The following is a 230,686-nucleotide window of genomic DNA, read 5'->3' as shown; positions in this document are numbered from 1 at the left end:
TTGACGGCCTCCCCGACCTGCATATTCGCTTTGTCATAGTCCACATCCCAAGGGGGAGACATGATCCGATCGTGTGGAAAAAGAACGCCATGCGAAGCGTTTTGCTCATCCAAATACCGAATAACTGTATCTGGCTGCCCCGTAATCATGTACGGCGTACATACGGAGCTTGCCACTTTCGCATCAGTACCATAATGCATGTGAGCGTCGATTACTTTCATCTAGCACCCTCCTCTATGTGATTGGTTTTTAGCGGAATGAACCGCGTGATTAGCGCTATAATTCATCCCCGAAATATTCACGGTAACGGACCCTCATTCTCCCCCAGTCGGGTACATTGCTCTGACAGCCCCAAGCCTCAATGATGAAGCTCGACACCGTTGCTCCGACCTGGGCGGCAATCCGGGGCTTGCAGCCCTTGATCAGCGCCGCGATCGCTCCTCCGGCAAAAGAATCGCCCGCACCTGTCGTGTCTACGACATGTTCTCTCCACACAACTGGCACGATTTCCGTCTTGTCCGCTCTGATCACCTTGCAGCCGCGCATCCCCATCGTCATAAAGATCAGCTCCAGACCGTATTTTTCAAAAAGAGTAAGTTCATTTCCGCCAATTTTGGCGATCAGCCTGCCATATTCGCTTTCGTTGATGAACATGACATCCGTCAGGGAGAGAAAGTCGTCCAGCAAATTCCCGGCGGTCTCGACCATGCCGTTGACATAGGTGCGGGCACCCGCCGCCCGTGCCTCACGCAGCGCGTCCAGCGTATAAGAAGAGAACTTCTCGCTGACTACGACATGCTCCGCCTTCGCAGCCAAGCCGTCCGGAATCCGTTCCTCCTCCTGATGCTCGGCAGCGCCCAGATAAGAGAAGCAGAAGCCTTTGCCCTGATCGTCAAAGTACAAATAGTTGTGTCCGCTGGGCAAGTCCGGCTTAACCGTTAGTCCGCTCAGATCGACACCACCCTGCTCAAGATGAGCCCGATAACCAAAAGTGTCGAAATCATGACCTACGATTGTAGCCAGGGAGGTCGCTGTCCCTAAAGCTGCAGCCACATACGCGAGATTAATGCTGCAATCGCCGAAGTACACCTGGCTAATTCCGCTTCCGCTTGTCTCGATGGTGATCGTCTCACCTTCCTGAGGATAATGGCTCATCTTGAACAGATGATCGAAGGGAGCCCAGCTGCCAACCGACAATAATTGAAATTTCTTCATTTGACCGCCCCCATCGTCAATCCTTTTACAAGGAATCGTTGTGCAAATATTGCGATGATGATGCCCGGTATAGAGGAGATTACCGCCGAGGCTGCCATTTCCCCCCATTTAATCTGGTCGAAGGTCATCGCCTGCAAAATCCCCATCGTGACCGGCATCGTAGCGCCCCCGGACATGACCAGGCCAAATAGCAGGTTGTTCCAACTGAAGACAAAGGAGATAATCATAGCGCTTCCAATTCCGGATTTCACAATCGGCAGCATGATACGGAAGAAGATCACCCAATGATTGGCGCCATCCATGCTAGCGGCCTCCTCCATTTCCTTTGGCACCTCCCGGAAAAAGCCCCGCATGATCCAGATGATAAGCGGCAGCGTTATAAGCTGATGCACGAGAATCATTCCAGGAAACGTATCGTAGAAGCCAATTTTCTTGTAAATCGAGTAAAGGGGTAAAATAACTACAAGCTCCGGCGCGAAGCGATAGCTCATGAAATTTCCAGCGATCCGGTCATTGGCCTTCGAGTTCTCCCGGCCCAGCACGTAGGCCGCCGGCAGGCCAAGCACTAGGCCCAGCGCGACTGCGCTGAACGTTGTAATGCTGGAGTTGATCACGTAGCGAAGAAATTCAGGGATACCCTGCAGATCGCTAAAACTGCCGCCGTTAAACAGGATTTGCTTATAATTGTCAAAGGTCGGAGTAAATAAAAATCTCGGCGGATAGGCTATAATGTCCTTAAAGTTCTTGAGAGACATCGTTAATATCCAGTAGAGCGGGAACAAGATGACGAATAGCAAAGCCAAGTACGCAGCATAACGCAAAGCCGTCTTGAGTAATTTATTGGGGGTATTGTTCACAGCGCGCCTCCTATTCGATTCCGCTCTTATTCCATTCACGCATCAAGAACGTACTGGCGATGTAAGCGAGAATCCAAAGTGTAAATAATATGCTCATGGCTTTGCCTATGCTGGACCAGCGGAATGCCTCTTCATAGGCCATAATATTCAGCGTCCGGCTGGCATTTAGCGGACCGCCGCGGGTCGTGGAATAAATCAATTCAAACGCTTTTAGGGAATCGCAAACACGGAAGAGCAAAACGAGAAGAATGCTGGATTTCAGCCATCGGAGCTTGATGGCGAAGAAAGTACGAATCGGGCTGGCCCCGTCGACCTGGGCCGCTTCGAGAATGTCCTGCGGAAGAGACTGCAGGCCGGACAACAGGATGATTGTTATAAACGGCAGGTATACCCAGGTATCGATCACGACAAGCGAGAACAAGGCGGTGTCCACGCTAGTCAGCCAGGGAAACGGACCTATGCCTAACTTCGACAGCAGGTAATTCAGAACCCCGGAGTTGGGCTGCATCATCGTCTTCCACATCAAGCTTGATACAATCGGCGGGATCAATAGAGGAAACACCAGCACCGAACGCATGAACCCTCTAATTCTAGAGGGGATATCCAACAGCAGAGCAGCTAGTATTGCTAAAGGGAGCTGCATGAGTATCGCCATAATGACGTAGGCGAGCGTGTTGCCAAGGCTCGTTAGGAAAACAGGATCTTTAAAGTTGTTAATATAATTGCTCAGGAAAATAAAATTAAAGTTTCCCGTATAAAGCTTCTTGTCTGTGAGTGAGGTCGCCACGCCAATCAGGAACGGGATCATGATCCCGATAAGCACGAGCACTGCCGGCATCAACATTAATCTTTTGATGAACTTCTCATTGTCCACAAAATGATGCAGCGGATTCGGGGTTTTCACGAGCTGTCATATCCTCCTTTTAGTCGTTTAAGTTCATTTTTGTTCTATATGTTAACTTTTAGATTAACATCATACCGTAACAACCACCCGAAAACAGTATATTTCTCAGCACGAGTTCACATAATGTTCAAATTCCGTCAGAATTTCTGTGTGTTTTTTCGTATTCAACTTTGGAAAGCGTATTCATTTGTATGTTTTGATTATACTTCTATTTCGAATCATGTCAATATGCTTTTTATTATTAGAACATAAAAATAAATAATCGAACATATAGAGGTTGGGGATCACAGTAAAAACTTTGAATTCGTGCATATTACTTGATCTTTTTTCTAACCTTCCCCACAACAAAAAAGGCATCAGGATTTCCTGATGCCTTTTTCAACCAAACATTACCAATCATATAATTACATTTACTATCAATTTCTTACATTGAAGCATTGTTGTGCTGCATTAAATCAATTTGTGCGCATACCACTTCTCTCCCCTGAACCGCCAAGCAAAGACGAATCCGCGAATTCCCCATTCGGCCACCATCGCCACCCATACGCCCATAATGCCGAAACCGAGCGTAATGCCAAGAATATAACCTAGGATGACGCGGAACAGCCACATGGATAGCAGAGACGAGACCGAGGTAAAATTGGAATCTCCTGCAGCACGCAAGGCGGCCGGCAGAACGAAGCTTAGCGACCATAAAAACGGCTGCGCGACAGCGATCAACAGAATCAACCCGAAAATCGTTGGGATGATTTCCGCTGGCGGTGAGAACATCTGCACTATGAGCGGGAATAACGGCAGCAATATGAGCGAAGCTAATACGAACAGCACCGTAGATAATCCCAGGAACGATTTAATGAATTTTCGCGCATCCTCGATATTCCGCTGGCCGATGCATTGGCCGACAACGGTAACGATTGCGATGCTCAGCGCGCTGCCGCCGATTTGAAAGACGAGCGATATCGACCCGCTAATGGCATTTGCCGTCATCGCCAGGGTCCCCAGCTGTACGATAAAAGTCTGCGTCAACAGCTTGCCGCCATTAAAGAACATCTGCTCGGCCGCAAATGGAAGACCGATGAACATGATCTTCTTCTGAATCGAGAAGTCCAGCTTCAGCGTATTTTTCAATTGCACACGCAGGGTCTGATTATATTTTAACAAGTAAACCAACGAACTGATCATGCCCAGAATCCGGGCGAGCAGTAAAGATATAATAAGGCCGATCACGCCTAAATCCAGAATCGTAATCAATAGCACGTTTAAGCAAAGGAAAGTGATATTCATGATCAAAGACAGGCTCAAGCTGGCTTTCGTCTCCGCCACGCCTCTGAGCACGCCGTTAACCGCCTGGAATATCGCGATGAACGGATAGGATATACAGCTGCCGATAAGATACAATCTGGCGTTCTGGAAGACGTCGGCATCCGCCTTGCCAAACAGCAGATTCAGCGTTGGCGTATGAAAGGCAATAATCAGGACACTGAGCAGCACAGAGATGACCGCCACGGCGGACAAGGCCTGCGTAGCCGCTTTGGACACCATTTGCTGGTTCCCGCTGCCTTTATACTGCGCGACGATGACCGTACCTCCAGTGGCTACAGCTACGAACACATTGATCAAGAAGATGTTGAGCGAGTCCACCATACTTACCGCACTGACGGCAGCTACTCCAGACGAGCTGATCATAGCTGTATTCAGCAGGCTCATCAAAACTATAAAGCCCTGATCAACAAAAATAGGAATAATTATCGCGATGATTTGCTTATAATCCATTGATGTTCCGGTAAAAAAACGATTCAACATGGAAACAGCGCCATGTTGTATTCTCGGCCTTATACGATTCACCTGTGTCATCACTTCTTTGGCTGGATTGTGCAGCTTCCTCTATCGAAAATTAGCGCTGCTTCACACTATTATAGCACTCTTCTAGGAGAAGGGATTGAAAGATCATCGGCAGAATAGGAATTTCCAAACGTTTGAAGAGAACACAACACTACAAACAGTGCATTTTACTCTCCGCCTCATCCCACGGCACAGTGTACCCCTGGCCTTTGGCGCAAAATATCGACGAAGAAGTATATTCCGGGTCTGCATCCTTATTGTAGCCGATCTTCGCAATGACCTCCTCCTCATTATGGGATCGGTTATAGCCCGCAAATGCGAGGCTTAGCGTTCCCTTTCCTTGCGTAAAGGAAGCCAGCTCACTGCCGTAATCCATGAAGGTAGCAACCGGTACGGTTCCCGTTAAAATGGCCTTGTCTCCTTCTGTATCGGGCGCATCATAATTGCCGTGTGCCTGCTGGATATCCGAGATAACGCGGCCGAGCTGCTCCAGCTCCACTTTGATTTTGAATTGGTAATACGGCTCCAGCAGCACGTTTCTCGCCTTCTCCAGCCCTTGTCTTAACGCGCGGCAGGTCGCCTCCCTGAAATCGCCGCCGGACGTGTGTTTATTGTGGGCTCTTCCTGTGAGCAATGTTACAATCACATCCGTCAGCGGCGAGCCGGTCAATAAGCCATGATGATCCCGTTCATACAAGTGATGCCGAACGAGGTTCTGGTTGCCGACCGACAAATCATCGGCATGGCAGGCATTCTCGAAGCGGATTCCGCTGTTTCGCTCGCCCGGCTGTATGCGCAGATGAACCTCGGCATAATGCTTTAACGGTTCAAAATGACCATAACCAACTGTCTCCGTCTCGATCGTTTCCTTATACAAAATTTCCGGCTTATCGAAGGAGACGTTGATGTTGAACCGCTCTTTGACCAACTGCTCGAGCACTTCAAGCTGAATTCTTCCCATGACGTGAATATGAATTTCCTGCAGACTCTCCTCCCAAAGCACATTCAAGGAAGGATCCTCCGCATTCAAAATTTTGAAATATTGCAAAACCTCCTTCTTATTCACGGCGGGTTCAAGGATCACCTTCGACTTCAAGGTCGGCACCATGTCGTAGACGGATTTTTCCCGTAAAGTTCCTAAACCGTCACCCACAGCAGCCATAGACAGACCGGTAACAGCAAACAGCTCTCCCGCCTCTACCCGTTCCACCGCATGAAATTCCCGGCCATTGTACACGCGGATCTGGGTTATTTTTTCGCTCACCGGGTTCTCCTCATCCCCATAATTGACAGTCTCCCTGACTTGCAGCGTCCCGCTAAGCGCTTTAATAAACGTAATTCTCGTCCCCTGCTCGTCATGGCGAATCCGGTAAACACGTCCTGCAAATGGCTCTCCGCTGGAATAGTCGGTTACCGTCAGCAGATCCAGCTTCTGCAGGAAGCTCTCAATCCCGGCCCCTTGCAGCGCCGAGCCGCAGGCATAAGGATACACGGCATTATCCCGGATCAGGCGCTGCATCGCGGCAAGCCAAGATTCCTTGTCATAGCCGGCGTCCATATAACGCTCCAGGAGAGCCTCGTCCCGTTCGGCTAGAAACTCCGCCAGTACCTCACTCATTTCGCCGTCCTCCTCCAAGGCTTCCGAAATGTCGCATACGTCCACAGCAAAATTGCTTTGAATATCACGTACTACCCGCTGGACATCCGCTCCTACCCGATCTATTTTATTAATAAAAAAGAAACAAGGTACGCGGTGCTTGCGCAGAAGCTCCCAGACAATCTCCGTCTGCCCTTCGATTCCTTCGACGGCGCTAACAATAATCACCGCATAGTCCATCGCCTGGATCCCCCGCTCCATTTCGGGAGAGAAGTCGGCATGGCCCGGTGTATCGATGAGGAAATAACGGGAGCCCCGGTAACTGAACATCCCTTGGTCCGAAAATACCGTAATTCCCCGCTGCCGCTCGATCTGATGGCTGTCCAAGAAGGCGTCCTGGTGATCGACGCGGCCCCGCTGCTTAATACTTTTTGTATAATATAAAAGCTGCTCCGAGAAAGTCGTTTTCCCGGCGTCGACATGCGCTAATATTCCAACCGTCTTGTTCATTGCTGTTCCTCTCTTCAGGCATTCGATTCACTCTTGTATCTATGACTATGATTATAGCAAACACAGCAGATATGTTGATTTAATTCCACACATTCTATATAAGATGAACTATTGAAATCAATGTGAGGCAAGTATGTAATATGAGTTGTTGTAAACACTAGGCTGTGTCGTACACCAAGCTATGTCGTACACTAAGCTGTGTTGTACACTAATGGAATTCATGCATCTAATTTTCCTCTAAACGAAGGTTTTAGAGGATTAAATGGATTTTATGCAGCTAGAACCAAGGTTCCTGCCCATCAATGGCAACTTCCCTTCTTCTAACGACATGAAATCCATGTATATCTATTTCATCTACCTTACCGCAAAAACTAACTACTATAAACCCATTTATTATCAATTGAATGATTAAATTGATGGGGATAATCACCTCTTAATTGCTTTTCCTTCCTCACATCTTGCCCCGATGACGCGTCCTATGCTATGTTTACTGGAAAAATATTTTCGGGGAGGCAGGCATATGAGCATGAACAAAACGAATCCAATTTTGTTAGATATACCTGATTGTTTCGAAAGTGAGCGATTGTTGATCCGGGCTCCCAAACCAGGAGACGGGGCGGCGTTAAACGAAGCTACTGTGGAGAGCATCGAACAGTTGCGTCCATGGATGCCTTGGGCGCAAGAGGTGCCCAGCCTCGAAGATTCGGAGACCGTCGTCCGGCGCGCCCACCTGAGCTTTATGGAACGATCGGATTTGATGCTGCTTCTAGTTCTCAAAGAAACAGGCCAACTCGTCGGCTGCAGCGGCCTGCACCGGATCAACTGGGAAGCGCGCAAATTCGAGATCGGTTATTGGGTGCGTACTTCTTTCAGCAAGCAAGGCTTCATTACAGAAGCTGCAGATGCCATTACGAATTACGCGATTCAAGAGCTGCAGGCCAACCGCGTTGAGATTCGGTGCGATGCACGCAATACGCAAAGCGCGAATGTGGCAAAGCGTCTGGGCTATACCCTGGAAGGGGTGCTGCGGAACGATGCTTCTGCCACGGATGGCACTTTAAGCAGCACAATGGTCTTCTCCAAAATTCGCGGAGTCGAGTTTTAAGTCTGTCTGGCCTATTCGATAAATGCGGCACGCAAAAGGAGGGGCAAAGCCCCTCCTTTCTCAGCAACGATCATCGTATCGCGAACCATCTCAGATCATTGCAGACCCCATTCGCTAATCTTTGTACGGGTCGAATTCGTCCGCTCCCGCCATGCATACGCCAATCGGCTTAAGCACGTTCAGCACCTCAAGCGTGTCGCTGTGCGCATCCAGAACCTCCTGCAGCTTGCGGTAGACGAATGGACTCTCGTCCGTACCCGCGCCGCGCAGTTCCACCCCGAATTCCCGGACGGCCTCCATCATCTGCTTCGGGGTGATCTGTCCGCCGCTGCGGGTGCGTGTCTTCCAGTTCATTTTGCCCGCCGCTTGAGTCCGGCTCATAATGCGTCCTGCTCCATGTACCGTGCTGTAATAAGCATCCATGTTCTCTTCTGTGTCCTTCCCCCGGACGATGACGGAGATATCGCCCATGCTCCCGCCGATAAAGCCAAGCTGGCCCGGAGCCGACGGCGTTGCCCCCTTGCGGACGACAACGACTTCCTTTCCGTTATGCGTTTCTTTCCAAGCATAGTTATGATGATTATGCACTTCAAAGTCCGCTTCGGCTCCGAGAATGGACAGCACCTCTCGCATCACGTAGTCCCGGCCTGCATATGCATAACGTCCAGCAAGCTTCATCGCCCGGTAGTACATGTCGCCAACCTCGCTGTTTAAATCCAGCAGTAGCGGCGGCTGGTCCATCGATTCGCCCGGCGCCTTGTCCGTAAACCGCCGGCCTGCAGCGAGATTCATAAATCCGCTGGCCGTCTTATGGCCGAAGCCGCGGCTCCCGAAATGGTTTCCAATCCACAACCGTCCCGTTTCCGGCTCTTCGAACAGATCGACATAATGATTGCCGCTGCCTACGGTACCGAGCTGGTTGCGGGCTAACGCTTTTAGCTTGTCATGCTCCTGCTGGCCGAATGCCCGGTATACATCCCAATCCGGATCGTCGAACAATTCGTGATCCACTCTGTCATTGTTGATCCGGCCGACCCCGAACGATATTTTTTTCGCAATTTCATCCATGATCTTCCCTAGTCCTTGCCGGACATCCCGTACGTACAGATTCGTGCGCACTGCCTTATTTCCGCAGCCGATATCGTATCCAACGCCAGAGGGCGAAATTTGTCCGTCATATACGACAACACCGCCAATCGGCTGGCTATAGCCTTTATGATGATCCGCCATCAGCAGGGACTGCACGACATTCCCCGTCTTCGCGCACATTTTGGCTTGAGCTACCGCTCCCTCGTCCGGCTTGCCCCAGACGCGGACGCTATCGATGTTCTGATATGCCATGATGCTCTCTCCTCTATTCCATACTTCCATGATTTCTTCTATTTTACGATCCCTGATTCCAGGCTATCATTCTTCCTGATTGCTTCCTCCTGCTGCCTATTTCCAGGTTTCCTTTAACAATTTCCGGAACAGCTCGTCAAGCTGGGTGTTCTGCCCGTCTGCGGAGGAAGACTTGCCTTTGGCAACTTCCCTGTAATACTGTATCTTCTGATCCAAAAATGCATTGATCGGACCGATTTGCGGCTCATAGTCCATTTCATCGCCAGCTTTTTTTCGAATCAGCAGACTGTCGACGGCCGCCTTCAACTCGCTTCTCGCCGGCAATAGCTCATCCGTAAGCGCCGTGAATTCGATCGGCGGCATCGTACCGTATTTCTCAATCCACTCGCAGGCCAGCACCGGCCGAAGCACATAAAAATACTTCTTGATCTTCACCCGTTCTCCCTGCAAATACTCGCGATAGTTCCCCTCCGCCATATGCAAATAGTGATACATGCAGGCCTTAGGCGAGAAGGTTAGCGCTGAGAGCTCACGGATTTGCTCTGCCGCCGAACCCTCCTCCATATATACAATGGGCGATTGCAGCCATTCCAGCAAGGGCGGATTCGATTTGCGGAACAAGTTCAGAGCTTTTTTCAGATCCCAGCCGTTAATGTCGAGCAGATCGCTGATCGGGCGCTCGATGACATCCCTTTTTTCAAAAATCGATAAATACCAGTCCACCGGTCTGACATATATGAATCTTACATCATAATCGCTGTCCTTTGAAGGAAAGCCCCACGCCCGGCTCCCCGATTCGCAGGCATATATAATCCGCACCTGCTCCTCTCGCTCGATTTGCCGTAATTGCGCCAATATTTGCTGCCGCTGCTCAGACATTTGTTTCGCTCCTTCCAAACCTATTCTTATATTCGGGCGGCCCAAAATTCGTTCTGCAAGCAGCCCGTTTATCTCTGCGGCCCGCACTCCATACTCCTAGCATGCCTGAAATCAGGGCGGATGAACATGGCGGAAGTATTACAAGCCTTAATAAACTGTAGATTTTCAACCCTTCCTGTTACAATAATATTTGCACATCATTGGGAAAAAGGGGAATTAACGGCGATGGCCAAAGAAAGCTTTGATAAAGAAATCCAGTTTCTGCGCATGCTGGCGCTCACCAGCGGGGCCTACAGCAGGCAGCAATTCGCGGAGCGGTTAGGCATCTCCGTACATACCTTCGATAAGACGCTGCGGCGGCTGAAGGAAATCGTCAGCTCGATGTATGAACAGCTGCCACAGGAGCAGGGGAAGGAATTCGCAGAGGCGATCCGCTTCAACTATTACGAATCCAGCGACCCGATGCTGCTCTTCCTCTTTCGGGCCAAATCCCTGAAGGAATCTGAATCGCACAGGATCTCACTGCTGCTGGCCGCTTTGAATGACCAAGCCTTGACTGCAATGGAGCTAATGGACGTTTGCTGCAGCGGGCTCGATCCCAAGCTGCCCTTGCCTGACGAGAAAACGGTCCGTTCTGATTTAAAGTACCTGGAAGAGGTTGGCGTCATCCGCAAGGAGAACGCAGCGCGCCCCTACCGCTACCGCCTCCATAACGATCTGGTTCAGTCCCTGTCGGACGAGGAACTCTATGATTTATACGACTTCGTCGATGTGATGGCCAACACGCAGGTTCCCTCAGTTCAAGGTTATCTGCTGCGCGATGGACTAAAAAAGCATCTGCAGCGAAACGATGCCGGTAAGCATGTGATCGAGCCGTTTTTATATAAATATCATTTTTACTCGCGAATTCTGGACGAGGCCCATTTGTTCACCTTGCTCAGCGCCATACGCAGCCGCCGCAAGGTGCAGTTCCTGTATTTCTCGCCAAAAGCGGAGAAAAGCTATACCTCCCGGAACACGAACCCGCTGTTCGAACGGGAGTCGAAAGGCAGCCTGGTGCAGACCCTTCCGCTCAAGGTGGTCTACGACCATCAATACGGCCGGTGGTATATGCTGTCAAGCAGCAGGGACGGCATCCGTAAATACCGGATGGAAGGGATGACGCAAATCGAAGAGACGGTAGCCGTCTCCCCGGATGTCTTTGAGGCCAAACGAACTGAATTGGAGGACAAACTCCGGTATAGCTGGCTAATTGACACCGGCCGTCCCATAAAGGTGCGGGCCCGCTTCTTCAATCCGGGAAGCTTTGAACCGAACTTCGTGAAGGAACGCGTGCTGCTGCAGGGACAGTGGGGGGTAATCATGGAGGAAGACGAGCATTCTTTTATTTATGAAATTACGGTTAACGGGACGACGGAGATCAAGCCGTGGCTGCGCAGCTTCGGGTCGAGCTGCGAAATTCTCGAACCGGCCTATTTCCGGCAGCAAATGATTGACGAGTGGAAGGAGATTCAGGCGTACTATGCATCTGTTTGAGAAAATTTTTAATTACCAGATCATTTCCCGGCTCGAAGACTCCGGTACATTTATGATTACCTCGCACGAACGATCTTGGCTGAAGACGATGCTCCAGCACCCTGCAGCGGCAGATGCCTTCACTCCCGTGACAATGGAGAAGCTGCTTACCCTGCTTGAGCAGGACGTCTGCATGGATATCCCCGAGCATCTCATCCACAAAGCCCGCAGTCTGGAGAAGCAAGTGTATCACCCGCTTCTGCGTCCTATCCGCCGATATATTACGCAGCGCAGCGGGATTCGTATCAGCTACGAGCTCAAGAACGGACGCACGCGAACGGAGCATTACGGCTTCCCCTATAAACTCGAGTACTCCATGGTCAAAAGGGAATGGTATCTGCTGTGGTATCATCTAAGACAGCGGGCATTTATGAGCACGAGGCTGAGCAAAATCATGACGGCAGCGCCCGAACCGATCGAATCTGCAGAGGTGGACAGCATCCTCGAGAACATTCGCCAGACGCTGGAATCGCGTAAATCCGAGGCCGTCATTCAAATCGTGCGCGAATATAACAGCGAATTGTCACGCATCCTTTACGCCTTCTCCTGCTTTGAGAAGGACGTTCATTATGATGCCGGGACTGACACCTACCACGTCAGAGTCTGCGTACTCGGCGACGAAGTGGAATACTTGCTCTCCAAAATTCGTTTTCTCGGCAAGAGGGTACTGGTGGTTGAAGGAGATTACTTGAAAAAACGCATGCTGGAGTCGTCAACAAAGGCGTTGGAGAGGTATGGTGTTGTAAATACGAATAACGAAAATAAGTAACATCCTCGGGCCGCTGTTATCCGCCACTTGTTATGATTTGCCGAAGAGGTAACAAGTGGCTCCCAAGGCGGACAGAAACTCCCTCCGGTTCGTTATTCCCTAACATCTTCATAGATTGCTTTATTAAATTCAATAACTCTTTGATGATATCTGGGTAAGCTAATGTTGCTGTTCCTTTTGCGTCTTGTCCACCGCTCCTCCAATGAACTACTTCATCAATCGACAATGTTTCACGATCTCATTCAAACGACAGTTAGTTTAGAATCTCCTGCGTTAATCCCAACTCTGCGCATTCACTGCTTATACTTTCAGACGTTAGCAGGTTAGCGCTTCTCTTCATCCAAAATGAAAGCCATGATGTTCTCCACGGCCTGCCGCTGCTGCTCTTCCCTGGTGATCGACGCCGCTCCGTCTCCATCCTGCTCCCCATAATTGCCGAAATAGGCGTGATTTCCGCCTTCAATAACATGCTGGTTTAGAGTGTCTTCCAGTTTGGCCGTATTCAGGATCATATCCTCACTGCCATATATAGCGAGCGTCGGAAGCTCGGTAGCGCCTACGGGATAAGCGCCGAGCAGAATCATCCCTTCAAATCTGCCGGCATTCTTGCCGGCGTAACTGCCTGCCATCGCCCCGCCCAGGGAATGACCGCCGATATACCAGTGCTTCACCTCCGGAAGCTGCTCGAATACGCGATCCGCGGCATTCATGTCAAATACCGCCAAATTAAAGGGCATTTGCATTAGTACGCAGGTTATCCCTTGCTGAGACAACTGTTTTAACAGCGGGGCGTATGCGGCTGCTTCTACCTTGCCTCCAGGGTAGAAGATCAGGGCCGTGTCGCTGGCCTGCTGCTCCGGGTAGAAAATCCACATTTTATCCTTGGTAACAATGCTGTTCTCTTCGCCAGCCATAGCTTGCAACGCCGCTTCATCCGCCCGATAGTAATCGAGGGTATAGACATAAAAGGCTCCTGCGGCAAGGAGCAACAATGCGAAGACGATGGTTACCGCGATCTTGAGCCGTTTTTTTACTTTCGGTGGCATGGGCATGGTGAACCTCCTCTTATTTGCGTTAGCTTTATTGATACAAAAGTGCAGGAATTCTCGTAGCAAAAAGGCTTGCCCCTTAAAACTACGGAAAACTCCTGCACAATTTACATGGCCCCTTAATTGAACTTGAGTCCTTCTCTCCAATAAGCTAAACAACGGATTGATGACGCTAGACGGCCAGGATCAGGTAACTGATAAGACAACTAGATGTATTTCCTGCAGTTAGTTCATCGCTTTTGGCCGTGTTAGAAGGAACTAACTGCAGAACCTACATTTAGTTTCAAGCTATTTCCACGAATTCGTTCGATTCAGGCAAACTAACTGCATGTTTTGCATTTAGCGTATGGTTTTTTGATAAAACAGCCTAACTAGATGTATAAAATACAATTAGTTTCTTAAATAACTAGTAAAACTAAGGGATGGATAATAGCCGTATTTTATCGGGGAGACTCCATATTTAAAGATCTGAGCCGTAATCGCAGCATTAACTATTAACTATTAACTATTAACTATTAACTATTAACTAGATGTATGATCGATAATAAAAACTGCACTTTTGCATCAATTTTCAACTGAAGAGCTAAAGGCACTCATCTCTCCGCTATTCTTCTCCACTATTTGCTCACACAGTTCCGGCCCTTTTTCTTGGCGCGGTACAAGGCCGTGTCCGCCGACTTCATGACGGCATCCGGCTTCTTGTGCTTCTCGCTTTTTTGAGCTAAGCCGATGCTCACGGTGATGTAAATTTGTTTCCCGGCTCTGCTGTTTCGAGTTTTGCGCCGGGACTTGCTCTTGCCCCTCCCTTTGCGATTACGCAGGGTGAACGGCCGTTTGGCTATTTGCTCCCTCAGCTGCTCCAGATGCGGCAGCGCATCCTGCACGCTTTTCCCCGGAAAGAGTATCGTGAACTCCTCGCCGCCGTAGCGGTAGGATTTCCCGCCGCCCGTCACATCCTTAATGACCGAAGCCACCAGCTTCAGCGCCTCGTCTCCTGTGTCATGTCCATAAGTATCGTTAAACTTCTTGAAATGATCGATATCCAGCATGGCGATGACATAGTTCATGCCCAGCTTCATCATATCCTGCTTCAAGGCCCGCCGCGAAGGCAGACCTGTGAGCTCATCCGTAAATGCCATCGAATACGAATCCTGGATGATCGAAGTCACCAGAACAATGCCGGAAGCAGCAAAAAACACCACATACATCATCGGGTCGCGGTTCTCGTGCAGCACATAGAACAAAGCGCACAACACGGCAATAAACGCGATATCCTGGGACGTTTTGTATTTGACCTGCCTCGTGATGAGCAGGACTAGAGCGGTCAGGAAGATGCTGACGGACAGCTGACTTACTGCTGTAATAGAAGTAAGGCTGACAGGAAGCATGTCTTTTGTGATCAAAGAAAGAAAACCGCCTTGCTCGGGACGCAGCAGCCATATCGCAATCAACATCTGGGAGAGGATCATTCCGATGCGGAGCACTCCCCATAGACTCAGTATTCCCCGCTCCCTAAATAAAGAGAACAGACCGATGTTTAGCGGAATCATTAAGGAGATCAGCGTATAAATATCGTTCGCAGCGATCGGGAAAGAAGGCTTCGCCATACCGGGCAAATATTCGATGGACGCCAAAGCAAGGGCAAGTACGATGAAGTTAAAAAATTCCCTGCTCCGGTTGAATTTCCACGAGATCACAGCGCCCACGGCAAAGATCACATAGGGGGACAGCTCGATAATATCCAGCTGCGCCCGTGCCAGCGTACGGGTTTCCTCATAGAAATAATAGGCCGCAGCCATTAATAGAAATGGGAGAACAAGCTTAAGGACGTTCCGAACCGTAGTCTTCAAGTAAATGATTCCCTTCATGATGTTTTACTTTTGTTTCATATTTATTATCGGCTAAAGCAAAGCACCAACTTAGAAATTATGCAGCATTATTATCTATGAATTGCCGGCAAGGACAGATGCAACCGGGTATACTTCCAGCTCTATGGGATTTCTTTTATAAATAAAAAAACAACGGGCTATAGCTATAGCCCGCTGCTAGGATCTGAATCATTGCCCATTCTTCTGCCAGCGCAACTTCTCCGCCTTCACTTTACGGCTTCGCTCCTTCAAAAAATGACGCAAACCCTTAAAGAAACGGCCATTGACGATCATCAGAAGACCATCCACCATAGCCATGTTCACCACGCCGCCCGTCATTCTGGCGATTCCCCTGAACGGGGTATGGTAGACGGACATCATGATCAGATTCGCTGTGCTTCGTTTGCCGATTTTTCTCAGGAACCAATAGGCGAACACAATCAAATGGTAGGCCAGTCTGGCCACAGCGCCCTTCGCATACTGGCATTGTTCAATCGTATCATTATAGCCCAGCGGCTTGGATCTGTCCCACGTAGCCACCGGCACCTTCCGGCCGATCAGATGCTCAAATTCGTCAACGCTGACATCGCTGATCCGGCCAGAGTAATAGGACGGCAGCTTGTCCTTGTCATAAGGAGCGGGCGCCCCCGTACCCATCACATGAAGGTAACCGGCCAAGCGGATATCTGCACTGGAGGCTCCAACCATAATCGTGTATTCCGCTTCTTCGACTTCCCACGCATTGGTCTTCACGTTGAAATAACGAAATGTCTTATCGTCAAAAGGAATCGTCACTCTCTTGGACTCGCCGGCATTGATAAATACTTTAACAAAGCCCTTCAGCTCTTTGCGCGGCCGAAATATATCGCTGGACTTACAGCCGACATACAGCTGCGCAACCTCCATGCCGGCCCGGTCACCCGAGTTGGTTAATGTGAAGGTAACCCCAGACTGGCCGACCTTAATATCCGAATAGTCGAAGGTAGTATAGCTGAGGCCGTATCCGAAGGGGAACAGCACATCCACATCCGCCGTATCGTAGTAACGATAACCGATATACATGCTCTCCCGGTATTCAACCGTCAATTCGTTCCCCGGAAAATAGCGAAACGAGGGAGTATCCTCATAACGAAGCGGATACGTCTCGGCCAGCTTGCCCGAAGGATTAACATCGCCGGATAATACCCGAAGGATAGCTCTCGCTCCTGCCTGGCCTCCCAAATAACCATGCAGCAATCCTCTCACCTTGCCAATCCATGGCATTTCCACCGCTGAGCCGCTGGAAAGAATCACAATTATATTCGGATTCACCTCATGCAAGGCGTGAAGCAAGTCGATCTGGTTCTCTGGAATTTGCATGCTCTTTCTATCCAGACCATCGGCTTCCGTCACTTCATCCAGACCGAGATACAGCAGCACGGCGTCGGCTTTCTCTGCTAGAGCGCAGGCTTTGGCGATTTTGCGCGGATTCCTCTTACCGTAGCGCTCAAAGCCCGGCTCATAGCCGATGCTCACGATACCCGACTCCTCAAAGCAGTCCAAGGTATGATCCAGAATCGTCGGGTTAACGATCGACGACCCCGCCCCTTGATATCGCGCATCCTTGGCAAAATCACCGATAACAGCTACCTTCTTGCCGAATTTAAGCGGCAGGATATTCCCCTCGTTCTTGAGCAGAACGATGGACTCCTCCGCGACCTTCTGCGATACCCGGTGGTGCTGCTCCACATTGAACTCCAGCCGGGGCCGCTGATATACGGCCTCCGTCGAAAAAATAAGGTCGAGGAGCCGGTCCACGCATTCGTCCAGAACCTCTTCAGGAATTCTCCCGCTTTGCACGGCTTCGATGATTTCTTGATCCGTCTCCCCCGACGTCGTCGGCATCTCCAGTTCATTGCCGGCCAGAAGCCCTGACACCCGGTCGTTGCTGCCGCCCCAATCCGTGACGACGACGCCCTGGTAGCCCCATTCGCCGCGTAAAATATCCTGCATTACATGCATGTTCTCATTTGCATATGTACCGTTTATTTTATTGTAGGAAGACATGATTGACTTCGTCCGGCCTTCCTTTACCGCAATTTCAAAGGCGGTCAAATAATTTTCCCTCAGGGTTCTTTCGTCGACGATCGTGTCGATGGACATCCGTCTCTCTTCTTGATTGTTCACGGCAAAATGCTTGACGCAGGCGGAAATTCCCTGCGACTGGATGCCTCTAATATAACTGGCGGCCATCTTGCCGGCCAGATAAGGGTCCTCGCTGAAGTATTCGAAGTTTCTTCCACATAAGGGATTACGCTTCATGTTCACGCCAGGGCCGAGCAGGACGTTGACCTTCTGGGAAATCGCCTCTTCCCCCAAGTACTCTCCGACCTTCTCCCCCAACTCCACATTCCAGCTGTTAGCTACCGTCGCTGCCGTCGGATAACAGGTTGCGGGAACCCCGGCATTTAGGCCCAGCTTATCCGCGGCTACGGCCTGTTTTCGGATGCCATGCGGTCCATCGGCAAGAAATATGCTGGGTATGCCCAGCCGGCTAATGTCCTGCGTTTGCCAGAAATCCTTGCCTGACATTAAGGAAGCTTTCTCTTCCAACGTCATTTGCGCAATCAATTCTCTATACTTCATCTCTATTCCTCTTCAGTGTATTGGACGGTATGACGTACTGTAAAATATTCTACTATATTATCTATACACATTCTATAGCACACCAAGTGCGGGAAATAGCGAAAGACTCTATTACTAATATCTTAAAAAAAGCAGGACGCCTCCTCAGGCTCCTGCTTTGTCTGTTAGTTAAACCCAACTAGTCTTTGCGATATTTTGTATGCTCCTACGGAAATCAGGCGGCCGGCTCGTCCCGGCAAATGGATCAGCCTGCCCATAAATCCGTATTTGAGCTCTTGATACAGCTGGATATCCGTATCTTTAATGAACTTCCACAGCTCTTTTTTCTTCATAAGGTTCTCGGCTGTCCCGGAACGGATCAGCAGAATCGCCGAGACTACCGTTACAATCTCAAGATGAGCGAACATATAGCGGCGGAGATTCGGATGGGGAATGCTGTCCATGTCGACCTGCCTGACCATCAATTTGTTCACTTTGAGCTGCTGATCAATCCTCTTGATCATGATGCTCTCCTGTACGGACTGATCTTCCCGGCCGATGAAATATCTGTAGAAATCGACATTCATATAAATCATCTTCTTCACATGCACGAGCGGTACATATACGAATAAATTATCGACATAGAAGGTATGCTTAGGCAGCTCCAGACCGCAATCCTTGAGCATTTGCGTCCGGTATATGATGGAATGCATCAGGAGATATTGGCCTTTGCGAAAAGGCTTCACGTCATCCCAGGTGAAAATTTTGCCTTCCGGAAGCACTCCGCTATACTTCATGATCTTTCTGTAACTGGTTTCTTCCTTTTCATAGACAAAATTGCTGATGGCCATATCTACGATTTTGTCGTCATTCTGTAATTCCTGCAAGGTTTGCAAAATTTTCAGATAAGCCCTAACGTCTACCCAATCATCGCTGTCCACGACCTTGAAATACAATCCCGTTGCATTCCGGAGCCCGGCATTGACCGCCTCTCCGTGTCCGCCGTTCTCCTGGTGGATCGCTTTGACGATCGTTGGATAACGCCTGGCGTACTCATCGGCAATCATCGCTGTGCGATCGGATGATCCATCATTGACGATAAGCAGCTCGACATCCTCCCCCCCTGGCAGAAGGGATTCAATGCAATATCTCATATAATCCTGCGAATTATAGCAAGGGATGGCTACGGATAATAATTTCATGCTAACACTACCCTATGATTTTTGTTTGAAAATAACTTTGAAAATCGGGAAGAATACCCAAAACGAAATCGCACTGTTAATAATCATCGTAATGACGTCTGCCGTCGTTTCTCCTACCGCGCCCATTTCCCAGGTATTTATGAACAAGTTGTAAATAGGTGCCTTGTAGAAGCCCTGAGCCGCTGCCGCTCCAATCGTAATGACAATATAAGCCACGACATACCAGAATGCGGCCTGCCAGATGTTGCTGTTCGATTTGAACGTAATGCTCCGCTGAGCGAAGAAATTGATAATCTGGGCGATAGCCAGGGTGATTTGCACCGCTAGGAAGTAGGCCAGGCCTCCTCCTCCGCCCGTGGTAAGGGAGCCTGCGGCATAATCGAACACATAATAGGCGCTTCCGTCAAAGTTATGCCCGAACTGCAGCACCTGGAAGCTGGTGTTTACTAGCGCTGTCTTGGCGAACAGACTCTTGAATACAGGCATTAATACAAGCTGCAGAACAGTGATTCCATTACTTAGTATAAAGAATACAAGAAATTGCGCAATATTGGGGTGCTTTTCCTTGTATCTGGCCCATAGCCCCAGCGGGCCGGCTATATTTTTTTTAGAACTCATTTTCCCACTCCTCTGTCGCTGATGCAAGACTTAATTGTTCTGTTTAGCGACCTTCAGCATTTTGCCCCTCTCTCTGAAGAAATGCCGGAAGCCTTTGAAGAACTGGCCGTTGACTACCATCAGCAGCCCGTCCAGCATCGGCATATTCACGATGCCGCCCGTCATTCTCGCAATTCCCCTGAACGGCATATGATAGACAGACATCATGATCAGATTGGCGGTACTCCGCTTGCCTATCTTCCACAAGAACCTATGGGCAAACGCGATGACGTGAAATGCAAATCTAGCAAAGGCGCTTCTGGCATACTGGCATTGGGCAATCGTATCGTTGTAGCCGAGCGGCTTCGTACGGTCCCAGGTTGCTGCGGGAACCTTGTGCCCAAGCAGGCTCTCGAATTCCTCCTGGCTCACTTGGCCAGCCTGTCCGGAGTAATACGATGGCAGCTTCTCCTTATCATACGGCAGCGGAGCGTTCGTTCCTTTAACGGCATGAATACCCTTTAACCGGATATCCGCGCTGGATGCGCCAATCATGATCTCATACTGAGCTTCTTCGATTTCCCATTGATTCGTCTTTACATTGAAATAACGGAATGTTTTATCATCAAAAGGGATCAGCACGGTTCTTGACTCGCCCGCTTGTAAGGATACTTTGACAAATCCCTTTAATTCTTTCTTTGGTCTGAAAATATCAGCTGAATTGCAGCCGACGTAAAGCTGCGCTACCTCTGCTCCGGCTCTGGTTCCTGTGTTCGTTATTTTGAAGGCCACGCCTTCAGGGATAATCTGAATATCGGAGTATTCAAAGGTGGTGTAACTGAGACCATAGCCAAACGGGAAAAGAACCTCCACATTCGCCGTATCATAATACCGATAGCCAATATACAGCCCTTCCCTGTACTCCACGCTCACTTCTTTGCCCGGGAAATGACGGTAGGCCGGTGTATCTTCATAACGGAAAGGATATGTTTCCGCCAGTTTACCGGATGGGTTCACCTCGCCGGTTAAAACACGAAGAATGGCTTTTGCTCCTGCCTGACCGCTTAAATAACCGTGGATCAGTCCCTTCACTTTATCAATCCATGGCATCTCTACCGCAGAGCCGCAGGAGAGAACGACCACAATATTCGAATTCACTTTATACAGGGCGTGAAGCAGATCGATCTGGTTCTGAGGGATTTTCATGTTCTGCCTGTCCAGTCCCTCCGCCTCCGTCACTTCATCCAAGCCCATATACAGCAGAACGACTTCCGCCTTCTCGGCAAGGGCGCACGCCTTATCGATCTTCCGCTGGTTTCTCTTTCCGTAACGCTCGAAGCCAGGCTCAAATCCAATGCTAACGATGCCCGATTCCTCGATGCAATTCAGGGTGTGATCCAGTATCGTCGGATTGACGATCGATGACCCTGCTCCCTGATATCTGGCTTGCTGCGCAAAATCCCCAATAACCGCTACTTTCATGCCAGCCTGCAGCGGCAATATATCCCCTTCGTTCTTCAGCAGCACAATCGATTCCTCAGCTGCTTCCTGGGCTGCCCTGTGATGCTCTTTCATATTGAACTCTTTACTCGGGGATTTCTCGTAAACTGCTTCTGTCGTAAAAATTAGCTCCAGCAGCCGGTCCACGCATTCGTCCAATACTTCCTCTTTCAGCAAACCGCTGCGTACGGCCCGAATAATGTCTTCATTCGTCTCTCCCGCCGTCGTTGGCATTTCAAGCTCATTGCCGGCAATCAATCCGGCTACACGGTCGTTGCTGCCGCCCCAATCGGTGACGACAACTCCTTCGAAATTCCATTCATCGCGGAGGATTTCCCGCATTAAGTGCAAATTCTCATTCGTATATTCGCCGTTCAGCTTATTGTAAGAAGACATGACGGTCTTCGTATTGCCTTCCGCAACCGCAATCTCAAAAGCCGTCAGATAGATTTCCCTTAGCGTTCTCTCATCTACGATCGTATCGATCGACATCCGTCTTTCTTCCTGGTTGTTCGCGGCAAAATGCTTTACGCAAGCCGAAATGCCTTGCGATTGAATTCCCCGGATATACCCTGCAGCCATTTTGCCGGCATGATAGGGATCCTCGCTAAAATACTCAAAATTTCTCCCGCATAGGGGGCTGCGCTTCATATTGACCCCCGGGCCGAGCAGCACGTTGACTTTCTGGGCAACGGCTTCCTTGCCAAGGTAATTTCCGATTCGTTCTCCTAACTCCACGTTCCAGCTATTTGCCACTGCAGCCGCCGTTGGAAAGCATGTCGCAGGGATGCTCTCATTCAACCCTAAATGATCGGCTGCGGCCTGCTGCTTGCGAATGCCGTGCGGGCCATCTGCAAGGAATATGCTAGGAATGCCGAGTCGATCAATATTCTGCGTCTGCCAGAAGTCTTTTCCCGACATCAAAGATGCTTTTTCTTCCAGCGTCATTTTCTTTATAAGTTCAGTATGTTTCATCGTCTCTTCCTTTTGTTTTTGGCGGTACCCTAAAAAGAGTACCGCCAAAGTGTTTTATCAATTTGTTCTATAACTTAAGCCGTTGCCGCAGCAGCCGATTTGCGTCTGCGGAATAAGAAGTAGAAGCCGGCGGCAACACCAATCACGATAAGGATATCTACAGCAATCGTAATCTTCACCCAGTCCGCCAAATCCGTGCTCATCCCGTTCTCCATTCCGTTGCTGTTCGCTACGGTGTACAGCACGTTGTGTGCGTTGTCTCTCATGGCCCATAATGTATCATTGCTCTTGGCATTGACTTCCGGTACGCCGTACGGTGCAACGCCGGTAAGAAGGATATCGTTGCCTGCACGGAAAGCAAGCTCAGCGGTCATATAAGGATAAGAAGGACCAATAAAGAAGTCTGTATTGACGATCCCCTTGAAGCCCCATTCATTGCGAAGCACTTCTTTCATCAGGGCCGGGCTCGCACCTGCCCATGTATGTCCAATGCTGTTGAATGCGGACATCGCCCCTTTCGCGCCCCCTTCCTTCACCGCATATTCAAATGCCTTCAGGTAGATTTCGCGGATCGCTTGTTCGTTGCTCCAGGTTAGAACGCCTAGTGTACGATTTTTCTCCTGATCATTTAGCGCAAAGTGCTTCATGTAGACGAATCCGCCATGGCTTTGGTAGCCCTTAGTTACAGCGGCGGCCATCTTGCCGGAAAGAAGAGCGTCCTCGGAATAATATTCGAAGTTTCTGCCGGAGAATGCGGTGCGATGGATGTTAACGCCTGGTGCATACCAGCCGCTTACTCCGTATGCTTTCGCTTCTGCGCCTACGGCATCGCCCATCATCTCGACAAGCTCCAGGTTCCAGGTTTGTCCAAGCATCGTCTCTGAAGGGAAGGCGATTCCCGACATCGGATTCTTGGACAACAGAGCGCTGATGCCCGCTGGTCCATCATAGTCTGTGGTTGCCGGTTTGCCGACAGATGCCACTTCGACGGTACGATAACCGCCAAGCGTCCCGATGGAAACCAGGTCATGGACAGACAACTGATCCAGCAGCTCATTCCAGCTGGCATCCTCATAATCGACACCGACGTAATCCTTTAACGTCTTTCCATGATCTGCTCCCGTCGTCGGCGCGCTCTGCTGCTCGTCCGCAGGAATGTCATAGCGCTTGCTGTTCACATAGTCGACGAATGCAGCGTTTACAACCGTACCTTTTACTTCCTCTACAGCGCCATCAGCGTTCTTCGCTTGAAGGACTTGATTGGTGTTCAGGACATCCATATTCGCAAAACCATTTGCCCGGGACAGGTATGCTGGAATGCTGCCCTCCCCGGTGACCAGATCATCAAACTGATTGACCGCTACTTGCTGATCCGAAGAACGGCCGTTCTGGTCAAACACCACTTCCGTCAAGTTCTTCGAACCTACATCAGCGATTTTGTCATGCGAGTTCTTCATCAGCATGAGCTTATATTCGCCTGCTTCAAGAACATAAGAACCGGTTGGGCTGAAGACTTTGGCATAATCATAGGAAGCCATATCTTCTACTTTAAAAGTCAGGGTCAACGTCTCCGAATCGCCTGGCTGAATGACACCCGTCTTGGCAAAAGCAGCTAGCTCGACAGAAGACTTTTCAATTTTTCCAGTGTAAGGTGCGGAATAGTAGAGCTGTACAACTTCCTTTCCTTCCATGGAGCCTGTATTCGTCACTTTGATGTCAACTGAAATGTCCGTATCATTCCACTTTAAGCTGTCCGGAACAACCTCTTGTTCGAATGTCGTGTAGCTTAAACCATGTCCGAACGGGAACATGACCTTCTCGTCATAGTTGATCGCACCTTCAGCCGCTGCAGTCTCGTAGTAGCGATAGCCTACATAAATCCCCTCGGTGTAGTTGACGTAAGTCAGCGGAACGTTGTTTTTATCTACGGCCAAAGCATAAGTACCGTCACCGTTATCCAGGACATAGCGCAAATCGCCAAAGCTTTTCATCGCCGGCGCATCAAGCATATCTGCCGCAAACAAGTCGACCGTTCTTCCAGACGGATTGAGCTGTCCCGCTAAAATTTTGCCAAGCGAAGCAAATCCCTTTTGTCCTGGACCGGCGACCGTTACAATGCTCTTGATTTGGTCGTATTTCTTAACCCAATCCAGTTCAAACGTATTAGAACCGTTCACGATGACAATAATTTTGTCAAAATGCTTCGTAACCGCATCGACCATGCCAAGCTCCCGATTGGACAGCTCCAGGTAATGCTTATTAGGATCCAGATCGTCAGGATTACCGAAGCGTTCTCCGCTCGGGCCCATCGTACCGCTTCCATTTGGATCATAGGTATCCGGACCGTCCAAGACCGCCGGAAGATCTGTCCCTTCTCCACCCGCACGGGCTAGGAAGATGATCGCTGTATCCGAAAACTCGGCGGCTTGCTTCATTCTTTCCTCGGTATAGAACTCGGAAGCTACGGGTTCTGGAATCGTCCAGTCATATCCCTCAATACCCGATATTGGTCTTTCGAGGCCTGTTGCTACGTAATCGTTATATAATTGCTCGTTGATCTCAAAACCGGCTGCTTCCAGACCCGCCTTTGGCGTTACAGCCGTGGACGAGTCTGCCGCACCGGAACCAGAGCCCAGGTATACAGGCGCCGTAAAACTCCATCCAAACACATTGACTTTCTTGTTCGTCGTCATCGGCAGCATGTTGTCATGATTCTGGAGAAGAACAATCCCTTCATCCGTAATCAGCTCCGACACCACTTCTGAGTCAGCCCGCGCTTTTTGGGCCTCCGGCGTCGTGATGTCGATTTTGGAGAAATACGCTGTAATGACATCCGAGTAGTAGGCCAGTGCAATGTTAGCCCCTGTGCCGATAAGCAGTACGAGTACCAGCAGAGAACTCATAATTACACGGAATCTTTTTTTCGATTTACCAGACATAAACTTTCTTGCCCCCATTATCTAGTTAGTTTGAAACGCTTTCATGAGCCGCAAATCATGGATTAGCGTTCATCTTGACTGCAATGTAAGCTTAACGTAAACAGAATGAATATAGAATCAACCAAACGTTAAGGGGCGGCAACTTTTAGTTGACTACTAAAAAAAGCCGTCCTGACGGAAGGCTTCTCCAATCAAAACGACTTGCATCGATCCTTGACGTATCTTTGAAATAAGGCCACTGCTTTAGACTGGATACCTCTCTTTCTAGAAACCAGATAGATATCCTGAGGAATCTTCTCCTTCAGTCTAATCAGCTTTAAGTTATCATTCTTGAGCGACTCCTCCACAAAATCAATAGAAACGGCCACAGCTCCATTTCTCTCGCATAATCGATGGGCCGATATAATATTGCCGAATTCATGCATGACATGGGGCGAGAAGCCCTGTTCAAGGCATTTCTCGATAAAACCGTTTTCCTTCCCTTCGCCTGCCGTCTTGATAACCAAAGTTTCGTTATCCAGATCGGTGACTGAAATTTCTTGTTTGCTGGCTAATGGATGGCTGTTGGAGACGACGACCACAACTTGGCCTTCGGCAATCAATTCAAATTCACAATTCTCGATCTCTTCCGTCCCAATGACCAAGCCGACGTCCACTTCCTCCTGGAATATTTGGGTTAACGGATACTCGTCGGGATACTCTTTCAGCTTGATTTGAATATCTGGATATTGTTTAGAGAAATCATATAAAAAATCCACCGGTAGGATCGATGTTATGGAATATGTAATTACTACGTTCAGGCTGCCCTTTTTTCCGCTGATAATGCTGATTTCCTTCTTGATGTCCTCAATCAAATAATGAATATGTTTAGCCCTGGCATATAGGAGCTCGCCCGCTTTGGTGGCTTCCATGCCGCGAGAGCTTCTGTAGAATAATTCAGCTTCCAGCTCCATCTCCAGCTGCCTGATGGTCTTGCTTACTCCCTGAGGGGTAATAAACAGGTCTTTCGCCGCCGCTGTAACACTATTTTTCTCATATACCTTGATGAAATATTCCAATGCCTCTGTGTTCAATCGGCTAACCCCCTATTTCCGGACACCCCTTAGCCAAAGGTAGCTGTGCTGAATTTACGCCTTAGATCAGGGTCATTCTACCAGACCCAATTGCATTGATAGTATAGCATACTTTACTTTATAGCAATCCCTCCCTTTGTTTGGCCAAGCTGTAGTTCACGGCCTGCGATTTATGCTAAGATGTGAAATAACGATCGATCAAGGGAGTATGGACATGTATGATTATTTAGTGGTGGGCGCAGGTCTGTTCGGAGCGGTCTTCGCCTATGAAGCGAACAAGAGGGGCAAGAAATGCCTTGTCATCGACAAAAGAGACCATATTGGCGGAAACGTATATACCGAAGAAATCGAGGGCATCCACGTGCACAAGTACGGGGCTCATATTTTCCACACGAACAGCAAGGCCATTTGGGATTATGTGAATCAATTCGCCGAATTCAACCGGTTCACCAATTCACCGATCGCCAATTATAAAGGGGAATTATATAATCTGCCCTTCAACATGAACACCTTCAATAAGCTGTGGGGCGTCGTCACCCCGGACGAAGCCAAGCTCAAAATCGAGGAGCAAAGGCAGGCCGCCGGCATCACCGAGCCAAGAAATCTGGAGGAACAAGCGATTTCGCTTGTCGGAACCGATATCTACGAGAAACTGATCAAAGGCTACACCGAGAAGCAGTGGGGAAGATCGGCCAAAGACCTGCCTTCCTTCATCATCAAACGGCTCCCCGTCCGATTCACTTATGACAATAATTACTTCAATGACCGTTACCAGGGCATTCCGATCGGCGGTTATGGGGCGATCATCGAGAAGATGCTGGAAGGCATTGAGGTCAAGCTGAATGTCGATTTCTTTGACCGTAAAGAAGAATGGCTCCGCTCAGCCCAAAAAGTCGTGTACACCGGCATGATCGACCAATATTACGATTACGCATACGGCGTACTCGAATACCGCAGCCTGCAGTTTGAAACGAAGATCCTGCACGACACGGCCAACTACCAAGGCAATGCTGTCGTCAATTACACGGACCCGGAGACGCCATATACGCGGATCATCGAGCACAAGCATTTTGATTTTGGTACCCAGGACAAAACAGTCATCACGGAGGAGTACCCGACAGAGTGGAAACCGGGCGACGAGCCCTATTATCCGATCAACGACGATAAAAACAATGAAATCTACAAGAAATACAAAGCGCTTGCCGACAGCGAGCAACGCATCATCTTCGGGGGGCGCCTCGCCACATACAAGTACTACGATATGCACCAGGTCATCGGCGCGGCTCTAACGGAGGTGAACCGGGAGTTTGGGGAATAATGGAGTTGGAATGAATGTATAGTGTCCGTTCCGCGTTCAGTACAATTGAATATAGAAATACTGGGCTTTATGTATGTCAAAAAAGAGTAGAGCCACCCTTCCAAAAGGCAACTCTACTCTTACGCGTTAATAATATTACATCGTCACTTTATTTCCAACCGATTTCCTTCATTTTTTTTCTCAAGAAATCGATGGACGTCTTTGCATACCAATCCGGATCTGATTTTCTTGAATGAAAACCAACTTCCATGGACAGGTAGCCATCATAGTTAATTTCCTTGAGCGCCCGAAGTACGCTGTCGAAATTCCCGTAACCTTGACCAGGAGGCAAGCGGTCATTATCCGAAATATGAACGTGATGCAGTTTCTCAGCCATACGGTATACGTAATCGCTAGGGACATCGCCGCGGTAAAGAGCATGATACGTATCAAACATGACTTTCACATTGCTTAAGCCTGTCTGCTCGGATAACAATAAAGCATCGTCAGCCGTTTCGATCAAGTTGCTATCTGAAGGCGTTGGTTCAACGACCATGGTAATCCCCAGCTCTTTGGCATATTCGGCGATATCAATTAAGTTCTCCAAGCTATACTGCCACGCATCCGTTTGCTTCGTGCCATGGATGACCCAGCCCGCAATATACATTACCGTCGGACATTCCCAATCATGAGCAAGCTGTAGAACTTCTTTATAATGCTTAACCGCGTACTGACGCTCTTCTAAAATGGGAGAGCACGGATTGTTCCCGGGACCGCCGCCTGGAGCAGGCAACATGGAGGAAACCTTTAAATTTTGCTCCTTGAGCAGCTTTAATATAGCTTGTCTTCTGTCCTTTGTTACACTTTCCGGCCATGCATGGGGGCTTGCACATCCAATCTCGATTCCATCATATCCGAATGAGGACAATCTTCGAATCACTTCTTCTAGCGGATAAGCTGGGACCCAAGTAGGAAAGCTGCCGTACACCCATGTGTTAAATGATATTCCCTTCATTCGTGATCACTCCTTGACTGGTTTATTTATTCCCAAACAAATACCGCTTTTTCTGTTTTTCTTTCATCAAACATTTTAAAGGCTGTTGCCGCTTCATCCAGAGGGAAGGTATGAGACACTAACTTATGGACTGGAAGCTTCTTGTCAATAATGAATTGGGCAATTTCGTCATATTCATAAATCGGAAAATACCAGGAGCCGATCAATGTAATTTGTTTCCGAATAAATTGAACACTTGGATTGATCGTCAATTCCCTTCCTTCTCCAACGAAAGCGGCACGGCCATGCTGTCTCAAGCTGTCTAATGCTACATTCTGGGCAATGGGGCTTCCAGAGCAATCGATCGCAGCATCTACGCCACTATTGCCTGTAATTTCATGAATACGCGCCAATACATCATCATTGCTGTTAATCACATAATCCGCTCCCAGCTCTTTGGCAACCTCCAGGCGCTGATCCAGCAAATCGACAGCGATTACCCGTGCACCCAAGCCCTTGGCAACCATGACGCCAGCTCCGCCCATAGGCCCCAAGCCAAAAACCACAACCGTGTCTCGACCGTTAATTCCTAATCTCTTTTGGGCATGATACAAGGTTCCAACTGCATCCGTAGAAACGGCAGCCGTAACATAGTCCATCTCATCCGGTATTCTCATGCAGTTATCTTCCGGGATAACAAGATAGTCAGCATCGCCACCATGCAAATCAAAGCCGATGCATTTCCACTCTTTACAAAACATGCGATAACCGTTCCTGCAATGTGCGCACTCGCCACAGCCAACCGCCAGATATGCCGCCACGCGGTCTCCAACCTGAAAGCGCGTAACTCCATCACCGATCTGAACAATTTGCCCGGCAGGCTCATGCCCGGGAATAATCGGTCCAGTATGATCACCGGATCCTACAACCCCTTGTTGCCCATAATATAAGCTCATATCGCTGCGACAAATGGCAGAAGCTTTCATTTGAATCAAAACTTCTCTCGGCCCAGGTGTCGGGATTGGAAATTGCTTGATTTCAACGACCTTATTCCCTGGGAATACAGCTGCCTTCATGGTTGATTGATTTGTTGTCATATGGATCTCCTCTTTTCTTTAAATGTTTATGCCCACCACATTTGTCCAAGCTCTTCCTTAAATCTGCTCTGCTTCAACGTTTCTACAGCCTTGCCTAATCCCTCGTCAATCGAAACAAGCATATCTTCATGCTCTATTGAAACAACATCATCGTAACCTACAGCTCTTAACATGCTGAGCATGTCCTTCCATATTTTCGTATCCATTCCGTAACCAACCGAGCGGAAGGTCCATGAACGATTTACGATATCGCTGTAATGCTTCGTATCCAAAACACCATTTTTTGCGATATTTTCTTGATCAAGCCAGGTATCCTTCGCATGAACATGGAAGATCGCCTTTTTTGATCCCAACTGCTTAATGGCAACGACCGGGTCAATCCCTTGCCATACCAGATGACTTGGATCAAAATTCGCCCCAATTTCTTCGCCTGCATGCTCCCTAAGCTTCAGTAAAGTATCAGGATTGTAAACAACAAAACCCGGATGCATTTCCAATGCGATTTTTACATGATGCTGACGAGCAAAGCTCGCTGCGTCCTTCCAATAAGGAATCACCTTGTCGTTCCATTGCCAATTCAGAACTTCCATGTACTCAGGCGGCCATGAGCATGTTACCCAATTCGGAAATTTGGCAAATTCATGGTCTCCTGGACAGCCAGAGAATGTGTTGACAACCGGAACATTCAGCAGCTCCGCAAGCTTAACCGTTTGCTGCCAAACATGATGTGCCGCTTGGGCAGCAGCTTTATTGGGATGTAAAGGGTTACCATGACAGCTTAGAGCACTTATTTTTAAACTCCGTTTTTCAATGGCACGTTGAAAACTAAGCAATGTCGACTTATTTTCCAGCAATGCTTCAGGGTTACAGTGACTATCTCCAGGAAAATTTCCCGTTCCGATTTCGATAGCCTCAATTCCCATAGATGCAACCTTATCCAGCATTTCTTCCAACGGAAAGTGCTGATATAGAACTGTAAATACGCCTATTTTCATTGTTAATTCTCCTTAATTGACGTCCACCCATTGTTGAGTCTGATAGCTTTTTAAAATAGCTTCCGTAACACACATGGAGCGATGCCCATCCTCAAAAGTCGCAAACTCAGGTTTATCCAACGACAGCGATTTACCTTCATAAATAAACCGATAAAAATGAAGCATTCCATTTTTCATCGCATCTGGCCAGCCTTCTCCATGGCCGCCCGGATGATGAATCGATCCTCTTGCCTCCTGCAGGAACAACGCAGGATCGGCAATCAAGCTTTCGTTCGGTTGATCCCGGTAGCCGATCCACATCTGCGCAGGATTTTCCTGCTGCCAATATACCGATTTTTTGCTGCCGTTGATTTCGAAGCTGAGTGCATTTTTTCTCCCTGCACTTACCTGAGATACTGTAAATACGCCTCTGCTGCCGTCCTCAAATCTGATCAATACCGAAGCGTAATCCTCGGTCGATACAGGAATCTCATCGTATTCCTCAGCCTGCTGCTGCTTGGCAAAGGTTAAAGATGAACCCTTCACTCTTTTTCGAACAGGGTGTACGGTCCACAAATCTGCAAAAACCTTAGCTATTTTTTTACCCGTAACATATTGAACGGTGTCGCACCAATGAGAGCCGATATCTGCCAATGCCCTTGATTGACCTCCAAGATTCCCCAGCAGTCTCCAGTTAAAGTCCGTATCATAGAGCATCCAATCCTGCAGATAGCTGCCATGAACTAGATATAGATCGCCCAATTCATCCTCTTTAATCATCTGATTGAGCTGCTTCATCATGGGGTATTGTCGATAATTAAAATTTACGCCATGGACAACTTGATGCTGCTTGGCCAACTTCAACAATTCTCCCGATTCCTCGCTGCTCACAGCTAACGGCTTCTCGGACAAAATATGCTTGCCCGCGACAATAGCTGCCTTATTGATTTCAAAATGCAAATGATTCGGCGTGCAGTTATGAATCACTTGAATATCATCATTGTTCAGCATGTCCTGATAGTTTCCATAGGCTAAAGGTATATGAAGCTCATCTGCTTTTTTCCGAGCGTTTTCCATGTCAGAATCAGCTAGCGCGATAACCTCAACAAACCCTAATCTTCGTATTGCTTCGATATGAGCAGGCCCGATGAACCCTGTGCCAACTATCCCTGCCTTAATTTTGTTCCCCATGAGCTCTCCTCCCCTGTACTATTTTTTGATTGTCTTTTTACCGAATGCTACTGCCAGGATAATAATCAAACCTTTAATCATCATTTGCTGACTGACATCCAGCCCCATAATAATCAGGCCGTTACTGATCGTACCGATCATAATTGCGCCAACCAAGGTTCCAATGACGGTGCCGACACCGCCAAACAAACTGGTGCCGCCAAGAATAACTGCCGCAATGACGGATAGTTCATCGCCTTCACCAAAAGAGAAACGGCCTGCGTTCATTCTTCCTGCATATAGTAAGCCTGCTAAGCCTGCCATAGCTCCAGTACCTAAAAAAGCCAGCAATTTAATCCTCTTCGTATTGACGCCCGATAGTCTTGCAGCGTTCTCATTACCGCCTGTTGCCAGTACTTGCCGACCGTAAGTCGTTTTTCGAAGTAAGAAATGGGCGATCACCGTAAATACAAGCGTCCAAATCAATAACACCGGAACAGGACCGATATCTCCGGAGCCAAAAATGAAATTAAAGGTCTGATTAACAATCGGTACAGGCGCAGTTTTCGTTACCCACATGGATAAGCCCTGTACGGCCATCATCGAACCTAACGTCGCCAGAAAAGAAGGTATGGCCACTCTTGTTACAAGCAAGCCGTTAATGAAACCGACGATACAGCCTACGCCAACTCCTGCTACTAATGCGCCAATAATCCCCCATCCCGATTGCAAAGCCAATGCACCAGCTAATGAAGACAACGCCGTAACGGCACCGACGGACAAATCGATTTCACCTGTGCTGATTACAAAAGTCATCGCTAAGCCCATCAATGAAATCGTAGCCGTTTGGCGAATAATATTGAGGAGATTATTCGTCGTTAAAAACCCTTCATCGAATAATGAAATAGAAAAGTAAATAAACACGGCTATAAAAGCGATGTAAACGATATAATTACGCCAAGCAAACTTTTTCAGGGCAGATAAGATTGACACGCTTGGTGTATTAATATCCTTGGATTGCATATTGTAATTCCTCCTCAGAAGTAACTTCTTGTCTGTTCATTTCACGTGTGATCGTTCCATCGTGTATGATCAGTATCCGGTCGCTTACAGCCAGTAGCTCTTGTAATTCAGAGGATACAACCAGCACTGCTTTTCCGGCATCGGCTAATTCGCGAATGATTTCGATGATTTCTGTTTTGGCCGCGATATCAACCCCTATCGTCGGCTCATCCAATAACAATACGTTGGGTTCGTTAGCCAGCCATTTGGACAGTACAACCTTCTGCTGGTTCCCGCCGGATAACAAATTAACCTGTTTAAAAATGTGATCCGTTTTTATATTCAATTTTTTTACAAACTTCTCGCTAATTTCGTTTGCCAGCTTGTTATTTATAACCAAGCCTCGTGACAGCTTAGCTAGAATAGGAACCATCATATTCTCTTTCACATTGTGCTGCAGAATTAAGCCTTGCAATCTTCGATCCTCCGGAATCAGCGCAATCCCTTCATTCATGGCATCCCTTGGCGAAGCGATTTCAACTTTGTGTCCGAACATTTGAATTTCTCCGCTAGCGATCGGATCTACGCCAAATAAAGTCCTCAAAAGCTCTGTTCTCCCGCTGCCCATCAATCCGGCGATTCCAACGATCTCTCCCGGTTGAATCGAAAATGAGACATTTTTTACCTTGCTGCCGGCATTTAAATTTTTTACCTTGATGACCGGCGGGGCCTCACGATCGTAATAACGCTCTTTCCATTCGAACGCCTTGTTGAATTCCATTCCGACAATGTGTGAAATAATTTGATTCATATCGGTCTCAGAGCATCTTTCAGTTGCGATATACTTTCCATCTCGTAAAATCGTTATGCGATCGCAAATTTGAAAGATTTCCTCCATGCGATGGGAAATGTAAATAATGGAGTAACCTTTGGTTTTCAATCTATCGATAAATTCAAAGAGAATTTTTGTTTCCGATTTCGTAAGCGACGAGGTAGGCTCGTCCATAACAATAATTTTGGCATCCTGTGACAACGCCTTGGCGATCTCTGTCATTTGCCAATAACCTACGCCAAGATCCTGTACGACATCGGTCGGCTTCATGCTGACTCCAAGTTCATTTAACAATTCTTGTGTTTTTATTTCGCAGCTCTTATCATCTATGAACCCTGCTTTTGTCTTGGACTCTCTGGTTAGAAAGATATTTTGCGCAACTGTTAACGTCGGAATTAAGCTAAATTCTTGAAAAATCATAGAGATTTTATTCGCTCTTGCATCAGCATCATTTCGAATCACAACCGGCTTGCCTTCGATCACGATTTCCCCTTGGTCTGCGGTATACACTCCGGTCAATATTTTCATGAGCGTTGATTTTCCTGCGCCATTCCCGCCCATTAATGCATGGACCTCACCCTTTTCAACTGAAAAACTGACGTTATCAAGTACCGTAATCCCGTTAAATGCCTTAACTATGTTTTTCATTTCTAGCATGGGTTGAGTCAAGTTGATTCACCTTCTTCTTAAATTCGAAGAGGCTGTAATATCTACAACCTCTTCTTTTGTTTAATGGAGTCATCTATTTCATGGCATCCTGTACGGTTGCCGGTGCATCTACTCCGTAGATCAGCTTCCAGGCATCCAGCACATTTTCTTTAGTTACCTTAACGGCTGGTGAAGCAACATAAGCCGGAGCTTCTTTCCCCAAAATTGCATATCCGGCGAGAATGGATTGGGCAACGCCTTGGTCATAAGGAAGCTGCGCTCCAACACCTTGCACAATACCATCGCTAGCAATTGAAATTGCCACGTTCGTTCCCAGATCTACCGTTGTGACGATCAGGTCGTTTCTGCCTGCCACTCTCGCGGCTGACATTACGCCCTCGGCAGGAACGTCCCATGGAGCGAAAATCCCATCTAGATCAGGGTGTCTTGTAAGCATAGCCGAGGCTACCTCTTCACCTTTATTCGCATCGGTAATACCGCCTTGCGTCACAATTTCAATCTCGGGATATTTCTCTTTGATCCTTGCCTTGAACGCATCCGACCGGTTGGTCGTTACGAAGAAGTTAACATCGTGAAAGACAAGGCCAACCTTCCCCTTTCCTCCCAATTTTTCCGCCATGATATCCGCAGCTACCGCACCGTTCCCGTAGTTATCTCCCGAAACGATACTGATATAATCTTTCCCTGCAACTAATCCATCGGCACCGCCATCCATAAACACCAGCTTCACGCCTTGAGCCACTGCTTTCTTATAAGCAGGAGCCGTAGACACGGAGTCTACTGGAACTGAAACCATAATATCCGGTTTCTTAGCCAAGACGGTTTCAATGTCATTCACCTGTTTTTCTGCCTTAAACTGCGCATCCGTCACGGCTACGACTTTAATGCCCATTTGTTCAAAGGTCTCTTGCATGGCTTGAACTGCAGCATTCATATAATCTGTGCCTGAGTAATGCATGACAATCGCAGCGGTGTATTTGCCCTCTTTAATTTTTGCTATCTCTTCCTCGGTTAAGATCAAGTCTTTAGCAGAAACGGCTTTTTCGCCATTTGGGCCGATATCCATAACCTCTGTATCTGGAATATTCGGATTAATCGTGATCGGTCCGCTTACAATGTCTTTCCCTGCGCTAGCGGCGTTTTCATTTCCGGTCGTATTGGGTGCAACCGTGGTAGTGTCGTTCTGACCGCAAGCCGTTAGCAGCATCGCCGATAGCAGTAAGACAACTAGGGCTGGCGCTATGATTCTCTTTTTCATTAACATTCGTAGATCCCCCCCGTTTAGTTTGAGTTATATGGGTTTTATCTTGCATAACTTAAGTATATGGAATAAAAAAACGGCCAAAAGTTGAATAATTTAATCGCTGGGGGGGATTTTTTTAATTGAAACCAGGGCAAAACAAAAAAGAAGTATTCTAAGCCCGAAGCTTAAAATACTTCTTTCCAGCATCAACCATGCAGGATTAATATCCCGCTTGTTTTAATAAGGCTGCAATTTCTTCTGCCGCTTCATCGAGTACGATTTGAGCATCCTTTTTACCTGTAAGATAAGTTAAGACCGCATTCTGCATGACCTCTGACACTTGATCATAATTCGTTATTCTTGGCCTGCCTACTCCTACGCGCAAAGATTTTTCAAGAACCCGATAGTATTCCTTTAATGAATCGTTGTCCAGCAATTCCGCTGCATGATATGCTGAAGTGCGTGTGACATGATGCTTGTATTTCAAATAGCTTTTCTGAACATCAGAAGAGGTTAAATAATTCACCAGATCAAAAGCTTCCTCTTTATGAGAGGAGTATTTATTAACAGCTAGTCCCCACGAACCAAAATGCGGCCGATGAATCAATTCCCCATCCTGATAAGTACCTGGAAACATAAAGTAACCCACTTCTCCCCCTTCAATTCCGTCCTGCAATCTCATTGCATGATAATTCATTCCCATGGCGACAATGCCATAACCAAAAGCAATAGAGACCTCGTCCCAACTATAATTGAATACATCCGGAGGCGTAACTTTATAATCATTGATCCAGCTGCCGTAAGTAATCAGAGCTTGAGAAGCATTGGGGTTGTCCTGGAATACAGGATTTAATTGATCATCGAATAGATCAACCTGATGTACGCTTAAAAAGGTCTTAAAATCAAGAAATATAGACTCATGTTTTTTCGCCATTAACGAGGTGCCATATAAATCAATCTCCCCGTCTTGATCTATATCTCTAGTAAAAAATTGAGCCACTCGCAAATAATCATCCAATGTTTCAGGTATCTTTAACTCTTCTCCATATTGCGCTTTAAACAAAGCCTGATTGGCTGCATCCTCAAACAAATCCTTCCGGTAGCTGATAGTTAGAGCATTCGACTGTATAGGCAGGCTAAAAATTTCATACCCCTTATCTAATATTTTCTCAATGCTAATGACATCCAGCTGCGGCGGAGCTTGGGAAGAATCGACCAAGTTGTAAACAGAGGTATCCAAAAATAACTTGGATACAAAGTCCTGAACCTGCAGCGTTCCGCTTGTTTGGGAATTCATCATATACGAAGAGAGAGGCTCAAGATGGTTAATAATTTTAGGTATCCACGGGGTATCTACTGCAATAACGTCATAGTAGCCTCTATTCATGGCCAGTTCGGAAAAAACCTTCTCATGCAAGCTATTATATGACAAGGTACTAATTTCAATGTTAATACCCGTTTCCGCTTCATATTGCTTGGCTGCTGACACGACGGCCTCCGAGCCTGCTTCTGACGTCGCATATAATACCTTTATCGTCGGAGCAGTCTTGCTCTTGTCTACCTGGCCCGGAGCAACATCAAGCTTCGGCGGCGAACAACTCGAACATATGGTCATGAGAAGAAGATAGACGACAAGTCGTTTCCACGCGTTCATATAGTCATGCACCTCTGTAAGTCTTGCTTAAAATAATGGATGCTCAAACTTCAATGCTTTTAGCATGTTTCTTGCGATAATCGGAAGGAGATTCGTGATATCTTTTTTTGAATAAATTCCGAAAATAGGGGTAATCCGAATAACCGATCTCTAATGCGATATCCATAATTTTTTTATCCGTTGCCACAATTAACTCTTTTGCAGTCTCTAGCCTTCTGTTGGTCAAATATTGAATGAAATTAATACCCACTTTCTGCTTGAACATTCTGCTTAGCGTGACGGGATGAACGCCCACCATTTCTGCAACCGCTTCCAAATTTATGTTAAGATCTTTGGAGGATTCTATAATATAAAAGGCTTTGTCAAACCACTGGGTCTGCTCCCCCATGTCTTGCTCAACTTCAATTCTTATCCATTCCTGAAGGCTGCGAATCACTAGCGATTTCATGTGGTGACGTAAATGTGTAAAGGTAACATGCTTGGCAACCCAGCTCATCCAATAATGAAGCAAATCATCATCCACCACGATCAATTTCGGTTTCGTAAATCCTTCATCAAGAATGGCAAGCAAATAGGCAGATTCTTTGATTAGCATTCGATAGGGGATTTTTTCTATCACGGAAAACCATTCGTTCAAATAACATTGAACCTGCTCCATATTGTTATTTCTAGCTTCATCAAGCATCCGGTTTCGCAAAGACGCAAGCTGGTGCATCTTATCCCGGTCATCATGAAGCGATAATTGATCCAGTGCCGATACTTCAAAAAATCTCAATTGTATGCTTTTTTCGTACTGCATTTGCAATTGTTCAAAAAAATCTTCCTTTTCCCTGAAAATAGGCGTTCCATCCAGCTCATCACTAATTATACAATCCCCTTTGATGATATCGTTGATACTATAGGAGAATATAATTGGCGCTGACGAGACCTTGCCGCTTTCATTATTCAAAGATAGAGAATCCATTTTCAATTGCAGCTTTTTGGGGATACGTTCATCGAACCAGAAGCTTACCTGCTTTGGAATGATCTGAACATCCTGAAATGAAAACGCAGAAACCATGGATTTCATAAAACACACTTGAATTTCTTGTAGAAATCGTTCAACTTGGTGATGTTCAATTTTATGAATAGTCTCTTTAAGCTCTTTACGATTGACTGGCTTTAGCATGTAATCCAGGGCACCGAAGTGAAGAGCCTTCTTCGCATATTCAAAATCATCGTACCCTGATATAATGATCACATAAATTTGAGAAAAGTTCTCTTTAATCCATTGCAGCATGTCGAGGCCATTTATGATGGGCATTCTTATATCAAGCAGAACAACGTCCGGGCGAATGAATTGAATCTCCTGAACGGCTTGTTGACCAAATCCAACGTCAAACACCTCAATGTCAGGAAATAATGCGTACAGCTTCTGTATGATGCTGGTCCGAACTTCCTTTTCATCATCAACAACGCAAATTCTCATACTAGTCAACTCCTTTCAATAACACAGCTGCAGGTTTCCAAAGATCTGAAGGAGGCATTAGCATCGTGTCTTGTCAATCCTTAAAACGTATATTAAACCGTCTATCAATAAAATACAAACTATTTATATTACTCATATTCATTACTATTATTCCGATGGCTATCGTTAGCCAAAGCTCCGAATACTTTATTTTTCAAACCAGTACGCAGTATTCATCTTCCATTTCCAAGCAATATGTAAATTATGCCTCCAACGAAATAACCAGCTATTTGGATAATCTGGAGGAAGCCTTTGATAGCCTTTACACAAATAACGATTTTCAAAAGTTTTTATCCGTCCGTCCTGACCTCTTGTCTGAACAAGCGGAATATATTATGAATTTCAGACCTATTATTCAGAATTCGTTGAAATTTCATCCTGAAGTGTTAGGGGTGCTCTACCTCGACAAGATGGGGAAAGTTTATTTTGATTCCTATCAGACGCAGCTCGATTCTCAGTTCAATTTATACGAACATCCTGTTTATCGTTCCATTCTGAATACCGAAACAACGCAATTAAGCGAGCCGCATCTGCTGGATTACGTGCTGTATCCGAACGATACGGTGTTTTCGTTTATCAGACCCATCATCAATATTAATTCAGGAACGATCGAATCATGGATTATTTTAGAAATTCAGGCGGATAAAATATTAAATTTACTGAATTACACGGACTATGAACAAGCTGGACAATTAATTCTTTATCATCCACATACCCAAAATATGGTTACTAATAATCCTCTGAACACCAATCTCGCCCAGGATCTTTGGACAAACCTGTACAACAAAGGCGAGCAACAATTTGTATTTGAGTCAAATAACGCTGAATACGAAGCCACATATACGCAGCTACCAAACCAGGACTGGATGCTGGTATGGATAGCCCCACTGAGCTCCATTAAGCAAGCCGTGACGAAAAGCTACTACCTGACAATTTTAATCGGAGCAGCCAGCTTGGCCATTGCATTATCCATTGGTTTTTCAATATTAAACGGTATTTTACGTCCGCTATATTTTCTCAAAAAAGGGATGCAAAGTCTGGGAAGGGGACAATACGTTCCGATAAAATTGAAGGAAAGACACGATGAAATCGGCTTTTTGATTCATAGCTATAATCAAATGCTGGAAAAACTCAATAAGATGGAACAAGAAGTCTACCATTCCAAATTAAAAGAAAAGGAACGAGAGCTGCTTCAGCTGCAGGCCCAAATTAACCCCCATTTTCTGTATAACACTTTGGAGGCTATCGACTCTTATGCTACCAGAAATAATGGTGAGGCCATTGAAGATATGATTCAGGCTGTATCCAAAATGATGCGATATAGCATTAGAAAGGATGGCGGATGGGCTCCATTGCAAGAGGAAATTTCGTATATTCAGCATTTTTTGACGATTCACTATTATCGAAATGGACAGAAGGTAAATACTTCTTTTAACATCGACCCACTAGCTATGAATCAAATTGTTATGAAACAAATTATTCAGCCCTTTGTAGAAAACTCCCTGAAATATGGCTGGAATCCCAATATGAGTAGCGCCGAATTTAAACTGTCCTTAACAGTAAAACTCATTGATAACGGACTTCATATTACGATTTCCGATACAGGAACAGGTATGAGCAAGGATGTGCTCGAACCAGTACAAGCATTGCTGCAGAGCAAGGGGAAGCACATTGATGCATTTTTTAACATTCACACGGGTATATTGAACGTATATCGTAGATTTATTCTTGCATATGGTGAAGATGCATATTTCCAGATTGAAAGTGCCCGCGGTAAGGGAACAAAAGTCGAATTTCATATTCCACTAAAAGAAAACTGAGTAATGATTTACTAAATAACTTTATGAATGCATACGGGCTAGTTTTATAAACCGGGACTACCCTAAGAACTGCACCTCACTGTCAGATACAATTAGCAGTTAGAGGTGCAGTTTTCTTTTTAAGCCAAACCCATTATATTTAACACCAAAAAAATAGTTTATACTGGCATCGTCCAACAGTATTATAACTAGGAGTACGGCTACTCTCCCACCCTTAGTACCTACACGTTTAAAATCCCGCTTTGGCGAACCGCATCGACCGCCTGCTTCAGGTTCTTTTCATCTTGAACCAACGCCATTCGTACATAGCCTTCGCCCGAAGGGCCAAAGGCGCTGCCCGGCGTGACGATGACCCCAGCTTTAGTGACCATGTCCATGACAAAATCCTCGGATGTCCCGTAATGGGAAGGAATCGCCGCCCAGACGAACATCGTTGCCTCTGGCTTATCTATCTTCCATCCCAGCGCATTCAAGCCATCGCAAAGAATATCTCTTCGGTGCTCATAAGCTTTGCGCGTCGTCTCCACACCGCTCTGATCCCCGGTTATCGCGGCAATCGCTGCTTGTTGAATTGGCAGAAACATACCATAGTCCATGTTCGACTTTAGTATCTTCAGGCGGGAGACAACCTCCTTATTTCCTACGCAAAAGCCGATTCTTGCCCCAGCCAGCCCATAGGTTTTGGACAAGGAATTAAATTCAACGCCAACCTCTTTCGCACCAGGGAAGGAGAGAAAGCTGCCGCAGCTTTTGCCATCAAACACTAATTCGCTGTAGGCATTGTCATGAAGAACGATGATATCATATTTCTTCGCAAAGGCGACCAGATCAACATAGAAGCTATCCGGCGCCATGGCGGTAGTCGGGTTGTTCGGATAGGAAACCAGCATCAGCTTGGCCTGGCGCGCTACTTGTTCCGGAATATCCTTCAAGTTGATCACATAGCCGTTTTCTTTTTTCTGCGGCATATAGTGAAGCTTCGCTCCGGCCAGCAGCGGCCCGTCTGCGAACACTGGGTAGCAGGGATCCGGCACCAGCACGACGTCTCCCTCATCTACGATGGATAATGAAATATGCGCCAGCCCTTCCTGCGAGCCTAACAGCGAGCAAACTTCCGTTTTCGGATCCAGCGCTACCTGATATCGCTCCTTATACCAGTCGCTTACCGCCTCCAATAAAGCGCTTTGGTCGCTGAGTGCATACACGTAGTTCATTTCATCAGCGGCGGCCGTACATAAAGCTTCGATGATATGCTTGCCCGGCGGAATATTCGGCGTGCCGATGCTCAGATCGATCACCGTTTCGCCACGATCCAATCTGCTGCGTTTGATATCCGATAATTTAGTGAAAATGCCTTCACCAAACCGATCCATTCTTTTTGCGAACTGCATGTTTGTTTGCTCCTTTTTGACTTCAACTCATCTTCCCGGATTTTCATCCTCTTGCAGAATGCTTGCCATTAATAAAAGGTTATCATAAATAGAATAGATATGAACCATGATTTGCGGAAAAGTTCCCTACCTATGGGGAGCGCGCGAAAATATCCGTTTTTTGATATTAGACTTCTCCTTATCCACGAATTATAATACAAAATACATTTAAAATACGTACATTAAGGCGGTATTTATGGATAATTATATGCAAGTATTTCAAGGCACTGCTTTTTCCAGCAAATCCCCCAAAGAAATTCACATCCTTAAGGATTATCTGTTTTGTATCCATGCAGACGGTGTTATAGCAAAAATCGTTTCACCTGAGGATTCCGGCTATCAGCCTCTGCTGGATCATTACCAAGGGAAGCGTAATTTCCATCGGCTGGCTGACGGCCAGTATTTCCTGCCTGGTTTTATCGATTTGCATGTCCATGCCCCGCAATGGGCCCAGTCCGGAACCGCACTGGACATTCCACTCTACGACTGGCTAAACACGTACACCTTCCCGCTGGAGTCTAAATTCTCGGATCTAGATTTTGCAAAAAAAATCTACGACGATGTGGTAAGCACCCTTCTCGCGAACGGAACAACCACGGCGCTTTATTTTGCAACGGTTCATAAAGAAGCCAGCTTGCTGCTGGCTGAAATCTGTGCCGGTAAAGGCCAGCGCGGACTCGTCGGCAAGGTCGTCATGGATGATCCCGGGCAAAATCCGGAATTTTATCGCGACGCGGATACACATACGGCACTCGTAGATACGGAAGAATTCATTATAGCTGTGCAAGAATTAGCCAAATCCACGAAGCAAGGCGTCTACCCGGTAGTAACGCCGCGGTTTATTCCAAGCTGTACGGACGAAGCTTTGAAGGGCCTCGGAGAGCTGGCCGCCAAATATGATGCGTATGTTCAATCACACTGCAGCGAGAGCGACTGGGCGCACGGTTATGTACAAGATCGATTCCAGAAGAACGATGCCTTTGCCCTGAATGATTTTGGCCTTTTGCGTGACAAATCCGTCATGGCTCATTGCAATTTCCTCGATGATCATGATGCAGATTTATTTGCCGAGACAGGAACAGCCATTGCCCATTGTCCCATCTCAAACGCCTATTTTGCCAATAGCGTCATCCCGATCGCTCATCTTCATTCCAAAAACGTCGAGATCGGACTCGGCTCGGATATTTCGGGAGGCTTCTCGCCTAGCCTGTACGATAACATCAGACAAGCGGTCATCTCTTCGAGAATGCTGGAGGACGGCGTGAATACCTCCCTTCCGGCCAGCGAACGAGGCGTACCCGGATCGCGAATTACGATCCATGAGGCATTCTACCTGGCCACTGCTGGCGGCGGTGAGAGCTTAAGCCTTCCCATCGGCCGGATTGAAGAAAATAATGCCTGGGACGTACAAGTGATCGATACCAAGCTGCCATCCGCCAAATTGCCGATTTTTAATGAAGATGAAAACTTGGACGACGTGTTCCAGAAAATAATGTATCTGGTTAGGCCTGAGCATATCCGCGAGGTGTGGGTGCAGGGTAAGAGGGTGCATTCGCGTTAGGGGTGAAACTCAGGGATATTGAAGTATGTATCACAGCATTAACCTCAAATATCAGATTTTGACATTTATAAATGGATGTATATTTTTATAATAAAGAGCATTTTGTGATGGGAGAGGTGCAGATGAATTCCGCTGTGTTCAAATTGATTAGCTTTTGGATCGAAAAATTGCGAAAAGAATGGAACATCCCAGGGATCGCCATATCCGTGGTGCAAAAAAATCAGGTTCTGTTTTCCTCAGGTTTTGGGGAAAGAAACATGAAGGAGAAGCTTCCTGTAAATACAGAAACTTTATTTCCCATTGCTTCTTCAACAAAACCATTCACAGCCATGGCTCTCTCCATTTTGTTAAATGAACAGAATATGGATTGGGACACCCCCATTAAGCAGTACTGGCCTTCATTTCAAATGCAAGATCCTTATGCTACAGATCATTTAACTTTACGCGATATTGCCTGTCATCGATCCGGACTGCCGAGGCATGATATGGTCCTCCACAATACAACCCTCACGCGAGAAGAAATTTCCGAAAGTCTTCGATTTCTCGATCCCAGTCTCCCTGTCCGTTATGTGTGGCAGTACTCCAACATTATGTATATATTAATAGGCTTTTTTATCGAACAGCAAACAGGAATGACCTGGGAAGAATGGGTAAAGAACAAGATCTTTGAACCGCTTGAAATGTCCTCCACTCTCTTCTCCGCCGAGAGTTTGCAGCATTTGGACAATTACGCGATGCCCTACACTGCCGTTGGTGATGGAATCATCGAGATCCCACTCACCAATTTAGATATCCAAGGTCCTGCCGGATCTATTATTTCCAATGTAACTGATTTATCTGCCTGGCTTTCTCTACTATTAAATCATGGACAAACCCACGGAAATTCGGTTATTTCAGAAGCGCAGCTCAATGAAATGCTATTTCCTCAAATTGTGGTCGGCCCTGGGGAATTCCCGGAGATTCCCTATACTTTTTACGGTTTAGGGTGGTTCGTTGAAGTATACCGTGGCCGTAAACTGATTAGTCACGGAGGGAATACAACCGGTTTTAGCACTCATATCTCATTTATGCCAGACGACGATATCGGTATCGTAATTTTAGCTAACATGGAAGTAACCCAGCTTCCAGAATGCATCGCCTATCATATGTATGATCAAATTTTAGGCCTAGGACCGATTGACTGGAATACCAGATTCAAGGTTAAGAACGAGCAGCTCCGCCAAGCTCTGGCCAGCATGCGTAATTCCGATTACTCCATCACCGATATTGATGATCCGGAACCTTCATATCCCATATCCAGTTACTTAGGGGAGTTTAACCATCCAGCTTACGGAAGTGCCGTGGTTTGCGAGCGGGAAGGCTCATTATTCTTAAATTATAAAGATGCCGAATTGCCGTTATATCACTATAATCATAACATATTCAAAGTAGTCGACGAACGCAATGATGCCCAGTTTCTGATCGAATTTAACGTCAATGAAGATGGAAAATGCGATTATTTAAACATGCCATTAGAACCCACGCCCGGGGTGAAAGACATTTCGTTCCACTTGGTAAAAAAATAATATCATTTAAGAGCAGCATCTCTCGGATTGTTTATAAATTTGGATCAATATCGGGGCAAAAAACATATAAAACCTCGCCAATGGCGAGGTTAGGTTAATCGGCTGTTGTTACTTTAGTTCTAACGCCATAATTTTGGCATCTATATGCCGCGCTTGGCTTTTTTGCAGACCAGTTTATAAGTTTTACCATACGCTTTGCCATATCGGACGATCCGCCGGACGATGCTCTTATCCTTCAGGAGCGTAAACGGAGCCGCATCCGGTAACGTGTTCACCTCAAGAATCCATGGCTTCAGGCTGCTGTCGATAGCATAATCGAGGCCAAGCTCCTTAATTTCAGTGAATCTGCCCCGCAGCCGTTTTATGGTCCGTTGCGCAAGATCGTTCATGCGGCGATACAATTCCTTACGCTTTGCGGTTCCAGCAAATTGGCGCAATACGTCATCGGTTGCATAAATCGTGCCTCCCTGGCTTCCATTCGTCACGATTTTGCGGGGATGTGCCACTCTGGTGAAAGTACCGGTTGTTTCAAAGCCGCCCCTAGGCCGCCGTTGAATCATGAGCCTGATATCGAATGGACGCCCTTTATGCTTAAGCAGCCAAATCCCCTTCTGAACGACATGCCGCTTGCCCTTCATCTCCTTGCTTATAGCTTCATAGGCCCTGTCATAGGTTGCGAATTCCCGCCTGCGCTCGCCAACCTGGTATATATATCTCCGCTTTCCGACTTTGCTCAGCTCCACCCTCATGACGCCCTTTCCCTGCGTCCCGCCATCTGGCTTCACGTAGACCATTCCGTACTTCAAAAGCATGTCATGCAGTTGCTCCTTCGTGGCGATTCTTGTCGGCGGCATATGCTTCCGCAGCATTTTCTCCTTTCGCATAATCAGATCCTTGGTCCATTTATCCTTCTTACGAAACCTCATGCTATCCCTCCATTTCCCTTTTACTCCAGCATACGTTCCAAACAAAAAAAATGGTGTAGGCCGCTGTCGGCACGGGATGAAAGGATTTGCCATATGCTTAATTGACTAGCAGTTGGAAGAGCTGCGTCCACTACTATGTTTAGGAGGCTTAATAGCGATATGGCGCTTACCCCTTCGCTTCAACAGCATCTGGCTCGCATCATTCAGTTGCATCCGGCCTATGGCGATCTGCTTGCAGAGCTGGGCATCCAGCCTCATACTGCAGTTTTGTCCGAACTCCCCCTCCTTACCGAGGAACTTCTGAATACGATCTATTACAAGCAGGAGCCGCGCACAGAGACTGGCCTTACCGTCTATCGGACATCTGGAACTTCAACCGGCATACGTAAATCGATCTATTATTCACCAGAAGACGAAGAGCATTACCGGATTGCCAAAATGACCTGCTACCGTACGTGGCTTGCATCCAGCCCCTTGCAGATCCGCAGAGCTTTTGCAGATGTCGGCACTGGTCATGCAGCAAGCACCGCCAATACGATTTTCCACGAGCTGGGTCTGCAGACAGAGTCTATTTCTTTCTCCAGGCCGATTGAAGAGCATATCGACCGAATTAAGGCATTCAAACCCGAGCTGCTATTCACGATGCCTTCCATTCTGGAAGCCATTGCCCGAGCCGCCGGGGATCCCGCGTCACTTGGCGTCCGTAGAATCATTCTCGTCGGAGAATTGGCTTCACCCGCCTGGCAGGCCAATATGGCAGCGCGATTCGGCATAGGTGCACACGATATTCTCGATACAGTCGGCTCCATCGAGATAGGCGCGATTGCCTCCTATTCTCACCAGCATGGCGTCTATCTGTTTGCTGACGGGATCCACGCAGAGACAGTCCGCGCCGAGCAGCTTGATCCTCGCTTCGAGCCGCTGGCAGACAACGAGGGAGTGCTTGTACTAACCTCCAGCAAACGCAGCCTGTTCCCTGTCATCCGTTATGTTACCTACGATGTAGTGCGAGATTTCCGCACCGTAGAGATTGACGGGACGATGCGGCAGGCGTTCACTTGCATCTCCAAGCGAATCGGCAGCGAACTCAAGCATGGCGAGAAAATCAGCTTGTACGACATTGAGAATGTTGTGCATACCTTCGTCAAGGATGCCGAGCTGCGCGTCAGCGTAGACGACAACAAGCTAACCGTCCGCATTCGCAGCGAGTCGCTCAATAACGAGCTGCTGAGCTCCATCCGGTATGCGATCGAGCATACGATTGAAGCGATCGGACAGATGATTGACAACCGTATGCTCGATCATATTGAGGTTATTCATCTGAAAGAAAGTGAGCCTTTTCACCAAGGGCAAGGCTCCGTGAAGTCCAAAAAACTGTATAACTAGGAGGCGTAATGTCATTCATGGCCAAAGATTGGCTTTCTTGTATCGGTAACACCCCGCTTGTTCAGCTCTCCCGCCTCTTCGCCAACGATCGCGGCATTACCGTCCACGCCAAACTTGAAATGCTGAATCCGAACGGAAGCGCCAAGGATCGCCCCGCTGTGCGTATTATTTCGGCAGCATTGGAACTAGGCTTAATCGGTCCCGGCTCGGTCATTGTCGAATCCAGCTCGGGCAATATGGCGATCAGTCTGGCTGCCATCTGCTCCCGGCTGGGTATGCGCTTCATTAGCGTTGTAGATCCAAAAACAGCGCCCCAAAATATCCGCATCATGCGTGCTTATGGGGCCGATGTCGAGCTTGTGGAGCAGCCTGACCCTGAAACCGGCGAGTTCCTTCCGGCCAGATTGAACAGGGTCAAACAGCTCGTCCAGAGTATCCCGAACAGCTTCTGGCCCAACCAGTATGCGAATGAAAACAACTATCTGTCTCATAAAGATGGGACAATGCGGGAAATTATTGCCGAGCTGGGTCAAGTCGACTACGTTATAGGCGGCGTCAGCACCTGCGGGACGATGCTGGGCTGCGCCACCTTCGTCAAGGAGCAGCAGCTGGATACTACAATCGTCGCTGTCGACGCCGTTGGCAGCGTCATTCTTGGCGGAACGAAAGGCAAGCGCTTCTTTCCCGGCCTTGGCGCCGGCATCGTTCCCCCATTTAACCAAAGCAAATTTACGGACAATACCATTCAGGTCAAAGAAGCCGATATGGTAACGGGCTGCCGCATGCTGGTGCAGCATGAAGCCATCCTCGCTGGTCCTTCTTCAGGTGCAGTCGTTTATGCCCTTAAAGAAGCTCTATTCCATGAAATACCGGATAATTCGGTATGCGTCGTGATCCTCCATGATCGCGGTGAGCGTTATATGGATACGGTGTACAACGATGAATGGGTGGCGCAACATCTGAACGCCGGTTCTCTGTAAAATGATCTCTAAAAATAGAAAGGGGCAGGTCCATGCTTTATTTGGACAATAATCATCTGCAGACTATCGGGTTGTGCTGGAAGGAGCTGGAGATTCGCATCGTAGAGGCGCTGCGGCTCATAGATTCAGGCGATTATGCGCAGCCCATCAAGCCTTACCTCCGCTACGGCAATCCGGCTAACCGCATTATCGCGATGCCCGCTTATGTCGGGGGAACCGTGCAAGCGGCGGGCCTGAAATGGATCGCCAGTTTTCCCGGTAATACGTTAAGCGGACTGCCGAGAGCGCATAGCGTGCTACTGCTTAATAAGGTCGATACAGGCGTGCCTTACGCCATTCTGAACTCACCACTGCCGAGTGTGGCCAGGACGGTTGCCGTAAGTGCGGTCATGCTGCGCCATTATTTGCAGGCGCGCCCTGGCGCAGGGCGGGTACGGGTTGGCATCATTGGTTTTGGACCGGTTGGACAGCATCATTATGACATGTGCGGCAAGCTGTTCGGGGAATGTATTGACGAGGTTCTTATCTACGATATTAGAGGAGCCAAGCTGGGGACCCATGTTATAGACGAAGCAGATGCAGACTATCGCGGCCGTACACGGTTCGCTGAGAGCTGGCAGGAGCTGTACAGCAGCTGCAATGTCATCATAACGTGTACCGTTAGCGATCACCGTTACATCGACCAGCCGCCGCTTGCCGGCAGCCTGCTGCTTGATGTGTCCCTGCGCGACTATAAAGTATCGGCTCTGGAGCAAATACAGGGCATCGTCGTCGATGATTGGGATGAGGTATGCCGTGAAAACACCGATATCGAGCTGCTGCACCTGGAGCGGGGACTTGCGAAGGACGGTACATGTTCGCTGGCCGATGTCGTCTGCCGGGATGCTCTGGGAAAGTATACAGAGGATGAGTCTATTTTATTTTGCCCGATGGGGATGGCCGTGTTCGATATAGCAACAGCAGCCTACTGGGTGGAGAAAGCGCAGTCGCTAGGGATCGGATTGGATTTGGGGATCGCCTAAAACCGCATCATGAGAGTAAAACTTAAAGCCGCTTTCGCGCTCTTGCAGAGGGGAAGCGGCTTTTTACGTGTTGTACAAATCCGTTTTGTAACGGTTACTTGGATAGCTCAAGGAAGCCTTCCCCAAAGACATCGCGAACATCCTGGATGGTAATAAATGCATTCATATCCTCGGTGTGTACGATTTCTTTGAGCATAGAAACTTCCTTCTTGCTGATAATGATATACAGAATTTCTTTGGAATCCTTCGTATAATACCCGTAGCCGGACAGCACGGTTACCCCGCGATCCATCTTCTCAACCACATGGCGCGCAATATGATCCTGCTTGGTAGAAATGATGGTAACTGCCTTTTTCGGATTGAGTCCTTCAATGATAAATTCCATTACTTTGGTGGCGGTAAATAGCAATACAATCGTACACATCAAACCTTTGGCCCCAATAATGAAAAAAGACGAACAGGCTACAATCAGGTCAAAAAACAACAGCCCGTAGCTGATGTTCCAATCCAGATATTTATTAGTGATCCGGGCCAGAATGACGCTCCCCGCCGTTGTACCGCCCACGCGAACAATCATGCCGATCCCAGCCCCGGCAAATACACCGCCGAAGATCGTGTTGATCCATAATTCATTGGAATTAATGTTCCAACTCTCCGTCAAATGCAGAAAAATCGAATTAAGCATCACAGCAATAATCGTGTAGCCCATTGTTTTCTTATCCAGGAACTTGTAGCCAACAACGAGCAGAATCCCGTTCAGAATCAGGTTCATCAGCCCTGGCGACCAGCCAAACAAATAGTAGAAAATAATCGTAAGCCCCGTAACCCCGCCTTCGCCCAGATCATTGGGGATGACAAATAAATTCACTGCCAGTGCAAACAAGAAAGCCCCCACAATAAGTGAGGACATGTCAATAATTCTTTGTTTCATCCATTACTCCGTCCAATCTCTCTAAGAATCAACCATGCTGTATTATCATATCAACAGGTTATACATTACCTGATTCTATCATGCAGATCATGAATTGAGTATATGGTAAATCATAGTCTCTCTATCAACGTTTGTCGGAAACGGAAAGCGGATCGTCTAACAATGTAAAAAAAAGCTGTACTCCGTCTCTCAGCCCATGTATGTATAAGTGCTCATTTTCTACTCCCCGTTTGTGATGATGCTTGTCCTCCCAATTCATAACCCCCGGAATCTTTGTTCGATCCGTGCCAGAAAACATAGCCTCAAATGCCGAGCCTTCTTCAGAGCGAAGCTTGCGCAGTTCAGGACGACGTTCGATTCCAGACATAACACGTTCCAGCCTTTCCTGAATCGCACTTTGAAGCCATAATGGTATATCCACCGTTTATTCCCCCCTCTGATATTTGGCTTTAGCTTGAACACCGTTTAAATCACTCGTTTGTGGAACTGGATAACCAGTTCATCCAATTTCCTGCTCTGGGCTTGGAGCGCTTTATTTTCGTGCAGCGGAATTCCACTCACAAAAGATTCGTTACCAAGTTCATTTAACTTTTGTTTTTCAATTTCAAATAGCTCTATCCACTCTTGCATCCATTCATCTCCTTATCCAAAAAAGATGATGATTATAATTGAACAATTTGTAGCAAAAATACGTATTTGTCCAAGTATATTTGGAAACACTAGAATAACTACCCCTAAAACCACTAAAAATAATACCCTTAAAACTCATTAAAGTCAATTATAAACTCCTCCATAATAGGAACTAATAGCTCCGATTCAGAAAGGATTAAATATGAGTGATTACGATAAAAAAGCTGTAGGTGAACGTATCCGATCTCGGCGAAAGGCTCTGGGGATTTCTCAAGAGGATTTTGCCGAAAGAGTAGGCCGTGTTCCCAAATTTTGCGCTGATATAGAACGTGGCCAAACCGGAATGTCGATTGAGACCATGCTTAGTATCTGTTCCCTATTAAAGATGTCTCCCAATCAACTTCTTTTAGGCAGTTCGGATAAAACCAAGCATTATGATGAAACCGAACTGATTGTCAATGCTCTCAATCAGTGTACGGAGAAGCAGCGTAAAGATGCTTATGCCCTATTGAGACTCTTTCTTACCGCTATTCGTTAGACAAAATCCTTACAGCAGACAACCTATCCCAGAATTCTCTTATTTGATTTAGGAGTCGTTGTCATTGTAAAAAAGCACGGCCTAAAGACGCTCGGCTAACGAATCCGAGCGTCTTCATTGTTTTATGAATATCAACATATTTCATTCCCCTTTACTCGCCTCGAACCACGCTGAAACCTTGATCGGGGCCAAAGCCATTCCCCTCGAACTTGCCCTGAAAAGATATCTCGTTGTTCCTGACGTCGCCGATCCAACCGCCGCCCTTCACGACCCGAAAAGCGCCGTTTTTACTATCCAAATCTTCTGCGTACCAGTTCCAGCACCATTCTCTTACGTTACCTGACATATCGTAGAGTCCTAACTCGTTGGGTTGCTTGCTACCCAACAGATTTTGTTTTATTTTTGTTGCTTTCTATCTTAGGCCAATTCCAATCTCCGGATAAGTATTTATCTCCAGCGTTTTTCCAATACCATGCTACTTCATCTGCTTTATTGTTTCCGCTGTATGTGTAACTCTCGCTCACCTGACCTCCGCCCGCAGCATATTCCCACTCGGCTTCCGTCGGCAACCGGTAACCATTAGCTCCCTTATTGATCGTTATTGTCCATTTTATATTATCGTGATCGCTCTTATTATTCGGATCCTTTTTATTCTTGTTTATACTGTAATACGGTTTTAAGCCCTCGGCTTTATTCTAAGACAAAGACGAATAAATCCTCAGGGACGAAGCTTAGACAAAAAAAGGCTAAACAAAACCAACTTTATAGTTCTTACATCAGTTGTGGACAGGAAAATTAACGAGCTTGTTGGAAATAGGCCATGCCTTCTTCATCAATCAAGTCGTCCATTTGGCTACGATCAATCTTCTTGGCTGGTGTCATCCAGACTTTATCAGGAATCGTCATTTTATCGTCTATGTAGGCCAGACGGAAATGCAGCTTGACACCAGCTTTCGTCTTTCGGAACTGGGCCCACTTGAACTTCTGTAGGCAAAGTCCAATGGTGGTGGAATCGATGATCCGAAAATCCCTACGTAACAAAGATGGCTCTATGCTTTGACGAATCCGATGCACAAGATCCATAAACACCTGCTCCAAAAGGGCTGGATCGACCTGATTATGTTTACGGCAAAGCTGTGGAAGCGGAGATGGATGTGATACCCAGTTCCTTTTGAAAGCCTTTAGACAGCACGTCGTCTGCAATTTCACGCAATCCGTCACGCTGATGGAGCTGCGCATGTAAGAACAGCTTGAAATAGGAAAGTGTGGTAAGCTTCTTGACGTATTTATCCTGATCTACCGCGGCAACACGTTCTATGAACGTCTTCGCACAAATTGGCGAAAGCCATTTACCAAATGAAGAACATAGAAAACTAATACAACATTGATATTTCATTGTAGTTATTTCTAATCGCTGCTCATGGTTTAATTTCCATGGTTAACATCCCCGATACGAAGCACTCCATTTAACAAATCCCAGTCCGATCTTGTCGTTTCCGCATTCACTTCAAACTTGATCAGCAAGCGCAATTTGAGTTGAATTGAAGATTTCGCCCAACAGTTGCTCAGTAATTTTATGAAGTCTCTCTGCTTTTGCAGGATCGAATGTTTCCATCGTCAAATGGACCCTTTTTTCCAACTTGAATGCAGTTAAATAATCTTTAGGTGGGTGCTCTAATAAATAGATAATCGGTTTAACCCCTTCTTCGACTGATTTTCCAACGATTCCATAAACGAGCTTCATTACTTTTTTCTTAATAGGATTTTCTATCGCTTCATACCATCCAGTCGTTTGTACGGCCCAGGGGTTATATAGAATATATTTAATTCGACTGCCCTTGTTTCTTTGTTCGAATGAAACCCCCAATAAATCATTTAAACGGCTATTATGGAACAATATTCTTGTCGTTGGATGTTGTACATCATCGAAGTTAACTTTACCTTTCATGCCCGGTGCACATACATTCAGTATGATCGGTTCACTTGAACGCTCCAATAAATGAGTTAAACCATAGCTTAGAATGAATCTACTCAAATAGCTCAATGCAAAATTAAATTCATAACCTTCTTCAGTTGTAAATAGATTTTTTTGGGATTTATAGCTTGTAGCACATAAAATAACGTGATCCAACATGTCAATCTCACTATTTAATTTCTTTATTATTCTTTCATTTTCATGTATAAGACTTAAATCCGCTTGCATAAAGGTGATTTTCCCTTCCCCCTTTATTCGTTCAGCTTCATTATAAAGTGTTTCGCCCTTAGCGGATGAACTTCCAATTACAAAAACTCGATGCCCTTTTCTAAAATAATCTAATGCTATACCTTTGCCAATACCGTCAGTACCACCAGTTATAAGAACATTTTTCATTGATATCAACTCCTTGCATTCTATTCCGACAAACCGACCAGTATTGCGCTGTCTCTCCACAGCGCTGTCATCAAGTCGTCACGGCGGGCCAACTCGGATAGCTGCGGCCAATCAAGTCGGTTTCTATGCAGGACGGAATAGATACGTCCTTGCGGGATTTCGGTAACACCAAGTACTAGATTCGCCAACTCCTTGGCAGCTGTGTGACTGCTGCTGAAGCGCGGGAAGAGATGCCGGATAACGGGCCATCCCATGGCAGACCACATGGCACGGACCAAGGGCGGTGAATCGCGCAACAGGCCAGTCCCAGGGGTCGGCCCTGGACTATAGGAGACGACCCTCAATCGCTTCGCCGCCGCCACCGGACTAGCAGCCAAAGCGCGGGCGGTCAACAGATTACACAGCTTCGAAGTAGAGTACGCGCGACCGCCGGCGATGCGTGGCTCGCTGTCGCGCTCACGATCCAGCTCGGGATGTGCCAGTAAGCGGGCATCTACGTGCCGCGGCACGGGAAGCATCGTTTTTTCTGCTGGATCGTGAGTGCCGCTAGTCGTCAACTCGACCACCGCACCTTCCGCCAAATAAGGAAGCAACAGGCGTAAGAGTAAATAATGCGCCAAGTGATTAACGGCAAATGTCAACTCGAATCCATCAGCACTACGCTCTTTCGTTGTGGACAGCGATATACCTGCGTTCATTATCAGGGCATCGATTTTTGACTCGCCTAATGCTTCTATGACCTGGGTTGCAAATGATCGTACATCCGCAAGTCGGGTCAGATCGAGCGGAAACATCATTGCACCTATAGGACCACTACTGCGTCCCCCCATGATTAGTCGCGTTCCATTCTTGCCTAAGAGCTGGTGAGCACATTTCAAGCCGAAACCTGAAGTTCCACCTGTCATGACAACTATAGCCATCTTTGATCATCCTCCTTTTAAATTGAACGAATCGGTACCCTCCATTGACGAAAGATCGAAATACCCATATACTTGCAGTAATAAACTAGAAGTAAAGTAATTTCACTATTAGTATACTAATATACTGTCAGTATATTAATGGTTGTGTGCGAATGCAAGCTTTTTTTCAAAAAAAATTACATCATCAAAGGGGGAACTAACGATTCGACAAAATAGACGAGAAAAAGAAAAGCAAATGTATAAGGAAGAAATGCTTCGAGCAGCAGAAGCGAGTTTTCACCTTCATGGGTTCGAGAGAACGACAATGGACGATATTGCGAAACAATCAGGCTTTACAAAAAGGACCATTTATAATTATTTTTCGAGCAAAGAAGATTTATATTATGCCGTTGTACTGGAAGGATTTCAGAACTTGTTTGCAGCGATGGAAAGCGTGGTGGATTCCTCCAAGAATGGGTTCGAAAACGTGCAGGCTGCAATTGAATCATTTTATCGATTTTATGAGGATCATCGGGATACCTTTTTACTGATGAATTATCTCGGACATATCCGGAGCGATAAAAAGGAGAGCCCGATTTACGATCAATTAGTACGCTTCAAGAGGGAGGGTTTGATTAAATTTATGCAAATCATTGAAAATGGGAAAATGGACGGAAGTATTCAACCGGAGGTAGATGCGGAAATGTTCACTTACTCACTCATTTTTCTACTGTCTGGTTTTTTTCAGGAACTCACGTCCAGCGGAAATACGTACACCGAGCGCTACGGGTTGCAGCAGAAGCAGTTTTCCTCGTATGTTTACGAACTATTGCACAGTGCCTTTATGAACAAATTGCAGCAACCAGCCAATCCGACTTGAGCATGGAAACTGATATAGTGGTCCCCAGTCGGGGGAATAGTCGCGCCTGAGCTGCAACATTCATTGAGCGTAAGACACGGATCAATAGACGATGAGGTCTGGAATAATGTATAGCGCTGTTCACCAAATACTCGGTTTAAGGCTGGTAGGGAGGCACTTCCATTACTTTAAACTGTTGGTCTATCTTTTTGACAGTATACGTAAACTTCTTCTCAGGGAACTTACTCAAGTTGTGCCACAGCCCGATCAAGTCGAAGATATCGTGGCGTTGGTTACTGTGGGTTATAGTCTTGAACTGTAAACCACATCCTATTCCAATGTATATGCCACCCTTAGCTGCACTCTTGGGGGCGGCATCGTTTGCGATTATCCGATATTTTAGTTTGCCAGCCAAGTTAAGAAAAGCCCCGACATTTATTTTATCAAGAATGTGCTTTAGAAACATTTGGACACTTCACCACAAAGGGCCATCCCCACAGTCATCGACGTATGACTAGGAGACGGCCCTCTTTAAAATGGTATTAACACCTTATATCAAGCGATTATCGGCCCATTTTGTCATTCGTTGATTCATGCGCCTGCAAACTGTCAAACGATTCTATATCGTCTCTGTACTGAGCGTAAATCCTTCGATGACGGCATCTTCGTCAACCTCAATCAGGATACATCGTTTTCCTTGATAATTCACCTGCTTCACATACTTTAAATCCTGCGGGCTAACCGAAATCATGGCAACCTTAGTATCGATCTTAATAGACTTTGACGTAAATTTTGGCATAACGCTGCTCGCCTTCAATTCATAGTTCCTATCATCGACGATCGTTTCAAACGCCCGTTCCACTTTTTCAGTCGTCACGTTCTTTACACCACTTACCGTTAGCACTTGCTCCACATCTTTATAATCCAGCTTCGGAGGCTCTTCCTCCTCCTCGTTAGTTTCAATCACTCGATGAATTTCCTCATACACATTTGCAAGGGTAGTCGCGTCCAGTTGTTCACCCGTCACTTCCTTCACGATATCTTCGAAGATCGCTCTCTCTTCCCGTGCCGTCACGGATCTTTCGGCATTCAAGACCTGTTCGATGAAATGCGAGTTCGGTTCATTCGCTTTCCCCGTACAATACAGAATGCGGTTTACATCGGAATAGTTGTCCGTCACACTGGGATAGAAGAACCCTTGCTCCGGCGAACTGAGCTTGATGATCGGGTCTACATTGACGTTGTATTTAAATTCTCTTTCTACATAATCAAACAAAAGAGTTTTCCGTTGCTGCTCCGTGGAATTCACGCTGCACAGAATGAACGGATGCGCGAATACTTCATTTTTCTCGCTCTCCTCGGTCTCTTCATTTCTGCCCTTGGTCGGCTGATAGTATTGTCCGCGAACGAACGTGACCACCGTATCCCGTTCATATTTGACATCCACTAGCATTTTGTCCACCAACAGCAGCAGCAGGTCCTGCCATTCCTCCGGATCACCAGTCACCAAAGCCTGGTGAAGCAGTAACCGCGTCGGCTCCTCCACTTCTTCCTCCTGAAACTTCAACTCGAACAACTTTTGATCGAATTCACCCGTCAGCAGTTTCTTGAAATTACCCATATACAACTCTTGCTTCTCTCTGTCCAATAAGGCGAACGCCTGCCGCTCCCAATGATAGATTTCGTTGCTTTCCTTCATAATATACACGTTGAGAATGTCGTGAATGTTCAGCAAATCGTGATCCAGCTTAAATTGCTTGCGTATATGTAAGATTTCTTTCTTTATCATGGTTGTTAGACAACTCCCTAAGAAGTAAATTGATCTTATCAGTATAAACGATATAGAAACCCTTCGCTAGAATGCTTTTAAGTTACTCGAAGGCTGCCTTCTAAATACATTTAATAATCGACAGACTGAGTTACTCTTTCTAAGTAATCATAAACTCTAGGTAAATGATAGCCGAAAAACTCCTTTTCATAAAATTCACTCGATATGCTATATAATATTGTATTGCTTGTTGTTCATAAATTTTATCAATGTCACGGTGGATCAATTAATTATGGATTTTCTTTTCTTAAGTTAGATCTGGATGTGATAGATTGGCAAGTAATGAAGCTAGATTAATCTTAGTACATTTTACGTACACCTGCTATCCCAAACGAGCCTCATTGTCAGGATCAATGAAAAAATGAGTGACAAGCGGTTGTTAACTGTTACAATGATTATTATGTCTTGAGTTAGACATAGAATTCCGAATTATTGGAGGTATACAACGTTGAACAAACATAATGCACAATATTACATATCTAAACTTGGGCTGCTTCCTCATCCAGAGGGAGGGTATTATAAAAGAACATTTGAATCCGAAGAACAAACTTCAGATCAAGAATTATCCGTCGAATTTGAAGGTAAAAGAAAGCTTTATACGAGCATCTACTTTTTATTAGGCTCAGATGACATTTCTCATTTCCATCGTTTGAAATCCGATGAATTATGGTATTATCACGCGGGAAGTCCTTTAACCGTTCATGTTATTGATGAAGATGGAGTATATAAGGAGTATAAATTAGGAATAGACTTGGAGAATGGAGAGGTTCCTCAAGTACTCGTTCCAAAAAACTCGATCTTTGGTTCATCGGTCAAGGATGAAGATACATTCTCTCTGGTAGGATGCATGGTTTCGCCTGGTTTTGAATTTCAGGATTTTGAATTGTTTACACAGGATGAACTATTGGCTAAATACCCGCAGCATCAAGATATTATCATGAAGTTAGCCTACGATTTAGTTCCAGCATAGTAGTATAATTTGGAGCAATCAGAGCAATCAATGTAAACACCTTCTGTTGAATACCAGGGATGACCTACCTGCTCATTCAGTGCGAGGGTGTTTTAATATGTTGTATTTTCTTACTAAAAAGTAATTTACGACACAACCGTACTATGGCCCATATATGTCTAAACTTGCCCCACAACAAATAATTACAGTAAGAAACGATAAAACTAAAATACGATCCAGAAAGCCTACAAGCCTTTCCATATTTCTAACGGTTGCCACAGCGGTTAATCAGTCGAAAATGAGCACTTCTATGTTCTAACGGTTGTAATCTACGTTATTTATGCCGAATTCGTCGCAACATACTCAAAACGTTAGAATAGCCGCATATACAAACGTTAGAATTTCAAAATGCAATTAATCCGCGAATTAACCGCGATGGCAAACGTTAGAACTAAAAGGTCATGTCCACTTTGTCATTCTGCGTGCGATCTGGCCTCGGAGCTCGCCTTGGCTGCCTAATCGATCTCCAAAAACGTAAAGAATACTACTATTCGGTGAAAATATCAACTTTTAGTCGTGAATGGGAACAATAAGCGCTGTAGTTGACCGTAAGAACATAGTGTAAAAATTAAATTAGAGGTTTCGCCCCTTAATGTATTCAAAAATGCGCCACAACCTAATGGTTCCAGTGCTCTTTATAATGGTGCCTAGTATCCGGAGATTCGACACTCAAATTTCTCCAGCTACGGGCACGCACCTTGTCCCACAAGCGCGTTTCTAGCTCCACCGTTGTGAAAACGCATCCATAATTTGAATTTGCACCTCTTGTTAAGCAAGTTATTTACGACGCAAATGCAGGTTCGATAACTGATAACGATATGCAATCACTCAACATGAAAGAAGAATTTTCAACAATTATTACCCGTCTTCCAAACCCTCGTTCATGTCCAAATAGATCATTCTGCTGACTCTGCTCTGTTCTCATTGCTATTCTTAAAATGTATTCGATATTTCGAATATAATAAGCCGATTTACCGCTAGATGATAAAATAAATATGAATTTTCATATATATTTACAGATTTTCTCTTCTTGAGCGAGTTTATATATGAATATTCGAGTACTTTCATTTACCTTCAATTTCAATCGGAGTATTTCTAATAAAGTAAATACAAAATCCCTCCATTAGTTATGTTTATTTTATTGTGGATTTTCTCCGTTTGAAATAGAGTAAGGGGAAAGAATGGATGCTTCTATTTCCAAAACTTGTGGTTCATTTTATTATCATCGGGATCGTTTTCCCTAGTTGCCATCCCACTGTCATTCACTCTAGTTCTGCTGGTAACAAGATTATGTTTTCCAATTTGTTGGAGAGGCATTCTTCCCTTTGTGTAAATGGGGCGAAGTCCAAGCCCTCTACAATAGAGGCTAGGTTTTATCCTGCATTCATTTCTGCGAACCAAAAAAGATGCGCAATGGCATCTTCTTTGGAATAAGAAAAAAGCGTGCGGGATAATCCCAAGGGATCTATAGCGACAGAGAATCCAGATGATCTTGAGATTGCAATTGAACGAATCGTCTTTCCTCTGGAGTAAGAAGCGGGAATGCAATTTCGGTCAGGCCGATGAAGCAGCATAATTCGTCGTTAGAGTTCCACTTAAAAGTTACGATTCCTTACAGGAACAGACCAGCGACCGTAGCCGACAGCACGCTGACCAACGTGGCCCCGTACAGCAAGCGGAGACCGAAGCGGGCGACCGTGTTCCCCTGCTCTTCATGCAGCCCCTTCACAGCCCCGGAAATGATGCCGATCGACGAAAAGTTCGCGAACGAGACCAAGAAGACGGATACGATACCAATCGTCCGTGCAGATAATGCGCCTTCCTTTGTCATGGTCGACAGATCAAGCATCGCCACGAATTCATTGGCCACCATTTTCGTTGCCATAATGTTGCCGGCTTCGACGGCTTCCTTCCAAGGCACGCCCATAAGGAAGGCAAACGGTGAAAAAATATAACCCAGTATTTGCTGGAACGTAATACCGAACAAACTCCCGAACAAGCCGTTAATCAAGGCAATCAGGGCGACAAAGCCGATTAGCATCGCGGCGACCGTAATCGCCACCCTGAACCCATCCATAATATATTCGCCCAACATCTCGAAGAACGATTGCTTACGCTCTTTCTGAACCTCAAGAATGTCCTCTTCCTTCGATACTCTATACGGATTCAGAATCGATGCGATAATAAAACCGCCAAACAGGTTCAGTACAAGCGCCGTGACGACATATCTCGGCTCGATCATCGTCATGTACGCCCCAACGATGGACATGGAGACCGTCGACATAGCGGAAGCGCACAGCGTATACAGACGACGCTCCGGCAGCATCCCAATCTGTTTTTTCACAGAAATAAATACTTCAGATTGCCCCAAAATTGCGGAAGCAACCGCATTATATGATTCCAGCTTGCCCATGCCGTTTACCTTGCTAAGCGCAAGTCCGATATATCTGATAATAAACGGTAAGATCTTCAGATATTGCAAAATGCCTATCAGCGCTGAAATAACCACAATCGGCATCAGAACCATCAGAAAAAACTGCGAGGTCGTGCCCTCATTCATGATTCCGCCAAATACAAAATTAACCCCTTCTGCCGCGTAGGCCAGCAGCGCTTCGAACACAGAAGTAAATCCCCGGATCAAAGTCTCGCCCAGCGTCGTGTTCAACAATAAAAACGCCAGGACAATCTGTAAAATAATCATTTGCGCCAGCGGCCGATAGCGGATACGGCTCCGGTCATTACTCGCAAAATAGGTCATTGCGAATACGGCCACCAGACCGGCAATAGCAATTATATATTTCATTCCAAGTCCTCCTTACTCTGCTTCTGAGCCCTTTCGTATGCTTGCTAACTCATTGAAAGATACCCGTATCAAATACGCTTACAGCATATTAAGGATGCTAGTGCCATGGGGCAGCAGCAAAAATCTGCGGTCATGTTCTCCACCGTTACAACTAGCTTGTCCATTTTATCCATATTCGATCAGTCAAATTCGCCTAGACCATAGCCGTCATCCATTTCTCCCCCCGCTCCTACCGGAATGCGATTATTCATTTTAATAATCTTATGTGGATTTTCCCGAAATAATCCCCACCCCAAATATAAAAACCATTACCCTTCCCCGTACCTACTCAGACAGTTAATATGTCAAAATGCAGAATGGATCATACATTGATTTCCTTTACTCAAAAAATAAAAAGAACGCCAAGCTAAAGGCGCCCCAAAATTCACTATATTCACTATATAAATAAGTACCTTGCCGAATAAATTTATGTCCAATACGATCAAAAGCCATGCAAAAACAAGCTGAACCCCGGAATTTTCGTTCGATCCACGCTGGAAAACTCGCCTTAAAAGCCGAGCATTAACATTTGAGCGTTATCTTGAACGCCGTTTGAATCCAGCCCGTTTGTGCAACTGGATAATCAGCTCATCCACTCTTCTGCTCTGATCTTGCAGCGCGTCGTTTTCGTGGAACGGAATTCCATCCGCCAAAGATTCGTTCCCTAGCTGATTTAACTTCTGTTTTTCCACTTCAAATAATTCAGTCCACTCTTTCATCCATTCATCTCCTTAATTTAAATCAAGACGATGATTATAGTTGAGCAATTGGTATAAACTCTTAAAAACGATCTAAAGACGCTCAGATTCGCTGCCGAGCGCCTTTATTGTTTTTTTGGATATCAATTATATTGTTTTCTCGTTACTCGCTGCGGACTACGCGGAAGCCCTGATCCGGGCCGATGCCATTGGCCTCAAATTTGCCCCGGAAAGATATCTCATTGTTCCTGACATCGCCGATCCAGCCGCCGCCCTTCACGACCCGAAAAGCGCCGCTTTTACTATCCAACTCTTCGCCGTACCAATCCCAGCACCATTCCCTTACATTACCTGACATATCAAAAAGCCCTAGCTCGTTGGGTTTCTTGGCACCGACGGACTTTGTTGTATTACGGTTGCTCTCAATCTTAGGCCAGTTCCAATCTCCGGTTAAGTATTCATCCCCGGCGTTCTTCCAATACCATGCTACTTCATCTGCATCATTGTTTCCGCTGTAGGTGTAGCCCTTGCTTTCCTGGCCCCCGCTTGCTGCGTATTCCCACTCAGCTTCTGTCGGCAATCGGTATCCATTGGCTCCCTCATTGATTGTTACTGTCCATTTTAAATTATCGTGCTCGCTCTCATTATTCCGGTCTTTTTTATTCTTGTTGATATTGTAGTATGGCTTTAAGCCTTCTTTGATACTACGCTGATTGCAGTACTCGACAGCGTCGTACCAGCTTACGGTCTCTACCGGCAAATCATCGCCCTGGAATCCTGAGGGATTGCTTCCCATAACCTCTATCCACTCTTTCTGAGTTACCTCATATTTACTAATATAAAAGTTCGAGAGGGTGATATTTTTTCCGTAATAGTTGGATTTTTTATTCATGATCGTTCCACCCTGGACGAACACAAGGTTATCATTCTTTACGGGCGTTCCGTTTTGTACCGATTTTTCCTGTGAACATGCGCTGACAACAAATATATTGGCCATTAATAGAAATATTAATAGTTTTCTCATGAATATATCTCCTTCAAAGTACGTATGTTAGTTCTAGAAAGGTCATGTTTCAGCAGTACGTAGGTAAGTATCCTGTGTTGAAATATATAAGGCCGCCGGTTGAGGGTCCGGCGGTCCTTAACAATATCAATGATAAGAAGACTTTCTCAATATTCTGGAAATTAGGCGCTTACAATTTTTTTAATTGGTGACTATACCGGCATTACCACACTGTTACGTTAGAGCTTCCGCTGCTTTGATATCCTTCTGTCGCTAGAACCTGGTAAGACCAGTTGCTGCCCAGATTCATTCCGTAATTTCTCCATGCGTTAACATGGTTGCTAAAAGTAATAGAAACGTTGCTTCCGGTCGGTCTCTTCGACTGTCTGACGCTCCAGAATTGCTGGAAGGTTTGCGTACCATCAATGGAAGGGGCGTTGTATCGCATAGTCGTGTATACATCATATGTGCCCCCATCGCTGGTCACGGTGCCTTTATACGTTCCGGTAGGCCGATAAGTTCCCCAGCTATCCACAACGTAGTATTCGATGAGCGCGTTTCTTGTCCATCCATACAGCGTCAAATAGCCATTGCCAGAAGGTGCCCAGACACCGGCATTGTAGTTGATTACCCTGTTCGGCGATCCCGTATTCCAGCCTTTGCCGACAACAAAATTCCCGGTGTTATACCATGTGACACTGTAATTTCCGCCAGAGCCATTGACCGCGTTCACTGTTCCGCCGCCATCGGTCCAATTTTGCCAATAGTCCGTCGCTGCGTTCGAGATTGCTGCAAACATCCCAAAGCTCATAGATGCTGCAAGAATAGCCGTCAGCATTTTCTTCTTGAACTTAAACATCATACCTACCTCCCAAAATATTTTTTGTCACTACTTACCTACATACTACTTGTGCGTTGTTTCTCCTTGCCGAACATCACTTGTCTGTGTCCCCAATTCTGCTAAACTTCTTACTATCACCTCCCAACTTAGTAAATTATAGAATGTAAGCGTATACATAACTACCATGAAATTAAAGGTTTATCCTTACTTTTTTTACATATTTTAAGATGAATGAAAGAGAGGCTATCATCAGCCCAGAAATTCATAACAACATATAGGAAAAAATCATTATATTTAAAAATTATGTTTGATACACATTGAAGGTATGTTAATGTGAATGGTAATAAAATCCAAGGGGGCGCTTGTTATGAGTAAACTAATGATGGCAAAGGGCAAATTTATGAAGGGGAACTTGCATATCTAGCCCATTAAACTGCGAAATTCCCTACTCTGAGAGGGGTATTTATTTGAGCCAATCATCAACAGAAATTCTCATTCGTAATTTCGAAAATCGAGATATGCCTTTGCTTGGCGAGTTGTACCAATCCGTAATAGCAAAAGAAAACGCAATATTTTGGTGGGTTGGGGACGAAGATAATTGGGGAAATGTTTACTGTGCATTTGAAAATGGGAAAATGGTTGCTAAGGGGCAAGTTAGCATTATTAACGTTGTACCTCCCGGTCGTTCAAAAGAGAATAATCACTCCATATACATCAATCTGAAAACCATTCCCGAAAGAGAAAATGACATTACTTTGCTCGACAACGTCTATCAATATCTTTTCATAAGAGCAAATCAATTAAAGGAAGCATTGCCTAGGGAATATGGAACAATACTTTGTGTTGGTAATGATTCAACAGAAACAGCAAACAATCAGTATTTTATTCAAAAAGGATACCTTCATCTGAATAGTTTATATGGCATGAATCGAGATTTGAATGAACCGATTCCTGAGTTAAAGCTGCAAGGGGAGCTTCAATTTTTACACTGGAAGATGGAGACATCTGACGAAGAAAAAGATTACCTTGATATCGATGCTGAAATTTGGCCTGACACTCCAATAGGTCTTAATCGGCTATCTGAAAACAAAAATAACAAGTTATGGACGTCCATGGTCATACGTCAATCAGACGCAATTGTTGGCGGGCTGATGACATGGCAAGAAGAAGATCACGGTGTGATAGAGGATGTTTTTGTCCGCGAACCCTGGAGAAAGCGGGGCATTGCCAAGTATTTGCTTACACAGGCTTTGAAATATCTCAAAGCCAATCAGTTGCAATCCGCCAGCCTCATGGTATTAACTACAAACAAATCCGCCTTGGCTTTATACGAATCGGTTGGCTTCTGTGCGGATAAAGAAGAAGTAAGGTACTTTATCAAGCTAAAATAGGCAGCAAAAGAAGAGGGGTTCTCTGCCCCCTCTTCACCCAGCGATGAGGTCTCGCACCATGGTCGGCTGTACTCCCTCCTTGCAACCTATTATATGCACTCTGAAAATATGAATCCCCCCGTTCACATCCAGATAGATCATTCTACTGACTATGCAGTTTTTTCGTTGCTCTCGTGAAAATGTACTCAATTTTTCGAACATAATAAGCCTAATTACCGCTAAACGATCGAACAAGTATGAATATGCATATATATTTACAGATTTTCTCTTCTTGAGCGAGTTTATATCTGAATATTCGAATAGAATAAGGTACACAGGCATTTGCGAAGCATGAAAAAGCACCCATTCGGGTGCCTCTCATTTCATGTATCTTTTTAATTTTGATAATTAATAAACAACCTGTAAGTAGTCTCTAATCCCGGCCAGCCGAAACTTCCGTTATGCCCCTTTACTCTGATATATGCAGTTGTTCCTGGCTGTATCCAAAAACCACACATATCTGTTTTCCCTTGTCCTTGATCGATCGCTTCTATACTAGTTTCCACTCCATTGGACCTGGTATAGAAGGCCGCAATGTCATAGTTTATATAAATATCATTTTCTAGGGTTAGTATTACAAGCCTTGAGTAGTCACTGTCGTTATAAATTTTAAACCAATCTTCATCATCAAAGCGATTTGTGTATGAACTATATGCAAAACCACTGTGAGCCCACATCGCAGTTTCTCTCGTATCATTTTCACCTTTAATAGCAAAAGCGCTTTGCGAGACAGTGAGCATCAAGGCAACAGCAAGGATGACTGAAAACATCTTTTTAAATTTCAATTTTCCTTCCACCCTTCAACAATTTTAAATCGGCCGATTCAACTCTATTATATCGCTTGCTAACTTAAAATGAATGCGACGAATATACCATATAATTATATAATTAGTTTTATTTGGAACTTCGTCACAATTACCGCAACATCCGTGTCCTTCCTTCCAATCCAATATAAATAACTCCCTGATCAACTTAGTGGCCATAAAAAAAGCACCCGGAGGGTGCTTAAACTTATGAATTACAAGTTGTAATTATACACTTCAAACTCAAAGTCGTATTGCATCATAGCATAATTAATTGAATCTACTTTAAAATACACTGTTGCTCCAGGCGGAATGAGAATATTATCTATTACTTGCGAATTTCCTGGACCGTAGTTGTCAGCATACAAAATATATGAACTTTGACTTGGACCATAAACAATGTGGATACCTAAACGATATTCTGCAACGTCATTACTTGGAGAAAAATAACCACCTATAAATTTAAAATCTCCAGTTGTATTTGTCCACTTAAACCAGTCTTCATCACTGCTGTTAGATAGAAACAGACTATAGGTTGTATCAGGGATAAGTGCAATAGCTGTTTCTTTCGTATCACCGATCCCTGTTACGGCACCAACGGGCGACGAAAATGTAAGTAATAGCACGGATGTAAATAGAACGGTTAACATCTTTTTAAGCTTCATGTTCATCCATCCTTTACAATTTATTCAGATTACGAGATTCGACTCTATTATATCGCTTGCTAACTGTAAATGGATGCGACAAAACTACCATATATTAGAATAATTTGATTTGTTTGGAGAGCATCTGTCGTATGACTTGAAACATGAGGGCATCGATGTTCTGATCGTATGGCTTGGAGGAACGAAGACAGAGTTCAAGAAGTTGCAGGCATCATCAAGCTTCTGCCCAGGAAGTTGAAGTTATAGCTATTCGCCTACGTCTCCGCACAGGTCAACTTTAACCATTTCGCTGTCCATGTTTCTGCATGCAGCATCTCTTCTGGTACGCCTTCGAATATAATATGTCCGCCTTGTTTTCCTCCTCCTGGACCCAGTTCGATGACCCAGTCGCTCGCCGCTATAAAATCTAGATTATGTTCGATGATGATCACGGAATTGCCTCTGTTTACAAGCGTTTGAAAAACGTCTAGGAGTTTTCCATTATCTTTCACATGCAGTCCTAAGGATGGCTCGTCCAGCAGGTAGATCTGGCCTTCTTTTTGCAAGTGGCTGGCAAGCTTCAGACGTTGGATTTCCCCTCCGCTTAGCGAGCTTGTCGTCTGTCCTAAGGTTAAATACCCTAATCCTACATCTTTTAGCGTGATCACTCTTTTGATGATCTTTGGCATTTGAAAATAGGTCAAAACCTCATCGATCGTTAAATCTAAAATTTCTACAATATTTTTATCTTGATACCGGTATGCCAGCGCCTCGTCTGAATATCTTGTACCGGCACATGCTTCACAAGGGATGGTCACCGGATCTGCAAATGCAACATCTGGCGTGATCACTCCTTTTCCTTCGCAGGCAGGACATGCTCCTAAGGAATTAAAGCTGAACAAACCTGCTGGTTGTCCTGTTTCCTTCGAAAATATGGAGCGAATATCATCCATGATTCCCATATAGGTAGCTAGTGTCGAGCGGCTAGAAATTCCTATACTGCCTTGCCCTACCATGATCGTTTCTGGATAACTTTCCGCGAATGCTTCCAGCATTAAGGAGCTTTTGCCTGATCCAGATACCCCACATATAGCGACCAAGACATTTTTAGGAATGTTTACGCTTATATTTTTTAAGTTATTGTGACTTGCATTTTTTATTGTAAAATGACCTTTGATATCTCTTGGATTTTTGTTTATGTTGAGGCTGTAGTTTAGGATGGTTGCAGTTGGAGAGTTGTGTAGTCCTTCTAATTTTCCTTGATAGACCACTTCTCCTCCATGTACCCCTGCTCCTGGCCCCATCTCAATAATTTCATCCGCTGCTTTAATGACGGACAGATCGTGCTCAATAACGATGACCGTATTATGTTGTTCTTTAATGCTTTGCAGCATCTGTATTAACATGTCCACTTCTTCTGGATGAAGTCCTGCACTGGGTTCGTCGAATATGTATGTGATATTGTTCAGACTGCTCCCTAAATGACGAGCGATTTTGACTCTTTGCGCTTCGCCCCCGGACAGTGTGCCCATTCTTCTGGAAAGGCTCAAATAACCTAATCCCATGTCCACGAGTTGTTGGATCAGTGGTATCGCTTGGAGCGCGATCGATTCCCCCATAGGTCCCTTGATGTTCTTTAGTTCCTCAAGTAATTCTGTCAGCTCTAATTGATCGTATTCTGCTATATTTACACCGTTTATTTTACATTCCAACACCTTGGGGTTCAGGCCGGAACCTTGGCAGGTTGGACACAATGCATGTGTGGATACAGCCAAGACGTCATCTTGGGATACTTCTTTGAGCTTAGTGACATCTCTATTGATATAGAGCCGCGTAAATCTGGGCAATAGCCCGTCCCATTCATGGGGTTGAGGCCCGTTCTTCGTGTGGAACGGCGCAAAGACTTTTTCACCTTCCGGGGGACCATACAGCAGCAGACGACGCTCTTCTTCGGAGTAGTCCTTAATGGGTTTATCCGGATCGAATAATCCGCCGGTCATCATCCATCTGCCCTGCCAACCGGACGGTGATAATGGCTTAAATTTCACGGCATAATCTCGAAGCGACTTATCGTAATCGATCATTTTATTGATGTCGGGTGTAATGACCTCCCCAAATCCACTACATTGCGGACATCTGCCAAAGGAGCTCTGACTCGAAAAATCACTAGCAGAACCTATGGCTGGCTCTCCTATTCTTGAGAACAAAAGTCTAATCAACGGATGGATATCCATAAAAGTGCCAACGGTTGAGCGGGAATTGCCCCCTATAGGCCTTTGTTCCACAACTACAACCGGGCTTAAGTTTTGCATCAGATCGGCATGGGGCCTTTCATATCTTGGCATTTGATTTCTAACATAGAGGGGATAGTTCAAGGTCATTTGTCTTCTGCTTTCCGTTGCTAATGTATCGAAAACAACAGAGCTCTTGCCTGAGCCTGAAAGACCCGTAAATACGATGATTTTTTCTTTGGGTATGTTTAAATCCACATTTTTAAGATTATTTTCTTTAAGTCCTCTTAAAATGATCTCATCTTTTGCTTCTGACATTTTACCATCCCTTCTATGCCGTATATACTTCACCAATTGTCCTTCTAATCAGTATTCACTTCCACATTCTTTTCAAAGTTATCGAGCAGTGCCCGCACTTCATCCGTTGACTTGGTGCTCATCATTTGGTGTCTTAATTCACTAGCCCCGCGGAAACCTTTGACATATACTTTGAAGAAGCGCTGAAGCCCTGACATTGCACGTGGCAGCTCTTCGGTATATTGATCATGAAGATCAAGATGCAGCTTTAGAAGGTTCAGGTATTCTTTCGGGCTATGCTCTTTGGGTTCTTTTTCAAAAGCAAACGGATTGCTGAATATTCCCCGCCCAATCATTATGCCATCTACACCGTATTGCTCCGCAAGCTTCAGCCCTGTTTCACGATCAGGAATATCTCCGTTGATGGTTAGAAGCGTGTTTGGCGCCACTTCATCGCGTAATGCTTTAATTTCCGGAATCAGCTCCCAATGCGCATTCACTTGGCTCATTTCCTTCCTTGTTCGCAAATGAATAGAAAGGTTAGCAATATCCTGTTTTAATATATGCGTTAGCCACCCCTGCCACTCGTCGATCTCCTCGTATCCAAGTCTTGTTTTTACACTTACAGGCAGTCCTCCTGCTTTGGCGGCTTGGATAATTTCTGCTGCCACATCAGGACGAAGAATAAGGCCGCTCCCCTTGCCTCTCGATGCCACATTGGGAACAGGGCAGCCCATATTGATATCTATCCCTTTAAATCCGAGCTCTGCCATCCCGATACTCATTTCACGGAAATATTCGGGCTTATCTCCCCAAATATGGGCAACAATAGGCTGTTCATCTGCTGTAAACATCAAACGTCCACGTACACTTTTGTGCCCATCGGGGTGACAATAACTTTCCGTGTTTGTAAACTCTGTAAAAAAAACATCAGGTCTGCCTGCTTTGCTCACCACATGACGAAACACAACATCGGTCACATCTTCCATTGGAGCAAGCACAAAAAAGGGCCGTGGCAGATTACTCCAAAAATTTTTCATCAAATCAAACTCAAATCCTTTCATTATATAGAAACGACATCAAACTCTCGTCCATTATTCTTAAGTCAAATGCTCCGCATCTTTTACACTTATAACATGCCTCATCACTTATGATCAACCATAAGTGCTCAGGGATATTACAAATGATAAAAATTTATGTGATGCCGGCGGATTGTTTCTTATGGAATGTATTTTTTAACATTGACTCGATCTCAACTTATCGTTTATAGTACCTACGTGCTTCAATGCGAAAAAGCCTAAAAGCATAAAAGTAAAGGACGGATGGGGACACATATCTTCAACCGCTATCCTCATATATAAGGAGCTCCAGCATTATGGATCGACAGCTTAGTTTTTTACAAAGTATGATTCTTATCGTTTTCAATCTTACATTTCTGTTTGTTTCGATCTTTATATTCAAGGCAGAGCCTCATATCCCGCTTCTGGGCGCAACGATCGGCACTGCCGCCATATTACACTTATACGGAGTTTCCTGGAGGAAGCTTGAATCCTCTATCATTGAAGGCATACAATCCGCTATTATGCCAATCTTGATTCTTTCGCTTATTGGAATATTAATTGCCGTTTGGATGATGAGTGGAACCGTGCCGACCATACTGTATTATGGACTGGATTATATTGAACCGCATTATTTTGCTGTGAGCGCGTTATATGTCACCGTCATTGTATCGATGTTCACCGGCAGCTCGTTCACTACAGTCAGCACGGTCGGTGTCGCCTTAATGGGAATTGCCGTGACAACGGGAATTTCACTTCCTCTGGCAGCGGGGGCCATTGTCTCAGGCGCCTGTTTTGGGGATAAAATGTCTCCGCTGTCCGATACGACGAATTTCGCACCTGCAGTGGCCGGCATCTCTATATTTACACATATTCGTAATATGATGTATACAACGGTGCCTGCGTTAATTATCACAACGATATTATTTCTTCTGATCCCGACAACCGGGTCTATTGATTTGAGCTCTATTCAGTCCATCAAGGAATCATTGCAAAATGGGTTTCATCTTCACTGGTTAACGCTGCTGTCCCCCCTTGCGGTCATTGCATGTTCCGCAAAGCGTATACCGATCCTTCCTACATTAATAGTAGGCATTGTTACTGGACTTTTGATAACGGCATTTGTTCAACAGCAAGCCTCGATAGGCAGCTGGTTCAGTGTGATGCAGGGCGGTTACAACAGTACCATCGTGAATAAGACTGTAGCTGAGATCGTGAACCGAGGCGGCCTGCAATCGATGATGTGGTCGGTGTCTCTGATCCTGATTGCTTTATCATTAGGCGGATTGCTGCAGCACTGCGGAGTCATCGAAGCCTTGTTCCGTAAATGGATTGAGCCGCTAAAACGGCGCAGCAGCATTGTTCTCATGACCGGCGCATCATCGATCGCCGTTAACGGCATGACAGGGGAGCAGTATTTATCTATTTTGCTGCCGGGCCAAATGTTTAAGGGTGAGTACACCCGTAGACAAATTCCGGCCAAAACCCTGTCACGAACCTTGGAGGATTGCGGAACACTCGTCAACCCTCTGATTCCATGGGGCGTCAGCGGAGCTTTTTTCGCTGCGACCCTTGGAGTTCCGGTTCTTGAATATGCCCCATTCGCTGCATTCCTATGGTTAAGTCCGATATTCACTTTCGGCTTTGCCTTGATTCCGCAATTACAGCGAAACTCGCTGGGAACAAGTAAGTAATACCAGTAAAACTGCCCCGACTGGAGCAGAGTAAAAAGAAAGAGGGTGCTTAATCATAAGCCCCTCTTTCTTTTTACTGATTTAATTGTCCTTCTGTTCAGGTATTCACTCCCACAATGCCTGATTTAAAGCTCTCTATAGGCTGGCTGCATGAACTCCGGAGCGGGTTGATCCACCGGGGGTTCAACATATGGCGACTGAACTGACGCTTGGGTTTGATCGTACAGTGGCATTTTCGGCTGTGCTTGCTGATAGGGCTCATCTACAAACATGATTCTGCGCTGAATTTGCATGAGCCCATTCACGACGCGAAGCGCGATCCAAAAAAGTACAACTCCTACGCCTACGTAAAACATATATTGCTGATTATAGGTCCAATCGATATGGAAATAACTGAACAAACTATGTTCCAAAATATCCAGCTGCATTTCATTCATCAAAATGATATGCACGACGGGAAGGGCAATCAATCCAAGTCCTAGTGAAATCACAGTTACCATAATAACAAAGAATACAATGCCTGTTACAAATCTCATGATTACGAGCAGCAGATTTCGAATAAATAGCCCACCGTCAAAACCTCTCACCATTCGCATAAACCAGTTCTGACCAGCATCAGACTGTGGATTGTAGGTATATGAAGCAGGAGCAGCCGGTAAACCTAAAATTTGTCTAATCATGCTTTGTTCAAATTTCACAATCCCATCCAACAGCTTAGCTACTCCAAAAAATAAGGGTATTCCGATAAATATTGGAATTAAAGCAATTGAAAGAGCGAGCCCCGTTATCGCTACTGTAAAATAGATAATTCCTAACGGGAGAGATAACAATAAATAGAGGATCGTTGCATAGGTTTTTGGATTAAAAAGCACCCAATTCACTTTACCTGTCGGCGTTTTGGCATTCACTTCGGTTGCCTTCATATCAAACACTTCCTTTGATTCATAAGTTCACGTTCTAAGTTACGAATCCTATTATAACCGCCTTATTCGCCTGTCATAACCGTCTTAGGAAGTGTCTTAACCCCGCCTTTAGCCTAGGATCTAATTGTAATGTCTATGTAGTCCCCCGCGAGGAGTCGACCACTCTTTGCTCTATCCCGTTTTTGGTAACTTTTAAGGGTTCTCGTAGTTTTTCAACGGCATTCCTACATACTCTCGGAAGGAACGGATCCGATCCTCTTCGAACTCGAAGACGATGGAAAGCTCATTGTGGTGAGGTCTGCCGTTCAGCAATCCTTCTGCGCGAAAAACGACCATTCCGTAGCTCTCATTCTCCAGCTCGATCAGCGGAGTGAGGCGCATCTGAAATAAGGATCGCTCAAACCTGATTAACTCCTCGAACCGTTCGCCGCCTTGCTGCTTCTGATTCCACCCTTCCAGCGGGAGCGGAACGAAGAAATGAAAATCGTCCGTCACCTTTTTAAGAAAATCAGCCGTATGCCCAGTTTCTAAAGCACGCCGAAAAGCATCAAACGCTTCGTGATTATTCGTCATGATAACATGCCCCCCTAATTTTTTCCTGCTTTATGCACCCGAGTGCTTTATTTGGTGAGCTTGAGCTGGCTTGATATAACTCCAAGGTGAAGCGCTTCATGAATCAATGCGAAATTAAATAATTCGCCGGCTGTAACGAATTGGAACGGCCCCATTTCAAACGGCGATATCAGCCTCTGTTCGAGCATTTCGGATGTCAGTTCTGAAAAACGGGAAAGCTGCTCTGTTAACATTGCGATCAATTCGTCCTTCGTTGGAGGCGCTAACGTCCAATTCGAAGGTTTTGTTCCGGAGTTGAACAGTATCTCGTATTGAGCCGGAATGGCCGATTGCGAACTGAAGCTAAGCGAAGCGAATTTATCCAACCAATAAACCATATGACCGACATTCCAGCGAACCGTATTGTGGAAGCCCTCCGGCTGGATATCCATCTGTGACTCCGATACGTCCTGAAGCCGGCCGATGACGATCTGACGCAGCACTTTCCCCGTATTGATAATGGATTGTGTCATTCTTGAATCCTCCTCATATTTGATTTATTCTTTTCATACCCAAATCTTACCTTTAGATACTTAATGCAACAATCACGAGATTCCGATATAATTGATCGGTTTGAGTAATGATAAATTAGAAATTGTTGGAATTCTGGCTGGTTGTTATAATGATTGAGTGAGATCGATCATCGAAAGGGGCATCGAGCGTTGGAACTGCGACAGCTTGAATACTTTGCTGCGATTTGTAAGGAGATGCATTTCTCCAGGGCGGCCGAAAATCTCTGTACCACACAGTCGAATCTGAGTCAGCAGATCAAGTTTTTGGAGAGCGAGCTTGGGCTCCCACTATTCGATCGTATCGGAAAGCGGATTGCGTTAACCGATGCAGGAAAAATCCTGCTTGAGCATAGTCAGAGCATCTTTGAACACGTTGACTATGCGAAAAGAGCAATATCGGATTTAAAGAAGATGGAAGGCGGTATGCTGGATATCGGCATTTTGCCGGGAGACGGGGATTTGCTGTTTGACGCTTTACTTATCGATTTCCATAAAAATTATCCTAGGCTATCGATAAGCGTAACGGAGACCATGGATGTCTACGAACAGGTTCTTAACGGCATAAGAGATCTCGGAGTTACTACGGTGCCAGTTAAGCCTGATGAGCGCATTTCAATTATTCCCTTGTTTCACGAGGAATTTGCTTTGGCGATCCGATCGGATCACCCTCTTGCGAAGTCAAAGACGATTCCGTTCGATCAGCTGCAGCAGCTAAGGATGGTCATGTTCGGGGCTGAACATCAGATGACGAAGGTCATTCAATCGTACTGTCATGAGAGAGGAATTGTAATTGACACGCCGATTGTAACTTCAACCTTATCGACGCTTCTGTCTCTGGTCAATCAAGGAATAGGAGCTTCTATTCTTCCCCGAATGCTGCTAGATTATATGAACCCAGAGAATATCGTTGCCGTAAAGCTGCTTAATCCTACACCTAGTCAAGACATATGTATCATATATCGTACGGACAAATTCATGGGGCAGGCAGCGAAGTTGTTTATTCAAGAATTGCAGTCTTTCCTTCAGAGCGTTATGACTCATACCGGTCGCTCGTTAGGTTAAAATGCAGGCAGGCATACACATTATTATTTAAAAAGGACATACTTATAATCACCTGACCGCCTTATTGCGGTCATAGTTATATTCATGAAGCAACATTAATTCAACAAAAAAGAGGGGTTCTCCACCCCTCTTTGCTATTTCCGCCAATACATCTCCGATTTAAAACTGTTGTTAGCCCCAAATCATCTTAATAATCCAGTAGACGTCCATTATCATTCCATTGACCATACATTTTGTTGTCTCTCGTGTTTGTTATAAATTTGTCTAGGTACGAATTTAAGAATCATCGAGCCCAGAACATATGTTGAAGACTTTCGAAATTATTTAGATAAAATGATGAATCAATACAACGAACGATAGAATGGTTAAGAAAATAATCATTGCTGTATCTTTAAAAGAATCTTTAACGCGAATATGTGAAAGGATGCCGCCCACACCTGTAATAGCAAATATAAGCGCACCTGCCGTTGCAAAAGTTGAAGCCCAATATCCAACAATTAAAAGTGCTGCCCCTGCTAATTCAACAATCCCAGTTACAAATCGAAACCATTGGGGCAATCTCAAATGATTAAATGCTTCCACATGCATTTGGATACCCGTAACTTTTCCGAATCCTGCAAATAGAAACATGATTGCAAGGATTCCTTGTAAGATATAAGTTAATATTTCCACGACACGTCTCACGTCCTTCTTCTAATTCGTGTTACTATACTTTACTTAGCTAAAGCCCTGCGTACCATCGGTGCTACTCTGTTCGCCAGTAGATCCATTGCTTTTTCTACCCGAGATAATGGCTGACCACCCAGATCGAATTGTCCCATGAAGCGTGAATGCCCGAATAGCTCATGCTGATGCAAGATCTTCTCTGCTAATTCTTCTGCACTGCCGACTGCCAATATTTGTCCTGCTGCTCTCTGAGGCATCAATTGCTCTTCCGTCGTTACAAAGTGTTGACCACGCTCCTTTAAAAAGTATCCGAAATATTGATTATAGTGCGAAACAAATTCGGCAATCGCTTGTTCTCCAGTTTCCGCGATATACGAATGCCCCGTCACTGAAACCCTTAGCTTGCTTAAATCATGACCTGCTTCTCTTGCAGCTTGCCAATAAAGGTCTACTAATGGCTTGCTGGATTCTGGACGACCGCTTAGCAAGGCAAGTGCCATATTTACTCCAAGTCTTCCTGCACGAACGGCACTTGCAGGTGTGCCTCCCACCCCAATCCAAAGGGGGAGTTTCTTCTGAACGGGTCTAGGTGCTATTTGTGCATTTTGAAGAGAAGAACGAAACTTTCCTTGCCAGCTAATCACTTCCTGTTCTTGCAATTTCATAAACAGATGCAGCTTTTCATCAAACAATTCATCATAGTCATCTAGACTTTCTCCAAAGAGAGAGAATGATTCTAAAAATGCCCCCCGTCCTACAATAATTTCAGTTCGTCCGTTAGATAATAAATCAAGCGTTGCAAAATCCTCATAGACACGTACTGGATCCGCTGTGCTAATAACGGATAGGGTACTGGTTAGTTTAATATTTTTCGTCTCGCGCGCAATCGCTGCGAGCAGCATGGCATAGGAAGATGTTACAAAATCCTGACGATGATGTTCGCCAACACCAAATATATCGAGGCCTGCTTCATCCGCCATTTTAGCCATCTGAATAATAGCTTCGACTCTGGTTTGTGCGTTAGAGCTATTTCCACTTGCATCAGGTATTCGTTCTCCTAATGAATATACTCCGAATTCAAATTCGACCATTCTCTTACCTCCTAGTCACCTAAGACTACATTTTTTATAATGTGCTCCCGAATCATGATTTTCCTAGCTCAACAACTTTCGCTTATGCAACACTTGTAGTAAAATCAATATAACAACTTGAATAACTGTAAGCAATCGACAGTATTTCAGATCTATCGCTTAACCAACATAATGGTAAAAATGTCTAAAAGGCAGGTGAGAATGTTATGGCAAAACAAATCGATCCCCGTGTTCTTCGCACCCGCAAGCTCATTATGGACGCATTTATCGAGTTAACTAAGAAAAAAGATTTTAATGACATCACAATCGGGGATATTACATCTGCTGCAACGGTCAATCGCGCAACCTTTTATAATCATTTCATTGACAAATACGACTTGCTTGAAAAAGTGTTAAGTGAAAGCGTGATGAGAGAAGTCCTTCAAGATGTAAGTATGCATGAGGTCATTAACGAAGAGACAATAAAATCGATTTTTATCTCGATTATTAAGTTCCACACATCGGTTGGTAACCAGTGCCAGCGAAGTTATGAAGCTTTTACACCCCAAATAGAAACGATCTTTAAAAAGGAGCTCCAAGCCTTTTTTTCAGCGTGGGCACAAAGACAATGGTCTAACCAAAATCGATTAGAAATCGAGACTTTTGCGGTGATGTTAAGCTGGTCACTCTATGGGGCTGCAATGTATTGGATGCAAAATCGCACGACAAAACCAGAAGATTACGTAAAGCAAATATTGCATAACATAAAACTAGAATAACGCGGATGAAGAAAACGTAAATTAGCATGAAAAAAGCATCTACAGCGGCGGTGGCTGTAGATGCTTTTAAGCTTGTGATAATATGATCCGGTGTAATGAACTTTGCCGCTTGATGGACACGCCTTCTATGAAACACTAACATTTCTTTTACTTAAGTTCTTAAATACGGAGTAATCCTTATTGGACTTAATAAAGTTTAATATCTTTTCGGCGCATTCTATTGGACTCAACTCTTCCGTATTTACTTCAAGGTCATATTCATCAAAGCAATATATTTTGTCGAATTGGGAACTTACTAGTCCAATCTGTCGATCTCCTCTTATTTGCTCTCTTCTTATGAGTTCTTCTTTCGAGCATATTACACCTACAAACAATGTAGGCTGATCAGAAAATATATCAAGACACTCATTAAACCGCCTGTCATTGTCGATTACAGTATCTACTATCACATTCAAACCCATTTCCGAAAACAATTTAATTATCGCATAGTACATTGAGGCTAAGGGATCAAAAATGATTTGTGCGACAACTTGATCATCTACTTCTCTTGTAGGTTTAATATCTGGAAATTTATTATCAATAAATTCATTGAAATTATAAAAAAAGTCATCTATGGATAAATGATGAAAAAGAATCTCTTTCTGATTTACCAATTCAGCAGAAATACTAGTCTTTCCTGAGCTTGAAGTTCCGTTCATCAACACAATGATTCCTTGCTTCAAACGAATCACCCTCACATATAAGATTTGCGTATCTTTCAGATAACGACTTTTTTTACAAACATCGTAAAAGCCCAATAACTGAATTATTCGTGAATTGATTTTAATTATCCTGCTAATTTAAGGAAAATCAATAATTAAATCCAGCCTAATCTATAGCGAATAGTATGACTCTGATCGAGATACGAATAGTTGGAAAGCAGAATTGTTAAATATAATCATATTCTACCTAGTAAATACGGAATAATACGATTAATATACAGACAGTCACTTTTGAGAATTAAGGGGGGAAGAATACAATGCAGGAATTTATATTTACGAAGGATTATAAACACAATGAACCACTTAGAAAGAGTTTTTTCGAACTTGCTGCCAACACTTTTGATTTAAGTTTTGAAAATTGGTATCAAAAAGGGGGTTGGAGCGAACGTTACATTCCTTTTTCATTTGTTGAGGGAGAGAAGGTTATTGCAAATGTTTCAGTAAACATTCTTGAGTTAATTATTAATGGAGAGAAGAAAAAAGCTATACAAATTGGAACAGTAATGACACATCCTGAATATCGAAGTAGAGGATTGTCTACAAGTTTAATGAACAAGGTTTTGATGGAATATGAGAACAAGTATGATTTCATGTATCTCTTTGCCAATGATACGGTTCTTGATTTTTATCCCAAGTTTGGATTTAAAGCAGTAGAAGAGCATCAATTTTCAATGGACTTTACACCAAGCCAATTTGATTATACGGGCATAAGAAAACTAAATGTAAGTCAAGCAGATGATTTACGTGTTATTTACAAATTTGCAGCAGAAAGATTGCCCGTATCTCAACGTTTTGGAACTGATTGCACTCAAGGAATTTTAATGTATTATTGCCTGAACGTTTTTTGTAATGATATTTATTACTTGGAAAAAGAGAACGCTATTGCTATTTATAAGAAGGAAAACAATCACATGGACATCTTCGATATTATCAACATAAAGGAAGTCAAAATTCAAGATATTTTGACTAAGATTGCAGGTAGAGATACTGAAAAAATAACTTTCCATTTCACTCCAGATTATAAAGGTATCGATTTAAAAAGCGATATCTCTCATGGTAGTTTATTTGTAAGAACAACTGGTGAAAACCTCTATCCTGTACACGTAAAACACCCAATTACCTCCATAGCTTAATGCTAGGTCGGTATACGATGAACCCCTACCTATTTAAAGCCCTGACTGTGAATCTTGCTTCTTATTCGCATATTTCGGATTCCGAGCATCATGCATCGTTGTACGAAGCGAAGCTTCATATGTGTGCACGTGGTAATTGAGCAATTCCGGGGCGGCGTTAGCATATTTGTTTTTGAACTCATCCATAAGTTGAAGAAGCACGGGTTGGACTTCATCAAGCACAAGTTGACAACGCAGCGATGTTCCGGGAATATTCAAGGCTTCTTCAATTGTGGTAATGTTCATATTTTCCTCCAAGTCCTTTAACTCTTCTTTTCAAACAGTTATTTCCAGTGTAAGTCTGGATTTTTAACTTTGATATCATGAAGCTCATTTAATTTCTCCAGGAAAAACTTTTGAATTTCGTTGATGTGATCCTCATGATGAAGAAAATCGACTAGCCTACGGTCACAGGAGATCCCTTTCCATTCTACATCAGTGTTCAGATCGAAAGTCTTCCAGTCCGAATGTGTAGCAATAAAATTGTGCATGGCAGCCACAACTTTAGGAAAGTTTGGGCAGCGTCCTTCACAGAATTCATAAGCAACGGAAACAATGGGGTAATCGTCATCTGTTAAGTAAAAACCAACAACCACCTCGGTGGCTCGACCCTCCTGCTCGCTAGCTTTAACGTACCGTTCCATGTACTTTAACTGAGTATGACGGTTGCTTTGCTGAATTGCCTTACCGAAATATTTGGTCATCACACCGTCTACTACTCCATCCATACACTCGTCCATCATGCGTTGTAGCCGATTCATATTTTGAATAGCATATACGTCAACTGGTGTGAACTGCCGATTATCTTCCAATCCGATCTCCTCCATATAATCCAATACTTTGGACGCATAGAAATTCTTCGATTCCAACTGCTTCATCCACTTGAAAATTTGAAACCACCGCAGCTGCCTGAAAACTATGTTGTTGTGATTCGCTAATACGAGCGAAGCATCCTTTTCATCAGAATGTTGAGTTAAGTAAATTAGATAACATTTCATTCCTTGATTAGTGAGTACGCCGAGGTGGTCGGCATATCTAGACAGCTGATCTGTTCCTTCCGGAGAGCCTAGCTTGCTTTCGACGAACAAAACATATGGTTTATATCCTTCATAAAATCGTATCACCATATCCGGACGGCTATCCATTTGATGATGGGGCAAAGCCGGAAAAGTAACTTGTGTTGTAATAGATGAATGCTCCGCTTCCTGCACCGGTATTTCTAATACTTTTCCAAGAAAATCGATCATCCTCCTGATCACAGAGAAGTTCGGCGAACACTTCAGTCAAAAAATCCTCGTGAGGATGGCCCTTGCTGTTATTTAACACTCGAAATAGTCGTGAAAATACGCTTTTCATTATCTGCTCCTTTTAAAGAATTCCGTCGCTCCAATATGTTCTTTGTAATGAATTTTTTAATCTCGAAAATAATTCCCACTTCCTGTGTCTTCGTCGATATCCAACTAAATCCTGCTAACTAATGATAATAAAAAACTTCCCGACATGGAAATGTCAGGGGGTAAAAAATCTCGTGTTGTACAGTAGATAATGTCACATATTTGAATAAACGTCGGTAAATCTGTAGACACAAGAGTATTACTGGGGTACTGAGCCTAATAAAGCATGTTACCGCCCGTTCACATAAAATAAGAAAAACAACCATTGCGTTTAACAACCTGATTAACAGGAAAAAGCTCACGCTATCACAGCGTGAACTCTTTCGGGTTCGATAAATATAGGGTTCGACTGCACAAAACTCAAAATCTCCCGTTCGAATTATATCGTTATACTGCCGGAATCCTTAGCAGGGAAATTCCCCTTTAGCAAAGTTACTGGTTTGACAAAGCTGATTGAAATACACCTTTAGCGAATTTTACGACCATACTCCGAGGCAGTAAACGCGGCAATTGAGCCATAATATAATTATTCCGTCCAACTATTATGTGGCTACGATCTTTTTTTACACCCTTAAATGCCGCGTTCACGACATCAATCGGCTCCATGCGCTTACCTTGCAAGCTTTCCGTACCGGATGCAGTATGAAATGAGCTCTTCGTTTCTCCTGGGCATAACGCAACGATTTGAACACCGCTATCTCTATTTTCGGCCCATAATGCTTCCGTGAAAGAGAGAACATAAGCTTTCGTGGCACCATATACAGCCATGTACGGTGCCGGCTGAAACGCTGTCATTGAAGCAACATTAATAATAATGCCTTCCTTCCTCTCAATCATGGAACCAATGAATAGATGAGTTAATTCAGTCAAGGACATGACATTGAGCTGAATCTCTTGATGAACACGGGTTGACGAGATTTGATTGAAAACTCCCATAGTCCCAAACCCAGCATTATTAATAAGTATATCAACGGTTAACCCGAGGCTTTCAACTTCCATGGCCACTTTCTCTGCAGCGTTAACTGAAGATAGATCAACCGAAAGAGGTACCGCATGGATTAAGTACGTTTTTTGAAGTTCTTTTGCAATTTGTTCGAGTTTATCCTCCGATCGGGCAACCAATATTAAGTTACATCCTTTTTTGGCAAGTTCGGTTGCGAATACCTTCCCTATTCCAGATGATGCGCCTGTTACCAAAGCTGTTTTCTTCGAAAAGTTCATTTGTGTAACCTCCATTAAACATTTAAATGATTAAACATTTGAACATTTTGTGCAAAAAAAACTTTCTTCATTTTTTGTGAGAAAGTCATGCATGTTCTTCAAACGCTTTAGCAGGGTCATTTGATATGTCTTCGGCAGCACGAATGATTGCTTTAAGCTGGTCTATAACCGAGCTCTCAAGGGTTAAACTGTAGTAAATTTCCGTCTTCTCCTTCAAGGAGTCTAGGATGCCTGCTTGTTTAAGTATTTTTAGATGATGAGAGATTGCCGGTCTGGATAAATGCGATTGCTCCACAACTTGTGCGACATTCATTCGTTTAGCTATCATAAACATCATTAGGATATCTTGCCTTACGGGATCAGCAAGTGCTTTGAAAATATCTGTAGACTGACGAATCTCATGAAGAAGTGCCTGCTTCTTTTCCAATAGTAGGTTTCGCTCTTGTTCCTTCAATCCAACACCACCACAAAATCAAATATTTAAATGTTTAATTATTTGTATCGAATATAACATATCGCTTTTAAAAAAGCAATGATGACTCAACGCCAAAACATCCTGACCTGGCTGAGACAGGGGAGATCAATGAATAGGTAAATACAGCTTGAATTAGCAGAAATATAGGAATGACAAAAGCCGAAGCAAGGCCCAGTATCTTCTCGGCTGGATAGGCCCCTGTCCCTGACGAAAAGTCGGGCTTTCCTTTGTAATTCCATTCTATTCGAATTGGTTTTTTTCCCATAGCTTCTACTCCCTTAAATCAGAGATCAATAGATGAGTATTCATTATCTTAATAAAAATTCTTTCCTATGCTGAGTTATTTCAGTATCCTCAAAAATTCGATCCATGGGCCGACATCTTGATTGTATCTTTTAGCCATGATCCGCAGAATTTGCGACATATGCGTAAGATCATGGACAACCCAGGTTGATAGTAATTCTCTTATCTTTACTGTGCCAAATTGAGGGTGATTCCCCTTTAACTCCAGTTGCTCCTCCGTATGGACTAATGCTTGCAACCGGATTAAGTTTTGCATTCTGAGTTTCTGAAATTCCGACAGTTTATTATCCAAAGACGATTCTGATTCTTTAGTTAAATGGGCGTACCTGTCAAATGGCGGAAACGATACAGTAGCCCCTTGTTGAATGATCAATTCAAGTCTTGGTATCCAATTGTATTTCTCACCTTCTATGAGGTGTCCGATAACCTGAATTGGAGTCCAAGTTTCCTCGCCTTCATTGGTATGCAACCAATTGTCAGACAAGCCGGCTAAAAGACTAGTCAACGTACCTGGGGTACTTTTTAAAACTTGAATCGCTTCATTCATGTCAAAGTTCATGATACATCTACCTCTCTTACGGTTGTATTCATACAAGATCATTCTGACATATGGCCCTTTAATATAAGTTGGGTCTGGTCAACGTTTTGTTAGTCTCTTCCTTTATTTTCGCATGCTGTCTATGATTGACCTTTATCTAATTCATTTTTTGAGTGTATTCATTTTTTTAGAATAAATAAACTTCCATAAAATATCAATTTTCTTTTTTATCTTTACTCAGTACCATCAATATTAGACACTCCACATATGTGCGATGTATCGGCTCAAACGCTACAATTGCTTCCCTTTAGTAATTAGATCCAAGAAACCTGCTTTCCAGGTTTAATTTCTACTCAATCACTCTTATAAAAATTGTCGAATTTTCAGCACTAAAAGACTAAAAGTATTTTACACATTTTTATAATTTATTATGTTATATGATGTAATTACAAAGGATGAAGGATGGAATTGTATTATGGGGAATGAGCAGCTGTTATAAGATCATGGAGATATCACTAGTTAACAAAATGGAATTTAGCAGAAAAAAATCAAAATAAGGAGGTGATCTCATTATGAAAATTCTATAAATTCTAGATTGTTTATCGTTTTTTAGCTTTTGCCTTAGTGTTTACTTCCATTAATATGATTGCTTTCGCAGAACCGAGTAAGGATGACACTGGTGACGAAGTATGGGAATTCCTCTATGAGTTTGCAAAAAAGCAGACAGTTCAAATAGTTAAGTATAAAGGGTGGGGCTCGATGCTTCACCCTAAACATCAAGGAGTTGGTAGGAAAATGATAATAACAAATAAAATCGGATTTTTTATTGATTATTCCTACACAAAACAAATTGAAAATTTTTTTAGAGAATATGATATTGAGGTCTTTTCCCCAGAGAAAGGAGCTCGCTCATCAGAAATAAGATACCTTATTCCAATCCCTTTTGGCCCGGAAGAAAACACGATTGAGAAAATGGAAGAGATTAGACTTCGTTTACTTCATCTGTTCCCTATTGATGAAATAGGTGAAGAAACTCTATTTAGTTACAATGACGATGAATATGAGAAAGCACCGTTTTTAAATTTATATTCAACTGGAAACTCAACCCAAGCGAATTTAGTTAATAAGCATTCAGTCCTTAAAAGTAATATTTTTTGTGAGGCCTGTGGTTTAAAAACTAAGACATTGGAATCAAGCTTAATTTTAGATACGTCTAACTTTAAAAATCGTTACATGATTAATATAGAGGGAATGTTTTGGGTAGTTTCTGAAAAAATGGCTGAACTTATGGAAAAGTGGAATATATCTGGGTTCCATTTTGAGAAAGTAATACATAAAGGCAAACCAGAGAATTCCTTACCAGCATATCAGCTTGTTGTAGAAAACACCCTTCTCCCTTTAAGTTCAGATATGAAATATTATTATTTTGTATCAGAACCAAAAGAAAGATGTTATGTTTGTGATGTAAAAGGAAAAATCAACTACCCTTATCTGTTTGACAAAACCATTACCAAAACTCATACAGATGACCTATATTTGTTAAGTGAATGGGTTAGCAATGGAAGCTCCGTCTACCACCCCCTGTTTATAAGTCAACGCTTCAGGAAATTACTCTTAGAACATGGAGTAACCAGGGATGTAAGAAGTATATATGACAATAATTACGGATCTAAAGACTGGTACATGACCCCTGTATTTCTTGATCATTATTAAATCCAATCAAAAAAGCACATATTGCCGTAGCTTTTTAAAATTACACTAATACACGTGGTTTTCTAGTCAAAACACAAAAAAAGCTGCTTCTCCAATTACCGAGAAGCAGCTTTTTTTATTTACGGCAGAACAATTTTTTGTCCGAGATAAATGAAGTTAGGATTTTTAATCGTATCCTTGTTTAACTCATAAATTTGTTTCCAACGTGTTCCGTCTTGTAACGTTTTCTTCGCAATTTGGAAAAGGGTATCTCCTTTTACGACTGTATAAGTCTTTACAGGTTCAGATTTGACTGAGGTATCGACGGCAGGCGTTTCGATGATTTGCGATTTTTCGGTTGGCCAATCCTTTACCGACTTTATGGAGTAGCTATCCGCATTCGGTTTAACAAGCTCCCCGCCGTTAAGATGCTTTGTAAATAACTCAACAAGCGGTACGGCATATTGAAGGTGAGTTTCTTCTTTCACACTAGGATCTCTTTCAATGGCTTTTTCAAACGTGACATAGCCGTCCTTGCCAAGTGCTGTGAAGGAGTTTGTCACTACTACATATGTCTTATCCATGTCTATTGGAGACCATACGCCTGTTTCTCTATCTTTTACTTCAACATTGTATACGCTCTTAACGTCATCGCTTGCATTTAAATAAACGTCATATCTCAAGTGCGATGCATAAGGAAACGCACCTGTTGACTGGGTAATGCCTTGGGAATAGCGAATAGCTTCATCTAAAACATCGATTATTTCTTGGCCGGTAACTTTAAGGGTGGTAACGGTATTCGAAAACGGCAGCATGGTGTAGGCATCTGCCATTGTTATTTCACCCTGCAAAAAGCTTTCCCTTACACCGCCGGCATTTTGAATGGCCAGGTCAGCATGCGGTATGCTGTATAAGAAAGAATCGGCAACCACTTGTGCTGCAAAGCTTCCATTGGCATCTTTCACATCTATAAAAGGTTTAGGGACCCGATCGTTAGACAGAGTGTCTTGAACAGAGCCGATTACGGACTTCATTTGGGTCTCTATTGCTTCCCGGTAAGGATTAATAATTCCCTCTACCACAGGATCTGTACTGCCCTCTACGAGAACATGGCTGGCTGCTATCGTCCGTTTTATTTTGTCTAATGCAGTCTCATCCGCATCCACCCATTTGTTGTCGATGTTAACCTGGTATGAGCCGCCGACCGGAGCAATTGGGTTTCCTGCTGCGCTGATGATGTCGCCTTGCTCATCAAAGGTTAAATCAATTTTACCCATCACCTTTGCGTATTCCCATGCTTGTACAATGTAAGTGTCTTTGCCTTCTGCATTTTTAACAACCGTTGGATATTCACCGGACACCGGCAAGCCCAGAGCTCTCATTTCACCTGAGGAATCAAGCAAATTATGTGTGTCCCCGCCAATAATTAAGTCGATGTCTTTGGTTTCAGCTGCCAAAACTTGGTCGAAATCATAGCCCAAATGGCTCAGTACGATGATTTTATTAATATTTTGCTCCTGTACTTCTTCAACCATAGACTTTACAAACTCGATTTCGTTAATAAAGTCTACATCCTCGCTGACAAGAGAGGACTCCTTCGTTTTTTCTATTTTTACAACACCGATAATGGCTATCTTCTCCCCTTTGACATCTTTAATCATGTAAGGCTTGTCCAGTTTGCCATAGAGAGGGGATTTAACAGTAGGTTTAATGTTTCCGGATAATATCGGGAATGCTGCCATGTCATATAAATCCGCAAGATGTTGGTCGCCTTCGTCAAACTCATGATTGCCCACCATGTAAACATCAGGCTGTAAGGCGTTTAGCACCTTGATGTCCGCTTCGCCCTGATAGAGGCTGTAATATAGGGTTCCGTTCAATTCCCCGCTTTGCAAATATAAGGTGTGGTCATTTTTATTATCGTTAATTAATGAGGATATGTAAGACATTCCGCCTAATTGTAAGCGTACCTTTTCTCCTTCCGAGGTGTCATCATAGTTTAAGCTAAGATCAATGGTTTGACTCTCCAAGTGGGAATGGTGATCATTTAAGTGCAGAATGGTTAATTGAAAAGGTTCAGCAGCAAGTGCAGTTGCCGGGGTGATGAATGAACATATCATCGTTGCAGCTAAGCCGAGCTTAAGCAAGTTTTTTTTCACTATCATACGCTCCTTCGTTGTTGTTATAAGCCCATCACAACAAAAAATGATACACTTGTTTCATTTTCTTAAAATTAAGTACAGGAATATGTTATGTAAATTATTTTTGTCAGTAGGTTCGATTTGGATCACACCATAAAAAAGCCTTCCCAAAGGGAAGGCCGATCCATTACTTAGATATGGAGTGAAGCAACAGCTTTATATGTCTACTCTGTTGATAGAGGTACAAAGGGGTGTCCCCCATGTCATAAAATGACGGGGACCCCTTTTGCATAGCTAACTAAGGAACTGCTGTCTTAAGGAACCGGGTCACTCGTTCGGAAAGACCTGCAAGCGTACGCTCGAAAATAGCTTCATCTTGGAGCGCTCTGGCGAGAATCAATCCCCCTTGAATACCGGCAACCACTTCCTCCGATACCGCTTTGGAGGCTTCCTTGTCTGCCCCTGCTCGAACAAGCGCGCCACATAAGCTATCCATCCATCTTCTAAAATATTGATGAACCATTGCCGCGAAACGATCCCTTGTTTCATCCAGCGCAAAAGCGCCTACAAGACAAACCCGCCGGCCCGATTGAAAATAGGCATCGATCTCTCGCCACATTTTTTGAATAGCGGCAAGGGGTTCGTTCTTTTCAAGCGGCTCAAAAATATGGCTTACAAACCAAGCATCAATATGGGCGAGTATTTCAGCGGCCATCTCCTCTTTCCCTCCGGGAAAGAAATGGTAAATACTGCCTTTGGAGAGGCCGGTTCGAGCCGTAATCTGGCTCAGAGACGCGCCTTCATAACCGAGCTCGCGAAAAACCTCGGCAACCCTCGGAACAACATCGGCTTTTTCAAAAACGGTACGTGTCACAGGCCCAACTCACTAAGACCCGGATGGTCATCGGGGCGCCGGCCGAGCAGCCAATGAAATTTCCGATCGGCTTCGCTAATCGGCATATCGTTAATCGACGCAAACCGGCGTTGCATCAAGCCATCTGCGGCAAACTCCCAATTCTCGTTTCCATAGGATCGAAACCAATGCCCGCTATCATCGTGCCATTCGTAGGCAAACCGTACTGCGATTCGGTTTTCGGTAAACGACCAAAGCTCCTTTATCAGCCGATAGTCCAGCTCCTTAGCCCATTTCCTAGCAAGAAATGCCTGGATTTCCGCTCGACCGACTGGAAATTCCGCGCGGTTTCGCCATTGGCTGTCTTCTGTATAGACAAGTGATACCTGTTGAGGGTCGCGGCTGTTCCAGCCGTCCTCTGCCTGACGGACTTTTTGAAGGGCCGTTTCCCGTGTAAATGGAGGGACGAGCAAACTCATTTTTATCTCCTCATTTCTGTACTCTTTGGTTTATAATAAACCAATCGGTCTAGAGTTGCAAGCCTAATACTTGCACTTGAGTCAAAAGCGAGTCAATTGTACGAATATCGCTTTAAAGTATAGTGGATAAGGTTATTAATTTGGAAGAGGAAAAAGGAACAGAATAGAGTAAATCGAATCTCTATTCTGTTCCACCCATTTTAGTGAAGAATACTATGCAGATCGTTCCTCAACGCTTACACTTTTAGTTTTTGTAAAGGTAGTTCCTGTATTACCAACTTCCAAAACGTTGTCTTTATAGGTAATCTTGACCTCTACTTCTTCGTAACCATCAAGATTTTCACTTTTTTTTTTATCACCGTATGCATCATCCACGTTTTGAAGTAATTCCAAGATTTGTCTACCATTATAATCTCGCATCAGTTCATATTCTTCGCTGCAGGCTTTTTCAAGTTCGTTGCTTAATTTTGAATTAGTGTATTTCTCAATAAAATATTACCGTAATTCATCAACTGTCCTCCAACTGCTCATATCCGTACTTTCCCCTCTAGTAAGGATTTGTAATGTCCTATCAACTTTTAAAATTAACTTACACAATCATTAAATTATCCAGTACTGAAGCAAAATTAATTTACTTTGATGTTAGCGTCAAATAGGTTACATCTATACTATATATTTTATTTATTATTTTCTTTTAGGTATATCATTTTTCTTAATTAGTTCTATTAGCCTAGATAATTCTCCTGCATGAAAAATTCTGCTGTTGAACCTTAGTTCGCGCTTATTTCATGATATTGACCTTGCATTCTTCACATTCCAATCAAGCGGACGTGTCCTCATGATATTTTAAGTATACAAGAAAAAGGTACCCCCCTCATTTTTCCGAGGAGTGTACCTTCCCTTTAGCAAACGGACTTAACGTTAAATGTATTCAAACTAACCTATTGATTTCGTCAACGATCAGTCAATTCTACTATTTTACCGCCTCTGTTTCACATTTTCTTCTCACCTGTACTACTCTCCAAACCCGCTCCACTGCACTCTCAGCGATCTGTATCATCCCTCACCAACAAAGCCACCGATTCTACGTGGGATGAGTGCTGATGGTAGAATAACCTAATACGATGTAGCTGTATTCACCTATTCAAGCAATCTTATATCAGCCGCTTTTACGTGACAAGGTAATTGTTCGTAATTCCCCATCTCTTTAATTATCGGATATATTTCTTGTAAAGCATCCTTACTCAGTCTTCCGATTGTTGAATACTTCACCATATCCTTAGATGTTACACCAGAAAAGGCTCTTGCAAAATGGTTAGTCGGCAATACTGCTGTAATTCCTATCCCGTAGTTAGCCGCCGAAAAAGGTGTGTATTCGCCGATAAGAATTTCACCTGCGTTGTTTATACTGGTCAAAGCACGATTCTCAGTTTCTTTATCACAAACAATCATCAAATGTTCTGGTGCAAACCAATTAATAAAATCAAAAGCTTCGTCAATTTCTGATGCAACAACGATTGCTCCCTTACCGTTAGAACCAAAGACATTATTTAAGTATTGTCTCCGTTTTTCTTCGACCTCGCCAATACATTTCCAAAGGAGAGTTTCTACTTTACAGGCAAGGTTTATAGAAGTTGTGACCAGAATAGAAGAAGAATCGGGACCATGCTCCCCTTCATTGATTAAATCATAAGCTATTTTTAGCGGATCGGCAGTTTCGTCTGCAAATATTACACATTCGGTTGGACCGATGCCTAATACACTCTTTTTACCATATGTCATTGCTACACTCATTGCCGCCGCAATTCCACCTGGTCCTGGTCCATAAATCCCATCAACTTCTGGAATGGAATTTGTACCTTGTGCAAACCCAGAAATTATTGATACTCCGTTGCCGATCACAAATTGATCCGCTCCCGCAAGCTTTGCCGCCGCTACCGTTCCTTGGTCTCCAAGTCCATTTTTTAATGGGGGCATACCCACAACGATTTTCTTAACACCTGCTGTTTTTGCCGCTACAACCAGCATTATTGCAGTAGAAATTAATGGTCCTTTCCTTGCTGGTATCCATATACCTACCGAATCTAAGGGAACCACATTTTCACCGATTACTGTTCCAGGTCTAATTTGCTTTTCCCACGTTTGCGGTAACATAGCTAAATTAGCATCTCGCACATTTCTAATTGCTTGTTCTACAGCTGAGCGTAATGACGGCGACAGCGAAGATATGCATCCTTCAACATAATCATTTGAAAGAACCAGCTCATCCAAATCAACTTCATCATACTTCGTTGTCATACTTCTGATTCCTTCATCGCCCTTATTGGCCACCTCATCGAAAATTGATAATACTCCATAAAGTACATCTCTGTTGAATAGCGTTTTATGTGTTTTGAAACGCTCTGTAAGTAGTTCATTCTGTTCTGGGACCTCGAATATAATGCTTGAATTTTGCATTTCTTTCTACCTCCAATTTTTTATAAACAAAAAGAGCCATGTAGGATAAAAAATACCTACATGACTCTTATGCTTCAAGTCCGTAGGTATAACGCCAATAAGCGTTTGTACCTACGGAAAAAATTCCGTAATACAAACGCCTAACTATGATGATGGTTATAGGATTTTGTTAACACAGATATAAAACGGTTCATTTTTGATATCCCCCTTAACCACACTTGGACATATTATAAATTGTAAACCACTATTTGTAAAGAGTTCCCAGAATCGCCTCAGAATACATATAATCATATTCGCCATGACAGTGCAATGATCACTATCATGACGAATACTCAACACCTCGATAATATGCTTATACTGTTGATCGTCGTAACTTTGAAACTGTGCTAAAGAGCACACCTGATTTATTGATTTTATGTTATATGCAATTCACTCTGATATATTCATATTATGTATTTCTTTTTGCCTCCCCGACCATCTCGCCTTCTAATGTTTATCTACGCAACCGCTGAGTTGATGCATCAGCATCGGGTTGTTTTTTAATATGGCGGTTTGAGTTAGGCAAACGGCTCGATGCCCCCCCTGCTACGCCAAAATGGTTAATTTAAGCGTAGCAAGGGTGAGCTGTGATAGTAATATGGCGTATAATCCGCCGAGGTATCCGTATCATCAGCCTCGCAAATAGCGACAAGCTCAGCGGAGCCAAGGTCTGGTATCAAACGCTCCGTAATCACCACGATTATTGCTTGCCCCCCTATCCCTTTCGGGAACTAGGACAGTCACATCCTTCATGAGAAAGAAGGAAATCTTTATAAGTTCGGCTATGGCAGGCTATGCCTCACCGAACTTGCAAGGCAAACACGCCCACCGTCAACGGCACTGCCAGGAAGAGTTAGTTCCTCGGTTAACTTTTTAGGCGATCATACCTTCAACGCCGATGCTTTTTATTTTCACATCCGAAATCTCTTAAACGGACTATTTTGTTATTCGATTTTGCAAGTTGGTATGACATTGCTTTTCACTTCCTTTGAAAGATCTCATATCATATACAAGTCGAATCGAGTTGATAACTGACAAATGAAAAAGACAAATCCACCTCTAATGATGGACTTGCCTCGATTCATTTTCTTATTAAATTGGAATGCTTAGTGCCCTCCAAATACTGGTTGGTTATATCATAATGCGTAAATCGGATTTGAATTAGCTCCTGTTCAATGGAACTAACTCTCCAATCTGCTAAAATACGAGACAATCTTGAACCCCTTATTTCTTTTGTAAAGAAATCACTTACTACTGTTTCTGCTTTCGATTCCAATATTCTACACGCAACTTCGTCGATACCGACAATCCCTACTCTCAGTGAAAAATCGTTAAAGTAACGTCCGAACATATGAAAGGCACAGGCGATTTGAGTTGTCATTCGGTAAATAGCCTGCTTGTTATAAACATCAAACAGCAATAAAGTAATTAACGGTTTGTTTTGGACGATCTTTACTTGAGCGATATACACATGTGCATTTATCAAACTGTCTATTGAATAAGAATCCTGTTTTGTAAGCTTCGGAGACATGGATATTTGATCTTTACATTCCGATGGCGAAGCACCTCCCACTAAACCCGTTAAACGTTTTTGCTTAATGTCAGTTAACCGATTGATTTCATAATTGATCTCGTCAGAGTTCAAGTAGGGATGAAGTGTTGAACAATCAAGGATATTATGCAAGAACACAACGCCCTGATTTTTTGATTCCAGAATGTTACTATGATCTTTATTAATCAATTCGATGACTGTCTCAACGGTGATATTGGGGCATTTTTGTTGTATTCGAGGGATTAACTTATTCAAGATGTAACAATTTTTGAATATCGAGACGGGAATACGTTCATTTGTATTTGATTTCGGGACTGCCGCTACACTTTGACTGCTTCCTTTACCCTCAATGAATCGGATTCCGAATTTCTTTAATGTGAGCATATGGAGCTGTGTCTTTTTCCCATAAGCAGTAAATGGTTCTCTGCGTATAATCTCGGCTTCAGCTAATTCCTTAATTTGTCTGTAAAAAACTGAATAACTTTGAGCTAAGCCAAGAATTCGGGCGTATCGGAATAGCTGTTTCATGAGGATTACCTTGTTGCCAAAATGATAGATAATAAACAAATACTCATGATACCGTTCACTTACTCGTTGTTTCTTTTCGTTGATATTGCTCATTTTTCACCTCCTACGCTTTGGATGTTTCGTATCCATAATTCATTAATTTCACAAGTGTTTCTTTGGCATGTATTTCTTCTTGACCGTATGTGTTCGTGACCACTTCGAAAGCAATTTCTGTTCCGTTTTCATCGACATATACGGCATCTGACATCAATATTAACCCTTTGTTATGCATATCCTCATAAATCCTTGCTTCCTCTAACTTTCCCTGATTCCTCAATTCATCTAATCGTTCCAGAAACTTATCACGTATTTGACTTTCCGTAACCCACTGATCACGAGATTCCCGTGGGATGCTAAAATACTTGTCTGCAATCACAGTATCATGCAACGGGTTTTGTGCATGGTACTGCTTGTCTAATCCCCAAAGCTGATATGCTAAAGCTCGTCCAGATTTAGTTAGTTTGTAACATTCCTTGATCTCACTAGTTTGCTTGTAAAACACCTTCTCGAAATGACCATCTCGCATTAAATTTTTGATTCTGGAATCTGTTGATCCACATTGAAGTAAATGCTCGTATCTAACATGTCCAGTACGAAATAGTGCGGTGAATGCATTACGGTCACGCTCAAAATATTGCGTAATGTAAGGCTTGTTTCTTCTCGGCATGACAGTTACCTCCTTTAATAGTTGATGGGGTTTATTTGGGCTTTTGTGCGTCTCGAATGAGACGCTTGCCCAGAATGGGCAACTGCTTTCCCAAGGGTCGAGCGAGTCGCAATTCGTTTCATAGTGAATCCCGAAAGGTGAACGGTCGCCGCAGGCGAATGCAACGAATTGATGGAGATTCCTACTGAACCGTTACTCCCGTAGGGAGAAGGTGAAGTTGGAAGTCTCCCGACGAGCGAAGCCCCTCATCCCGCTTATTGCATTATAGATTTCCTACATGGCGATATAACTGAGATAGTTGAAAATAGCCAAAAAAGGCTCCCTGCATTAAGCATAGGAGCCACATCCCACCACAAAATATCACTTTAATACTTTAAAGCAAGAAACCTCCGACACGGGTAGAACCGTTTTTCAAACTCAAAGACTTGTTTTTTTCATATACTCATATCACCGAAAAGAAATACTGCAGATTTCTTCGGTGAAGTGATAGAAATACGGTTCATACTCGTTTGTGGAAGAAATGTGTATTGAATCCTTCCGACTATCCAACATGCACTCAAACTTAATAATCGGAGGAGGAATAACAATGCAAGTTGAAAGAATTTTCAATAACGAATACAATTTGACTTTCGAAGACATCATCCAAACATTGATTGACGAAAAAATTGACAACCTGATCGGGTCCTATTACGATCGTACTCAGGTGAATACAGTCACATCTCATGACGAAGGGAAGAATGCCGCATGAGATGTGCAATATATGTTCGAGTTTCAACCGACAAAGAAGAACAAAAAACTTCGTTGGAAAATCAGCGAAATCTGTTTCTGAAATATGTATCTGAAAGAGGGTGGACGGTGTTCGACTTTTACGTCGGAATCGAAACAGGAACAACTTCGAAACGTCCAGTATTGCAACGCCTTATAGCCGATGCAAAAGCCAAAAAGTTCGATATGATTTTGGCTAAGGAACTTTCGAGGCTTGCAAGAAACGGCGGATTGTCTTACGAGATTAGAGATGTTGTTCAGAATAACAACCTTGAGATTATTACGTTAGACAACGCTATTAATACACTGGAAAGAAATGTTCATATGTTCGGGCTTTATGCTTGGATGTATGAACAGGAATCCCAGCGTATTAGTGATCGTGTGAAGACGACCTTTAAGCTTAAAGCTCAACGTGGTGAGTTTAAAGGGTCGATTCCACCACTCGGTTATGAAGTAAAAGACGGTCAGCTATTTGTAAGAAATGATGCGACACCCGATATTGTTAGAAGAATTTTTAGAGGGTATTTGGCAGGAAAAGGACATGATCGTATAGCACGTGAATTGTACGAGGAGGGTATTCCTACACCTTCTCAAATCGCTGGAAAGAAAAATGCTTCTGATTTGTGGGGAGGTTCAACAGTTCGAGAAATTCTTACGAATCCTTATTACGTTGGCGATCTTGTTCAATGCCGATCTACAACAAAAAGTGTAACGAATAAAAAAAGAAACTATAAGGAATCAAAAGACTTCATCGTTGTACAGGATACCCATGAACCCATAATTACACGAAAAGACTTTGAAGTCGTTCAACAACTGCTTGAAAGTAGAAAGCGTACAAGACCTCAATCGGAAGTACATTTGTTCACGAATACAGCGTATTGTGCCGATTGTGGACGAGGAATGCACTATAAGAAAAATGTTAAAGGCTATTTGTGCGGTAGCTACAATAAACATGGAATAAAAAAATGCACTGATCATCTTGTACGTGAAGCTGACTTGGTATCCGTTATTCTTCAAGATATTCGTTTGCTTGTTTCCAACTTGAATAATGAAGCGGTAATTAAGAAGCTTGAAAACCAGCTAAAGAAACAAAAGCAACAAAATGAAAAAGCCATCAAAGCCTTGGATTCTCAAATGGACAAATTGAAGCATCGAAAGAAGCAAGCACACGATAAGCACTTTGACGGAGACATGCCAAAAAGCGAGTATGATGAGTATGTTGCTTCGATCAATCAGGAGTTAGACGAGCTGAAGTCCAAAAAGCGACAGTACGATGAATCGCTTCAAATCCAAGACGATACTTTAGCATTTTCCCAACTGTTATTCGACGAGCTAACGCCCGAAATCCTTCACAGACTAATTGATCGCATCGAGATTAAAGCAGATGGGAGTCCGAGAATCTTTTACAGATTCTCGAACCCCTCTGCTTATTCTTTACTTCTAACTATCAACGCACAGCATTCAACGTGAACGGTATGCGGGAACATATCCACAGGCTGCACCTTCACCGTCCGGTAGCTGCCGTCCTCCAGAATCCGCAGATCCCTGGCCAATGTCGACGGATTACAGCTTACATATACGACACGCTCCGGCTTCATCTCCAGGATCGTCTCCAGCAAGCGGGAATCGCAGCCTTTGCGCGGTGGGTCGACCACGATCACATCGGCTTCGATGCCTTGGTCCTTCCAGCGTGGAATAACATCCTCCGAAGCTCCCACCTCAAACGTCACATGCTTCATCCCGTTCAACTCGGCGTTGCTGCGGGCGTCTTCGATCGCTTCCTTGACGATTTCTACCCCATATACGCGTTCAGCGTGCTGCGCCAGGAACAAGGAAATCGTCCCGATGCCGCAGTAGGCGTCGATGACGGTCTCTCTTCCGGTCAGCCCTGCATATTCCACCGTCTTGCTGTACAATACTTCAGTCTGCACCGGATTCACTTGGTAAAAAGAGCGCGCCGAGATCGCAAACTGCACGTCACCAATATAGTCATAAATGACGTCTCGTCCCCAGAGGACGCGGGTTTCGTCGCCAAAGATGACGTTGGTCTGCTTCGTATTAATGTTCTGGCAAATACTGACCACCTGCGGGAGCTGTTCCCGGATCAGGTTGATCCAGGCCTCGACATGCGGAATGTCCTGCCCATTGGTGACGAGGACAAGCATCATTTCCCCGGTGCGAAAAGCCTTCTTCACGACGACATGGCGCAAGAGGCCTCGCCCCGTCTCTTCGTCGTAGGCCGTGATGCAGAGCTCGCCCCCGATCGCCTTCACACGAGTGACGACATCATCGTTATGCTCATGCTGGATCAGGCACGTCTCCATGTCGACGATGCGGTGGCTGCCGCGGGCATAGAAGCCGCCCACCAGGCCGCCGTCGGTCACGCCAATCGGTACCTGAGCCTTGTTGCGGTAGCGCCAAGGCTCCGCCATGCCGAGCGTCGGCAGCACGACAATGCCCTCGTCGCCAAGCGCTGCTTCAAGCACCCCGGTGCCTTCGCTCACCGCACCAGCAGCGTCCCCCGCCGCCACGCGCAGCTTGCCGATGCGCTCCAGCGCATCGACCACGTGCTGGCGCTTCCAAGCTAGCTGGCCCGCGTAGCTCCAGTGCTGCAGCTGGCAGCCGCCGCACTTGTCGTAAATGCCGCACGGCGCGGCTATACGATCCGGGCTGGCTTCACGCAGCTCAAGCAGTTTGGCATAGCCGTACTGCTTCTTCGTCTTCAACACCTTCACGAGCGCCTTCTCGCCCGGAAGCGCTCCAGCTACAAACAGCGTGTACCCATCTGCCCGGCCCACGCCCTCGCCGTCGTGGTTCATACCGATGATATCGATAACAACTTCATCGTTTTTGCTGACAGGCAATCCGGCGATTTCTGGAGCCTCCTGCTTTCTAGCGCCATGCAAATTACCGGGACTTCCATTTCTGCTCCGTTTATTAGAGCTGCGCATACCTGTCTCGCGTTCCGCCGATCCATAGGCACGGCCAGCCGATTCCCTCCTGCCCGCTGCCCCATTACTTCGCTGTTTCTTCATTACTGGTACTTCACTTCTTTCTTGTAAGGTTATTCCCTCATATTTAGAAAATCCGCCAGGATTTCCATTTCCCCACGATTCCCGGCTTTAATGGCTTCCACTTCTGCCTGGTCTGCCGGGTTTGTCAGGTTTCCCGGGCTTACCAGTTCTGCCGGGCTTGCCAGGCTTGTCAGGTTTGTCCAGTCTGTCGGCCTACTGAGCCTCTTAGGTCTCCAGGCCATCCGGTTCTCCACTTATCCTGATCTTAATCTTCTCTCATCAGGTCTTGGGTCTTCAGGTCTTCTTACCCTTCTTGCCCTGCCTACTCTACGCTCTTCTAGCCCACCCCGGCCCACTAAGATAGCAGCCAGCCGGGGCTCCATCATGCCACCTTCATGAAGCCGGGGCTGTTCCCCGCATCCTGCATGCTTCGGAAACAGCCCCTCTATATCCATCCAAATATCGACTCTTCACTATCCTATTACCTTCATTCCGCCCAGTCCGATATAGCCAGCCCGGCGCGAACGCTCTTGACCCAGCCAAGGGTCTCCCCAGCGTACACCCCCATCTGCCACTGGCCTCTTGCCCAGCCAATCCCCTAACCCGCTAACTCTCGTATTTACGCAAAAATCCGCAAATGCGACGGCAAAATCTCGAACACGCCGGGCAGCTCCCCGCCCAATTCGCCGTCCAGGTTCAACTGAACCAGGCCCGGCGAAGTGACCTCCATCCGTGTCGTCTTGAAATAGACGACACGAGGATCACTGAAATGATCGCCGCGCAGCGCCATCGTCAGCAGGCGGATGAATTCCGCCAGATTGCATTTACGCACCGCGATCACGTCCAGCAGGCCGTCATCGATTCGCGCATCCGGCGCCAGCTTCTCAAAGCCGCCGACAGAGTTGCTGTTCGCAATCAGGAACAGCATGAACTCGCCTTCCAGCACCCCGTGCCCATCAGCACGAATGATCAGCTCCGTCGGCGACAGACTGGCAACCTTCTCGATGCCCTTCATATAATAAGCCAACTGGCCGATCATCGTCTTGAGCTTGCTGGGCACCTCATACGTCAACTCCGTCAGCGAGCCGCCGCCGGCGATATTAATAAAGTGGCGGCCATTCACCTTGCCGATGTCAATCGGCCGCGTCTTGTTCTCAATCACTAAATCGCAATAATCCTCCCAGCGCTTGGGAATTCCCATAGCCCGGGCGAAGTCGTTTGTCGTTCCCATCGGAAAGATGCCGAGCGGCGGCAAATGCTCAAGTCCTGCCATGCCGTTCACCACTTCATTTAACGTGCCGTCGCCGCCGGCCGCAATAATGATATCGTAGCCGCGCCGCACCGCTTCCGCCGCTTCCCGCGTAGCATCGCCCTCGCCTGTCGTAGCATGGCATGAAGTCTCAATGCCGGCAAGATCCAAGCGATCCAGCACATCGGGAAGCAAGCGCCGCATTTCCTCTCGTCCGGAGGACGGATTATAAATCAACCTAGCTCTCTTCATGATATGAACGCCACCCGTTTATCATAATTTCATTGACCTCATTATATGCAATATTTGATCCAACATCCAGTGAGGCAAAAGCGGATGGGGAAGCAGCGCTTCTCCCGAGTAGCGATATGTCAATCCTTCCAGTCTGGAAGGGATTTCTTTCTTCGTGAAATAACCTGCGCTTAGGAATAACGGGGCGATAGCCACCTCATATCCCCGTTCTTGCCAATAACTGACCTTCTTATGCACGCTATCTGGATTTAGAAGCGCAAAGTCCGTCTCGGCAAGGCCGCTGATGACTTTCACCCGTGTCGCCAGGGAGGAGATGCCTTGCTCCCAACGCTGGCGGAAGCCGTCATGCCTGCTGCCATGGCCGACCAGCAGCAGCGCCTCCCGCTCCGGCTCGCGGGACAATGGCTTGACCTTATCCCAGATCATTTGGGCAACCAGCGGGTGATCGTCTACGGGCTCGCCAAAGAACACGCGCGCAGAGAGGCGAAAATGCTCTAAATCCGTCTCCTTCTCCGGCGTGTCCTTAACCCCAAGCGCATACGCAATCTCATCCACATGCGTGCTGCCCGAGGACATAAATAAAGGAATGACAATCATATCGGTGACGCCCTCGAGCTCCAGCCGGTCGATCCCGTCCTGAATGAGGCGGCCATCTACAATTTCAAGGAAAGAGGCTTCCACTGGAAGCCCCCCCGGTAATCCTGCTTTGACTGCTGCGATCGCCTCATCCACCAGCTTTACCCAGTGGCCGTCCGGAGAACCGTGGCTGATCACGAGCACACCGGGCCGCCGCGGGCCGTCCGCCGAAAGCGGCTCTCGTGTAAATTCCGCCTCCTCGCTAACCAGCCCTTGTCGCAGCCCATGATCCTGCCCCGAAGCTCCGCTTCCACCCTGCAGCATATCCAAGCTTTCCTTCATCCTTATCGCCCCAGGCGGTCAAGCGTCATCTTGTACCCGTCGTTGCCGTAATTCAAGCAGCGCTTGACGCGGGAAATCGTCGCCGTGCTGGCTCCGGTCTCCGCCTCGATTTGATTATAAGTATTTCCTTTGCCGAGCATGCGCGCCACTTCCAGGCGCTGGGACAAAGATTGTATTTCGTTAACTGTACATAAATCATCGAAAAAGACGTAGCATTCCTCGATATTCTTCAATGTAAGAATCGCTTCGAATAATTGGTCGATCGTTTTATCATTCAACTTCTTAAGTTGCACTGATTAATCATCCCCTACGGTTACTATAAACACACCTACATTGTACCTGAGCAATGGCCTGCTTTTCAAGCGTTAACGATTTCACGCATCACAGAAATAACGCCCAAAATACACAAAAGCCCATCACACCCGGGACATTCGTCTATACACACGTTGTGCGATACACATACAGTGTAATATACAAACGCCTATCTCCACCCTAAATATTGAAAAAGGAAAGTGATATTATGCCTCATTACTATCCTCCCCATCGAAGCGTAACGCCCTCTACCTATACAGACTACTATCCCGGGGTTATTCCGTATGAGCCGTCGCTTACGAATACAGCGGAAGCTTCTGCGCTTGTTCCTTATTCACCACCACAAGCCGCAGCGGGAGCGGGAGCAGCCGCGGGCGAGACCGCTATACTGCCAGCCGCAGCCGCCGGAGCTGCCAAGTCCACCGGAGGCTTCTCTCTCCCGAACTTGGGCGATCTCAAAGGCATGATCGACAGGCTCGGCGGGATCGACGGCATAATTGCTACGGTGGGGAAAGTGCAGAAGGTCATGCAAACCGTTCAGCAGTTTGCGCCGATGGCTAAGCTGATCACGGGTCTGCTCCCCGGCGGCAAAGGAGCGCGGCCCAAAGGAGCCGGCTACAAGCTGGACGAATACAGGCCGCGACGCCGCCGGCAGAGCAGAGGAAGCGCCAGGAAGAGCAGCAGAAAAGGCAATAAGCGCTCCTCCTCCCGTGCACGCAACGGAAAAGCGAAACGCCGCCGCTAATGCTACAAACTCCGCACTAGATTATATTCGGGGCCGCAGAGCTGTCGAGAAGTCTCGGCAGCTATTTTTTCTTATCCCATGCATAGCTATATAATAGCGGCACCCTTCTTTCTTTCTCGCCTTCAGGCTAATAAAGACCGAAGGGTGCTTATGAATTCGGTGTTCGCGATATTGCCGGTAATCTGCGGCAATTTCTGCACGTTTCCATATGTGCCCTGGTCCTTCTCCGCCCGCTTAAGGTTCGGGCGTGTACCGTCTTCCAACCAGTTCTGTAATCATTCTTCGCCGAGGTGCTGCGACCCGCCGACCCCTTCCCGGAGTCGTAACTATACCTGGATAGAAATTCTGCGTTCTTCTTTTAGGTTTCAATCGGTAATTCCGCTGCAGCGGTGCTGCCTGATATGGCCGAGAGGGCTTGAGCGTTCCGAAGCCGGCCTGCCTTACAGGTCTTTTCAATAACTTCCGCTTCGTTAATCTCCTGAACTTCTTCAGTCTGGATTGCCGCTTCATCCGCGTTTTCTTCATACCGTAAATACGCCGATGCCTTGGCGGATTCACTTTATGCACGGGCTGCTGCTTCCCGGCATGCTGCAGAGGCAGCTGCGCAGAACCCTCGGGCTGAGCTGGCTCTTCATGTTCCAATCGAGGCAAGGACGGCCACGGATCCGCCTTTTTCTCAAGCGGCGCTGCAAAGTGCGATTCAGGTAATCTCCACGGTGTCAGATTAAGATATTCTTCATACAGGGCGTAGCCTGGGGACGCTGGATCCCACCACTTTGTCTCGCCGGCAAAATGCACGATTTTATGATTGAAATCTTGATCCGGATTACTGAAGCTAAAGGTGTTAAACTCCCCGCCAAGCTGTAAATAGTTGCTGCCGAAAACGTGATTGAGTATATCCTGGTCCGGCAGGGTTGTGCTGGGATGCTGCCGGAGGAAATCCTTCATCTTGTCATACCATTCCGGGTTGTGGCGAATATTGTCCAGTCCAAATACGATAACACCCGAATTGAAGTAATTATCCGGATTTAAACCTAAGGGCAGAAGTATGTCGGTGAGTCCTGCGACGCCTGGATCTCGAGCCGCAGCCAAATAGTAACCGTTTAAATCGATATTCCACAACTCTTGAATATCCAGATTTACCAGCACATCGCAGTCCAGGTAAATAACTTTCCCGATATTGGGGAGAAAAGGCAAGAGCAGACGGTACATGCTCCCCCGGGTCCATGTATTAACCGATTGAGCTCCCTCAACAACTTCAGCCAAATCGGGAGGAAAGACGACAGAGTAGAAATTGACCGTATGATTATAATGCGAAACCAGTTGTTTAATTCTTAGCTTGTTCTCTTCGGTCAACGACTCGTCATGAAGAATATGAACGTTTACTTGTGAACCTGTATGGAGGAAGACCGATGTAAGAACGACAGCGGCATGTTCTGCATAACTTCCATCCTTATCCGTAAATGCTAAAGCCAATTCAACCATTTACATTTAACACCTCTCCCTGGTTTTTAGACAATAACGCAGTTTACGATTGCCGTACTCGTTATTCTCAGGCCTCTTGGCCCCTTCATGCTTAGTGACTATACGTAGATAGCTATTGTTCGGAACTAGGGATATCATTGTCAACCTGCAGCAGTCTGTTTATCTCCTCTTGCAGATCATTCTTCAGATCTCCACGATGCCTTGTAATAGCGAGAATAGCCTTAAGATAGCCAAGCGGATCTCCAACATCATGCCAGCGGCCATTGATCTCGCAAGTATAGACTGCTTCCTTGGTCAGGAGCCTGTTCAACGCGTCGGTGAGCTGAATTTCACCTCCTACGCCGGGTGGCTGATTTTCCAGAATATCAAAGATCGATGGCGTAAGAATATAACGCCCTACCATCGCCAGACGCGAAGGCGCCGCACCTGTCTGGGGCTTCTCGATTAATTGAGTAACATAGGCGAAAGCATCCATTAATGGCTTGGCATCTACAATCCCGTATTTGGATACTTTATCTTCGGGAACCGTCTGAACCCCCAGAATGGAAGTCTGGAATCTGTCGAAGCCTTCGATCAACTGCTTCAGTGCCGGAGGCTCTGACTCGAAGAAGGTATCTCCAAGCAGAACAGCAAAGGGCTCTCTCCCAACAAACTTTCTGCCCACATGAATCGCGTGGCCCAGCCCTTTCGGCTCGGATTGGCGGATATAATGAATGTCTGCAAGACCAGCAAACTCTCTCACCTTGCGAAGCTCTTCGAACTTTCCCTTCTGTTCCAGGAAGTATTCAAGCTCATGTGCGGAATCAAAATGATCCTCGATAACCTTCTTCCCTTTGCCGGTGACAATCAGAATCTCCTCGATTCCAGCCGCTGCCGTTTCCTCGATAATAAATTGAATCGTTGGTTTATCAATAATCGGAAGCATTTCCTTGGGGATTGCTTTGGTTACTGGAAGAAGCCGTGTTCCGAAGCCTGCTGCTGGTATGATCGCCTTACGAATCTTCAAGTGGTCCTCCTCCTTTATAGTGCAGTTGTATATGATCTCATCGTATGCCAGAAAAGCAATTGTATAGTGGACATCTATCTAATCCGGCAAAAAATAATTGAATGCCCGTCCAGCGCAACAACAAAAAGCGGTCATTTCCCGCCTTAAAATGGGAAATGACCGTCTTTGGAACTGAACTATAATTGATGTTCATAAAAGCTTCAGAACTTCCTCTATCACTTGAACCAGCCCCGCCGCATGAAGCTTAGAATCATCCAGATGCTGAGTACGCCCATTAGGGTAAGCACGCCATAATAGCCATAGTCCCACTCCAGCTCAGGCATGTTCACGAAGTTCATCCCGTAAATCCCCGCTATCAGCGTAAGCGGCATGAACACAGTCGTAATAACCGTCAGCGTCTTCATGATGCCGTTCATCCGGTTGGAATTGAGCGAAATATAGGAATCCCTCAAATCAGCCGTCATCTCACGGTTGCTGTCAATCATTTCCGACAGCTTCAGCAGATGATCATAGATATCCGAGAAGTGCACTCTCGGCTCCTTCTCCCCCTGGATATGCTGGGAGTTCAGAACGCGGTACATCAAATCCCGCATCGGTACGATCGTGCGCCGCAGCTTGAGCAGACGGCTCCGCAGCGCAAACACTTGATTCAGCAGAACCTCCACCGATTCACGCCCCCCCAGCTTTTCCAGTTCATCCAGATCGTCCTCAATGGAATATACACACGGAAAATAATTATCCACCAGGCTGTCGATGATCATGTAAGCGGCGGCATAAGGCCCCTGGGACCAGATTTTGCGGTTACGCGTCCCGTTCAGCATGTTCTCCCACGCCTGATCTACCTCGTTTAGCGGCTTCTTGTGGTAAGACACGAGGTAGCTGCTGCCGATGAACAAATCGACCTCTACCGTGCTCAAGGTGTCCGGATTCATCGCGTGCAGAACGAGAAATTGATAATCCTCATAATAATCCAGCTTCGGCCGCTGCAGGACGTGCAGGCAATCTTCAATAGCCAGAGGATGGAATTCAAAGAAGGAAGCAAGCAGCTCTGACTCCTCTTCCGACGGTTCATTGAAATCCACCCAGCACCAAATATAGTGTCCTATGCGGACATCTTCCAGCGATAGATCCGCCTTTACTTTATGATCCCGCGTAACGCCCATAATTCGCAGCATGCTCCAGCCTCCTTGCCCGCTTCCATATTTATTCTCATAGACACCACACATATCTAAAAAAGCCAACCCTTGGCATAAATCCTAAGTGATTGGCTTTTTCGTTACAGGCTAGAACAGTATGATATATATTAATCCGGCCAGGACGGCTACAATCGGAATCGTAATCACCCAAGCGACGACGATTCGTCCGGCAACTCCCCATTTGACGGCGGAGAAGCGTTTGGCCGATCCTACGCCAAGGATCGCGGACGTGATGGCATGCGTTGTACTCACCGGCAAATGGAATAACGTGGCGCCAAAAATAACCGATGCCGCCGACAGATCGGCCGCGAACCCGTTGATAGGCTCGATTTTGAATATTTTTGTCCCCATCGTCTTGATGATCTTCCAGCCGCCGATCGAAGTGCCTAGTGCCATCGCTGTTGCTGCCGCGATCTTAACCCATAAAGGAACGTCCATATTATCCTGATAATTGGCTGTGACAAGGGCGAAGGTGATAATCCCCATCGCCTTCTGAGCGTCGTTGGTACCATGTGTGAACGCTTGAATGGCCGCCGTAATGACCTGCATCGAGCGGAACCCCTTATTGACCGTATGCGGGCTGCGCTTTGCAAACACCCATTTCAGGACCATCATCACGACATAACCGATAGCAAAGGCAATCAGCGGAGAAAATATAAGTCCTTCAATAATTGTCGTAAACCCGCTCCAGTTCAGGTTCTCGGAGCCGGCGCCGACAAATACCGCCCCGGCCAGGGCACCGATCAAAGCATGCGAAGATGAGGAAGGGATACCGAACCACCAGGTAACCAAATTCCATATAATCGCGGCGAGCAATGTTGCGACAAGGATCTCCAGACCGTTATCCAGCTTGGCTGGGTCGGCTACACTGCCGCCGATCGTCTTCGCGACGCCCGTGAACATCATGGCTCCGACAAAGTTCATGACAGCGGCAAGCATGATCGCGGTACGCGGCTTTAACGCGCGCGTCGATACCGAGGTCGCAATCGCATTGGCAGTATCATGAAAGCCGTTGATGAAGTCGAAGGCCAGCGCCAGAAAGATGACAATCAGTATGATGATTAAACTCGTATCCATAGTCTCATTTATTGCACAGATCGTTGTATTTGTATATTATCCGCGCAATTCCAACCTCCCGGAAAATTGAATGATAAAGCGAAGTTTCTTATGAATTGCGCATGATAATGGATTCCAGCATATTGGCAACGTGCTCGCACGCATCCGTTGTCGTCTCGAGACGTTCATAAATTTCCTTCTTCTTGATCAGAACGATCGGATCCGTTACCTTGGCGAACAGCTCGTTAATGCAAATACGCAGCAGCTCGTCCCCCTGGTTCTCGAGATCGTTCAGTCGAATCGTATGCTCGCGAATCGCAAGCAGTTTTTTCTGGGATAGCAAATGTACTGCCTTTTGAATTTCATAAGCAGAGGTACGCAGTATTTCCGCAAATTGAACAATATGCTCGTCCGGCTCGCTCAAATGATACATGAAGAAGCGGGAGGTCGTTGCCTCCAGTCCATCTATCACATCGTCGAGCGTCGTCGTCAGGTTCATGATGTCATCACGTTCAATCGGTGTAATAAACGTTTTGTTCAGTTCGACAATAATCGTGTGCGTAAAACCGTCACATTTCGACTCAAATTCCTTCATTTGCTTTGCGAATTGCTCTACATCCTTAAGCTCCGATACCTGCTGGGCGAAATAATCCGCCGAATGCACGATCGTATCCGCCATATTTTCTAACGTCTGGAAAAAGATATCCTTCTTTTTCGCTCGCATCTCTTATCCCCTTTTCTCTGCATGTGTTTCTGATACACTCGGATGACATAACCCTGAATATCTTAACACAATTAGCGACAACGTGAATACTTTTGTTACAAACATTTCACGTCTTCACATTATAATACCCCTTTGTTAGCGGTTCCTATCCCTTATATTGCATGACGATGAAATACTTTCCTATTTTTCGACTCATTCAGCTGTAAAACGACTGTCAAATCCCGGCTCATTTGGCACAACGTTAATGTATGTAATCCCAGGGTAAAATGGAATCTCCGCATTATCCTTCACAAAACGGATAATATCGCCAGACTTCCGTATCCACTGGCCGCGAATCATGTTCCCGCGCTGAAAAATAACCGCTTCTCCGCCCGTTTCCAGGTTAACAGCCAATCGTCCGACATCGTCCAGCACTTTATGGTCTGCTCCCATAATGACGACGTTGGCCGCAGTCAGCTGGGTGTCTGTATCGAGATCGTTATGCGGCGCATCGTTAATGAATCGTTTGTACAGCTTCGTACCGGAGTCATATTCATAAGTTACCCGATAATTATTAAGTTGAAATTTAACCTCGACCTGCCCGGCCGGTAATCCTTCTCCCGGGTCCTCTTCATTGCGGAATGGATAGGTCGGAACTGCCTCCTCTTGCTCGGTTGCATAACCCCGTTTAACCGCTCCCTCCAGCAGCTGCTCCAAATTGGTATACAGGTTATGAGGCGCCTTCCGCGATTTATCCCGCCAGAAATATACACCAGCATTCGTAATTTCGTCGAGATCCTCCTTGCGCTGCTGCTGAAGTATGGCAAACGCGTCATTACTGGCTCCCGCATGGACAGTCACGGCGTGATGGCTTTCACCAAGATCAATCATATAAGGGCGTATGCTGCGCACCGGCCCGATTCGGGTTGCCTCGTCACCGCTTTGATAAATGGCGATCATCCGGGTCACCCCGCCCTCCGCCAGAACTTCATACACGATATCCGCTTGTCCCAAGCCGGATTGCGGCCTGGCGGCCGGGGCGTTATTAATCATTACTGCGAACGGCCTCCGGGTAATCGGCTCTTCTACCGGCAGGCCGGTCAGCGGCGCCTTAAAGACTACGGGCGGTTCCTCTACAACCGGCTCCTCCATTTGCACAGGGATGTCCTCTATCTGGCCCCCGCCTATGACGGCAGCTTTCCCTTGCCCGCAAGCAGGTATAATAAATAAGCTAGACAACAATAAGAGCAGCAGCGCATGCTTTGATCGTTTCAATCCATTTGAGCATTTCAAAATCATATCCTCCGAGCACCATGTTTTTCCTCATATTATACGCTGATTGTCCATATGTCGAAAAGACTTTAGCCAAAGAAAAGCAGTGCCGTTGTTTACGGCACTGCGCTTGAGAGTCCTGCGGATATGATTTTTCCTGTATCAGACGCCTTGCTATATCATCCAGTGCTGCCAGTCGCTCTGAACAGCTTCCAGCTGATTCAGCCACTCCTTCGTCTTCAGCAGCAATTGACTGCGATGCTCGCCAGAGGAGTAGGTGTGGTCAGCCTGAAAAATAATTTCCTTATCGCAGCGGCCTTCCGGACGCATCCAGAATACCTTCTGGAACAGGAACGCATAATCGACAGGGATTGCATCATCTGAAGTGCCGTGAACAACAAGCACGTCCCCGCTAAACTTAATCGCTTCCTGGAACGGCTGATAGGTGCCAAGCGAGTCAAAGAACACCGGAGTGAATCCGTAACCGAGATAATCGGCGACACCTTTCTCCTGCGCTTCATCGTAGACGTTCCGGCCCGTAATTTTAACGATGTCATTGAAAGGATAGCCGACAGAAGACCACAGAATAAGCTTCTTGACACGGCGGTCCCGTACGGCGGTAAGAAGTGCGATTGCGCCTCCGAGGCTGTGCCCGATAAGAATGACCCGCGTGGGATCAATGTCCCCGCAGCTCAATCCGTAATCCAGAACCGTGCGCGTCTGGGCGATCATGGAGTCGATGCCTTCCTGTCCGTACTCTCCGCTGCTCTCTCCGCAGCCGATATAATCGAACCGGACAACTAGATTGCCCTCGGAAGCGAGCTCACGGGCCGCCTTTACGAACAAGCGGTCCACGCCAATCCGGCTGCCGACGAATCCATGGCAGATGATGATCAGCGGCACGCGGTCCTTGCAGCGCCCCTCTCTCTTAACCGTCTCGCCTGGGTAATGAATACTGGCCGTTATTTTCTCTTCTCCATGGTTAATCACGATTTGCCGTTCCATCCGCTCAAGCCTCCCTTTATGCCACGCAATATATCAATTAATCCGATAAGTTTAATATGAATTATAAACTTATCTTAGCATCTCAGGAGGCTGAGTGTCAATCGTTTCCTGAATTAATCATAATACTGCCGAAAGTAATTCTGGGTCAACTCCTGGCCTTCGCTGGAGCCGCCCCCCGGTATGTCCCCGGCAAGCCATGGCTCATCGTCCTGCAACGGCTGCTCCTGAGCCGCGAATTCCTCCTCGGCATCAATCTCCGTCACTTCTTCAAGACTGCCCCTCGATTGGCTATTCAGCAAATATTTCCGAGTCAGCTCCGAGTGGAACTTTCCCATGGCTGTGCACCTCGCTTCTTGTAATCTCGGAAGAAATGCCGCTCATTTCTTCCTGCTTTATAGTGTTGGAGGGACGGCGTATTTTTATTCCAGCTCCTCCGGTGATTCTCCAGACTCACTCCGGCGACACTTCCGAGGACCCTTGCGGGAGACGTGAAATATACAGTATACTACTGGAGAAAATCGGTAATTCACATACAGAATTGGGAGATTGCATAATTAGCCAATCCGCCTGGAAGGAGAGATTCATGTACATTCACGAAATGATCAGAGAGACGAATCAATTAAGAGGGCAGATGTCCCCGGCTAATGAGGCTTATTTCGGAGAAATGGTGATGTATTTCCGCTCCGGTTCCAGTTCGCTGACGGAGGCGAAGGGTGAAGAAGTTCTTCTAGAGCTGGCCCGGCGCATTATTAAAAATCAAGAAAAGAATATTTCCGCTGCCGAATTATTCGGCGACGATCCAAGAGCTTACTGCGAGCAGCTTGCGGATGACGTCATGATGAAAAAGCCGCGAACCTTGAAGGAAAAAATCAAATATTATACGATGATTCCCTGGGTCGCTCTGACTTGGGTATTCTTTATTTACATGCTCACTGGCTTCTTCAGCAAATGGTTTGGCGGAGAACTGGAATACACCCGGATCAGCACAGCTTCGCTGCTTGTCATCGCCGTTCTCTCGATCGCGCTTGTCGAAGGGGTTACCCGGTATCTCGGCCCGGGAACGAAGCGCAAAGCAGGACAAGAGCAAGAGCAGGAGCATTCCAAGCTCCAGCCAGCGAAATTCGACCCGAAGACACTCGGGGTTTATATCGGAATTGCCGCAGCCGTGGGCGTAGTCGGCCTTGGGTTAAACTGGCTGCTGCCCGCCTTCACCGTCTCGCCTTGGGACAGCCTTATCATTTTCATGGTTGGCATTATCGGCCATAAGCTGATTTTTGGCCGAAAGAGCAAGCCTTAATACCATTCTACTGGGCATAGTACACACAAAGGGGCCAAGCAGCACATCCTGCTTGGCCTTAAAGCTGTGTATGCCATAACATTGACAAAGCGATGACCATTTAGATACATTTGCAATTCCTGCATCATGTATACTACACAATGAGATTTCTAATTGAAGGAGTTGCTCAGTTTGCTTATCCAATATTTAAATAAATGCATACTATTTATGTTGATCGCCTTTACGCTTGCCGCTTGCGGCCGTGCCAGCGAGAACGCCGCCGGCGCTAATGCGGCCTCTGCGCCGGATGAGAGCCTGATCCATCTGGTCAAAGCAAATGACGTGATTATTTCCGCTTCTAAGCATACGGATTCGGATGTTTTCAGAGGGCTTACCGTTCAGGTCGGCCAGCTCAGCAAATATTTCGATTGGACCAATGTCACGAACAAGACATATTATCCCGCCGTTCATATCGCAGACATCAATCGCGACGAGCAGCATGAAATTATTATTATCCTGACCACGGGCTACGGAACAGGAATGAACGAACAGGAAATCCATGTGCTGAACAAGGAGGACTTGTCTGAGCTATCGCTTGAAGACCCTCTTCAGGCCATTAAAGACCAGGTAACCTCTGATATCCAGCATGAGCATAACCAAGTCAGGGTCATCGTGACGACAGACACCGATGAGGTGGAACAAAACTACCTCGAATCGGATGCGGTACTCTGGAATGAGGAGGTTTCATTCGGCTCGGTCATCGGATACAGCGCTGCCGACGGCGTAATTACCGCTACTGTCCCGGGAAGCGTCTCTCCCGCAGCGTTTGCCGTAAATGCCATTCTGGAATACGGATCTGATCTTAAAGTTAAAGCGATCAGCCTGGAGCCCATCGAGTAAATGCGAAGGGGCTCTTCTATATTTCAACCTTCTTGCTCAATAAATAGTTGATCAGCAGCAGCATCAAGGCAAACATGGCTCCATCAAACAGCAGCTGCCCTATCTGCAGTATCGGCGCGCTCGACATGACCTGGGCGTTAATAGAATCATTGGAGGATTGTATAATACCTATGCTAAACAGCTTCGCGTCAAATCCGCCGAACAGCGCGCTCTCTACAAGGCTTAATACATATTGAATTATGAAAAATGCTATGATCCCCACCCATGTGCCGGCTTTGCCGCGCAGGCTGACGCTGGCCCCGATCGTCATCGACAAGAGGATCATCAGCATCAAATAGGTGAGTGTCCAGAAGATGGCGAAGATGAATTTAAACAATTCCAGCAGGCTGGTTACCATCATTCCCTCCGGCCATACCGGGGTCGAATGGACCAAACTAACATAAATATAATAGTGGAGCAAGGCGATTCCCGCTAACACCGCAGTAAACAGCCACCACAGCACGATGCTGGATACGGCCGTCCAGACCGGACGAACCGGCAGCAGCCTGCGGCTATAAGCCTTTATATTATTCTCGAACGTCTTGGAGGCGATGATGATTAGAATGATTCCGGTCATCGTATACAACATAAAGGAGAGGACAAATATGATCGACTGCTCCCAACCCCTGACATTGCCAACGACCCCGATGACGATTTGCAGAAAAACTAGCACAGCGAGCAGCCCCAGCGACAAATTCGCATTTCGCTTCCAATCGTACTTCAGCAGCTTCAACATTACGCATACACCTCTTTGAACATGTCATCCACGCTTTTTCCATACTTCATCCGCAGCTCTTCTACCTCCTGCTGCATCACGACTTCACCCTCGCGGATGAAAATCACTTCATCAAAAATCCGTTCAATATCCCGCACGAGATGGGTAGAGATCAGCAGACTGCTGTCTTCGTTATAGAATTCCACGATTGCATCGAGAATTTTATCCCGGGCTACCGGATCTACCCCGCCGATCGGCTCATCCAGTAAGTACAGCTTGGCATTTCTAGATAAAGTCAAGGTCAGATGCAGCCGCTCGTTCATCCCTTTGGACAAGGAGGTGATTCGCTCCTTTTCATTCAGGTTCATGAAGTCGAGCATCCGGCGCGCCTTCTCTTCGTCAAAATCATGATAGAAATCCTGGTAAAACCTTACTGCATCACGGACCTTCATCCAGGATTCCGTCAACGGCTGATCCGGCATAAAGGACACGTCCGATTTCGTCTTCAGACCGACGGGAGTCCCAAGAACTGCAGCCGTTCCCTGCGACGGCTGGATCAGACCGGCCGCAACTTTCATGATCGTGCTTTTGCCGCTGCCGTTCGTTCCCAAGAGGCCTACGATTTTACCAGCCCCAACGGTGAATGACACCTCGTGCAATGCTTTTTTGGAACCATAGGATTTGGATACACTTTGAAATTCCAGTATATTTTCCATGATAATCGTTTCCCTTCTCATACTGATGATTCTATGCTCATGCCCCTGCTCAGCAATATCAATCGTTTGAACGTTGTAGTTCGCTGGCCTCGCCTTGAACCGCTTCAGTTACGATCGCAGCGATATCCTCGCTTGAGAATCCGAGCTCCTGCATCCCGTGGATGAATCGTTCCAGTAAATCTCCGGCCATTTCCTTTTTGATCCTCATAATTTTCGATTCCTCACTTGTCACGTATCTTCCTAACCCTCTTCTAGTCTCTACAATCGCTTCCCGCTCCAGCTCCTGGAACGTCCGCTGCACGGTATTCGGATTGATTTGCAGCTCCACAGCAAGCTCGCGGACCGACGGAATTTTGTCTCCCGCCTTCAGCTTGCCCGTCACAATTTCTCTTTTGATATAATCCATGATCTGCAAATAAATCGGCAAGTTATTATCAAATTCAATACTCACAATGTGTCGTACCCCTTTCCGCCCTATCCCATGGGGCTATGCCCCTTAGGCGACATCACGCTTCTTAAACGTAACAAAGCTGGCCCCGAGAAACAAGAACATGTAAACAGCCAATACGATGAGCGAAAAAGCCATAGTCATCCCCTCAAATGGCGGCCGGCCATTTGCATATACCGATAAATCGGCATTCGTGAACAGCAGATATTTCACGAATGAATATTTGGACAGCAGGGCAACGACGAGCCCTTCCAGCATTAGCAGCGTCATGCCGATGCCAATCGTCGCTCCGCTCGACCGGGTTAGCGTCCCGAACATAAACGCGGCGGTCACATAAATGGCCATGTATACAGCATGGTACAGAGTGGCGCTAAGCAGATTGCCGAACCCGGCCATGTCTGAGAAGCCGAACATCACGCTGCCAGTGACCAGGCCGACGATTAGTGCAAACAGGGTTAGCGATAATGAATACAGCAGTACAATCGCATACTTGGAAGCCAGAATCTTGCTGCGGCTTACCGAACGGATCAACAGCAGCTTGATCGTTCCGCCGCTGAATTCCTTGGAGACGGCGCCCGCCGTGCAGATGATGCTCAGCATCACAAGGAATTGTCCAAGTCCATTCTTCGAGATAACCGCCTGCGCAAACTGCGGAGCCGTCAGGACGCTTTGCAGCCCGCCCATAAATTGCGTCATATAAGCCAAGAAAATAATGAAGGCTGCTATAATCGCATATGGCACGAAGAAGCTGCGCTTCTTGAACATTTTGAGCCATTCATTCCACACTAATTTACCAAAACTACGCAATGTAATTTCCTCCCGTCCATTTAAGGAATTCGTCTTCCAGCGATTCCCGGCTCTCTTCCATGCGGTACAGCCCGATCCGCTCCTCGCCTAGTGCCTGTACCATGCGAGGTATATAACGTTCCCGAACGGTAACCGCGATTTCCTTGCTCTCAGGCGCTATGCCAGTGATAATAACTTCCTCCATCCGCTGCAGTCTTTCCTTAGCCCGCACGGCATCATCAACCCGGAGCTTCAGTTTGGCGTACTCTGTTTCACTTTGGTGCTCTTCCAGGCTTCGCACCGTCACGAGCTCGCCCTGCTGGATGACAATGACCCGGCTGCACATCAGCTCCATCTCCGACAGCAAATGGCTGGAGACCAGAATCGCGATCCCCTCATCCCGGGCGATTTGCTTCAAATAATCCCGCATTTCCCGAATGCCTGCCGGATCCAGGCCGTTCGTCGGCTCATCCAAGATAAGGATCGAAGGCCGGTGCAGCAGCGCCTGCGCAATGCCAAGCCGCTGGCGCATGCCGAGCGAGTATGCCTTTACCCTCTTATGCAGCGCCTGCTCGAGCCCCACGAGCTTCGCCACTTCCATGATCCGTTCCTCGGTAATCCCCTCCGCCATCCGCTGATACTGCTTCAAATTATCATAGCCGCTCATATGCCGGTAGAACTCCGGATTCTCAATGATCCCGCCGATATGGGCAATCGCCTCGGTGAAATTCCGGCGAATGCTCTTATCCATGACAAAAATATCGCCCTCGCTCATGGAAATTAACCCGACGATTATCCGAATCGTCGTCGTCTTGCCTGCTCCGTTAGGACCCAGCAGCCCGACGATTTCCCCTTTATGAATATCGAAGGACAGCCGATTCACGAGCAGCTTGCCTCCGATTTTCTTGCTCACCTGGTTCACCGAAAGCACCGTAGGATATGTCTTTAGTTCGTGTATGCTCATAATCCCACTCCCTTGTACTAGTGTTATAGTTTAATAGTACACTAGTGATCAATTACTGTAAAGCCCTTTTTAATTTTTCACAAAAAAATACGCCGGAGAGCGTACCTCTCCGGCGCTGAACTGACAAGATCTGTTTATTATCGAAATTCCCCGCTAAACTCCGCCTTTTCCTCCTGAACATACCACTTGGATTGAGCCTGAAACATCCTGTGATATTCTCCTTGCAAATGAATCAACTCATTATGGTTACCAGATTCAACAATTTTCCCTTCTTTCATAACAATAATTCGATCAGCATTTCGGCAACTGCCTAGACGATGAGAAATAAAAATAGCTGTTTTTCCTTTAGATAGTGTCATGAACTGATCAAATATTGCAGCTTCAGCCAATGGATCTAGGGCAGCAGTAGGTTCATCCAAAATTACAATTGGAGCGTCACGAAAAAAAGCCCGGCTTATCGCCATCTTTTGCCATTGTCCTAAAGATAACTCCACTCCTCCTGAGAAATAGGGTCCTAATTGAGTATCAAAACCTAATTTTAAATCCTTAATGAAATCAAGCGCCCCTCCTTTTTCAGCCGCTCGAAATATCATCTCCTTATCCATCATTTTATCGACTCTCCCAACCCCAATATTTTCCTCCGCACTAAATTGGTATTGAACAAAATCTTGATACAGAACCGTGATATGATTTCGCAGCTCAGTTAAGTTTATTTGCCGGATATCAATATCATCAATTAATATTTCTCCCTCTGTCGCTGGATATAATCCAAGCAAACATTTTATTAACGTTGTTTTGCCACTGCCATTCTCACCGACAATTGCTATTTTCTCTCCTTGATTAATATGAATATTTACATCTTCTAATGCCTTTACATTCTGTTTAGGATACTTAAATGATAGGTTTCTGACTTGAATACCCTTAAGTATTTGATTTGGAAAAGAAAACACTCTTCCATCATGATCTTCCTCTGGAAGTTCCAAAAAAGTGAACAAAGGGTTCGAGAATAAAGAATCTTCGTAAATGGCTGCCATTCTAAAAGCAATATCTTCTAGTCCCCGTTGTACAGTGGTTAGTGTCTGGGTCATTGCTACATATGCTCCCATAGTTAACTTCCCTAAAGCTCCTAACCAAATAAGTAATATCATTACTGTTCCTGTTACTAATATTCCAAATGCATCTACAACAAAAACAGATACCGATGTTTTCTTTTCCAAATATAATTTTTCATATCCATTTTTCCAAAATAATTTACTCCATCTGTCTATAAAATATTTAGATAGATTAAAACTTCGCAATTCCTTCGCTGTTAGCCTAGAGCTTAACAAATCTAGTAAATATCCCGTTTTCCTTTCGACGGGTGTCTGCTCTAACATTTGCCGATATCTTAAATTCCCTATTGTAATATTCACAATTAGAGAAGGAATAATCAATAACAATACTCCTAATGCAAGCCCCCAATGAACAGCGGCCATTAAAATTAACATACTGAATAACATAACCGTGTTCTGTAAAATAGAAAATACATTATCAATAAGATTAATTACTCTAACTGAATTCCCTGAAATTCGATAAAAGTGATCGTAGTAATCTGAACTCTCCATATGAATTAGCGGTATTTTAGACGATTTTTCAGCTATTAGTTGATCAAAATGATATTGGGTTCTAATTCTTAATTTAGATAGGACGTATCGATCACATGCTTTAATTCCGGCGGAAGCCATAAATACTAACAACTGTAACAATAATGTGCTAAGAGGATTTAATATATAAGGAGATCCTTTTTCTAGCAACAAAGTAATTTGGTTTACCAACTGAAGAGTTAACCATGTCTGCAATACCGGAATAAGCGCCTGAGAGATCCTTAATAAGAGAGTTGTACACAGTAGGAATGGATCGATGGACCAAACAATGAGAAGCATTCTTTTTATGTATTGCAGTGTTAACTTATATTTTCTGATTTTATCAGTCCCCGTACTTTGTAACTCCTTATCGTTTAGCATCATGAATTAGCCTCTTTCAAATCATAAATTTATAAGGCTAAGGATACACATGATGTGTATCCTTAGTTACAAACAAAATTAGCATTCACATACATACCACGTTCTGGATGTCGTATCGATAATTTGATTATTCGAATTATAAATACGACAGTATTCATTGTACTCTCTGATTTTAATACCGTAAGGACTACAGATACTTGAAGTACAAGTAGAAGCAGTATTACAATATGTCATTAGCTATCACCTCCTTTCTATATTTTTAATAAATTCTAGGATGCCTCACGAACCTGTGCGCCAATTTTAAGAAGTATATCCAAGTCTCTCAAGCCGTCATTAATGACGCCCTTTGACATAACAATACCTTCAGGAGAAATATAGTAAGCAAAGGGGAATTTCCGTGTTCTTGTGATCGTTAAATCCGCTTCAGTCAAGTGATAAATTGGATGTTTGATTTGAAGAGTTTTTGCTTTTTGAATAACTTCTTCAGGTGTAGGCGATTCCATAAATATTGATAGATCATAGTATGGGTGGCGCTCAGAAAACAATTTTAGACCCTGGTAAACACTCTCGCATATTTTGCAATTAACTGACAGAAAAACTATGATCAGTCCCCTGCTGTTTCGTTCAGTCAAATTAATCACTTTACCAGAAACCTCTGTAAATTGAAGTACAGGAAATAACTCCCCCTGTTCTAATCCATAATCACTTAAAGGCAGAAATAGATCATTAATAACTGGATGCATGTTTGTGTTTGTGTTCGTGTTCGTGTCCGTGTTTGTATTATTCACACTCATCGTTATGCTTTGTACTTTTTTATACAAGAAGACAATGGCAAAAAGAATACAAATAATACATGTCCACATTGTAAATATTGCAACCACAAGGAAGTTTTCCAATAAATTCACTCCTTACTCCTGATATAAGATAACGCTTTCAAATAGCTTTATAGTAATATTTATTAAACTGTATAATGTAAGTATTGAAATCGAAAAATATAAAGAACCTAGAATATCCTTCAACGGATAGTTCCATATATTTAATGTAGTACTTGATAAAAGCAGTACCGCCCCGCATAAGGCAAGAGCAACAACTTTTAATATCGTTCCCCAACCTAGTGATTCATTGGTTACCCCCCCAAAACAATTGCAATCAATTAACCTATGTAAACTCATGGCCCTAACCGCAGCCCACAAAAATGACAGCAATAACAGGAATAATAATATCAGGGCAAATATCAATAACTCTTTAAACAGAATGGTTATGCCAATAATTAGTTCAATGATGATAACTGTCATTGCTCCCAGTTGTTTGACCATTTTTATTGGCTCTAACTGATCTATGGTTTTCTGAAATGAAGTTAAGTTAAAAATTTTTGTAATAGAAGAAACAAACAATAATAACGAAATAAAAACTTGAAAATAAATAATCATATCCCCATTAACCTCCTCCTTTATCCAGTTGTTTCACCTGTCTAAATTCTATAATTTAAGACAAATTATAGCATGACTGTATATTTTTCATATATGCTTTATTCTTCTGAATCTTTGTTGAAAATCTTCGGATTTAACTAAAAAAGGCTGCCCGTATCAGGCAGCCTAGGATTTGATTTTCACTTGATCGCGGTACTGCTTCGGGGTCATTCTCTCAAACTTCTTGAACATGCGGATGAAATAGCTCGTCGTTTGCAGGCCGATCTGCTCTGAAATGGCATCCAGACTTAGGCTGGAGCTTTCCAGCAGCTCCTTCGCCTTCTTCATGCGAAGCCGGGTAACGTAGTCGATAAAAGTAAGCCCCGCCTCCTCCTTGAATAGCACGCTGAAATAACTCGGATTCAGATGGACCTGCTGGGCCACTTCCTTGATCGTCAGTACGTTAGAAATATGCCCGTCGATGTATTGAACCGCTTTGATCACATACTCGTTGCTCGTACGCAGGCTAAGCGGGTCTTGATTCTGGCTCGTCTGGCCTTGCCATCCATTTGCCGCAGCCGCTTCGCCCAGCTCAAGCTGGCCGAAATGCTGCTGCAGGCGCTTCCTTCGCTCTTTCGCCAGACGGGCCTTGTTTAGCGCCTTCTCGGCCATCTTGATGAGCTCGGATTGCTGCACCGGCTTCAGCAGGTAATCGATCGCTCCCAGCCGCAGGCCCTGCTGGGCGTATTCGAATTCCGCGAACCCGGTAAGCAGTACGGCTGCGATCTCGTTTTTCTCCCTTCGCAGCGCCTCCAGCAGTTCAATACCCGTCATAAGGGGCATGCGGATATCGGTGATGAGCAGATCGTATTCCCGCTCCCGCAGCATGTTCAGCGCCTGCTGCCCGTTCTCCGCGGCGGCGATGTCGATCTTGCCGTCTCCCCATTGCTGCAGCGTGTAGGACACGCCCATTCTTGTGTTGTATTCGTCATCAACGACTAGGATCGCCGGTATGCTCATCTCGATCCACCTCCTCCTGAACCTGCTCGGCAGGAATCCTCACCTCAACAACGGTGCCTCCATTTTGCCGGCTTTCGATGCGAATTCCGTAATCGGAGCCGTAATGGAACTGAATCAGCTTGCTGACATTGAACATGCCAATGCCTTTGCCGCTGGACATAAACGCCACATTCATATCATTCTGCAGCCTTTCCCGAACGTCCGCAAGCTCGGCTTCACTCATGCCGACACCATTATCGGCGATGAGGAACGAGACAATCCCGTCACGCTCGCGAACCGTGAGCTCAATGATCCCTCCGCTTTCCAGCGGTTCAATGCCATGAACAATCGCATTCTCAATCAGCGGCTGAATCGTCAGCTTCGGAATTTTCAGCCCATGTACGGCCGGGTCGTCATGAATGTGAACCTGCAGCCGTTCATGCCAGCGCATCTTCATAATATAGACGTAGCGCTTGATCTGCTCCAGCTCCTCGGCCACCGTAACGAAGCCGTCCTCCCCGCTCAATTGAATGCTGTAGCGGAACATATCGGCAAGCCGGATGACCATCTGGGCCAACTCGTCATCCCCTTTGCGGATATGGGCCCAGTATAGCGAATCCAGCGTATTGAACAGGAAATGCGGGTGAATTTGCGAATGCAGCGCTTTGATTTCGCTTTTGCTTTTGATCAGCTCTTTCTCATAAACCGACTTGATCAAATGGTTGATCTCCCGGACCATTTGATTATATTTCACGTTCAGCAGATTAACCTCACGATTGAAGTACGTCCCCGGATTCTCCTGCGGGTTCCCGCCTTTGCCCTTTTGCATGACCCTCGTCAGCCTTTTGATTGGCGACGTAATCAATAAAGACAGGTAATAGGAGAGGACCGCGAATACGACGATGCTTAGAACGCTGGCCCAGATGAGCACATCCTGCAGAAAATGGATTTCCTCCGTCAAAGCCGTCTTCAGAACCATAATCTCCAGCTGCCAATCGGTCGTTTTGATCTTCCGCTGCACTGTGACATACTCCGCCTTGTTGATCCCATCCCCCTCCGGGGTGTCAGAGGAAGCCGCGGCGCCTTCAGTTCCCGCCAGCGATATCTCATTGCCATCAGCATCGAGCAGCCGCATGATGCTTCCCCTTGCTTTTGCGACATCCCTGCTGATGAAGTCAACGAGGGAGGGCTTGATGCGAATGACCAAATATCCCCCGTTCTGATAGTCCAGTTTCTCCACCTTGACCCTCCGGACCGCCAGCAAATCCGCCGGATTCTGGGGGTCGCGGCCTATCCAGATCATCGCGCCAACCTGGTGAGCTTCATTCGCCTCCCGTACGTATCGTTCACCGACCCGGGCAGCAATATTCTGCTCCACAATCGGGTAAAGGCTGTTCTCCTCAGAGAACAGCTCGATTTCCCGGATCGTCTCCGAATATGCCGTTTTATCGATCAGAATTTTTCGCAGCTGCATTTTCTCGTCATAGGTTGTGGTTTCGCCCCGCAATTCATCGGCAAGCTGATCCTGGACCCGCTCATCCATTGCAAGCTGCAAAGTCAGGACATTGATTTCGCTCAGCAGCGATTCCAGCCGTCCGCTGGCCTGCTCCGCAATTTCGTCGATATAGCGGGAGGCGTTCTCCTTCTGCACCTTTGACAGCAAATAATAGAGGCTGCTGACCGTTAATGACAACACGATAATCATCATGACGATGAACCCGACGAAAATCTGGCCTCGCGTCTTGTCCAAACCCATCTTGCTCAGCAGCCTCATATTTATTGCCTCCTGACTGGTCTAAGGGGAATAGCGAAGCGGGCGGGCAGCCTGCCTGCTTACAGCTTCGGATAAATCATAACCTTGATGCTCGTTTCCTTCTCGGTGCGCGCGACTTCGACCGCTTCTTTAATATCCTTAAGCTCATATTTATGCGTGATGACCTGTTCTATATCGATATCGGATTTGCTTAGAGCCTGAATAGCCGATGGATACGTGTTGGCGTAACGGAACAATCCGTATACATCGATCTCACCGTCGATGATCGTGTTGATATCGACCGGGATTTCCGACGCTGCCGGCATGCCGACCAGTACAACGCGCCCGCCGCGGTTGACGGCACCAAAGGCGTCCGCGATGGCCCGCCCGTTACCGGACGATTCCACGACGACCGTCACACCTTGTCCGCCGGTCAGCTCTGCGAGCCGCTCCTTCAAATTTTCCTTCGAAGGATCGATGACCGCGGTAACGCCCATTTTGAGCGCGAGCTCCTGCCGGAACGGAACGACGTCCGTCGCGTAAATTTCCGTGACGCCGTAAATTTTCGCAGCCTGAATCGCCAGGAGTCCGATCGGGCCGAGCCCTGTCACAAGCATCCGATCCGCCGGACTGACCTTGCCGCGAATCATCGCGTGCATGCCCACCGACAGCGGCTCCAGCAAAGCCCCCTGCTCAAAGCTCATTTCATCCGGCAGCCGGAACAGAAAGTCGCTGCGCACGGCAACGTATTCCGCCCAGGCTCCATCCACCGGAGGAGTAGCCATGAAGACGACGTCCGGGCATAAATTATAGCGCCCCGATTTGCAGTATTCGCAGCGCCCGCAAGCCACTCCCGGCTCTACGGCGACCCGGTCGCCGACGGAGACATTCGCGACCTTCGCTCCGATCTGCACCACTTCCCCGGCCAGCTCATGGCCAAGAATGATCGGCTTCTCTACGACATAACGGCCGATCCGCCCATGCTCGTAATAATGGACATCGGAGCCGCATACTCCGATACAGTACACTTTCACCAAAGCCTCATCCTCTTTAATGCTTGGAACCGGCACCTGTTTGATTTCGATATCCATCGGTTTGTTCAGTACTGCTGCATCCATTACATTCGGTATATTGTTCGACATAGTCAGCTCTCCCTTAGCCTAAAATTCTGCCTATCCGGCTCTCCAATAGCAAATCCTGTTCGGATCTATTTCTCGTCTACCTTAGCTAACCGACCGCAGCTGATATCTACTCGTCCAGCTCGCGGTATGTGAAATAATCGAAATCGGCATGGAGCTGGCGGCCGCTCAAATCCTGAGCGCATATGCCGATAAAAGCTCCGGTAAAACCCTGATCGAGGGCAATGCCGTCCTTGACCAGCTCCGCGTTCTCATCCGAGAGCTTGGTCGCGTCCATTTCTCCGCCAATTGCGAGCCACTCTTCCCCGTCGCGGGAATAATAGAAGCGCAGCGACTCGTAGCGAATGACTGCTTTCATATAGCAGCGCTCCCAGCCTTCGATAGATACCGGCGCCTCCAGAGGTTCGTCATAGACGCCGCGGTCGCTCAACATGATGCCTAGGCATTTGCCCAATTGTTCATCATGGCTGATCTGTAAGTAATAATAGTTTTTGGTATTGTAGTAGTAGATCAGACCAGCCATCTGCTGGTAGCTGTCAGGTGCAAATTCAACAACGGTCTCCGCTTCCACGAGAAAAGACTGCTGCCGGCGCGCCACCAGACTCTGGCGGTGATGCGAATACAGCGACTCCCGGCCTCTCAGCCGCAAATAACCCGGGCGCTCCTTCAGCGACGCCCATGCTTCAGCAAGCGGCTCGCGCAGTGTGCTGAAATGGCGGCTGATCTCCCCTTCGTCGAAATGCTCGGTCTCTGGCTCTGGCGCAAAAGGATGCTCCGGCAGGCTCGGCCCCGCCACCTGTACCTGCGGCTCATGATCGCCCGTCGTCAGGCGCAGCCAGCCGTCCTCCGACCATTCCACCTTCTGAATGGCCGTCTCGCGGCCGAGCGTGCAGCACATCGATGGCCGCAGCGGCCGTCCGCACAGATGCACGACGTACAGCTCGCCATGCTGCGTCTCCACCATGCTGCCGTGGCCTGCCCGCTGCAGTGCCGCTTCCGGTCGATCTGCCGAGGTCAGCAGCGGACCGTTCGGGTCAGCCTCGTAAGTGCCGAGCAGCGTAGCCGAACGCGCCATCGTAATGGCATGGCCGTACCGGGTTCCGCCTTCGGCTGTCATCAGATGATAATAGCCGTTTGCCTTATAAATATGCGGACCTTCCGTCAAACCCAGCGGTGTTCCCCGGAAAATATTGTGGATCGGCCCAACCAGCCGCTGCTCCTCTTCCGAATATTGCTGAATGACGATGCCGCCGAAGTGGTTTTTCCCTTTGCGGTGATCCCAAACCATGTTCAGCACCCATTTTGTACCGTCCTCTTCATGGTACATCGATGGATCGAAGCCGCTGCTGTTCAGGTAGACCGGCTCCGACCATGGGCCGCGGATATCCTTCGCTGTAACCAGGTAGTTATGCGTATCCTTGAACGGCCCCATATGGCTTTTCACATCGGTATATATTAAATAATATGTTCCATCATGATAGCTTAGGCAAGGCGCCCATACTCCGCCGGAGTCGGGATTCCCCATCATATCAAGCTGGCTCGTCCGGCTCAGCGGATGACCGATGAGCTGCCAGTTCTTTAAATCCCGGGAATGATGGATCTGAACCCCCGGGAACCATTCAAACGTTGAAGTCGCGATATAGTAATCATCGCCCACCCGAATGATCGATGGATCCGGGTTAAATCCCCTCAAAATCGGATTGATAATTTCAGACACCGCATTTTCCTCCATTTCGTCCTAGTTGTCTGCATCCCTGCAGCTTTCACGGTACAGCTTCTTGTTGGAAATTTATAAGTTGAACTTAGATGGATGTGGGCAAGTACAAAAAAATGTTGTGCCTACGATCGCTGTTGCTTGCTCCCATATTTCTTGGATGAGATGGATTCATAAGAGGGAGAAAACAGGGGCTCAAAGGCGACCTCAAGCTGATGGCTCCCGAAGCAGCCTAAAGCGGTCACTAGCTTATGCGCCCAGAGTAGCTTTCTTTCCGAAAGCTTTCACTCTTCGGAATCATTTTTCTCCCTTGCCTGCATCTATTCTTTAGTTCAACTTATAAGCCTCGTGCCACTATAGCTGTGTATACAAGCTGTTGTATACAAGCGATGTACACTAAAGATGTTGTACACTTAGCTATGCCGCATACTAAATGGAAATCGTGTACCTAATAATGCTCTAAAAGGGTGTTTCGGGGCTTAGATGGATTTTATGCACCTAAAATCAAGTATCCAATCCATGCTGGCCGTTTTCCTTCTTTTAATGACCTGAAGTACATTTAAATCTACTTTCCCTTCTTTGTCACAAAAACTAACTACAATAAATCCATTTAGATAAGTTGAACGATTGAGATGGATGTAGGGCAAGTACAAAAAAAAGTTGTGCCTACGATCGCTGTTGCTTGCTCCCAGATTTCTTGGATGAGATGGATTCATAAGAGGGAGAAATCAGAGTCACAAAGGCGACCTCAAGCTTAAGCTTGCGAACCAGCTTGCGAACCAGCCTTAAGGCTAACGGCGTTTAAGTCTATTTTGGCCATCACATGTCGATCACTAGCTTATGCGCCCAGAGCAGCTTTCTTTCAGAAAGCTTTCACTCTTCGGAATCATTTTTCTTCCTTGCCCGCATCCATTCTTTAGTTCAAACTTATAGTTTCGCCGCCCTTACTTAATCTTCGCCAATTCTTCCTTCACATCATTGCTGCTCTGGCCGACGATAGCGCCCATCAGATCCAGGAATTGGTCGGCCCGTCTCGCATCAAGCGTCTGGTCGTAATAGCCGAAGAAGCCTTCCAGATTGTCGCTGATCGACTTATCGTATTCATAAGCAAGCGGATGCATCTTGGAATCGTCGAGGCCAGGATTTTTCATCGGGCTGATGTTAGCGCCTTCGTAAATTTCCTTTCTCTGCTCCGGGCTGGACAGGAAACGAATCGCGGTATAAGCCGCGTCCTGATCCGCCTTGGACGAGATCGCCATGCCTACGCCAAAGCCGCCTTGATACACGTTGATGCTGCCTTGGCCGCCATCGACCGCAGGGAACGGCACGAAACCTACCTTCTCCGCAAACTCATCGTTCAAAAACGCTTCCATTGCCCATTCTCCCTGTAAATACATCGCCGCACGTTCGTTAACGAACAGCGATTCCGCAGCGGCATAATCAAGTCCCAGGAATCCATTTACAAATCCCTTTCTATCAATGGCCAGCTCTCTTAGCATCTCCCCGGCTTGCACGAAGCTGTCCTGCGTGAAATCGGCTTCCCCGTTTTTGGCCTTCTCGAACGGCTCCGTTCCACCGACCCGCTGAGCCAGATAAGAGAACCAGTGCAGCATCGGCCAGCGCTCCTTGCCGGCGATCGTAATCGGCGTAATATCCTTCGCGTTCAACTGATCTACCACACTTAAAAGTTCATCATAGGTCGCAGGCGGAGTCAAGCCATTCTCGGCGAAGATCTCTTTATTATACCAGAGCGATACGCCGCTGAATAAGACAGGAATGGCATAGGTCTTATCTTCATAGGTGAACGTATCCAGTCCGCCCGGCAGCACGTTATCTTTGAACTCCGCGTCCTGGGCCAGCTTGTCCGTAATATCGCCCAGCATATTTGTGGACACCAGCGTATCGAACGTTTCCCCGCTCCAGTACGTAATGATGTCCGGCAGCTGATTGCCCGCAATCGCCACCTTCATTTTCGTTTTCAAAGCCTCGTCCTCAAAAAACTCCGCCGTCAAACGAATATCCGGATGCGTATCATTGAATTCCTTGATCGACTGCTCGATCGTGTCCCGGCTGCGCGTCTCCATGCTCCACATTGTCAATTCCTTTACGCCTGCCTGTTTCTTGCTCTCCCCTTGATTGGAGCATGCCGTAACGGTAAGCAACACGGCAAGCATCACTACTGCGAATGCCTTCTTCATTGGTGTTCCCCCTCGATTTGTCATGTTTATTATAAACCCAAGCCTGTCCCTGCACCTAGCCCTTGACGGAGCCAGCCACAACCCCTTTGTGAACGTACTTTTGCAGGAACATGTACAGCATAAGGATCGGGGCTGTAGTTATAACTAATGCCGCGCTGATCAGTGAATAGTCTGCGCTGAAATTGCCTTTGAACATCATTAGTCCGATCGGCAGCGTTTTCAAAGATTCCTTGGAAATCATCACTAACGGGAAGACGAAATCATTCATAATGTTGAAAAAAGAAACGATCGTCACCGTAGCCAGCACCGGCTTGGCCAGCGGAAAGTATACGCGGAAGAAGCTCTGGTATATGCCGCAGCCGTCCACGGTTGCCGCCTCCTCGATCTCCCTTGGCACCTCCCGGAAAAATCCATAGGACAGAAACACCGCCACCGGCAGGTTAAATGCGATATATGGAAAAAATAACGCCCAAAACGTATCGTAAGTGCCGATCCGGTTCGAGATCATGAACAACGGAATCAGCGTGCTGTGCACAGGAATGAGCATGCCTAGAAAGAACATTCCCAGCAGCAGGCCGGAGCCTTTGAAAGGACGGGCCGCAAAATAAAATCCGATCAAGGTCGCCACGATCAGCAGACCGATCACAGAGAACAGCGTAATGTACAAGCTGTTGAACAAATAGCCGCCGATTCCTTCGCTCCAGGCTTTGGCGAAATTGTCGAACCGCCATTCCGACGGCAATCCCCACGGATTCGCGAAATACTCCTTGTTGCTCTTGAAGGATGAGATGACCATCCAAACAAACGGATATCCCGTAAACACCAGGTGAGTCAGCAGGATAGCGTACAGCAGGGATTTCACAGCGGTTTTCCGGCCAAAAAAGCGTCGTTCGCTGCTTACTCCCGTGGTCTTCGGCTGTTGACGATGTGCTGCCGCATGTGCTCTAAGCAAGATGACCCTCTCCTTTCTTTAGGATGATGAAATTTATTCATAAGCATCTTCAGCCAACGTTTCAGCTTCCTCCGCTCATGTTTTTTTATTGGAATTTAGCGCTGCCCTTGTTCAGCAATTTGAAAATGATCAACGCCAGGAACAGCCCGAACAGCAGCAGGAAGGTCGATATGGCGCTTCCATACCCGTAATCCATCAGCTTGAAGGCGTTCTTCATCATGTAGCTGGCAATGACCTCGCTGGAGTTGTTAGGTCCGCCGCCCGTCATAATATAGATGAGGTCAAAATACTTCAGCGAGTTGATGACACAGTTCAGCACCGTGAACGTAATCGTTCCCCAAATGAGCGGAATCTGAATGTTGAATACGATTCTCCATTCGCTGGCCCCTTCAACCCGCGCGGCCTCGAGCACTTCGTCGGATATATTCTGCAGCGCTGCAAAATATACGACAACATAGAAGCCGATAAACTGCCAGGCAACGACTGCAATAACCGAAGCCAGCGCCGTCCCCGTCTCCCCAAGCCAGGCATGTGTCCAGCTCTGCAGGCCAAGCTTGATCAGCAGGTTGTTCAGCAGGCCGAAGTTTGGATCATAGATTTGCGCCCACAGGATGCCCAGCACCGCGGTCGACAGCATCACGGGCGTAAAATAGATCGTTTTCATAAAATTGGAGCCTCTCAGCTTGTAGCCAAGCAGAATCGCCAGAAACAGCCCGACCGGCAGTTGGATCAGCAATGCCCCCAACGTGAGGAACAGCGAATTTTTTAACGAAATCCATAACACCGGGTCCTGAAACAACCGCGTATAATTGTCCATTCCGGTAAAAATCATGGCCGAAATCGCATCCCATTGAAACAAGCTGTAATACATACTCATCCCGATAGGAACAATGATAATCGCAGCAAAAATCAACAGCGCAGGCCCCATAAAAAAGGCTCCGCTCGTCAGCCGCTTCAAGCCCGTCTCTCTCATTGCAGCTCTCCCCTTTCTCATCGCAATTGTCCTGCTTGCTTTCAAGAACCGTTCCCTAGATCACTGGCGAAGGGTTCATCACATCTGTCGTGTACAGCTGCCCGGCTCCTCTCGTGAATCGCATCGCGCGACGCCTTCCACCCATAAGGGTGTTGGCTGCATAGCTTCCACGCGCTACGAGCCTCCAACTGGTGGCGTTGCGCTGCATGCCTGCCAAACCTGGGGAACTCCCAGTACGGCGCTGCACTGCATGCCTGCCTAACCTGGAGAACTTCCAGTGCGGCGTTGCATTGCATGCCTGCCTAACCTGGAGAACTTTCCAGTGCGGCGTTGCACTGCATGCCTGCCAAACCTAGGGAACTCCCAGCGCGGCGCTGCACTGCATGCCTGCCAAACTTGGGGAACTCCCAGCGCGGCGTTACGCTACATGCCTGCCAAACCTGGGGAACTCCCAGCGTGCGTTGAGCTATATAGCCTTTCGAACCCTGGGAACCTCTAGAGCACGTCCTTGGCATCCCATAACAGTGCTAAGCCACCACACACGCGCAATCTGTATACGCTTACAGGAACAATTGTAACAATAGTTCTATCGCTTGTTATGGCACGACGATTAGTTAAAATAGGACATCGATTGGGTTCTTCTCTCGCTCAGCTTGTAGATTGCTGAAGCTGTCATTGAGCGTTCCGTTGAGTGCAGCCGCATGGGTAGGAAAAAGTACAGGGGTAATTAAGTTTAGTGCGAGTATAGGGACGAGCGGCAAGTGTAGGGCCGAGTGGTGAGTGTAGGGGTATGTAGTAGTAATGGAGAGTAATGTTGATAGCGTAGATAAATGTAGGGGATATAGGGGACGGAGAATATTCAGGTAATGAAGAGTAATGGAAGTAATGGTAATGAAGGGTATGGACCGGGTTCAACGTGAGGTAAATGGAGAGGCGAGACCTTATGGACACCATAGACGCTATCTGTGACAAAACTGCTCATTACCGTACCTAACGGACACAGAAGACCCTATTCGCTAAAAATCACCGGCTAAAGCAGCCTTTTTAGCTGAATAAGGCCTCTCAGGTCCGTTAGCCTGGGTTTGTACTCGATTTTGCGACAATAGCGGCTCCTCGGTCCGTTAGTAACTTGCTGACAACCCAAAAAAGCAGCCCATCCAGCTCAATGAACTGTAACCTATTTCATAAATCCGGTCACAGTCCACTTTGGCCGCTGTAGGCTGCCTTTAATTTGCAACAACTCTTTAAGCTCAAACAGGCTGCTGAGTGCCGCAGTTCATTCTAATCGACAATTGCCGGTTTATCCGGGTTTCTCAGAAATTGGAACATCATCTTGATCTGCTCCTCTGTGTTTCTTTGGAGGGATAGCTTCGGAAGCTGATTTTCCTCAAAAAAAGCCGCGCCGCTCGTCTCAAGACCCTCTGCGGCCTCACCGCCGACAATTTTGCATTGAATGAAAAATTTATAGACGTGATACGGTTCTGGAGGGTGATCATGGAATTTTTTATCCAGAACAGCGAGCAAACGAACCGGTACCGCTTCGTAGCCGGACTCTTCCTTGATTTCCTTCACCGCCACTTCGGTAGGAGACAGCCCGATATCTCCCCAGCCTCCAGGCAATGCCCAGTCGCCGTCAAGCTTCTCCTGTACAAGCAGTATTTTGTTATCCTTGAACACAACGCCGCGAATATCCACCTTTGGCGTAGCATACCCTCGCTCATTAGCGAACGACAGTTTAATAATCTCCCGGTCCACAGCAGTATAACTATTCATAATATCGATGCTGATTTCTCGGAGTGCTTCATAACGTTCCACATCGTAGACATCCTTCGTATAGGCAAGCCCGGTCTGAGCAAGCGCCTGAATTTGCTTTGCCCATTCCAGCCATTTTGGATCCATGCCCATCTGCACCCGACCTCCGTTCTACAACCAGATTATTCCGCCGATCCAAACTCACCAACTCAAGCTCCAACTCCAATTGAAGCTAAAATCAAAGCCCAAGTCTAAACTCAAGTTCAAATCAACAAATTAAACAAATTCAAATCCCGGTTCAGCTCCGTATAGGTAATCCCCTTTGCTTTCATGCGGCCGATCAAGGCTTCATAATCCGCCGGGTCGCTCAGTTCGATGCCCACCAATGCCGGTCCGTTCTCTTTATTATGCTTTTTCGTATACTCGAACCGGGTAATGTCATCGTTTGGCCCCAGCACGTCCTGCAGGAATTCACGCAGCGCTCCGGCACGCTGAGGGAAGTTCACCATGAAATAATGCTTCAATCCTTCATAAATGAGCGAGCGCTCCTTCATCTCCTGCATGCGGTCGATATCATTATTGCCGCCGCTGATGACGCAGACAACCGTTTTGCCGCGGATTTCGTCCTTATACATATCCAGCGCGGACACCGACAGCGCTCCGGCAGGCTCCACTACGATCGCACTATCATTGTATAAATCGAGAATCGTTGTGCAGGCTTTGCCTTCCGGCACCTTAACGATATCGTCCAGCAGCTCGGCGCAAATGTGATAGTTCAAATCACCGACCCGCTTCACGGCTGCACCGTCTACGAACTTATCAATCGTCTCTAGCGTCACCACCTGATCCTGCTTGAACGACTCGCTCATGGAGGCAGCCCCCAGCGGTTCAACCCCGATTAATTTTGTCTCAGGACTCATCGCCTTGATATATGAGCCGACCCCCGAAGCCAATCCGCCGCCGCCAATCGTTACGAACACATAGTCCGCCGGCGTATCCAGGTTCTCCAGAATCTCCATGCCGATCGTTCCGTTGCCCGCCACAATCTTCGCATCGTCGAACGGATGAATGAACGTCATGCCGCGATCCCGGCATGCCTTCATCGCTTCCTCATAAGCATCGTCATACGTATCTCCAGTTAAAATAACTTCCACATGCGAGCCGCCAAACCGTTTAACCTGCTTTACCTTCTGATTGGGCGTCGTGCTCGGCATATAGATAGCGCCTGGAATTCCCAGCGCATTGCAGGAGAAGGCTACACCTTGCGCATGGTTGCCTGCGCTTGAACAGACGATGCCCTTCTCCAGCTCATCCGGACTTAGGCTGCGAATTTTATTGTAGGCTCCGCGAATTTTGAAAGAACGGACGACCTGAAGATCCTCCCGCTTCAAAAACACCCGGCAGCCGTATTTCGCCGACAATGTCGCATCCAGCTGCAGTGGTGTACGCACCACGACTTCCTTAAGCACATGATGGGCCCGAACGATCTCTTCCATGCCTACCGTACGTTGTTCTGTTTCTTGTTCCGTTTGATTCATTCTTTTCTCCCCGCTTCTTATAAGCAAAATTAGTAATTCTCTATATGAAAATATAATGTAGTCCTGATTGCTCTCTTATCATTTTATAGCGCAAATGCCTGTCTGAACCAGGCAGCCGCCGCGTCAATTTCCGTTCCGGTCAAGCTATGTCCCGCATTTTCCCAGTGCACCGTCAGCTTGGCGCCCGCTCCTTCCAGCAGGCTGCTCAGCTCCTCTGTCTCGGCCGGGGAACACATCCGGTCATTTCGCCCCGCTCCAATGAAGACGGGAACGTTCTTCAAGTCCGGCAGCACTACGCTGCGCAGCGGAACCATCGGGTGATGCAGCACGGCCCCGCTAAGGGCATCATTATAATGAAACAGCAGACTCGCCGCGATATTAGCCCCATTCGAATATCCTACAGCAACATAATTACGCCGATTAAGCCCATACTTCACGGCCGATTCATCGAGAAAATCATACAGCTCGCGAGTCCGCAGCGCCAAATCCTCCTCATCAAACACACCTTCGGCCAACCGGCGGAAAAAACGGGGCATCCCGTTTTCAAGCACATTCCCGCGAATGCCGAGAACCGAAGAATCCGGCGACAGAGCCACGGCAAGCGGCAGCAAATCGCTCTCCGTTCCTCCCGTGCCATGCAGGAGCACCAGCACCGGCGCCGACCTGTCCTTGCCTTCGTGAAATAAATGCCTCATTCTTCTGCCTCCTCTTCATATTCTAAAGAGCGTACCTGAAAGCTGCTCAAATGAGAAAGAATCGCGCTGCGATGCGGCTCATAACGATCCGGCAGCATCAAGTTCTCACCAAGATGCACCAGCGGCTCGTCAATCGTAAACCCTGGAGGATCGGTAGCGATCTCGAACAGAATGCCGCCCGGTTCGCGGAAATACAGCGCTTTGAAGTACTCGCGGTTCACGATCGGCGTTGGTCGGAGACCGCACTGCTCGATCATCCGCCGCCACTCTTCCTGTTCCTCGTCATCCTTCGCCCGCCAGGCGATATGGTGAACGGTTCCGGCACCGCCGCCGCATCTCGGAATGTCCTCCATATTCAAGTCGATCCAATTGCCCAGCTCGCCCGTCGCCTGATACCGAATCAACCCTTCTTCCTCGCCGACCCGCTTCATATCGAGTATCAGTTCCAACACCCTTGCGGTGCTCTCGCTATCGCTGCTGAACAGCAATGCGCCGCCGAATCCCTTAATCGCATATTGCAGCGGCACCCCGCTGAAAGACCATGTACTCGCTGGTCCTTCCGCGCGCTCCACCAGGTCGATCAGCAAACCGGAATTATCGGTGAAACGCACATAATCCTCGCCGAAGCGCGAAATGTCCATGAAGGGAATCCCGAACTTTTTCAGACGTTTGCGCCAGAACAGCAGACCCCCGGGCGGGACGGCATATACCGTTACCCCAACCTGTCCTCCCCCGATCATCCCGTTCTCCGCGCCTTCTTGCGGAAAAAAGGTCATGATCGTTCCTGGATCCCCCGCCTCATTCCCAAAATATAAATGATACACCTCTGGGGCATCGAAATTAACCGTCTTCTTGACCAATCTCAAACCGAGGACGCCTGCGTAGAAATCCACGTTCCCCTGAACATCTCCCACAAACGCCGTAATATGATGTATTCCTGCCGTGGTTGGCATGGCTCGTCCTCCCGAAAAAACTTCTTCTCGTTATTATACGTAACCTGAGTCAACAATTCATCTTCTATCGCAAAATATAGGCCGAGAAAAATACAAACAGCGCCAGATTTTATCTGACGCTGCTTACATTGGCTGCTTTAGAATACCGTTATTGCTGCACGGTCACTCCACTTGCCCGCTGCGGCGTTTTCCAGAATGCCCTGTATTCTCGAAGTCATCCGCAATATCGTGTTCGGCAGGATGGTCGGCTAGCTCTGTAAGCTTCCATTCCGTCGAACCCATAATCAGATCTGCTGGGAACTCCTGCCCACGGTATAAATATTCCGAACGCCCCCATTCATCCGTATAAAGCCCTTCCACTTCCACCCTCTCACGCGAGATGGGGAGCATATCCTTCTTTTCCTTGCTCATAATCGATTCGACGCCTCCATTCAACAATAAATCGCAAATGATTTTATCGTTAAGATGCGTCAGAATCGGTTTGCTTATCCGGGGATATTTTGATCAGCATAAGTCGATGGTTTTTTAGTCAAAGCCAGAATGCCCGCGATAATAAAAAGAACCCCTGGAACGAATCCGACGAAAAAAGATGAAATAAAAATAACAATCGCGGACAAAATAAATAATATGCCTGCTAATGTGGATTTAGCATTTTTCTTTAAATTAAATAATGCTATCAGCACTAAGATAAATGAAATAATTGAACTCCATAATAGCATTCCCGCAGCATTCTGCAATGAATCTATGATAGAAACCGCATTTGTGTCACTTTGAATAGTGTTCAAGTTTTCATTGAGCCTGGTTTTAAATTCATCGTTCTTTGTTAAAACCAATGAAACACCACCAAAAAAACCAATAAAAACAACAATAATACTTCCGATGGTACCCAATGTTTTCTCCGCAGTTCTTTTAATCATACAACTTCACCATCCCATAATACGTTTTTATTCTCCTAGAATAATATCCTTAAGCTGCAAATCAGATGATCTTACTTCATAAACTTTGTAAGAATGCTCTATTAATGTTTTTAAAAGTAGTGAAATGTCTTCGTCATCAGACACCTGAATGACAATAGAGTTAGATTCCTGACTAATAATTTGAATATTTAATGCGAATTGGTTTAAAAAATCAGAGGTTACAACTGGAGATGAACGTATAATTAATTTTCTTACTCCTTGCCTTTTATATATCAATGCTTCAATAGTACCAATATCCGTTAATTCTCCTGATTTCAGAATTGCCACCCGGTCACAGCTCTTCTCAACTTCCTCCATGTTATGCGAAGATAACAGAATGGTTTTCCCTTCGCCTCTTAACTTTAGCAATAAATTTTTAATATGAAGTACGGAATGTACGTCTAATCCGGAAGTAGGTTCATCTAAAATCAAAAGCTGCGGTTCTCCGACAAGAGCCTGAGCCAAGCAAAGTTTTTTTTTCATACCAAAGGATAGCGCCTTTATCCGTGTATTGGAAAGCTTTGCTTCCAGACCAACCTGCTCGAGTAGTTCCCTTATATTTTGTAACGATAACTTTGCTCCTTTAATTTCCGACATATAACTTAGAAAGAAACGGACTGTCATGTCTTGATATAAATTATCAACATCAGGCATAACACCAATTACTTTTTGTGTTTCTTTATTCATGGTGCCGGTATTATCATAGATAACAAATGACCCTTGAGTAGGTTTTTTAATTCCAGTCAGTATATTTATCAAAGTAGATTTTCCGGCTCCATTATGGCCGATTAGCCCAACAATCTCTCCCCTATAAATAGTTAGGCTAATATCCTTTAAAATATCCTTTTTTCCAATGGACTTATTTAAATTACTTATTTCTATTGCAGGAATCATTCGGCTAATAATCCTTTCGTTGTAGAATAAAGTAACTTAAACAAAACAATATTAATGCAGCGATAAAGGGAACAAGCAGCAGTCCTAACGTCAGTTCGTTCGCGTAATACGGAATCACGGCATGAACCATACTCCAATACCAAGTATCAGACATGGATGATATTAGCCCTAACACAGGAAACACTATTCCCATCAATATACTAACAAGCAAGCTCTGATTTCCCCGATCGAACAATATAGAAAAACAAACAACCACTGAAAGAGAGAGTAAAATACAAGAAATGGAGCTCATGAATTCTTGGAAATAAATCTTTCCTGAGGACAGGTATACAAGAAAATATGAAACCGTTAAAGTCAATAGCCAAAATAGAAAAGCCGCTAGAATTTTTCCCAAAAAAATTTTTAGCAAACTAGTTTTTGTAATAAGGAGCCTAATTGTCCTTAACTCAATTTCCTTATTGAAAATGTCATAAAATACGGCTGCTACCAAAATAGGGCCTAAAAAAAACACAAAAAATTTAATGCTAGAGGTTATATCTACCTCTGCCCCATGATTTTGAATGGTAGTAAAATTCCTCGAAAAAAAATATGAAGACAATGCTGTGCTGAGGTATATGAAAAGTGAGATAGTTATAGCTTTAAAACTGCTTGTATATATAAATAATTCTCTTTTCAGGATTGCCCTCAACCAATCACCCCTTATCTTTTATCCCTTAGTCAAAATATAACATTTATCGTTTTTATTGTAAATATAATGAGATTTCATTGCTTATTTATCATATTATGGTTGCTTTTTACATAAACAGGAAATAGAATATTAATAGGGAATTTAATAGGTATGTGACTATAAAATGTAAAAGGAGGAATTTTTATGATCAGTCACTTGTCTAATGCGAAGAAAAATATTGTATTTTTAGCTTCAGCCCTTGCATTGATTGCTTTCGTAGCATTCTCATTGACTAATAAAGATACCCAAGTAAATGTCGTTACTATTCTAAATCAATTGGGAATAGTTAATCCTCCAGCTTGGCTGGTTTGGGCACTTGTTGCTGCAGGCGCAACTTCCGTTATCGTTGCGCTTCTAGTATCCGGAGGATGGATTGCCTCTATCCCAGCATGGGCTGAAGCTGCATTGCTAGCTGCAGACTCATATGCACTTTAAGTAACAGCTTTGACCTCTGCCAAGGTCAAGTACGTATATTTTAAAGTTTAACTAAATTTTTTGGGCGTCACATACCTATTAAATCCCAAGAATTGATGGTGATGATTATGACGTGGATTAATAAAAGTACACTTTTATGGATTGTAATATTGGTTTTTTTACTTTTTTCGCTTCTAGGCTTTATAACAGCCGATGTAATCGTTATTCAGGCTGATAAATCTAAATTACAACCCGTCTTTGGTGAAATCTATTTTCAAAATTTGAAAGTAGCTTTAATTATTCTCTTTGGAGGTATTATAACTGCCGGCATAATCCCCTTAGTTATCCTCATTCAAAACTCCATCATGTTTGGAGTCGGTATAAAAAATGCTTCCTACAGCTTTGAAAATTTACAATACATTCTTACACACGGTGTTCTTGAAATGCCCATGTTCGTATTATTTACCTTTATTAGTTTAAGGCTTACATATGAAATCTACACATCCAGAAAAAACGATATTTCCATAAGGAAGTTAACGATTCTTTCAATAATTGCATTTATAGGCCTGACACTCGCAGCATTGATTGAAACATTTATTACTCCTCAACTTTGACTAAAAGGGGACTGAAAATGATATTCAAGAGAAAATTGGAAATTGTTTGCAATATATGCGGGAGAACGATTAAACCGACGGAATATGCTTACTTTTTACTTCGTTTACCTTCCAGCATTAACATGCCAATTGGAAGATTAGATGCAATGCTCAGCGCCCGGTCTAAGAAGAACATATGCGAAAAATGTTTTGAAGGAAGGTAAGAACATGAGTACTTTTTATAAATTGATTTTCAATCATAGAGAAACTTATTTAAACTTAAATGTTGAAAAAAGCCATCAGCCATTGTTGATAATATTATTATCCAGTTTAATTAATGGCATTGTTACGTATTTCACCATTGAATCACAAATCACTATGGCAACACAGCAACTAAGTGAAAAAATCGACCATAGTTTAAACGGCTTGGAAATAATGATGTCAGTAATCTCCATTATTATCGGATCTTTATTTCCCTTATTAACCATTGCAGCAAATGCTCTATTATTCTTTTTATTTGCTAAATTCCTAATAAATTACTCCAACTATAAATATATATTTAAATTTTTTACTTATATATTCCCTATAACTTTAGCTGGAAACGTGCTTAATTATTTCTTGAAAAATATTTTTCCTATCTCTGGGGTGCGGTGGACTTCATTAAATGCAGTTTTTCAGACGAAAGGTCCGTTAGGTTTATTCCTGAATTCCCTGGATCTGTTTCAGATATGGACAATTGTTCTAATCTATTACTTCTTGGTTGTATCAATTAAAATGCCTAAATCAAGTGCCTTTTCCGCCATAAGCGTATATTGTGCACTAATTGTTTTGCCCATATTTATTTTATAATGTAACTGGCATTATTCAAAGAATAACTCTTCTACCGATACTTTAAGAACTTTGGCGATGTTCATGGCCAATTTCAAGCTAGGATCATATTTGTTATTTTCTACCGCATTAATGGTTTGCCGTGTTACATTTACTTTCTCCGCCAATTCCAACTGGGACATGTCAAGTTCTTTTCTTTTTAGATATATGTTATTTTTCATCGCACCCAACTCTCCATTATTGCACTTTTTGTTTCATAATCATCATCGAGACGAAAAAGAGAATCAAACCTGCTAGTAAAATTATAAATTGAATCCCTAGTTGATTGTTAAATATCAGATCTATAATTGTCCACAATAACAAACTGACTGTATAAAAAATACCAAGCCATTTTGTAGCTCGCGTAGCGAGTGACATTTGCATTTCATCCGCTTTTCTTTTCATCTTCAACACCTCTTTTAATATTATTTGTTAATAATTGTAACACAAAAAAAAGAAAATGTAAAACATGTTTTACATTTTGGGTTATTTCATTAATTTTATACTTATTTTCCTTTTATGTTCTATGGATTTATTTATTATAAAAAAGGGCCGGTCCAATTCATTTGCTTGGACAGCCCTTTTCAATTTACCCCAAATATTATCGCAGCGCTTTAGCCGCAATGTCCGAACGCTGATGCTTGCCTTCGAAGGTGATGCGCTCCGCTGCAGCATAAGCCTTTTCGCGGGCTTCCGCAATATCCTGCCCCAGCCCTACTATACCAAGCACACGTCCGCCGTTTGTAACCCACTCTCCGGCTTCATTCTTTGCCGTCCCGGCATGGAATACAAGCGCGTCCCCGGCTGAATCCAGCCCGGAAATCGGCAGTCCCTTTGGATAGGACGCAGGATAGCCTCCTGAAGCGAGCACGACGCATACCGCCGCTTCATTGCTCCATTCGATTTCAACCTTGTCCAGCGTGCCGTTTACAGCAGCCAGGAAAATTTCCAGCAGGTCGCTCTTCAGCCGCGGCAGCACGACCTGGGCCTCCGGGTCGCCGAACCGGGCATTGAACTCGATCGTCTTCGGCTTGCCGTCTGGGGAGATCATCAGCCCGGCAAACAGCACGCCGCGGAATGGGCGGCCTTCTGCCACCATCGCCTTGGCGGTTGGTTTAATGATCGTCTCGACCGCTTCCTCAATAATGGAATCCGCGATATGCGGCAGCGGTGAGTAAGTACCCATGCCGCCCGTGTTTGGTCCCTTGTCGTTATCATAGACCTGCTTATGATCCTGCGCTGCCGACATCGGACGTACGACTTCTCCATCCACAAAAACCAGAATCGACATTTCCTGCCCTTCGAGGAACTCCTCGATGACCACCTGGCTGCCCGCGTCGCCGAATACCTTGCCAACCATAATGTCTTTCAAAGCCGCTTCCGCTTCCTCGCGCGTAAAGGCTACCGTTACCCCTTTGCCCGCAGCAAGCCCGTCCGCCTTGATGACGATCGGCAGCTTCTGCTGGTCGAGGTACGCCTTGGCCTCCTCATAATCGTTGAACTTCTCGTAAGCGGCTGTCGGAATGTTGTATTTTTTCAGCAAATCCTTCATGAACGTCTTGCTGCCTTCGATATGGGCTGCATTTTTGCGCGGCCCGAACACCGGAATGCTCTTCGCTTCGAACGCGTCCACGATACCATCCGCCAGCGGATCATCCGGTCCGACCACGACCAGGCCTACCTCTTTCTCCTGAGCGAACGCTGTTAGCTTATCAAATTCGTTCACCGCAATCGGAACGATCTCCGCTACTTGACCGATTCCTGCGTTTCCCGGCGCGCAATAAATTTTGCCAGCCTTTGGGCTTTTGGCCAGCGCCCAGCAAATTGCATGCTCCCGGCCGCCGCCGCCAATCACTAAAATGTCCATACCGCTGCTCCTCCTCATATCCAAACAGCAAACGGCAGGCCGCCTCTGCGGTCCACCGTCCCTGTCCATTCTGCAAAGTTATATAAAGTTTATTTCGTGATCAAAAGCCGGGTTTTCAGCACCGAGAAGCTTGGATGAAGCCAGGGGCTGAGGAGCGGAGCATAGGCAAAACCTATGTGAGCACCGCAAGCCCCGGCTGAATTCAAGATTCGACGCCGAATCCGCTTCTTTGAAACACTTCGTGATCAAAAGCCGGCTTTTAAAACTACCTCTATTAGTGTTTGAAGTGGCGGATGCCGGTGAAGACCATGGCGACCCCATACTTGTTCGCCATTTGGATTGATTCCTCGTCCTTGACCGAGCCGCCCGGCTGGATGATCGCCGTCACACCAGCTTTAGCCGCGGCTTCTACCGTATCGCCCATCGGGAAGAACGCGTCGGAAGACAGTACGCAGCCCTTCACTTTGTCGCCGGCCTGCTCGATGGCGATTTTCGCCGAGCCGACACGGTTCATTTGACCAGCGCCTACGCCGATCGTCATATCGTCCTTCGCCAGTACGATCGCATTAGATTTAACATGCTTAACTACTTTCCAGGCGAACAGAAGCTGCTTCAATTCTTCCTCGGAAGGAGCTCGGTCGGTAACGACCTTCAAATCGGACTCCTGCAAGGAATGAACGTCGCTGTCCTGAACGATCATGCCGCCGTCGATCGAAGTGACCACAAGCTGGCTTTTGCGATTGGCTCCAAGCTCCAGGCCGTTTACCTTCAACAGGCGAATGTTTTTCTTCTGCGTCAGTACGGCAAGGGCTTCATCCGTAAAGCCGGGAGCGAGGATGATTTCCAGGAAAATCTCCTTCAGCAGCAGTGCCGTTGCTTCGTCAATGATGCGGTTTGCCGCGACGATGCCGCCGAAGATCGATACCGGGTCAGCTTCATGCGCTTTGCGGAATGCCTCGTAAATGCTCTCCCCAATGCCAACCCCGCAAGGATTCATATGCTTAACGACCACGACCGCAGGCTCTTCGAATTCCTTCACGATTTGCAGAGCCGCATTCGCGTCATTGATGTTATTATAGGATAGCTCTTTGCCATGCAGCTGCTCGGCCGAAGTGAGCGTATCCGCCGCAGCCAACGGCTTGCGGTAAAACGCTGCCTTCTGATGCGGATTCTCGCCATAACGCAGATCCTGAATTTTCTCGTAAGTAACCGTTAAGCGTTCAGGAAGCGGATCCCCGTTCACATTCGACAAATAATCGGAAATCAAGGCATCGTAAGCCGCCGTATGACGGAATACTTTGGCCGCAAGCCGTTTGCGCGTATCCAAGGTTGTGTCTCCCTCGGCAGCAATCTCATCCAACACCTTGCTGTAATCGCCGGAATCCACGACGACGGAGACGAAAGCATGGTTTTTGGCAGCGGAACGCAGCATGGTCGGCCCGCCGATGTCGATATTCTCAATCGCATCCTCGTAAGTGACGTCCGGCTTCGCAATCGTCTCCTGGAAAGGATACAGATTGACGACAACCAGATCGATGTAATCCAGGCCAAGCTCCTTCATCTGCGCTTGATGCTCGGCGCTGTCCCGTACCGCCAGCAGTCCGCTGTGAACAGCAGGATGCAGCGTCTTCACGCGGCCGTCAAGCACTTCTGGGAAGCCCGTTACATCGGAGATGCCGATGACAGGAATTCCTTCCTTCGACAGCAGGTTTTTCGTGCCCCCCGTTGAAATGATTTCTACTCCTAATTGCGACAGCCCGCGGCAAAAATCCACGATACCCGTTTTATCCGAAACGCTAACCAGCGCTCTTTTGATACTCACGATTGGCTTCCTCCTCTATATTATGGCAAGAATAACACCCCGGCCTCAGGCCGGACTGGCTATAATGGCATTAATGCTCCTCTATTCGATCGTACGGATGGATAACCCGATATTTCTCGGGAAATATCGAAATCCATATGATCACCTCTGTAAGACAACCGGCAATCGACATTCACGCTAAGAAAATCGTCCGCATTTTGCGGCTGTACCCTCAGTACGACAACGTAATTTCGCTAAACATGCTCGGAATCCGCTGCTAAGCTCGTTTTACGATGAAGCGAATCCTGTACCTGTCAGCATCGGCTGGTATTTGCTTCAACCTACCGTGATGCGCCGTCCATCGATCCGGACTTTGCCCGCGGCAAACCAGCTTACCACCTGCGGATACAAGTCCCTTTCAGCCGCGTGAATCTTCTCCTCAAGGGATTCGACAGTATCCTCCGGTGCGATTTCTACAGCCTGCTGGGCAATAACCGGCCCCGTATCCATGCCGCCATCAACCAGATGCACCGTCACGCCGGTAATTTTGACGCCGTACTCCCAAGCCTGCCCGATCGCGTCCTTCCCCGGAAAAGACGGCAGCAAGGACGGATGGATATTAATCATGCGCCCTTGATAAGCGTCAACCAGAACCGGAGTCAGCAGCAGCATATATCCAGCTAGCACAATCAGGTCTACGCTTCTGCGCTCGAGCTCCTGCGCGATTTCCGCCTCATAATCCTCGCGGCGGGCATAGGCTTTCTTCTCGAACAAGAAACATTCCACGCCGGCGCGGCGTGCCCTTTCGACAACGGGAGCCTCCGGCTTGTTGCACACAAGCAGCACGATTTCCGCGCCGAGCTTACCCTCGCGGGAGGAGTCCAGCAGCGTCTGGAAATTGCTGCCCTGACCGGAAGCGAAGACCGCGATCCGGTAAGGCCTTTGGCTCCCTACAGTGTGGCCCGTCATTATACGTCCGCTCCCGTAAACTTCACTTCCCGGCTGCCTTCCGTAATCCGGCCGATCACATAAGGCGTTTCTCCGGCTGCACGCAGCGCCTCAACTGCCTTATCAGCATCTTCCTTCGCTACAACAATGACTAGTCCGATTCCCATGTTAAAGGTCGTGAACATATCACGGTTGCTGACGTCGCCCTTCTGCTGAAGCAGCTCGAAGATCGGCAGGATCGGCCATGAGCCATGGTCGATCTCAGCGTTGACGTTGTCAGGCAGTACGCGGGGAATATTCTCGATGAATCCGCCGCCCGTAATATGCGCCATTCCTTTCACCCGTACCTGCTCCAGCAAAGCCAAAACCGGCTTCACATACAGCTTCGTCGGCGTAAGCAGCACATCGCCTAACCGCGCTCCGTCAAGCTCAGGCAGCGTATCATGCAGACTGTAGCCGCATTGCTCCAATAGAAGCTTGCGAACGAGCGAGAAGCCGTTGCTGTGAACCCCGCTTGATGCCAGGCCGATCACTGTATCCCCTGCTGCAATCGTGCTTCCGTTGATAATCTTGCTCTTATCGACTACGCCTACCGTAAATCCGGCGATGTCATACTCGCCTTCGGCATACATGCCCGGCATTTCCGCCGTTTCTCCGCCGATCAGGGCACATCCGGACTGGCTGCAGCCATCCGCGATGCCTGACACGATCGCTTCGATTTTAGCAGGAATGACTTTATCGCAAGCCAGATAGTCCAGGAAGAAGAGCGGCTCCGCGCCTTGTACGACCACGTCATTGACGCACATCGCCACCGCATCGATTCCGATCGTATCGTGCTTATCCATTGCGAAGGCAATTTTCAGCTTCGTTCCCACGCCATCAGTGCCCGATACCAGAACAGGCTCCTCATATTTATCTTTGTTCAAGCCGAACAAAGCTCCAAAGCCGCCCAAATCCGTTAATACTTCAGGGCGGAACGTCCGCTTGACGTGACTCTTCATCCGTTCTACCGCTTCATTGCCCGCTGCGATATCCACACCGGCATTTTTATAGGCTTCAGACACGAAGGACACTCTCCTTAAACAATCATTTTATTTAATCCTATTAATTGAATCACATTACCTTAGCAGCCGCAGCCGAACTTCTCTTCGCCTTCAAAATCCGTCCGTGTCGGATAATCGTTGTCAAAGCAGGCCATGCACAGGCCGCCCTTATAATCCTTCGCGTTATCCCCTTCCACCGCACTGATCAAGCCTTCGGCACTTAGAAACTCCAGCGAGTCCGCATTGATCTCCTTGCGGATTTCTTCAATGGACTTCGAGGAAGCGATCAGCTCCGCCCGGCTTGGTGTATCGATGCCGTAGAAGCAGGGGTTTTTGAACGGCGGCGAGGTAATCCGCACATGCACCTCCGTCGCCCCGGCTTCGCGCAGCAGATTGACGATCCGGCGCGATGTCGTCCCGCGAACGATCGAATCGTCGATCATGACAACACGCTTGCCTTCAACCACCCGGCGCACGGCGCTCAGCTTCATCTTCACGCCCTGCTCGCGCAGCTCCTGGCTCGGCTGGATGAAGGTGCGTCCCGTATATTTATTTTTGATCAGGCCAAGCTCGTAAGGAATGCCCGTCTGCTCGGCGTAGCCAATGGCCGCGGAAATACTGGAATCCGGCACCCCGGTTACGACGTCGGCATCGACGAACGATTCCTGTGCCATGACCTGGCCCATCCGTTTGCGGGCCGCATGCATATTAGAGCCGTTCATATCGCTGTCCGGACGGGAAAAGTAGATGTACTCCATAGCGCACAGCGCCTTGCGCTGAGGCTGCGCATAACGGTCCTCATGCACGCCTTCAGCATCCAGCACCAGCATTTCACCCGGTAAAATATCACGGATCGACTCCGCTCCGACCACCTCAAACGCGCAGGTCTCCGAAGAGAACAGATAGGCATCGCCAAGTCGGCCCATCGTGAGCGGGCGCAGCCCATGCGGATCGCTGGCGATAATCATTTTATCGTTCGTCAGCAGCATGAACGCGAACCCCCCGACCAATTGCGCCAGCGCGTCCCTTGCCGCCTCGACGAAATCCTTCGGCGAGCGGGCGATCAGATGCGCGATCACTTCGGTATCACTCGTCGTCTGGAAGATGGAGCCGCTCTGTTCCAATTGATGACGGATTTGCGGCGCATTGACGATGTTGCCGTTCGTGGCTACCGCGAGATCTCCGTCCCGGTACTTGAAAATAAGCGGCTGCGCGTTCATCAGGCTGCTGTCGCCATTTGTGGAATAGCGGACATGCCCGATGGAACGGCTGCCATGGAGCGAAGCGAGCAGGTCCCGGTCGAACACTTCCTTCACCAGCCCCATGCCGCGATGATAATTGAACTCATTGCCATTCGTGACACAGATGCCCGCGCTCTCCTCCCCCCGGTGCTGCAGCGCATGCAGGCCGTAATAGGACAAAGAGGCGGCTTCAGGGTGACCAAACACCCCGAAAACGCCGCATTCCTCTTTTAACGTGTCAAAAATATCGCTCTTGCCTGTTCCCTGATTATAATAGTCTCCTGTCCAAAGCCCTTGCGGAATTATTGCATCAGACATGGAATTACATCCTCCCAGACCTGCTTCAGCTCGCTTACCGGTCTAGCCAGCACGGAGCGGGCATTCACAGAAATCTCCAATTTGTCGCCTGTGACTTGACCGATCTTTTGAACCGGAACGCCGTAGGACGCGATCAATTGCTCGAGCTCAGCAGCCTTGTCTGGCGCAGCCGACAACAAGATGCGGGATTGCGATTCGCTGAATAGAGCAAAGTCAGGACGAAGCTCTGTTGCAAAATCGACTTTAGCGCCTAGGCCGCCGCTGATGCAGGATTCGGCCAGGGCTACGGCCAGACCGCCTTCGGACAAATCGTGTGCAGATTGCACAAGTCCTTTTTGAATCGCGGCCAGTACGCCGTCCAGCAATTTTTTCTCGACATTCAGATCCAGCGCCGGCGGACGTCCTTCTGTCACACCATGAACTACGGCCTGGAACTCGCTGCCGCCTAGTTCAGCGTATGTCTCGCCGAGCAGGAATACCACGTCGCCCTCAGCCTTGAAGCCTTGAGTTGTAATGTGATCTGTATCGTGCACAAGACCGACCATACCAACGACAGGCGTCGGATAAATTGCGCCTTTGGCATTCTCGTTGTACAAGCTGACGTTACCGCCGATAACCGGCGCATTCAGCACACGGCAGGCTTCAGCCATGCCGTCAACCGCTTTTTCCATCTGCCAGAAAATATCCGGCTTCTCCGGGCTTCCGAAGTTCAGGTTATCCGTAATTGCCAGCGGCTCGGCTCCCGAGCAAACGACGTTGCGCGCCGCTTCGCTGACCGCAATGCGTCCGCCCACTTCAGGATCCAGGTACACGAATCGTCCGTTGCAGTCCGTCGTCATGGCCAGTCCCTTGCGTGTGCCGCGGATCGTCACAACCGCCGCATCAGAGCCCGGCTGAACCGCCGTACTGGTGCGAACCATGTAATCGTATTGGTTATATACCCACGCTTTGCTGGCTACGGATGGGGAGGACAATACTTTGTCCAGCGCCCCGTTCAAATCCGTCACTTCGTCATAGCGCTGTGTATCTACATTTGCATTTTCTTCATAGTAAGCCGGTACAGCGGATGGCTTGTTGTAAATCGGGCATTCGTCGACAAGCGCCGTCACCGGCATGTCGCCCACGACCTCTCCTTTGTGGATCAGTCTGAGCCGTCCGTCGTCGGTCACTTTACCAACTTTGGCGCAGATTACGCCCCAACGCTCAAAAATTTCCATCGCCTGAGCTTCATCCTTCGGCTCCACGACGAACAGCATACGCTCTTGGGATTCGGAGAGCATCATCTCATAAGCCGTCATGCCCTCTTCGCGCTGTGGAACCTCATCCAGGTACAGCTCCAGGCCGTTCCCCGCTTTACTTGCCATCTCCGCGCTGGAGCAGGTTAGTCCTGCCGCGCCCATGTCCTGAATACCAAGCACGATGCCGGAATCGATCAGCTCGAGACAGGCTTCCATAACCAGCTTCTCCATGAATGGATCGCCGACTTGGACGGCTGTCCGTTTCGATTCGGACTCTTCCGTCAGCTCCTCGGATGCGAAGGTTGCCCCGTGGATGCCGTCGCGGCCTGTTGGAGGACCCACGTAGAATACCGGGTTGCCTACGCCTTTCGCTACGCCGCGCTGGATTTTGTCATGATCGATCAAACCTACGCACATCGCGTTAACAAGCGGATTGCCTTCATAAGCTTCATCGAACACCACTTCGCCGCCAACGGTCGGAATGCCGATGCAGTTGCCGTAGCCCGCGATCCCGGAGACGACATGCTCGAACAAGTATTTCACACGGTCGCTCTCCAGCTTGCCGAAGCGCAGGGAGTTCAGCAGTGCCACCGGTCTTGCGCCCATCGAGAAAATATCACGGATAATGCCGCCCACGCCTGTCGCCGCGCCTTGGTAAGGCTCAACTGCGGAAGGGTGGTTATGGCTTTCGATTTTGAAGACGACCGCCTGGTTGTCGCCGATATCCACGATGCCGGCGCCTTCGCCCGGCCCCATCAGGACGCGCGGTCCGTCGGTCGGGAATCTGCGAAGCAGCGGTTTGGAATTTTTATAGGCACAGTGCTCGGACCACATGACGCTGAATACGCCGATTTCGGTGTAGTTCGGTTTGCGCCCCAGAAATCCGCAGATCAGCTCGTACTCACTGTCGGATACACCCATCTGTTTGTAAATTTGCTGTTCAGCGATTTGCTCTGCATTTGGTTCCTTAGCGGACACTTGCTGACTCATGCCGATCCCTCCAAGCCTTTAATATCGATGTAAACATGCGTTTTCCGTCCTCAGACCCCAGCAGGCTGTCCACCGCACGCTCAGGGTGAGGCATCATGCCGACGACGTTGCCGCGTTCATTGGAAACTCCCGCAATGTCGTCTACGGAACCATTTGGATTATCTACATAACGGAAAATAATTTGATTGTTCGCCTTCAATTGCGCGTGCGTCTCTTCATCACAATAGTAGTTCCCCTCGCCATGAGCGATCGGAATATGAATTTCCTCGCCCTTCTGGTATTGGGTCGTGAACGGATTGTCGTTGTTCTCTACGCGAAGAACGGTATCATGGCAGCGGAATTTCAGCGTCGCGTTGCGGCGCAGCGTGCCTGGCAGCAGCCCCGCCTCGGTCAGAATCTGAAATCCGTTGCAGATGCCAAGAATATATTTACCTTGTTCGGCGGCTTTAGCGACCTCGGCCATCACCGGAGCAAATCTCGCAATCGCTCCGCAGCGCAAATAGTCGCCGTAAGAGAATCCGCCCGGAACTAGGATGCAATCATAAGCGGAAAGATCTGTGGCGGTATGCCACACATAATCGACTGGCTCGCCTAACGTGTCTTCAACGGCTTTGTAGCAGTCGATGTCACAGTTGGAACCGGGAAATACGAGTACTGCGAATTTCATGGATTAGCCCTCCAATTCAAAGCGGTAATCTTCAACGACCGTGTTGGCCAGCAGCTTTTCGCACATTTCTTTGACGCGGGCTTCCGCCTCGTTGCGATCATTTGTATCGAGCTGCAGCTCCAGATATTTACCGATGCGGACACTTTCAACCTCTGCAAATCCCATGGAATGCAGTGCACCTTGAACGGCAACCCCTTGCGGATCAAGTACGCTTTGCTTGATGGTGACATAAACGGACGCTTTAATCATATTCCTCGTGTTCCTCCTAAAAAATAATAATGAATGATCATAGTTATGGTGCTGCTGGTATTACTAGTGTTGCTGGTTTTGCTAATATTGCTAGTGTTGCTAGTGTTGCTATATATAGTGAAAGCATTGCTGCTTTACTCCCGTTAAAAATACTTCAAAATAACCGCTCGCCCGCCAGGCGGGCATAAATGTCAAGGTAACGCCGGGCCGTCTCTTCAACGACCGAAGGGGGCAGTGGCGCCGGCTTGCTGTTCTTGTCCCAGCCGGAGCCAGCCAAATAAGTTCGTACAGGCTCTTTATCCATGCTGTCGATATCTGTGTCGAGCGCGTAATTTTCCTTGGCCCAGAAGCGTGCGGCGTCCGGGGTGAAAATTTCGTCGATCAGGATCAGCTTGCCGTCCACGGTGCCGAATTCCAGCTTGCAGTCCGCGAGGATGATTCCCCGCTCATCGCAATACCGGCGCGCGAACTCGTACAATTCGAGACTCCGGCTGCGCAGCCGCTCCGCCAAGTCCGCTCCGACTAGCTCCACCAATCGTTCAAAGGAAATATCCTCGTCATGGCCGACATCGTTCTTCGCCGCAGGCGTAAAAATCGGCTCTGGCAGCTTGGCGTTCTTCCGCAGACCTTCCGGCAGCTTCGTGCCGTTGATCTCGCCAGTTGCTTCATACTGCCTCCAGCCGCTGCCCGTTACGTAACCGCGCACAACGCATTCAATAGGAATCCGCTCCGCTCTCCGGGCCACCATAATCCGGTCCTTCAGCAGGTGCTTGTGCTCCGGCTTCACCGCATCGCCAAGACGGTCTATATCGGTATGGATGACGTGATTGCCAATCAGTCCGCCGGTTAGCGAGAACCAATGGGCGCTTAAGCGGTTGAGCACATTGCCCTTGTCCGGCACGGCCGGCTCGAGCACGTAATCGAAAGCGGAAATGCGATCCGTCACCACGATCAGGAAGTGCTCTCCCAAATCGTACAGCTCGCGGACTTTTCCTTTATACAGCAGCGGCGCATTCACCAGCTCCACTGCGGTTGAAATTGCTTGTGATGCCATTGTTCCAGCCCCCTTCCGCTTCGTAGTTATTCAGACAATCCGAGCTTGCGGAAAATCGTGTCTACATGCTTCAAATGCCAGGACGGATCAAAAGCATCCTCAATATCTTCTTTGCTTAGGACGGCCGTAATTTCCGGCGTCTCCTCGATCAGCTCGCGGAACTGGCGCTGCGTCTCCCAGGCCTGCATCGCCCAGGGCTGAACTGTATCGTAAGCCTGCTCGCGGCTGAAGCCTTTGTCGATCAGCTTCGTCATGACGCGTCCAGAGAACGGAACGCCGAACGTGCGGCTCATGTTGCGCTTCATGTTCTCCGGGAAGACCGTCAGGTTCTTCACGATATTGCCGAAGCGGTTCAGCATGTAATTGAGCAGCATCGTCGCATCCGGCAGAATGACGCGTTCGACCGAGGAATGCGAGATGTCGCGCTCATGCCACAGCGTCACGTTCTCGTAAGCGGACACCATATGGCCGCGGATTACGCGGGACAAGCCGGAAATGTTCTCGCTGCCGATCGGGTTGCGCTTGTGCGGCATCGCTGAGGAGCCCTTTTGGCCTTTGGCGAAGGCTTCCTCGACCTCCCGGAACTCGCTCTTCTGCAGAGCGCGGACTTCGGTCGCGAATTTATCAAGCGATGTCGCGATCAGCGCCAGCGTCGCCATGTATTCGGCATGGCGGTCGCGCTGCAGCGTCTGCGTCGAAATCGGCGCCGGCTTCGTGCCCAGCTTCTTGCAGACGTATTCCTCGACGAACGGATCGATGTTCGCGTAGGTACCAACGGCGCCGGAGATTTTGCCGAACTGAACGCCGTCCGCGGCTCTGCGGAACCGCTCCAGGTTCCGCTTCATTTCCTCATGCCACAAGGCCATCTTCAGGCCGAACGTCGTCGGCTCCGCATGTACGCCATGGGTACGGCCCATCATCGGCGTATCTTTATAGGCAATGGCTTTTTCTCGGAGGATTTCAATGAAGTTCATAATATCTTGTTCGAGTATCTCATTCGCTTGTTTCAGCAGATAACCTAGAGCGGTATCGACGACGTCCGTCGAAGTGAGGCCGTAATGTACCCATTTGCGCTCCGCTCCCAGGCTTTCCGATACGGCTCGAGTAAAGGCGATCACATCATGGCGGGTCTCCTGCTCGATTTCGTAAATACGATCCATATCGAAGGAGGCATTCTGACGCAGCAGTGCTGCGTCCTCTTTCGGAATAACTCCGAGTTCAGCCCAAGCCTCGCACGCGCAGATTTCCACTTCCAGCCACGCTTTGAACTTGTTCTCCTCGGTCCAGATCGCTCTCATTTCGGGTCTGCTGTAACGTTCGATCATATGAGTTGATTCCTCCAAATTGTAGTTTGCTGTATAAAATCAACCGCGTCCTGAACATCGCTGCACAGCACGTTGACATGTCCCATTTTGCGTTTGGCGGCCGATCCGGCCTTGCCGTACAAATGCACCTTCGGCACAACGTTCGCCAATGCGGTGCTGCCTGCTTCAACTTCGCCCCAGCGTCCCGTTGCGACGGCTTCCGTTACGGCTTCGACATGCTCGCCAAGTACATTCACCATAACGACTGGGGTGAGCAGCTTCGCCTCGCCGAGCGGCAAATTGCAGACCGCCCGGACATGCTGCTCGAATTGCGACGTTGTGCAGGCCTCCATCGTATAATGCCCCGAATTATGCGGGCGCGGCGCCAGCTCGTTCACGTAGATCCGTCCGTCCCCGGTCAGGAACATTTCGACGGCGAGGAGGCCGACGGCTTCCATCGACTCCGCAATCCGTGACGCGAGCCGTTCCGCTTCGCGCTGCACTTCCTGATCGATTCTCGCCGGCACGATGGAGGCATGCAGAATATTATCGACGTGAATATTCTCCGCCACCGGGAATGTTCGGATTTCGCCGCGCGGGCTGCGGGCTGCAATGACGGACAATTCCTTCACGAAGGGGATGAATTGCTCCAGCACGAGCTCGGTGCCCGCTTTGCTCAGCTCAGCATAGGCAGGCCCGATCTCCGCTTCTGAGCGGATCACCCACTGGCCTTTGCCGTCGTAGCCGCCGGTTGCCGTTTTCAGTACGCTAGGGATGCCCAGCCGCGCTACGGCCTCGCGCAGCTCCTGCTCGCTGCCGATCTCCGCGTAGGGAGCCACCGCAGCGCCCGCCGCTTCAACGGCCCGCTTCTCGCGCAGGCGGTGCTGCGTCGTATAGAGCAGCCGGCTGCCCTGCGGCACGTGCGACAGCTCCTCAAGCAGCGCTGCCACGCCAGCGTCCACGTTCTCGAATTCGTACGTGATGACGTCCGACCGCTCGGCCAGCTTCTTCGCCGCCTCCTGATCGTCGTAGCCGGCGACGATCTGCTCGGCTACTTGTCCGCAAGGCGATGACGGCGTTGGATCGAGCGTGACGAACCGGTAACCGAGGTTCGTCCCTGCCAGCGTCATCATGCGCCCCAACTGTCCGCCGCCAAGCACGCCGATCGTCGATCCTGGCGGAATTACTTTTTCCAAGCGCTTGCTCTGCTCAGATCCATGAATCTCGCCTTTATCCAGAGCGCCATTTCCTGTGTGAGAGGTCTGATTCATTACTTAATCTCCTCCAGGTCAGCCGAACTGGCCAGCACTTCTTCGCGAATCCGATCGCGGCGCTCCTGTACCCGGGACGCCACTTCCGAATCGAATGCTCCGATCATTTGCGCCGCCAGCAATCCGGCGTTAATCGCGCCAGCCTTGCCGATAGCCACCGTTGCTACCGGAATTCCGCCCGGCATTTGCACGATGGAGAGCAAGGAGTCGAGTCCGTTCAAAGCGGCCGACTTCACTGGCACGCCAATTACGGGGAGCACCGTCTTCGACGCGACCATCCCCGGCAAATGCGCAGCTCCTCCGGCACCGGCGATAATGACCTTCAATCCGCGGCCTGCCGCCTGCTCCGCGAATTCGAACATCAAGTCCGGCGTACGGTGTGCGGATACCACCTGCTTCTCGTAAGGTATTTGAAGCTCCTCCAAAACGGCGCAAGCATGGGACATCGTCTCCCAATCCGATGTGCTGCCCATGATTACTGCCACCTGTGCCTGTGCCTGTGCTGACATGCCTCGCCCACTCCTTCTATCAAAGTATTTGATTATTTCTAACTGGTCATTTTCTATGCGTTTATTCCCGCTTGCTCCGGCTATAGCTGCTAAGCCCATTAAAAAAGTCCGGAGCATTCTGGAAATAACAAGTATTTACAGATTCCCGGACCACGAATGAATACACCCTACTACAGGTTTGCCTAATTGCAGAATGAATGTGATTCCCGTACGACCGTAGTTCTTCTAGGAGTCGATTCTGCAATCAAACGAAGAAAGAGCCTCCTCTTTCATCAACGGCTTCCTTCTGGTGTATTCGCTCGTAGTCCGAAAATTTACGGTTTTCAGGTAGAGACTTCCGGGCCATATCCCCGGATTTATACGAGTTCAATCAATCATTTGACGGCTTCTCTGCCGTCCTCTATCAGTGTAACAATCCCGGATAGCTCATGTCAACTCAAACACGAACATTAATAATACTGCAAAAGGGAATGTTCGTTTTTTGGCGTTGTCCATCAAGCTGGATTGGCGAATTGTTGGATGGGCTTGTCCCTTATTCCCTCGGATAGTCACGTGACGGGATTTGCGTATTAAGCTCCATTGGTGCACTGGTGTATTGGTTATCGCTAACGGATGGGAGAAACGCTATTTGGCCTTTTTAGCAAAGTTAAATACGCTAACGGATACAGACGGCCTTATTAACCGAAAATCCACACGATAAATTGAACTTTTTAACACATAGCGTCTCCTGTAACCGTTAGCTTCACAAATCCCTGCATTTTTGCCAAATAACGCCTCCTGTATCCATTAGCACCGAGCAGTTGGGCACCGGGCATAGAGAACCGAGCATCGTGCACCAAGTAACAAGTAACAAGGACCAAGTAACAAGTAACAAGGACCAAGTAGCAAGCAACAAGCAGCAAGTAGCAAGCAGCAAGCAGCAAGCAGCAAGTAGCAAGTAGCAAGCAGCAAGTACCAAGCAGCAAGTACCAAGCAACAAGCAGCAAGTACCAAGCAACAAGCAATCGAGCATCGAGCCATCATCGAGAATCGAGCACCAAGCCCAAGCAGCAAGACAACTGTCAAACGTTAGTGTCCGCTGGACGCGAAACCAGCAACTAACAAGCTTCATAGTACACATGGCTCTAAAACCGGAGTCTTGACTGCGATCAGCACACAGCACAGCACACCACCCCCAGCCCCAGCATGCGCCTCCTATTTAACAAAATCCTCATTCCCAGGACCCCGCGCCGGCCACCGCGCGCCGGGAGCTTCGGTGCCGTACGACAGACTCCCAAAACGCGATATTGCGCTGCAATCTCCGTTCGTCCGCCCCACAGCTATTCGATCGCCCCACACCCGCATAACGCCCTGTTGCCTCCTCCAAACGCCAGCTAACAAAAAAGAGTGCCCCTACCACTAAGGACACTCTTCCATAACATGCTTATTTAATAACCAGCACAGGCACCCGGGCATGCTGAACAACGTTATGACTGACGCTGCCGAGCACGAATTCGCGGATTCCTCCGAGGCCGCGGCTGCCGATGATGATGACGTCGTTATTGTGCTTCTTCGCATAATCCAGAATAACTTCCGCAGGCGCTCCCTGAATCAGTTCGACCTTGCCTTTCACGCCTGCGGCCTGCAAGCGGTTCCTTGCTTCCTCCGCTGTCTTCTCCGCCAGTTCATAGAAATCCTGGTTCACGGAAGCCGGTACGGGGGCATATCCCTCCGCCACGTAGAAACGCGGAAAGTCAAAGACATGCACTACTTCGAGGGTAGCCTCCGGCGATAATTTCACCAGTTCAATCGCTTTATCCAGCGCCTTGGTAGCCGCCTTTGAACCATCATAAGCTGCAACGATTTTGTTAAATAACATAAGTCAGCACCTCTCCTTGTCTAGTTAATAATTACAAGTGAAGCGAGATCGTGCAATAAACCCTACTTAAATTAAATAACCCTTAGAATAAAAAATAACCCAGCAGCACCGCATTCAGCAACAGCAACAGCGGAATGCCGACCCGGAAGCTGGCATGCTTCGTTTTGTGCCGCTTCACGTTCATGGCCGTCAGCACACCGAGCGAACCCCCGATGGCTGCCAAGAGAAACAATGTCCGCTCAGGAATCCGATCGCGCCTCTGACGGGCACGGCGCTTATCGTCGGCCATCACCAGGTACGAAACTACATTAATGATAAGAAACCAGAGCAGCAGCCCGGATCTCATGCTCACCGCCCCCATCTTCGTCCGACTTTGGCAACTTGTTTCCCTTACCTCTATTATAACGCTAACCGAATAAATACAAAAGGCTCCCTCTAGGGGAGCCCTGCTTAAGCTTATGTGACTGCTCGTATAGAAAAGCTGCGAAACTGTTTTGATGGAAAGACTGCTGCATGTTTGCAAGAAAACAACCCGCTCCACATCCGCTTCACATCTTCGGGACCTCGTTTAAGCTGGGCGGCCTCTTGGCCTGCTTCTTCAGCTTAGGCTCTATCGCTTCTTCCATTATGCTGGATTTATTCTGCTGATCTTTAATTTTCGTTGATTTGTGATGGGGCATGCTCATCACCTCCCATTCTTAGGTTTCCGAGCATGCCGCCGTTTTATGCGGACACTTACTTGTTCTTGTTCTCCATGGCCGCCTTGAGCAGTTCTCCAAGGTTAGAGCCGATGGATTCCTGCTTCTTCGTGTACTGGCTTACGAGCCGCTTCTCCTCCCGCTTGTTCATGCGCTTGGGATCATTATTGCCGAGCGTTTCCGTAATGCCGCAAGGCAGACATTGAACATAGCGCCCCGCTTTGCCCTCCTTCATTTCCATTTTCTTATGGCACTGAGGACAACGGCGGTTGGACAGGCGCTTCTCGCCAGAACGGCGGTACCCGCAATCCTCGCTTGGGCAGACGAGCATCAGCCCCCGTCCCGTCTTCTTCTCCAGAAGGCGGGTTCCGCAATCCGGGCAATGGCTGTTGGAGACGTTATGCGGCTTGTAGGTCGCCTCGCTGTTCTTCACGCCGGACACGAGCCCCTGAGCCATCTCCCGGATTCCCTCCAGGAATGGCCCCGGCTTGCCCTGCCCGCGGGCAATGCGCTCCAGCTCGGCCTCCCATTTCGCCGTCAAATCCGGCGAACGCAGGTCGCCTGGAGCCAGTTCGATCAACTGCTTGCCTTTACCGGTCGGATGCAGCAGATTGCCCTGCCGCTCAATCGTGTCCGAGCTGACCAGCTTCTCGATAATGTCCGCGCGGGTGGCCGGCGTCCCTAGACCATGCTTCTCCATCTGCGTCAGCAAAGCCGCTTCGCTGTACCGCTTCGGCGGCAGCGTACGGCCGCTCTGAATGCGGCAGCGCTTCACGGTTACGCTCTCGCCTTCCCTCAGCTCTGGGAGCATCGCACCGCTGCCTTCCAGCGAATCCTCGTCCTCCTCGTCTTCGTCGACCGCTTGACCGTCATAGACGGCCCGCCAGCCGCTATCCTTCATCGTCGTCCCTTTGGCATGCAGGGTCTCCCCGGCCACCTCCAAAGTGACGGCGACCTGATCGAAGCGGGCTGCCGGATAGAACAGGCTTATAAACCGCCGGACGATCAGATCGTACAATTTGCGTTCCTCCGTGCTTAGCGTATTCAGCAGCACCGTCTGCTCGGTCGGAATAATCGCGTGATGATCGGTGACCTTGCTGTCGTCGATAATCCGTTTGCTCAGAGGGAGCGGCTTGCGCAGCAGCGCTCTAGCCAGCGGAGCATACGGGCCGACGGCCACGCTCGTCAGTCTCTCCTTCAGTGTGTCCTTCATGTCGGACGTCAAATAGCGCGAATCCGTCCGCGGATAAGTTACGAGCTTATGCTGCTCGTACAGCCGCTGCAGTACATTGGACGTCTGCTTGGCGGAAAAGCCGAGCAGGCGGTTCGCATCCCGCTGCAGCTCCGTCAAATCATAAGCCAGCGGATGCGGGACATTCTTTTCACTCTTTTTCAGCTTTACAATTTTACCGCTGCGGCCATCCAGCTTCCCTTGAAGCTGCTTCACCTTCTCTGGATCAAAAATCCGCGAATCATTATTCGCCCCCCGCCATACCGCCTCGAACGAACCCAAGTCGGCGCGCAGCGTGCTGTATTCCTCCGAGCGGAAGGAGAGGATCTCCCTCTCCCGCTGCATGATCATGCCCAGCGTCGGCGTCTGCACCCGTCCCGCGGATAGCGGTGACCCGAATTTGGTCGTAAGCGCCCGGGTTACGTTCAACCCGATCATCCAGTCCGCTTCCGCCCGGCATCTTGCCGACTGGTACAGCCGGTCGTATTGATTCCCCGGCTTCAGCGACGCAAAGCCCTCCTTGATTGCCTTATCCGTCTGCGAAGAGATCCACAGCCGCTGAAACGGCTTGTTCCATTTCGCCATGTCCATAATCCATCTAGCGAGCAGTTCTCCTTCGCGCGCAGCATCCGTCGCAATGATCAACGATTGGATATCCTGTCTTCTCATTAACTGCTGTACGGCTTTGAACTGGTGGCTGCTCTCCCGCAGCACCTTCAGCTTCATTTTGTCCGGCAAAATCGGCAGATCCTCCAAAGCCCAGGTACGGTACTTTGCATCATAGTCCTCCGGCTCGGCGAGTCCAACCAAATGGCCCAGCGCCCAGGTCACAACGTATTTCGGCCCTTCCAAATAGCTCTTATGCTTATCGCGGCAGCCCATCACACGCGCGATTTCCCGCGCTACGGACGGCTTCTCCGCTAATACTAATGTTTTCATGAGTTCACTGATGCACTCCTTTCAAAGTTCATTATAACATCCGCAGGAGCGTGTAACTATTCATTAAGCTTAGGATCCGAACTCCCTCCCCTTCGTAAAGATGAATATGAATTATTTGACAAACAGACTGTACAACGAAGTTAAAGTCATATATATTATAACCAGGTACTAATACCTGATAATAATACCTGACCACATCATTGCAAATTCTGATTTTTTTAAAAGGTATAATAGCCTGTTCTTTTTACAAACCTATTTCGTAAATGAAGGAGTGATTGCTTTGACGCTTGTATCCAAATCGAGGATTACCGCCATCGGCACCTATGTTCCGGAGAAAATTTTAACGAATGAAGATTTCGAAAAAATGGTCGAGACCAGCGACGAGTGGATCGTCCAGCGAACAGGAATTCAGAAACGTCATATTACCGCTGACCACGAATTCACCTCGCACCTGTGTATCAAGGCCGTAGAGAAGCTGCGCGATACCTACAACAAAACGTTGGATGATGTCGACCTGATTCTCGTGGCCACGACGACGCCCGATTACTCATTCCCCAGCGTAGCGTGCCGAATTCAGGAGCACTTCGGAATGGCCAGCACCGGCGCGATCGATTTGAATGCAACGTGCGCGGGCTTCTCTTATGCCCTGCATTTAGCCAACGGGCTGATCACCTCAGGACTGCACAGGAAGGTGCTAGTCGTTGCAGGCGAGACGATGAGCAAAATTACCGATTACAGCGACCGCAGCACGTGCATTCTATTCGGAGACGGCGCAGGGGCAGTTCTCGTCGAGCACGACGATACGGAACCTGGCGGTTTTGAGGCTGTCGTTATGGGCACACAGGGAGACGGAGGAATCAGCGTATATCGTTCCGGACTTTCTGAGACGATGAACGGCCAGCCTTTGGAAGGCCGCGGAAGGATAGTCCAAAACGGGCAAGAAGTGTTCAAATGGGCCGTACGCACCGTAACTGCCGGCATTGAGGAACTGCTGGAGCAGGCTGACCTAAGTCGGGAGGAAATCGATTGGTTCATCCCGCATAGCGCCAATTTGCGCATGATCGAATCGATTTGCGAGAAAGCAAATATCCCTCTGGGCAGAACACTGCAAAGCGTGCAGCTTATGGGCAACACCTCTTCGGCCTCCATCCCGCTCGCCCTGCAGGCGGGAATCGATGCCGGCCAGCTAAAGACCGGCGACCGGCTGCTCCTTTACGGCTTCGGCAGCGGCCTTACGCATGCCGGACTCATTGTGCGCTGGGGCGTGCCCGCTATATAATAGCTAGATGAACAACTAGAAAAGGGGCGCAGCAATGGCTCAGCTATTTTTTAAATACGGGGCGATGAACAGCGGCAAATCGATTGAGATTCTGAAGGTGGCGCATAATTACGAGGAACAGAATAAACCGGTGATGATCTTCACTTCGGCGATCGATGACCGGGACAAAACAGGCTATATTTCCTCACGCATTGGCCTGCGCAGGCCAGCGATCCCAATCCGGGACGATACCGATATCTTCGGCATGGTCAGCCGCCAGGAACCGCGGCCCTACTGCGTACTTGTAGACGAGTGCCAATTTCTGAACAAGGACAACATCGAACAGCTTGTCCGTATCGTCGATGAGCTGGATGTCCCGGTGATGGGCTTCGGCCTCAAGAACGATTTTCAGAATCAGCTGTTCGAGGGCAGCAGACTCATGCTTATTTATGCGGATAAAATCGAAGAAATGAAGACGATCTGCTGGTTCTGCGAGCGTAAGGCGACGATGAACCTGCGCGTCGAGAACGGGAAACCCGTCTATACGGGAGAACAGATCAAGATCGGCGGCAACGAATCGTATTATCCGGTATGCCGGAAATGTCACCGCAATCCTCCGTTATAATCCTTTTAACAAATAAGGCGCATGCAGAAGCATGCGCTCTTTTTTGTGATCAAGCTCTACTCGAGACCTACGTTCTCATTCTTCGGCCAATTCCCTTCTCAGCCTCCGTCTCCGCCTTCTCCGCTTAAAAAAACTGTCACGAAACAGTAAATTCCGGTATTTAAATTTACTGAACGGATATTTGAACGATAATGCGATGCCCTCATCCTCGATGTGCACCGCCTTCAAAGCCGCCGTATGCACCCTGCTGCGCACAAGCAGGTTCACGAGCCGCTTATTGCCGCGCCGAATCGCAATAGCGAGCTTGCAAGCGAAGGCTCTGTCGAAGGCAAGTCTGATGTACAACGGAAGCATTGCCCGGGCTATTGCCTGATGAACCTTCGGTTCAAACACGAATTGCACGGTCCCCGGAGGAATTGTCGTGCCATTCGTGTACACCAGCTTGGCGAAGACAAAATCTACAAAATACCCGATCCCATTTGTGCCCAGCCCCTGCCTAGCCGCTTGCGGAGCTACCGAGTCGAGCAGCTTTTTCATCATATCTAAATTTGCCGTGACGACCGCCCTGCTCCACATGGTCGCAAAACTTTTGCTTGTCGCGACGGCTCTATAGAATGGCAGCATGCTTACTGCCGTTTTCTGCAGTACATTCGCATTGATCTTTGAATTGTTGGAACCCACGCACCCGCAACCACACTCGCAGCCTCCACTTCTTCCCCGCCATCTCGCCCTTCCCATACCCCTTCCTCCTTATAGAAACGATGGGCATTGCCCCATTGCTCGTTGCCCTAGAACTCTTTTCTATAATATATGGTGTAGTCGCTTGTCACGGCTGGGCTCTTGTCTCTACAATAGAGAAGTCAAAAGAAATAGGTACAAGTAAATAAGCAGAACCGTTCTGCTTGAAGGAGGTTCGAATCCGAATGCCAACGATTAGACGTCTCATTACGGAGCATGATTTACAAATGGCCATGGAGCAAGGCCTTCGTATCCGCGTCTTCCGCGACAACCATCTTATTGAATCGGGATCAATCATTATCCGCCTTACAGATGATACCGTCATTACGCAATCCAGCGTTAGTGATCTTGCCTACCATAAACGCGATAACTGCCAATTTTTTGAGTTGAAAAAATAATTCGTTTGAAGGGAGAGCATTACTATGTCAAACCCACTCGTGTCCAAAAAGTGGCTCCTCGCCCGCATGTACGAACCTAATATGGTCATCGTCGATTGCCGGTTCCAACTCGGAGCTCCGGAGGCCGGCAAGACTGCTTACGCCGAGTCCCATATTCCCGGGGCCATCTACCTCGACTTGGAGAGCGATCTCTCCGCACCCGTCAGTGAGCATGGCGGCCGGCATCCGCTGCCCGACCCGGACACATTAGCTGAGCGCCTCAGCCAGGCCGGCATCAACAACGACAGTGTCGTCGTTGCTTACGATGACCAGGGAGGACTGAACGCCTCCAGACTCTGGCTGCTGCTGCGCTGGCTCGGCCATGACCAGGTGTATGTCATGGATGAGGGATTCTCGGCATGGCAACAAAACGGCTACCCGGTCACTACCGATCAGCACGTGGTCATTCCTTCGTCCTTTCAACCTGTGGTACGTGGTGAATTGATCGCCGATGTGGAGGATGTCCGCAGTGCGATCGGCAGTCCTGGTGTGCTATTGGTCGATTCTCGCGAAGCCCCCCGGTATCTTGGGCAGACCGAGCCCATCGATGCCAAAGCAGGACATATCCCTAGCGCGATCAACGCGTTCTGGAAGAACAATCTGAACGCCGAAGGGAAATGGACGTCCGAGGAACAACGCCGCACCAGTTTATCAGAAGTGATCGATGCTCTAGATGCCGGGCGCGAGGTTATCGTCTACTGCGGCTCGGGCGTTAGCGCTTGCCCGAATATCGTGGCGCTTCACTCGCTTGGGTATTCCAATGTTCGGTTATATGCGGGAAGCTGGAGCGATTGGATTTCGTATAGCGAGAACCCGGTGGCTGTGGGGGACAAGTAAGAACCGAGAAACCGCGCCGGACGCGGGTTTGGGGAAAGGCCGTTAAGCTAACTGGCAGAATAGCGCAACTCTTCTTCATTACAAACGTCCTAAATTATGGAGACGATTGACTTCTTGTCCATTAAGGGGTAGCGTCAGGAAAATGCGGATTTACAACGTTAAGGAAATTACAATATTAAAAACCCTTGATCCATTCAAGATCAAGGGTTTCCTGTTTAACAAAATGGAGCTTTTGTTAAACTAATGTGTTGAAAATTTTATTTTAATTATTTTGTTATTTAACCGGTATTCGAGTGCCATTAATAATTATTGCTTTAACTTTGGTCATATCTAAAGGTGCTTTCGTATCCCAACTTGAATTGAAGGTATGTTTATCAGAGTTTTGGCTCCCTCCACCACCTTCCAATGGGATATTACCGTCTACTGTTTCAATTTCAAGCAGCATATCACTGACCATACAATTCTCACCTTTATAGGTACCGATTACTTGTAATCCTAAAGGACTGAGGGTTATATATTCAAAAAGATGACCTTCAACTGAAATATCATTTTTCCAAGTACGTGAATTGGCAGTCGTATCACTTGAATTTGCCGCCACGTTCCAGTTGCCTTCAACCCCAGAATAAACGGAACCCGTATAATAAAGAGTGTATTTACTAAGGTTTTCGCCGATTACAGGAAATACAAATTCTTCATATTTATATTTAGCCTCATCATAACCGTTATTTTCAAGATCAAGAAGGTTATTTTTCTTATCACTGAGAAATACCAAACTATAATCATAGGAGATTAAATTACCGTCTGGACTCCTTAGAGAAAGCATGGGATCATTAGGACCAAACTCTTTATTAAAATTTTTTCCTATCTGCACATGCAATTTCCCATCTATAATACCGATACTTGAAACCCATTGATCTTTTTCGCCATGGGGCATGGAAGCATAATCCCCTGGCATAAGTGCCTCTGTTAATGAACTGAGGTCACTTGGTACATTACTGCCCCCCCAAATCCGAGCTTTTTCAATAGGAATCGTTTCTACATCTTCAATTCCTGTAAGGGATACGGAAATGGGTTCGTCTATATAGGCTTTTTCGCTAAAATAAATAAGGAAACTGCCAAGCTCCAACGGATCCGTTAATGGTGTGTCTGGATCAGCCGTTATATTAAACTCATAATAAATGGTATTCGTATCTTTATTAAAATAAATTACTTTTTGTTTCCATGACATGCTGGCTGATAAAACTTCGTCTCCGCTTTTGGCTCCCTTTTTTGTTGGTGAATGCATTCTTACATTGAATCCGTCTCTAAAATCAGTTTGTTCCGTCAATCGGTTTTGACCTGTTCTATCCTGAAGAGATAGGTAAATAATCGCCCTATTCTCATATTTCTGTGCACCGATAACCTCCATGCGAATTCCTTCGTCCTCACTATAGACTCCTACCGGTTCAACAATCTTACCAAAATCGGGATTAAACTTCTCTATGAACCAATCAAAATTCCCTAAAGATGCAGCAGTTGCACTAGTAACCAATGCGAACGATATAGCAATAGCTGCAATTGTTGACCTTGTCCACCGTCTGCGGTGTCTAGCAGGCTCAGCACTACCTTCATACAATCGGCTTTTAACCTGATCTGCAAGTTTACTTGAATCAACCTTAATTTGGGAGAACATTTCATGTATATGTTTTTCGTCCATATTAAATTTTCCCATAGTAAGACTCCTTTCTACCATATTCAATATTAAGATATTTAACTATTTTATCTTTGGCTCGTTGATATTGTTTGCGTAATGCAGCCGGAGAACTTCCTGTAAGCTGAGATAGTTCCTCGTAACTCTGTTCATCCATAATCCGCCCATATAACAAGGCACGTTCCATAGGTTTAAGCTTCTGTAACGCACCGAGCATCTCATCACTCAAACCTTTATCTTTCTCTAGTAAAACGACTTCACTACGAATATCATAAAAATATAGGATCTTACGCTTTTTTAGTTGATTTAAACAGCGATTATAAGTAATTTTGTACAACCATGCGGATAGGTTATTGCCATCAAATATATTCCGATTTTGATAGGCTGAAAGAAAGACTTCTTGTACAATATTTTCTGCTTCATGATAATCACATAGAATCGCCGTTGCATAGCGAAGGAGTTTTTCACCATAGAGATTGATTATCTCTTCCAGTTCATCTTCTCCGCCATTAACAAACCTTTTTCCAATGTCTATTTCCTCCAGAAGCTCACCTCCTATTATTTATCAGTCGACTGTACCCTTATAACAGTTCAAAGAGCTGATTTTGTGACATCATTTTTAATTTAATCGATATTTTATTAATTAAAAATGAAAGTGGATAATGCAAGTCGATTTTCACCACCAAGATTTAGTTGCCCATGTCGGGTACACTAAAAAAATGTGGATCGGGTTGTAAACAGCCTACTAACAACCATTCAACAACTTGCAAACAAGCCCATATCCCTCCACAACCCAGCCATCCACCTTCCGGGTGCTACCTCCGCCGCGATCTTTGGATGCACGTTTAACTTGAGCAACAAGCTCGCATGCGTGTGGCGCAGATCGTGGAACCGTATCTTGGGCGGCCCCGAGTTGCGTACAAGCTCAAGCCACCTGCTCTCGAAAAAGTGGGGATTCACCGGGTATTCTCGTTTGGTCCTGATAGAGAGAAGGAATTATAAATATTTACATTATTTACTAAATATAGTAATATTATTTTAAAGCGCTTACATTATAACTATGCGAGACTTGCTTCCTGCGCATTGCCGCAGGTCTCGAAAGGGGGAGCCGCCACGCATTTATAACTCACTCCAAAGTGCAAGGCCAAAACATCAAAAACAAGGAGGACAAGTGAAATGAAAAAACTTTTTACTCTCGTTGTGCTCATTACGCTGCTCGTCCCATCGATGTCCTATGCCGCATCTCCAACGCAAAATATAAGCGGTGCCGCCGCCGCATTTTCCGGTGGAACCGTAATCCCGGCACCCCAGGGATACGACGCTTACCGTCATAATATTCCTCGCGGAAATGTGCAGCAAATTTCCTATTATTCTACAACAGTAGGCAAAACACGGAATGCAATGGTTTATACTCCTCCGGGCTATACAACGTCGAAAACCTATAATGTCCTCTACTTGCTGCACGGCATTGGCGGGGATCAATATGAATGGCTCAATCAGATGAACCCTAGAAATATTTTGGACAACCTGTACGCCGATAACAAGCTGGAGCCGATGATTGTTGTTTTCCCGAACGGCCGCGCCATGCAGGATGATCGTCCAATCGGCGATATTTTTGCACCGGACAAGGTAGCTGCCTTCGAAACCTTCGAGTTTGACCTGATCAATGACCTCGTCCCTTACATTGACACTCATTTTCCGGTATATGCCAATGCTCAGCATCGAGCTTTGGCTGGTCTGTCGATGGGCGGCGGGCAATCGCTGAACTTCGGGTTAAAGCATCTGGACAAATTCTCCTGGATTGGCGCATTTTCATCCGCGCCTAATACAAAGCCGGCGTCGCAGCTTATCACCAACCCGTCCCAGACGGCCAGTCAACTAAACCTGCTATGGCTGTCTTGCGGTGCGTCGGACAATCTGCTGTCGGTAAGTCAAAACTTTCATAACAGCTTGAACTCCATGAATATTCCCCACATGTGGTATCTGGATGTCGGCGGGCATGAAGGTAAGGTGTGGAGCAGCGGGCTCTATCAATTCTCTCAGCGTATCTTCAAGTAGAATCATGACCGCTTCATTAAATAACCCCAGGAATGCTGCGGCATTCCTGGGGTTATTGCTGTACTCGGCCACGAGCAGGTGTATGTGATGGATGAAGGATTCTCAACATGGCAACAAGACGGCTATCCCGTAGCCGCCGATCAAAGGGTGATCATCCCTTCGTCCTTCCAACCTGCGGTACGTGATGTATGGATCGCCGATGTGGACGATGTCCGCAGTGGATTGGCAGTCCTGATGTACTGTTGGTCGATTCTCGCGAAGCCCCCCGGTATCTTGGGCAGACCGAGCTCATTGATGCCAAAGCAGGACATATCCCCAGCACGATCAACGCTTTTTGAAAGATCAACCTGGACGCCGAAGGAAAGTGGACGTCCGTAGAACAGCGCCGAGCTAGTCTATCTGATGTGATTGATGCTCTAGATGGTGATTATACAATTGAGATAATCCTAGCGGACAAGGAAGGAGGGGAATCATAAAGAATGTTATTGCACGAAAAGTAAACATATGGTAGATTTAACCAAAGAACAAATGTTCCTATCAGCATGAATCAATTCATCAAAGGCAATGGTATGTTGCTTTAAAACAGCCGGGGCTCAACATTCCACAACAATGGAAAGAAGACTGGCACTTAATGTAACGGTGGTGTTACTGAATGATCGTTTATGAAGTAATGAACTCAAAACTCTCAGAAGTAAAGCTTCTTGATGTAGATCTCATTGTACAAGAACTCGAAGAGGTAATTTCCGAATTTCAACTCGAAATTACACTGAAGACGACGCTTTCCACTATGAAAGGATCAATCCATTATCACTTAAAACAGGGTAAAACCTCCGGTGTACTTGAAGTAACTTATTGGCCTAATAAGAAAAGGCTATTTGTTGAAATTCATAATAATCGACTGTCTGACTGGAATAAGAACATGATTCTTCCGTTTTCCGAAGCATTGGCACAACGCTTTTCTGGTGTTGTACAACCGAAGGTTTATTAGTATTGCTAACATCAGCCAGTAAGCTGCAAACAACCATTCAACAACTCGCAAACAAGCCGCCATCCGTCCACAACCAGCCCCTCCAACACTTGGGGTGCTATCTTGACTCACTTGGCCTTTGCGCTGATCGGAACCCCCACTTTTTTGCTTCGGAACTATTCAAGAATAGGGGTTCGTGGGGGTAAGAAGCTGGAGCGATTGAATCGGTGGCGACGGGGGAAGAGTAAGAGCTAGGGGCCCACGTCGGACGCGGGCTTGGGGACTGTAACAGGTTGCTGTTAGGCAGGCTGCTTACAGCCCCCTTTGTCAGGAATCCGGCTTATTTCTAATTCTATTTCCGAAGGCCGACCGAACAGACCGAACAGAGCTAGCCCTTACTCATTAGAGCCACGTAAGTACAGCAAAAGGAAGCAGCCCGAAGCGACTCCCCACCGGCCTCATTTCTTCCAATTTTCCACAAAGTGATCTACCGCTGCCTGTTCAATGGCCAGCCCTTCCGTGTAACGCTCCATAAACAAGGCAAAGCCATTCACATCTGCGCTGTCAGGATAAACCTCTTGTCCCTCTGCATCCTTGAACACTTTAGTGGAAAGGTAATCAACCAAGCCCTCGTGCTGCTCCTTATTAATCATATAAGATGCCAAAACGGCCATGCCCCATGCGCCGCCCTCACCAGCCGTAGACATAACCGAAACAGGAACATTCAGTGCTGCGGCACATATTTTTTGGCCGACTAGTGGTGTTTTGAACAATCCGCCATGCGCAAAAATACGGTCAATCGTTACATGCTCCTTCTGTGTCAAAATATCCATCCCCAGCCTTAGTGCAGCAAACGCGGTAAACAGATGTACTCTCATAAAGTTAGCTAGATTGAAGCGGCTTTCTGGAGAACGCACGAACAGCGGACGACCTTTTGCAAGCCCGGTAATGTTCTCGCTTGAATAGTAGCCATAGCTCAGCAAGCCGCCGCCATCAGCGTCTGCTTCCAGCGCTTTATTGAACAGGACGCTGAATAATTGGTTCATATCGGGCTTCAGCCCCATTGCTTCAGAGAATTCACGGAACAAGCCGAGCCATGCATTAATATCGCTGGAGCAGTTGTTAGCAAGAACCATGCCGACAGGGCTGCCATCAGGTGTAGCCACGATGTCAATCTCAGGGTACACCGTGGACAAATCTTTCTCCAGTACAAACATGGCAAAAATCGACGTACCTACGGAAATGTTGCCGGTACGCTTTCTGACACTATTTGTAGCGACCATGCCTGTTCCGGCATCACCCTCTGGAGGACATAGCGGAATACCTGCTAATAGGTTGCCTGATGGGTCTAATAGTCGGGCACCAGCATCATTGAGATATCCAGTATGTTCACCTGCAGTATAAACTTTAGGCAAAATATCTTTAAGATTCCAAGGGTAGCCCTTATCGGCAATTAAATCGTCAAACTTCTTCAACATATCTTCATTATATTGCTGCGCAGCTTTATCGATTGGGAACATACCGGAGGCATCCCCCAAACCAAGAGCCTTGCTGCCCGTCAACACCCAATGAATGTAACCCGACAAAGTCGTAATATAATCTATGTTGGCGACATGCTCTTCATCGTTCAAAATCGCTTGATACAAATGTGCGATGCTCCAGCGTTCTGGAATTTTAAACTGGAATTTCTCGGTTAGCTCCGATGCGGCAGTACCCGTTGTGGCATTGCGCCATGTACGGAACGGAACCAGCAGCTCCCCTGCTTGATCAAGAGCAATATAGCCCTGCATCATGGCAGAGCATCCGATTGATCCGATTTTTTGCAATGTTACACCATAATTATTCTCAACCTCTTGCTTTAATTGGCGATAGGTTTCTTGCAACCCGTTAATCACTTCATTGAGATCGTAGGTCCAATAACCGTCGATCAATTGGTTTTCCCACTCATAACTGCTGGAACCGATTGTTTCAAAATTATAATCAATCAGTACAGCCTTGATTCGTGTAGATCCAAATTCGATGCCAAGCGAGGTTTCTCCCCTGACTATCGCTTGTTTCATATTTTGATCCAAGATGGCGTTGCTCCTCTCTGGATTAGAAATTGAGCCGAATATGTATAAGGGGATGAAGATGTACGGCGAACCATACGATTTTAGTGTTCTATCGATGGAGAGTCATTGTCCGACTTGCAAGGGATGGAGAACGCAATTTTTAGCGATGAAATGCATTGATTTACGTTAATTTCACGTCTTTATACATCTTGGCATAATAGCTTGGGTAGATTTAAGCAACGTGAGGTAACATTATTGGATAGAAGCATAACATCCTCTCCCATATTCTACAATATTCTTACATTTTCTTTGTATTAATAATTGTATCAGTAGAATGGTTTGATTTACCAATATGAATTGCTTATAGTTGTTAACTAAATCCCCTTATAATTGAATTTATTTACAGTTTAAATAAATCGAGTTATTGTATACTGCAAAGCAATAACCAAGGATATGGAACTTTTTGATGAGCTGTACAGAGAGAGGGAACAACGCTGAAAGTCCCTTCTGATTCATAATTCGTTTTACCACCTTGTTAGCTGTAGAATGAACACGCGAATGCGCTAGTATTTCTTATCGGGTGATTCCGTTACTGATCTTCAAAAGTAACCTGGTTAACGTTAATTTGGGTGGAACCACGGGTATAACGCTCGTCCCATACGGGATGAGTGTTTTTTATTTTGCTAGGAGGGATAGTATGAACTCTTTAGTCAAAATTAAATCAGAATTGGATTCCTTGTTTAGAGTAATGGATTTAGAAAAGGACCCAGGTTTCAGCAAGTTTATACCCATGGTGTATGAGCCGATCAAATTGCAATGGGAGAAGTACTTCGAAGAGGATTTCTCAAGAAGGTTTAATGGCCTCATGCTAGAACGATTCATTCAAGAATCTCAGGAGGGCGATTTATTATTCATGCATCATCCTCTATTCATGGAATGTGGCGATCCCCGGGGTAATTGGGGAAGAGGGTTTGTTCCGATTCGAGAAGATTTATTGCAACGAATTATTAATAAACGGCTGTCCGTATATACGTGCCACGCTCCAATGGATTATAACGAGTCTATTGGAACAAATATGGCGATTGCTGAAGAACTTGATGCTAAAATCATTGACCGTTTTGTACCCTATGCAAATGGCATGGCCGGACTAATCTGTGAGATTAATCAGACGGATACCCAACAGTTAATTGAGAAGCTCCAAAAGATATTTGAGATACCTTATGTAGATTTTGAAGGTCATGAGCATAAAGAGATTCGGAAAATCGCAGTTGTTGCTGGATGTGGCGACATGGTTGACGAAATGAAAAACGCATATTCGATGGGCGTTCAAGCCTATATTACTGGCGAGATACATTGCCATATCGATAACGAATATGGAAGATATAAATATAATATGATGCGAGATTACATCAAAGAAACCAGCCTTTCACTTATCGGGGTATCCCATTCCGCATCTGAGTATCTTGTTATGAGGACGCAAATGAAAAATTGGTTTTTACGAAACTTCCCAGTAAATATTTGTTTGTTACCTCAACATAAATGGTGGCTTTAATTGTTGTTTTCAACCAACTGCCAACAGGCTGTTGCAGCAATTGGATCTCGTATATGGAGAATCGGATTGCGGCTAGAGCCGAGAATTTCTAAAGGTTGCCACAGCCGTTAATCCGTCGAAAATGAGCACTTCGATGATCTAACGGTTGTAATCCACGTTATTTTGTGCAGCATAAGTTGCAGCATATTAAAAACGTTAGAATAGCCGCGTATACAACCGTTAGATTCCTAGGAAGCGGAAAATCCGCGGATTAACGGCAATGGCAACTGTTAGGTGCTGGAAAACCGTTCAGTTAAAGCTTCTCATCCACTCTGTATTCTAGTTGCAACTGGTTCCGCTATTCGAGGAAATTAACTGCCCGTTTGGTCTATATGCTACCCACAGGCATTGCCTGCAAACGACGAAAATCTCACTCTTTAAACCGACCTTGCCAGGAATGCGTTCTATTTCTGATCCTAATTTCAGAAGGCTGATCGAACTGACCGAACAGACCTAGCCCTTAAAGCGCTCCTTAACTTGCATTAGCCTGGAGTGAGGTCCAACCTCATCGTTAGCCATGTCATACATTTGATGAGCGAGGTGAAAGCCCAGATCATTGACAAGCGCTTGTTTCCATGGGCGAGACAGGATGGAATGAGTTAAATGTCTCGTAGAGCGGGAACGCTCCATCATCATTTCTGCCAGCTCCCAGGCGCGCGGGAGAAGGCGATCACGAGAATGCACTTCATTGGCGATTCCCAACTCTACGGCCGTTTTGCCATCGATTTTCTGACCGGTGTACGCATAATATGCAGCGCGCTTGATGCCAATTGTTTTTTGCAGAGTTAGTGCCATTCCATCTCCCGGTGGCGTGCCTCCCAGAAAATGCGGATCAAAGAAATCCGTATCCTCCGTGCACAGAGTAATATCACATAGTGTTCCCAGCTCACAATGAGTGCCGGGACCGTTTATTGCGGCAATCGTCGGAATATCGATACAGAAAATCAAATTTTCGAGCAGCCTCATAGATTCATGGTACATCTTTAATTTGTCATCTGCTGTCCAATCTCTGAATTTCGTTTTCCAGACGTCAGGATTAGCTGTCTGCCATCTCTCCCCTGTACCTGTTATAATCAACACTTCGTTAGCATAATCGCGTCCAATATCCATCCAAGCTTGAGACCAAACACTGTGCGCATCCCAGCTGAATTGGAAGGGTCCTCCAGCCGTATGCAGCCTTACCTCAATAATACCATCTCTGCGTTTCATCATTAGGAAATCCTTGTATTTCTCAGAGTAAACTTCGAACTGGGAAGGCTCCGTTCTATGGAACCAGTTTGATAATTTTTCCGGCATGGGTCATCCTCCTTGAATAATGATTTTTCACAGGCAGGTGTTCGGACGCTTTCTATCCAACTTTTTCAGCACCCCCTCCTTTCCATACATTACTTGTGATCCGCCCAACGCCACCAGGCCCAGGTTGCAGCAAACCCAGCAGCTCCCGTTATAGCAACAATGAAGTAACTGATAGAGGCGAGAGGAAATACGGCGCTACTGCTTCCCGCAAACTGAAGAGCCGGTATGCCCCAAGGCAAATAACGACTTAATTCGGTTGGCCCAGCAATTAAGGCGACCATCAACGTCGCGAATGCATACGTGATTGGCACAAGATACCCCCGTGATAGACTGGCCAAGAACACAACGGGTCCGCATAACAGTAAATTTATCGCAGTAACAATCAGTAGCTGAATGAAATAATGCAGGACCATTGTTTTTGAGAAGTTAGGAATCCCAGCCATAAGGCCAATGAACAGGGAAAAAAGGAAGGTAATTTCAGTCAGGATGAGGCACCACACAAAACTGGCTGCTACTTTCGCGGCAACGACTTTACCTCGCGACATAGGCAGCGCGAGCAGGTCCTTAGCGTGCGGTCTGCGTATTCGCGGCCGAATGCCCAACTTGTCAAAACTGCGAAGCCGACAAGCCCAAGCACAGAGGAGAACATAATCACAACATTTCCGAGATAAGTGTTCCAATCCCCTTCTCCGGCGCGAATAGCACACACAAAGAGGTAAAGGGCCAGCGTTCCCCACAGCACATACGAACGGACCAGCTTTTTATTTTCAACCGCGATCACGGATAATAGTGTTTTCATCCTGCCCCATCTACTCCTTTGACGAATTTCTACGGACGGTGTTCAAAAAATAAGACTCCAGTTCCTCCTCCACGACGCTTAGCAAATAAAGCGGTATGCCTGCATCAGCCAACAGCCTGGAAACGCGCTCGGGATGCCGATCAGCTCGTTCATCCAACACCTCGAGCATTCCATCCCCGGTTATACTCGCCTTATAGCCGGCTTTCGCCAATTGCTCCCCAGCCCATGTGGCAGTACCGCGGACACCGACATACAATTTTTTTCGGCGCAAATTTTCAAATTCATGTGCTGAAATTTCCTGAAGCAATGTACCTCTATGAATAATTCCAATCCGTGATGCCAGTCTGGACATTTCCTCCAAGATGTGACTGGAGATAAAAATGGTGACCCCCCTCAGAAGACAACGATTTGAGCAACTCCCGGACGGCAACGATCCCTGCGGGGTCTAAAGCATTGGTCGGCTCATCCAATATCAATATTTCCGGATGATGAATGAGCGCCTTAGCCAATCCAAGCTTCTGTGCATTGCCTAATGACAAATCTTTTGCTTTAGTTTCGGCGTAATCGTCTAAATGGACTTTCTCTATCACGGAATCGACCGCCTTGCGATCATGAATGCCGCGTAACTTTGCATACAGCTTTAGATTTTCTCTCACTGTAAATCCTGGATACGCATAGGGCACTTCCACGATAGCCTACGTGGTTCCATAGACCTCCTCCCTTGGTTAACTTCTTCCCCATGAGGTACACCTCGCCTGACGTTGGCTTGATCATGCCAAGCAAAATGCGAATGATCGTAGTTTTGCCTGCGCCATTCAAACCAAGAAACCCATAAATTTCTCCTCTGTTCACCGTTAAAGACACATCATTCAAAATGGTTTTTCCGTCATATTCTTTTGTTAATCCGTCGGTACGAATCATTTCCTTCATTCACAAACCCTCCTTCGTCTGCTTTATTAACCTAACGTTCGTTGAATTAAATGGGTGAAAAATAACGGCTTTGTATTAGGTTGACCAAAGCCGTACATAAAAATCGGTTATTTCTTCGACGGTTTTTGCTTCCAGCGTTCGCCCGTCCAGTAATTGCTGAACGATTAGTACCACGATATGGGATAAAAATTGGGATGCGGCAATCTTGAAATCCATCTGGCGAAGTACGCCTTGCTCCTGCTGCCCCGCTAAAAACTCCGCCATAGCTTCAAATGGCAAACGAGTTAACGTATCCAGCGCTTCTTTGTCCTCTTGCTCGAGCAAATTTCGATCTCGAATTAAAATCTGGAAATACTCTTTATCGTCGATGATTCTATCCGAAAGGCCCTGTATCAGCTGGCATAGGATCGTCTTCAATGATTCGCTCTGGCTAAAGGTAGCTTTAAAAAAGGCTACGAAGCCGGAAATTCTTTCTTCTTGCGCATGTTGTAGAACGGATCTTAATATTTCCAGCTTGCCCCCGGGGAAATAGTGATAGGTTAATGCTTCCGTCATGCCGATTGCTTTATTTAACTCTCTCATGGATGTGGCATGATACCCTTTATCTGCGAACAATTGCTTGGCAATAGTTAAAATCTGCTTTTTTCGCTCGGCAGCCTGAAGATCGCGGCTGGTTGGCTTTTTTGCTTTCTGTGTTTGATCCATTCTTGCCCCCTTGATTTTCACTTAACATTCGTTAAGTAAATCATAGTGAAATGAACCTCTCATGTCAAGAAGATTTTGGTGGCATTAGTTAGTTATGAGGAATACCCAATTGCGACGGGAGGAGATTAGGAGCTGAGTGGCCGCGGCGGACATGGCCTACAGCCCTGTCCTTTTTCTTCAAAGCGCGAGTTGTGGCTGGCCTGTGGCAGGTTGCCATGTGGAGGGCTGTGTCGCTGGCTGTGGCGGGGGGCTGTGGCCGGCTGTGTGGCGGGCGGCGGCCCTTTTTTGACGTTCTTGTTCAACAGCTTGCAGACATGGAGTCGAAGAAAGTAACTACTTAGAGCCCAGAATCTACAGCAATCAAGAAGCAGGGTTACGTACAATGGTTAGTCTGTATGGTGGATCTGTATGATTATTCGCATAGAATCTTCAAAATAAACGAAAAAAAGCATAATATATATGATATCTCATACAGATTCATCAATTTTGCTCTTTTGTCGCCAATTCTATATGATAATTCATCCACATCACGAAAAGCCAAGGCCCAAATTAAATCTCGGCAAGGATGCGGAGAAAAGAGCCTGGAAAATCCTTGCGGCGATACGATTTATTAAAAGAAAGACGCTGCCCTTCAGCAAAGTATCTTACTTGTTGGCGCAGCGTCTTATTAATGAAATGTTATAAGTGTGATCCTCCACTTGCGTCGATGCATTGGCCCGTAATCCAACGGCTATCCGGAGAGGCTAGGAATGCTGCAACATCTGCAATATCTAACGGTTCTCCCCATCTTCCGAAGATCGAATATTCAGCCCCAAATTTATGAGCAGAAGGATCCTGCAGCATTGCAGAGTTCATGTCTGTTGCAACGAATCCAGGTTGTATGGCATTGATGGTAATCCCGCGAGATCCTAACTGACTGGATAATGCTAGTGTGAGTGTGTTAATTGCTCCTTTGGTCATGCTGTACGCAGGAATGCTGGACAGGGATATTCGTGTTACCGCAGATGACAGATTAATAATCCGCCCTTCGATCCGCAACCGCTGAAGAGCTCCTTGTATCAGAAAAAACGGTGCTTTCACATTGATCCGCATGACTTCATCAAAGGCTTCTTCCGTAGTTTCTTCAAGGGATGCGACTAGACCGATCCCAGCGTTATTTACAAGTATGTCAAAGTGACTGTCCCCCGTGCGAGTATATAGCTCCGCATCCAATGTTTCATAAAGAGCCGCTGCACTATGGAATGAGCCAAGTTCCCTCCCTAGGGTGAATGCTTCTCCCCCACCGTGCTCAATCTCGCGAACGACTTCTTCTGCGTAATCCCGATTCTTGCCATAATGAACAGCTACTAAAGCGCCTTCCTGCCCCAAACGCAGCGCGATGGCACGTCCAATCCCCCGGCTAGCCCCTGTAACAAGAGCAACCTTCCCACTTAGTTTTTTCATATTTTATCATCTCCTCCTCTTATTTCAATTTCAGTTATAGCACAGCAGGGATTTAAAAATATTGCTCCTATATTCCCATGTTCTGGTGCATAAAAAAGGAGGTTTGACGGGCACAACGTATATAGTCGTTGGTTACCGTTGGTTACCGTTGGTCGCCGTTATGTTGCCCATGGTTGCCGATAGTTACCGGTGACTGCCGCTGTTTGTCGATGGTCGCGCTTGATGGCCGCCGATGATTTGCCGCTTATTGCCGATGGTCGCGCCGATGGGCACCGGTGATTACCGATGATTCCCGATGGTCGCCGATGGGCACCGGTGGTTGGCGAGGGCAGGCTACCTGCATCCCTTTAGGCTTTTCGTTCAACGGCTTGCGCATAAAGTGTTCGGTAGGCGGGTTTATGGAGTCGCAAATCGACAGTAATTGGTCATACACAAGGCTGGGCCAGATGTATGGAAGATGGAAGACGTATGAACGGTCAAATCGGCTGCTGACAAGCTTCATATGGCACAAGCATATTCCACCTGCACACCTATTAATCTGTATGATATTTCGTATAGAATTATCGTAATTAACGCTAAATGATAAATTCTATTTGATTTTTCATACAGATCCATTCATTTAGCCTCCTCAACGTAAAATCTATATGAATTTTCATACACAATCACACTATGGCTATCGAACCAAGCAAGCGAATCAAACAAGCAAATCAAACAAATGGAACAAATGGAACAAATGGAACAAACCAAGCAAACCAAGCAAACCAAGCAAACCAAGCAATCAACCGCCCCCACCCAAATCAAGCACTCAAACCAAATCCGGACTTTGGATGGAACCGACATATTCGTAGTAGATGACCCGCCCAGACACGCCCCTTGGTACGGCTCTAAACTTTCCCTTCTCCACTAATAAGCGGCAATATTTAATGACCGTCATCGTATGCAGTTCCAGCTCCCTTGCCGCCTCGGCTGGGCGAATGACGCGATTGTGGCGAATCGCTGCCCGCATCAAATCTCGTTCGATTTTGGAATAGGGCTTTAATACTCTTCTTTTAACACCAAACTCCGCCGCAAGATATGGGGATAGGATGTTCCGCAAGGCGGACAGAATGAACGAAGGATTCTCTTTCAACTCATCCAGAGAGATGTAGTAGACCGAACAGTCTTGTGCCTGAAGAAAAAGCCCGCGGTTCAAATCCCTTCTATACTTGGTTCGGTCTGTACCGTGGGAGCCAAAATCCATGACTTCAAAAATAATGCGTATCCCTCCTATCACCCACATCAAATCTACAAAGTAGGATCTCCCCCGCCAATCCTTGACTTCATACTCAGGATGCAATCCGTGAAAATGTCCGGCAAGCGGCCACCATATTTGTTCTACGAACAATCGATTCCCGTAGCCATGACCACGTTTTAGAGCATCGAGACGCTCCCCTCTTCTTCGTCTAAGATGATCGCTCATCCATTTTTCGTGTTCCATTTGGAAACTCACTTCCCGTCTGCCTCCTTCTCGTTCTCCTTCTAAATAAATTAAAAAAAAGCCGACTCCTTTCGCATCGAAAGGCAGCCGGCATTCTTTACCGCTAAACCGCTGTAATATACTTGTAGTGTGTCATAATGTAAGGATTAGTTTTTTTAAGGCGTCGTGCCCCATACCAAAGTTCCGTTTTGATGCAGCGTTACACGATTCCAATCCGCATAAGCGGTTTTCGCCCCATCATAAGAATAGTCGTTTGCTTCGTTAAAGTTCGACCAATCAGTTTTGTACATCCGCAGTTGGATGTCGCCCGTTTGTCCGCCTGCCGGGATCGAACCTGCCGCTGCGCTAAAGCTTAGCTCCACGTAAGTATCCGTATTACTCCCGGTAAAGTTAGCGAATGCCGCGCTAACATTGCTTGCGCCGATTTGCGCCCAGTCGATCGATGCGCTCATATCCGCGGTACCGTCTTTTGTGAAGTAATAGCGAAGCTTGAGGCCGCTCAGGTTAACAGGGGTTGTACCGTTGTTCTTGATGTTAAAGGAAGGCTTCATTTGGTTATCCGTGGCGCTAGTGTCGCCAACTTTGTATTGGACAACAAGGTTCCCCGTACTGGCGCCGCCGCTAGCCGGCGTTGCGCTCGCTTGCGCGGAGTTCGCGCTGCTGCCCGCGCTATTGGATGCGCTCACGACATAATAATACGTCGTGCCATTCGTCAGCCCGGTGTTCGTGTAGCTCGTCGCCGTGACGCCGGTCGCCACATTCGTGTACGGACCGCCGCTCGTCGTTGCTCGCTTTACAGTATAGCTCGTCGCCCCGCTAACTGCGTTCCAGGTTAATGATACCTGGGCGTTGCCGGCCGTTGCCGAGAGGTTAGTAGGGGCAGCCGGTGCAGTTGGATTGCCGCTGCCGCCTCCAGTTGCTTGCCGGATTTGATCGCGAACCCATTTGCCCGATTCGGACAATTGGGCATCGGTCCAGCCGCCGGTAGGCGATGCACCTGGCATAAGAGCAGCAGACGTTTCTACTTTATCAGCGAGCGACCAGTTCACCCAGCTGATCTTGCGAGCATTCAAGAAATCGATCCACTCTTTGGACTGAGGCAAATACGGCCCGCCGTTCCCGGATGCATCACTGGTGCCCCACTCGGTAACGAAGATCGCTGCTCCTTTGTTCATCGCATAGGTAATTCGGTCTCTCAAAAACTGTCCATGCGTGCCTGAATAGAAATGAAGCGCATACATGACATTGCTATGTGATACCGGGTTATCGGCCGCCAGATGAATATCCTGGCTCCAGGTTGGACTGCCAACGATAACCACTCCGTCGGGATCAATCGCCCGAATGGCCGTGATAACTTCTTCCGCGTACGACTTGACATCTGCCCAGGACACATTCCCGTTGGGCTCGTTCGCGATTTCATAGATTACATTCGGCGTGTTGCCGTACAATGTGGCCATCTCTTGGAAGAACGCTTTCGATTGCGCTTTGTACGTATTCGGATTCCCATCAGACAAGATATGCCAATCAATAATAACGTACAAGCCCAGATCGATGGATGCCTGAACCGCCTCCTTCACCTTGTTCTTGACGGAAGGATCCGTAATGTAACCATCTTCGGCCGTATACATAGCGGCACGGAAGACGTTGATGCCCCAGTTATCTCTCATCCACTGCAACGACGATTTGTTGACGAAATTGCCATACCACTGCAATCCATGTGAGCTCATGCCAACCAGTTGAACAGCTTGCCCGGACTGTCCTACCAATTGATTGCCCTGAACTTTTAATTGGCCAAAAGGAACAGCCGGAGCGGCATAGCCTTTGGGGGCGCCCACAGGCAGCAATAAGCCAAGCATCAAAACCATCGTCAATACCAAACGGCAAGATTGCCGAATTGCATGAATACGCATTATTTAACCTCCTGAATTCATCTTTCTGTTCATGCGAGAGATCCGCATGATGCAAATCTCTCGCACAAATTATTTAACAACCCATGGTTTAGGGTTCATTCCCCCATACAACCGTACCGTTCTGATACAGAACGACCCGGCTCCAGTCCGCAAAAGCCATCTTCGCCCCATCAAACGAGTAGTCGTTCGCCTCGTTGAAATTCGACCAGTCCGCCTTGGACAGGCGCAGCTGGATTTCGCCGGATTGGCTGCCTGCCGCAATCGAGCCTGCGCCGGACGAGAAGCCAAGCTCCACATACGTGTCCGAATTAGTACCTGTATGGCTGCCGAACGAAATCTGAATGTTGCTCGCGCCGAGCTGTGCCCAGTCAATCGAGCCGTTCATCGCCGCAGAACCTTCTTTAGTGAAGTAGTAGCGGATTTTGAGCGAACTCAGATCGACAGCCGAAGCGCCATTATTTTTGATGTTGAAATGAGGCTTGATCTGGTTGTCGGTTGCATTCGTATCGCCTGCTTTATACTGCAACACGAGGTTCGAGGCGATTGGATCACCCGCCGGCGTCGCGCTCACTTGCGCAGAGTTCGGACTCTGACCTGCGCTGTTCGAAGCGCTAACGACGTAATAGTACGTCGTACCGTTCGTCAAGCCGGTGTTCGTGTAGCTCGGCGTTGTCAGGCCTGTCGCCACGTTTGTGTACGGACCGCCGCTCGTCGTCGCACGCTTCACCGTATAGCTGGTTGCACCGCTGACTGCGTTCCAGGTCAGGGACACCTGCGCATTGCCCGCCGTCGCCGTCAATCCGGCCGGTGCAGCTGGTACTTGTGTACCGGCCGCCGGCGTCGCGCTCACTTGCACGGAGTCCGGGCTCTGGCCCGCGCTATTCGAAGCGCTAACGACGTAATAGTACGTCGTACCGTTCGTCAAACCGGTGTTCGTGTAGCTCGGCGTTGTCAGGCCTGTCGCCACGTTTGTGTACGGACCGCCGCTTGTCGTCGCACGCTTCACCGTATAGCTGGTTGCACCGCTGACTGCGTTCCAGGTCAGGGACACCTGCGCATTGCCCGCCGTCGCCGTCAGGCCTGTCGGCGCCGCAGGTACTGTCGGGTTGCCCGTACCCGGACCGATCTGCTGCCAGACTTCGTGCACACCGGGTTCCTGTCCTTGCGTCCACCATCTTGCTTGCCAAGTACTGCCTTTGTAAACGACTTGCTCACCTGGATTGTAAGGACGGATCGGGCTCCACTCACGGATCTCCCCAAAACGATTCGGATCACCAGGATGTCCTGGAGCCGGCGTAGTCGGTTGTGAAGGGTCGATCGTCAAATTCACGTCGATGACTTGATAGAAGGCATTTACAGTATCAAAGATATCCCATACCCCGACTATGACATAATAGCCGGTCCGATCGTTTGGAATGAAACAGTCATGCTCTACGGCCATCGGCGGTATGGCGCCATTATCCTCGTATCTGCAGAACAGCTCCAGATCCGAGCGCTTCAGCGGGGAATTCGGATCCCAGCCTTTTTTCGTAATATAGTAATCCCAATAATTGGTGCTATGGTTCGCTACCATATCCCAATGGAAAGTAAAAGGCCCGCCTTTCATATTGATTTTGTTCCAGCGGTTTTCGGTCTGAACATCAAGCTCCGGGTATTTGCTTCCTCCCGCAATCTGGCCGTCAGGTACGCCGATTTCCGGAAAATCGCCGCGACCCTCAATACTCCATGGCTCATACATAACCGCACCGCAGCCTGTATTGATCCTGTCATAACACAAGTCGGAACGGCTGTTCTCTATCCAACCGTGCGCAGAAGCGCGGTCGGCAAATAGCAACGAACATACGATCAACATTAGCGCTGCCCCTGCAGCCATCATCAGCAATCTGAGTTTTGACTGTTTATGATGCATGAGTAGTTGATCTGCCATATAAATAACCTCCATTCATTTGTAAATCTGAATGATATTCCGGAGCGCTATGGAGCGCTCCGGCCATCATGATTTCTCTTAAGGCTCGTTCCCCCATACAACCGTGCCATTCTGATACAGCACGACTCGGTTCGAGTCGGCGAAAGCTGTCTTAGTCGGATCAAACGAGTAGTCGTCCGCCTCGTTGAAGTTAGACCAGTCCGCCTTAGACATCCGCAACTGGATGTCGCCGGATTGGCCGCCTGCCGCGATCGAGCCTGCGCCGGACGAGAAGCTCAGTTCAACGTACGTATCCGAATTCGTACCGCTATGGTTGCCAAACGAAATCTGAATGTTGCTGGCGCCGAGCTGTGCCCAGTCGATCCACCCGTTCACCGCCGCAGAACCGTCTTTCGTGAAGAAGTAACGGATTTTGAGCGTGCTCAGATCGACAGCGGAAGTACCGTTATTTTTGATGTTGAAGTGAGGCTTGATCTGGTTGTCCGTTGCATTCGTATCAGCTGCTTTATACTGCAGTACGAGGTTCGAGGCGGTTGGACCACCTGTCGGCGTCGCGCTCACCTGTGTGGAGTTCGGGCTCTGACCCGCACTGTTTGAAGCGCTGACGACGTAATAGTACGTCGTGCCGTTCGTCAGGCTGGTGTCCGTGTAGCTTGGCGTCGTCAAGCCGGTCGCCACGTCCGTGTACGGACCGCCGCTCGTCGTCGCGCGCTTCACTGTATAGCTCGTTGCGCCGCTCACCGCGTTCCAGGTTAAGGACACCTGGGCATTGCCGGCTGTCGCCGTCAGCCCGGCAGGTGCTGCCGGAACCGTCGGATTGCCGCCACCGCTGGTCGGCGTCGCGCTCACCTGGGCGGAGTTCGGGCTTTGACCCGCACTGTTCGACGCACTGACGACGTAATAGTACGTCGTGCCGTTCGTCAGGCTGGTGTCCGTGTAGCTTGGCGTCGTCAGGCCGGTTGCCACGTTCGTGTACGGACCGCCGCTTGTCGTCGCGCGCTTCACCGTGTAGCTCGTTGCGCCGTTGACCGCACTCCAAGTCAAGGACACCTGAGCGTTGCCGGCTGTCGCCGTCAACCCGGCTGGTGCTGCCGGAACCGTCGGATTGCCGCCACCGCTGGTCGGCGTCGCACTCACCTGGGCGGAGTTCGGGCTTTGACCCGCACTGTTCGAGGCACTGACGACGTAATAATACGTCGTGCCGTTCGTCAGGCCGGTGTTCGTGTAGCTCGTCGTCGTCAGGCCGGTCGCCACGTTCGTGTACGGACCGCCGCTTGTCGTCGCACGCTTCACCGTATAGCTTGTTGCACCGCTCACCGCGTTCCAGGTCAAGGACACCTGAGCGTTGCCGGCTGTCGCCGTCAGCCCGGCAGGTGCTGCCGGAACGGTCGGATTGCCGCCACCGCTGGTCGGTACAGCGGGATATGCATTTTCAACCAGTTGCACGAACTGCTCATGGAACCAGTGACCAGATACCGGCGCATTCGGCAGAGCGCCCGAAAGAGTGCCGTCTGAAGTCGTATAAGTCGGATCACACATTCTGTCGAAGCCTTTGCCTTCATCGTTCGGGATGGCGGAGCTTGATCCATCCGACTCGCCCGGCGGTTTCACCCAAACATAAGCATCGATATGGGAATAGCCCGCTGGCGCTACTGTGGGAGGCACACCCATGCCGGCGCCCGACTGATTGCACCAGTTACCGCGGTGCAAACGCTTGTCGACTCTTCCCGAATTCACGTAATCGTTAACATTGGATCCGGTTGCACCGGTCGGCCGATTAGGACCTCCCCAGCCGTTACGAGAAGTATCGATCAGGAAACCAATGTTCGGCGACCAGCCTTTGGCCACGAATCCGGCATACAAGGCAGCGGTAAAGTCAAGTTCATCGAAATACGGGTTCCACTCATAGTATTTGGAAGACCTGATCGGTTGACCGCCGATATTCAGATCAGGATTCGGCAAGTTTGGTTCTTCGAGCGGCGTATTGTTGGCCGTATTCGAGATAAACCCGTCTACGCTCGCAAGTCCAGCTGCTGTACCTGCTACGACGGAAGTGAATAAATCAATTGTAGGCTGGCGGTTTGTGTCCCAGCCGAGCCAGCCGGAATGGCCGATATCCATATAGGTGTACACGTTAGAGATTGCATGCAGCTTGTCCAACGCATAGCGTGTCGCATCGCGATAAATGTTCGTCGAATTGGCTTGTGCGCATCTTTGATCGCTAAGGTTCGTTACCAGATTCGGCAGCGAGTCCGGTTCAATGACCGTCACAATCCGAATATCCTGGTATTTGGGTTTGGAGAGAATTCCAGCAATGACATCGATGTATTCAGTCTTGTAGCGCTGCAGCCCCGCCGCCGTCAGCGGCAATTCGCCGTTCGAAGCCAGGGCGTGACAGTCACGGCCGGGCAAGTTATAAATAACAAGCGTAACCACGATCGGAGTGTTGCCTTGTTTCTGGGCAAGCACGTTGTCCATTGTCTCCTCTAGGCTTTTTCTTCCGCCGTTTGCCTCTCCGCCATGTATCGCCGCAATGCGGTCCAGCCATACAGCGGTAGGGTAGCTTTTTACGGTTTCCATCTTCGCTTTCAGCGTGCTGTCACTGACGCGGGCAATCGACGTATCGATCAAGGCCGCGTAATCCGGATTTACATATTGTGTCGCCCCGACGAACGGATTGTTTACATGAGGCTCTGCAGCATACGTTCTGCTGCTCCCTAACGGCAATAAGCTAATAATTAGTGCGGCAATCATCAATATCGATCCGATTCTCTTTTGAATCGCAACATTCATTACTTTCATCCCCTTTGCTTTGATTTTTTGATCGAATCAGAGTCAAGACAGCCGTTATGGCCGGCCGCGTCTCACACCAATGTTGTCTAGTCATCTTCTACGGCTCGATTCCCCATACGAGTTGTCCGTCTTGGTATAGCGTCACGCGATCCCAATCTATATAGGCCGTCTTCGCCCCATCGAACGAGTAGTCGTTCGCCTCGTTGAAGTTCGACCAGTCCGCCTTCGACATGCGCAGCTGGATTTCGCCGGATTGACCGCCCTCCGCAATCGAGCCTGCGCCGGACGAGAAGCCCAGCTCCACGTACGTATCCGAATCCGCGCCATTATGATTACCGAACGAAATCTGAATGTTGCTGCCGCCGAGCTTCGCCCAATCGATCCAGCCGTTCATCGCTGCAGAGCTGTCTTTGGTAAAATAGTAGCGCAGGGTAAGGGAACTCAGATCTACCGGGCTGGTCCCTTTATTTTGAATATTGAAATGCGGCTTGATCTGATTGTCGGTTGCATTGTTGCGATCACCGTCCTTATACTGCACGACGAGATCGGAGTTGACCGGTTCGGTGCTATCCGCTTTCAGAACAATGTGGTAAGCCGACAATGGAGGAAGCGTATACGTGAATTGATTGTTGTTAATATTCGTTATAGCTGCTTGTTCCGTAATGTCGGATCCGGTTTGGTCGAAGCCCCATACTCTCCCGGATGTGTAGGTTTTATCACCAGACAGCTGGAAAGTAGCGTTGATCGGATCGTCGAAATTTTTATTCAGCACGATCAGGTGGAGTTCGGAATTCTCCTCGTCAGTTACCGAAGCGTATACCGAGCTGTTCTCCGTATCGGACGTAGCGGCGTCCACTTTGATCGAGCCGAACCCCGATTTATTGCCGTCGTAGTTGCGATACAGCTTGTAAGCAGCGCTGGTATAATCGGTATTGTCCTCCGTCTGCCAGTAATTCGCGGCATAAACGCCATATTTTCCAAAAATGCCGAGCGCGTCCGCGGTAGCAATGCCTCCCGAAATGTGATTGTCTCCGCCGTAGCTGAACTCTGTGATCGCCAGCTTCGTACCCGGATGATACGTCTGAATCGAAGATTGCAGCTTCGGAATTAAGGGCAAGTAGCTCGAAAACCATGTGCCGATCCAGCTGTCTTCCTGGTAAGCCGGATCCCATAGCGATCTTGGCGCTTGTACGCGAGCCTTCTGCGTATCGATATTGCCCGCCCCGCCAAAGACGATTCGCTGGCCTCCGCCCTGTGCTTCCGGATACCAGTGGACGTCCAGCACATCGAGCAATCTTTTGCCGTTCTGCGTATGAGCATTCTTCATCTGATCCAGATAGTAATCGATAAACCAGCTGTAGTTGCCTTGCAAACTCGGCCAATCCGGTGCGTCCTGCAGAGACAAATATGCGCCGAAACCGTAAAGGGCAGGACCGAATATTTCGGCATGCGGATCGACGTTCTTCACCGCCTTTGACAAGTCGATGCTCTTAGCGACGAGTTCTGCCGCTTGTAACTGCTCCGGATGAATCCTTGGATGCGTCTCAGACCACAGCGCCGGCTCGTTATCCAGCGAATACGCTTTGATGCCCGTTGACGTTGAAGCGTTTCCATACCGGTTGACCAGGAAGTTAACTTCTTCATCCATATACACTTGTCCGTCGTTCAGATCAGGCTGAAGGGAGAACGGCGCATTTTTGGCAAACTCGACCTTATCCCAACGCGGTGACGGAGCCGTCTCACTCTCGTCAACTGGACCGTTCTTATCCCGGGACACATAACCCGCCATTTGCAGCGTTACAATGGAGTAAGCTCCATTCTCCAAAGATTTATCGTGAAAAGCGGTAACAACCGCCCCCGGCTTGTCGCAGTCGGTGTCTGGAACACCACCGTTGCCGCAGAGAAAATCATCGCTGTAATGAAGCCAGTCCCTTCCGGCGCTGGATGCGTTGTTCTCCCAGTTGTAACCCGTCAGCCGGTTGCCTCCGAGCCTGCGGGATGACCAGTTCTCCGTCCCGCTCAGATCCTGATTGGTTCCGTAAATATTAGGGCTGATCGCTGCACGTTCCGACTGCGTATTAATCGTGAAAGTGACATCGCTCGCAGCTGCATTTACAGAAGCGGGCATCGGTACGGTCATTGTCAAGGATACTGCCAGCGCCGCACTGACGAACAGCCGCTTTCTTTGTCTTGTCTTCATTTTGATCCCTCCCAGGAATAGTCATTGCAGCAAGGGATACCGCCAGTCTGCCCTGCAAAAGAGCGGTTCCGGCACATTCCCCTGTATCGGTTTATGGAGCAGTTCCCCACACTATTTGGCCGTTCTGGTACAATACGACCCGATCCCAGTCAGCAAAGGCCGTCTTCGTCCCATCGAACGAGTAGTCGTTCTCCTCGTTAAAGTTCGACCAGTCCGTCTTGGACATGCGCAGCTGGATTTCACCGGATTGGCCGCCCGCCGCAATCGAGCCTGCCCCGGACGAGAAGCTCAGCTCCACGTACGTATCCGAATTCGTGCCAGTATGGTTGCCAAACGAGATCTGAATGTTGCTGCCGCCGAGCTGCGCCCAGTCGATCCAGCCATTCACCGCCGCAGAACCGTCCTTGGTGAAGTAATAGCGGATTTTGAGCGTGCTTAGATCAACAGCCGAAGTACCGTTGTTTTTGATGTTGAAGGACGGCTTGATCTGGTTGTCGGCTGCATTTGTATCAGCCGCTCTGTACTGCAGCACGAGGTTCGAGGCGGTTGAACCGCCGGTCGGCGTTGCGCTCACCTGCGCGGAGTTCGGGCTCTGACCCGCACTGTTTGAAGCGCTGACAACGTAATAGTATGTCGTGCCATTCGTCAGGCCGGTGTTCGTGTAGCTTGCCGTCGTCAGGCCGGTCGCCACGTCCGTGTATGGACCGCCGCTCGTCGTCGCGCGCTTCACCGTATAGCTCGTTGCACCGCTGACCGCGTTCCAGGTCAAGGACACCTGTGCATTGCCCGCTGTCGCGGCCAGCCCAGTCGGTGCCGACGGAGCCTGCGTGCCGGCCGCCGGTGTCGCGCTCACCTGCACGGAGTCCGGGCCTTGACCTATGCTGTTTGACGCGCTGACGACGTAATAGTACGTCGTGCCGTTCGTCAGGCCGGTGTTCGTATAGCTTGCCGTCGTCAGGCCGGTCGCCACGTTCGTATACGGACCGCCGCTCGTCGTCGCACGCTTCACCGTATAGCTGGTTGCACCGCTGACTGGGCTCCAGGCCAAGGATACTTGTGCGTTGCCGGCTGTCGCCGTCAAGCCGGTCGGTGTGGCAGGAGGCTGCTGCGTCGGTTTGCCGTTCACAATAGCCCAATATGCCGGTTTGGACTGAAGACGTTCATCGAACAGCAACGGCCAGTTGTTGCGATTGACCGGGAACGACCGCAGCCAACTGTTTCCGTCGTCTTTGCCCCAAACGGTCACGTTGTCAATCTTGTCCTTGTGTTTGAGCAAGACGTCGAACAATTGCTTGTATCGGGTCGCCTGCGTCTGAGCCAGATTGTCCGGCAGCGTATCATACTTCGTGGAATCGTCGCTGTAAATATCGATATCCAGCTCAGTTATTTCCTGCTTGATGTTCAGTGCCGCAAACTTGGCTATAGAGGAATCGATCTCACTCATCGTCGGATAATTGATCTTGAGATGGGTTTGGTGTCCGACGCCGTGAACAGGAATGCCCTTCGCTTTCAATCGGCTGATCAGGTTGTAGAGCGCCTGGCTTTTGGCGGATTCGTGCGTGTTGTAGTCGTTGATGAACAGCAGGGCGTCGGGATCAGCCGCGTGGGCGTATTCGAACGCTTTCTCGATATATTCCTCGCCTGCGATCTGATACCATAAGCTGCGGAGCAAACCGTCAGGCTGGGAAGCGTCGATCACCTCATTGACCACGTCCCAAGCATAAATTTTGCCTTTGTATCGCCCGACTACCTCATTAATGTGAGCTTCCATACGCTGATACAGCAGCTGCTTGCTGGCGAGATTGCCGTTGCTGTCGCGGAATACCCAATCAGGCGTTTGATTATGCCAGACCAAAGTATGCCCGCGAACTTGCTGCCCGTTGTCCAGTGCAAACTGTACGGCCTGATCGGAAGGTTCAAAGTTAAACTCGCCCTCCTGAGGCTGCGTACTGTCCCATTTGAGCACATTGCCCGGCGTCAAGCTGTTGAAGTGTTTCGTCAATAATTGACGGTCGGCCGCCTCGATTAACTCGAAATTCTCAAAGGCTGCCCCGAACAGGAAGTCTCCCGTGAACACGTCCTTCAAGGATGGAATATCCGGCTCTATCGTAATCGGACCACGATCCGGGAGCTGCTCCATACGGAAGTCGTCTAAATAAAAGTCGACGGTCGGGTTGTTCGGTACTTCAAAATAAACGGACACGTTCTCCAGCGGTTCCCGGTATTTGTATTCCGCCTTGAATTCCACCCAGCCGCCGGACGCTGCCGTTGCGGAGTAAAGCTGGCTGTATGATCTTGTCCCGTTTTTGGTCGTATCGAGCGACATGTACACCGTGCCTGAACCGGACGCCAGCTTGATCCAGCCGGTGAATAAATACGTTTGTCCGACCTGCATTTGGGAAGTAACATCCAGGGATGCTCCATTCCACGATTCGGTACGGCCGCTGACGTGCAGCCCCCTGCTCCCGGTTCGCGCAGCCGTTCCGGTCGAGGATGACAGCATTTCATCTTCTCCTCGCGGAGCCCAGCCCTGTGTTGTCCCGTCCTCAAAGCCGTGCTGAAGGAGAACGGTATTGGCCGCTGCAGGAACCGCAGCATACAGGGGAGCGATAAGGCAAAGGACAAGGAGCATCGTCATTGCCCTGAACGATAACATTCTCATAGAAGATCATCTCCTCTCTTGCGTACATTTGAATTCTCGGCATATCGCTTATGGTTGAACTCCCCATACCGGTACTCCGTTCTGATACAGCACAACCCGATTCCAATCCGCGAACGCCGTTTTCGTCGGATCGTAAGAATAGTCGTTCGATTCATTCAGATTCGACCAGTCGCTCTTTGCCATTCTCAGCTGGATCTCGCCGGATTGGCCCCCCGCTGCAATCGAGCCTGCGCCAGCAGAGAAGCTCAATTCTACATACGTATCCGAGTTCGTGCCGTTATGGCTGCCAAAAGCGATCTGGATATTGCTGCTGCCGATTTGCGCCCAGTCGATCCAAGCGCTCATGTCCGCGGTACCGTCCTTCGTGAAGTAATAGCGGAGCTTGAGGCCGCTCAGGTTAACGGGGGCCGTACCGTTGTTTTTGATATTAAAATGAGGCCTGCTCTGGTTATCGGTGGCATTCGTGTCCCCGGCTTTGTATTGAACGACAAGATTTCCGGTACTCGTGCCGCTGCTAGCCGGCGTTGCGCTCGCTTGCGCGGAGTTCGGGCTGTTCCCCGCGCTATTGGATGCGCTGACGACATAATAGTATGTCGTACCGTTCGTCAGTCCGGTGTTTGTATAGCTCGTCGCCGTAATTTCAGTCGCCACGTCCGTGTATGGTCCGCCGCTCATCGTCGCCCGTTTCACCGTATAGCTGGAAGCACCCGGCGAAGCCGCCCAGCTTAACGACACGCTGGCGTTGCCTGACGTGGCTGTCAGACCTGTCGGGGCTGGCGGTACCGTCGTGCTGCCTCCACCGCTGCTGTTCAGGCCGAGGAAGGCGATGGAATAGGCGACCATCCCGGCCGCGGGAATGGTATGTCCGGCGCCCTGCACGCTGATCGCCTCAAGCGCTGGCTGAGCAGAGCTGCCGCCATAGCGAGTGCGGATCCAGCTCGCCTGCGGGCTGTCCGTGAAGACCGGGGTGGCGGGGATACCGTGCAGATTGGTCCACTGCTTGATAGCCTCCGCAAAGTTATTGTAGCTCAGCGTACTGTCGACAGTTCCGTGCCAGAGCTGGATGCGCGGATAGCTGCCAGTGTAGCCAGGGTACATCGCACGAGCAGCATCGCCCCACTGTTGGGCGGTTTTGGAAATCTGGCCGTTCGCGCACTGACTGCTCCAGAAATTAGTAGCACTTCCGGTGGCAAAGCAGGTGGCCGGCACGCCCATGAATGAAGTCCCGGCAGCGAAGACGTCCGGGTACTCGGCAAGCAGGACGTTGGTCATCATTGCGCCCGAGGACGCGCCCATCACGTAGATTCGGCTTGAGTCGATATTGTAGTTCGCCTCAGTCCATGACACCATCGACATGATGCCAACCGGGTCGCTGCCGCCGCCGCGGGTAAGCGCCTGCGGGCTCCATACGTCGAAGCAGTTGCTGTATTGGCTGTGGGTGCTCTCCGGAAAGACGATGATGTAGCCGTATTGCTCTGCTGCCGTAACGTAGTCACGTGCGTAGCCGTTGTAGAACGCCGAGGCCGAGCCCGAGCAGTAATGAACAGCCACCAGCAATGCGGGATTTGCAGCCAAGTTGCGAGGTACGTAGATATACATTTTCAGGCCGCTCGGATTATTGCCGAACGACGTGACTTGCGACAGCGCCCCTGGAGTTACCCCCGCCGGAGCTGCATGAACCTGCTGCGCTGCCGGGGGCCACAGCAAACTGCTAATCAACAGTAACAACACGCCGAACAGGCTAGCCACTCTTGACTTCAGGAGCATTATCATACCTCCTCAAAACTTAAATGAATGATATTCCTCCGTTCCCCTCAAAACTATGAGTCTCCTTTCTTTTCTATTTTTGTAAGCGCCTACATATAATATTACATCATTTGCCAAATTTTAGGCAATGATTAAATTATTTGCTGCATTCTGAAATCCAACAAATGGCCAACGATGCTGTTTTAGAGGTATCGAATAATAAATCCACATTTACTTCTATCTTGATCCAAGCTATCCATAATTCTCCTTTCGGGGTCATGGCAAATAAGATACGATAAAATTTGGATGATTAAAAATTGTAATAATGAGGAGATGATGAAATGGCAATCAAAGAACAATTCAAAGGTAAAAACATCATTATTCCTGAGAACCCGGTATCTAATTTCCTGTTCAGTAACACGAGATCTGCGCCCATATGGTTAATCATTCGCTTATACCTGGGCTATGCCTGGTTAAGTGCGGGTTGGCACAAGGTTACCAGCGATCAGTGGGTTGGGAGCAATGCCGGCGCGGGACTGACCGGATTCATTAAAGGAGCCGTCGGCAAAGCGGCGGAAGGAAAGGATGTAACCGGATGGTATGCGTCATTTCTTGAAAACATGGTGCTGCCGAACGCCACGCTGTTCTCTTACCTCGTTGCTTTCGGCGAGCTGCTTGTGGGGCTTGGCCTCATCCTTGGCTTATTGACCGGAATCGCCGCCTTCTTCGGCGCCTTCATGAATGCCAGCTTCCTGTTTGCAGGCACCTTGAGTACAAATCCGCTATTGTTCATACTCGCTACCTGGATTGTGCTCGCCTGGAAGGTCGCAGGTTGGTACGGGTTAGACCGCTGGGCACTCCCGCTTCTAGGAACACCATGGAGCAGCCGGGGACGAAACAAAGGCGGTCGTGCCAATGCATCATAAATAACTGGAGGGGATGCCAAGGAAAAGGCGTAACAACACGTTCAATCTGAACGTCGCTGCCACATGACCGCCTAATATGGAGGATTGACGACCGGCATGAAATGAAAATCGCTCAAAAGCGATATTTGTTCCATTGCCGGTGTTCATTGCTCCGCCAAATATATAAACGAAGAGCATCATCATGATGGGCCTGGCATCGTAAATCCCTATCATTCCACCTGTATGTCTATTAATTTGTATGATTTTTCGTATAGATTTATCGAATTAAACGCTAAATGATAAATTCTATTTGATTTTTCATACAAATCCATCCTTTTTACTCTGAGCGAGTAAGATCCATATGAATTTTCATATACAATCGTACGACGACATTAAGTGGAAACCACAGCAGTAGATGACCCGCCCGAACACTCCCTTGCTACGGCTCTAACCCCCCTCTTCTCCATGAATAAGCGGCAATATTTAATGACCATCATCGTCCAGTTCCAGTTCACCCTTTGGAGGATCTAAATACATTTTGAAACAATTGCCAATGCATTAACGTAATAACAGAAACAGGACCATTATAATATCTTAATGATTAAGAAATATTTGGAGCTCCTGCAGTTAAACTCTGTTAAAATTATCACAACGATCCATCCTATCCCCCTAGCTTTAGCAGAGGAGGTGTGTATTTTGAATAGTTCGAATATCTTTAAACTGGCGGGACTTATTGTCGGAATCGTATTCCTGAATATTGTCATTTTGTCCCCGGGATTAATAGGGGTGGAAATCGGGGGAGCGAGCGCTTTCCAGACAGCATTCGGCATTACCCTGTTAATCATTAGCATCCTTATCGTGCTTTACGGGAGCTATATCTGGGTCATTAAAGTTCCTGTTGTAACGCCTGTAAGAGACATACAAACACACGAAGACTACATAATCGCTCTCAGCCATTACAAAAATGAAAAAGCGCTTAAAAAGGATATTCTTCTCGCTTTGGATCAACTGGATCGCATGGAGAAGAGAAAGGACACCTTCGCCGATGTTCTTAGTCAAAGATTTGATCCGGCTGAGCTGAGCTATAAGAGGTTCAATTCGGTAATTCATGAGGTTGAGCAGCTGTTCTACCTCAATATCAAAGGCATTCTGAACAAGCTTAGCGTCTTCAATGCTTCCGAGTTCCCTATTTTTACCGGTCAACATACCGCTAGGCAGTTTTCAGAAAAAATAGTTCAACAAAAAACAAAGCTCTACCACGAATATCTCGCTTATGTGACAGGGTACCTTGAAGCAAATGAAGAAATCCTGCTCAAGCTGGATAAGCTGCTGCTGGAAATATCTCTGCTTGGAAGCACGGATTACCGCGAAATTGAGGAGATGCCCTGCATGAAGGAAATAGATGCTCTAATCAATCAGACCAAATACTATAAGTAGGAAAGGAAGATGTGAATGGCCAGCAAAGGCAAAGCGTTTTTAACTTTAGCGATCATTGCCGTAGTTGTATTTGCTCTTATCTATTTTGGCATTAACTTAACATCTAATTTGGGCAAATCCCAAACGCAAATATCCTCGGAAGATGCAAATAAACGCCTTGAAAAGCTTTATAAAGATATTAGAGTTACTAGCGCGGAAGCCATTAAGGGGCAAATCGATCTTGATCCCGTGTCCGTCGGCGACTCCCTTCCCGATATTTCTAAATTTCCGATATCCGTGGACAACACGACAGACAGCTTTGTCGAGATCTTCTCCTCTACAGAGAAATCTGGCACAGGAGTCGATGGATGGCTGAATGAGGTGGCTGAAGACTTCAACAGCGCTAAGATCACCGTGAACGGCAAGGCGGTTTCCGTCAAGATCCGCAACATCGCTTCAGGTACAGCAACAGATTACATAAGATCAGGCAAGTATATCCCTGACGCTTTTACCCCTTCCAATGAGCTCTGGGGAGAAATGGTCAAGGCGCAGGGCATTAAGACCCAGCTGATATCCAACCGTCTTGCCGGTAACGTGGCAGGCATTGTATCCAGTAAAGCTAAATACGATGAATTGGTAGACAAATACGGGGCTTTAAATGTCAAGACGATTACAGAGGCTATCGCCGATAACGAGCTGTCCATGGGGTACACGGATCCTTTTGCCAGCTCCACGGGCATTAACTTTCTAATCACGGCGCTCAAGACCTTCGACAGCTCCAATTTACTTGGCGACAAAGCGGTTCAAGGGTTCGAGAAATTCCAGGCCAACGTTCCTTTTACCGCTTCAACTACGCTGCAAATGCGCGAGGCTGCGCACACAGGCATGCTGGATGCCTTCGTTCTGGAATATCAAATTTACGCGAATTCTCAAGATCTGAAGGGCGGCTATGTATTTACGCCTTTTGGCGTCCGGCATGACAGCCCGCTATATGCCCTGGGCGATTTGCCTCAGGAGAAACTGGAGATCATCAAGAAATTTGCAGAGTTTACCCAGCAGGATAAATACCAGAGCCTAGCCAAGAAAAAAGGCTTCAACGGCCTTGATGATTATCGTGCAGAGCTGGATGTAGTTGACGGAAATACTTTATCGGCGGCGCAAAAGCTATGGAAGGAAAAAAAGGACGGCAACAAGCCGATTGCCGCCGTATTCGTAGCTGATGTCTCCGGCAGTATGGCAGGCGAGCCTTTAAATCGATTGAAGGAATCACTGTTAACCGGTCAGAAATACCTGGGCCGCAACAACAGTATCGGCTTCGTTTCTTATTCCGACGACGTAACCATCAATCTGCCGATCGGTAAATACGATACGAATCACCAGTCTATGTTTGTCGGTGCGATTAACAGCCTTCAGGCTAGCGGAGGAACAGCAACATTTGACGGCATTGTGGTCGCAGTAAAGATGCTCCAAGACGAGCTCGCGGCTAACCCCGATGTGAAACCGCTGATTTTTGTATTAAGCGACGGAGAAACCAATGAAGGGCACTCCCTTAAAGATATCCGAGGTTTGATCGAGACCTACAAGATCCCGATTTACACGATTGGCTACAATGCCAACATCAAGGCGCTCGAGAGCATTTCCAGCATTAATGAAGCAGCCAGCATCAATGCCGATACCGATGATGTGGTGTATAAGATCAGCAACCTGCTTAACGTTCAAATGTAGATTTCTTAATCAAGAGGAGGAATGACATGTCATTTTCGATGGAAGTTATCAATCCGGAAGAGATCAAGTCTGCTATTGAGGAGCAGGTAAAGCCCGATAATGAGGAAGTCTCGCAGCTCAAAGAGCTGGCCTTGAACAATGTCTCGGCGATTTTGGATTTAGATATCGAGTCGCTGGAGAAACGGAAAGCAATATTACAATCGATTGACAGCTTCGGCATGAGCACCATGAGGGTATCCTCGGAGAAAAACGCCCTGCTGCATGTCTCTGTCGGAAACTTATCAAAAACGGGCGATGACGGCGGCCAGGTTGCCAGAGGCTTGACGGAGCTGCATATCCAATTAAAAGATTTAGACCCGAGTTTGATCGACTTTACTAAGACCGGCATCCTGGGCAAATTCTTTAATCCGCTGCGGCATTATTTTGCCAAATTCGAAAAAGCCGACGCCGTCATTTCCGGTATCATCAGCTCGCTCGATAAAGGCAAATCCGTGCTGAAGAACGATAATACGACACTAGAGTTTGAACAGCAGGCACTCCGAGAACTTACGAAAAAGCTGCAAAAGGAAATCCAATTAGGCATGCTGATGGACGAAGAAATCGAATCCCAGCTTGGTGCGGCAAAGCTTCGGCAGGAATCCGAAGACAAAATCAGATTCATCACCGAAGAAGTGCTATTTCCTTTGCGCCAGCGCGTGATGGATCTGCAGCAAATGCTGGTCGTCAATCAGCAGGGAATCATGGCCATTGAAGTCGTCATGCGAAATAATAAAGAGTTGATTAGAGGAGTCGACAGAGCCAGAAACGTTACGGTTTCCGCCCTGAAAATATCGGTTACTGTAGCAAGCGCACTTTATAATCAAAAAATTGTCCTGAAAAAGATTGAACTCCTCAATCAAACGACGAACAACTTAATCAGCAGCACCTCCAGAATGCTGAAAGATCAAGGTGCGGCCATTCAAAAGCAGGCTCTTGAAACGAGCATTTCGGTAGATACGCTGAAACAAGCGTTTACTGACGTGCTGTCCGCCTTGGATTCCATTAGCACTTATAAGCAGAATGCGCTCCCTAAAATGCGGGAAACCATTAATCAGTTCAGAGAACTTGCCGAAAGCAGCGAGGAGCAAATTCAACGTTTGGAGAAGGGGCATAAATTAGGCTTGTAATATAAAGTGATTGGCGCAGATATAAAATAGCGCATGCTATACGCATGCGCTATTTTGCATTATTGCATCATCAACATAATCTCAAGGAAGGTATACCCGCCCTAAATATCCGTAAATGATTCAATATGTATGTAGACTCCATCTTATTATGAGGCCCGCTTAATGCTGAACTCATGCCAAATTGAATCTTTTTCCTCCAGCAGCTCTTTGCCATTCCAGAGAATATCGTAAATATCGCCTTCGTAAGCAATAGCCCGACCCAATGAGAATGAAATGAAATAGTCTTTCCAGGTATCAAAGATAAGGCTTGCAGCATCAGCCGCTCTCCCGATATACCCCCAGGCCTGTTCTTCCGTTATGTATCCGACGATGAAGCTCCACCTTGCAATGTTTACAGCCCGGTCATAGTCCCAGGCAGCAATCGTATCCAACCGGGTAAAATCGGATTCCGCAAAAGATAGCTTCTTAATCAACTCACTTTTGGCAGACTCGTAGCACTCCTGTGATTTGCCCACTTCCTCTGCGGTAAAGCTCTGCCCGGCATGAAGCGCCGCCAGCAGTTCATCGTAATCGGCACGATGTCCTTCTGTCAAAAGCCACTCGAGGGTTTCAACAGCTTCCTCTGAATTGCTAATGTCCCAGGCAGACGCAAGCCCTTGTCTCAATGTGTCCAACCCGGTCTTCACCGGCAGAATTCTTGGCGACTCAGAACGGTATAGAGCAAGATTAGCTCCGTAGGCCAACAAATGCTGCTTCTCGTTAGGCAAACGGTGGGACTGTTCCATTTCAAGCCGCAGTTTCTTATTCTGCTTATCGAGCCGCTTGCTTGCTACAAGCAAACCTGCGATAAGCAGTACTACAATTGCTACAATAACGCCTACAACAATCCATAAAATCTTCAAAACGTCACTTTCCTCTCTCCTTAATCCAATTCCAACTCCAATACGTGGAAATTGTCTTGTAGCTTTATCGGCATGTTAAGCTATAAATTTTAGGAATATAACAAAAAGCCGAGAAAGCTCCGACCTCAGTCGGCAACTTGTCTCAGCCAGTAAAACTATGCCCAAAGTTAGTTTTTAAATATCCGCCAGCTCCAATACCACGGGGCAATGATCGCTACCCATCACATGGCAATCGATCTGCGCACCCGCCAGGCTTTCGCCGAGCTTGGCCGAAGCCAGGAAATAATCGATTCTCCAGCCGATATTGCGCTCCCGGACCTTCGGCATGTAAGACCACCAGCTGTAGACATCCGTCCGGTCTGGATAAAAATAGCGGAACGTATCGATAAACCCGGCCTCCAGCAGCTGCGTCATTTTCTCCCGTTCCTCCAGCGTGAAGCCGGAATTCCCCATATTTGACTTGGCGTTCTTAATATCAATCTCGCGGTGCGCCACGTTCATATCTCCTGTGGCAATAACCGGTTTATGGCGATCCAGCTCCACCAAATAGTGCCGGAACCGCTCCTCCCACTCCAGCCTGTAAGGCAGCCTGGATAAGTCCCGCTTCGCATTCGGCGTGTATACATTCACTAAATAGAAGGATTCGAACTCCAGCGTAATGATCCGCCCTTCCGGCTCTGAATCCTCCTCGATGCCGTATCGCACGGACAACGGCTTTATTCTAGTAAATACGGCCGTACCCGAATAACCCTTCTTCTCCGCGTAGTTCCAGTACTGTTCATATTCCTCGCCCAGTTCGAGATCAATTTGCCCCGCCTGAAGCTTCGTTTCCTGCACGCAAAATATATCGGCATCCGCTGCCCGGAAATAATCATAAAACCCTTTGTTGACACATGCTCTCAGCCCGTTGACATTCCATGACACCAGTTTCATTTCTTCCGTCTCCCTTTGCCCATTTCATGGCCAAATCTATTATAATAATCTATGATAAGTTCTCTTTTATTTTGAAGGGTGCGCTCAAATTTTACAATGTTTATTCAAATTTTACACATGTTTACCCGATAAATAGGTAGAGAACTATATTTTTTTGCATGATAGGCAGTAAAGGGGGTCACACATCATGTCCGAAAAAAAAGTTGCATCTCAGCAGCCGTCCTCAAAATCAGCCGCCGTCTTTACATCGAAATCGCATTTTGAACAAATTCTGCAGAGCAACAAACCACTCATATCTATATTTCAGGATTGCATCGCCCACATAAAAGAGCATATATCAGGCACCTATCTGTTTTTATTAACCGACGCAGAAGGTGTGCTGATCGCCATGGACTACTGCAAGACGCTGGAGGAGGTCGTTCGCCAATCCGAGATCCGGGTAGGCATGTATTTTACGGAGGAGAGCTGCGGGGTTAACGCTATTTCGGAAGCTATGGCCAAGCAAGGACCGATCTATTTGCCACCTGAAGAGCATGAAAGTCCTTTTTTCAAGACCTGGCACTGTTTCTCAACACCGTTGACCCTTGGATCGAAAACGATAGGCTACCTAGACGTCTCGACCATTAACGCGAATATGAAAAGCGAGCTGATCGCCATCGCCAAGCTGATCCCTGGCAACATGCTGAGCAGGATGCAGAGCCTGCCCGAGCCTCCGCCCGTGGAAGAACGCCCGGTACAGCTTACCGAGCGCCAGCTTCATGTGCTTAGGCTCATCTCCCAGGGACAGACGGTAAAGTCGATTGCCATCAAGTTGAACATCAAAGAATGTACTGTGAATCATCATAAAAAAATCATCTTCGAGAAGCTTGGTGTTCAATCCAGTACGGAAGCAGTTTCGATCGCCAGTCGGATGTCCTATTTATAGACAATTTTTACAATTCTTTAGACCTATACTTTCTTATAGGTGAACTATGTCATAGACTATGTTAAAGTTTTTAACAGATACCTGAACAAAGCAATACCCTAATTCTCGACAAAACATAGTCCTGATCCCCTCGCGATGGGATTATGATGCACCGGAACGGCCAGATGAGCGGTAAATCGGGTTCACTGCTCATCCTGTCAGACCAGCCTGCATCTTTACGGACGCATACCCAAAAGAGGAGACAGCCATTGAAGCTGCCTCCTCTTTTGCCTTCTCATTCCCGTAACCGACTGCGAGATTGAACTAGGTCAGCTCGCCCTTGGGTCTGGTTCTCCGCACCCTGCCTCTGCGTCTCGCCTTTATCCTGTCCCAGACTCGCCTCATCAGCAGCGTGATCCCGCCGATTAGCGCAACCAGCCCCAGACTGATCCACAGCCCCGGCCGGCTCTTGTCATGAAACATCGTACCGCTTACCGCCAGCAGAATGATACCCGTACTGCCCCAGCGCTTGACCTGCTCCCATCCGCCAAGCTCCAGCAGGCTGCCTGCCGTGAAGAGAATAAAAATCCAGTTGTACATCAGCATAAGCCCGGCAGCGGTTGTTACGTATTCGTACATCTTCTCTGGCAGAAGCAGGGCCAGCAAGATGGAGCCGCCCAGAGCAACTGCCGTAACCCCGATTGCGTAATAAGGGGTTTTCTTCTGCCCGCGGCTTACCTTGGCGAACAGCGGAGGAGCGTCCTTGTTTTTGGCCAGCGTCACCAGAATCGTAATGACGGCGAACAGCGATGCAACCATCGTGGAAAACCCGGCAATAATGAAAATTCCATTAAAAAAATGGGGCACAAAACTTAAGCCGTACCCTTTCAGTGCTATGACAAACGGACTTTCCTTTGCCCCCATCGTTTTCCAGGGCACCAGGCTTAAAGCCGCCACCAGCGAAGCGATGTACAGGATGGCTAATGTTCCGATCATCCAGCGCCCTGCCTTTGGAGCTTCCTCCGGGTTCTTTAACCGGATCGCCAGCATCCCCATGACCTCGATGCCGCCGAACGCATAAAACGCATAAATAAGGCTGGACCATCCGCCGATCGCTCCTGTCGGAAAGAGAGGCACCGGCCAGCTTGGCGCATGCTTGCCTCCGCCGAGCCAGCCCAAAAGCGCGGAGCCTGCCAAGCCAAGGAAAGCAATGATTGCTGCTAGCTTGACCACCGCAAACAAATGCTCCGCCCGTTCAAAGCCTTTTGTCCCCAAAATGATAATAAATAAACCAAGCACCGCATATACCGAGGCGAATACCCACATCGGGACTCCCGGGAACCATAGCCGGGTGAACAGAGACAAGGCTGCCATTTGGCTTCCCATAATGAGAATCTCCGAAGAGAAATACACCCAGCCGCTGCTGAATCCAGCCCAGCGTCCAAAGGCATTGCGCGCATATACGCAAAATGAGCCTTCCTGGGGATCTTTTGAGGACATTTTGGCGAGTACGTCAAATACGACAAATGTTCCGGCCGCAGCCAGAATAAATGCCGGAATGATTGCCGGGCCGCCGATTTGGATCCCTACGCCCGTCCCGAGAAAATAACCCGTCCCAATCGTGCAAGCGACGCCCATCAAGGATAACTGCCACCATTTCAGCAGTTTATCCTTTGTATCTTTGCTTGTTTCGTTCAACGCACCGGACTCCCTTATCCATATATTTGCACACAGTTATGGTTTATTGTGCTGACAAAGGAGCGTTAATATTCAGGCAGCCGCCTGACGCAGCGGCGGCATGCCAAGAAAGCGGCTCCGCAATAACGGAGCCGCCTTAAACAGACATATGCTATTTTTGCTCGATTTTATCGAAATAGTTCTCTTGCACAAACTTCGCGGCGGCATCAAGCTGCTTCTTGGAATCCGTCCCTTTCTTCGAGAAGGATTCCTGCACGACATTGGACATTGTCGCATAATAGTCTTGCGTGCCAAACTGCGCTTCGGGTTTACCTTCCAGCAGATTGAACAGCTCTGGATCATACTTGTACACGTTGTCGTATTTTTCGTAAATCGCCTTCACCTTGGCCGCATACTCGGAATCGTCGCTGAAATACTCCAGCGGCGTCGGAACAAAATACTTGCCCTCCGCTTTGCGGGCCTGGATCGTATCCTCCACGGACTTCAGCGCTTCATCAGTAAAGTAGTCGAACGTGATGTAACGGAAGGCCATCTCCTGTTCATCTTTCGTCGCATTTGGATTAATGACGAGATAATTGCCGCCCAGAATTCCGTAATGCTTGCCGCCCTTCTCCGCGGCAGGCATCGGATACGCCACGACGTCCTCCGGCTTCATGCCGCCCTCGTTTAATGCCGCCTGCAGCACGTCGAACGCCCCGGCAATAACCATGGCCGTACGGCCTTGCTGGAAGGAGCTGACCGCATCGCCCCAGCCCAGCGCCCAATCCTGCGGAATGGCGTTTGCTTCCCATCTCAGCTTCTTGTAGAAGTCCAGCGCCTTCACACCGGCCTCAGAATTGAACATCGCCTTGACCTTGCCGTCCTCCACCGTCTCGATGTCCCCGCCGGCTTCAAACAGGAAATTTGTCCAGTTCCAGCCGGCCTCATTCCCTTTACCCATCGGCGCAATGCCGGAAATGCCTTTCTTCGGATCGGCAGCCGCCTTGGCTACGTCGTACATATCGTCCCAGGTCCAGTCCAGAGCAGGGAGCGTAATGCCTCTATCCTCCACCAGCTTCTTGTTCACAACCGTTGACGTTATATAACCGTTCTGCGTAACGCCGTAAACTTTACCGTCGACGTTAAACTGGCTTTGTAATACCTCATTCATCTGATCCTTGTATTCCCAGTTGTTCCACAGCTCTGTAATATCGGCGACCCAGCCGCGCTCCACGAGGAAGTTCGCTTCGGTAGCCCAAGTGTTGTAGAATGTCGGGGCCTCGTTGGCAGCCATTTTCACGCCGATTTCATTCACGTCATAGGCCCAGTCGTCTTTAATGATCGTCACGTTCGGGTATTTGGCCTGAAACCGGGCAATTTTATCGTCCTCCTGCTGTCTGAGCGTCGTTTCGTCCGGCAGCGGATAATGGACTTTAATCGTAATTTTCCGCGAGGTGATGTCGTCGGCCGGCTCTTCGGCCTGCCCGGTATTACTGCTGCCGCCCCCATTGCCGGCAGACCCTCCCTCTTCCTTGACCTTCGTACTGCCGCCGCCGCTGCATGCCGCAAGCAGCGTTCCGAACAGCAGAAGGCATACCAGTACTGCTGAGAACTTGCGCATCGATACTCCCCTTTTCCTATTTGTTGTTGGTTGCATCTTTATCATAGAAGACGACCGGTCCAGAACACGATGTCCATTCATATGGCGATCATGTGCAGGGCTACGGAATCGCACACTACCCTTTAACCCCCGACAGGCTGACACTCCGCATAATAAACTTCTGAAAGACAAGGAAGACGAAGATCGGCGGAACCATGACCATAAATAAAATATTGAATTTGATGCTGCTATCCAGCGATCTCGCGTTAATCACGTATTTATAGATCGCGGTAGCTAATGTGTATTTGTCCTCCGTATGCATGACCAGCGAGGGCCAGAACCAGTCGTTCCAGGCCGTGGAGAAAATAAAGATCGCCAGCGTAGCAAAGATCGGTATGGACAGCGGCAGCGCGATCCGTGCAAAGCTGGTCAGCTCCGAGGCGCCGTCGATCCGCGCCGCTTCGAAAATTTCCGGGTGAATGCCGTCGAAGAAATTTTTAATGAGCAGAAAATAGTACGCGCTAGCCCCGGCCGGAAGCCAGAATGCCCAATATGTATTCAACAGCCCGAGCTCCTTCAGATTCACGAAATTCGGAATCATGTAGCTGGCCGCCGGAATGAACAGCGTCATCAGGATGAAGAAATAGATCGCCCGGCTGTACGGCACGCGAATGCGCGAAATGCTAAAGGCCGCGAGCCCCAGCACCAGGACGGTCATCACCAGGTTGCCGCCAAAGATCAGCAGCGTGTTTTTCAAAAACACAGGTAGCTTGATGTAGCTCCAGCCCTTCGCGAAATTCTCCCAGTGCCATTCCGTTGGAAAAAAACGCGGAGGAAACGTATTGATCTCCTGATTCGTCTTCAGCCCGTTGAACATCGTCATCGCGATCGGATACAGCATCGTGAACGCCATGACCGCTATGCACAGCACCATCAGAATGTATACGGCCTTATTGAACGGCTTCCTTAAATCGGCTGCCGATAGAATCCCTCTCTCTTCCATCCTAATAATCCTCCCTGTTCAGCTTGTATTGCATGATGCCGAGCACGCTCAGCACCAGGAACATCAGCACGCCCAGCGCGGTTCCCGCCCCGTAATCAAGCTGCGTGAAGGCGTATTTCACTGTAAGCAGCGCATAGGTCAGCGTCGCCTTGTTCGGCCCGCCGTCCAGCATGGCCAGCTGCGATTGATAGGCCTGGGAGGTGCCGATGAGCTGCAAAATCAGCATCAATACGATCAAATTCCGCATCGAGGGCAGCGTAATGTATTTTATCCGGCTCCAGACGCCGGCCCCATCGATTTCCGCCGCTTCGTACCAGTCCTTTGGAATACTCAGCACCCCAGCCAAATAAATCAGCATCGCCGATCCGAACTGCTGCCAGGTCTCCATGACGACCAGCGACACCATGGACCAGCTGCCATCGGAAATAAACGAAATCGGCTCCGCTCCAAACCAGCCCAGCAGCGCATTGATCGGACCGACCGGATCATACATCCATCTCCACATCCCATACAGCACGACACCAGGCACGACGAATGGCAAATAAGCAGCGATCCGCGCAAACCCTTGGAAGAACCGGAGCTCGGATATGGCGATCGAGGCGGCAATCGGCACCCAGAAGCCAATCACCAAAGTTAACAACATGAAATAAAGTGTGTTGCGAACCGATAGGAGCACATCGGGATTGTTGAATATTTTGATATAGTTGTCGAAGCCGACAAAGGTGTTCCCTTTCACGAAATCGATATTATAGAAGCTGTACACGATGCCTTTTCCGATCGGCACCCACAAAAAAACGATAAATACCGCTATCGCCGGGACGAGAAACAAATACCCCCACATATATTTTTTCACGCGACTCCCTCACTCCTCTGTAGTGTCTAGCTATTGGAACCTTTCTTATATCTTAAAAAAACGAGGGAGCGCCGAACATGTGCAAAACTATGCGAACTATAGCCGATCTTACTTCTTCAGCTCGCTTGGGCTGACACCGTAGTATTTTTTGAAGATTTTACTGAAATGCTCCGGCGATTCGTAGCCAACGCGTTCTGCGATTTCGTAGCGGCGGAGGTCGGTATTCAGAAGGAGGGATTTGCTCTCCTCCATGCGCAGCTTGATCACGTATTCCCACAAATTGTGGCCGGTGTTCTTTTTGAATAGATAGCTGAGATAATTGGGACTGACATGGTTTTTCTTAGCGACTTCATGGATGGTCAGCCCTTTCTGATGGTAGTTCGCTTCAATGTAGAGTCTGGCGCTTTCAACGATCCGGTTGCTTTGCGTCGTCAGTTCCTCGGCAGAGGGGTCTTGCGCGTAGTTATGCCAATTAAAATCGCCGTAATAGAACACATGATAATCCCCATGTCCGGCGCCCCACTGTATCGCTTTATCGGCCTGCTGCCCGAGTACGGACAGGAACTCCGCTCCCTTCAGAATTTGGCTGACACCTACCATAGCGGCCACGCCCAAATATTTGTGAACATGATGGTGCAGGCTGCGGCCAATCATCTCGAGCTGATTGATTTTGTTGACGTCCAGTTCGGCGTATTCCCGCTCGTTCCATTGGAGCACCAGACAGATTTCCCGTTCTGCGGTGAAGCAGGACAGCGCATTCCATTCCTGGTAGAGCAGCTCCTTGGCCACATTTAGAGCCGCATATTCGAGCAGTTGGTGATCCCGGGCAGTATAAGCGTCATGATCTTTGACTGGCAAATCCAGCTTCATTTTCATCACGGCAAAATAAGGCCCCCGCAGCCCCAGCTCGCCTTGCTGCACCACGGCCTGATCCCCAGCGATGCCGGCCGCAGCAGGGACAGGGGCAGCCAGCAATCGCTTCAGTCCTTCGCACTGCTCGGGCTCAAGCTCCTCCATTTGAAAATGCTCCGCCTCCGGTGCCAAAAAGTTATAAATCAGCGGGTCCGGCTTATCCATTTTGAGCAGGGCGTTCCGCACCGCGTCGAGAAATTGCCCGCTGTTCAGCGGCTTGATCAGATAATCCTTCGCCCCCAGCCGAAGCGCCATCTGCGCATATTGAAACGTTTCATGGGCTGAAATAATGATCGTCTGCACCCAGGGCTTGATCAGTTTGGCCTGCTGCATCAGCTCGATGCCGTTCATTTCTCCCATTTGGATGTCCGTGACGAGCAGATCAATCTCTTCCATGCGAATGCAATCAAGCGCCTCCTGGCCGCTGTATGCGGTATGCACCAAGCCCAAATCTAGCCCGGATTCCTGCAGAAACCCCGCCAAGCCTTTGCAAATCAACGGTTCATCGTCAACGAGCAAAATGTTGTACATATGCACTCCCCCCTGCCTGTGATGTTCCTTGTTACGCTTGCCTGCCATTTTGCTGTTACATTTGCTTGTTGCGTCTGGTTGTTGTGTCTGTTGGTGGTGTCTGTTGGTGGTGTCTGTTGGTGGTGTCTGTTGGTGGTGTCTGTTGGTGGTGTCTGGTTGTTGCGTTTGATTGATGCGTTGTTGCGTTTGCTTGTTGTGTCTTGTTGTTACGTCTGTTGATGGTGTCTGTTGGCTATGTCTGTTGGTACTCTTGCTTACTACTTTGCTTACTACTTTGCTTGCTACCTTTGCTTGCTACCTTTTTGATTACTTCCGCTTATTGGCGTTGCTTGTTCCATTGCATGTCATGTCGTTGTTGCGGTTTGCTTATTGGCGGCTGCTTGTTACATTGCATGTCATGCCGTTGTTACGGTTTGCTTGTTACTTCTGCTTACCATCTTGGCCCAATTCCTGCTGCTCCCGGTCTTGGAGTGACTTCGGAAGATGCAGCGTCACCCTGGTGCCGCCTCCCGGGCGTCCGGCATAGCTCAATCCGAAAGACGCTCCGAAGTGCAGCTTGATGCGCTGATTAATATTGCCGATCCCATAACCAAACGACGGGTCAGGGTTCTCTTTATGCAGCTGACGATTGATCCTATCATAGTCGACAGACTTATAGCCGTTATCCTCAATGCGAATGAACAGGTGCTCCTCGTCTCCGGAGGCGCTGATCCATATTTCGCCGTCTTCTCCCATATGCCTCACCCCGTGGATGATTGCGTTCTCGATAAGCGGCTGCAGCGTAATTTTGGGAATGGCTAACGGAAGCAGCTCCGCCGGAATATCGATGCCAACGTGAAACTGATATTCGTACCGGTGCTGCTGCAGCTTGATATAGGCCGAGGCATGCTCCAACTCTTCCTCCAGTGTAATCAACTCCCTGCCCCGGCTCAGGCTGATCTTCATCAGCTTGGATAGCTCCTTGATCATTTCGGCAGAGGCCGTATTGCCCTCTAGCGTGCTTTTCCAATAAATGCTCTCTAGCGTGTTGTACAGCAAATGCGGATTGATCTGCTGATACAGCAGCTGCAGCTGGCTTTCCTTCTGCTTCAAGTCCATCGCATATTTGTAATGCACTAGCGAATTTAGACGCCGCGCCATGTCGTATATCGTATAAATCAGCACGCTGATCTCGTCGTTCCTCTTCATCCTCGGCGTTTCCGGGACAACGTTCCCGGGTTCGTATCTTCTTACGAAATACACCAGCCGCTGCAGCGGCGTCATTAGTGAACGCCAGAAATACAGCAAAATAAACAGGCCAACCGCGAAATAAACGATCGAAATCAGCTGGATCACCTGTTTGATCTCGTTCTGCTGCTGGAGCAGTGCCTGCAAGGGGACCTTGTATACGAGCTTCTGCTGAAGAACGTAATTATAATTAATGACATAAATAAACTTGTCGGTAATGACATTCGTCACCCCGATCATCGCCTCGCCGGAATCAGCCTCCGCAGGCAAGCTCAGCACGGCCTCGTGCCCAGGTGTGCTGGCCGCCAATATTCGGTTCTCCCCATCGGTAAAAAAGAGTTCCCCCTCCGGCAGCGATACCGTCCGCAGTGATTCGCCGATCCGGGCATCCAAGTTCGTCACCACCAGGACGCCGATCGTTCCATTTGTGTAAATACTGTTTATGGCCCGGATATAGGCCAGTGTTTTTTGGCTGCTCTGCCCCCTTGTGGGCGGAGACAAATGCTCCACAAGCCGCAAATATCCGCGCCCCTTCTTCCCGATTGCCTCATCGAACCATTCCGGCTTCTCTCCGTCGTCAAAAAAATATACACCTGATTTGCGAGGCCCCGGGTAGAAGGGGGCGAAGCTGTATGTATTATCAGGGTCGTAAACGTACAGCGAATAATACAGCGGTTCGCGTTCGTCACTGTCCTGGGAGTAGGAGGCCAGAACTTTCTCCAGATTTTCGTAGTTTTTTACCCGTTCCAGCACCGTCTCCTCCCTTGAAACCGGATTCAATTTCTGCAGCAGCGCATTCTGGAATACGGTCGAGCTTACCTTGTTGATCGCTTCGATATCCCGGCTGATCAGCTTGAAATTTTGCTTGTTCAGCTCGATGTAGGCGTTCGTCACATGCTGCTTCAAAATTTGCCCGGCCCGGTAGTTGCCATAAGCGTTCAGGACAAAAAACGGAATGATTGCGACCAGAAACAGCAAAATAAGCTGCCGCTTCACATTCATTCTGTAGAGCGGACTTTTTAGTCTTATTTTCACCTGCCATGCACCCCCGGCATCTCAACTATATCAATTGCGAAAACGGGCAAGTATGCGCATTTCTATGCACATCATGGGCATTTCTTCGATTCTGCTACCCGGTCCACGTCATAACACACGGCCGATTCGGTCAGTTCAAGTTTGATCGCGGAAATACTGCAATAATGCAGAGTTTCTCCGAGTATCTCCTCACAGTTGGCCTGAATGATGCAAAAATGCAAAATGATCACCTGCCTTCTTTCAAATTAGCCTTACACTGGAACAATTCCTGCACATTCCTCACGCCCTCTAATAAAAGTGGAGTCTTACCCTCCAATAAACTTAACTGCTAGATGGTCAGGATCAGATACTAAATGTATTTCATGCAGTTAGTTCATCGGTTTTGGCCGTGTTAGGGGGAACTAACTGCAAAACCTACATTTAGTTTTAGGCTATTCCGGCGAATGAGCTCCATTCAGGCAAACTAACTGCATGTATTACATTTAGCGCATGGATTTTTGATAAAAGAGCTTGAACTAGATGTATAAAATACATTTAGCTTGTTTACAGACGATAGCCCTTATTTGAGAATAGTCGCACGGGGAGCGCACCTTGCAGCACTTCCCCCGAGCGCATCATTCAGCCCCCACCCGGGCGCTCCCTGCAGCACTACACCCGCACGGGGAGCTAGCCGCTGCCTACCATCGGGTGCACGTGGAACGCTACCCGCAGCGGAGCATCCAGCTCCGATGAGCACTATTTTGCGGCGGAGCCCCCGGGCCCCGGGGAGCGCCAGCTTTTAGCACAGCCCTATCTGGTTGTCCTCTCCTCTTCCTCTTTTTCATGATCACGCAAAAAAACAATCCTGCCAAAAAAGCAGGATCGCTACAACGAATAGAATATAGTTTCGCTTGGTCTGATTAAATTAGTTCATATAGTCCAGCGATCACGCGATCTGCCTGGTGCAAAATATCGGGGCTGCCGATTCCTACCACCTTGCAGCCAGCCGCCTTTCCCGCCTGAACGCCTGCAGCGGCATCCTCAAATACAACACATTCGGACGGCCTAAGCCCCAGCGCTTCGCTGGCTGCTAGAAACACCTCAGGATCAGGCTTCGCCTGCGACACTTTCGTCCCGTCGATCACGGCGTCGAACAACTCAGAGATACCGAGCCGCGACAATATAAAAGCTGCATTTTGGCTAGCTGAGCCTAATGCAATTGTAACGCCTCTTCCCCTCAGCAATTCCAGGTATTCCCTCGCACCCGGCAATATTTCGGAGGGATTGAGCTTGGAGATGGAGCTCACGTACTCCCTGTTTTTCATCTCTGCCATCTCCAGCCGATCCACCTCCCCGGCCTCTATGCCTCCGATCTCAAGCAGTATGCGCAGCGACTCCATGCGGCTAACTCCTTTAAGCCGTTCATTGTCTTCTTCCGTAAAATCGAATCCGAGCCGCTTGGCCAGCGCTCGCCAGGCTAAGTAATGATATTTCGCCGTATCTACGATCACGCCGTCCAGATCGAATATCGCGCCTTTCATCGTGTTCAGCACCGTGCTTCTCTCCTTTAAAATTCTACTCTGTATGCTCTCAGCATTTCATAGTTGATCAGCTCAGGGAAGTGGATTCACACGTGAAGCTGACCGTCTCTCCTGGCCCGGCAAATCCGATTTGCTCCCCCCATTGAAATTGCAGGCCGCGAACGTTATCCGCATGCGCCTGGACGGTCACCTTCGATGGAGCAACTTGAACCCGGAAAGATTGATTCCGCAGGCACAGCGGAAATTCCACCCCCTGCCATTCTCCCGGCAGGGACGGTTTGAACCGCACTGTTCCGCCGTCAAAGCGCAGTCCCGCAAAGCCAAGCACCGCTGCCATCCAAGCTCCCCCATTTGCCGCCGGATGCGTGCCTCCAATATACAAATCCCCAACGTACTGCTTCGAGTCCCCTGTCAAATCGATCGTAGCCGTCCGCATAAAATAAGGGTAGGCCCAGTCGGGAATGCCGATATCTGCGGCAACCAGGGCATAAATGCAGGAGCTCAGGCTCGAGCCGTGTTCGGTACGGGGCTCGTAATATTCCCAGTTAGCTCGCTTCGTGTCCCTGTCATAGCCCTCACTGAACAGGTGCAGCAGAAGCACTACGTCAGCCTGCTTCAAAATTTGCGTCGTCGTAGCCAGACCATTTCCCCCGCCTAGATACTCTTGCGGATTCAGCATTCTTGATTGCAGTTCGGCAAGAGGCAAATCCTCCAGCATGTAATATCTGTCGAACTGCTCAATGAGACGGCTGTCTGCAGCCGGATGTGGAACATACAGGCGATCGTGCATTTCCCGCAGCTGCTCAGGCTTGACCGTACTGCCTGACAACAATGCTTCGTATTGCCAGGGCTGCTTCTCCTGCAAATAAGCCATTGCCTCCAGCGCGATAGACAGGCACTTTTTGACCATAGCATTGGTAAAGGCGTTGTTGTGTACCCGTTCATGATATTCGTCAGGACCGGTGACATCGAGAATTTCATAGCGCTGTCTCCCCGGGTTGAAATACGCGTAAGAATAGTAGAATCGCGCACATTCCCAGGCAACCTCGGCTCCCCCCTCGAGCAGAAGGCTGCCGTCTCCGGTAAACAGATAGTACTGCCATATGCCGTAAGCGACATCCGCGCTGATGTGAACCTGCTTGTCACGGAAGTAAGTCCGCATCGGGCGGCCGGTGAACACGTCATTGATATTGAACAGCGTGCAGGCATCGTCTCCCGTCTCCTGGCTTTCCCAGGCATAAAACGCGCCTTCGTAGCCGTACTCGGCCGCTTTTCGCCGTGCCCCGTCCAGCGTATGCACCCGGTACATCAACAGGTTGCGCGCGATCTCCGGCTGTGTATGCAGGTAGAACGGCAGCATGAACATCTCCGTATCCCAGAACACCGCTCCTTTATACACCTGACCCGACAAGCCGCGGGCCGGGATGGACAATTTCTCGGAATGTCCCGGCGAGATAATATGCAGCTGGTACAGACTGTATCGCAAGGCAGCCTGGGCCTCCCCGTCGCCATGAATGACCACGTCCGAGCGCTCCCATTTCCGCTCCCAGCTCTCGGCATGCTCCTTCAGCAGAGCCTCGTATCCGAGTGCAGCGGCCTCCCGGCTGTATTTCAGCGCAGCTTCCCCCGCATCGCCCCCCTCATCCAAACCCGTAAATACGGCCGTGAATTTATGGAACGTGTAAGTTTCCCCCGCCTTACAGCGCAGCCGGATTTCACGGAAGACGAAGTCTGCTCCCACCTTCGTTTCCGTCTTCCACGGCAACGGCAACTCATTCATCTCAGCCGGCATCTCCCCAGCCGCTCCAACCGCTGCTTCAATTGCCCTCCACCCCCCCGCTATTGTTTCTCCAGCACTGGCCCATGCCCAGGCCTCCGCTACGGCGACCGGCACCTGCAGTTCTTGCGTCCGCCCGGTGAGCAGCAGGCTGCCTTCTGCATCCGCACCCGCCAGCCCGGCCAAATGAGGGCCATTGATATCCCATACATCTCCATCTATGCCCGTACGGATCAACAGCTCGCAATCCTCGCTGCACTGCACGGAGACTCGGCCCGCGAGCAGATGCAGACGCTTCGCGCTGCAGAACCGCTCCATACTCACCGTAACCCGGCCACCGTCTGCCGAGCCTGGCATGCGGTACACCGTCCGGCGGCGATGCAACGCATGGAGCATATCCAGCTCCTGGATATGCTCCAGCGGCTCTCCCTCGCTGGCCAACAAGCCGAGAAGCTCCCCCCTGCAGTAAATCTGGGTGAACATGCCGTTCGGAGCGTTGACCGGCTCTCTCCACTGATCTCCTGCCCGGTCATAGAGGCCAGCGAGCGTCACTGCCGTCAGCTCGGCCCGGCCAAATTCCTCCAGCGTGCCCCGGTAGCCCATATAACCGTTGCCAATCATGAATTTATTCCCGTTCGCCGTTATCCGCCGCCGATCAAAACCGTTTTCCTGTACAATCCAGCTCATCCCGGCTCCCCCGCCTTGGCCTGTTCCAACCCGACCTTTACCCCAGCGGCTGCAACGAGATAATCTCTGCCGTAAATTAGGATCTCTACGTCAGGGCCATCGGCAACGCGCAAAATCGCATGCTCCTGATTGACTTCGACCATCAGTCTGGTTCCCTGGTAGAACACCTGGAAGCTGTACCGTTCCCAGTGATCCGGAATGCTCGGGTGGAACACCAGCTTTTCCCCGTCGGAGCGCATGCCCCCGAAGCCATACACGATGTTCATCCAGGCTGCAGCAATCGAAGTCGTATGCAGCCCTTCCCGCGTATTGCGGTTGTAATTGTCCAGATCAAGCCGTGTCGCGAACTCGAAGAACTTATAAGCCTCCTCCGGCCGGCCGATCTCAGCGGCGAGGATGGAATGGATCGACGGCGACAGGGAGGACTCGTGAATGCATCTCGGCTCATAGTAATCGTAGTTGGCGCGCTTGGCCGCGCGAGTGAATTCGCTGCTGTACAGGAACATGAACATCAGCACGTCCGGCTGCTTGATCATATCGTAGCGATACAGCCGGTCATACGACCAATGCGCGTATAACGGGAATTCCGCCACCGGAATCGAATGAATATCCAGATGCGGCATATCGAAAAACCCATCATGCTCCTCATAAATTCCCGTCTCTTGATCTTGGGGAATTTTCATACGATCGGCCTTTTCCCGCCAATCCGCCTGTTCATCTTCCGTCAAAGCCAGGCGCTCCGCCAGCGCAGCAAATGTGCCGAAATCGGCCTCGCGCATTGCACCGATCACTTCCAGCGTGTATTCGAACAGTTTTTTAGCCATCCAGTTAATATAGCAATTGTTGTTCACCATCAGTTGGAACTCGTCGGGCCCCATCACGCCGAAATAGCCGAACTCGCCCGTCTTTTGCCCGTATTGCCCGCGCGCGGCATAGAACCGGCAAATCTGAATGAGCATTTCTGCGCCTTTTTCATATAAAAAGCTTGTATCTCCCGTAATGCTCACATAATGCCGAATCCCATAAGCCACCGCCGTGCCGACGTGAAGCTGCAGGTTGGAATGCTGCCACAAATCACAGCTCTCCGTTCCATCGATCGTCGCGATCGGATAGAACGCCCCCTCGCAGTCAAGCTCTTTCGCTCTTTCCACGGCATGGGGCAGAGACCTGTAGCGGAATTCCAGCAAGCTGCGGGCCGCCTTTGGATTGTTAAATATATAGAAAGGCAGGCAATACGACTCCGTATCCCAGAAGGCAAGCCCGCGATAGGCTTCGCCTGTCAGGCCCTTCGCCCCGATGTTAAAGCCCGGATTATCGCCATGGTACGTTTGGTACAGCTGAAAAATACAAAACCGGATACCCTGCTGATTCTCCGGATCGCCGTCAATGACAATGTCGGATGTTTTCCATACTTGTGTCCAATACTCCCGCTGCTGCGCAGCCGCGGCATCATAGTCGAGATCCGCGCAGCGCAGGGCCAGCTCCAGCCCGTCGTTCCATATTTCCTCGTCCGAGCGGCTTACGTCTTTTTCCGCCAGATTTACTGTCAGCTTGTCCATAACCGTCCTTTGGCCTTGTTTCAAGCTAAGCAGCAGCTCCCGGCCGATAAAGCGCCCATCGCAATCCGTTGCTCCCGTTGCCGCCGCGTCCTCCACCACATCGGTCGCCTCCAGCCGAAACCCGGAGAACAGTCGGTTCTTCGTCTGTACCGTCCGGCCAAGCATGGCGGTATTTCCATTCTGTTCCCCTCGCCGCACCGCCTCCCAGTACATGCGCCCCTGATCTTCGTGCAGCACGGCAAAGTCCAGGCCCGCAATGACCCGGATCGTGCCGGAGAAATTCAGCGGCTCAAAGGTAATGCGCTGACACCCCAGGTTCGATATGCGCATGCTGACAAAACGTTCGAACGTCAATTTAAGCCTTTTGCCGTTAGTCAAATGCCATACCAATTCACGTTTATATATTCCGCTCCTGAAATCGAGCTCGCGCCGAAAGTCCGAGAATGCGCTCACCGCCATGTCAAAGGTCTCTCCGTCCGCCATAATCCGCGTATAGAGCCAATCCACCGCGTTGACCATGAAGCGCAGCGACTGGATGATCCCCTTGTAATGCGCCCCCACTTTGCTTTCTTCGAACAGCCCGTTAAAGTAACTCCCAAGCAGTGTGTCCCCGCGGTACCCTTCTTCCGGATACCCCCTGACCCCCATATATTCGTTGCCTAGTGAAAAAATCGATTCCGACACCCGGTTCCGCCCCGCATCAAAACCTTCCTCCACGACCTTCCACGGATCTACCGCCAAATATTTGTCCGCGATCTTTGGCATGCTTTCCCCACTCCTTTGTACTAAATCTGTACGCGCTGCGACCGATGCCGGGCCTTGCCCTGTATCGGCGTGCATATCCAGATTAGCCAAAGAACCGAATACGCCAAATGTCCAGCTCTAAGAAGCTTATGTGCGTTTTTACGATGTTAACCGAACAGTTCAAGACAGGCCTGCCAGCCGAAATAAAAGCCAAAGACAATGAGCGACAGCCCGGAGAGCACGGAAATGCCCGTTAAGAGACGCGGAGTCAGCAGCCGGCGAAACCCGCTGGACATGGCCGCCATGGTCAAATCCCAAATCACCAGGCCCATTACGACTGCAGAGGTATAAAGGACGAGCTCCTTCGTGCCGTAGGTTTGAGCCGCCTTCGCCAAGATTGAGCCGTAAATCCCCAGCCAGAACATGATCGACAAAGGATTGGAAATCGACAGGAAGAAGCCTGCGCCAAAGGATTTATATAAGGACTCCTGCCTGGCGTTCCGATATTCCGCTATCTCTCTCGCTCCCCTCAGCCCCTCCCAGCCGCTGTACAGGAGTACGAAGCTGCCGAACAGCCAAAGAAAGGTTTTTACGAAAGGAACCTGCAGGAAGTGAACCGTACCGAAATAAACAAGGCCGATAAATATAAAATCGGCGCACAAAGATCCGAGTCCCAGCACCCAGGAATTCCAAAAACCGCCGCGAATCCCCCGGTCCATTTGTGCGGCATTGATGGGACCGATCGGCGCGGCCAGCGACAGTCCCAGCAAAATATAACTTACAAACAAGCTCATGCCTCATCCTCTCCTCCCATGGCGCAAATCGTCGCCCGAACTTGTACCATTTTATTCAGGGAGGAAGGTTTGTACGACTACCAGATCAAGTTTTGTTGGAGCGAAAATCGGAAAAAGGGCAGCGTGAAGCTGATGGAGCCGAATCATCCCCGAGAAAATACTGCTTCCACTCAAAATTATTTTCGTTTCCATAGCTGTTCAAATCGGGATGAATGCCGACTGCATCGTATCCCGTAATCCGCTCCCTGATTTTATGCTTGATATGGGCTGCAGCTTCGGCAGACGCGTTAAATTCCACCAGCACCCAGCGGGGCGTGATCGCCATGATAAAATAAGGAAAATGCCGGCTTTGCCGCAGACGATGGGCCGGAGTGGCGCAGTACACAAAATATTGCTCTTGGCCGAAGCAGTATTCCCAGAGCGGATCATAGGGATCTCCAGGGATATGCTCTGGCCAGTCCCGGTTATCCAGCTCCCTCGCTTTGAGCAGCAGCCTCCAGAAGATTTCCCTGTATTCCTCCACGCTGCATCTCTGCACCAGCTCCTGCGGCGTCTCGAAAAAGAGTATCAGCGATGTGTATTTCCCGCAGCTTCGCGATTCGTCACCGAAGCTCCCCAACAGTCCGGCCAGCTCTGCCGCAGCCTCGTCCGTGCGGGGATCGCTGGCGAATCCGTACCTGAATTGCCCCCGTTTAAAGCCTATCGTTGCCGGAATGCAAGGAAATAAATATTCCGTATCGGCCAGCTTCAACGCAAACTGCCGATAAGCATCGTATTTCCAGCCGTCTTCTTTAAGCGACAGCCCGTTCATAAGAGCTTGATCGTAAAGCATAATTCCCCATCCTCCTTCGTAGTACACAGTATTGAAGGAGTCTGAGATGTGTGAATGTCCCGTCCGCATTACTTTTGTATTGACATTCGGGTAATCCAGGCATATAATTCAATAAAACCTAGCGGATAAGTATGATTTAAACAAAGGAGAGATGAAGCAATGGCTGCTGTACAAACCTTCAAAGCAACTGCACACCTGCAAAACGGCGTACAAGTCAAGACGGCTTCCCGCCAATTCGAACTGATCATCGATGAGCCCAAGAGCTTGGGAGGAACGGATACCGGAATGAATCCGGTCGAAGCGCTGCTGGCCTCGCTCGGCGCGTGCCAGGCAATAGTCGCCCGGGTATATGCCCCGAAATTCAATGTTGAGCTCGAGGATTTCCGCGTGGAAGTAGAAGGCGATATCGATTTGGACGGCTTCTTCAATCGGTCGGACGTTCGTCCGGGGTACTCCGATATACGGTATACGTTCTATGTTAAAACCAGCTCCCCTCGTGAAAAAGTGGAAGAGTTCGTACATTTTCTGGAGAGTAAATGTCCAGTAGGCGATACGATCGCCAACCCGGTTAACCTGAAGCTTGATCGGATCGTCATCGAGAACTAGAACTGAAAGAGGTATGGCTTGTCACTACGGGCAAGCTGTGCCTCTTTTTTAGCTGGAATAGAGACATCCAATGGATTTCCCATCCATAAATATGATATTTTATCTCTAGGAGCGTGAGAATCATGTTAATAGACGCGTTGATCCAGCTAAATGAACACATTCATTTTCTAAGTCTGTTATGGCTGTTTCCTATCATTTTTGTGTTTCATGACTTCGAGGAAATTCTTACGATAGAGCGCTGGGTTACGCAGCATGGAGCGCGCGTTCAAAGCTCGCTGCCCCCGTTTGCCCGCAAGCTGTACCAGGCTTCGTTTCAATTGAACACCTTGAATTTTGCCAAGGACGTTCTGGCCGTATTCATCGTCCTTGTGACCGTTACGGTACTCGCTGTGTTTTACTCCTTCTATCTGCCCTTTATCGCCGCCCTGCATTTATTCTTTCTGCATGTGTTTACCCATGTCTTTCAATCCGTCTACTTCAGGTTGTATACCCCGGGCGTCTTGACCTCTATCGTACTTGTGCTTCCCTACTCGCTCTACGCTTACTACCGGTTGCTCACGGATAACATCGCAGGACCGGGTGATCTGTTATGGGGACTGATTCTTCTGCTCGTCGTCCTGCCGCCTGCGCTCCTCCTGCTGCTCCGAGGCCGCAAACGGTATGCCAACACACAGACCAAGCTTTAAGCATCCAGCCGATAAAAAAAGGGGGCCCCTGGTAACTTCATACCACAGGCCCCCCTATTGTCATTGTTCTTCCTTAATCTTCATTTTCAGCTGGATGACCGATATCGAGCCTTGATCGCTCTGTTCCGCTTTGACCAGCTCTCCATCGAATTTCTCCCCGTTAGCTCCATAAGCTTCTTTCGCCGCCTTCGGCATATCTTCATTCGGGATGACCTTCAAAACGATATAGAACGTATCCACTTTGCCCGGCTTCTTCATCTGCAGGCTGAACGAACCGTCCGGCATGACCTTGGCGCTCTCGCCGTACCCAATATGCCAGTGATCCGGAATGTCCACGTCGGCCTTTACCTCTACCCCTTCATGCAGATTGCTTGTAGCCTTAATCTGATAGCGGGTGCCGTCAAATGAAATCACCGGGGTAATCCACACGGCCGGGCTGCCGTAATCCTCCGGCTTCTCGCCAGGAATCTCCGTCTCCCACTCCTGGCCTGCCTTCTCCGGGTCTGCATTTACATGAATAAAGGCTACTGCCTTCTGGTATACCTGATCCGACTCTTCATACTGGTGAATATAAGGACCGTATAGCTTGCTGCCGTCCTTGCCGTAAGCCTCCATTTCGCCCGCTTGCTTCTCGGGTACGAAGCTGATCGTAATGTCCAGCATTCCTTCCTTGATATTCGGCTGCTTGATATCGAATTTAAAGGTGCCGTCACGTCCCACATCTGCTTCATCGTTATATCCCCACATATTGTAGCCGGCAGCGGTGAGGTCGGCTTTCATTTTTACGCCCGGCAGCAAATTCGTCGTACCCGAAATCACGAATCTCTCGTTTTCCAGCTTGGCTATGGCTTTAATCCATACGTTTGGATCGCCTTGGTCAGCCGGGGCATCCTCGGATTTCCCGCCCGTCTCGATTTCAAAATTCACATTGGAGCCTTTTTCGTCGTGTGCCGCTGCTTTGGATTCGGGCGCAGCATTGGACACATTGCCCTCATTCATCGCTGAAGCGGCCGGAACATGCTCCGCCTTCCCGGCGTCCCCTCCCTTTCCACAGCCGGCAACGGTCATGGCCAAAGCAGCGACAATCGAACCGATGAACAATATGTGCCATAGACCCTTATTTTCATTCCATTTCCGCGTGTGTGTCCTTCTCCTCTTCATCTGATTCCATGCCATCTTCGTCTTACGTCCCTTTCCCTGTTTGATCATAAATGACTATGTATAATATCCAAATTATTCATTACCCCAATTTAAAATATCGAAACATATTTTAACTTTCAGTTGACATTCAGTTTACATTAAGTGAGAAATCAGGAACGGCTGCTAGGATATATTTTGAGCTCACATAGCGGGTAAGAACCAGCTATGAACTCTATATAGCAATTCCCCAGGAAAAGAGGTGTACAAGCATTCATGAATAAGAAACTCAACTTTCGGCACGAATTCAAATTTTTAATTAACCGGCAGCAATATTTTCTTTTACGGCAGCGTTTGGCCAACCTGATGGATCATGATCGGCATACAGGCTCTAACGGGGAGTACCATATCCGCAGTCTCTACTTCGACGACATCGATAACACGGCTCTGCACGAGAAGCTGGGAGGAATCCGCCAGCGCTGCAAATACCGCATCCGCATCTACAATATGCAGGACGACGTGATCCATTTTGAGAAAAAAATCAAGCTGAACGATTACATTGCCAAGGTGAAAGAGCCAATCACCCGCGGTATGTACCATTCCATTCTTAACGGCGACTTCCAAGTCCTTCACGTACCGGAAAAGCCGCTACTAATGGAACTCTACCAGCAGATGAACCACCGGCTGCTCAGACCGAAGGTTATCGTAGATTACGTGCGCGAGCCGTTCGTATTTGCAAATGGCAACGTCCGGATTACGTTTGACAAGGATTTAAGAACTGGGCTGCATGCGGTCGATATTTTCGATCACCAATTGCAGTCAGTATCCGCGATCGACGATAGGCTCATTATTCTGGAAGTCAAATACGATGAGTTCATCCCCGAGACGATCCGGACCGCTCTACAGCTTGAAGGGCTTAGCCGCCAATCTGCATCGAAATACGTCATCTGCTGCAAATATCTTAAAGAAAACTCATGGGAGGATTATTAATCACTATGGAAACGACCACAAATGCATCATCTACCACCTTTAGCGACATTATCAAGAAGTCGGTGCTAAACAACTTTACATCCGATATCAGCCTGTCCAAAATTCTTATCACACTAGGCATCGCATTTATCATTGGCTTATTTATTTTTATTCTGTACAAAAGGGTATTCAGCGGCGTGCTGTATTCGAAAAGCTTCAACGTCTCCTTGATCGGCATGACCTTGGTAACAGCGATGGTCATCATCGCGATTAATTCCAACCTGATCTTGTCCCTCGGTATGGTCGGCGCCTTATCGATCGTCCGCTTCAGAACGCCAATCAAAGATCCTACCGATTTGATCTTCCTGTTCTGGGCTGCTGCCGCAGGCATCGTCACTGGAGCGGGCTTCTACACTCTGGCGGCCATCGGCTCCGTCATTATCGGGCTGGTACTGTTTCTGTTCATTAAGAACTCCACATTGGAGACGCCTTACCTGCTTGTAATCAACTGCAGCGGCGATGAAAGCGAGCAGGCGATTCACCGGGCCGTTTCTGGATTAGTCAAAAGATATAATGTGAAGCAAAAGACCGTATCTCCCGGCAACATCGAGATGACGCTGGAGGTTCGCCTCCGCGACAGCGAAGGCGTGTTCGTCAACCGGATCTCCGAGCTGGACGGAGTGAGAAATGCGGTGCTGATCAGCTACAACGGGGATTATGTATCATGACCTTTAGGCTGAAGAGCGCTCTAAAGAGCCTGTCCCTTGGACTGATGTGCTTGGGGCTCGCTGCGTGCTCCGCTGCCCATGCGCCGGCCTCCTTGTCTTCCAGCAATAATGGCACGGCTGCCGCCAGCGCTTATAACCCTTCCACCGGATCGGCTGCGGCCCAATTTCTCGATGAGGTTGTTTTTCCCAAAGATAAGGTCGTCGACGTCAAAATTACGATCGATCCGGAGGATTTTCAGGACATGCTGGACAATGCCAGCGCTGAGGAATATAAACCAGCCTCCGTGAATTACAACGGCCAGCAGATCGACAATATCGGCATCCGTACGAAAGGCAATTTATCTCTGCGAAGCGTTGTGCAAATGAGCGATTCGGACAGGTACAGCTTCAAGTTGTCTTTTAACGAATACGTCAATCAAACCTTGGGCGGACTGGAAAAAATCAATCTGAACAATAATTACAGCGATGCCTCTTATATGCGGGAATATCTCGCTTACGAGCTGGCGGAAACGATGGGGCTGCCGACGCCGAAATATTCATTCGTCAACATTTATATTAACGGCGAGCTATGGGGCTTCTACCTGGCCGTCGAGCAGATCGGGACCGCGTACTTGGAGCGCCATTTCGATCATGCTTATGGGGCCTTGTATAAAGGCGTAATGACAGGGACCGGCAGCGATTTGATGTGGCTGGGCGATGATCCCGATTTATACACCGGTTTGGAATTGAAGTCCAAGTCCCATAATGGCAATGTGCTGACCGATATGCTGGACGAGTTGAATCATGGCACCGACTATGAGAGTGTGCTCTTTGTCGAGGAGGCCTTGAAGTATATCGCCTTGAACGTGGTCACCAACAACACCGACAGCTACATTGGCGGAAATAAGCAAAACTATTATTTGTACGAGGAAGATGGCGTGTTCTCCATCCTGCCTTGGGACTACAACATGGCCTTCGGCGGATTGGGCGGCGGCATGGGTATGGGACGGGGCGGCCAATGGCGCAACCAGGCGGCGGAGAACGCGGCAGCCGATACAGCTGCCAATGTTGGCAGCACGGCTAACGACAACACGGAAAATAACGCAGCTGCTCCCCTACAATTGCCAGACGGCGAATTTTTGCAAGCTCCTGCAAATAATCAGGGTCAGGATGCTAATGCAGCACCTAGACAATCCAGCACCGCACTGCTGATCGACGAGCCTACACAGGGGGCATTGGCAGAGCGGCCTCTCGTCGCCAAGCTTCTTGCTGTGGATGATTATAAAGAGAAATACCACGACATTATAAAAGAGGCGATCGAAAGTTATTTGTCGGAAGACAGCTTTTCCGCTCGCGTGGAACAATTGAAGCAAATGATCTCCGAATACGTTGAGCAGGACCCGACTGCATTCTACTCGTATGAGGAATATGAGCAAGGCGTGACGGATTTAATAACGACCAACGCGAAGCAGGTCGACAACATTGCCCAGCAGCTCGCCGGAACGATTCCTTCCTCCGGGGACGGATCAGGCAGCGGCGGCGGTATAGGTGGCGGTATGGGCGGCAGATTCGGAGCTGGCGCAGTTCCTGGCATCCGCAATCATGTCGATGCTCCCGCTGCCGCAGGAGAACAGGGCGCTAACCCAGTACAGTCACAGCAGGGTGCAGCAGCTCTGCAGGACACTAGCCCAACACAGTCGGAGCAGGGAGCAACGGCTCAGCAGGACGCTAGCCCAGCACAGTCGGAGCAGGGAGCAACGGCTCAGCAGGACGCTAGCCCAGCACAGTCGGAGCAGGGGACACAGGCGCAACAAGGCTCAGACCCGCCCTTCGGCAATCCAGGAGCTGCTCCGGATGGACAAGCGCCCCTGGAGAGGGATCAAGGCGGAAGGCGCGCCCAGGACGGCATGGGTCTTACTCCCCCTGAAGGCTTCGGCAATCGGGGCGAATTTTGGGGGACTGGCCAGCAAGGCCGCCAGCAGCAGGACAATACGACAGAGGCCATCACGGCTGGTATATCGCTAACAGTCCTGCTCGCCGCCTGTGCATTCGTATTGTATTTCCGGCGAAAACGGCTATAGCATATTAGTAACTTCGCTCAACTCCATAGCTCGCCATACAACAAAATGCCCCGGCATTATAAGATGCCCGGGGCGTTCCTCTATTTGATTTTCTATTAATATTTGCCTGCTTATTTAAGCTGCCTCCGCACCTTCCTGCGAAGCTTTTTCCGGCAAGGGCTCCTCCTCTGTCAATGAAGAATCCTCTGCCCCTGGCGCAAGATACATTACATTCGCAGACCTTGCAGCTGCCGGAGCCCCCGCTGTAATTTGTCCTCTTCCGCTATACGTCCATGTTCCCGCTGCAAAGAAATAGTTATTCATATTATTGCTGTCCCAGTTGCCTTTGCCATCCGTGAAGCAGGCCTCAAGGCGGGATGCGGTTCCGATATCTACGGTGTATTTGCTATAGCCCGCGACCTCGGAGGCTTCCATCGCTACGCCCGGAACTGCCGTCCAAGTTCCTCCTTCAGGGCGATAATGAATATACGGCGCGGTGAAGCCATGTTTATAGTAGATCGTGACCTCGTTTCCACCCGTTCCCGGATTACCTGTCCCGTCCGGATTTGATTCATGCCACTGCTGACCGTCATACCAGCCGTCTGAAGTGCGGACGAATCCCGGCTGGTTCTGGCCCGGGTTCTGTTTGCCCGAACTATCTTTGAAAATGACTGTTGCGCTATCCACGCCTGCGATTCTATAGGAATACCAATCTCCCGAAACCCTTGTCATTGCAGGGGATGCAGCCCATGTCGGCTCGCTTGCCTTAGGCGCCGTGTTATAGTAGTACAGGGAAGGCGCGCCCCAGTCCGCCGGCTTCTTGAAGTAAACCGTCAGTCCGGCGTCGGGATTTTTCTTCGTAAAGCTGTATTCCTGTACGGAAGATCCTTCCCCGTTCACGGCATACAGCCGTAATTTGACGGATTCATCGAACTCCATACCGTTCCCGATTGTAATTACCGTACCATCTGTATATGGAATGCCCTGTGAAGGGTTACTGCCATCCAGCGTATATTTTCCGGACTCCGCTTTTTTGACATGGAGCGTAACCGTTAAGCTATCTGTTTTGAAGCTTCCTCCCGCTGGCGATGCGGACACCGCAGGCAGATCCGACTCCGCCGCCTGCTCAATCAGAATCAGACCGCCTGCATGTGCAGTAAATGTAGCGAACCCGCCGGATACAACGGCTTCATTCCCCGTGTAGGCATCCCGTACCGTGCTGCCGTCGGCGAACGCCGACGATACATTTACCTTCGTCGTTCCTGAAGCGCCCATCACGACAACGACTTGATCCTCGATGCCGTTCTTCGAATACGATCGTTTGAACGTATAGGGAGCATCCGCGATTTTGGCATGGCTGCCAGCTCCGATCGCAAGGTGGCGGTTTCGGAATTGCCCGACCTTCTGCCAATGCGACAGAACGTCCTGATTCAGGCTGTTCCAATTCATGGAGGAACGGGTTCCTTGCTGCGGGTCCGAACCGGTATCGCCAAACGCTCTGGCCGCCTCATCCCCGTAGAACGTTTGGACTCCGCCCGGCAGCAGCAGCAGAGCGCTGCCCGCCTGAATCAGCCTGCTGCGGTCATATAAACGGGTATCATGCGATGAAATGTAGCTCAGCACATTGAAATTCGGGTCGCTGTTGATCTTGGAGGCATATTCGGCATAAGTGCCCTCCAAGGCGTTCAGATTGCTGTCCTGGAAGCTGAAATTAATGACTGAATCGAAGCCGTAGCTAAAGTATTCACTTTTGCCGACGCCATGCCCCCATACCTCTCCAGTCATCCAGAAGCTGTCCTTCCAATCCGCCCCCGGCTTGTTCGGGTTGTTCTGCCTCCATCTCTGCAGCGCTGCGCTGCTCTCGTTCTTCAATTGCTGCCAGCGGCTGAGCTCCACATGCTTGGCCGTATCGGCCCGGAAGCCGTCAATCCCAAACTCCTCCACCCAGGCGGCAAGCATTTTCACGATATGATCGGCTGGTGCTATACCAAGATCCTTTCGTAAACCTGAGGCCGCCGGCACAATCCAAGCATCATGCCCGGTTGTTTCCTTGGCCCATTTCGTCCTCAAAATAGGAGCAAGCCCTACGCTGCTATTCACATTGGTTCGGAAATCAGGCAGGTTCCCTACGCATTGGGTTAAATCGCTGCCGCCGCAATTCTCATACCCTGCGATGCCGGCCCGAACCCAGCTGCCCCACCAGCCCGCCCAAGCGGAAGCGTTATTATAATCGATCTGATCATGAAAGCTATGCCAGGTTTGGCCGCTTCCTGGCGTCCAGCCAGCACCGATGCCGTTTCTTGCGCCGAAGCCGTATTCCTCCATATCCTTCAGAGTAGAATAACCAGGATGATTCAGAACGACATCCAATACGACGCGAATGCCCTGCGAATGCGCCAAATCCACAAACTCCCGCATATCGCTGACCGTCCCCATATTGCGATCCATCATCGTATAATCAAGCGCATAGTAACCATGGTAGCCGTAATGGGCAAAATCCCCGCCGTTGCCTCCCCCGACCCACCCGTGCATTTGCTCATAAGGTGCAGAAATCCAAAGCACATTGGTGCCTAAATCGGTAAAATAGCCCTCCTGGAGCTTTTGGGTCAAGCCCTTCAAATCCCCTCCGTGAAACGTGCCGATATTTTTCCCGGTAGCGTCCCGCTGCGGACGTCCATAGGAATTATTATTGCTTGAATCCCCATCCAGGAACCGGTCCGTCAGTACAAAGTAAACGTTTGCATTATCCCAGCTAAAAATCCCGCTCTCCAGCTCTGCAGTATCTGCCTTCGCGGCGGCGCTTGCAGCAGCCTGCGGCACGATCGGCTCATTGGCAGCTTGGAGCTGCGGCAGCTCCGGGACATACTCGGCCTCTACCGCCGCTAAAGGATTCATAAAAAGCGAAGTTGCCACAAAAATAATGCTCAGCCATAAGGCAATAAACTTTCGGGCTTGTTTATACACGACTTCTCCTCCTTAATCTCATACACTTAACTTTCGGCACCAGCCTGCAGTAATTTCTTTCACCTTTGTTTTTTGTGCAAATGTTTGCACAAAAGACAAAACTTCCCCATTTTAACTCTTGCGCCAGTTCTCCCCGATCAGTGCAAACGTTTGTATTTTACGCCAAAAAGCATTACCTCCTTTTACTTAACATCAACTCCATTACAAACTTCATGATGTAAGTGCTTTCAATAAAAACAATGCTAGTTTTGCTTGTTTTTGGTAGTTGTTGTGTTGGATTTTACCAGATCAGCTACCTGTTTAACAACCCTTTTTAACAAAAAAATTAATATTTCAAAAATATCATTATATGGCTACCCCAAATTCAAGCTAAAAAGAGCGTCATCATGTTTAAAATTGACGGAGGTGGTTAATAGTAGACAGACAAGCTAATCCAAAGATAGAGGTGATAAGAATGGGTTTCTTATGGTCATTAATTATCGGTGGTGTGATTGGCTGGCTCGCAGGATTGATTATGGGGAGGGATGTCCCCGGGGGAGTGATCGGTAACATTATTGCCGGGTTCATCGGGGCATGGCTCGGCAGCCTGATTCTTGGCAACTGGGGGCCGGTGATTGGCAACTTCTACTTTGTCCCAGCGTTGATTGGGGCGATCCTCCTTGTTTTCATCGTCAGTCTGATTATGGGCTCCATGCAGCGGAATCGCTAGTGAAACAGTTCTAAAAAAAATAGCTCAATCCTACAAGGACGACCGGATTATCCGGCCGTCCTTGTCTCAAAGCTCCCTAGTCTGCACTCATCTTAACTGGCCTCTTCCCGATATTCAGAAGGAGTTTTCCCCGTTATTTTCTTGAACACCTGACTAAAATACCGGGGGTCCTGATAGCCGACCAGCGGAGCTACTTGATATACCTTGACGTTTGTATTCTGTAAAATAAACTTAGCCTTATCAATGCGGCACTTCGTCAAATATTCCAGAAAGGTATACCCCGTCTCCTGCTTGAACAGCATGCAGAAATGACTAATGCTCAGCTCGGCCACTTCGCAGACCTCTTCAATGCTTAAGTCTTTATGATAATTGTTAGTAATATACGAGGTCGCCTTGGCAATAACGGCCTGAACATCCCCGCGCGAATCATTGTCCTTGCCGTGCAGGATCCACTCGCCGAAGCAGTTCTTCAAGACAGCCACCATCTCGCTGAGCGTTGGTGCAGCGTGAATCTCCTGCAGCAACCCTTCCAGCGACCACTCCAGCGTCAGGTTCATCGCTTCGAATTGCCGGTACAGCACGATCGTCAGCTCAACGATCATGCGCTCTGCCTGACCCTTCGTTAATGCCTGTTCCTCGAATTCACCTTTCATCTCATCAAAGAGCTGCTGCATCCTCTGGCGGTCTAGCTTACGGACGCATTCCAGCAGCGATTCTTCAAGCTTCTTCGGATACTTTACTTCAGAAGCAATGGCTGTCTCGTCGCTGACCGAGTAGACGTATACCCCCTCTTCCCCGGAATAGAAGCGCTGGTACAAGGCCTTGGCCGCCATCTGGTAGGCTTCGTTCAAGTGATTAATGCCGATCAGGCTTGGACTGAAGCCCGTAGAACAGGACAGCTTCGTATTCACCTTGATTTGGCGGATCAAATCATGGCCTAAGCTTGTTTTTCGCTCACTGAGCTTGTTGGGAAATAAGATAACCCATTCGCCGCTATGAAAAGGAAATGCCGCGAGCCCTCCCTGATTCAGCGACCATTCGCTAACGATGTTGCGGATCGCGAACAGCCAAAGGGATTTCTCTTCGCTGCTCCACTGCTCATTAAGCTTCACATAATGATCCAACTGAACGACGGCCATGAAATATCCCTGTTCCAGCTCGCTGTTCTCTAGCCAGCGCATATGCTGCAGCGGACTTTGATTCCCTTCGATCAACTCGGCAAAGAGCCTCTCCCTAGCAAGCAAAGATAACACCTGAACCGAATGGAGGAGCTTGTCGTTTTCCTGCTGCTTGTTAAGATGTTTCTTGGCCCGCGCAATCATTTCAATCAATTCATCATGATCGATCGGCTTCAGCAAGTAGTCAAAAGCCCCCTCGCGCAGCGCCTCTCTTGCGTACTCAAATTCACCGTAACCGCTGATGAAGATGAACAATCTCTGCGGATTCTCGGACAATACCTCCTTCATCAGAGCGATTCCGTCTTTCCCAGGCATACGGATGTCGCTAATAATCATATGCGGCGCTGTCTCGCGCACCAGTTGAAGAGCCTGCTCCCCGTTCCTTGCCTCCCCGGCAATTTCCAAGCGAAGTTCTTCCCAAGGTATGGCCGCCTTCAAACTGCGCAGAATAATAGGCTCATCATCAACCAGAATCACCCTGTACTTCTCTTCCGTCGACCCCATTCGTGGCACCTCCTGAATTCTTAAAGGGTAAAGAGCTTCTTCGCTGGTTCCAATAAAACGTAGAGCTATGCTGCAATTCCTTCAATGCTTCCTTCGCGTCCAACTGGCTGCCGATCATTTCCTTTACGCCCTTCAGGAAGGACCTTTTGACTTCTGGCGATAAAATATTATCATACGGTACGAAACTTTGCGTACTCTGCTCCATCAAGGTAATGACCTGTGCAAAAACCGGACCTGTCTTCTCGGGATCAAAGCTCAGCTTGATCGACGGCAGACGCAGCCCCTCATACACGATACGGCTCTGTATTTCCTTTGTATAGAAGCCCTCTAGCAAATCTAGCGCGGCCTCCTTCTTCGCATCGTCCAAATTGGACGACAGCCCGATGCCGATCGTATACCCGCCTGCGACCGATCTCATTGCTCCAAGCCGCATTCCTGGGAATGGGATGACGCCGACCTCCTCTTGAAAGCTTAATGCAGAGTCGTCCATCACGCCGCTGCGGCGAAACAGATTGATATCCCAGTTCCCGTTCAAATACATGGCAGCCCGGCCTGTTGTAAACTGGGCGATCGCCTCTTCGGTGGTATAGCCGTTGGCCGAGGAAGAAAAAGCTCCTGCCTCGACCCAATCGGCCAGATGTTCATAGGCTTGCAAATATTTATCGTTCCGAAAATCATAGCCCTCTTCGCCCTGCGACAGCGCCTGAATCAGTTCAGGCCCTGCGTAGCGATCCATAAGGTAATGGGCGAATATCGCCGCTGGCCAGCGGTCTTCATTGCCTAGCGCAAACGGAATATAGCCGTTATCCCTTAACACCTGGATGACATGGTCCAATTCGGTCAGCGTGCTTGGAGGGTCAAGATCAAGCGACTCGAAAATCGTCTTATTATAATACAAAGGCTCCGCATTGCCTTCAATCGGCAGCCCGTAAACGCGGCCGTCGAAAGTCCACAACTGCAGATCGCGAAACTGTCCCTGAAGTCCCCGATCCTGTACAAACTGGCTCAAATCCATCAACCGGTTCGCCCGGACGTACGGTTCGATTTCAGCCCCACCGAACAAGACGAACATATCCGGAGGCGTCCCCGTGACCATTTCGCTCTTCAACTGCTGTTCGCGATGCGTAGTCTGATCCATCCCTTCGAAATTCACCTTAACATTTGGGTGGTGCTTCTGATAGTCCGCCACTACATCCTCAAAAATGCTCAGCATCGGCCGGTCATGCTCCTTCGTCCAGAAGTGGCGAAAGGTAAGCGTAATCTTATCGCTCTGATTCTCCTCAATCGGATCGCGATTACCCGCCGTAATCAGGAGAACCGAGACGGCGAGAACGATAACATACAGCAGCATCCAACCCCAATTTAACAGCCATTTCATCATGATCCCCCCTGTTTACCTATCATTATTTTATGAAACAATCTTAGGTATCCGGATTCGAATCGTAGATCCGAATCCCGAGGAAGAACATATCATGATGCCGTAATGTCCGCCAAACCGGATGCGCAGGCGTTCATGCACATTTTTAAGGCCTACGCCGTTTTCCCGGTATTTTTTCAGCTTGCCCCAGTCCTTGCTCCACATCTTCTGCAGCGTATCCGGATTAAATCCAAGTCCGTTATCCATCACGTAGATGAAAATATCACTGCCCTGCTCCTCCGCCCGGATCGTGATCAATCCGCTGCCCTCCATCGGCTCGATTGCATGGTATAGCGCGTTCTCGACAATAGGCTGAACGATTAGCTTTTGCGTTTTATAGTACTTCAAATCATCCGATAGTTGCATGTCATAAGCAAACTTATCTTCAAAGCGGAATTTTTGTATATCCATATAATGCCGGACATGCTCCATTTCCATCTGCAGCGGAATCAGCTCCTGATTCTCGCTGATGCTGATCCGCAGCAGCTTGCCGAGAGAAACAACCATTTTGCTGATGCTTTTGTTCCCCTGCAGTACAGCCATGGAATTGATAGATTCCAGGGAGTTATAAATGAAATGCGGGTTGATCTGCGCAACTAATGCCTGCAGCTCTGCTTCTTTCTTGCGGTTCTGCTCCGTCCCGACCTGCTCGATTAGCTCGTCAATTTGCGTGCTCATCCGATTAAAGCCATCCACCAGCAAATCACGCTCGTCATCCGCGGGAAGTCCTGCCGTAATCGGCACGAAAATCCCTTGCTGCACTCGCTTCATACCGTTTACGACGCTAATAATGCTGCTGACCAGCCTGCGCACAAAAAAACGGTCAAACAAAAACGCCGATACCAAAGATACCAGGACGAGAATCACGGCGATATTGCGGATCGACATAGACTCCGAGGCTATCAGTTTAAACGGTGTAATCGCTACCAAAACCCAGTCTTTATTATGAGAGGGCAGATAGGTAATCAGCGATTTCTCTCCAAGATACTTATCCACATAATAACCTTTGCTGTTAGAATAGCCATCCGAAAGGAAGGGAAATGAAGTCTGTTCCCCGATATGCTCACCAGACTTGTCAAATACGATATTCCCCTGCGTATTCACCAGCAGTATATCTCCTTGCTTTAGTGTTGCTGCTTCCCAGAACACCTGATCCAGAATGTCCGGTTTGATATATATCACGAGTGCCCCAATATCCTCTAGTGAATAATAATCTTTAATTAGCCTGGCCTGGATAAGTACCGGTTTCCCCGTTGGAACCGAACCGTTCTCCCCAGGTCCGATCCACACCGGTCTTCCTTCGGCCGATTTCATCTTCTCGTACCAGCTCTGTTGATCCAGCTCCTGAAATGCCATGGATTCATTAGAACTGTAGAGCAATTGATGTTCGGTATACAATGCGAACGAAGTAATCATCGGATGATTGAATAGTTTGCTTATCTCTTGCTTGTTCTCGTAGCTTACTCCTGCCTCCGGCACCTTCAGCGTTTGCTGAATTACATCCTGAGTAATCGCCGAATTCGAAATAGTCGTTATTTCATTCAGCGCAAATTTCAGCTTCCGGTCGCTCTCCAGCAAGGAAATCCAATAGAAATGACTGGACTTCTTCTCCATAGCGTTCGCGAAGCTGTAATACGACACACCGCCCATCAGTATAACCGGAATGAACACGAGAAGTATAATGGCCAGCAAGATTTTTCGACGGAGCTTCATGTACTTTTGTGGCCTCCTCCAACATCTTCTACCTGTATTATTCTTCATCGTATTCAATATTCCTTGCTAGCTTTTTGATCCCTCTGAAGTAAGTCCCGCAATAACCCAAAGACTGAACAGCAAAAAAACGACGAAAAGCGGAAGCGGCTTCGTGGTAAAAGTCGCAACATCATCATTCTGAAATCGACACTATAGTCCGCCATTCCGAGTTGGAGGCCATGCACTTTAGCCCCAGCAGTTTAACAGCCGTTTAACTACTTTGTTGTTTGCCGAACATTGCGCTGAAGAAAAGCGCTACGCGACATAGAAGTAATGACCCCTTTCTAAATGTATAGGCTTACATCGTTAGTCTATCGAATTCAGGAAACGATTTTGAGGTAGCAATATTGCGATTTATAGTTGATATTCTTCTGATTGCTTAGAATAAAGTTGCATATACTGCATACGGTACACCCTGTTACAGCATTATTCAGGTAAAGATGGCGGTTAATCAAGTACAGATTGTCTTTTTGCTGTCTCTAGTCTGCTGATCTCTTACGGACCTTGGTTCCGCTATTTTGCAAAAATGCTGCTATTTCCGGACCTAACGGACACAAAGGATCCTATTGGAGTAAAACCCATGGCTTTGAGGGTCATTTCCACTGAATAACGCCTTCTGTGTCCGTTGGCTTGCCGATTTCGCATAAGAACAGCAAATAGCGGATCTCTTGTCCGTAAGAACGTGTTTGATGCAATGCAAACATCACTTAGTAAAAACAAAAAAGCACCGCTGATACAAAGATCAGCAGTGCTTCTTCCGTTGCTTGGCGACGTCCTACTCTCCCAGGACCCTGCGGTCCAAGTACCATCGGCGCTGGAGGGCTTAACGGTCGTGTTCGAGATGGGTACGTGTGGAACCCCTCCGCCATTGCCACCAAACGTGCTCAGATGACTTGATCACCTGAAAACTGGATACGAAACTTCATTTGCGTGTTAGCCCCCACTACCAAGGCTGGTAATGTTCTCGGGGTCCCCGCAAAGTAATCGGAATCAGCATCGAAGCTGTTCTTCACTTTGTGGGGTATCTTGGATAAGCCCTCGACCGATTAGTACCTGTCAGCTCCATACATTGCTGCACTTCCACCTCAGGCCTATCAACCTCGTCGTCTTCAAGGGGTCTTACTAATTGGGAAATCTCATCTTGAGGAGGGCTTCACGCTTAGATGCTTTCAGCGTTTATCCCATCCGCACGTAGCTACCCAGCTATGCTCCTGGCGGAACAACTGGTGCACCAGCGGTGCGTCCATCCCGGTCCTCTCGTACTAAGGACAGCTCCTCTCAAATTTCCTACGCCCACGACAGATAGGGACCGAACTGTCTCACGACGTTCTGAACCCAGCTCGCGTACCGCTTTAATGGGCGAACAGCCCAACCCTTGGGACCTACTTCAGCCCCAGGATGCGATGAGCCGACATCGAGGTGCCAAACCTCCCCGTCGATGTGGACTCTTGGGGGAGATAAGCCTGTTATCCCCAGGGTAGCTTTTATCCGTTGAGCGATGGCCCTTCCATGCGGTACCACCGGATCACTAAGCCCGACTTTCGTCCCTGCTCGACTTGTCAGTCTCGCAGTCAAGCTCCCTTTTGCCTTTGCACTCTGCGAATGATTTCCAACCATTCTGAGGGAACCTTGGGGCGCCTCCGTTACTCTTTAGGAGGCGACCGCCCCAGTCAAACTACCCACCTGACACTGTCCCCGAACCGGATCACGGTCCTAGGTTAGAACTTCGATACGATCAGGGTGGTATCCCAACGATGCCTCCACCGAAGCTGGCGCTCCGGATTCTTAGGCTCCCACCTATCCTGTACAAATCGCATCAAAGTTCAATATCAAGCTGTAGTAAAGCTCCATGGGGTCTTTCCGTCTTGTCGCGGGTAACCTGCATCTTCACAGGTATTAAAATTTCACCGGATCTCTCGTTGAGACAGCGCCCAAGTCGTTACGCCATTCGTGCGGGTCAGAATTTACCTGACAAGGAATTTCGCTACCTTAGGACCGTTATAGTTACGGCCGCCGTTTACTGGGGCTTCGGTTCACAGCTTCGGGATTGCTCCCTAACCGCTCCCCTTAACCTTCCAGCACCGGGCAGGCGTCAGCCCGTATACTTCGCCTTACGGCTTCGCACAGACCTGTGTTTTTGCTAAACAGTCGCTTGGGCCTTTTCACTGCGGCCCCCTCGTGCTATTCACACTACCGGGGCACCCCTTCTCCCAAAGTTACGGGGTCATTTTGCCGAGTTCCTTAACGAGAGTTCTTCCGCGCGCCTTAGAATTCTCTTCTCGCCTACCTGTGTCGGTTTGCGGTACGGGCACCTTCTCCTGGCTAGAGGCTTTTCTTGGCAGTGTGAGATCATGACCTTCGGTACTGTAAATTTTCCCTCCCCATCACAGCCCAGCCTTAACGATGTGCGGATTTGCCTACACATCAGCCTCACTGCTTGGACGAGCATCCATCAGCTCGCGTCACTACCCTACTGCGTCACCCCATCGCTCATAACGGATTACGGT

At 47.9% G+C, this 230,686-nt stretch carries 196 protein-coding genes, 2 rRNA genes, 3 pseudogenes and 1 riboswitch (2 of these 202 only partly in view); of the genes and pseudogenes, 45 read left to right on the top strand and 156 right to left on the bottom strand.

Features of this window, described 5'->3' with window-relative positions; translation table 11 throughout:
* From MKX50_RS05395 to MKX50_RS05370, 6 genes are all read right to left on the bottom strand, one after another.
* Window positions 1-221, bottom strand: the 5' portion of a protein-coding gene (locus tag MKX50_RS05395) for a TatD family hydrolase (protein ID WP_155609779.1). 565 nt of this gene lie to the left of the window's left edge; the window shows 221 of its 786 coding nt (coding positions 1-221); its start codon is at window positions 219-221; its stop codon lies beyond the left edge, outside the window.
* Between the two features lie 55 nt (window positions 222-276).
* Complete coding sequence (locus MKX50_RS05390) at window positions 277-1,215, bottom strand: PfkB family carbohydrate kinase (protein ID WP_339158652.1); 939 nt, start codon at window positions 1,213-1,215, stop codon at window positions 277-279.
* Entirely contained in the window at window positions 1,212-2,072 is an 861-nt protein-coding gene (locus tag MKX50_RS05385; RefSeq protein WP_213592911.1) for a carbohydrate ABC transporter permease, read from the bottom strand. Before MKX50_RS05385 ends, MKX50_RS05390 begins: the two co-directional genes overlap by 4 nt.
* A gap of 10 nt (window positions 2,073-2,082) precedes the next feature.
* The gene (locus MKX50_RS05380; RefSeq protein WP_339158651.1) at window positions 2,083-2,976 is read right to left on the bottom strand and encodes a sugar ABC transporter permease; all 894 of its coding nucleotides are present in this window, start codon (window positions 2,974-2,976) and stop codon (window positions 2,083-2,085) included.
* A gap of 450 nt (window positions 2,977-3,426) precedes the next feature.
* Window positions 3,427-4,779 (bottom strand): MATE family efflux transporter, encoded by a 1,353-nt coding sequence (locus MKX50_RS05375; protein WP_244996655.1) that lies wholly within the window; start codon window positions 4,777-4,779, stop codon window positions 3,427-3,429.
* 190 nt (window positions 4,780-4,969) lie between these two features.
* Window positions 4,970-6,925: a translation factor GTPase family protein gene (locus MKX50_RS05370; protein WP_339158649.1), complete on the bottom strand. Its 1,956-nt coding sequence runs from the start codon at window positions 6,923-6,925 to the stop codon at window positions 4,970-4,972.
* Window positions 6,926-7,445: 520 nt separating this feature from the next.
* Between MKX50_RS05370 and MKX50_RS05365 the strand changes: the two genes are divergently transcribed.
* Window positions 7,446-8,030 carry a GNAT family N-acetyltransferase gene (locus tag MKX50_RS05365; protein ID WP_339158647.1) on the top strand — a complete coding sequence of 195 codons (585 nt, stop codon included), beginning with the start codon at window positions 7,446-7,448 and terminating at the stop codon, window positions 8,028-8,030.
* 114 nt (window positions 8,031-8,144) lie between these two features.
* Here MKX50_RS05365 and MKX50_RS05360 read toward each other — a convergent pair whose 3' ends face one another.
* On the bottom strand, window positions 8,145-9,371 hold the full coding sequence (locus tag MKX50_RS05360; protein WP_339158645.1) for an RtcB family protein: 1,227 nt from the start codon (window positions 9,369-9,371) through the stop codon (window positions 8,145-8,147).
* Window positions 9,372-9,467: 96 nt separating this feature from the next.
* A complete protein-coding gene (locus MKX50_RS05355; protein ID WP_339158644.1) occupies window positions 9,468-10,250 on the bottom strand; it encodes a nucleotidyltransferase domain-containing protein in 783 nt (260 codons plus the stop codon).
* Between the two features lie 225 nt (window positions 10,251-10,475).
* On the opposite strand from MKX50_RS05355, the gene MKX50_RS05350 reads away from it, so the two are divergent.
* Together MKX50_RS05350 and MKX50_RS05345 are read left to right on the top strand one after the other, a co-directional pair.
* Window positions 10,476-11,786 (top strand): WYL domain-containing protein, encoded by a 1,311-nt coding sequence (locus tag MKX50_RS05350; protein ID WP_213592920.1) that lies wholly within the window; start codon window positions 10,476-10,478, stop codon window positions 11,784-11,786.
* Window positions 11,773-12,594 carry a WYL domain-containing protein gene (locus MKX50_RS05345; RefSeq protein ID WP_213592922.1) on the top strand — a complete coding sequence of 274 codons (822 nt, stop codon included), beginning with the start codon at window positions 11,773-11,775 and terminating at the stop codon, window positions 12,592-12,594. The genes MKX50_RS05350 and MKX50_RS05345 overlap by 14 nt, the downstream gene beginning before the upstream one ends.
* A 323-nt stretch (window positions 12,595-12,917) precedes the next feature.
* On the opposite strand, the gene MKX50_RS05340 is transcribed toward MKX50_RS05345, so the two are convergent.
* The 8 genes from MKX50_RS05340 to MKX50_RS05305 form a co-directional block, all read right to left on the bottom strand.
* On the bottom strand, window positions 12,918-13,640 hold the full coding sequence (locus MKX50_RS05340; RefSeq protein WP_339158643.1) for an alpha/beta hydrolase: 723 nt from the start codon (window positions 13,638-13,640) through the stop codon (window positions 12,918-12,920).
* A 620-nt stretch (window positions 13,641-14,260) separates the two neighbouring features.
* Window positions 14,261-15,511, bottom strand: a complete 1,251-nt coding sequence (locus MKX50_RS05335; protein ID WP_339158642.1) for a GGDEF domain-containing protein — start codon at window positions 15,509-15,511, stop codon at window positions 14,261-14,263.
* A gap of 189 nt (window positions 15,512-15,700) precedes the next feature.
* The gene (locus MKX50_RS05330) at window positions 15,701-18,136 is read right to left on the bottom strand and encodes a glycoside hydrolase family 3 C-terminal domain-containing protein (protein ID WP_339158641.1); all 2,436 of its coding nucleotides are present in this window, start codon (window positions 18,134-18,136) and stop codon (window positions 15,701-15,703) included.
* A gap of 164 nt (window positions 18,137-18,300) precedes the next feature.
* Window positions 18,301-19,317 carry a glycosyltransferase family 2 protein gene (locus tag MKX50_RS05325; protein ID WP_339158639.1) on the bottom strand — a complete coding sequence of 339 codons (1,017 nt, stop codon included), beginning with the start codon at window positions 19,315-19,317 and terminating at the stop codon, window positions 18,301-18,303.
* 12 nt (window positions 19,318-19,329) lie between these two features.
* Window positions 19,330-19,935 (bottom strand): hypothetical protein, encoded by a 606-nt coding sequence (locus tag MKX50_RS05320; RefSeq protein WP_213592931.1) that lies wholly within the window; start codon window positions 19,933-19,935, stop codon window positions 19,330-19,332.
* Window positions 19,936-19,965: 30 nt separating this feature from the next.
* Window positions 19,966-22,389 (bottom strand): glycoside hydrolase family 3 C-terminal domain-containing protein, encoded by a 2,424-nt coding sequence (locus MKX50_RS05315; protein WP_339158636.1) that lies wholly within the window; start codon window positions 22,387-22,389, stop codon window positions 19,966-19,968.
* Between the two features lie 74 nt (window positions 22,390-22,463).
* Entirely contained in the window at window positions 22,464-25,292 is a 2,829-nt protein-coding gene (locus tag MKX50_RS05310; protein ID WP_339158635.1) for a glycoside hydrolase family 3 N-terminal domain-containing protein, read from the bottom strand.
* Window positions 25,293-25,519: 227 nt separating this feature from the next.
* The gene (locus MKX50_RS05305) at window positions 25,520-26,401 is read right to left on the bottom strand and encodes a LysR family transcriptional regulator (RefSeq protein WP_339158633.1); all 882 of its coding nucleotides are present in this window, start codon (window positions 26,399-26,401) and stop codon (window positions 25,520-25,522) included.
* A 214-nt stretch (window positions 26,402-26,615) separates the two neighbouring features.
* Here MKX50_RS05305 and glf point away from each other — a divergent pair, with 214 nt between their 5' ends.
* On the top strand, window positions 26,616-27,719 hold the full coding sequence (glf, locus tag MKX50_RS05300) for a UDP-galactopyranose mutase (RefSeq protein WP_339158632.1): 1,104 nt from the start codon (window positions 26,616-26,618) through the stop codon (window positions 27,717-27,719).
* Window positions 27,720-27,867: 148 nt separating this feature from the next.
* On the opposite strand, the gene MKX50_RS05295 is transcribed toward glf, so the two are convergent.
* From MKX50_RS05295 to MKX50_RS05255, 9 genes are all read right to left on the bottom strand, one after another.
* Window positions 27,868-28,713, bottom strand: coding sequence for a sugar phosphate isomerase/epimerase (locus tag MKX50_RS05295; protein WP_155609799.1), 846 nt, complete (start codon window positions 28,711-28,713; stop codon window positions 27,868-27,870).
* Between the two features lie 26 nt (window positions 28,714-28,739).
* Entirely contained in the window at window positions 28,740-29,789 is a 1,050-nt protein-coding gene (locus MKX50_RS05290; RefSeq protein WP_339158630.1) for a zinc-binding dehydrogenase, read from the bottom strand.
* Window positions 29,790-29,815: 26 nt separating this feature from the next.
* Window positions 29,816-30,784 carry a sugar phosphate isomerase/epimerase gene (locus MKX50_RS05285; RefSeq protein ID WP_155609800.1) on the bottom strand — a complete coding sequence of 323 codons (969 nt, stop codon included), beginning with the start codon at window positions 30,782-30,784 and terminating at the stop codon, window positions 29,816-29,818.
* A 12-nt stretch (window positions 30,785-30,796) separates the two neighbouring features.
* Window positions 30,797-31,954 (bottom strand): Gfo/Idh/MocA family oxidoreductase, encoded by a 1,158-nt coding sequence (locus MKX50_RS05280; RefSeq protein WP_155609801.1) that lies wholly within the window; start codon window positions 31,952-31,954, stop codon window positions 30,797-30,799.
* 18 nt (window positions 31,955-31,972) lie between these two features.
* Window positions 31,973-32,956 (bottom strand): ABC transporter permease, encoded by a 984-nt coding sequence (locus MKX50_RS05275; RefSeq protein ID WP_155609802.1) that lies wholly within the window; start codon window positions 32,954-32,956, stop codon window positions 31,973-31,975.
* Window positions 32,937-34,415, bottom strand: a complete 1,479-nt coding sequence (locus tag MKX50_RS05270; protein ID WP_339158629.1) for a sugar ABC transporter ATP-binding protein — start codon at window positions 34,413-34,415, stop codon at window positions 32,937-32,939. Before MKX50_RS05270 ends, MKX50_RS05275 begins: the two co-directional genes overlap by 20 nt.
* Window positions 34,416-34,509: 94 nt before the next feature.
* Window positions 34,510-35,694: a substrate-binding domain-containing protein gene (locus MKX50_RS05265; RefSeq protein WP_155610040.1), complete on the bottom strand. Its 1,185-nt coding sequence runs from the start codon at window positions 35,692-35,694 to the stop codon at window positions 34,510-34,512.
* Window positions 35,695-35,899: 205 nt separating this feature from the next.
* A complete protein-coding gene (locus MKX50_RS05260; protein WP_339158628.1) occupies window positions 35,900-37,168 on the bottom strand; it encodes an extracellular solute-binding protein in 1,269 nt (422 codons plus the stop codon).
* Between the two features lie 208 nt (window positions 37,169-37,376).
* The gene (locus MKX50_RS05255) at window positions 37,377-38,801 is read right to left on the bottom strand and encodes a response regulator (protein ID WP_339158627.1); all 1,425 of its coding nucleotides are present in this window, start codon (window positions 38,799-38,801) and stop codon (window positions 37,377-37,379) included.
* Window positions 38,802-38,956: 155 nt separating this feature from the next.
* Here MKX50_RS05255 and MKX50_RS05250 point away from each other — a divergent pair, with 155 nt between their 5' ends.
* Window positions 38,957-40,660 carry a histidine kinase gene (locus MKX50_RS05250; protein ID WP_339158626.1) on the top strand — a complete coding sequence of 568 codons (1,704 nt, stop codon included), beginning with the start codon at window positions 38,957-38,959 and terminating at the stop codon, window positions 40,658-40,660.
* A 221-nt stretch (window positions 40,661-40,881) separates the two neighbouring features.
* Here MKX50_RS05250 and MKX50_RS05245 read toward each other — a convergent pair whose 3' ends face one another.
* Window positions 40,882-42,051, bottom strand: coding sequence for an aminotransferase class I/II-fold pyridoxal phosphate-dependent enzyme (locus MKX50_RS05245; protein WP_339158624.1), 1,170 nt, complete (start codon window positions 42,049-42,051; stop codon window positions 40,882-40,884).
* A gap of 235 nt (window positions 42,052-42,286) precedes the next feature.
* On the opposite strand from MKX50_RS05245, the gene guaD reads away from it, so the two are divergent.
* On the top strand, window positions 42,287-43,651 hold the full coding sequence (gene guaD, locus MKX50_RS05240) for a guanine deaminase (RefSeq protein WP_339158622.1): 1,365 nt from the start codon (window positions 42,287-42,289) through the stop codon (window positions 43,649-43,651).
* A gap of 107 nt (window positions 43,652-43,758) precedes the next feature.
* Window positions 43,759-45,216: a serine hydrolase gene (locus MKX50_RS05235; RefSeq protein ID WP_339158620.1), complete on the top strand. Its 1,458-nt coding sequence runs from the start codon at window positions 43,759-43,761 to the stop codon at window positions 45,214-45,216.
* Window positions 45,217-45,356: 140 nt separating this feature from the next.
* Here the strand turns inward: MKX50_RS05235 and MKX50_RS05230 are convergent, their stop codons facing one another.
* On the bottom strand, window positions 45,357-46,142 hold the full coding sequence (locus MKX50_RS05230) for a YheC/YheD family protein (RefSeq protein ID WP_213592954.1): 786 nt from the start codon (window positions 46,140-46,142) through the stop codon (window positions 45,357-45,359).
* Between the two features lie 159 nt (window positions 46,143-46,301).
* On the opposite strand from MKX50_RS05230, the gene MKX50_RS05225 reads away from it, so the two are divergent.
* Genes MKX50_RS05225 through MKX50_RS05215 form a run of 3 tightly spaced genes read left to right on the top strand, consistent with a single transcriptional unit; the run spans window position 46,302 to window position 49,530 of the window.
* Window positions 46,302-47,528: a hypothetical protein gene (locus MKX50_RS05225; protein WP_213592956.1), complete on the top strand. Its 1,227-nt coding sequence runs from the start codon at window positions 46,302-46,304 to the stop codon at window positions 47,526-47,528.
* A gap of 17 nt (window positions 47,529-47,545) precedes the next feature.
* Window positions 47,546-48,508 (top strand): 2,3-diaminopropionate biosynthesis protein SbnA, encoded by a 963-nt coding sequence (gene sbnA / locus MKX50_RS05220; RefSeq protein ID WP_339158617.1) that lies wholly within the window; start codon window positions 47,546-47,548, stop codon window positions 48,506-48,508.
* 32 nt (window positions 48,509-48,540) lie between these two features.
* Window positions 48,541-49,530, top strand: a complete 990-nt coding sequence (locus MKX50_RS05215) for a 2,3-diaminopropionate biosynthesis protein SbnB (protein ID WP_339158616.1) — start codon at window positions 48,541-48,543, stop codon at window positions 49,528-49,530.
* Window positions 49,531-49,624: 94 nt separating this feature from the next.
* Here MKX50_RS05215 and MKX50_RS05210 read toward each other — a convergent pair whose 3' ends face one another.
* From MKX50_RS05210 to MKX50_RS05200, 3 genes are all read right to left on the bottom strand, one after another.
* Complete coding sequence (locus MKX50_RS05210) at window positions 49,625-50,461, bottom strand: YitT family protein (protein WP_339158615.1); 837 nt, start codon at window positions 50,459-50,461, stop codon at window positions 49,625-49,627.
* Window positions 50,462-50,585: 124 nt separating this feature from the next.
* Entirely contained in the window at window positions 50,586-50,882 is a 297-nt protein-coding gene (locus MKX50_RS05205; protein ID WP_339158614.1) for a hypothetical protein, read from the bottom strand.
* Between the two features lie 44 nt (window positions 50,883-50,926).
* Window positions 50,927-51,091 carry an aspartyl-phosphate phosphatase Spo0E family protein gene (locus MKX50_RS05200; protein WP_339158612.1) on the bottom strand — a complete coding sequence of 55 codons (165 nt, stop codon included), beginning with the start codon at window positions 51,089-51,091 and terminating at the stop codon, window positions 50,927-50,929.
* A 202-nt stretch (window positions 51,092-51,293) separates the two neighbouring features.
* On the opposite strand from MKX50_RS05200, the gene MKX50_RS05195 reads away from it, so the two are divergent.
* The gene (locus tag MKX50_RS05195) at window positions 51,294-51,629 is read left to right on the top strand and encodes a helix-turn-helix transcriptional regulator (protein WP_339158610.1); all 336 of its coding nucleotides are present in this window, start codon (window positions 51,294-51,296) and stop codon (window positions 51,627-51,629) included.
* Between the two features lie 151 nt (window positions 51,630-51,780).
* Here MKX50_RS05195 and MKX50_RS05190 read toward each other — a convergent pair.
* The 4 genes and pseudogenes from MKX50_RS05190 to MKX50_RS05175 all read right to left on the bottom strand — a co-directional run.
* Window positions 51,781-52,315: pseudogene (locus MKX50_RS05190) on the bottom strand (SUMF1/EgtB/PvdO family nonheme iron enzyme); the annotation flags it as partial.
* 109 nt (window positions 52,316-52,424) lie between these two features.
* Window positions 52,425-52,868: a hypothetical protein gene (locus MKX50_RS05185; RefSeq protein ID WP_339158609.1), complete on the bottom strand. Its 444-nt coding sequence runs from the start codon at window positions 52,866-52,868 to the stop codon at window positions 52,425-52,427.
* Window positions 52,869-53,136: 268 nt separating this feature from the next.
* The gene (locus MKX50_RS05180; RefSeq protein ID WP_339158607.1) at window positions 53,137-54,000 is read right to left on the bottom strand and encodes an SDR family NAD(P)-dependent oxidoreductase; all 864 of its coding nucleotides are present in this window, start codon (window positions 53,998-54,000) and stop codon (window positions 53,137-53,139) included.
* 20 nt (window positions 54,001-54,020) lie between these two features.
* On the bottom strand, window positions 54,021-54,920 hold the full coding sequence (locus MKX50_RS05175; RefSeq protein ID WP_339158606.1) for an SDR family NAD(P)-dependent oxidoreductase: 900 nt from the start codon (window positions 54,918-54,920) through the stop codon (window positions 54,021-54,023).
* Between the two features lie 235 nt (window positions 54,921-55,155).
* Between MKX50_RS05175 and MKX50_RS05170 the strand changes: the two genes are divergently transcribed.
* Window positions 55,156-55,779, top strand: a complete 624-nt coding sequence (locus tag MKX50_RS05170) for a TetR/AcrR family transcriptional regulator (RefSeq protein WP_339158604.1) — start codon at window positions 55,156-55,158, stop codon at window positions 55,777-55,779.
* A 598-nt stretch (window positions 55,780-56,377) separates the two neighbouring features.
* Here MKX50_RS05170 and MKX50_RS05165 read toward each other — a convergent pair.
* Window positions 56,378-57,547 (bottom strand): DUF4317 domain-containing protein, encoded by a 1,170-nt coding sequence (locus tag MKX50_RS05165; RefSeq protein WP_339158603.1) that lies wholly within the window; start codon window positions 57,545-57,547, stop codon window positions 56,378-56,380.
* A 487-nt stretch (window positions 57,548-58,034) separates the two neighbouring features.
* Here MKX50_RS05165 and MKX50_RS05160 point away from each other — a divergent pair, with 487 nt between their 5' ends.
* Window positions 58,035-58,556 carry a cupin domain-containing protein gene (locus tag MKX50_RS05160; protein ID WP_213592964.1) on the top strand — a complete coding sequence of 174 codons (522 nt, stop codon included), beginning with the start codon at window positions 58,035-58,037 and terminating at the stop codon, window positions 58,554-58,556.
* A gap of 1,651 nt (window positions 58,557-60,207) precedes the next feature.
* Here MKX50_RS05160 and MKX50_RS05155 read toward each other — a convergent pair.
* The 4 genes from MKX50_RS05155 to MKX50_RS05140 all read right to left on the bottom strand — a co-directional run bounded on the left by MKX50_RS05155 (window position 60,208) and on the right by MKX50_RS05140 (window position 63,997).
* A complete protein-coding gene (locus MKX50_RS05155) occupies window positions 60,208-61,398 on the bottom strand; it encodes a NupC/NupG family nucleoside CNT transporter (protein WP_213592965.1) in 1,191 nt (396 codons plus the stop codon).
* A 575-nt stretch (window positions 61,399-61,973) separates the two neighbouring features.
* A complete protein-coding gene (locus MKX50_RS05150) occupies window positions 61,974-62,156 on the bottom strand; it encodes an aspartyl-phosphate phosphatase Spo0E family protein (protein ID WP_213592967.1) in 183 nt (60 codons plus the stop codon).
* A 142-nt stretch (window positions 62,157-62,298) separates the two neighbouring features.
* Window positions 62,299-63,159, bottom strand: coding sequence for an SUMF1/EgtB/PvdO family nonheme iron enzyme (locus tag MKX50_RS05145; protein WP_339158600.1), 861 nt, complete (start codon window positions 63,157-63,159; stop codon window positions 62,299-62,301).
* A gap of 202 nt (window positions 63,160-63,361) precedes the next feature.
* The gene (locus MKX50_RS05140; protein WP_213593080.1) at window positions 63,362-63,997 is read right to left on the bottom strand and encodes a glycoside hydrolase family 11 protein; all 636 of its coding nucleotides are present in this window, start codon (window positions 63,995-63,997) and stop codon (window positions 63,362-63,364) included.
* 449 nt (window positions 63,998-64,446) lie between these two features.
* Between MKX50_RS05140 and MKX50_RS05135 the strand changes: the two genes are divergently transcribed.
* On the top strand, window positions 64,447-65,370 hold the full coding sequence (locus MKX50_RS05135) for a GNAT family N-acetyltransferase (protein ID WP_339158599.1): 924 nt from the start codon (window positions 64,447-64,449) through the stop codon (window positions 65,368-65,370).
* A 374-nt stretch (window positions 65,371-65,744) separates the two neighbouring features.
* On the opposite strand, the gene MKX50_RS05130 is transcribed toward MKX50_RS05135, so the two are convergent.
* From MKX50_RS05130 to MKX50_RS05115, 4 genes are all read right to left on the bottom strand, one after another.
* Window positions 65,745-66,194, bottom strand: a complete 450-nt coding sequence (locus MKX50_RS05130; protein WP_339158598.1) for a hypothetical protein — start codon at window positions 66,192-66,194, stop codon at window positions 65,745-65,747.
* A 233-nt stretch (window positions 66,195-66,427) separates the two neighbouring features.
* Entirely contained in the window at window positions 66,428-66,877 is a 450-nt protein-coding gene (locus MKX50_RS05125) for a hypothetical protein (protein ID WP_213592973.1), read from the bottom strand.
* A gap of 254 nt (window positions 66,878-67,131) precedes the next feature.
* Window positions 67,132-69,405, bottom strand: coding sequence for an ATP-binding cassette domain-containing protein (locus tag MKX50_RS05120; protein ID WP_339158596.1), 2,274 nt, complete (start codon window positions 69,403-69,405; stop codon window positions 67,132-67,134).
* A gap of 44 nt (window positions 69,406-69,449) precedes the next feature.
* A complete protein-coding gene (locus MKX50_RS05115; RefSeq protein ID WP_339158594.1) occupies window positions 69,450-70,448 on the bottom strand; it encodes a tRNA-dihydrouridine synthase in 999 nt (332 codons plus the stop codon).
* A gap of 311 nt (window positions 70,449-70,759) precedes the next feature.
* On the opposite strand from MKX50_RS05115, the gene nhaC reads away from it, so the two are divergent.
* Complete coding sequence (gene nhaC / locus MKX50_RS05110) at window positions 70,760-72,136, top strand: Na+/H+ antiporter NhaC (RefSeq protein WP_339158592.1); 1,377 nt, start codon at window positions 70,760-70,762, stop codon at window positions 72,134-72,136.
* A gap of 125 nt (window positions 72,137-72,261) precedes the next feature.
* Here the strand turns inward: nhaC and MKX50_RS05105 are convergent, their stop codons facing one another.
* From MKX50_RS05105 to MKX50_RS05095, 3 genes are all read right to left on the bottom strand, one after another.
* Window positions 72,262-73,059, bottom strand: a complete 798-nt coding sequence (locus tag MKX50_RS05105) for a sensor domain-containing protein (protein ID WP_339158590.1) — start codon at window positions 73,057-73,059, stop codon at window positions 72,262-72,264.
* A 192-nt stretch (window positions 73,060-73,251) separates the two neighbouring features.
* Window positions 73,252-73,632: a nuclear transport factor 2 family protein gene (locus MKX50_RS05100; RefSeq protein WP_339158588.1), complete on the bottom strand. Its 381-nt coding sequence runs from the start codon at window positions 73,630-73,632 to the stop codon at window positions 73,252-73,254.
* Window positions 73,633-73,679: 47 nt separating this feature from the next.
* Window positions 73,680-74,144 (bottom strand): DinB family protein, encoded by a 465-nt coding sequence (locus MKX50_RS05095; protein ID WP_339158587.1) that lies wholly within the window; start codon window positions 74,142-74,144, stop codon window positions 73,680-73,682.
* A 189-nt stretch (window positions 74,145-74,333) separates the two neighbouring features.
* On the opposite strand from MKX50_RS05095, the gene MKX50_RS05090 reads away from it, so the two are divergent.
* On the top strand, window positions 74,334-75,245 hold the full coding sequence (locus MKX50_RS05090; RefSeq protein WP_213593004.1) for a LysR family transcriptional regulator: 912 nt from the start codon (window positions 74,334-74,336) through the stop codon (window positions 75,243-75,245).
* Between the two features lie 187 nt (window positions 75,246-75,432).
* On the opposite strand, the pseudogene MKX50_RS05085 reads toward MKX50_RS05090, so the two are convergent.
* The 3 genes and pseudogenes from MKX50_RS05085 to MKX50_RS05075 all read right to left on the bottom strand — a co-directional run.
* Window positions 75,433-75,519, bottom strand: a pseudogene (locus MKX50_RS05085) (thymidylate synthase); the annotation flags it as partial.
* A gap of 50 nt (window positions 75,520-75,569) precedes the next feature.
* Window positions 75,570-75,917 carry a DoxX family protein gene (locus MKX50_RS05080; protein ID WP_213593006.1) on the bottom strand — a complete coding sequence of 116 codons (348 nt, stop codon included), beginning with the start codon at window positions 75,915-75,917 and terminating at the stop codon, window positions 75,570-75,572.
* Window positions 75,918-75,958: 41 nt separating this feature from the next.
* Window positions 75,959-77,002, bottom strand: a complete 1,044-nt coding sequence (locus MKX50_RS05075; RefSeq protein ID WP_339158585.1) for an LLM class flavin-dependent oxidoreductase — start codon at window positions 77,000-77,002, stop codon at window positions 75,959-75,961.
* 206 nt (window positions 77,003-77,208) lie between these two features.
* Between MKX50_RS05075 and MKX50_RS05070 the strand changes: the two genes are divergently transcribed.
* Window positions 77,209-77,760, top strand: coding sequence for a TetR/AcrR family transcriptional regulator (locus tag MKX50_RS05070; protein WP_339158584.1), 552 nt, complete (start codon window positions 77,209-77,211; stop codon window positions 77,758-77,760).
* Window positions 77,761-77,885: 125 nt separating this feature from the next.
* Here the strand turns inward: MKX50_RS05070 and MKX50_RS05065 are convergent, their stop codons facing one another.
* A complete protein-coding gene (locus MKX50_RS05065; RefSeq protein ID WP_339158583.1) occupies window positions 77,886-78,482 on the bottom strand; it encodes a chemotaxis protein in 597 nt (198 codons plus the stop codon).
* A gap of 296 nt (window positions 78,483-78,778) precedes the next feature.
* Here MKX50_RS05065 and MKX50_RS05060 point away from each other — a divergent pair, with 296 nt between their 5' ends.
* Entirely contained in the window at window positions 78,779-79,654 is an 876-nt protein-coding gene (locus tag MKX50_RS05060) for a GNAT family N-acetyltransferase (protein ID WP_339158581.1), read from the top strand.
* Between the two features lie 33 nt (window positions 79,655-79,687).
* On the opposite strand, the gene MKX50_RS05055 is transcribed toward MKX50_RS05060, so the two are convergent.
* The 5 genes from MKX50_RS05055 to MKX50_RS05035 form a co-directional block, all read right to left on the bottom strand.
* Window positions 79,688-79,939, bottom strand: a complete 252-nt coding sequence (locus tag MKX50_RS05055; protein ID WP_339158580.1) for a hypothetical protein — start codon at window positions 79,937-79,939, stop codon at window positions 79,688-79,690.
* A 38-nt stretch (window positions 79,940-79,977) separates the two neighbouring features.
* A complete protein-coding gene (locus MKX50_RS05050; protein WP_339158579.1) occupies window positions 79,978-80,940 on the bottom strand; it encodes a PD-(D/E)XK nuclease family protein in 963 nt (320 codons plus the stop codon).
* A gap of 579 nt (window positions 80,941-81,519) precedes the next feature.
* The gene (locus MKX50_RS05045) at window positions 81,520-82,308 is read right to left on the bottom strand and encodes an SDR family oxidoreductase (protein ID WP_339158578.1); all 789 of its coding nucleotides are present in this window, start codon (window positions 82,306-82,308) and stop codon (window positions 81,520-81,522) included.
* Between the two features lie 85 nt (window positions 82,309-82,393).
* Window positions 82,394-82,762 (bottom strand): metalloregulator ArsR/SmtB family transcription factor, encoded by a 369-nt coding sequence (locus tag MKX50_RS05040; protein ID WP_339158577.1) that lies wholly within the window; start codon window positions 82,760-82,762, stop codon window positions 82,394-82,396.
* A 361-nt stretch (window positions 82,763-83,123) separates the two neighbouring features.
* On the bottom strand, window positions 83,124-83,645 hold the full coding sequence (locus tag MKX50_RS05035) for a DinB family protein (protein WP_339158576.1): 522 nt from the start codon (window positions 83,643-83,645) through the stop codon (window positions 83,124-83,126).
* A 774-nt stretch (window positions 83,646-84,419) separates the two neighbouring features.
* On the opposite strand from MKX50_RS05035, the gene MKX50_RS05030 reads away from it, so the two are divergent.
* On the top strand, window positions 84,420-85,337 hold the full coding sequence (locus tag MKX50_RS05030) for a hypothetical protein (protein WP_339158575.1): 918 nt from the start codon (window positions 84,420-84,422) through the stop codon (window positions 85,335-85,337).
* A gap of 119 nt (window positions 85,338-85,456) precedes the next feature.
* Here MKX50_RS05030 and MKX50_RS05025 read toward each other — a convergent pair whose 3' ends face one another.
* From MKX50_RS05025 to MKX50_RS04995, 7 genes are all read right to left on the bottom strand, one after another.
* The gene (locus MKX50_RS05025; RefSeq protein ID WP_339158574.1) at window positions 85,457-87,475 is read right to left on the bottom strand and encodes a 5'-nucleotidase C-terminal domain-containing protein; all 2,019 of its coding nucleotides are present in this window, start codon (window positions 87,473-87,475) and stop codon (window positions 85,457-85,459) included.
* Window positions 87,476-87,755: 280 nt separating this feature from the next.
* Window positions 87,756-88,331 carry a TetR/AcrR family transcriptional regulator gene (locus MKX50_RS05020; protein ID WP_339158573.1) on the bottom strand — a complete coding sequence of 192 codons (576 nt, stop codon included), beginning with the start codon at window positions 88,329-88,331 and terminating at the stop codon, window positions 87,756-87,758.
* Complete coding sequence (locus MKX50_RS05015) at window positions 88,328-88,789, bottom strand: nuclear transport factor 2 family protein (protein ID WP_339158572.1); 462 nt, start codon at window positions 88,787-88,789, stop codon at window positions 88,328-88,330. Before MKX50_RS05015 ends, MKX50_RS05020 begins: the two co-directional genes overlap by 4 nt.
* A 213-nt stretch (window positions 88,790-89,002) precedes the next feature.
* Window positions 89,003-89,209, bottom strand: coding sequence for a hypothetical protein (locus MKX50_RS05010; RefSeq protein WP_339158571.1), 207 nt, complete (start codon window positions 89,207-89,209; stop codon window positions 89,003-89,005).
* A 720-nt stretch (window positions 89,210-89,929) separates the two neighbouring features.
* The gene (gene hisD / locus MKX50_RS05005) at window positions 89,930-91,246 is read right to left on the bottom strand and encodes a histidinol dehydrogenase (RefSeq protein WP_339158570.1); all 1,317 of its coding nucleotides are present in this window, start codon (window positions 91,244-91,246) and stop codon (window positions 89,930-89,932) included.
* 1,120 nt (window positions 91,247-92,366) lie between these two features.
* Window positions 92,367-93,458 (bottom strand): hypothetical protein, encoded by a 1,092-nt coding sequence (locus tag MKX50_RS05000; protein ID WP_339158569.1) that lies wholly within the window; start codon window positions 93,456-93,458, stop codon window positions 92,367-92,369.
* 10 nt (window positions 93,459-93,468) lie between these two features.
* Window positions 93,469-94,071 (bottom strand): hypothetical protein, encoded by a 603-nt coding sequence (locus MKX50_RS04995; RefSeq protein ID WP_339158568.1) that lies wholly within the window; start codon window positions 94,069-94,071, stop codon window positions 93,469-93,471.
* 586 nt (window positions 94,072-94,657) lie between these two features.
* On the opposite strand from MKX50_RS04995, the gene MKX50_RS04990 reads away from it, so the two are divergent.
* Window positions 94,658-94,819, top strand: a complete 162-nt coding sequence (locus MKX50_RS04990; RefSeq protein WP_339158567.1) for a hypothetical protein — start codon at window positions 94,658-94,660, stop codon at window positions 94,817-94,819.
* Window positions 94,816-96,306 (top strand): recombinase family protein, encoded by a 1,491-nt coding sequence (locus tag MKX50_RS04985; RefSeq protein ID WP_339158566.1) that lies wholly within the window; start codon window positions 94,816-94,818, stop codon window positions 96,304-96,306. The genes MKX50_RS04990 and MKX50_RS04985 overlap by 4 nt, the downstream gene beginning before the upstream one ends.
* On the opposite strand, the gene rlmD is transcribed toward MKX50_RS04985, so the two are convergent.
* The 5 genes from rlmD to MKX50_RS04960 form a co-directional block, all read right to left on the bottom strand.
* Window positions 96,264-97,871, bottom strand: a complete 1,608-nt coding sequence (rlmD, locus tag MKX50_RS04980) for a 23S rRNA (uracil(1939)-C(5))-methyltransferase RlmD (RefSeq protein WP_339158565.1) — start codon at window positions 97,869-97,871, stop codon at window positions 96,264-96,266. The two genes, MKX50_RS04985 and rlmD, sit on opposite strands and share 43 nt — an antisense overlap.
* Before the next feature lie 29 nt (window positions 97,872-97,900).
* The gene (locus MKX50_RS04975) at window positions 97,901-98,092 is read right to left on the bottom strand and encodes a hypothetical protein (RefSeq protein ID WP_339158564.1); all 192 of its coding nucleotides are present in this window, start codon (window positions 98,090-98,092) and stop codon (window positions 97,901-97,903) included.
* 377 nt (window positions 98,093-98,469) lie between these two features.
* The gene (locus MKX50_RS04970) at window positions 98,470-99,351 is read right to left on the bottom strand and encodes a diacylglycerol kinase (protein ID WP_155609870.1); all 882 of its coding nucleotides are present in this window, start codon (window positions 99,349-99,351) and stop codon (window positions 98,470-98,472) included.
* 21 nt (window positions 99,352-99,372) lie between these two features.
* The gene (locus MKX50_RS04965) at window positions 99,373-100,269 is read right to left on the bottom strand and encodes a CbiX/SirB N-terminal domain-containing protein (RefSeq protein ID WP_339158563.1); all 897 of its coding nucleotides are present in this window, start codon (window positions 100,267-100,269) and stop codon (window positions 99,373-99,375) included.
* A gap of 2 nt (window positions 100,270-100,271) precedes the next feature.
* Window positions 100,272-100,562, bottom strand: a complete 291-nt coding sequence (locus tag MKX50_RS04960; RefSeq protein ID WP_125084865.1) for a YerC/YecD family TrpR-related protein — start codon at window positions 100,560-100,562, stop codon at window positions 100,272-100,274.
* Window positions 100,563-100,789: 227 nt separating this feature from the next.
* On the opposite strand from MKX50_RS04960, the gene MKX50_RS04955 reads away from it, so the two are divergent.
* Window positions 100,790-101,326 carry a hypothetical protein gene (locus MKX50_RS04955; protein ID WP_213594250.1) on the top strand — a complete coding sequence of 179 codons (537 nt, stop codon included), beginning with the start codon at window positions 100,790-100,792 and terminating at the stop codon, window positions 101,324-101,326.
* Between the two features lie 234 nt (window positions 101,327-101,560).
* On the opposite strand, the gene MKX50_RS04950 is transcribed toward MKX50_RS04955, so the two are convergent.
* The 8 genes from MKX50_RS04950 to MKX50_RS04915 form a co-directional block, all read right to left on the bottom strand.
* On the bottom strand, window positions 101,561-102,811 hold the full coding sequence (locus MKX50_RS04950) for a glycosyltransferase family 8 protein (RefSeq protein WP_339158561.1): 1,251 nt from the start codon (window positions 102,809-102,811) through the stop codon (window positions 101,561-101,563).
* A 112-nt stretch (window positions 102,812-102,923) separates the two neighbouring features.
* Window positions 102,924-103,817: a UTP--glucose-1-phosphate uridylyltransferase GalU gene (gene galU / locus MKX50_RS04945; protein WP_213594246.1), complete on the bottom strand. Its 894-nt coding sequence runs from the start codon at window positions 103,815-103,817 to the stop codon at window positions 102,924-102,926.
* A gap of 215 nt (window positions 103,818-104,032) precedes the next feature.
* A complete protein-coding gene (gene corA / locus MKX50_RS04940) occupies window positions 104,033-104,992 on the bottom strand; it encodes a magnesium/cobalt transporter CorA (protein WP_339158560.1) in 960 nt (319 codons plus the stop codon).
* 108 nt (window positions 104,993-105,100) lie between these two features.
* Window positions 105,101-106,090 (bottom strand): inorganic phosphate transporter, encoded by a 990-nt coding sequence (locus MKX50_RS04935; protein WP_213594242.1) that lies wholly within the window; start codon window positions 106,088-106,090, stop codon window positions 105,101-105,103.
* An 88-nt stretch (window positions 106,091-106,178) separates the two neighbouring features.
* Window positions 106,179-106,793, bottom strand: a complete 615-nt coding sequence (locus MKX50_RS04930) for a DUF47 family protein (protein WP_213594240.1) — start codon at window positions 106,791-106,793, stop codon at window positions 106,179-106,181.
* Window positions 106,794-106,985: 192 nt separating this feature from the next.
* The gene (locus MKX50_RS04925) at window positions 106,986-108,047 is read right to left on the bottom strand and encodes a DUF3048 domain-containing protein (RefSeq protein WP_339158559.1); all 1,062 of its coding nucleotides are present in this window, start codon (window positions 108,045-108,047) and stop codon (window positions 106,986-106,988) included.
* Between the two features lie 171 nt (window positions 108,048-108,218).
* Entirely contained in the window at window positions 108,219-109,049 is an 831-nt protein-coding gene (locus MKX50_RS04920) for an alpha/beta fold hydrolase (RefSeq protein WP_213594236.1), read from the bottom strand.
* A gap of 113 nt (window positions 109,050-109,162) precedes the next feature.
* A complete protein-coding gene (locus MKX50_RS04915; protein WP_213594234.1) occupies window positions 109,163-109,384 on the bottom strand; it encodes a hypothetical protein in 222 nt (73 codons plus the stop codon).
* 248 nt (window positions 109,385-109,632) lie between these two features.
* Here MKX50_RS04915 and MKX50_RS04910 point away from each other — a divergent pair, with 248 nt between their 5' ends.
* Together MKX50_RS04910 and MKX50_RS04905 are read left to right on the top strand one after the other, a co-directional pair.
* Complete coding sequence (locus MKX50_RS04910; protein ID WP_339158558.1) at window positions 109,633-110,346, top strand: hypothetical protein; 714 nt, start codon at window positions 109,633-109,635, stop codon at window positions 110,344-110,346.
* A 171-nt stretch (window positions 110,347-110,517) separates the two neighbouring features.
* Window positions 110,518-111,225 (top strand): hypothetical protein, encoded by a 708-nt coding sequence (locus tag MKX50_RS04905; RefSeq protein ID WP_339158557.1) that lies wholly within the window; start codon window positions 110,518-110,520, stop codon window positions 111,223-111,225.
* A 16-nt stretch (window positions 111,226-111,241) separates the two neighbouring features.
* On the opposite strand, the gene MKX50_RS04900 is transcribed toward MKX50_RS04905, so the two are convergent.
* From MKX50_RS04900 to MKX50_RS04790, 23 genes are all read right to left on the bottom strand, one after another.
* Window positions 111,242-112,000 carry a hypothetical protein gene (locus tag MKX50_RS04900; RefSeq protein ID WP_213594229.1) on the bottom strand — a complete coding sequence of 253 codons (759 nt, stop codon included), beginning with the start codon at window positions 111,998-112,000 and terminating at the stop codon, window positions 111,242-111,244.
* Window positions 112,000-112,695, bottom strand: coding sequence for an ABC transporter ATP-binding protein (locus tag MKX50_RS04895; RefSeq protein WP_339160019.1), 696 nt, complete (start codon window positions 112,693-112,695; stop codon window positions 112,000-112,002). Before MKX50_RS04895 ends, MKX50_RS04900 begins: the two co-directional genes overlap by 1 nt.
* Window positions 112,696-112,753: 58 nt before the next feature.
* Window positions 112,754-113,146 carry a GntR family transcriptional regulator gene (locus tag MKX50_RS04890; RefSeq protein WP_213594225.1) on the bottom strand — a complete coding sequence of 131 codons (393 nt, stop codon included), beginning with the start codon at window positions 113,144-113,146 and terminating at the stop codon, window positions 112,754-112,756.
* 45 nt (window positions 113,147-113,191) lie between these two features.
* On the bottom strand, window positions 113,192-113,950 hold the full coding sequence (locus MKX50_RS04885; protein ID WP_213594223.1) for an ABC transporter permease: 759 nt from the start codon (window positions 113,948-113,950) through the stop codon (window positions 113,192-113,194).
* Window positions 113,943-114,893: an ATP-binding cassette domain-containing protein gene (locus tag MKX50_RS04880; RefSeq protein WP_339158556.1), complete on the bottom strand. Its 951-nt coding sequence runs from the start codon at window positions 114,891-114,893 to the stop codon at window positions 113,943-113,945. Before MKX50_RS04880 ends, MKX50_RS04885 begins: the two co-directional genes overlap by 8 nt.
* 137 nt (window positions 114,894-115,030) lie before the next feature.
* Window positions 115,031-116,899: an ABC transporter ATP-binding protein gene (locus MKX50_RS04875; protein ID WP_339158555.1), complete on the bottom strand. Its 1,869-nt coding sequence runs from the start codon at window positions 116,897-116,899 to the stop codon at window positions 115,031-115,033.
* 266 nt (window positions 116,900-117,165) lie between these two features.
* Window positions 117,166-117,801 carry a hypothetical protein gene (locus tag MKX50_RS04870; RefSeq protein WP_339158554.1) on the bottom strand — a complete coding sequence of 212 codons (636 nt, stop codon included), beginning with the start codon at window positions 117,799-117,801 and terminating at the stop codon, window positions 117,166-117,168.
* 3 nt (window positions 117,802-117,804) lie between these two features.
* Window positions 117,805-118,326: a MauE/DoxX family redox-associated membrane protein gene (locus MKX50_RS04865; protein WP_213594215.1), complete on the bottom strand. Its 522-nt coding sequence runs from the start codon at window positions 118,324-118,326 to the stop codon at window positions 117,805-117,807.
* A gap of 165 nt (window positions 118,327-118,491) precedes the next feature.
* Window positions 118,492-119,325 (bottom strand): response regulator, encoded by an 834-nt coding sequence (locus MKX50_RS04860; RefSeq protein ID WP_213594213.1) that lies wholly within the window; start codon window positions 119,323-119,325, stop codon window positions 118,492-118,494.
* Window positions 119,297-121,078, bottom strand: a complete 1,782-nt coding sequence (locus MKX50_RS04855; RefSeq protein ID WP_339158553.1) for a sensor histidine kinase — start codon at window positions 121,076-121,078, stop codon at window positions 119,297-119,299. Before MKX50_RS04855 ends, MKX50_RS04860 begins: the two co-directional genes overlap by 29 nt.
* A gap of 59 nt (window positions 121,079-121,137) precedes the next feature.
* On the bottom strand, window positions 121,138-122,199 hold the full coding sequence (locus MKX50_RS04850) for an NAD(P)-dependent alcohol dehydrogenase (RefSeq protein WP_213594209.1): 1,062 nt from the start codon (window positions 122,197-122,199) through the stop codon (window positions 121,138-121,140).
* Between the two features lie 106 nt (window positions 122,200-122,305).
* The gene (locus MKX50_RS04845) at window positions 122,306-123,913 is read right to left on the bottom strand and encodes a glycoside hydrolase family 43 protein (protein ID WP_339158552.1); all 1,608 of its coding nucleotides are present in this window, start codon (window positions 123,911-123,913) and stop codon (window positions 122,306-122,308) included.
* A gap of 941 nt (window positions 123,914-124,854) precedes the next feature.
* A complete protein-coding gene (locus MKX50_RS04840) occupies window positions 124,855-126,108 on the bottom strand; it encodes an extracellular solute-binding protein (protein ID WP_213594205.1) in 1,254 nt (417 codons plus the stop codon).
* Window positions 126,109-126,163: 55 nt separating this feature from the next.
* Entirely contained in the window at window positions 126,164-127,060 is an 897-nt protein-coding gene (locus tag MKX50_RS04835) for a carbohydrate ABC transporter permease (RefSeq protein ID WP_213594203.1), read from the bottom strand.
* A gap of 85 nt (window positions 127,061-127,145) precedes the next feature.
* A complete protein-coding gene (locus MKX50_RS04830) occupies window positions 127,146-128,033 on the bottom strand; it encodes a sugar ABC transporter permease (protein ID WP_213594201.1) in 888 nt (295 codons plus the stop codon).
* 1,281 nt (window positions 128,034-129,314) lie between these two features.
* On the bottom strand, window positions 129,315-129,932 hold the full coding sequence (locus tag MKX50_RS04825; RefSeq protein WP_339160017.1) for an NUDIX hydrolase: 618 nt from the start codon (window positions 129,930-129,932) through the stop codon (window positions 129,315-129,317).
* 116 nt (window positions 129,933-130,048) lie between these two features.
* Window positions 130,049-131,323, bottom strand: coding sequence for a threonine ammonia-lyase IlvA (gene ilvA / locus MKX50_RS04820; protein ID WP_339158551.1), 1,275 nt, complete (start codon window positions 131,321-131,323; stop codon window positions 130,049-130,051).
* Between the two features lie 83 nt (window positions 131,324-131,406).
* Window positions 131,407-132,018, bottom strand: a complete 612-nt coding sequence (locus tag MKX50_RS04815; protein WP_339158550.1) for an alpha/beta hydrolase — start codon at window positions 132,016-132,018, stop codon at window positions 131,407-131,409.
* A complete protein-coding gene (locus tag MKX50_RS04810) occupies window positions 132,015-132,971 on the bottom strand; it encodes a ring-cleaving dioxygenase (protein ID WP_213594196.1) in 957 nt (318 codons plus the stop codon). Before MKX50_RS04810 ends, MKX50_RS04815 begins: the two co-directional genes overlap by 4 nt.
* A gap of 162 nt (window positions 132,972-133,133) precedes the next feature.
* Complete coding sequence (locus MKX50_RS04805) at window positions 133,134-133,382, bottom strand: hypothetical protein (protein ID WP_155609900.1); 249 nt, start codon at window positions 133,380-133,382, stop codon at window positions 133,134-133,136.
* Window positions 133,383-133,456: 74 nt separating this feature from the next.
* Window positions 133,457-133,888: a DUF4064 domain-containing protein gene (locus tag MKX50_RS04800; protein WP_339158549.1), complete on the bottom strand. Its 432-nt coding sequence runs from the start codon at window positions 133,886-133,888 to the stop codon at window positions 133,457-133,459.
* 27 nt (window positions 133,889-133,915) lie between these two features.
* On the bottom strand, window positions 133,916-134,821 hold the full coding sequence (locus MKX50_RS04795; RefSeq protein WP_213594192.1) for an ABC transporter ATP-binding protein: 906 nt from the start codon (window positions 134,819-134,821) through the stop codon (window positions 133,916-133,918).
* A gap of 4 nt (window positions 134,822-134,825) precedes the next feature.
* On the bottom strand, window positions 134,826-134,975 hold the full coding sequence (locus tag MKX50_RS04790; protein ID WP_339158548.1) for a hypothetical protein: 150 nt from the start codon (window positions 134,973-134,975) through the stop codon (window positions 134,826-134,828).
* A gap of 717 nt (window positions 134,976-135,692) precedes the next feature.
* Between MKX50_RS04790 and MKX50_RS04785 the strand changes: the two genes are divergently transcribed.
* The 3 genes from MKX50_RS04785 to MKX50_RS04775 all read left to right on the top strand — a co-directional run bounded on the left by MKX50_RS04785 (window position 135,693) and on the right by MKX50_RS04775 (window position 137,404).
* Window positions 135,693-135,983, top strand: coding sequence for a hypothetical protein (locus MKX50_RS04785; RefSeq protein ID WP_213594190.1), 291 nt, complete (start codon window positions 135,693-135,695; stop codon window positions 135,981-135,983).
* 107 nt (window positions 135,984-136,090) lie between these two features.
* Entirely contained in the window at window positions 136,091-136,576 is a 486-nt protein-coding gene (locus MKX50_RS04780) for a stage II sporulation protein M (protein ID WP_213594188.1), read from the top strand.
* A 207-nt stretch (window positions 136,577-136,783) separates the two neighbouring features.
* Window positions 136,784-137,404, top strand: coding sequence for a YIP1 family protein (locus MKX50_RS04775; protein ID WP_213594186.1), 621 nt, complete (start codon window positions 136,784-136,786; stop codon window positions 137,402-137,404).
* Between the two features lie 11 nt (window positions 137,405-137,415).
* Here the strand turns inward: MKX50_RS04775 and MKX50_RS04770 are convergent, their stop codons facing one another.
* From MKX50_RS04770 to MKX50_RS04685, 18 genes are all read right to left on the bottom strand, one after another.
* Complete coding sequence (locus MKX50_RS04770) at window positions 137,416-137,604, bottom strand: helix-turn-helix transcriptional regulator (RefSeq protein WP_213594184.1); 189 nt, start codon at window positions 137,602-137,604, stop codon at window positions 137,416-137,418.
* A 16-nt stretch (window positions 137,605-137,620) separates the two neighbouring features.
* Complete coding sequence (locus MKX50_RS04765; protein WP_213594182.1) at window positions 137,621-137,827, bottom strand: hypothetical protein; 207 nt, start codon at window positions 137,825-137,827, stop codon at window positions 137,621-137,623.
* A gap of 196 nt (window positions 137,828-138,023) precedes the next feature.
* Window positions 138,024-139,289, bottom strand: a complete 1,266-nt coding sequence (gene purD, locus MKX50_RS04760; RefSeq protein ID WP_339158547.1) for a phosphoribosylamine--glycine ligase — start codon at window positions 139,287-139,289, stop codon at window positions 138,024-138,026.
* 274 nt (window positions 139,290-139,563) lie between these two features.
* Window positions 139,564-141,111 (bottom strand): bifunctional phosphoribosylaminoimidazolecarboxamide formyltransferase/IMP cyclohydrolase, encoded by a 1,548-nt coding sequence (gene purH / locus MKX50_RS04755; protein ID WP_213594178.1) that lies wholly within the window; start codon window positions 141,109-141,111, stop codon window positions 139,564-139,566.
* A gap of 315 nt (window positions 141,112-141,426) precedes the next feature.
* A complete protein-coding gene (gene purN, locus MKX50_RS04750) occupies window positions 141,427-142,059 on the bottom strand; it encodes a phosphoribosylglycinamide formyltransferase (RefSeq protein ID WP_213594176.1) in 633 nt (210 codons plus the stop codon).
* Window positions 142,059-143,102 carry a phosphoribosylformylglycinamidine cyclo-ligase gene (purM, locus tag MKX50_RS04745; protein ID WP_213594174.1) on the bottom strand — a complete coding sequence of 348 codons (1,044 nt, stop codon included), beginning with the start codon at window positions 143,100-143,102 and terminating at the stop codon, window positions 142,059-142,061. The genes purN and purM overlap by 1 nt, the downstream gene beginning before the upstream one ends.
* 59 nt (window positions 143,103-143,161) lie before the next feature.
* On the bottom strand, window positions 143,162-144,640 hold the full coding sequence (purF, locus tag MKX50_RS04740) for an amidophosphoribosyltransferase (protein ID WP_339158546.1): 1,479 nt from the start codon (window positions 144,638-144,640) through the stop codon (window positions 143,162-143,164).
* Window positions 144,625-146,868 (bottom strand): phosphoribosylformylglycinamidine synthase subunit PurL, encoded by a 2,244-nt coding sequence (purL, locus tag MKX50_RS04735; protein WP_339158545.1) that lies wholly within the window; start codon window positions 146,866-146,868, stop codon window positions 144,625-144,627. Before purL ends, purF begins: the two co-directional genes overlap by 16 nt.
* Window positions 146,846-147,535: a phosphoribosylformylglycinamidine synthase subunit PurQ gene (gene purQ, locus MKX50_RS04730; protein WP_339158544.1), complete on the bottom strand. Its 690-nt coding sequence runs from the start codon at window positions 147,533-147,535 to the stop codon at window positions 146,846-146,848. The genes purL and purQ overlap by 23 nt, the downstream gene beginning before the upstream one ends.
* A 3-nt stretch (window positions 147,536-147,538) precedes the next feature.
* Window positions 147,539-147,784: a phosphoribosylformylglycinamidine synthase subunit PurS gene (gene purS / locus MKX50_RS04725; protein ID WP_055109705.1), complete on the bottom strand. Its 246-nt coding sequence runs from the start codon at window positions 147,782-147,784 to the stop codon at window positions 147,539-147,541.
* A gap of 154 nt (window positions 147,785-147,938) precedes the next feature.
* Entirely contained in the window at window positions 147,939-148,838 is a 900-nt protein-coding gene (locus MKX50_RS04720; protein WP_339158543.1) for a phosphoribosylaminoimidazolesuccinocarboxamide synthase, read from the bottom strand.
* A gap of 26 nt (window positions 148,839-148,864) precedes the next feature.
* Entirely contained in the window at window positions 148,865-150,163 is a 1,299-nt protein-coding gene (purB, locus tag MKX50_RS04715) for an adenylosuccinate lyase (protein WP_339158542.1), read from the bottom strand.
* Entirely contained in the window at window positions 150,160-151,413 is a 1,254-nt protein-coding gene (purK, locus tag MKX50_RS04710) for a 5-(carboxyamino)imidazole ribonucleotide synthase (protein WP_244996810.1), read from the bottom strand. The genes purB and purK overlap by 4 nt, the downstream gene beginning before the upstream one ends.
* Complete coding sequence (gene purE, locus MKX50_RS04705) at window positions 151,413-151,922, bottom strand: 5-(carboxyamino)imidazole ribonucleotide mutase (RefSeq protein ID WP_213594162.1); 510 nt, start codon at window positions 151,920-151,922, stop codon at window positions 151,413-151,415. The genes purK and purE overlap by 1 nt, the downstream gene beginning before the upstream one ends.
* A gap of 282 nt (window positions 151,923-152,204) precedes the next feature.
* Window positions 152,205-152,306: riboswitch (purine riboswitch) on the bottom strand.
* A gap of 1,039 nt (window positions 152,307-153,345) precedes the next feature.
* Window positions 153,346-153,780, bottom strand: coding sequence for a universal stress protein (locus MKX50_RS04700; protein WP_213594160.1), 435 nt, complete (start codon window positions 153,778-153,780; stop codon window positions 153,346-153,348).
* Between the two features lie 82 nt (window positions 153,781-153,862).
* Window positions 153,863-154,126, bottom strand: coding sequence for a DUF1294 domain-containing protein (locus MKX50_RS04695; RefSeq protein ID WP_155609913.1), 264 nt, complete (start codon window positions 154,124-154,126; stop codon window positions 153,863-153,865).
* A gap of 202 nt (window positions 154,127-154,328) precedes the next feature.
* Window positions 154,329-154,460 (bottom strand): hypothetical protein, encoded by a 132-nt coding sequence (locus MKX50_RS04690; RefSeq protein WP_262362842.1) that lies wholly within the window; start codon window positions 154,458-154,460, stop codon window positions 154,329-154,331.
* Window positions 154,461-154,515: 55 nt separating this feature from the next.
* Window positions 154,516-156,648 carry a DNA topoisomerase III gene (locus tag MKX50_RS04685; RefSeq protein ID WP_339158541.1) on the bottom strand — a complete coding sequence of 711 codons (2,133 nt, stop codon included), beginning with the start codon at window positions 156,646-156,648 and terminating at the stop codon, window positions 154,516-154,518.
* Window positions 156,649-156,928: 280 nt separating this feature from the next.
* Here MKX50_RS04685 and MKX50_RS04680 point away from each other — a divergent pair, with 280 nt between their 5' ends.
* Together MKX50_RS04680 and MKX50_RS04675 are read left to right on the top strand one after the other, a co-directional pair.
* Entirely contained in the window at window positions 156,929-157,927 is a 999-nt protein-coding gene (locus MKX50_RS04680; RefSeq protein WP_339158540.1) for a ketoacyl-ACP synthase III, read from the top strand.
* Window positions 157,928-157,961: 34 nt separating this feature from the next.
* Complete coding sequence (locus MKX50_RS04675) at window positions 157,962-158,531, top strand: thymidine kinase (protein WP_213594154.1); 570 nt, start codon at window positions 157,962-157,964, stop codon at window positions 158,529-158,531.
* Window positions 158,532-158,606: 75 nt separating this feature from the next.
* Here the strand turns inward: MKX50_RS04675 and MKX50_RS04670 are convergent, their stop codons facing one another.
* Window positions 158,607-159,269 (bottom strand): hypothetical protein, encoded by a 663-nt coding sequence (locus tag MKX50_RS04670; RefSeq protein ID WP_339158539.1) that lies wholly within the window; start codon window positions 159,267-159,269, stop codon window positions 158,607-158,609.
* A 185-nt stretch (window positions 159,270-159,454) separates the two neighbouring features.
* On the opposite strand from MKX50_RS04670, the gene MKX50_RS04665 reads away from it, so the two are divergent.
* Both MKX50_RS04665 and MKX50_RS04660 read left to right on the top strand, forming a co-directional pair.
* Window positions 159,455-159,667, top strand: coding sequence for a hypothetical protein (locus MKX50_RS04665; RefSeq protein ID WP_339158538.1), 213 nt, complete (start codon window positions 159,455-159,457; stop codon window positions 159,665-159,667).
* Between the two features lie 24 nt (window positions 159,668-159,691).
* A complete protein-coding gene (locus tag MKX50_RS04660; protein ID WP_339158537.1) occupies window positions 159,692-160,543 on the top strand; it encodes a sulfurtransferase in 852 nt (283 codons plus the stop codon).
* Between the two features lie 274 nt (window positions 160,544-160,817).
* Here MKX50_RS04660 and MKX50_RS04655 read toward each other — a convergent pair whose 3' ends face one another.
* The 3 genes and pseudogenes from MKX50_RS04655 to MKX50_RS04645 form a co-directional block, all read right to left on the bottom strand.
* Window positions 160,818-162,254: a DUF4179 domain-containing protein gene (locus tag MKX50_RS04655; RefSeq protein WP_339158536.1), complete on the bottom strand. Its 1,437-nt coding sequence runs from the start codon at window positions 162,252-162,254 to the stop codon at window positions 160,818-160,820.
* Window positions 162,241-162,717 carry an RNA polymerase sigma factor gene (locus tag MKX50_RS04650; RefSeq protein ID WP_339160014.1) on the bottom strand — a complete coding sequence of 159 codons (477 nt, stop codon included), beginning with the start codon at window positions 162,715-162,717 and terminating at the stop codon, window positions 162,241-162,243. The genes MKX50_RS04655 and MKX50_RS04650 overlap by 14 nt, the downstream gene beginning before the upstream one ends.
* Window positions 162,718-163,052: 335 nt before the next feature.
* A pseudogene (locus MKX50_RS04645) lies at window positions 163,053-163,154 on the bottom strand (site-specific integrase); the annotation flags it as partial.
* A gap of 255 nt (window positions 163,155-163,409) precedes the next feature.
* On the opposite strand from MKX50_RS04645, the gene MKX50_RS04640 reads away from it, so the two are divergent.
* Window positions 163,410-164,291: an alpha/beta hydrolase-fold protein gene (locus MKX50_RS04640; protein WP_213594146.1), complete on the top strand. Its 882-nt coding sequence runs from the start codon at window positions 163,410-163,412 to the stop codon at window positions 164,289-164,291.
* 652 nt (window positions 164,292-164,943) lie between these two features.
* Window positions 164,944-165,279 carry a hypothetical protein gene (locus tag MKX50_RS04635; RefSeq protein WP_213594144.1) on the top strand — a complete coding sequence of 112 codons (336 nt, stop codon included), beginning with the start codon at window positions 164,944-164,946 and terminating at the stop codon, window positions 165,277-165,279.
* A gap of 437 nt (window positions 165,280-165,716) precedes the next feature.
* Here the strand turns inward: MKX50_RS04635 and MKX50_RS04630 are convergent, their stop codons facing one another.
* On the bottom strand, window positions 165,717-167,330 hold the full coding sequence (locus tag MKX50_RS04630; protein ID WP_339158535.1) for an FGGY-family carbohydrate kinase: 1,614 nt from the start codon (window positions 167,328-167,330) through the stop codon (window positions 165,717-165,719).
* Between the two features lie 676 nt (window positions 167,331-168,006).
* Between MKX50_RS04630 and MKX50_RS04625 the strand changes: the two genes are divergently transcribed.
* Window positions 168,007-168,861, top strand: a complete 855-nt coding sequence (locus MKX50_RS04625; RefSeq protein ID WP_339158534.1) for a Nif3-like dinuclear metal center hexameric protein — start codon at window positions 168,007-168,009, stop codon at window positions 168,859-168,861.
* A gap of 492 nt (window positions 168,862-169,353) precedes the next feature.
* Here MKX50_RS04625 and MKX50_RS04620 read toward each other — a convergent pair whose 3' ends face one another.
* The 14 genes from MKX50_RS04620 to MKX50_RS04555 all read right to left on the bottom strand — a co-directional run bounded on the left by MKX50_RS04620 (window position 169,354) and on the right by MKX50_RS04555 (window position 188,809).
* Window positions 169,354-170,196 carry an enoyl-CoA hydratase/isomerase family protein gene (locus MKX50_RS04620; protein WP_339158533.1) on the bottom strand — a complete coding sequence of 281 codons (843 nt, stop codon included), beginning with the start codon at window positions 170,194-170,196 and terminating at the stop codon, window positions 169,354-169,356.
* A gap of 89 nt (window positions 170,197-170,285) precedes the next feature.
* Entirely contained in the window at window positions 170,286-170,741 is a 456-nt protein-coding gene (locus MKX50_RS04615) for an ABC transporter permease (RefSeq protein WP_339158532.1), read from the bottom strand.
* 264 nt (window positions 170,742-171,005) lie between these two features.
* Window positions 171,006-171,266 carry a class I SAM-dependent methyltransferase gene (locus MKX50_RS04610; protein ID WP_339158531.1) on the bottom strand — a complete coding sequence of 87 codons (261 nt, stop codon included), beginning with the start codon at window positions 171,264-171,266 and terminating at the stop codon, window positions 171,006-171,008.
* A gap of 43 nt (window positions 171,267-171,309) precedes the next feature.
* Window positions 171,310-171,651 (bottom strand): ATP-binding cassette domain-containing protein, encoded by a 342-nt coding sequence (locus MKX50_RS04605; RefSeq protein WP_339158530.1) that lies wholly within the window; start codon window positions 171,649-171,651, stop codon window positions 171,310-171,312.
* On the bottom strand, window positions 171,605-171,925 hold the full coding sequence (locus tag MKX50_RS04600) for an ATP-binding cassette domain-containing protein (RefSeq protein ID WP_339158529.1): 321 nt from the start codon (window positions 171,923-171,925) through the stop codon (window positions 171,605-171,607). The genes MKX50_RS04605 and MKX50_RS04600 overlap by 47 nt, the downstream gene beginning before the upstream one ends.
* A 75-nt stretch (window positions 171,926-172,000) precedes the next feature.
* Entirely contained in the window at window positions 172,001-172,630 is a 630-nt protein-coding gene (locus tag MKX50_RS04595) for a TetR/AcrR family transcriptional regulator (RefSeq protein WP_339158528.1), read from the bottom strand.
* A gap of 678 nt (window positions 172,631-173,308) precedes the next feature.
* Window positions 173,309-174,073, bottom strand: coding sequence for an SDR family oxidoreductase (locus MKX50_RS04590; protein ID WP_339158527.1), 765 nt, complete (start codon window positions 174,071-174,073; stop codon window positions 173,309-173,311).
* Between the two features lie 805 nt (window positions 174,074-174,878).
* Complete coding sequence (locus MKX50_RS04585; protein ID WP_213594129.1) at window positions 174,879-175,562, bottom strand: hypothetical protein; 684 nt, start codon at window positions 175,560-175,562, stop codon at window positions 174,879-174,881.
* A 143-nt stretch (window positions 175,563-175,705) separates the two neighbouring features.
* Window positions 175,706-177,406 carry a cellulase family glycosylhydrolase gene (locus MKX50_RS04580; protein WP_280530431.1) on the bottom strand — a complete coding sequence of 567 codons (1,701 nt, stop codon included), beginning with the start codon at window positions 177,404-177,406 and terminating at the stop codon, window positions 175,706-175,708.
* 142 nt (window positions 177,407-177,548) lie between these two features.
* Window positions 177,549-179,387: a lytic polysaccharide monooxygenase gene (locus MKX50_RS04575; protein WP_244996805.1), complete on the bottom strand. Its 1,839-nt coding sequence runs from the start codon at window positions 179,385-179,387 to the stop codon at window positions 177,549-177,551.
* A 78-nt stretch (window positions 179,388-179,465) separates the two neighbouring features.
* A complete protein-coding gene (locus MKX50_RS04570) occupies window positions 179,466-182,180 on the bottom strand; it encodes a glycoside hydrolase family 6 protein (RefSeq protein WP_213594127.1) in 2,715 nt (904 codons plus the stop codon).
* A gap of 97 nt (window positions 182,181-182,277) precedes the next feature.
* The gene (locus MKX50_RS04565; protein WP_339160011.1) at window positions 182,278-184,320 is read right to left on the bottom strand and encodes a glycoside hydrolase family 44 protein; all 2,043 of its coding nucleotides are present in this window, start codon (window positions 184,318-184,320) and stop codon (window positions 182,278-182,280) included.
* A gap of 151 nt (window positions 184,321-184,471) precedes the next feature.
* The gene (locus MKX50_RS04560) at window positions 184,472-187,042 is read right to left on the bottom strand and encodes an endo-1,4-beta-xylanase (protein WP_339158526.1); all 2,571 of its coding nucleotides are present in this window, start codon (window positions 187,040-187,042) and stop codon (window positions 184,472-184,474) included.
* A gap of 48 nt (window positions 187,043-187,090) precedes the next feature.
* Window positions 187,091-188,809 carry a PHB depolymerase family esterase gene (locus tag MKX50_RS04555; RefSeq protein WP_339158525.1) on the bottom strand — a complete coding sequence of 573 codons (1,719 nt, stop codon included), beginning with the start codon at window positions 188,807-188,809 and terminating at the stop codon, window positions 187,091-187,093.
* A 320-nt stretch (window positions 188,810-189,129) separates the two neighbouring features.
* Here MKX50_RS04555 and MKX50_RS04550 point away from each other — a divergent pair, with 320 nt between their 5' ends.
* Window positions 189,130-189,714, top strand: coding sequence for a DoxX family membrane protein (locus MKX50_RS04550; RefSeq protein WP_339158524.1), 585 nt, complete (start codon window positions 189,130-189,132; stop codon window positions 189,712-189,714).
* Here the strand turns inward: MKX50_RS04550 and MKX50_RS04545 are convergent.
* Window positions 189,709-189,897 carry a hypothetical protein gene (locus MKX50_RS04545; protein ID WP_339158523.1) on the bottom strand — a complete coding sequence of 63 codons (189 nt, stop codon included), beginning with the start codon at window positions 189,895-189,897 and terminating at the stop codon, window positions 189,709-189,711. The two genes, MKX50_RS04550 and MKX50_RS04545, sit on opposite strands and share 6 nt — an antisense overlap.
* Window positions 189,898-190,380: 483 nt before the next feature.
* Between MKX50_RS04545 and MKX50_RS04540 the strand changes: the two genes are divergently transcribed.
* The 3 genes from MKX50_RS04540 to MKX50_RS04530 are packed head-to-tail and all read left to right on the top strand — an operon-like array spanning window position 190,381 to window position 194,000.
* Window positions 190,381-191,130 (top strand): hypothetical protein, encoded by a 750-nt coding sequence (locus tag MKX50_RS04540; RefSeq protein WP_339160010.1) that lies wholly within the window; start codon window positions 190,381-190,383, stop codon window positions 191,128-191,130.
* 15 nt (window positions 191,131-191,145) lie between these two features.
* Window positions 191,146-192,834, top strand: a complete 1,689-nt coding sequence (locus MKX50_RS04535) for a VWA domain-containing protein (RefSeq protein ID WP_213594117.1) — start codon at window positions 191,146-191,148, stop codon at window positions 192,832-192,834.
* Window positions 192,835-192,860: 26 nt separating this feature from the next.
* Window positions 192,861-194,000 carry a toxic anion resistance protein gene (locus MKX50_RS04530; protein WP_213594115.1) on the top strand — a complete coding sequence of 380 codons (1,140 nt, stop codon included), beginning with the start codon at window positions 192,861-192,863 and terminating at the stop codon, window positions 193,998-194,000.
* A 146-nt stretch (window positions 194,001-194,146) separates the two neighbouring features.
* Here MKX50_RS04530 and MKX50_RS04525 read toward each other — a convergent pair whose 3' ends face one another.
* Together MKX50_RS04525 and MKX50_RS04520 are read right to left on the bottom strand one after the other, a co-directional pair.
* Complete coding sequence (locus tag MKX50_RS04525; RefSeq protein WP_213594112.1) at window positions 194,147-194,902, bottom strand: DUF1266 domain-containing protein; 756 nt, start codon at window positions 194,900-194,902, stop codon at window positions 194,147-194,149.
* 174 nt (window positions 194,903-195,076) lie between these two features.
* A complete protein-coding gene (locus MKX50_RS04520) occupies window positions 195,077-195,835 on the bottom strand; it encodes an exodeoxyribonuclease III (protein ID WP_213594110.1) in 759 nt (252 codons plus the stop codon).
* 187 nt (window positions 195,836-196,022) lie between these two features.
* Between MKX50_RS04520 and MKX50_RS04515 the strand changes: the two genes are divergently transcribed.
* Window positions 196,023-196,760, top strand: a complete 738-nt coding sequence (locus MKX50_RS04515) for a LuxR C-terminal-related transcriptional regulator (protein WP_213594108.1) — start codon at window positions 196,023-196,025, stop codon at window positions 196,758-196,760.
* A gap of 303 nt (window positions 196,761-197,063) precedes the next feature.
* Here the strand turns inward: MKX50_RS04515 and MKX50_RS04510 are convergent, their stop codons facing one another.
* The 11 genes from MKX50_RS04510 to MKX50_RS04460 all read right to left on the bottom strand — a co-directional run bounded on the left by MKX50_RS04510 (window position 197,064) and on the right by MKX50_RS04460 (window position 213,490).
* Window positions 197,064-198,437, bottom strand: a complete 1,374-nt coding sequence (locus tag MKX50_RS04510; protein ID WP_339158522.1) for an amino acid permease — start codon at window positions 198,435-198,437, stop codon at window positions 197,064-197,066.
* Between the two features lie 151 nt (window positions 198,438-198,588).
* A complete protein-coding gene (locus tag MKX50_RS04505) occupies window positions 198,589-200,037 on the bottom strand; it encodes an extracellular solute-binding protein (RefSeq protein ID WP_213594104.1) in 1,449 nt (482 codons plus the stop codon).
* A gap of 115 nt (window positions 200,038-200,152) precedes the next feature.
* Window positions 200,153-201,019, bottom strand: a complete 867-nt coding sequence (locus MKX50_RS04500) for a carbohydrate ABC transporter permease (RefSeq protein ID WP_213594102.1) — start codon at window positions 201,017-201,019, stop codon at window positions 200,153-200,155.
* Between the two features lies 1 nt (window position 201,020).
* Window positions 201,021-201,860 carry a sugar ABC transporter permease gene (locus MKX50_RS04495; protein ID WP_244996826.1) on the bottom strand — a complete coding sequence of 280 codons (840 nt, stop codon included), beginning with the start codon at window positions 201,858-201,860 and terminating at the stop codon, window positions 201,021-201,023.
* 120 nt (window positions 201,861-201,980) lie between these two features.
* Window positions 201,981-203,315 carry a response regulator gene (locus tag MKX50_RS04490; RefSeq protein WP_213594098.1) on the bottom strand — a complete coding sequence of 445 codons (1,335 nt, stop codon included), beginning with the start codon at window positions 203,313-203,315 and terminating at the stop codon, window positions 201,981-201,983.
* A gap of 420 nt (window positions 203,316-203,735) precedes the next feature.
* Window positions 203,736-205,577 (bottom strand): histidine kinase, encoded by a 1,842-nt coding sequence (locus MKX50_RS04485; RefSeq protein WP_339158521.1) that lies wholly within the window; start codon window positions 205,575-205,577, stop codon window positions 203,736-203,738.
* 899 nt (window positions 205,578-206,476) lie between these two features.
* Complete coding sequence (gene pgmB, locus MKX50_RS04480; protein WP_339158520.1) at window positions 206,477-207,109, bottom strand: beta-phosphoglucomutase; 633 nt, start codon at window positions 207,107-207,109, stop codon at window positions 206,477-206,479.
* Window positions 207,110-207,164: 55 nt separating this feature from the next.
* Window positions 207,165-209,561 (bottom strand): glycosyl hydrolase family 65 protein, encoded by a 2,397-nt coding sequence (locus MKX50_RS04475; RefSeq protein WP_339158519.1) that lies wholly within the window; start codon window positions 209,559-209,561, stop codon window positions 207,165-207,167.
* On the bottom strand, window positions 209,558-211,885 hold the full coding sequence (locus MKX50_RS04470) for a glycosyl hydrolase family 65 protein (RefSeq protein ID WP_339158518.1): 2,328 nt from the start codon (window positions 211,883-211,885) through the stop codon (window positions 209,558-209,560). The genes MKX50_RS04475 and MKX50_RS04470 overlap by 4 nt, the downstream gene beginning before the upstream one ends.
* Window positions 211,886-212,031: 146 nt before the next feature.
* Window positions 212,032-212,658 carry a LysE family transporter gene (locus MKX50_RS04465; protein WP_213594090.1) on the bottom strand — a complete coding sequence of 209 codons (627 nt, stop codon included), beginning with the start codon at window positions 212,656-212,658 and terminating at the stop codon, window positions 212,032-212,034.
* An 85-nt stretch (window positions 212,659-212,743) separates the two neighbouring features.
* The gene (locus tag MKX50_RS04460) at window positions 212,744-213,490 is read right to left on the bottom strand and encodes a YqcI/YcgG family protein (protein ID WP_339158517.1); all 747 of its coding nucleotides are present in this window, start codon (window positions 213,488-213,490) and stop codon (window positions 212,744-212,746) included.
* 159 nt (window positions 213,491-213,649) lie between these two features.
* On the opposite strand from MKX50_RS04460, the gene MKX50_RS04455 reads away from it, so the two are divergent.
* Window positions 213,650-214,096 carry an OsmC family protein gene (locus MKX50_RS04455; protein WP_155609942.1) on the top strand — a complete coding sequence of 149 codons (447 nt, stop codon included), beginning with the start codon at window positions 213,650-213,652 and terminating at the stop codon, window positions 214,094-214,096.
* 122 nt (window positions 214,097-214,218) lie between these two features.
* Window positions 214,219-214,782, top strand: a complete 564-nt coding sequence (locus MKX50_RS04450; RefSeq protein ID WP_213594088.1) for an HXXEE domain-containing protein — start codon at window positions 214,219-214,221, stop codon at window positions 214,780-214,782.
* A 60-nt stretch (window positions 214,783-214,842) separates the two neighbouring features.
* On the opposite strand, the gene MKX50_RS04445 is transcribed toward MKX50_RS04450, so the two are convergent.
* Window positions 214,843-215,991, bottom strand: a complete 1,149-nt coding sequence (locus MKX50_RS04445) for a hypothetical protein (RefSeq protein ID WP_339158515.1) — start codon at window positions 215,989-215,991, stop codon at window positions 214,843-214,845.
* Window positions 215,992-216,195: 204 nt separating this feature from the next.
* Between MKX50_RS04445 and MKX50_RS04440 the strand changes: the two genes are divergently transcribed.
* Genes MKX50_RS04440 through MKX50_RS04430 form a run of 3 tightly spaced genes read left to right on the top strand, consistent with a single transcriptional unit; the run spans window position 216,196 to window position 219,676 of the window.
* Window positions 216,196-216,909 (top strand): polyphosphate polymerase domain-containing protein, encoded by a 714-nt coding sequence (locus MKX50_RS04440; RefSeq protein WP_339158514.1) that lies wholly within the window; start codon window positions 216,196-216,198, stop codon window positions 216,907-216,909.
* Between the two features lie 5 nt (window positions 216,910-216,914).
* Window positions 216,915-217,616, top strand: a complete 702-nt coding sequence (locus MKX50_RS04435) for a DUF4956 domain-containing protein (protein ID WP_339158513.1) — start codon at window positions 216,915-216,917, stop codon at window positions 217,614-217,616.
* A complete protein-coding gene (locus MKX50_RS04430) occupies window positions 217,613-219,676 on the top strand; it encodes a CotH kinase family protein (RefSeq protein ID WP_339158512.1) in 2,064 nt (687 codons plus the stop codon). The genes MKX50_RS04435 and MKX50_RS04430 overlap by 4 nt, the downstream gene beginning before the upstream one ends.
* Window positions 219,677-219,790: 114 nt before the next feature.
* Here MKX50_RS04430 and MKX50_RS04425 read toward each other — a convergent pair whose 3' ends face one another.
* A complete protein-coding gene (locus tag MKX50_RS04425; RefSeq protein WP_339158511.1) occupies window positions 219,791-222,619 on the bottom strand; it encodes a carbohydrate binding domain-containing protein in 2,829 nt (942 codons plus the stop codon).
* 454 nt (window positions 222,620-223,073) lie between these two features.
* Here MKX50_RS04425 and MKX50_RS04420 point away from each other — a divergent pair, with 454 nt between their 5' ends.
* Window positions 223,074-223,328: a GlsB/YeaQ/YmgE family stress response membrane protein gene (locus MKX50_RS04420; RefSeq protein WP_155609948.1), complete on the top strand. Its 255-nt coding sequence runs from the start codon at window positions 223,074-223,076 to the stop codon at window positions 223,326-223,328.
* Window positions 223,329-223,420: 92 nt separating this feature from the next.
* Here MKX50_RS04420 and MKX50_RS04415 read toward each other — a convergent pair whose 3' ends face one another.
* The 5 genes from MKX50_RS04415 to MKX50_RS04395 form a co-directional block, all read right to left on the bottom strand.
* Window positions 223,421-225,010, bottom strand: coding sequence for a response regulator (locus MKX50_RS04415; protein WP_339158510.1), 1,590 nt, complete (start codon window positions 225,008-225,010; stop codon window positions 223,421-223,423).
* A complete protein-coding gene (locus MKX50_RS04410; protein ID WP_339160008.1) occupies window positions 224,970-226,388 on the bottom strand; it encodes an extracellular solute-binding protein in 1,419 nt (472 codons plus the stop codon). The genes MKX50_RS04415 and MKX50_RS04410 overlap by 41 nt, the downstream gene beginning before the upstream one ends.
* Window positions 226,389-226,418: 30 nt before the next feature.
* Complete coding sequence (locus tag MKX50_RS04405) at window positions 226,419-228,140, bottom strand: sensor histidine kinase (protein ID WP_339158509.1); 1,722 nt, start codon at window positions 228,138-228,140, stop codon at window positions 226,419-226,421.
* A gap of 801 nt (window positions 228,141-228,941) precedes the next feature.
* Window positions 228,942-229,058 (bottom strand): 5S ribosomal RNA (rrf, locus tag MKX50_RS04400).
* A 147-nt stretch (window positions 229,059-229,205) separates the two neighbouring features.
* A 23S ribosomal RNA gene (locus MKX50_RS04395) occupies window positions 229,206-230,686 on the bottom strand; it runs 1,577 nt beyond the window's last position.

The sequence above is a fragment of the Paenibacillus sp. FSL W8-0186 genome (genome assembly GCF_037969765.1).
Classification (GTDB): Bacteria; Bacillota; Bacilli; order Paenibacillales; family Paenibacillaceae; genus Fontibacillus; species Fontibacillus woosongensis.
This window is presented reverse-complemented; position numbering and strand designations above follow the sequence as displayed.

Coding starts and splice junctions, on each gene's coding strand:
- MKX50_RS04415 (WP_339158510.1), bottom strand. CDS start 225,010: ATGGGGTCGACGGAAGAGAAGTACAGGGTGATTCTGGTTGATGATGAG.
- MKX50_RS04500 (WP_213594102.1), bottom strand. CDS start 201,019: ATGGAAGAGAGAGGGATTCTATCGGCAGCCGATTTAAGGAAGCCGTTC.
- MKX50_RS04875 (WP_339158555.1), bottom strand. CDS start 116,899: ATGATGCTAAACGATAAGGAGTTACAAAGTACGGGGACTGATAAAATC.
- MKX50_RS04785 (WP_213594190.1), top strand. CDS start 135,693: ATGATCAGTCACTTGTCTAATGCGAAGAAAAATATTGTATTTTTAGCT.
- MKX50_RS04595 (WP_339158528.1), bottom strand. CDS start 172,630: ATGGATCAAACACAGAAAGCAAAAAAGCCAACCAGCCGCGATCTTCAG.
- purF (WP_339158546.1), bottom strand. CDS start 144,640: ATGTCTGATGCAATAATTCCGCAAGGGCTTTGGACAGGAGACTATTAT.
- MKX50_RS04880 (WP_339158556.1), bottom strand. CDS start 114,893: ATGAGCATACACGAACTAAAGACATATCCTACGGTGCTTTCGGTGAAC.
- MKX50_RS05180 (WP_339158607.1), bottom strand. CDS start 54,000: ATGAAAAATGTTCTTATAACTGGTGGTACTGACGGTATTGGCAAAGGT.
- MKX50_RS05315 (WP_339158636.1), bottom strand. CDS start 22,389: ATGAAACATACTGAACTTATAAAGAAAATGACGCTGGAAGAAAAAGCA.
- MKX50_RS05070 (WP_339158584.1), top strand. CDS start 77,209: ATGGCAAAACAAATCGATCCCCGTGTTCTTCGCACCCGCAAGCTCATT.
- MKX50_RS05075 (WP_339158585.1), bottom strand. CDS start 77,002: ATGGTCGAATTTGAATTCGGAGTATATTCATTAGGAGAACGAATACCT.
- MKX50_RS04805 (WP_155609900.1), bottom strand. CDS start 133,382: ATGAGCAAGGAAAAGAAGGATATGCTCCCCATCTCGCGTGAGAGGGTG.
- MKX50_RS05375 (WP_244996655.1), bottom strand. CDS start 4,779: ATGTTGAATCGTTTTTTTACCGGAACATCAATGGATTATAAGCAAATC.
- MKX50_RS05050 (WP_339158579.1), bottom strand. CDS start 80,940: ATGATCGATTTTCTTGGAAAAGTATTAGAAATACCGGTGCAGGAAGCG.
- MKX50_RS04660 (WP_339158537.1), top strand. CDS start 159,692: ATGTCAAACCCACTCGTGTCCAAAAAGTGGCTCCTCGCCCGCATGTAC.
- MKX50_RS05320 (WP_213592931.1), bottom strand. CDS start 19,935: ATGAGTTCTAAAAAAAATATAGCCGGCCCGCTGGGGCTATGGGCCAGA.
- MKX50_RS04950 (WP_339158561.1), bottom strand. CDS start 102,811: ATGGTTGAATTGGCTTTAGCATTTACGGATAAGGATGGAAGTTATGCA.
- MKX50_RS05280 (WP_155609801.1), bottom strand. CDS start 31,954: ATGGGGAACAAAATTAAGGCAGGGATAGTTGGCACAGGGTTCATCGGG.
- MKX50_RS04700 (WP_213594160.1), bottom strand. CDS start 153,780: ATGTTATTTAACAAAATCGTTGCAGCTTATGATGGTTCAAAGGCGGCT.
- purB (WP_339158542.1), bottom strand. CDS start 150,163: ATGATCGAACGTTACAGCAGACCCGAAATGAGAGCGATCTGGACCGAG.
- MKX50_RS04930 (WP_213594240.1), bottom strand. CDS start 106,793: ATGCGAGCGAAAAAGAAGGATATCTTTTTCCAGACGTTAGAAAATATG.
- MKX50_RS05390 (WP_339158652.1), bottom strand. CDS start 1,215: ATGAAGAAATTTCAATTATTGTCGGTTGGCAGCTGGGCTCCCTTCGAT.
- MKX50_RS05100 (WP_339158588.1), bottom strand. CDS start 73,632: ATGACGAATAATCACGAAGCGTTTGATGCTTTTCGGCGTGCTTTAGAA.
- MKX50_RS05055 (WP_339158580.1), bottom strand. CDS start 79,939: ATGAACATTACCACAATTGAAGAAGCCTTGAATATTCCCGGAACATCG.
- MKX50_RS05200 (WP_339158612.1), bottom strand. CDS start 51,091: ATGCAAGAGTGGATAGAGCTATTTGAAATTGAAAAACAAAAGTTAAAT.
- MKX50_RS05010 (WP_339158571.1), bottom strand. CDS start 89,209: ATGCGAGATTATAATGGTAGACAAATCTTGGAATTACTTCAAAACGTG.
- MKX50_RS04460 (WP_339158517.1), bottom strand. CDS start 213,490: ATGCTTTACGATCAAGCTCTTATGAACGGGCTGTCGCTTAAAGAAGAC.
- MKX50_RS05185 (WP_339158609.1), bottom strand. CDS start 52,868: ATGCGCAGCTCCATCAGCGTGACGGATTGCGTGAAATTGCAGACGACG.
- MKX50_RS05105 (WP_339158590.1), bottom strand. CDS start 73,059: ATGAAGGCAACCGAAGTGAATGCCAAAACGCCGACAGGTAAAGTGAAT.
- MKX50_RS04995 (WP_339158568.1), bottom strand. CDS start 94,071: ATGCCGAGAAGAAACAAGCCTTACATTACGCAATATTTTGAGCGTGAC.
- MKX50_RS04780 (WP_213594188.1), top strand. CDS start 136,091: ATGACGTGGATTAATAAAAGTACACTTTTATGGATTGTAATATTGGTT.
- MKX50_RS05045 (WP_339158578.1), bottom strand. CDS start 82,308: ATGAACTTTTCGAAGAAAACAGCTTTGGTAACAGGCGCATCATCTGGA.
- MKX50_RS05285 (WP_155609800.1), bottom strand. CDS start 30,784: ATGAAAATAGGCGTATTTACAGTTCTATATCAGCACTTTCCGTTGGAA.
- MKX50_RS04620 (WP_339158533.1), bottom strand. CDS start 170,196: ATGCCGGAAAAATTATCAAACTGGTTCCATAGAACGGAGCCTTCCCAG.
- MKX50_RS04765 (WP_213594182.1), bottom strand. CDS start 137,827: ATGAAAAGAAAAGCGGATGAAATGCAAATGTCACTCGCTACGCGAGCT.
- MKX50_RS05255 (WP_339158627.1), bottom strand. CDS start 38,801: ATGAGAATTTGCGTTGTTGATGATGAAAAGGAAGTTCGGACCAGCATC.
- MKX50_RS05035 (WP_339158576.1), bottom strand. CDS start 83,645: ATGAACTTTGACATGAATGAAGCGATTCAAGTTTTAAAAAGTACCCCA.
- MKX50_RS04490 (WP_213594098.1), bottom strand. CDS start 203,315: ATGTACAACATTTTGCTCGTTGACGATGAACCGTTGATTTGCAAAGGC.
- MKX50_RS05275 (WP_155609802.1), bottom strand. CDS start 32,956: ATGCAATCCAAGGATATTAATACACCAAGCGTGTCAATCTTATCTGCC.
- MKX50_RS04965 (WP_339158563.1), bottom strand. CDS start 100,269: ATGAAGGAAAGCTTGGATATGCTGCAGGGTGGAAGCGGAGCTTCGGGG.
- MKX50_RS04625 (WP_339158534.1), top strand. CDS start 168,007: ATGAACTCTTTAGTCAAAATTAAATCAGAATTGGATTCCTTGTTTAGA.
- MKX50_RS04665 (WP_339158538.1), top strand. CDS start 159,455: ATGCCAACGATTAGACGTCTCATTACGGAGCATGATTTACAAATGGCC.
- rlmD (WP_339158565.1), bottom strand. CDS start 97,871: ATGAAGAAACAGCGAAGTAATGGGGCAGCGGGCAGGAGGGAATCGGCT.
- MKX50_RS05225 (WP_213592956.1), top strand. CDS start 46,302: ATGGCGCTTACCCCTTCGCTTCAACAGCATCTGGCTCGCATCATTCAG.
- MKX50_RS05000 (WP_339158569.1), bottom strand. CDS start 93,458: ATGAGCAATATCAACGAAAAGAAACAACGAGTAAGTGAACGGTATCAT.
- MKX50_RS04830 (WP_213594201.1), bottom strand. CDS start 128,033: ATGAGAGAGACGGGCTTGAAGCGGCTGACGAGCGGAGCCTTTTTTATG.
- MKX50_RS05360 (WP_339158645.1), bottom strand. CDS start 9,371: ATGGCATATCAGAACATCGATAGCGTCCGCGTCTGGGGCAAGCCGGAC.
- MKX50_RS04985 (WP_339158566.1), top strand. CDS start 94,816: ATGAGATGTGCAATATATGTTCGAGTTTCAACCGACAAAGAAGAACAA.
- nhaC (WP_339158592.1), top strand. CDS start 70,760: ATGGATCGACAGCTTAGTTTTTTACAAAGTATGATTCTTATCGTTTTC.
- guaD (WP_339158622.1), top strand. CDS start 42,287: ATGGATAATTATATGCAAGTATTTCAAGGCACTGCTTTTTCCAGCAAA.
- hisD (WP_339158570.1), bottom strand. CDS start 91,246: ATGCAAAATTCAAGCATTATATTCGAGGTCCCAGAACAGAATGAACTA.
- MKX50_RS04430 (WP_339158512.1), top strand. CDS start 217,613: ATGACCTTTAGGCTGAAGAGCGCTCTAAAGAGCCTGTCCCTTGGACTG.
- MKX50_RS04895 (WP_339160019.1), bottom strand. CDS start 112,695: ATGGAAAATATACTGGAATTTCAAAGTGTATCCAAATCCTATGGTTCC.
- MKX50_RS04865 (WP_213594215.1), bottom strand. CDS start 118,326: ATGATTATTTATTTTCAAGTTTTTATTTCGTTATTATTGTTTGTTTCT.
- MKX50_RS04465 (WP_213594090.1), bottom strand. CDS start 212,658: ATGAGCTTGTTTGTAAGTTATATTTTGCTGGGACTGTCGCTGGCCGCG.
- MKX50_RS05325 (WP_339158639.1), bottom strand. CDS start 19,317: ATGAAATTATTATCCGTAGCCATCCCTTGCTATAATTCGCAGGATTAT.
- MKX50_RS04675 (WP_213594154.1), top strand. CDS start 157,962: ATGGCTCAGCTATTTTTTAAATACGGGGCGATGAACAGCGGCAAATCG.
- MKX50_RS04915 (WP_213594234.1), bottom strand. CDS start 109,384: ATGGGAAAGTTCCACTCGGAGCTGACTCGGAAATATTTGCTGAATAGC.
- MKX50_RS04850 (WP_213594209.1), bottom strand. CDS start 122,199: ATGTCGAACAATATACCGAATGTAATGGATGCAGCAGTACTGAACAAA.
- purL (WP_339158545.1), bottom strand. CDS start 146,868: ATGAGTCAGCAAGTGTCCGCTAAGGAACCAAATGCAGAGCAAATCGCT.
- MKX50_RS04695 (WP_155609913.1), bottom strand. CDS start 154,126: ATGAGATCCGGGCTGCTGCTCTGGTTTCTTATCATTAATGTAGTTTCG.
- MKX50_RS05235 (WP_339158620.1), top strand. CDS start 43,759: ATGGGAGAGGTGCAGATGAATTCCGCTGTGTTCAAATTGATTAGCTTT.
- purK (WP_244996810.1), bottom strand. CDS start 151,413: ATGAATCAGACCTCTCACACAGGAAATGGCGCTCTGGATAAAGGCGAG.
- glf (WP_339158632.1), top strand. CDS start 26,616: ATGTATGATTATTTAGTGGTGGGCGCAGGTCTGTTCGGAGCGGTCTTC.
- MKX50_RS05370 (WP_339158649.1), bottom strand. CDS start 6,925: ATGAACAAGACGGTTGGAATATTAGCGCATGTCGACGCCGGGAAAACG.
- MKX50_RS05335 (WP_339158642.1), bottom strand. CDS start 15,511: ATGAAGGGAATCATTTACTTGAAGACTACGGTTCGGAACGTCCTTAAG.
- MKX50_RS05175 (WP_339158606.1), bottom strand. CDS start 54,920: ATGGCTATAGTTGTCATGACAGGTGGAACTTCAGGTTTCGGCTTGAAA.
- MKX50_RS05120 (WP_339158596.1), bottom strand. CDS start 69,405: ATGTCAGAAGCAAAAGATGAGATCATTTTAAGAGGACTTAAAGAAAAT.
- MKX50_RS04860 (WP_213594213.1), bottom strand. CDS start 119,325: ATGAGCATACCGGCGATCCTAGTCGTTGATGACGAATACAACACAAGA.
- MKX50_RS04840 (WP_213594205.1), bottom strand. CDS start 126,108: ATGAAGAAGGCATTCGCAGTAGTGATGCTTGCCGTGTTGCTTACCGTT.
- MKX50_RS05265 (WP_155610040.1), bottom strand. CDS start 35,694: ATGAAAAAGAGAATCATAGCGCCAGCCCTAGTTGTCTTACTGCTATCG.
- MKX50_RS05125 (WP_213592973.1), bottom strand. CDS start 66,877: ATGAAGCTTAAAAAGATGTTAACCGTTCTATTTACATCCGTGCTATTA.
- MKX50_RS05270 (WP_339158629.1), bottom strand. CDS start 34,415: ATGAAAAACATAGTTAAGGCATTTAACGGGATTACGGTACTTGATAAC.
- MKX50_RS05170 (WP_339158604.1), top strand. CDS start 55,156: ATGTATAAGGAAGAAATGCTTCGAGCAGCAGAAGCGAGTTTTCACCTT.
- MKX50_RS05095 (WP_339158587.1), bottom strand. CDS start 74,144: ATGACACAATCCATTATCAATACGGGGAAAGTGCTGCGTCAGATCGTC.
- MKX50_RS04770 (WP_213594184.1), bottom strand. CDS start 137,604: ATGAAAAATAACATATATCTAAAAAGAAAAGAACTTGACATGTCCCAG.
- MKX50_RS05140 (WP_213593080.1), bottom strand. CDS start 63,997: ATGTTTAAGTTCAAGAAGAAAATGCTGACGGCTATTCTTGCAGCATCT.
- MKX50_RS04615 (WP_339158532.1), bottom strand. CDS start 170,741: ATGTCGCGAGGTAAAGTCGTTGCCGCGAAAGTAGCAGCCAGTTTTGTG.
- MKX50_RS04655 (WP_339158536.1), bottom strand. CDS start 162,254: ATGGGAAAATTTAATATGGACGAAAAACATATACATGAAATGTTCTCC.
- MKX50_RS05345 (WP_213592922.1), top strand. CDS start 11,773: ATGCATCTGTTTGAGAAAATTTTTAATTACCAGATCATTTCCCGGCTC.
- MKX50_RS05115 (WP_339158594.1), bottom strand. CDS start 70,448: ATGAAAGGATTTGAGTTTGATTTGATGAAAAATTTTTGGAGTAATCTG.
- MKX50_RS04560 (WP_339158526.1), bottom strand. CDS start 187,042: ATGAGAATGTTATCGTTCAGGGCAATGACGATGCTCCTTGTCCTTTGC.
- MKX50_RS04670 (WP_339158539.1), bottom strand. CDS start 159,269: ATGGGAAGGGCGAGATGGCGGGGAAGAAGTGGAGGCTGCGAGTGTGGT.
- MKX50_RS05165 (WP_339158603.1), bottom strand. CDS start 57,547: ATGATAAAGAAAGAAATCTTACATATACGCAAGCAATTTAAGCTGGAT.
- MKX50_RS04910 (WP_339158558.1), top strand. CDS start 109,633: ATGTACATTCACGAAATGATCAGAGAGACGAATCAATTAAGAGGGCAG.
- MKX50_RS04800 (WP_339158549.1), bottom strand. CDS start 133,888: ATGATTAAAAGAACTGCGGAGAAAACATTGGGTACCATCGGAAGTATT.
- MKX50_RS04515 (WP_213594108.1), top strand. CDS start 196,023: ATGTCCGAAAAAAAAGTTGCATCTCAGCAGCCGTCCTCAAAATCAGCC.
- MKX50_RS04450 (WP_213594088.1), top strand. CDS start 214,219: ATGTTAATAGACGCGTTGATCCAGCTAAATGAACACATTCATTTTCTA.
- MKX50_RS04600 (WP_339158529.1), bottom strand. CDS start 171,925: ATGAAGGAAATGATTCGTACCGACGGATTAACAAAAGAATATGACGGA.
- MKX50_RS04720 (WP_339158543.1), bottom strand. CDS start 148,838: ATGGCATCACAAGCAATTTCAACCGCAGTGGAGCTGGTGAATGCGCCG.
- MKX50_RS04990 (WP_339158567.1), top strand. CDS start 94,658: ATGCAAGTTGAAAGAATTTTCAATAACGAATACAATTTGACTTTCGAA.
- MKX50_RS05030 (WP_339158575.1), top strand. CDS start 84,420: ATGATAATAACAAATAAAATCGGATTTTTTATTGATTATTCCTACACA.
- MKX50_RS05145 (WP_339158600.1), bottom strand. CDS start 63,159: ATGAGAAAACTATTAATATTTCTATTAATGGCCAATATATTTGTTGTC.
- MKX50_RS05245 (WP_339158624.1), bottom strand. CDS start 42,051: ATGCAGTTCGCAAAAAGAATGGATCGGTTTGGTGAAGGCATTTTCACT.
- MKX50_RS04455 (WP_155609942.1), top strand. CDS start 213,650: ATGGCTGCTGTACAAACCTTCAAAGCAACTGCACACCTGCAAAACGGC.
- MKX50_RS04640 (WP_213594146.1), top strand. CDS start 163,410: ATGAAAAAACTTTTTACTCTCGTTGTGCTCATTACGCTGCTCGTCCCA.
- MKX50_RS04435 (WP_339158513.1), top strand. CDS start 216,915: ATGGAAACGACCACAAATGCATCATCTACCACCTTTAGCGACATTATC.
- MKX50_RS05215 (WP_339158616.1), top strand. CDS start 48,541: ATGCTTTATTTGGACAATAATCATCTGCAGACTATCGGGTTGTGCTGG.
- MKX50_RS04535 (WP_213594117.1), top strand. CDS start 191,146: ATGGCCAGCAAAGGCAAAGCGTTTTTAACTTTAGCGATCATTGCCGTA.
- MKX50_RS04795 (WP_213594192.1), bottom strand. CDS start 134,821: ATGATTCCTGCAATAGAAATAAGTAATTTAAATAAGTCCATTGGAAAA.
- MKX50_RS04855 (WP_339158553.1), bottom strand. CDS start 121,078: ATGAGGCTGCTGAGCAAGATGGGTTTGGACAAGACGCGAGGCCAGATT.
- MKX50_RS05295 (WP_155609799.1), bottom strand. CDS start 28,713: ATGAAGGGAATATCATTTAACACATGGGTGTACGGCAGCTTTCCTACT.
- MKX50_RS05210 (WP_339158615.1), bottom strand. CDS start 50,461: ATGAAACAAAGAATTATTGACATGTCCTCACTTATTGTGGGGGCTTTC.
- MKX50_RS05060 (WP_339158581.1), top strand. CDS start 78,779: ATGCAGGAATTTATATTTACGAAGGATTATAAACACAATGAACCACTT.
- MKX50_RS04935 (WP_213594242.1), bottom strand. CDS start 106,090: ATGGATACGAGTTTAATCATCATACTGATTGTCATCTTTCTGGCGCTG.
- MKX50_RS05350 (WP_213592920.1), top strand. CDS start 10,476: ATGGCCAAAGAAAGCTTTGATAAAGAAATCCAGTTTCTGCGCATGCTG.
- MKX50_RS04590 (WP_339158527.1), bottom strand. CDS start 174,073: ATGAAAAAACTAAGTGGGAAGGTTGCTCTTGTTACAGGGGCTAGCCGG.
- MKX50_RS04505 (WP_213594104.1), bottom strand. CDS start 200,037: ATGCGCAAGTTCTCAGCAGTACTGGTATGCCTTCTGCTGTTCGGAACG.
- MKX50_RS04685 (WP_339158541.1), bottom strand. CDS start 156,648: ATGAAAACATTAGTATTAGCGGAGAAGCCGTCCGTAGCGCGGGAAATC.
- MKX50_RS04530 (WP_213594115.1), top strand. CDS start 192,861: ATGTCATTTTCGATGGAAGTTATCAATCCGGAAGAGATCAAGTCTGCT.
- MKX50_RS04565 (WP_339160011.1), bottom strand. CDS start 184,320: ATGACCGTACCGATGCCCGCTTCTGTAAATGCAGCTGCGAGCGATGTC.
- MKX50_RS04955 (WP_213594250.1), top strand. CDS start 100,790: ATGCCTCATTACTATCCTCCCCATCGAAGCGTAACGCCCTCTACCTAT.
- MKX50_RS05250 (WP_339158626.1), top strand. CDS start 38,957: ATGGCTATCGTTAGCCAAAGCTCCGAATACTTTATTTTTCAAACCAGT.
- MKX50_RS05365 (WP_339158647.1), top strand. CDS start 7,446: ATGAGCATGAACAAAACGAATCCAATTTTGTTAGATATACCTGATTGT.
- MKX50_RS04445 (WP_339158515.1), bottom strand. CDS start 215,991: ATGATCAAACAGGGAAAGGGACGTAAGACGAAGATGGCATGGAATCAG.
- MKX50_RS04575 (WP_244996805.1), bottom strand. CDS start 179,387: ATGGCAGATCAACTACTCATGCATCATAAACAGTCAAAACTCAGATTG.
- MKX50_RS04975 (WP_339158564.1), bottom strand. CDS start 98,092: ATGGCCTGGAGACCTAAGAGGCTCAGTAGGCCGACAGACTGGACAAAC.
- MKX50_RS04580 (WP_280530431.1), bottom strand. CDS start 177,406: ATGCTTGGCTTATTGCTGCCTGTGGGCGCCCCCAAAGGCTATGCCGCT.
- MKX50_RS04520 (WP_213594110.1), bottom strand. CDS start 195,835: ATGAAACTGGTGTCATGGAATGTCAACGGGCTGAGAGCATGTGTCAAC.
- MKX50_RS04470 (WP_339158518.1), bottom strand. CDS start 211,885: ATGCCAAAGATCGCGGACAAATATTTGGCGGTAGATCCGTGGAAGGTC.
- MKX50_RS04410 (WP_339160008.1), bottom strand. CDS start 226,388: ATGAAATGGCTGTTAAATTGGGGTTGGATGCTGCTGTATGTTATCGTT.
- purN (WP_213594176.1), bottom strand. CDS start 142,059: ATGACGGGCCACACTGTAGGGAGCCAAAGGCCTTACCGGATCGCGGTC.
- MKX50_RS04815 (WP_339158550.1), bottom strand. CDS start 132,018: ATGAGGCATTTATTTCACGAAGGCAAGGACAGGTCGGCGCCGGTGCTG.
- MKX50_RS04495 (WP_244996826.1), bottom strand. CDS start 201,860: ATGTGGGGGTATTTGTTTCTCGTCCCGGCGATAGCGGTATTTATCGTT.
- purQ (WP_339158544.1), bottom strand. CDS start 147,535: ATGAAATTCGCAGTACTCGTATTTCCCGGTTCCAACTGTGACATCGAC.
- MKX50_RS05230 (WP_213592954.1), bottom strand. CDS start 46,142: ATGAGGTTTCGTAAGAAGGATAAATGGACCAAGGATCTGATTATGCGA.
- MKX50_RS04635 (WP_213594144.1), top strand. CDS start 164,944: ATGATCGTTTATGAAGTAATGAACTCAAAACTCTCAGAAGTAAAGCTT.
- MKX50_RS05355 (WP_339158644.1), bottom strand. CDS start 10,250: ATGTCTGAGCAGCGGCAGCAAATATTGGCGCAATTACGGCAAATCGAG.
- MKX50_RS05340 (WP_339158643.1), bottom strand. CDS start 13,640: ATGCCACCGAAAGTAAAAAAACGGCTCAAGATCGCGGTAACCATCGTC.
- MKX50_RS04405 (WP_339158509.1), bottom strand. CDS start 228,140: ATGAAGCTCCGTCGAAAAATCTTGCTGGCCATTATACTTCTCGTGTTC.
- MKX50_RS04555 (WP_339158525.1), bottom strand. CDS start 188,809: ATGCTCCTGAAGTCAAGAGTGGCTAGCCTGTTCGGCGTGTTGTTACTG.
- MKX50_RS04790 (WP_339158548.1), bottom strand. CDS start 134,975: ATGTCTGATACTTGGTATTGGAGTATGGTTCATGCCGTGATTCCGTAT.
- MKX50_RS04775 (WP_213594186.1), top strand. CDS start 136,784: ATGAGTACTTTTTATAAATTGATTTTCAATCATAGAGAAACTTATTTA.
- MKX50_RS05155 (WP_213592965.1), bottom strand. CDS start 61,398: ATGAAATATATAATTGCTATTGCCGGTCTGGTGGCCGTATTCGCAATG.
- purE (WP_213594162.1), bottom strand. CDS start 151,922: ATGTCAGCACAGGCACAGGCACAGGTGGCAGTAATCATGGGCAGCACA.
- MKX50_RS04900 (WP_213594229.1), bottom strand. CDS start 112,000: ATGTTGAAGCTGCTGAAGTACGATTGGAAGCGAAATGCGAATTTGTCG.
- MKX50_RS05310 (WP_339158635.1), bottom strand. CDS start 25,292: ATGAGTTCTCTGCTGGTACTCGTACTGCTTATCGGCACAGGGGCTAAC.
- MKX50_RS04475 (WP_339158519.1), bottom strand. CDS start 209,561: ATGAGCTGGATTGTACAGGAAAACGGTTTTGATCGGCGGCGGATAACG.
- MKX50_RS04920 (WP_213594236.1), bottom strand. CDS start 109,049: ATGGAACGGCAAATCGTGATTAACCATGGAGAAGAGAAAATAACGGCC.
- ilvA (WP_339158551.1), bottom strand. CDS start 131,323: ATGAATCAAACGGAACAAGAAACAGAACAACGTACGGTAGGCATGGAA.
- MKX50_RS04690 (WP_262362842.1), bottom strand. CDS start 154,460: ATGCCCCATCACAAATCAACGAAAATTAAAGATCAGCAGAATAAATCC.
- purS (WP_055109705.1), bottom strand. CDS start 147,784: ATGATTAAAGCGTCCGTTTATGTCACCATCAAGCAAAGCGTACTTGAT.
- MKX50_RS04570 (WP_213594127.1), bottom strand. CDS start 182,180: ATGAATGTTGCGATTCAAAAGAGAATCGGATCGATATTGATGATTGCC.
- purD (WP_339158547.1), bottom strand. CDS start 139,289: ATGGACATTTTAGTGATTGGCGGCGGCGGCCGGGAGCATGCAATTTGC.
- MKX50_RS04810 (WP_213594196.1), bottom strand. CDS start 132,971: ATGCCAACCACGGCAGGAATACATCATATTACGGCGTTTGTGGGAGAT.
- MKX50_RS04420 (WP_155609948.1), top strand. CDS start 223,074: ATGGGTTTCTTATGGTCATTAATTATCGGTGGTGTGATTGGCTGGCTC.
- MKX50_RS05330 (WP_339158641.1), bottom strand. CDS start 18,136: ATGAAGTATAGAGAATTGATTGCGCAAATGACGTTGGAAGAGAAAGCT.
- MKX50_RS05290 (WP_339158630.1), bottom strand. CDS start 29,789: ATGACAACAAATCAATCAACCATGAAGGCAGCTGTATTCCCAGGGAAT.
- MKX50_RS04440 (WP_339158514.1), top strand. CDS start 216,196: ATGAATAAGAAACTCAACTTTCGGCACGAATTCAAATTTTTAATTAAC.
- MKX50_RS04550 (WP_339158524.1), top strand. CDS start 189,130: ATGGCAATCAAAGAACAATTCAAAGGTAAAAACATCATTATTCCTGAG.
- MKX50_RS04825 (WP_339160017.1), bottom strand. CDS start 129,932: ATGGATCCAAAATGGCTGGAATGGGCAAAGCAAATTCAGGCGCTTGCT.
- MKX50_RS05195 (WP_339158610.1), top strand. CDS start 51,294: ATGAGTGATTACGATAAAAAAGCTGTAGGTGAACGTATCCGATCTCGG.
- MKX50_RS05015 (WP_339158572.1), bottom strand. CDS start 88,789: ATGAGTTTGCTCGTCCCTCCATTTACACGGGAAACGGCCCTTCAAAAA.
- corA (WP_339158560.1), bottom strand. CDS start 104,992: ATGCTGCGAATTATGGGCGTTACGCGGGATCATAAAGTAAAGGCGGAT.
- MKX50_RS05150 (WP_213592967.1), bottom strand. CDS start 62,156: ATGAAAGAGTGGACTGAATTATTTGAAGTGGAAAAACAGAAGTTAAAT.
- sbnA (WP_339158617.1), top strand. CDS start 47,546: ATGGCCAAAGATTGGCTTTCTTGTATCGGTAACACCCCGCTTGTTCAG.
- MKX50_RS04545 (WP_339158523.1), bottom strand. CDS start 189,897: ATGATGATGCTCTTCGTTTATATATTTGGCGGAGCAATGAACACCGGC.
- MKX50_RS04970 (WP_155609870.1), bottom strand. CDS start 99,351: ATGAAGAGAGCTAGGTTGATTTATAATCCGTCCTCCGGACGAGAGGAA.